Annotated in this window: 175 protein-coding genes, 4 tRNA genes, 1 other RNA gene and 2 pseudogenes (1 of these 182 running past the window's edge); 80 read left to right on the top strand and 102 right to left on the bottom strand. The window is 36.3% G+C overall.

Annotated features, from left to right (window positions below; genetic code table 11):
- Both CA834_RS08745 and CA834_RS08750 read left to right on the top strand, forming a co-directional pair.
- Positions 1–604: the 3' portion of an MBOAT family O-acyltransferase gene (locus CA834_RS08745; protein ID WP_094968316.1), read on the top strand. 845 nt of this gene lie to the left of the window's left edge; only the last 604 of its 1449 coding nucleotides appear in the window; its start codon lies off the left edge, out of view; the stop codon is at positions 602–604.
- A 1-nt stretch (position 605) separates the two neighbouring features.
- On the top strand, positions 606–1550 hold the full coding sequence (locus CA834_RS08750; protein ID WP_094968317.1) for a hypothetical protein: 945 nt from the start codon (positions 606–608) through the stop codon (positions 1548–1550).
- Between the two features lie 22 nt (positions 1551–1572).
- Here the strand turns inward: CA834_RS08750 and CA834_RS08755 are convergent, their stop codons facing one another.
- From CA834_RS08755 to ychF, 4 genes are all read right to left on the bottom strand, one after another.
- On the bottom strand, positions 1573–4224 hold the full coding sequence (locus CA834_RS08755; protein ID WP_094968318.1) for a DNA gyrase/topoisomerase IV subunit A: 2652 nt from the start codon (positions 4222–4224) through the stop codon (positions 1573–1575).
- 5 nt (positions 4225–4229) lie between these two features.
- Positions 4230–4706, bottom strand: coding sequence for a hypothetical protein (locus CA834_RS08760; RefSeq protein ID WP_094968319.1), 477 nt, complete (start codon positions 4704–4706; stop codon positions 4230–4232).
- Positions 4703–6559 carry a DNA topoisomerase IV subunit B gene (locus CA834_RS08765; RefSeq protein ID WP_094968320.1) on the bottom strand — a complete coding sequence of 619 codons (1857 nt, stop codon included), beginning with the start codon at positions 6557–6559 and terminating at the stop codon, positions 4703–4705. The genes CA834_RS08760 and CA834_RS08765 overlap by 4 nt, the downstream gene beginning before the upstream one ends.
- 228 nt (positions 6560–6787) lie before the next feature.
- Complete coding sequence (ychF, locus tag CA834_RS08770; RefSeq protein ID WP_094968321.1) at positions 6788–7882, bottom strand: redox-regulated ATPase YchF; 1095 nt, start codon at positions 7880–7882, stop codon at positions 6788–6790.
- A 167-nt stretch (positions 7883–8049) separates the two neighbouring features.
- Here ychF and CA834_RS08775 point away from each other — a divergent pair, with 167 nt between their 5' ends.
- Positions 8050–9585, top strand: a complete 1536-nt coding sequence (locus CA834_RS08775) for a DUF748 domain-containing protein (RefSeq protein ID WP_094968322.1) — start codon at positions 8050–8052, stop codon at positions 9583–9585.
- A gap of 549 nt (positions 9586–10134) precedes the next feature.
- On the opposite strand, the gene CA834_RS14665 is transcribed toward CA834_RS08775, so the two are convergent.
- Positions 10135–10308 carry a hypothetical protein gene (locus CA834_RS14665; protein ID WP_165764779.1) on the bottom strand — a complete coding sequence of 58 codons (174 nt, stop codon included), beginning with the start codon at positions 10306–10308 and terminating at the stop codon, positions 10135–10137.
- 104 nt (positions 10309–10412) lie between these two features.
- A complete protein-coding gene (locus CA834_RS08780) occupies positions 10413–10766 on the bottom strand; it encodes a 4Fe-4S dicluster domain-containing protein (protein ID WP_094968323.1) in 354 nt (117 codons plus the stop codon).
- Positions 10767–10912: 146 nt separating this feature from the next.
- Here CA834_RS08780 and CA834_RS08785 point away from each other — a divergent pair, with 146 nt between their 5' ends.
- The 9 genes from CA834_RS08785 (at position 10913) to CA834_RS08825 (ending at position 19484) form a co-directional block, all read left to right on the top strand.
- Complete coding sequence (locus CA834_RS08785) at positions 10913–11971, top strand: acyl-CoA reductase (protein WP_094968324.1); 1059 nt, start codon at positions 10913–10915, stop codon at positions 11969–11971.
- Positions 11972–12084: 113 nt separating this feature from the next.
- Entirely contained in the window at positions 12085–13146 is a 1062-nt protein-coding gene (gene serC, locus CA834_RS08790; protein WP_094968493.1) for a 3-phosphoserine/phosphohydroxythreonine transaminase, read from the top strand.
- 93 nt (positions 13147–13239) lie between these two features.
- Entirely contained in the window at positions 13240–14190 is a 951-nt protein-coding gene (locus CA834_RS08795) for a D-2-hydroxyacid dehydrogenase (RefSeq protein ID WP_094968325.1), read from the top strand.
- 96 nt (positions 14191–14286) lie between these two features.
- Positions 14287–14922, top strand: coding sequence for a DUF937 domain-containing protein (locus CA834_RS08800; protein ID WP_094968326.1), 636 nt, complete (start codon positions 14287–14289; stop codon positions 14920–14922).
- 184 nt (positions 14923–15106) lie between these two features.
- Entirely contained in the window at positions 15107–15547 is a 441-nt protein-coding gene (locus CA834_RS08805; protein WP_094968327.1) for a DUF6146 family protein, read from the top strand.
- Positions 15548–15574: 27 nt separating this feature from the next.
- Positions 15575–16069 carry a DUF6787 family protein gene (locus tag CA834_RS08810; RefSeq protein ID WP_094968328.1) on the top strand — a complete coding sequence of 165 codons (495 nt, stop codon included), beginning with the start codon at positions 15575–15577 and terminating at the stop codon, positions 16067–16069.
- On the top strand, positions 16069–16407 hold the full coding sequence (locus tag CA834_RS08815) for a hypothetical protein (RefSeq protein WP_094968329.1): 339 nt from the start codon (positions 16069–16071) through the stop codon (positions 16405–16407). Before CA834_RS08810 ends, CA834_RS08815 begins: the two co-directional genes overlap by 1 nt.
- Before the next feature lie 38 nt (positions 16408–16445).
- Positions 16446–18857, top strand: a complete 2412-nt coding sequence (locus CA834_RS08820) for a TonB-dependent receptor (protein ID WP_094968330.1) — start codon at positions 16446–16448, stop codon at positions 18855–18857.
- Positions 18858–18902: 45 nt separating this feature from the next.
- A complete protein-coding gene (locus CA834_RS08825; protein ID WP_133085476.1) occupies positions 18903–19484 on the top strand; it encodes a hypothetical protein in 582 nt (193 codons plus the stop codon).
- Positions 19485–19515: 31 nt separating this feature from the next.
- Here the strand turns inward: CA834_RS08825 and CA834_RS08830 are convergent, their stop codons facing one another.
- A complete protein-coding gene (locus CA834_RS08830; RefSeq protein WP_094968332.1) occupies positions 19516–19779 on the bottom strand; it encodes a hypothetical protein in 264 nt (87 codons plus the stop codon).
- A gap of 194 nt (positions 19780–19973) precedes the next feature.
- Here CA834_RS08830 and CA834_RS08835 point away from each other — a divergent pair, with 194 nt between their 5' ends.
- From CA834_RS08835 to hutI, 5 genes are all read left to right on the top strand, one after another.
- Positions 19974–22433 (top strand): DUF5916 domain-containing protein, encoded by a 2460-nt coding sequence (locus tag CA834_RS08835; RefSeq protein WP_240507543.1) that lies wholly within the window; start codon positions 19974–19976, stop codon positions 22431–22433.
- 46 nt (positions 22434–22479) lie between these two features.
- Positions 22480–23142 carry an ABC transporter ATP-binding protein gene (locus tag CA834_RS08840; protein ID WP_094968495.1) on the top strand — a complete coding sequence of 221 codons (663 nt, stop codon included), beginning with the start codon at positions 22480–22482 and terminating at the stop codon, positions 23140–23142.
- Between the two features lie 78 nt (positions 23143–23220).
- Positions 23221–24288: a DUF4421 family protein gene (locus CA834_RS08845; RefSeq protein WP_094968333.1), complete on the top strand. Its 1068-nt coding sequence runs from the start codon at positions 23221–23223 to the stop codon at positions 24286–24288.
- 102 nt (positions 24289–24390) lie between these two features.
- Positions 24391–25788 carry a class II fumarate hydratase gene (gene fumC, locus CA834_RS08850; protein WP_094968334.1) on the top strand — a complete coding sequence of 466 codons (1398 nt, stop codon included), beginning with the start codon at positions 24391–24393 and terminating at the stop codon, positions 25786–25788.
- A 118-nt stretch (positions 25789–25906) separates the two neighbouring features.
- Positions 25907–27145: an imidazolonepropionase gene (hutI, locus tag CA834_RS08855; protein WP_094968335.1), complete on the top strand. Its 1239-nt coding sequence runs from the start codon at positions 25907–25909 to the stop codon at positions 27143–27145.
- Between the two features lie 52 nt (positions 27146–27197).
- Here the strand turns inward: hutI and CA834_RS08860 are convergent, their stop codons facing one another.
- On the bottom strand, positions 27198–28082 hold the full coding sequence (locus CA834_RS08860) for a coiled-coil domain-containing protein (RefSeq protein ID WP_094968336.1): 885 nt from the start codon (positions 28080–28082) through the stop codon (positions 27198–27200).
- Positions 28083–28181: 99 nt separating this feature from the next.
- On the opposite strand from CA834_RS08860, the gene CA834_RS08865 reads away from it, so the two are divergent.
- Positions 28182–29201 carry a formimidoylglutamase gene (locus CA834_RS08865; protein WP_094968337.1) on the top strand — a complete coding sequence of 340 codons (1020 nt, stop codon included), beginning with the start codon at positions 28182–28184 and terminating at the stop codon, positions 29199–29201.
- Between the two features lie 161 nt (positions 29202–29362).
- Here the strand turns inward: CA834_RS08865 and CA834_RS08870 are convergent, their stop codons facing one another.
- From CA834_RS08870 to CA834_RS08910, 9 genes are all read right to left on the bottom strand, one after another.
- A complete protein-coding gene (locus CA834_RS08870) occupies positions 29363–31018 on the bottom strand; it encodes a SulP family inorganic anion transporter (RefSeq protein ID WP_094968338.1) in 1656 nt (551 codons plus the stop codon).
- A 35-nt stretch (positions 31019–31053) separates the two neighbouring features.
- Positions 31054–31743: a carbonic anhydrase family protein gene (locus tag CA834_RS08875; RefSeq protein ID WP_094968339.1), complete on the bottom strand. Its 690-nt coding sequence runs from the start codon at positions 31741–31743 to the stop codon at positions 31054–31056.
- Between the two features lie 221 nt (positions 31744–31964).
- Positions 31965–33662, bottom strand: coding sequence for a hypothetical protein (locus CA834_RS08880; protein WP_094968340.1), 1698 nt, complete (start codon positions 33660–33662; stop codon positions 31965–31967).
- Positions 33663–33740: 78 nt separating this feature from the next.
- Entirely contained in the window at positions 33741–34283 is a 543-nt protein-coding gene (locus CA834_RS08885) for a hypothetical protein (RefSeq protein WP_094968341.1), read from the bottom strand.
- A gap of 207 nt (positions 34284–34490) precedes the next feature.
- Positions 34491–35726 (bottom strand): DUF6638 family protein, encoded by a 1236-nt coding sequence (locus CA834_RS08890; RefSeq protein ID WP_094968342.1) that lies wholly within the window; start codon positions 35724–35726, stop codon positions 34491–34493.
- Positions 35727–35758: 32 nt separating this feature from the next.
- The gene (locus CA834_RS08895) at positions 35759–36340 is read right to left on the bottom strand and encodes an NUDIX domain-containing protein (protein WP_094968343.1); all 582 of its coding nucleotides are present in this window, start codon (positions 36338–36340) and stop codon (positions 35759–35761) included.
- A gap of 78 nt (positions 36341–36418) precedes the next feature.
- Positions 36419–38380: an AAA family ATPase gene (locus CA834_RS08900; protein WP_094968344.1), complete on the bottom strand. Its 1962-nt coding sequence runs from the start codon at positions 38378–38380 to the stop codon at positions 36419–36421.
- A gap of 66 nt (positions 38381–38446) precedes the next feature.
- On the bottom strand, positions 38447–39505 hold the full coding sequence (locus CA834_RS08905; protein ID WP_094968345.1) for a hypothetical protein: 1059 nt from the start codon (positions 39503–39505) through the stop codon (positions 38447–38449).
- A gap of 141 nt (positions 39506–39646) precedes the next feature.
- Positions 39647–40984: a coiled-coil domain-containing protein gene (locus CA834_RS08910; RefSeq protein WP_094968346.1), complete on the bottom strand. Its 1338-nt coding sequence runs from the start codon at positions 40982–40984 to the stop codon at positions 39647–39649.
- Positions 40985–41146: 162 nt separating this feature from the next.
- On the opposite strand from CA834_RS08910, the gene CA834_RS08915 reads away from it, so the two are divergent.
- Positions 41147–41917, top strand: a complete 771-nt coding sequence (locus tag CA834_RS08915) for an MBL fold metallo-hydrolase (RefSeq protein WP_094968347.1) — start codon at positions 41147–41149, stop codon at positions 41915–41917.
- Between the two features lie 205 nt (positions 41918–42122).
- Complete coding sequence (locus tag CA834_RS14590; RefSeq protein ID WP_133085477.1) at positions 42123–42335, top strand: hypothetical protein; 213 nt, start codon at positions 42123–42125, stop codon at positions 42333–42335.
- A gap of 69 nt (positions 42336–42404) precedes the next feature.
- On the opposite strand, the gene ettA is transcribed toward CA834_RS14590, so the two are convergent.
- From ettA to CA834_RS08950, 7 genes are all read right to left on the bottom strand, one after another.
- On the bottom strand, positions 42405–44096 hold the full coding sequence (gene ettA, locus CA834_RS08920; RefSeq protein ID WP_094968348.1) for an energy-dependent translational throttle protein EttA: 1692 nt from the start codon (positions 44094–44096) through the stop codon (positions 42405–42407).
- On the bottom strand, positions 44096–44278 hold the full coding sequence (locus tag CA834_RS08925; protein ID WP_094968349.1) for a CAL67264 family membrane protein: 183 nt from the start codon (positions 44276–44278) through the stop codon (positions 44096–44098). The genes ettA and CA834_RS08925 overlap by 1 nt, the downstream gene beginning before the upstream one ends.
- 104 nt (positions 44279–44382) lie before the next feature.
- Positions 44383–45099 carry a pirin family protein gene (locus tag CA834_RS08930; protein ID WP_094968350.1) on the bottom strand — a complete coding sequence of 239 codons (717 nt, stop codon included), beginning with the start codon at positions 45097–45099 and terminating at the stop codon, positions 44383–44385.
- Positions 45100–45117: 18 nt separating this feature from the next.
- Entirely contained in the window at positions 45118–45942 is an 825-nt protein-coding gene (locus CA834_RS08935) for a pirin family protein (protein ID WP_240507545.1), read from the bottom strand.
- 109 nt (positions 45943–46051) lie between these two features.
- Entirely contained in the window at positions 46052–46489 is a 438-nt protein-coding gene (locus CA834_RS08940; RefSeq protein WP_094968352.1) for a MarR family winged helix-turn-helix transcriptional regulator, read from the bottom strand.
- Positions 46490–46504: 15 nt separating this feature from the next.
- A complete protein-coding gene (locus CA834_RS08945; RefSeq protein ID WP_094968353.1) occupies positions 46505–46786 on the bottom strand; it encodes a GNAT family N-acetyltransferase in 282 nt (93 codons plus the stop codon).
- 2 nt (positions 46787–46788) lie between these two features.
- Positions 46789–47319, bottom strand: coding sequence for an NADPH-dependent FMN reductase (locus CA834_RS08950; protein ID WP_094968354.1), 531 nt, complete (start codon positions 47317–47319; stop codon positions 46789–46791).
- Between the two features lie 159 nt (positions 47320–47478).
- Here CA834_RS08950 and CA834_RS08955 point away from each other — a divergent pair, with 159 nt between their 5' ends.
- Together CA834_RS08955 and CA834_RS08960 are read left to right on the top strand one after the other, a co-directional pair.
- The gene (locus CA834_RS08955; RefSeq protein ID WP_094968355.1) at positions 47479–49122 is read left to right on the top strand and encodes an acyl-CoA carboxylase subunit beta; all 1644 of its coding nucleotides are present in this window, start codon (positions 47479–47481) and stop codon (positions 49120–49122) included.
- Position 49123: 1 nt separating this feature from the next.
- Entirely contained in the window at positions 49124–50401 is a 1278-nt protein-coding gene (locus tag CA834_RS08960) for an MFS transporter (RefSeq protein ID WP_094968356.1), read from the top strand.
- On the opposite strand, the pseudogene CA834_RS08965 reads toward CA834_RS08960, so the two are convergent.
- Positions 50398–50583: pseudogene (locus CA834_RS08965) on the bottom strand (M24 family metallopeptidase); the annotation flags it as partial. The gene CA834_RS08960 and the pseudogene CA834_RS08965 sit on opposite strands and share 4 nt — an antisense overlap.
- 60 nt (positions 50584–50643) lie before the next feature.
- On the opposite strand from CA834_RS08965, the gene CA834_RS08970 reads away from it, so the two are divergent.
- On the top strand, positions 50644–51519 hold the full coding sequence (locus CA834_RS08970) for a hypothetical protein (RefSeq protein ID WP_133085478.1): 876 nt from the start codon (positions 50644–50646) through the stop codon (positions 51517–51519).
- On the top strand, positions 51507–52559 hold the full coding sequence (locus tag CA834_RS08975) for a hypothetical protein (RefSeq protein ID WP_094968358.1): 1053 nt from the start codon (positions 51507–51509) through the stop codon (positions 52557–52559). The genes CA834_RS08970 and CA834_RS08975 overlap by 13 nt, the downstream gene beginning before the upstream one ends.
- 13 nt (positions 52560–52572) lie before the next feature.
- Here CA834_RS08975 and CA834_RS08980 read toward each other — a convergent pair whose 3' ends face one another.
- Entirely contained in the window at positions 52573–53910 is a 1338-nt protein-coding gene (locus tag CA834_RS08980) for a M24 family metallopeptidase (RefSeq protein ID WP_094968359.1), read from the bottom strand.
- A 308-nt stretch (positions 53911–54218) separates the two neighbouring features.
- On the opposite strand from CA834_RS08980, the gene CA834_RS08985 reads away from it, so the two are divergent.
- The gene (locus CA834_RS08985) at positions 54219–55067 is read left to right on the top strand and encodes a T9SS type A sorting domain-containing protein (protein WP_094968360.1); all 849 of its coding nucleotides are present in this window, start codon (positions 54219–54221) and stop codon (positions 55065–55067) included.
- A 263-nt stretch (positions 55068–55330) separates the two neighbouring features.
- Positions 55331–55891, top strand: a complete 561-nt coding sequence (locus tag CA834_RS08990; RefSeq protein WP_094968361.1) for a T9SS type A sorting domain-containing protein — start codon at positions 55331–55333, stop codon at positions 55889–55891.
- A gap of 181 nt (positions 55892–56072) precedes the next feature.
- On the opposite strand, the gene CA834_RS14705 is transcribed toward CA834_RS08990, so the two are convergent.
- The 6 genes from CA834_RS14705 to CA834_RS09020 form a co-directional block, all read right to left on the bottom strand.
- Positions 56073–56255 (bottom strand): hypothetical protein, encoded by a 183-nt coding sequence (locus CA834_RS14705; protein WP_094968362.1) that lies wholly within the window; start codon positions 56253–56255, stop codon positions 56073–56075.
- Between the two features lie 90 nt (positions 56256–56345).
- On the bottom strand, positions 56346–56708 hold the full coding sequence (locus tag CA834_RS09000) for a methylglyoxal synthase (protein ID WP_094968363.1): 363 nt from the start codon (positions 56706–56708) through the stop codon (positions 56346–56348).
- Positions 56709–57569 (bottom strand): N-acetylglucosamine kinase, encoded by an 861-nt coding sequence (locus tag CA834_RS09005; protein ID WP_094968364.1) that lies wholly within the window; start codon positions 57567–57569, stop codon positions 56709–56711. It abuts the gene before it with no gap.
- A gap of 67 nt (positions 57570–57636) precedes the next feature.
- Positions 57637–58638, bottom strand: a complete 1002-nt coding sequence (gene gap / locus CA834_RS09010; RefSeq protein WP_094968365.1) for a type I glyceraldehyde-3-phosphate dehydrogenase — start codon at positions 58636–58638, stop codon at positions 57637–57639.
- A 27-nt stretch (positions 58639–58665) separates the two neighbouring features.
- Positions 58666–59652 (bottom strand): 6-phosphofructokinase, encoded by a 987-nt coding sequence (gene pfkA, locus CA834_RS09015; protein ID WP_094968366.1) that lies wholly within the window; start codon positions 59650–59652, stop codon positions 58666–58668.
- 134 nt (positions 59653–59786) lie between these two features.
- Positions 59787–64244 (bottom strand): translocation/assembly module TamB domain-containing protein, encoded by a 4458-nt coding sequence (locus tag CA834_RS09020; RefSeq protein WP_240507550.1) that lies wholly within the window; start codon positions 64242–64244, stop codon positions 59787–59789.
- A 113-nt stretch (positions 64245–64357) separates the two neighbouring features.
- Between CA834_RS09020 and tsaD the strand changes: the two genes are divergently transcribed.
- The 7 genes from tsaD to CA834_RS09055 all read left to right on the top strand — a co-directional run bounded on the left by tsaD (position 64358) and on the right by CA834_RS09055 (position 70356).
- Positions 64358–65380, top strand: a complete 1023-nt coding sequence (tsaD, locus tag CA834_RS09025) for a tRNA (adenosine(37)-N6)-threonylcarbamoyltransferase complex transferase subunit TsaD (RefSeq protein ID WP_094968367.1) — start codon at positions 64358–64360, stop codon at positions 65378–65380.
- Positions 65381–65477: 97 nt separating this feature from the next.
- On the top strand, positions 65478–66104 hold the full coding sequence (locus CA834_RS09030) for a peptidylprolyl isomerase (protein WP_094968368.1): 627 nt from the start codon (positions 65478–65480) through the stop codon (positions 66102–66104).
- On the top strand, positions 66104–66808 hold the full coding sequence (locus CA834_RS09035) for a 16S rRNA (uracil(1498)-N(3))-methyltransferase (protein WP_094968369.1): 705 nt from the start codon (positions 66104–66106) through the stop codon (positions 66806–66808). Before CA834_RS09030 ends, CA834_RS09035 begins: the two co-directional genes overlap by 1 nt.
- Before the next feature lies 1 nt (position 66809).
- The gene (locus tag CA834_RS09040; RefSeq protein ID WP_094968370.1) at positions 66810–67451 is read left to right on the top strand and encodes a DUF4159 domain-containing protein; all 642 of its coding nucleotides are present in this window, start codon (positions 66810–66812) and stop codon (positions 67449–67451) included.
- A gap of 77 nt (positions 67452–67528) precedes the next feature.
- A complete protein-coding gene (locus tag CA834_RS09045) occupies positions 67529–68029 on the top strand; it encodes a TrmH family RNA methyltransferase (protein WP_094968371.1) in 501 nt (166 codons plus the stop codon).
- Between the two features lie 49 nt (positions 68030–68078).
- A complete protein-coding gene (locus CA834_RS09050; RefSeq protein WP_094968372.1) occupies positions 68079–69167 on the top strand; it encodes an AI-2E family transporter in 1089 nt (362 codons plus the stop codon).
- A 7-nt stretch (positions 69168–69174) separates the two neighbouring features.
- A complete protein-coding gene (locus CA834_RS09055) occupies positions 69175–70356 on the top strand; it encodes a THUMP-like domain-containing protein (RefSeq protein ID WP_094968373.1) in 1182 nt (393 codons plus the stop codon).
- Here the strand turns inward: CA834_RS09055 and CA834_RS09060 are convergent.
- The 7 genes from CA834_RS09060 to CA834_RS09090 form a co-directional block, all read right to left on the bottom strand.
- Positions 70346–70759, bottom strand: coding sequence for a hypothetical protein (locus CA834_RS09060; protein WP_094968374.1), 414 nt, complete (start codon positions 70757–70759; stop codon positions 70346–70348). The genes CA834_RS09055 and CA834_RS09060 overlap by 11 nt on opposite strands.
- A gap of 110 nt (positions 70760–70869) precedes the next feature.
- On the bottom strand, positions 70870–71523 hold the full coding sequence (gene pdeM, locus CA834_RS09065; protein ID WP_094968375.1) for a ligase-associated DNA damage response endonuclease PdeM: 654 nt from the start codon (positions 71521–71523) through the stop codon (positions 70870–70872).
- A gap of 69 nt (positions 71524–71592) precedes the next feature.
- Positions 71593–74043: a ligase-associated DNA damage response DEXH box helicase gene (locus tag CA834_RS09070; RefSeq protein WP_240507552.1), complete on the bottom strand. Its 2451-nt coding sequence runs from the start codon at positions 74041–74043 to the stop codon at positions 71593–71595.
- Positions 74044–74080: 37 nt separating this feature from the next.
- Positions 74081–74386, bottom strand: coding sequence for a GIY-YIG nuclease family protein (locus CA834_RS09075; RefSeq protein ID WP_094968376.1), 306 nt, complete (start codon positions 74384–74386; stop codon positions 74081–74083).
- Positions 74387–74416: 30 nt separating this feature from the next.
- Positions 74417–76006: an ATP-dependent DNA ligase gene (locus CA834_RS09080; protein WP_094968377.1), complete on the bottom strand. Its 1590-nt coding sequence runs from the start codon at positions 76004–76006 to the stop codon at positions 74417–74419.
- A 114-nt stretch (positions 76007–76120) separates the two neighbouring features.
- The gene (locus CA834_RS09085) at positions 76121–77161 is read right to left on the bottom strand and encodes a ligase-associated DNA damage response exonuclease (RefSeq protein ID WP_094968378.1); all 1041 of its coding nucleotides are present in this window, start codon (positions 77159–77161) and stop codon (positions 76121–76123) included.
- A gap of 245 nt (positions 77162–77406) precedes the next feature.
- Positions 77407–77775, bottom strand: a complete 369-nt coding sequence (locus tag CA834_RS09090; protein ID WP_094968379.1) for a MotA/TolQ/ExbB proton channel family protein — start codon at positions 77773–77775, stop codon at positions 77407–77409.
- A gap of 80 nt (positions 77776–77855) precedes the next feature.
- Here CA834_RS09090 and CA834_RS09095 point away from each other — a divergent pair, with 80 nt between their 5' ends.
- The 4 genes from CA834_RS09095 to CA834_RS09110 all read left to right on the top strand — a co-directional run bounded on the left by CA834_RS09095 (position 77856) and on the right by CA834_RS09110 (position 81852).
- The gene (locus CA834_RS09095) at positions 77856–78629 is read left to right on the top strand and encodes a LytR/AlgR family response regulator transcription factor (RefSeq protein ID WP_094968380.1); all 774 of its coding nucleotides are present in this window, start codon (positions 77856–77858) and stop codon (positions 78627–78629) included.
- Between the two features lie 156 nt (positions 78630–78785).
- Positions 78786–80240, top strand: a complete 1455-nt coding sequence (locus tag CA834_RS09100) for an alpha/beta hydrolase family protein (RefSeq protein WP_133085479.1) — start codon at positions 78786–78788, stop codon at positions 80238–80240.
- 43 nt (positions 80241–80283) lie between these two features.
- Entirely contained in the window at positions 80284–81033 is a 750-nt protein-coding gene (locus CA834_RS09105) for a hypothetical protein (RefSeq protein WP_133085480.1), read from the top strand.
- Between the two features lie 39 nt (positions 81034–81072).
- Positions 81073–81852 (top strand): hypothetical protein, encoded by a 780-nt coding sequence (locus tag CA834_RS09110; protein WP_094968383.1) that lies wholly within the window; start codon positions 81073–81075, stop codon positions 81850–81852.
- A 224-nt stretch (positions 81853–82076) separates the two neighbouring features.
- On the opposite strand, the gene CA834_RS09115 is transcribed toward CA834_RS09110, so the two are convergent.
- The 5 genes from CA834_RS09115 to CA834_RS09135 form a co-directional block, all read right to left on the bottom strand.
- Positions 82077–82151: transfer RNA gene (locus tag CA834_RS09115), tRNA-Pro, on the bottom strand.
- Positions 82152–82257: 106 nt separating this feature from the next.
- Positions 82258–82331 (bottom strand) — tRNA-Arg (locus tag CA834_RS09120).
- A gap of 145 nt (positions 82332–82476) precedes the next feature.
- Positions 82477–82551, bottom strand: a tRNA-Pro gene (locus tag CA834_RS09125).
- Between the two features lie 79 nt (positions 82552–82630).
- A tRNA-Ser gene (locus CA834_RS09130) sits at positions 82631–82717 on the bottom strand.
- Between the two features lie 117 nt (positions 82718–82834).
- Positions 82835–84886 carry an HD family phosphohydrolase gene (locus CA834_RS09135; protein WP_094968384.1) on the bottom strand — a complete coding sequence of 684 codons (2052 nt, stop codon included), beginning with the start codon at positions 84884–84886 and terminating at the stop codon, positions 82835–82837.
- A 113-nt stretch (positions 84887–84999) separates the two neighbouring features.
- Here CA834_RS09135 and CA834_RS09140 point away from each other — a divergent pair, with 113 nt between their 5' ends.
- The gene (locus tag CA834_RS09140; RefSeq protein ID WP_094968385.1) at positions 85000–86178 is read left to right on the top strand and encodes an acetyl-CoA C-acyltransferase; all 1179 of its coding nucleotides are present in this window, start codon (positions 85000–85002) and stop codon (positions 86176–86178) included.
- Positions 86179–86187: 9 nt separating this feature from the next.
- Positions 86188–86937 carry a C40 family peptidase gene (locus CA834_RS09145; protein ID WP_094968386.1) on the top strand — a complete coding sequence of 250 codons (750 nt, stop codon included), beginning with the start codon at positions 86188–86190 and terminating at the stop codon, positions 86935–86937.
- Between the two features lie 58 nt (positions 86938–86995).
- Here the strand turns inward: CA834_RS09145 and CA834_RS09150 are convergent, their stop codons facing one another.
- Positions 86996–88282, bottom strand: a complete 1287-nt coding sequence (locus CA834_RS09150) for a tetratricopeptide repeat protein (RefSeq protein ID WP_094968387.1) — start codon at positions 88280–88282, stop codon at positions 86996–86998.
- A 28-nt stretch (positions 88283–88310) separates the two neighbouring features.
- Positions 88311–90839: a DNA gyrase subunit A gene (gene gyrA / locus CA834_RS09155; protein WP_094968388.1), complete on the bottom strand. Its 2529-nt coding sequence runs from the start codon at positions 90837–90839 to the stop codon at positions 88311–88313.
- A gap of 260 nt (positions 90840–91099) precedes the next feature.
- Between gyrA and CA834_RS09160 the strand changes: the two genes are divergently transcribed.
- Positions 91100–93655, top strand: coding sequence for an ATP-dependent Clp protease ATP-binding subunit (locus CA834_RS09160; protein ID WP_094968389.1), 2556 nt, complete (start codon positions 91100–91102; stop codon positions 93653–93655).
- Positions 93656–93773: 118 nt separating this feature from the next.
- Positions 93774–94112 carry a hypothetical protein gene (locus tag CA834_RS09165; RefSeq protein WP_240507553.1) on the top strand — a complete coding sequence of 113 codons (339 nt, stop codon included), beginning with the start codon at positions 93774–93776 and terminating at the stop codon, positions 94110–94112.
- 11 nt (positions 94113–94123) lie between these two features.
- Here the strand turns inward: CA834_RS09165 and hutH are convergent, their stop codons facing one another.
- On the bottom strand, positions 94124–95653 hold the full coding sequence (hutH, locus tag CA834_RS09170) for a histidine ammonia-lyase (RefSeq protein WP_094968391.1): 1530 nt from the start codon (positions 95651–95653) through the stop codon (positions 94124–94126).
- A gap of 113 nt (positions 95654–95766) precedes the next feature.
- On the opposite strand from hutH, the gene CA834_RS09175 reads away from it, so the two are divergent.
- On the top strand, positions 95767–97167 hold the full coding sequence (locus tag CA834_RS09175; RefSeq protein WP_094968392.1) for a TlpA family protein disulfide reductase: 1401 nt from the start codon (positions 95767–95769) through the stop codon (positions 97165–97167).
- A gap of 38 nt (positions 97168–97205) precedes the next feature.
- Here the strand turns inward: CA834_RS09175 and CA834_RS09180 are convergent, their stop codons facing one another.
- Entirely contained in the window at positions 97206–98759 is a 1554-nt protein-coding gene (locus CA834_RS09180; protein WP_094968393.1) for an NAD(P)H-hydrate dehydratase, read from the bottom strand.
- Between the two features lie 256 nt (positions 98760–99015).
- Between CA834_RS09180 and thrA the strand changes: the two genes are divergently transcribed.
- The 3 genes from thrA to thrC are packed head-to-tail and all read left to right on the top strand — an operon-like array spanning position 99016 to position 103697.
- Positions 99016–101475 (top strand): bifunctional aspartate kinase/homoserine dehydrogenase I, encoded by a 2460-nt coding sequence (gene thrA, locus CA834_RS09185; protein WP_094968394.1) that lies wholly within the window; start codon positions 99016–99018, stop codon positions 101473–101475.
- A 3-nt stretch (positions 101476–101478) separates the two neighbouring features.
- Positions 101479–102402, top strand: coding sequence for a homoserine kinase (locus CA834_RS09190; RefSeq protein ID WP_094968395.1), 924 nt, complete (start codon positions 101479–101481; stop codon positions 102400–102402).
- Positions 102402–103697: a threonine synthase gene (thrC, locus tag CA834_RS09195; protein WP_094968396.1), complete on the top strand. Its 1296-nt coding sequence runs from the start codon at positions 102402–102404 to the stop codon at positions 103695–103697. The genes CA834_RS09190 and thrC overlap by 1 nt, the downstream gene beginning before the upstream one ends.
- On the opposite strand, the gene bshA is transcribed toward thrC, so the two are convergent.
- The 11 genes from bshA to CA834_RS09255 form a co-directional block, all read right to left on the bottom strand.
- Positions 103694–104830, bottom strand: a complete 1137-nt coding sequence (bshA, locus tag CA834_RS09200) for an N-acetyl-alpha-D-glucosaminyl L-malate synthase BshA (protein WP_094968397.1) — start codon at positions 104828–104830, stop codon at positions 103694–103696. The two genes, thrC and bshA, sit on opposite strands and share 4 nt — an antisense overlap.
- Before the next feature lie 81 nt (positions 104831–104911).
- Entirely contained in the window at positions 104912–107869 is a 2958-nt protein-coding gene (locus tag CA834_RS09205; RefSeq protein WP_094968498.1) for a glycoside hydrolase family 3 N-terminal domain-containing protein, read from the bottom strand.
- Between the two features lie 129 nt (positions 107870–107998).
- Entirely contained in the window at positions 107999–109222 is a 1224-nt protein-coding gene (serB, locus tag CA834_RS09210) for a phosphoserine phosphatase SerB (RefSeq protein ID WP_094968398.1), read from the bottom strand.
- Positions 109223–109296: 74 nt separating this feature from the next.
- Positions 109297–109782, bottom strand: a complete 486-nt coding sequence (locus tag CA834_RS09215; protein ID WP_094968399.1) for an ABC transporter ATPase — start codon at positions 109780–109782, stop codon at positions 109297–109299.
- A 35-nt stretch (positions 109783–109817) separates the two neighbouring features.
- Positions 109818–111311 carry a PH domain-containing protein gene (locus CA834_RS09220; protein WP_094968400.1) on the bottom strand — a complete coding sequence of 498 codons (1494 nt, stop codon included), beginning with the start codon at positions 111309–111311 and terminating at the stop codon, positions 109818–109820.
- Entirely contained in the window at positions 111298–111813 is a 516-nt protein-coding gene (locus tag CA834_RS09225; protein ID WP_094968401.1) for a PH domain-containing protein, read from the bottom strand. Before CA834_RS09225 ends, CA834_RS09220 begins: the two co-directional genes overlap by 14 nt.
- Before the next feature lie 188 nt (positions 111814–112001).
- Positions 112002–112793, bottom strand: coding sequence for a (Fe-S)-binding protein (locus CA834_RS09235; protein WP_094968403.1), 792 nt, complete (start codon positions 112791–112793; stop codon positions 112002–112004).
- 14 nt (positions 112794–112807) lie between these two features.
- A complete protein-coding gene (locus CA834_RS09240) occupies positions 112808–112999 on the bottom strand; it encodes a hypothetical protein (RefSeq protein ID WP_094968404.1) in 192 nt (63 codons plus the stop codon).
- A gap of 6 nt (positions 113000–113005) precedes the next feature.
- Complete coding sequence (locus CA834_RS09245) at positions 113006–114322, bottom strand: (Fe-S)-binding protein (RefSeq protein ID WP_094968405.1); 1317 nt, start codon at positions 114320–114322, stop codon at positions 113006–113008.
- A gap of 9 nt (positions 114323–114331) precedes the next feature.
- Positions 114332–115273: an MlaD family protein gene (locus CA834_RS09250; RefSeq protein ID WP_094968406.1), complete on the bottom strand. Its 942-nt coding sequence runs from the start codon at positions 115271–115273 to the stop codon at positions 114332–114334.
- A gap of 65 nt (positions 115274–115338) precedes the next feature.
- Entirely contained in the window at positions 115339–116451 is a 1113-nt protein-coding gene (locus CA834_RS09255) for an N-acetylmuramoyl-L-alanine amidase family protein (RefSeq protein ID WP_094968407.1), read from the bottom strand.
- Positions 116452–116560: 109 nt separating this feature from the next.
- Here CA834_RS09255 and CA834_RS09260 point away from each other — a divergent pair, with 109 nt between their 5' ends.
- Both CA834_RS09260 and CA834_RS09265 read left to right on the top strand, forming a co-directional pair.
- On the top strand, positions 116561–119326 hold the full coding sequence (locus CA834_RS09260; RefSeq protein ID WP_094968408.1) for a putative LPS assembly protein LptD: 2766 nt from the start codon (positions 116561–116563) through the stop codon (positions 119324–119326).
- A 69-nt stretch (positions 119327–119395) separates the two neighbouring features.
- Positions 119396–119776 (top strand): Rid family detoxifying hydrolase, encoded by a 381-nt coding sequence (locus tag CA834_RS09265; RefSeq protein WP_094968409.1) that lies wholly within the window; start codon positions 119396–119398, stop codon positions 119774–119776.
- Between the two features lie 265 nt (positions 119777–120041).
- On the opposite strand, the gene CA834_RS09270 is transcribed toward CA834_RS09265, so the two are convergent.
- Positions 120042–120743: an SDR family NAD(P)-dependent oxidoreductase gene (locus CA834_RS09270; protein WP_094968410.1), complete on the bottom strand. Its 702-nt coding sequence runs from the start codon at positions 120741–120743 to the stop codon at positions 120042–120044.
- Positions 120744–120789: 46 nt separating this feature from the next.
- Positions 120790–121779, bottom strand: coding sequence for a 2-hydroxyacid dehydrogenase (locus tag CA834_RS09275; RefSeq protein WP_094968411.1), 990 nt, complete (start codon positions 121777–121779; stop codon positions 120790–120792).
- Between the two features lie 119 nt (positions 121780–121898).
- Here CA834_RS09275 and CA834_RS09280 point away from each other — a divergent pair, with 119 nt between their 5' ends.
- Positions 121899–122663 carry a TIGR02757 family protein gene (locus tag CA834_RS09280; protein WP_094968412.1) on the top strand — a complete coding sequence of 255 codons (765 nt, stop codon included), beginning with the start codon at positions 121899–121901 and terminating at the stop codon, positions 122661–122663.
- 54 nt (positions 122664–122717) lie between these two features.
- Positions 122718–124205 carry a S10 family peptidase gene (locus CA834_RS09285; RefSeq protein WP_094968413.1) on the top strand — a complete coding sequence of 496 codons (1488 nt, stop codon included), beginning with the start codon at positions 122718–122720 and terminating at the stop codon, positions 124203–124205.
- Positions 124206–124309: 104 nt separating this feature from the next.
- On the opposite strand, the gene CA834_RS09290 is transcribed toward CA834_RS09285, so the two are convergent.
- A complete protein-coding gene (locus CA834_RS09290; RefSeq protein ID WP_094968414.1) occupies positions 124310–126202 on the bottom strand; it encodes a M61 family metallopeptidase in 1893 nt (630 codons plus the stop codon).
- Between the two features lie 103 nt (positions 126203–126305).
- Between CA834_RS09290 and CA834_RS09295 the strand changes: the two genes are divergently transcribed.
- The 5 genes from CA834_RS09295 to CA834_RS09315 all read left to right on the top strand — a co-directional run bounded on the left by CA834_RS09295 (position 126306) and on the right by CA834_RS09315 (position 131537).
- A complete protein-coding gene (locus CA834_RS09295; protein ID WP_094968415.1) occupies positions 126306–127310 on the top strand; it encodes a glycosyltransferase family 2 protein in 1005 nt (334 codons plus the stop codon).
- A 71-nt stretch (positions 127311–127381) separates the two neighbouring features.
- Positions 127382–129307, top strand: coding sequence for a BatA domain-containing protein (locus CA834_RS09300; protein ID WP_094968416.1), 1926 nt, complete (start codon positions 127382–127384; stop codon positions 129305–129307).
- Positions 129304–130560 (top strand): dihydroorotase, encoded by a 1257-nt coding sequence (locus tag CA834_RS09305; protein ID WP_094968417.1) that lies wholly within the window; start codon positions 129304–129306, stop codon positions 130558–130560. Before CA834_RS09300 ends, CA834_RS09305 begins: the two co-directional genes overlap by 4 nt.
- Complete coding sequence (locus tag CA834_RS09310; RefSeq protein ID WP_094968418.1) at positions 130557–130886, top strand: hypothetical protein; 330 nt, start codon at positions 130557–130559, stop codon at positions 130884–130886. The genes CA834_RS09305 and CA834_RS09310 overlap by 4 nt, the downstream gene beginning before the upstream one ends.
- 3 nt (positions 130887–130889) lie before the next feature.
- Entirely contained in the window at positions 130890–131537 is a 648-nt protein-coding gene (locus CA834_RS09315; protein WP_094968419.1) for an alpha/beta hydrolase, read from the top strand.
- A 1-nt stretch (position 131538) separates the two neighbouring features.
- Here CA834_RS09315 and CA834_RS09320 read toward each other — a convergent pair whose 3' ends face one another.
- Together CA834_RS09320 and CA834_RS09325 are read right to left on the bottom strand one after the other, a co-directional pair.
- On the bottom strand, positions 131539–132042 hold the full coding sequence (locus tag CA834_RS09320; RefSeq protein ID WP_240507554.1) for a hydrolase: 504 nt from the start codon (positions 132040–132042) through the stop codon (positions 131539–131541).
- 2 nt (positions 132043–132044) lie between these two features.
- Complete coding sequence (locus CA834_RS09325; protein ID WP_094968420.1) at positions 132045–132806, bottom strand: MBL fold metallo-hydrolase; 762 nt, start codon at positions 132804–132806, stop codon at positions 132045–132047.
- Between the two features lie 90 nt (positions 132807–132896).
- Between CA834_RS09325 and CA834_RS09330 the strand changes: the two genes are divergently transcribed.
- A complete protein-coding gene (locus CA834_RS09330) occupies positions 132897–134345 on the top strand; it encodes a nicotinate-nucleotide adenylyltransferase (protein ID WP_094968421.1) in 1449 nt (482 codons plus the stop codon).
- A gap of 85 nt (positions 134346–134430) precedes the next feature.
- Here CA834_RS09330 and bcp read toward each other — a convergent pair whose 3' ends face one another.
- Positions 134431–134886, bottom strand: coding sequence for a thioredoxin-dependent thiol peroxidase (gene bcp / locus CA834_RS09335; protein WP_094968500.1), 456 nt, complete (start codon positions 134884–134886; stop codon positions 134431–134433).
- A gap of 36 nt (positions 134887–134922) precedes the next feature.
- Between bcp and CA834_RS09340 the strand changes: the two genes are divergently transcribed.
- Positions 134923–135582 (top strand): endonuclease III domain-containing protein, encoded by a 660-nt coding sequence (locus CA834_RS09340; protein ID WP_094968422.1) that lies wholly within the window; start codon positions 134923–134925, stop codon positions 135580–135582.
- 230 nt (positions 135583–135812) lie between these two features.
- On the opposite strand, the gene CA834_RS09345 is transcribed toward CA834_RS09340, so the two are convergent.
- Positions 135813–136397: an RNA polymerase sigma factor gene (locus CA834_RS09345; RefSeq protein WP_094968423.1), complete on the bottom strand. Its 585-nt coding sequence runs from the start codon at positions 136395–136397 to the stop codon at positions 135813–135815.
- Between the two features lie 232 nt (positions 136398–136629).
- Here CA834_RS09345 and uvrA point away from each other — a divergent pair, with 232 nt between their 5' ends.
- Together uvrA and CA834_RS09355 are read left to right on the top strand one after the other, a co-directional pair.
- Positions 136630–139419, top strand: coding sequence for an excinuclease ABC subunit UvrA (gene uvrA / locus CA834_RS09350; protein ID WP_094968424.1), 2790 nt, complete (start codon positions 136630–136632; stop codon positions 139417–139419).
- A 3-nt stretch (positions 139420–139422) separates the two neighbouring features.
- Complete coding sequence (locus CA834_RS09355) at positions 139423–140091, top strand: cytochrome b family protein (protein ID WP_094968425.1); 669 nt, start codon at positions 139423–139425, stop codon at positions 140089–140091.
- Here CA834_RS09355 and CA834_RS09360 read toward each other — a convergent pair.
- On the bottom strand, positions 140088–141152 hold the full coding sequence (locus tag CA834_RS09360; protein WP_094968426.1) for a DUF3667 domain-containing protein: 1065 nt from the start codon (positions 141150–141152) through the stop codon (positions 140088–140090). The genes CA834_RS09355 and CA834_RS09360 overlap by 4 nt on opposite strands.
- 347 nt (positions 141153–141499) lie before the next feature.
- Between CA834_RS09360 and CA834_RS09365 the strand changes: the two genes are divergently transcribed.
- Positions 141500–142684: a hypothetical protein gene (locus tag CA834_RS09365; protein WP_094968427.1), complete on the top strand. Its 1185-nt coding sequence runs from the start codon at positions 141500–141502 to the stop codon at positions 142682–142684.
- Positions 142685–142767: 83 nt separating this feature from the next.
- Here CA834_RS09365 and CA834_RS09370 read toward each other — a convergent pair whose 3' ends face one another.
- The 4 genes from CA834_RS09370 to CA834_RS09385 all read right to left on the bottom strand — a co-directional run bounded on the left by CA834_RS09370 (position 142768) and on the right by CA834_RS09385 (position 148349).
- On the bottom strand, positions 142768–144225 hold the full coding sequence (locus CA834_RS09370) for a lipopolysaccharide biosynthesis protein (RefSeq protein ID WP_094968428.1): 1458 nt from the start codon (positions 144223–144225) through the stop codon (positions 142768–142770).
- 27 nt (positions 144226–144252) lie between these two features.
- Entirely contained in the window at positions 144253–145557 is a 1305-nt protein-coding gene (locus CA834_RS09375) for a glycosyltransferase (RefSeq protein WP_094968429.1), read from the bottom strand.
- A gap of 16 nt (positions 145558–145573) precedes the next feature.
- The gene (locus CA834_RS09380) at positions 145574–147991 is read right to left on the bottom strand and encodes a YfhO family protein (protein WP_094968430.1); all 2418 of its coding nucleotides are present in this window, start codon (positions 147989–147991) and stop codon (positions 145574–145576) included.
- 70 nt (positions 147992–148061) lie between these two features.
- The gene (locus CA834_RS09385) at positions 148062–148349 is read right to left on the bottom strand and encodes a DUF4834 family protein (protein WP_094968431.1); all 288 of its coding nucleotides are present in this window, start codon (positions 148347–148349) and stop codon (positions 148062–148064) included.
- Positions 148350–148452: 103 nt separating this feature from the next.
- On the opposite strand from CA834_RS09385, the gene CA834_RS09390 reads away from it, so the two are divergent.
- Complete coding sequence (locus CA834_RS09390; protein ID WP_094968432.1) at positions 148453–149424, top strand: transporter; 972 nt, start codon at positions 148453–148455, stop codon at positions 149422–149424.
- Positions 149425–149432: 8 nt separating this feature from the next.
- Positions 149433–150554, top strand: coding sequence for a GTP cyclohydrolase (locus tag CA834_RS09395; RefSeq protein WP_094968433.1), 1122 nt, complete (start codon positions 149433–149435; stop codon positions 150552–150554).
- 54 nt (positions 150555–150608) lie between these two features.
- On the opposite strand, the gene CA834_RS09400 is transcribed toward CA834_RS09395, so the two are convergent.
- The 3 genes from CA834_RS09400 to CA834_RS09410 form a co-directional block, all read right to left on the bottom strand.
- Positions 150609–151868: an aminotransferase class I/II-fold pyridoxal phosphate-dependent enzyme gene (locus CA834_RS09400; RefSeq protein ID WP_094968434.1), complete on the bottom strand. Its 1260-nt coding sequence runs from the start codon at positions 151866–151868 to the stop codon at positions 150609–150611.
- Positions 151869–152074: 206 nt separating this feature from the next.
- Positions 152075–153112, bottom strand: a complete 1038-nt coding sequence (locus tag CA834_RS09405) for a PLP-dependent cysteine synthase family protein (RefSeq protein WP_094968435.1) — start codon at positions 153110–153112, stop codon at positions 152075–152077.
- A 73-nt stretch (positions 153113–153185) separates the two neighbouring features.
- Complete coding sequence (locus tag CA834_RS09410; protein WP_094968436.1) at positions 153186–155246, bottom strand: S9 family peptidase; 2061 nt, start codon at positions 155244–155246, stop codon at positions 153186–153188.
- Between the two features lie 75 nt (positions 155247–155321).
- Here CA834_RS09410 and CA834_RS09415 point away from each other — a divergent pair, with 75 nt between their 5' ends.
- Positions 155322–155645, top strand: a complete 324-nt coding sequence (locus CA834_RS09415; RefSeq protein WP_094968437.1) for a YbaB/EbfC family nucleoid-associated protein — start codon at positions 155322–155324, stop codon at positions 155643–155645.
- Here CA834_RS09415 and CA834_RS09420 read toward each other — a convergent pair.
- Together CA834_RS09420 and CA834_RS09425 are read right to left on the bottom strand one after the other, a co-directional pair.
- On the bottom strand, positions 155638–156657 hold the full coding sequence (locus CA834_RS09420; RefSeq protein WP_094968438.1) for a threonine aldolase family protein: 1020 nt from the start codon (positions 156655–156657) through the stop codon (positions 155638–155640). The two genes, CA834_RS09415 and CA834_RS09420, sit on opposite strands and share 8 nt — an antisense overlap.
- 7 nt (positions 156658–156664) lie before the next feature.
- Complete coding sequence (locus CA834_RS09425; protein ID WP_094968501.1) at positions 156665–159076, bottom strand: zinc-dependent metalloprotease; 2412 nt, start codon at positions 159074–159076, stop codon at positions 156665–156667.
- 421 nt (positions 159077–159497) lie between these two features.
- Here CA834_RS09425 and prfB point away from each other — a divergent pair.
- The 3 genes from prfB to CA834_RS09440 all read left to right on the top strand — a co-directional run bounded on the left by prfB (position 159498) and on the right by CA834_RS09440 (position 161417).
- Positions 159498–160596, top strand: a protein-coding gene (gene prfB / locus CA834_RS09430) for a peptide chain release factor 2 (RefSeq protein ID WP_110476939.1) whose coding sequence is annotated in 2 segments (ribosomal slippage) — positions 159498–159560 and positions 159562–160596 — 1098 coding nt in all. Because the reading frame shifts where the segments join, the coding sequence is not laid out codon by codon here.
- 21 nt (positions 160597–160617) lie between these two features.
- Positions 160618–160959, top strand: coding sequence for an arsenate reductase (glutaredoxin) (arsC, locus tag CA834_RS09435; protein ID WP_094968440.1), 342 nt, complete (start codon positions 160618–160620; stop codon positions 160957–160959).
- 11 nt (positions 160960–160970) lie between these two features.
- A complete protein-coding gene (locus CA834_RS09440) occupies positions 160971–161417 on the top strand; it encodes a hypothetical protein (RefSeq protein ID WP_094968441.1) in 447 nt (148 codons plus the stop codon).
- Between the two features lie 268 nt (positions 161418–161685).
- Here CA834_RS09440 and CA834_RS09445 read toward each other — a convergent pair whose 3' ends face one another.
- A complete protein-coding gene (locus CA834_RS09445) occupies positions 161686–163059 on the bottom strand; it encodes a serine hydrolase (protein WP_094968442.1) in 1374 nt (457 codons plus the stop codon).
- A gap of 146 nt (positions 163060–163205) precedes the next feature.
- On the opposite strand from CA834_RS09445, the gene CA834_RS09450 reads away from it, so the two are divergent.
- The 3 genes from CA834_RS09450 to CA834_RS09460 are packed head-to-tail and all read left to right on the top strand — an operon-like array spanning position 163206 to position 166745.
- Complete coding sequence (locus CA834_RS09450) at positions 163206–165095, top strand: DUF294 nucleotidyltransferase-like domain-containing protein (protein ID WP_094968443.1); 1890 nt, start codon at positions 163206–163208, stop codon at positions 165093–165095.
- Positions 165095–165757 carry a 3'-5' exonuclease gene (locus CA834_RS09455; protein ID WP_094968444.1) on the top strand — a complete coding sequence of 221 codons (663 nt, stop codon included), beginning with the start codon at positions 165095–165097 and terminating at the stop codon, positions 165755–165757. Before CA834_RS09450 ends, CA834_RS09455 begins: the two co-directional genes overlap by 1 nt.
- Before the next feature lie 10 nt (positions 165758–165767).
- Complete coding sequence (locus CA834_RS09460) at positions 165768–166745, top strand: lipid A-modifier LpxR family protein (RefSeq protein WP_094968445.1); 978 nt, start codon at positions 165768–165770, stop codon at positions 166743–166745.
- Between the two features lie 112 nt (positions 166746–166857).
- Here the strand turns inward: CA834_RS09460 and CA834_RS09465 are convergent, their stop codons facing one another.
- Entirely contained in the window at positions 166858–168486 is a 1629-nt protein-coding gene (locus CA834_RS09465; RefSeq protein WP_094968446.1) for an isocitrate lyase, read from the bottom strand.
- Between the two features lie 68 nt (positions 168487–168554).
- Positions 168555–170153 (bottom strand): malate synthase A, encoded by a 1599-nt coding sequence (aceB, locus tag CA834_RS09470; RefSeq protein WP_094968447.1) that lies wholly within the window; start codon positions 170151–170153, stop codon positions 168555–168557.
- A gap of 119 nt (positions 170154–170272) precedes the next feature.
- On the opposite strand from aceB, the gene CA834_RS09475 reads away from it, so the two are divergent.
- Positions 170273–171751: a helix-turn-helix domain-containing protein gene (locus CA834_RS09475; RefSeq protein WP_094968448.1), complete on the top strand. Its 1479-nt coding sequence runs from the start codon at positions 170273–170275 to the stop codon at positions 171749–171751.
- Here CA834_RS09475 and CA834_RS09480 read toward each other — a convergent pair whose 3' ends face one another.
- The 12 genes from CA834_RS09480 to CA834_RS09535 all read right to left on the bottom strand — a co-directional run bounded on the left by CA834_RS09480 (position 171752) and on the right by CA834_RS09535 (position 185349).
- Complete coding sequence (locus CA834_RS09480; RefSeq protein ID WP_094968449.1) at positions 171752–172408, bottom strand: HAD family hydrolase; 657 nt, start codon at positions 172406–172408, stop codon at positions 171752–171754. It abuts the gene before it with no gap.
- 129 nt (positions 172409–172537) lie between these two features.
- Positions 172538–174445 carry an acetate--CoA ligase gene (gene acs / locus CA834_RS09485; protein ID WP_094968450.1) on the bottom strand — a complete coding sequence of 636 codons (1908 nt, stop codon included), beginning with the start codon at positions 174443–174445 and terminating at the stop codon, positions 172538–172540.
- Positions 174438–176351 carry an acetate--CoA ligase gene (locus CA834_RS09490; protein ID WP_094968451.1) on the bottom strand — a complete coding sequence of 638 codons (1914 nt, stop codon included), beginning with the start codon at positions 176349–176351 and terminating at the stop codon, positions 174438–174440. Before CA834_RS09490 ends, acs begins: the two co-directional genes overlap by 8 nt.
- Entirely contained in the window at positions 176348–176575 is a 228-nt protein-coding gene (locus CA834_RS09495; protein ID WP_094968452.1) for a hypothetical protein, read from the bottom strand. Before CA834_RS09495 ends, CA834_RS09490 begins: the two co-directional genes overlap by 4 nt.
- Before the next feature lie 65 nt (positions 176576–176640).
- Positions 176641–177006 (bottom strand): response regulator transcription factor, encoded by a 366-nt coding sequence (locus CA834_RS09500; protein ID WP_094968453.1) that lies wholly within the window; start codon positions 177004–177006, stop codon positions 176641–176643.
- Between the two features lie 20 nt (positions 177007–177026).
- On the bottom strand, positions 177027–179717 hold the full coding sequence (locus CA834_RS09505) for a sensor histidine kinase (protein ID WP_094968454.1): 2691 nt from the start codon (positions 179715–179717) through the stop codon (positions 177027–177029).
- Entirely contained in the window at positions 179710–179904 is a 195-nt protein-coding gene (locus CA834_RS09510) for a hypothetical protein (protein ID WP_094968455.1), read from the bottom strand. The genes CA834_RS09505 and CA834_RS09510 overlap by 8 nt, the downstream gene beginning before the upstream one ends.
- Positions 179905–180013: 109 nt before the next feature.
- Positions 180014–181789 (bottom strand): sodium:solute symporter family protein, encoded by a 1776-nt coding sequence (locus CA834_RS09515; RefSeq protein WP_094968456.1) that lies wholly within the window; start codon positions 181787–181789, stop codon positions 180014–180016.
- Between the two features lie 30 nt (positions 181790–181819).
- Positions 181820–182080 carry a DUF4212 domain-containing protein gene (locus tag CA834_RS09520; protein WP_094968457.1) on the bottom strand — a complete coding sequence of 87 codons (261 nt, stop codon included), beginning with the start codon at positions 182078–182080 and terminating at the stop codon, positions 181820–181822.
- A gap of 11 nt (positions 182081–182091) precedes the next feature.
- Entirely contained in the window at positions 182092–183330 is a 1239-nt protein-coding gene (locus tag CA834_RS09525) for a hypothetical protein (RefSeq protein ID WP_094968458.1), read from the bottom strand.
- Between the two features lie 110 nt (positions 183331–183440).
- A complete protein-coding gene (locus CA834_RS09530; RefSeq protein ID WP_094968459.1) occupies positions 183441–183860 on the bottom strand; it encodes an IS1/IS1595 family N-terminal zinc-binding domain-containing protein in 420 nt (139 codons plus the stop codon).
- Between the two features lie 112 nt (positions 183861–183972).
- Positions 183973–185349, bottom strand: a complete 1377-nt coding sequence (locus CA834_RS09535) for an alanine/glycine:cation symporter family protein (RefSeq protein WP_094968460.1) — start codon at positions 185347–185349, stop codon at positions 183973–183975.
- A gap of 254 nt (positions 185350–185603) precedes the next feature.
- Between CA834_RS09535 and CA834_RS09540 the strand changes: the two genes are divergently transcribed.
- The 3 genes from CA834_RS09540 to CA834_RS09550 all read left to right on the top strand — a co-directional run bounded on the left by CA834_RS09540 (position 185604) and on the right by CA834_RS09550 (position 188409).
- A complete protein-coding gene (locus CA834_RS09540; RefSeq protein ID WP_094968461.1) occupies positions 185604–186689 on the top strand; it encodes a heparan-alpha-glucosaminide N-acetyltransferase domain-containing protein in 1086 nt (361 codons plus the stop codon).
- Positions 186690–186894: 205 nt separating this feature from the next.
- Positions 186895–187857: a sodium-dependent bicarbonate transport family permease gene (locus CA834_RS09545; protein ID WP_094968462.1), complete on the top strand. Its 963-nt coding sequence runs from the start codon at positions 186895–186897 to the stop codon at positions 187855–187857.
- A gap of 75 nt (positions 187858–187932) precedes the next feature.
- Positions 187933–188409: a nuclear transport factor 2 family protein gene (locus CA834_RS09550; RefSeq protein WP_094968463.1), complete on the top strand. Its 477-nt coding sequence runs from the start codon at positions 187933–187935 to the stop codon at positions 188407–188409.
- 202 nt (positions 188410–188611) lie between these two features.
- Here CA834_RS09550 and CA834_RS09555 read toward each other — a convergent pair whose 3' ends face one another.
- The 6 genes from CA834_RS09555 to CA834_RS09580 are packed head-to-tail and all read right to left on the bottom strand — an operon-like array spanning position 188612 to position 193768.
- Entirely contained in the window at positions 188612–189160 is a 549-nt protein-coding gene (locus CA834_RS09555) for a 1-acyl-sn-glycerol-3-phosphate acyltransferase (RefSeq protein WP_094968464.1), read from the bottom strand.
- A 1-nt stretch (position 189161) separates the two neighbouring features.
- Positions 189162–190244 (bottom strand): iron-containing alcohol dehydrogenase family protein, encoded by a 1083-nt coding sequence (locus CA834_RS09560; RefSeq protein WP_240507556.1) that lies wholly within the window; start codon positions 190242–190244, stop codon positions 189162–189164.
- Between the two features lie 38 nt (positions 190245–190282).
- Positions 190283–190993 (bottom strand): HAD family hydrolase, encoded by a 711-nt coding sequence (locus CA834_RS09565; RefSeq protein ID WP_094968465.1) that lies wholly within the window; start codon positions 190991–190993, stop codon positions 190283–190285.
- The gene (gene kdsB, locus CA834_RS09570; protein WP_094968466.1) at positions 190984–191712 is read right to left on the bottom strand and encodes a 3-deoxy-manno-octulosonate cytidylyltransferase; all 729 of its coding nucleotides are present in this window, start codon (positions 191710–191712) and stop codon (positions 190984–190986) included. Before kdsB ends, CA834_RS09565 begins: the two co-directional genes overlap by 10 nt.
- A 36-nt stretch (positions 191713–191748) precedes the next feature.
- Positions 191749–192321 (bottom strand): DUF4126 domain-containing protein, encoded by a 573-nt coding sequence (locus CA834_RS09575; RefSeq protein WP_094968467.1) that lies wholly within the window; start codon positions 192319–192321, stop codon positions 191749–191751.
- Positions 192322–192325: 4 nt separating this feature from the next.
- Positions 192326–193768 (bottom strand): ATP-dependent DNA helicase, encoded by a 1443-nt coding sequence (locus CA834_RS09580; RefSeq protein ID WP_094968468.1) that lies wholly within the window; start codon positions 193766–193768, stop codon positions 192326–192328.
- A 153-nt stretch (positions 193769–193921) separates the two neighbouring features.
- Here CA834_RS09580 and CA834_RS09585 point away from each other — a divergent pair, with 153 nt between their 5' ends.
- From CA834_RS09585 to CA834_RS09595, 3 genes are read left to right on the top strand one after another with little or no spacing between them, the layout of a single operon-like run.
- Positions 193922–194650 (top strand): hypothetical protein, encoded by a 729-nt coding sequence (locus CA834_RS09585; RefSeq protein WP_094968469.1) that lies wholly within the window; start codon positions 193922–193924, stop codon positions 194648–194650.
- A gap of 3 nt (positions 194651–194653) precedes the next feature.
- On the top strand, positions 194654–195460 hold the full coding sequence (locus CA834_RS09590; RefSeq protein ID WP_094968470.1) for a DUF3822 family protein: 807 nt from the start codon (positions 194654–194656) through the stop codon (positions 195458–195460).
- Positions 195460–195996: an RsmD family RNA methyltransferase gene (locus tag CA834_RS09595; RefSeq protein WP_094968471.1), complete on the top strand. Its 537-nt coding sequence runs from the start codon at positions 195460–195462 to the stop codon at positions 195994–195996. Before CA834_RS09590 ends, CA834_RS09595 begins: the two co-directional genes overlap by 1 nt.
- Positions 195997–196035: 39 nt before the next feature.
- Here CA834_RS09595 and rnpB read toward each other — a convergent pair.
- Positions 196036–196342: RNase P RNA component class A (rnpB, locus tag CA834_RS09600), an RNA gene on the bottom strand.
- Positions 196343–196483: 141 nt separating this feature from the next.
- Between rnpB and dnaX the strand changes: the two genes are divergently transcribed.
- Genes dnaX through miaE form a run of 3 tightly spaced genes read left to right on the top strand, consistent with a single transcriptional unit; the run spans position 196484 to position 199370 of the window.
- A complete protein-coding gene (dnaX, locus tag CA834_RS09605) occupies positions 196484–198211 on the top strand; it encodes a DNA polymerase III subunit gamma/tau (protein WP_094968472.1) in 1728 nt (575 codons plus the stop codon).
- Positions 198212–198215: 4 nt separating this feature from the next.
- Positions 198216–198785 (top strand): hypothetical protein, encoded by a 570-nt coding sequence (locus CA834_RS09610; RefSeq protein ID WP_094968473.1) that lies wholly within the window; start codon positions 198216–198218, stop codon positions 198783–198785.
- A gap of 3 nt (positions 198786–198788) precedes the next feature.
- Complete coding sequence (gene miaE / locus CA834_RS09615) at positions 198789–199370, top strand: tRNA-(ms[2]io[6]A)-hydroxylase (RefSeq protein ID WP_094968474.1); 582 nt, start codon at positions 198789–198791, stop codon at positions 199368–199370.
- Positions 199371–199421: 51 nt separating this feature from the next.
- On the opposite strand, the gene CA834_RS09620 is transcribed toward miaE, so the two are convergent.
- From CA834_RS09620 to CA834_RS09635, 4 genes are all read right to left on the bottom strand, one after another.
- Complete coding sequence (locus CA834_RS09620; RefSeq protein ID WP_094968475.1) at positions 199422–199952, bottom strand: porin family protein; 531 nt, start codon at positions 199950–199952, stop codon at positions 199422–199424.
- 94 nt (positions 199953–200046) lie between these two features.
- Positions 200047–200952 (bottom strand): Ppx/GppA phosphatase family protein, encoded by a 906-nt coding sequence (locus CA834_RS09625; protein WP_094968476.1) that lies wholly within the window; start codon positions 200950–200952, stop codon positions 200047–200049.
- A 2-nt stretch (positions 200953–200954) separates the two neighbouring features.
- Entirely contained in the window at positions 200955–203009 is a 2055-nt protein-coding gene (ppk1, locus tag CA834_RS09630) for a polyphosphate kinase 1 (protein ID WP_094968477.1), read from the bottom strand.
- On the bottom strand, positions 203009–203494 hold the full coding sequence (locus tag CA834_RS09635; RefSeq protein ID WP_094968478.1) for a SixA phosphatase family protein: 486 nt from the start codon (positions 203492–203494) through the stop codon (positions 203009–203011). The genes ppk1 and CA834_RS09635 overlap by 1 nt, the downstream gene beginning before the upstream one ends.
- 302 nt (positions 203495–203796) lie before the next feature.
- On the opposite strand from CA834_RS09635, the gene CA834_RS09640 reads away from it, so the two are divergent.
- Positions 203797–204246 carry a hypothetical protein gene (locus CA834_RS09640; RefSeq protein ID WP_133085481.1) on the top strand — a complete coding sequence of 150 codons (450 nt, stop codon included), beginning with the start codon at positions 203797–203799 and terminating at the stop codon, positions 204244–204246.
- Positions 204247–204280: 34 nt separating this feature from the next.
- A pseudogene (locus tag CA834_RS09645) lies at positions 204281–206274 on the top strand (hypothetical protein); the annotation flags it as partial.

Genomic DNA, 206274 nt, shown 5'->3' on the forward strand with positions numbered 1-206274 from the left:
GAGACGTTGGCATATCTCTTTATCCACTTGGTTTAGGGATTACTTATATATACCTTTAGGCGGAAGCAGAGGCGGTACAACTATGAAAGTGCGCAATACATTTATTATTTTTATTATCAGCGGCTTCTGGCATGGCGCCAACTGGACCTTTATTGTGTGGGGCGCGCTAAACGCCTTTTATTTTCTGCCTTTATTACTGACAAATAAAAATAGGTCCAACATTGGAACTGTTGCCGAAGGCAGATTGCTCGCATCATCAAAAGATATCTTAAACATTACTTCAACTTTTTTACTCACAATACTTGCCTGGGTATTTTTCAGAGCTGATTCTGTTAATCACGCATTGGAATATTTAGCTGGGATATTTTCCAATAGCTTGTTTTCTGTTCCTAGTTTCGAAAATAGAGCACATGCCGCTGAAGTTTTAATACTAATAGGATTTTTAATTATCATTGAGTGGCTAGGAAGAGAATCTCAATACGGCTTAGAGAAATTGGGTCTTAATTGGAAACGAAGCCTTAGAATAGCTTTTTATTTAGGTATTGTTTGTCTAATATTCTTATTTGTTGGCAAAGAACAAGAATTTATATATTTCCAGTTTTAGCATGAAAACTTTTTTAAAAAAAATAACCGTCTTTTTATTATTGGTAGTTCTTGTAGTAACATTAATTGTCGTGGGTTCTGATTTTATAATTAAAAGTCAGTCAAAATTTACTGTTAACAAGGATGTCACTAAGTTAATTCTTGGACATTCCCATTCACAATGCTCAATAAACGATAGCATTCTTAAAAAAAGTATTAACCTATCTGCGTCGGGTGAATCCTATTTCTATAATTACCAAAAATTAAAAAAGATTATTGGTGACAACCCACAGATACAAACTGTGTTTATAGAATTTACAAATAATCAAGTTGACAGCGTAATGGATGATTGGACTTGGGGCTATGAAAAAATGTCATTTTACCTCCAATACTACAGTTCATTTATGGATTCCGAAGATTTTAATTTACTGCTAAAACACAACTCGACAGACTTATTTGCAAGCTATTCCATAGCGACTAGGAAGCATGTCTATCGTATTGTTAAAGGTGACTATAACTTAGCTGACGAAATTGGCAATTATATGTACACAAAACAAAGTAAAGTAGAAGAACTGATTTCTAACAATAATTTTAATTCGAGTATTTCTGAAAGCCATTCAATTTCTGAGACTAATATTCAATATCTAAGAAAAATGATTAAATATTGCAGAGGTAATAGTATTGAAGTCTTTCTTATTAGAAGCCCCCAGCACCCGCTCTATGCGGATTTAAGCAATGAAGATGTATACCAAAATATATTGAAAACAAGATTTGATGATGTTGATTTATTAGATTTCAATGGTATGAAATTCCCTAATAGCAATTATTTAGACCTACGACATTTAAATTACAAAGGAGCTAATAAATTCACTACACTTTTTGACAACCTGATTGAAAATAACCTCTTATATTCAGCCAATAAGCAATTTTTGATTGATGAAGCTGTTAGAAATTTTAACAAAAAATAAATTAAAGATAGTTTTTAATTTTCTAAAACAACCTCCCTTGACCCTTACTACCTCCTGCATTGTGGTCATCTGATTTGTTGTTTGAGGCCTTCGATGAATTAATTTCATCGGTTCCGCTCAGTGTTTCTTCATCTACAACTTCAAGCTCATCGGCAGGCACCTGTTTTGGTGGCTCATAGGGCAATGGTTCCAACAAACTAATCTGATTTATTTTATCTTTAGTCAATTGATTTCCAAGAGCATTAATACCCTTTATCGCAATAAACTCTTCAAGGTTAACTTCCATATTGGGTTTACGGTCCTTGCCGCGTTCCTTTGTAAATTCCACATCAGCCATAGGCTTCCAATCGGTGGATACAATCTCTAATTGCGAATCGGAATGATCTGAAATAAAGCTTTCCTCCTTACCTTCATTCTCTATTAAAAATCGTTTTACATAATAGCGCTCTTTCTCACCATCATAGTAGATGGCAGAGATGGGTTTTTTAGGAATCCACTTCTCCAAGACAATCATATCACTGTCAAAATGTGTTGTTAGTTCTGGAATTATAGTTTTTACCAACCCAGATTGTGTTATAATCAACAAACGATCTTCCCCTCTAAATTCGCCTATAAGCTCTCCTCGTCCATCCACATTAAGGCGCTGTACCGTATCATCAAACCAAATTTTACGTGGTTTTAGGGTAGAAACACCTTTTTCCTTAAGCTCTATACGTTTTATAGCATATTTTGTAACCAGATTGCCTTTAGACCCTCTTCCCTTAATAAGGATATCAGCAAAATCTAGGTCCCATTTAAGCTTTTTAATGCTTCCAGCTTGGCGCAAGAGTATTGTGACCACCTCAGCTTCACCATTTGGGTTAGCTGAAAAATACCAAACTACCGAGTTCTTGTTGCCATTCGTTAAATCATACTCCCTGTCGCGCGTTATGCTGGTAACGGCAAAGCGTTTTACATAGGATGGCCCTCCTTTTCCATCGCGATAAATCATATTATAGATGGTTCGCTTGTCTTTTTTCTTAAACACCGCGACATGGATAATATTTTTGCCAACAAACGTTTTAGAATCCACTTTAGTGACCATCATTGTGCCATCTTGGGTAAACACTATGATATCATCTATATCACTGCAATCACAAACATATTCATCACGCTTTAAGGATGTCCCCACAAAACCTTCTTCCCTATTGACATAAAGCTTTGTGTTTCTAATTACAACTTTGGTAGCGTCTACATCATCAAAAACACGGATTTCAGTTTTCCGTTCCTTTCCGTTTCCATAATCTTTTTTAAGACGCTCAAAATACGCGATAGAATAATCTATAAGGTTGGCCAAGTGATGTTTAACCTCAGCTATTTGTGCTTCTAGGGCATCTATTTTTTGCTGGGCCTTCTCAATATCAAATTTTGATATACGCTTTATCCTGATTTCTGTTAACCTCACGATATCATCTTCGGTAACAGCGCGTTTCAAATTTGTTGTAAACGGCTTTAAACCTTTATCTATAGCACTTATAACACCTTCCCAGGTTTCTTCCTCTTCAATATCGCGATAAATCCTATTTTCAATAAAAATACGCTCTAAAGATGCGAAATGCCATTGTTCTTCATACTCCCCAAGCTTAATTTCAAGTTCTTGTTTTAAGAGCTGCACCGTATTGTCTGTTGAGCGTCGGAGCATTTCAGTTACACCTACAAAAAAGGGCTTGTTATCCTCAATTACACAACCCAATGGAGAAATAGACACTTCACAGTTTGTAAAGGCGTACAAGGCATCTATGGTTTTATCTGGAGAAATCCCGGTAGGTAAATACACTAAAATCTCAACTTCAGCGGCCGTATTATCTTCTATACGTTTTATTTTGATTTTACCCTTGTCGTTAGCCTTTAAAATAGAGTCAATAAGCGTTGACGTTGTGGTTCCAAATGGAATTTCAGATATCACTAAGGTGTTTTTGTCCCGTTGTGAAATTCGTGCCCTTACCCTTACTTTTCCTCCTCTTAGTCCGTCATTATAACTTGTCATATCAGCGATACCGGCCGTCGGGAAATCTGGTACTAACGTAAAGCGTTTACCTTTTAAATGCTTAACGGAAGCGTCTATGAGTTCAATAAAATTATGAGGAAGGATTTTTGTAGATAAGCCCACGGCAATACCCTCGCCACCTTGCGCAAGAAGGAGTGGAAACATCACAGGAAGGTTAATGGGCTCCCTCCGTCTGCCGTCATAGGACGCTTGCCATTCTGTGATTTTTGGGTTGTAAACAACATCTAGGGCAAACTTTGATAGCCTTGCCTCAATATATCGTGAAGCTGCAGCTCTATCGCCGGTTAATATATTTCCCCAGTTACCTTGGGTATCTATTAATAAATCTTTCTGTCCTAGCTGTACCATAGCATCAGCAATACTGGCATCACCGTGAGGGTGATATTGCATGGTATGACCTACGATGTTGGCCACTTTATTGTAACGCCCATCATCCAAATCCTTCATGGAATGCATAATGCGACGTTGTACAGGTTTAAAGCCATCTTCAATTGCCGGAACAGCACGTTCTAGTATAACATATGAAGCATAATCCAAAAACCAATCCTTGTACATTCCTGTAACCTTGGTAATGGTTTCCTGACTGCCATTCTCTTCCTGTACCGATTCATCATGTTCTTCTGACATCTTCTCTATCCTTGTTGTTTATGCGTTTTGTTTTCTTTTATGATTTTGCGCAATGATTGTCTGATATACCTTAATTTTTTAGGCTTACAGAGCGTGACATTGAAACGCTCCTTGCTTAATTTTCCATGTTTCGACTTGAGGGTTAACACCAACGCCTTATATACTAAATAATTATTGATTCTAAAATTGACCAACTCTTGTCGAGCAAACTCAACTTGCTTTCCCCTATAGTTGATATACTCGGTTAAAATCAACCCTTTATTAATTATATAAACCTTGTCGCCATCACTATCGTATTCAAAATAGCGAGCTATGGCATAAAACAAAATCATCACAACAAAAAACCCAATAATAATATACCATGTAATGTCTGGGTAAATATCTAGCGACTTAAATACGGCGGCCAATAGAATGGCGAAAATCACCAAAACAAAATAAATAGAAATTACGGTATTTCTAACTTTTCGATTGTCTGTTCTCATAAGGTATCTTCAACCACATCAAGTTCAACCTTTAGATTTTCTATAATGAATTCCTGTCTGGAAGGTGTATTTTTTCCCATATAGAATGAGAGTAGTTCTTCAATAGACATGTCCTTGTCTAGCATAACAGGATCTAACCTGATGTCATCGCCAATAAAGTGCTTAAATTCATCAGGTGAAATCTCACCCAAACCCTTAAAGCGCGTAATCTCAGGTTTTGGCTTTAATTCTTCTATGGCATCGCGGCGCTCCTCTTCTGAGTAACAGTAGATGGTTTTCTTTTTGTTACGAACCCTAAATAAAGGCGTTTGTAAAATATATAAATGCCCTTCCTTAATTACTTCTGGAAAGAATTGTAAAAAGAAAGTGATCAAAAGCAGTCTAATATGCATACCATCCACATCGGCATCTGTTGCGATGACGATATTGTTGTAACGCAAATCCTCGATAGACTCTTCTATATTTAATGCTGCTTGTAATAAATTGAACTCTTCATTCTCATAGACAATCTTTTTGCTTAAGCCGTAAGAGTTTAGCGGCTTTCCTTTTAGACTGAATACTGCCTGGGTATTTACATCCCTTGACTTTGTTATACTCCCGGATGCAGAATCACCCTCTGTGATAAACAAAGTGGTCTCTAAATTGCGCTCATTCTTTGTGTCTCCAAAGTGGACCCGGCAATCACGTAGTTTTTTATTGTGAAGGCTGGCTTTTTTAGCGCGTTCCTTGGCCAGTTTTCGTATGCCGGATAGCTCCTTACGCTCACGCTCGGCTTGCATGATTTTACGCTGAATCTTTTCAGCAGTATTCGGATTTTTATGAAGGTAGTTGTCCAATTGTGTTTTGACGAAATCATTGATATAGGTGCGCACTGTTGGCAAATCACCACCCATATCCGTAGACCCTAATTTGGTTTTGGTCTGGCTCTCAAATACAGGTTCCATCACTTTTATGGCAATCGCCGCCACCACAGATTTTCTGACATCTGACGAATCATAATTTTTTCCGTAGTATTCGCGAATGGTTTTAACGATAGCTTCTCTAAAAGCAGATAAATGTGTGCCTCCCTGGGTGGTGTTCTGACCATTGACAAAGGAATGGTATTCCTCACTATATTGGGTTTTACTATGAGTAATGGCTACTTCAATATCTTCGCCTCGCAAATGGATAATAGGATACAACAAATCCGAATCGGAAATGTTTTCGGATAGCAGGTCCTTAAGACCATTTTCAGAATAATATTTTTCACCGTTAAATACTATGGTCAATCCCGGATTGAGATACACATAGTTTTTCAACATTTTTATGACATACTCGTTTCGATACTTATAGTTCTTAAAAATAGTAGTATCCGGAACAAAGGACACCTTAGTACCCTTCCTACGAGAGGTTTCGTCCAACATTTCCTTGTTGGTCAACTCACCTAATTCAAATTCTGCAGAGGCCGATTTGTTATCTCGTGTCGATTCCACCCTGAAATAGGAGGATAAGGCATTTACCGCTTTGGTACCTACACCGTTTAACCCAACGGATTTCTTAAAAGCTTTGGTATCGTATTTACCACCGGTATTCATTTTAGAGACCACATCCACCACTTTCCCCAACGGGATACCCCGACCGTAATCACGCACAGTAACCCGTTCACCTTGAATGGAAATCTCAATAGTCTTACCGGCACCCATAACAAACTCATCAATGGAGTTGTCCAATACCTCTTTTAAAAGAATATAAATACCATCATCTGGAGAGGAACCATCACCTAATTTTCCGATATACATCCCAGGACGCATACGAATGTGTTCTTTCCAATCGAGTGAGCGTATGTTATCTTCAGTATAATTAGACTGTGCCATAAAATTTGAGTCAATAAAGTTGTTAGGATCAATCGCTAATATAAGGCTATACCTCAAAAAATGAAATATGGTTTCACTAAAGTAATTAACAATAAATCCGCTCTATTGTTGACAAGATTACATATTTTGAAGGAAGATTCAATCAAGCGTAACCCAGAGGTCTAAGTAAACCATTTCTGCAAATCGTAAACGCTAATATTTCAATACTCAGCTCTCAACATTAAAAACCTATACATTAAACAAGAAATGCATCACATCACCATCCTTGACGATGTAATTCTTGCCTTCTACCCGCATTTTACCGGCTTCCTTCACTTTGGCTTCGCTGCCATAGCTCACATAATCATTATAGGCAATCACCTCTGCCCTGATAAAGCCTTTTTCAAAATCGGTATGGATAACACCAGCCGCCTGTGGTGCTGTTGAGCCAACAGTTACTGTCCATGCACGGACTTCCTTAACACCAGCAGTGAAATAGGTCTGCTGGTTTAAGAGTTTATAGGCTGCTCTAATGAGCTTTGCCGAACCGGGCTCATCCAAGCCAATGTCTTCCAAAAAGAGTTGACGCTCCTCGTAATCGTCAAGCTCATTGATGTCTGCTTCCGTACCAACTGCCAAGACCAAAACTTCCGCCTGCTCATTTTTAACTGATTCACGGACCTGCTCTACATAGGCATTACCAGTTGTGGCAGCACCCTCATCAACGTTACAGACATACATAACGGGTTTTTCTGTAATAAGCTGTAAAGGCTTTACATAGTCCTCATAGTCTTCATCGGAGAACGTTAAAGCTCTTACCGAAGTGCCGGCCTCTAGACCTGTTTTAATTTTATTAAGTATAGCTTCCTCGGCTTGGGCTTCTTTATTACCAGTTTTAGCAGCTCTCTTTACTTTATCTAACTTCTTTTCTACCGTTTCCAAGTCTTTGAGTTGCAATTCCATGTCTATGGTTTCTTTATCTCGAATGGGATTAACGGAGCCATCGACGTGGACAATATTATCATTATCAAAACAACGTAGTACGTGTAAAATAGCATCAGTTTCTCGAATATTAGCCAAAAACTGGTTGCCTAGACCTTCCCCCTTACTAGCACCTTTAACAAGACCAGCGATATCTACGATTTCTACCGTTGCCGGAATCACCTTTTCTGGGTTAACCAATTCCTCGAGCTTAGCCAAGCGTGGGTCTGGTACATTCACCACACCAATATTGGGCTCTATGGTACAAAACGGAAAATTGGCACTTTGCGCTTTGGCATTAGACAAACAGTTAAATAAGGTGGACTTGCCAACATTAGGTAATCCTACTATACCAGCTTTCATAGTTGCTTAATTTTTGCGTGTGCAAATGTAGGTAATATTAGAATTAATTACTGACAAAAGTTTGATCAAAGCTATGGTCTAAAAGTTTTTTACATTATCGTCTAGAAGATGTTGTGGTTCAATGGCTAGTATCATATTTTTTTCAAAATATTTGTCTATTTTTAAACATGTTTATAATCCATTCAAAATTGATAAAAAAAGCAGCCATTCTCCTAGGTGTCTTGCTAATTCTAGGACTAATACTCCATTGGTTTATTGTACAAAAAGTAGAATCTACCCTTAAAACGGCCTTACCAGATGAGATCGCCTTAAATTATGAAGATATAGAGGTTAGTACCCTCGGGCGATCATTGTCCTTGGATAATGTCTCCTTTACTCTAAAAGATTCCACCAATGCCCAAGAATTGGCAAATTTTACTATTGAGAGAATAGATTTTAAAAACTTCGGTATTATAGATTATCTCAGCAACAAGACTATTGCTTTAAATTATGTAGGAATTTCTAATGCTAACGGATACATCAAACTACCTAATAGTTTAGCTAAAGACAACAACAATATGGTTAAACCGACTCTTTTTGACAAAGTGTCTATTGGAGAAATTGAGTTAGCACATATCACTATGCAACTAAAAGATCAAGAAACAGACTCTGTTAGGGCATTAATGACTGACTTAAACCTTAAAGTTAATGCGGTTCAAGCCAATGCAAAAGACGATACTATTAACTTGTCTTATAACAGCTACACCATTGCTACCGACTCGATTGTACTTACCCTTGGTCCCTTTAATAATCTAAGTATTAAATCCGTAAATGGCACCCAAGACTCAACAATCATTGCTTCCGCTGAGCTAAAAACCAAATTCGAGCCTGGTGAGTTGAGGAATCATATCAGACACGAAATGGATTACTATGATGTAAAAATAGAAGATATTGCAATAATTGATATCCCAAAAACGCTTAATAGGGAAAAATCACCATTAAACCTTGGTAAGGTCATAGTAAATAATCCCAATGCATTCATATACAGAGATAAACTCTTGGCGGATGATTTAAAAGCAAAACCTATGTTAAGCGAAATGATTAGGCACATACCTTTTAATTTTACAATCCCTAGTTTTGAAATTAATAATGCTACCCTCACTTATAAAGAACGCGTGCATGCCTACAATGATGGTGGAGCTTTATCTTTCGAAAACACCTTTATCAGTATCCCTAACTTGTCTAACACGGCCGACTACCAACCGGTTTCTATAGAGATGAGAGCAAATCTCATTGAAAGTGGAGAAGTTAAAGCCAGCTGGCAATTTGATGTTTTAAACCAAAACGATGATTTTACCTTTAGTGCAGATGTAAGCCATATTAATTTAGAATCTATAAATAGCTTTAGTCAGCCTAATTTTAATACTGAAATGGAGGGCCACATTGATAAATTATATTATAACATTTCTGGGAATAAACGCACCTCTCATATTGATATAAAGGCCAAATATTCTGATATCAAAATTTCCATACTCGATAAAACCCATAAAAGCAGAAATAAGTTTTTCTCCTCAGTGGCTAATATCATAGTTCACAAAAACTCAAAAAACAAAAAATCTGATTTTAAAGAGGCAAAAGCCAATGTAGAGCGGGATATAACCAAATCTAATATTAATTATATCTTTCATAATGTTAAAACTGGACTTACTAAGATTTTTATTTAGCTTTTAAGATACCTGTGCAATTCAATGGTTGCCTCTCGCCAAGTAGTAAACCCCCCTAAAAAATGCTGTAATTTTAAGGGTGTTTATATTTACATTAGGGTACTTCCATAAGTATAACATCCATCTAAAACTAGATAAACGATTAAATCTACAAGCATTGATACAATCAACTGAAGTCAAATTATGTAATTAAGACAATCTTAATAGACAAGCAAAATATTTCTGAATAATGAGAGTCAAATGCTCGAGATCAAATACTTTCCTGTATTAAAATTGACCTTTGTCTGTTTGGAATTTAAATCAAATTTTGAGAAAACATATTGTTAAAGAACAAACTCAACCTTTGGCTTTTAATATCGAAAAGTCATGACAAACAGCCTTGTTCCTGAGAGGCAATTACACCTTAAAATCTAAATAGATGTAGGTTGGAATTAGAAATTATTAAGCAGCCCTGACGGTTCAATGTATTTACCTATAAAACGAATTTTATCTAACAAACTGGGAAAAGGGGAAGTCGTCAAACTTCATCAGATCAGCACTGTTCGAAGTTTATTCGGATTTTTGATCAAGGCCATCGAATACCATTGAAAAGCAAATACCAAAAGCGATACCCATTGGCATCCACAATACTAATTTATCCATTGCGATGCCAATGACAGCACCTATACAAATCCCTAGTGCAATGCCCTTGGCCCAATTAGATTTAGAAGTTTTTTTTTTCATACCATCAAATTTATTAACCAATTGATACGGTGGCCTAACCTCATGTTACTGCAATTTCCAAGATATAGGCTTAGAATTTATGAGTGGATTGTAGTAGTGTACGATTAATCTTCTGGATGCATAAAACGTTGCTTGCCCAACAACTCTTCTTCAGTCTCTACGTGGTTTTCGTCTGGGACACAGCAGTCTACAGGACAAACTGCAGCACATTGCGGCTCTTCATGGAAGCCCATACATTCTGTGCATTTATCTGGGGCTATATAATAGACTTCATCACTAATAGGTTTCTGTGGTTCGTCAGCGTCGACTTCCTTGCCATTTGGTAATACAACCTTTCCTGTGAGGCTTGTACCATCTTTGTAGCGCCAATCGTCAGCACCTTCATAAATTGCTGTATTCGGGCACTCCGGCTCACATGCGCCGCAGTTAATACATTCATCAGTTATTATAATTGCCATGTCTTTTCTTTTTCACAACGATGAAACACTTTGCTTGGAAATCCCAAGGGCTTAAACCAAGCTTAGCTTCACTCGCATTTTTGAATTTATTGCCTATTTTTGCACTTGCAAAGTTAAGGTCTCATATAGTTTTTACCAAATAAGTAATGGAATTACAAGAAAGAATTAACGCATTCTCAAAATTAGGTTCTTTTTTATCACAATTTTCGAATTCACCCTATACAAAGGAGGATACCGTAGAAGCTAATGACCTCTTCTTTGATGGATTCAAACATCAACTACAGTTAGCCCGAGAACATAACGGTTGGTTCACCAAGGCTAATTTAGAATATGCACTAGACTCTTGGTCTAAATCATTAAATTACAGTAATATTAAGTCATGGTTGAGTAAGTACAACTTTAAAAAAGTAGAATCTAAAACCGTCGCTATTATAATGGCTGGAAACATTCCCTTGGTAGGTTTTCATGATTTTTTATCTGTGTTGATTACCGGACATAAGGTCCTAATAAAACAAAGCTCAAATGACAGGCACCTACTGCCCTATTTGGCTAAATATCTTGAAACGGTCGAGCCTAATTTTAAAGGAAAAATCTCATTTACCCAAGAACACTTGGAAAATTTTGATGCCGTCATTGCTACTGGAAGCAATAATACCGCACGTTATTTTGAGTATTATTTTAAGGGTAAGCCATCTATAATTAGAAAAAACCGGAATTCTGTAGCTATACTAACGGGAAGGGAAACCCATGAACAACTCGAAGCACTTTCTGACGATATCTTTAGATATTATGGGCTAGGTTGTAGGAATGTGTCTAAATTGTTTGTGCCTAAGGGCTACGATTTTGATGCCTTTTTTAAAGCCATATACAAATGGCATAACATCATTCATGAGCATAAATACGCTAACAATTACGACTACAATAAAGCAGTATACTTAATGAGTGAGTTTGAAATGCTAGAAAATGGTTTTGCTATGCTAAAACATGATGAGAACTATGCCTCACCCATAGCGGTCCTTTTCTACGAGTATTATGACAGTGCCGATAGCTTAAGACAAAAACTAGAACAAGATCAGGAATATATACAATGCATTGTCTCCGATACTTTCCCCAGCTCTAAAGTACATTTTGGTGAGACCCAAAAACCCCAATTATGGGATTATGCAGACGATGTAGACACTGTTGAATTCCTGTTAAAAACATAGGTAAAATTTATCGATTTGATACTATAAAATCAACTTGAATTTAGCACCTTTGTAGTCTTTAAAACAACTTGCTTATACCCTATCTAACAGGGTGTAATAGAAACAAGAATAAGATGAAGAAACATAATTTTAGTGCCGGCCCTTGTATATTGCCCAAGTCGGTCATGGAGCAGGCATCCGAAGCCATTTTAAATTTTGACGAAGGCTTATCCCTGTTGGAAATATCCCATCGCAGTAAACCTTTTGTAGACGTTATGGAAAAGGCCAGGGCTTTGGCGCTCGAACTCTTAGGCCTTGAAGGCAAAGGTTACAAAGCGCTGTTTTTACAAGGTGGTGCCAGCCTCCAGTTTTTAATGGTTGCTCTTAACCTCTTGGAAAAAAGAGCAGGATATCTTAATACCGGAACTTGGTCAGACAAAGCTATTAAGGAAGCACGCATTTATGACGACATCTACGAAGTAGGCTCATCTAAAAGTGCCAACTTTAATTATATCCCCAAGGGCTACGATATTCCAGAAGATTACGATTACTTTCACTGCACATCCAATAACACCATTTTTGGAACGCAAATGAAGCATTTCCCGGATTCTCCCATTCCAATGGTATGTGATATGAGTAGTGATATCTTTTCACGCCAGTTAGACTTTTCTAAATTCGATTTAATCTATGCTGGTGCCCAAAAGAATATGGGTCCTGCCGGCACTACTCTAGTGGTAGTAAAAGAAGACATACTAGGAAAGGTATCTAGAAAAATACCTTCCATGATGGACTACAAAGTGCATATCAATAAGGGAAGTATGTTTAATACACCTCCTGTTTTTGCCGTATATGTATCTATGCTTACCTTAGAGTGGTTAAAGGATCTCGGTGGTATTGCGGCTATTGAAGAGGAAAATGAAAAAAAGGCACGAGTGATGTATTCAGAAATTGACTTAAATCCTTTATTTAAAGGTTACGCTGTTAAAGAAGATCGTTCTACTATGAATGCCACTTTTACCCTTGAAAACGAAAATTTAAAGGAAACCTTTGATGCCATGTGGAAGGAAGCAGGTATCAATGGACTTAATGGTCACAGAAGTGTAGGAGGCTATAGAGCCTCTATGTACAATGCCCTATCTTTAGATAGTGTTAAGGCTCTTGTTGAAGTTATGAGTGAATTGGAACGCAAGGCCTAAGGGGTTTTGAATGCAGTTCACAAACAAAAAAATATAAAAATTCAAGGTGAATGTCTTTTTTGAAACGTTTAACCTTTAACCTTTATCTCAAAAATGAAAGTATTAGCAAATGATGGTATATCCCAAAGCGGTATTTCTGCCTTAGAAGCTGCTGGACATGACGTTATTACCACTACCGTGGCACAAGAACAGTTACAAAACTACATTAACGACAATGATATTGCCGTTCTACTGGTGCGCAGTGCCACTAAGGTGCGAAAGGATATTATAGACAACTGTCCAGGATTAAAGATTATTGGCCGGGGTGGCGTTGGTATGGACAATATTGACGTTGACTATGCCCGTAGCAAAGGAATTAAAGTAATTAACACGCCTGCAGCCTCATCACATTCTGTTGCAGAGTTGGTATTTGGACATTTCTATGGTTTAGCCCGCTTTCTTCACAACGCTAACCGAGATATGCCATTAGAGGGGGATAAAAATTTTAAATCCCTAAAAAAAGCATACGCTAAAGGGACCGAGCTTAAGGGCAAAACCCTTGGTATTATTGGTTTTGGCCGTATTGGTCAAGCTACTGCCAAAATTGGTATTGGCGTTGGAATGAAGGTCGCTGTGTATGACCCTTTTATTGAAAAGGCAGAGTTACAATTAGAATTTTTTGATGGGCAATCCCTAAATTTTGAAATTACCACAGTCTCCAAAGAAGAGGTCTTAAAACATGCCGATTTCTTAACGCTTCACGTTCCAGCCCAAAAAGACTATGTCATCGATGAGAAGGAATTCAATATGATGAAGGATGGTGTAATCATTGCTAATGCCGCAAGAGGTGGTGTAATAAATGAAGTAGCCTTAGTAAAAGCCTTAGCAAGTGGTAAAGTAGCACGTGCAGCACTTGATGTGTTTGAAAAAGAACCACAGCCCGAAGTGCAGTTGTTGATGAACCCCGCTCTATCCTTAACACCCCACACCGGAGCGGCGACAAATGAAGCTCAGGATAGAATCGGAAGTGAACTCGCCGAGCAAATTATAGCTATTTTAAATTAGACTTTTAATCCAAAATATTAGCTTAAACCCTGGGGATTAATCGATTAGTAAAAATCTTTGTGTCCCTTTAAGTCAAAATTTTAATCATAACATAAAATGGAAGGAATCTTAGATTTATTGAACAGTGATTTGGGAAAGACTATTATAAACGGTGTTTCGGGATCAACAAATACAGATCAGAGCAAAACCAGTAGTGTACTGACTATGGCATTGCCTGTACTAATGAAAGCTATGGAGCGTAATGCTGCAACTCCAGATGGTGCAGAGGGCTTAATGGGTGCCTTAAACAAAAAACATGATGGGAGTATTTTAGATAATCTTGGGGATTTATTTGGCGGTGGTGTTGATGATGCTGTTAAAACCGATGGGTCTAAAATATTAAGTCATGTACTTGGCCATCGCCAACAAGGTGTTCAACAGGTAATTGGCCAAAAAGCTGGACTAGATGCAGGTTCCGTGGCTAATATTTTAGAAGTAGCTGCACCAATCCTAATGGGAGTTTTAGGGAAACAAGCACGACAAAACAATGTACGTTCACAAAATGATCTAGGAAGTCTTTTGGGTGGCATGCTTGGTGGAAACGATGCAAGAAATCAGCAAAGTTTTTTAGAGCAGGTTTTAGATGCTGACGGTGATGGGAGTGTTGTAGACGACGTCGCAGGAATGTTGTTGAACTCAGGCAATAAAAAAGGTGGCCTTGGTGGTTTGCTCGGTGGTTTGTTTGGAAAATAATTTACTTTCCTTGATTATAGAGATAAAGCAGTCCTAAGTAGACTGCTTTTTTATTTGTAAATTTTGATATTGATACAGTCCTTATTACAATACAAGCCCCGATGCTTAGACCATTTGCATTTGAATATCCTTAATAGTGATATTAATAATAGTCAGACTTCTGGATTTTTAATATTTTTATAATATGAAAAACGTTCTGAACATAACCGTTGTGGTTCTAATACTTTTTTTTAGCTGCAAATCCTATAATACAAAGCAAATCATTGATCATGATAACCCGAATGCCATTGTAAAAAGCGATACAGTGAGCATTAGCAGCGACGAGACGGATTATGAAATCATTATTATTGAGCCAGGCTTTAACCAATGGCTGTATGGCACGGCACGTCCCCGGGGCTATTATTCACAACAGTTCTTGGAGGACCGTAATGCTCTACTAGTTCAAAATTGGAATATGAGACATTATCAGCCCGGAACTTATGATCCTAATCTATATTTACAACCTATTGACTATGATAGGCGAACGGATTATGGCTACGAGGTGAATTATTTACTCTATAATTATTTTATTTATTTTCAATTAACCTATAATCAGCAACTGACTTCTTTTATTCCTAGAATTTAAATTAAATTTGCACCTTTTTAAGGTGCTATGGAAAATTTTAAAAAACGCTGGGAGATAGAAAAAAATTGGCAATTACTATTCCCAATAATCGGCATGCTTGGCCTTGCCTATACGGCCTTTCGATTTAGTAAATTCATTCTGGGAGATTATGGTGCAGCGATTGTAGTTACAGCGTCAGCTATAATATTCTTTATAATTCTTAAAATCACCCTATTCTTGTTTAAAAAGCTTGAAGATAGATGGGTTCTGACCTATAGATGGGAAATGATTAGAGTTTTTATAGTGTTCGCCATTACGGGCTCTTCTTCCCTATACGTCGGTAGACCAATTATCAAGTTTATTGGAATTACTAAAGAAAACTTAAACCCTGTACTTTACTGGATTTTATTTATTATCATTGGACTGATTTTCTATCAAATTCTACTAGTAATCTTTGGATGGCTATTTGGGCAGTTTCAATTTTTCTGGGAGTTTGAGAAGAAAATGTTGAAACGTATGGGATTAAAACGATTTTTGGATTGATGTCAAAATCTAATATTAAAATTTATTTTCAAACTATAGCAATTTTTCTTGTACTTGGAGTGCTATCACCCTCTCTGGTGAAGTTAGCCCATGCTTTTAATCATCATCAACACGAGGTTTGCGAAAATCAAGATTTAAACGCCACTCACTTCCATAAAACTGATGTTGATTGTGAGTTTTATAAGTTTAAAATTACCAAAAACGTCTTCTTCAGCTCTCCCGAAAATGAGCCTATTGTAAAGACATATTTACAGAAACTTGAAGATTCGTATTATCAATTTTTCATTCCACATCAGCAATTAATATCCTTCCTGCGTGGTCCCCCGCGCTTAGTGTAAACGCATAATTTAAGCAAACACTAAATTAATTCTGAAACATGTTCCGATATATTGGACTCTTATCTCTTGCTATTACGAGTTTAAGTTTTAGTCAAGATTGTAATTTTACTTTATTAGGCGAGCTTTCAGATTTTCATGATGGAACACCTATTGTTTCTGCAACCATATATATTAAGGAGAACGATAGGTACATTACCTCTGATTTTGACGGTAAATTCAAAATTGAAAATCTGTGCAAAGGCCCATTAACATTAACTATTTCACACATTGCTTGTGAAACTAAAACGGTTTATGTTAACATAACAGGTGATACGTTTAAAGCCATTACCCTAGAGCACCATATAGAAGAATTAGGTGAAGTTTCTGTCACTGGGAACTCGACAAAACAAGAAACCAACACAGCTCAAAAAGCCGTAATCGAAGTAAATGAGATTGAAGCTTTTAGCAGTGGAAGTCTAGCTGACATTACCCGCACTATTTCTGGCGTTTCTACCTTAAATACAGGTAACAATATTGTAAAACCAATTATCCACGGTTTACATAGCAGTAGAGTCATTACCATGCAAAATGGAGTTCGTATGCAAGATCAAGAATGGGGATTAGAACACGCTCCTACAGTAGATGTTAATGCGTTGCAAGAAATCACGCTGGTAAAGGGAGCCTCTGCACTGGCTTATTCGGGCGATGCCATAGGGGGTGCAATTGTTTTAAGACCTATAAAAGCATATAATAGGGATACTCTTGTTGGAAAGACCATCGCCGTTTACGATTCTAACAACAGAGGTTATACAGTAAGTTCTTCTTTATTCAAATCTTATAAAGAAGGCTGGTTTTTTGGCGGACAAGGAACTTATCGTCGATTTGGGGATTCAAAAGCTCCTGATTATGTATTGTCTAATACAGGATTAGACTTTAAAGCTTTTTCTTTACAATCTGGATACAGAAGCTTTGAGGAATCCTTTAATGTATACTATAGTTATGTTGACAATGAAATAGGAATTCTTTCTAGTGCACATATTGGTGGTATCGATCAATTTATCGAATCTATAGAAAGTGGTCAACCATCAACTATCCAGGGTTTTACTTATGACATTAAAGATCCTAGGCAAAGAATTAGGCACCATTTGGTAAAGGCTGAGTATGAGCGCCGTTTCTCCAATTTGGGTAAATTATCCATACAATATGATTATCAAAGTAACCAAAGACAGGAATTCGACAGGAGAAGAGGTGATTTCAGGGGTGTTCCCTCAATTGATTTGTTACTCCAAACCCATGGTTTACAAACTAAATTTTTGTTTGATAGCAATAGCAATGTGAAAGTGCAGGCTGGTATTCAATCCCAGTATCAGGATAATTTTGCAGATCCAGCTACAGGTGTCTTTCGCCTAATACCAGATTTTCAACGCTTTGATATTGGTACTTTCGTTACGTCTGAGTGGAAACTCGATAATGGATATCTTTTAGAAGGTGCTATTCGTTATGACTTTAATCACATTGATGCGCAAAAGATTTATCGTGAATTCCGATGGGAAGAAAGAGGTTATGATCAAGATTTCGCCGACATCGTGGTTGATGAGAATATTGCTCCGGGACAACTTTTAACTAATCCAGTCTATGATTTTCATAATATTTCTGTAGCTATTGGAGCTAAAAAGCGTATCGACAAACATGAGTTTGCTCTGAATTATTCCTTAAGTAATCGAGCCCCTAATCCTTCAGAATTATTTTCCGATGGTTTACACCAATCCGTGGCTCGTATAGAAGTTGGAAACTTAAGGCTAGGCAAAGAAACAGCCAACCAATTATCCGCGACCTATACTTATCAAAACTCTAGATTTAAAGTGTTAGTAGAGCCTTATATCAACCGAATTGACAACTATATTTTTATTGCGCCAACAGAACTTGGTATAAGAATAATAGGTCAAGCGGGTGCGTTCTTAGAGTATGAGTTTTTGGGAACTGATGCCTTAATTTATGGGGTAGATTTAAATTTAGATTATTTACTATCAGAACGTTTATCTATTAAAAATTCAACAGCGTTCATTATTGGTGAAGATTTAAAAAATAATGAAGCCTTAATTGATATGCCACCGTTAAATACTAGAACCACAATTCAATATCAAAATAAAGAGTGGAATAGTCTTGCTGTTGGGCTTACATCTGATTTTTTTGCAATGCAAAACAATTTCCCCAATTATAACTTTCTATACACTGTACCATCTACAGGTGAAGAAGTTTTAGTTGATGTAAGTACGCCTCCACAAGCCTATCATTTGTTGCACTTTAATAGTTCAATAGAAACTAAATTATTTAAAAAAAATACATTAGAAATCGGGTTCAGTATTCAAAATATCTTAAATACAAGCTATAGAAACTATTTAAACCGATTACGATTTTTTGCTGACGAAGTTGGAAGAAATTTTCAAGTACAATTAAAATTCAATTATTAACATAAACCATTAAATATGAAGTCCATTTTTTTAAATTTAACAAACATGAAAACCATTAAATTACTTTTTTTACCCCTTTTCGCGTTAGCCTTATTTTCATCTTGTTCTGATGACGATGATGCGCCAGCACCAGTTAATCCAAGCGAGTTGATTACCAACGTTGAGGTTATTTTTACAAATGAAAATGACCCAAATGATGTAGTTACCTTAAGTGCCGTAAGTGCCGATGGTATCGTAGACCCTACACTTTCTGTCAGTGGTCCATTTACAGCTAATGCAGATTATACAGCTACTATAACTATTCTTGACGATGTTAACAATGAAGATATTCTTGAGGAAGTTGTTGAAGAAAAAGACGAACATTTCTTTGCCTATGCTGTTAATCAAACTATAAATGTATTAGATATGATTAGAGATGATTCAATTGACCCTCAACGAACAGACGGGAATTATCTGGGCGTAGAAACAGCCTGGTCATTCGGTGCAGCAAGTACAGGTACTTTCACACTTCAACTTGTTCACGAAGCATCCTCTGTTGATGACCAGTTTGGTGAACCTTTTGAGTTTGGTCTTTACACAGGAGGAGAGCTAGACATCAACAATACTTGGAATATTGAAATACAATAAATAATAATCTAATAATATAAGGGCCACTAGATTAGTGGCCCTTTTTTTTGTCTTGTTTTAGTATGTAAGTGTAAATCCACATTAAAGTAAATGTTGGAACAACGTCTAGCATTGGTAAGGCTTCCTCGATAAATGATATTATAGCCGCAATCTTTCCTGGCTTACCCTTATAAAGTTTGGTCATTATATAAGCTGAAAGTGGAGCCCAGACAAAATCAAAAGCCGGAAAAATATACGAGACATAGCCTAAAGCGTCACAAACAATACCCCAAAGAAGTATTTGATATTTTTTCATGAGTAAATTTAAGTTTTCCAATTATCTAAAGCGCAATAAATATTCCAAAAAAATCGGGTGAAAAACCAAGAAATATTTCAAAAACAAAACCTGTACTTTTTAACGTTTAGTTAAGAACGATAAAGGATAGGACGATGTAGTTTTGCACAGGTCAATGAAAAATAGCAACCGTAATCTACCTTCTCAAATCCATATTGAATCTACTACATAAAACTAAAATTTGTTGGGTTATACTGCTGTTCTCGATTATTTCTCCTTTCAATAAGGGCAATGCACAAAACAAAAAAGCGCTTCATGTTGGGCGCGCTAAAAAAGCCCCAAAAATAGACGGTAATCTCAACGATGAAGTTTGGCAAAATGCTGAAATAGCTACTGGTTTTATTCAATTTGAACCAGATATTGGGAATATACGCCCTGAACATGAGAGAACCGAAGTTAAAATCACCTATAATGATAGAGCCATTTACGTAGCAGCGTATTTATATGACGACCCAGATAAAATAATGAAACAACTCACAGCTAGGGATGATTTTGGACAATCAGACTTCTTTAGGGTGGTTTTAAATCCTAATAACGATTCACAAAACGATACCGAATTTACTGTATTTAGCTCTGGTCAGCAATCAGATGCGATTGCCAATCCCAGCATAGGTACTGACAGAAGCTGGAATGCCGTTTGGCGGAGTGCGGTGAAAATAGTAAAGGATGGTTGGACGGTTGAAATTGAAATTCCCTATAGAACGTTAAGATTTCCTGAACAAGACAATCCAATCTGGGGACTACAACTTCATCGCAACTTTAGGAGAGAACGCGCTCAGTATAGTTGGAATCCAATTGATCCAACAAAAGGTAACGTAGGCCTTTATCACGGTGAACTTATAGGTTTAAACAACCTGAAACCTCCTATTAGACTTAATCTTTACCCCTTTTCGACAGGTATTGTAAATGATTTCGATGGTAAAACTACAACAGACTTAACCTTTGGAATGGACGTAAAATATGGTATTACCGACAATTTTACATTAGATGCTACGCTGGTTCCAGACTTTAGCCAGGCGGGATTTGATAATATTGTTTTAAATCTTGGTCCCTTTGAACAGACCTTTGCTGAGCAACGACAGTTTTTTACAGAAGGGGTAGATTTATTTTCAAAAGGTGGTTTATTTTTCTCAAGACGTGTTGGAAATGCGCCTTCAGGTGACGTAGAACTTGTAGAAAACGAGGTACTGAATCAGCCTGACGAGGTTAAGGTTCTCAATGCCGTTAAAGTCTCTGGACGAACAAAAAAAGGCTTGGGAATAGGTTTTTTCAATGCCATTACCGAAAAAACATTTGGAACCATAACTGACACCCTAACAGGTAATGAACGCTCCGTCGTAGTAGAACCTTTTGCTAATTATAATATTTTAGTAGTAGACCAACAGTTTAATGGGAACTCCGCGGTAAGCCTTATCAATACCAATGTTACTCGAAATGGTGAATTTAGGGATGCTAATGCCACTGCACTTGTGGCCAACTTAGTCAACAGAAGAAATACTTATCGCATTGATACCGAACTAAGAATGAGCAATGTGAATTATCAGAATGAAGGATGGGAGTCTGGTTTTAGCACTTTTTTTCGTGCCGCTAAAGTTCATGGTAATTTAAGGTATGGTTTCGCACATCGATTTGCAGACACTAAATACAATATAAACGATTTAGGATTAAACCTTCGGAATAACCAAAACGACTTTGAAACAGACGTCTCATATCAAATCTTTAAACCTAGAGGGAAATTAAACAGTTATAGGATTAATGGCTTTTTTAACTATAGACGACTCGTTGACCCCAATGTCTATGCACGAATGAATTTTGGTTCTACATATAGGGCAACTACGAGAAAATTGGATTCTTATGGCTTTCGCTTAAATATAGAACCTGGCAAGCAATATGATTATTTTGAATCTCGTGATGGTCGATTTTTTATTTACGAAAACTTCATTAGTACCGGTGCTAACGTATCGACTAATTACAATCGCACTTTTGCTATTGATTTAAGGGCAAACATAGGTACACTATTTGAAACGGGAAGAGATCTGTTTACCTATGATTTTGAGATAGAGCCTAGAGTAAGGGTTAATGATCACTTATTACTGATATACCAACTTAACTTTGATTACAGAAATGGAGATCGTGGGTATGCCACAAGCGAAAACGACGAGGCTATTTTCGGTGAGCGAAATAGACAGAGGGTAACGAATTCATTAAGAGGGAATTATAATTTTAATCCTTTTCATTCCTTAGGGCTAACTTTTAGACATTATTGGGATACCGTAGCATACGATGATGAATTATTTACACTGTTAGATAATGGCCGTTTAACTACCGATTCTGGATATACCGTGGATAACGTTAGTGATAATCCGAATATCAACTTTAGTACTTGGAATATAGATTTAAATTATTCATGGCAATTTGTACAAGGTAGTTTTTTAACCTTTTTATATCGCAATCAACTTTTCAGTAATGACGAAAATGTTGAGGACAATTTTACCGACAGTTTAGATCTATTGTTCAATCAACCCGTGCAACATACATTTTCATTGAGATTACAGTATTTTATAGACTATCGCGGTATAAAATCAATTTTCAAGAAAAATAAAAAGGCTTCCTAATTGTGGATTTATGGTTTAAATACTATTTTCACATTCTATGAATCCAATCATCAAAGCTAAAGCCATCTATAAATCCTACGGGGATTTACAGGTCCTAAGAGGAGTTGATATTGACATCCAAGAAAGTGAAGTCATTTCTATTGTTGGGGCCTCTGGCGCCGGGAAAACAACATTACTTCAAATCCTTGGTACTTTAGATAAACCCGATTATAATTCTGACACGGAACTCATTATAAACGGACAATCTATAAAATCCTTAAACGACAAAGCCCTTGCTAAATTTAGAAATCAGCATATCGGTTTTATATTTCAATTTCATCAACTCCTACCGGAGTTCACCGCCTTAGAAAATGTATGTATACCTTCCTTTATAGGCAAACATGATAGGTCTAAGACCGAAAATAGGGCCAAGGAGTTATTGGACTATCTAGGCCTAAGTGAGCGTTTCGACCACAAACCCAACAGCCTTTCAGGTGGTGAGCAACAGCGTGTTGCTGTGGCAAGAGCGCTTATTAATAACCCAAATATTATTTTTGCCGATGAGCCTTCAGGTAATTTAGATAGTGAATCGGCAGAACAACTACACAAGCTCTTTTTTGATTTACGGGACAGGTTTAATCAAACTTTTGTAATTGTCACCCACAACCAAGACTTAGCCAATATGGCGGATAGAAAATTGAATATGATTGATGGTTTAATTTCGAAATAAATCAAACATAGACTTATACTGAGTTTTACACTGGTAGGTTTTAATGCATTATTTTTAATTTTTTGGAATCTGATTAATATGACCTTAAAGACGTCATTATCCTATAGACTTTTGTTTTTTGTGCTGTACTTCTGCCCTGCCAACCTTGTATTTTCTCAAAACATTAGACCTTACGATTTGGAGAAGCAAGCAGCCCATGCCGAATTAAAGGGTTATGACGCCTCGTACAGGGTAAATTACTTTGAAAATATTATAATACGTTCCTTCATTACATCAGATATTGCTAATTTTCAATTTAGAAGTTCTGATGGACAAAGGACTTTTGATTTGGTTCCAGCTGCAGAATATCTCCTTGGCCTTTCACTTGATTATAAATGGATAGCATTAGAAGTTTCATTTGCCCCAGCATTTAGGCAAACAGATGCCATTGAAGATCTATCAAATAGCAGTTCATTAAGGCTTGGCCTTAATTTTTTCTATTCCGATCAATTACGACAAGAGTTCAGTTATACAAGACTAGTGGGGTTCATTAATACTAATTCGGAAACTGGATTGAGTGACAGGCTAAGATTATTGAACAATACGGAGTTACAGACCATAAGAGGAAGCACCTATTATATAGCCAACAAAAATTTTTCATTTAGATCTCATTACGCACAAACAGAACGACAGTTGAGAAGCGCAGGAAGTCTAATACCAAAATTGACATACACCTACAGTATCACAGACCCAAACCTCGAAATTCCTGTTGAAACCATAAATACCGCTCAATTAAAAAGCTTTGATTTAATTTTTCAAATGGGTTATTTGTACACCTTTGTGGCCAAAGAAAAATGGTTTGCTACCATTGGGGTTCATCCGGGTGTTGGCTATAATAGTGCTCGATACGAATTTTTGGACCAATCTAATCAATTGTTCAATAATATATCCTTCGCTTTTGACAGTGAGTTAAAATTTGGATATAACTCGTACCGTTGGTTTTTCGGGGTTGGTGGTAATTGGAGAAATTTTAATATACTCAATAACGAAGCCAATCAATTGAATCGGGATAATTCATATCTAGAGGCTTATTTGGGATTTCGATTTAATGACAATAAACCTATGCGCAAATTCTTTGGGTGGTTTGAAGATCATTTAGGGTTTTAATAATATAACACCGCGCTCTATAGGCAATTTTACCTCTTTCAAAATAGAGTTAGGCGATTAGATTTATGTAAATTTGTGTATCATTTCTTAAAATCAAGTACTATGTCGTTTAGAATAGAAAAAGATACCATGGGAGAAGTTAAAGTTCCCGCAGATAAGCTCTGGGGTGCGCAAACGGAACGCTCTCGAAATAATTTTAAAATTGGTGCGCCAGCATCTATGCCCTTAGAAATTGTTTATGGTTTTGCCTATTTAAAAAAAGCTGCTGCTTATACCAACTATGAGCTGGATGTATTACCTAAGGAAAAACGCGATTTAATTGCTGAGGTTTGTGATGAAATTTTAGAAGGCAAACACGATAATCAGTTTCCACTGGTTATTTGGCAAACTGGTTCTGGAACTCAGAGTAATATGAACGTAAATGAGGTTATAGCCAATAGGGCCCATCAACTTGCCGGTAAAGTAATTGGGGAAGGTGAAAAAACCATTCAACCTAATGATGATGTCAATAAATCCCAATCCTCCAACGATACTTTCCCTACTGGAATGCATATTGCAGCCTATAAAAAAGTTGTGGAAACGACTATTCCAGGCGTTATTCAACTAAGAAATACCCTGCATAAGAAATCTTTGGAATTTAAGGATGTGGTTAAAATTGGCCGCACCCACCTCATGGATGCTACGCCCTTAACCTTAGGTCAAGAATTTTCAGGATATGTCTCGCAATTAGATCACGGTTTAAAGGCCTTAGAATCGACATTATCTCACCTGAGTGAGCTAGCATTAGGAGGAACTGCCGTAGGTACTGGCCTAAATACGCCAGAGGGCTACGATATTTTGGTCGCTAAGTATATTGCAGAATTTACAGGCTTACCTTTTGTCACTGCCCAAAATAAATTTGAAGCTCTTGCAGCGCACGATGCCATTGTAGAAACCCATGGTGCATTGAAACAGTTGGCTGTTTCCTTAAATAAAATTGCCAATGATATACGGATGATGGCTTCTGGTCCCCGTTCAGGAATTGGAGAAATCATTATTCCTGCTAATGAACCGGGAAGTTCCATTATGCCAGGAAAGGTAAACCCAACACAGTGTGAAGCCTTAACCATGGTTTGTGCCCAAGTAATGGGTAACGATGTTGCTATTTCCGTTGGTGGTACCCAAGGCCACTACGAATTGAATGTGTTTAAACCTGTAATGGCCGCTAATATTTTACAATCGGCCCAATTGTTAGGTGATGCCTGTGTTAGTTTCGATGAAAATTGCGCTGTCGGTATAGAACCCAACTACAAGGTTATTGAACAATTATTGAACAATTCCTTAATGTTAGTAACGGCCTTAAACACAAAAATAGGTTACTATAAAGCTGCTGAAATTGCTAATACCGCTCATAAAAATGGCACCACCTTAAAAGAAGAGGCTATCAACCTAGGGTACGTATCCGCTGAGGAATATGATGAATGGGTTAAACCAGAAGATATGGTAGGAAGCTTGAGGTAAACTAAATTCCTTTGTTTATAAACCGAGTAAGGTCTGAAAAAGACTAAGACGCGAGTTAGAAATAACTGGCGTTTTTTTATATTCAAAAAAATAACAATCTTTACAAAAAGCTATTGTTATGTCTATACTAATAAAAAACATAAAGCAATTAGTACAAGTGCATAAGCACAACGTAACCATTGTTAAAGGCAAGGATATGAAAACACTTCCAATCCTTGAAAATGCTTATTTATACATAGAAAATGATACCATCATAGAGTTTGGTAAAATGGAAGATTGTGATGGCTTTGAACCTGAAACTATTATCGATGCTACAGGTAAATTAGTATTGCCATCATGGTGCGACTCTCACACTCATCTCGTCTTTGCTAGGAATAGAGCCAATGAATTTATAGACCGTATCAATGGACTCAGTTATGCAGAAATCGCTAGCCGTGGAGGCGGTATTCTAAACTCAGCCAAACATCTCCAAGACGCATCTGAACAAGCTCTGTATGAATCTTCTATGAAACGATTAGATGAGTTGATTAACATGGGAACTGGAGCGGTTGAAATAAAAACTGGGTACGGGCTAACAGTGGAATCCGAACTTAAGATGCTAAAGGTCATCAGACGTCTAAAACGCGATAGCCTAGCCTTGATAAAACCAACTTTATTGGCAGCGCATGCTATTCCTGAAGATTATAAAAACAAAAAAGAGGATTATATAAAACTCATAATCGACCAGCTTATTCCAAAAGCGGCAAAGTTAAATATCGCTAACTATATAGATGTATTTTGTGAAGTAGGCTATTTTCATATTGAGGAGACGGAAGCGATATTAAAAGCAGGTCAGAACTATAATCTTCAGCCTAAAATCCATGTGAATCAATTTAATGTCATAGGCGGTGTGGCATTGGGTGTAAAATACAATGCGCGCTCTGTGGACCACCTCGAGGAATTGGATAAGAGTGATATTAAAGCTCTGAAAGGCAGCGATACTATGCCTGTTGCCTTACCAGGATGCTCCTATTTTTTGGGTATTCCCTACACACCTGCAAGAGATTTGATTGACGCAGGGCTGCCATTGGCCATCGCATCAGATTTTAATCCTGGATCAGCACCTAGCGGCAATATGAATTTTATTGTAAGTGCAGCTTGCGTTAAACTGAAAATGACTCCTGAAGAAGCTATAAATGCAGCAACAATAAATGGTGCCTACGCTATGGGCATAAGTAATATGTACGGCAGTATAACACGGGGAAAAAAGGCAAATGTCTTTATAACAAAACCATTGAACCATTACAGCGAGATTCCTTATGCCTTTGCCCATAATCCCATAGAGCAAGTCATTATAAATGGTCAGATATGGCAATAAAAAATCCGGAAACAACATAGTGCTTCCGGATGATATAGGTATTGTGCTTAAATTATTTCAGTTCAAACTCTGAGCTAGAAATCAATTCCTTTTCATTAAAAACGTTGATTTGATAACGTCCTTTTTCAAATTTCTCATCTAGTACAGAAATATACTCACAGACATTTAAGTTTCTGTTTTCATAATTAAAACGACTGATTAGACTGTAATTAAGAACTTGGTCTTCAAATTGTATTTGATCGTTAGATCCCAACACATTATTTTTTGGGTCAATAACCTGAACATACAACTCTTTATCTCCAGGTTCTGCTAATGCATTCTTAGCAACAGTAAAGCAAACCTTTATTTTATCACTGCGACTTGCGCGCTCTGTTGGTATTTGTTTACCGCTTCTTCTCTCGATAACACCCATACCTTTAAGTCCAACCGTTTGTAGCACTGCTGCATCCTTCACCACACCTGCTAATTCAGTATTTTGCACCAATAACGAATCTGTAAACATGGTACGTTCTGCTAACTGAACTTGAGTACTATCTAATGATGTAGCCAAAAGCTCGTTTTCTACTTTTAATCTGTCATTTTCAGCTAAGAGTTCATCCATTTCTTCCTGCAGAGCTAAGAACTTTTTCTTGTATCTCCATAGGCTATTTACACTATTCTGAGATATCTTCAAGGAATCCATTAAGCCTTGAATGCGCTCTCTGGCCTCAATTAAATCCTCGTTTGCAACTTGATTCTCTGCAATGGCGGCATCGTACTGTTTTGCCATATTGTTCAAATCGTTCATTACCTGTTGTTTCTCATTTACTAAGGTGCGTTCAGTTTCTTGCTTATCTTTGTAAAGCTTGGAAGCGTAAAATGCAGTTCCTAGAAATAAGACTAATAAGATTCCTAATCCTACCTTTAGTCCTAAACTTGTTTTTTGTGAACCTTCCATAAAATTTAATTTTAAATTATTGTTAATCGTTTTTTTAAATTCATTGAGGAATTTAGAGACTGAAATAAATTGTTATTTTTAGCTATTATACATATCCAAATGAAAAACTTCAACCTGTTCACACCTAAAGATTGCGCTAAACTTATAAACGTGCGCAAAGGAGAGTCAAAATTTGGAGAACATATTCAGTTAATCCCTAACCTCACTAACATATACGATTCAATTTCTGTTTTAGATGTTGACTATGTAGTTTTTGGAATTAAAGAAGACATCGGAATTTTTGCAAATTACGGAAAACCAGGGGCTTCAAGAGCTTGGGATGCTACCGTAAAAGTTTTGTTAAACGTCCAAAATAACAGATTTAACCAAGCCGATAAGGTTTTGATATTAGGACATTTGGAATATTCGGGGTTAAAAGAAGCCTTAACCAAACCAGGTTTGTCGCATAAAAAAAGTATTAAAGAAGCTCGAAAAATGGTCGAGGAGATTGATAAGGACGTAACGTATTTGGTGAACTGTATTATTAGGGCCGGCAAAACGCCTGTGATTATTGGAGGAGGCCACAATAATAGCTACGGAAACATAAAAGGTGCCGCGTTAGCCTTGAACAAAAAAATAAATGTTGTCAATTTTGATGCCCATTCAGATTTTAGACCTGAAGAGGGTAGACATAGCGGAAATGGTTTTAGTTATGCTTATGCTGAGGGATTTTTAAAATATTACTTCATCTTTGGACTTCATAAAAATTACACTTCTGAATCTCTGTTTAAAACTTTAAATAAGTTAAAGGATATACAATATGCCTCTTATGAGGACATGGAGCTAAACACTACACTCGGTTTTCAAGAAGCCCTAGAGGCTGGTTTAAAGCATGTTAATAACAGCCTTTTTGGTCTTGAGGTTGATTGTGATGCTATAGAGCGAATGCCCAGTTCTGCAATGACACCTTCTGGATTTAGCAGTTTACAAGCGAGACAATTTGTGAACTTTTTTGCCAAGCAACCAAATGTGACTTACTTACATATTTGTGAGGCTGCACCAACTAAAAAGACGGAAAGCCAAGTTGGTAAAATGATCAGTTATCTCATTACCGATTTTATAAGAGCTAAGGAAAATTAAGGTTAATCAATTTAGCAAGGTTCCCCTAGACCGTCCCATCTTTCGCGAAGTTACATTCTAAAGAAAATCCTATTAAACACCTTTTTTGTTTATAATGTTATTCTAGAATTCTGAGGGTTTTATTCAATGGTTGTTATTGGGTACCGAAGCTAAAGTCAATTTTAAAGTTTAAACTTTGCCCTTAAATAGTCAAAACTTTGGCCAATATCCTCAAAAATATGTTCTTCTGGAATTAAATCAGGGACAATATCAATGGAGGTCAATTTATCTAGAGGCTGCTCTTTAACAGCAGTCAAAATGACCTTAACACCCCTTTTACTTAAATCCAAAACTGCGTTTTCTAAGGCGTATAAGCCTGATTGATCTATATAAGGGACACGATCCATTCTTATGATTAGGGCTTCAACATCCTCTGGTATATTCTTTATCTCATTTTGAAAATGTGAGGTAAATCCAAAAAATAACGGACCGTAAAGATGCTTGATGTACACCTTGTCCTTATGTGCTTCATAGAATTCAATTTCGTCTTGCCAAGGCTTCTCTCCATCAAAACCTGCAAGGGTACCTACTTTAAGACCTTCCTCTCCAAGATCACTCGCGCGCTTCATAAATAATAAAGAGGCTAAAAGCAAGCCAATACCTACAGCTTGAATTAAACTTCCAAAAGTGGTAATTAAAAGCACCAGTATTAAAACAACAGCATCTGCTCTCGGAACGACCAACAAGTGCTTAAGCCCCTTGGTATCTACAATTTTAAATCCTATAGGAATTAATAGTCCTGCCAAAACGGATAAAGGAATATAGCCTGCCAATTTACCCAAGCCAAGTAATACAGCCAGCAAAACCAAACCATGAATGGTTCCCGAGACTCGTGTGCGACCTCCAGAATTAATATTCACCACAGTTCCTTTTGTAGCTCCTGCACCTGGAATACCACCAAATACTGCTGCAACGGCATTTCCTATGCCCTGGCCTATCAACTCTCTATTACTGTTGTGCTTGGTTTTAGTCATATTATCCGCAATAACTGAGGTAAGTAAGGAGTCTATAGATCCTAAAACGGCCAAGACCATGGCATATTCGGCAACAAGCATATAAGCACTGGAATCAATGGATAAAATACCATCTATTTGTAAACTTGGTAAGCCCGAAGGTATTTCACCAATAATGGGTATGTCCCAGTTTAAAAAATAACCTACGATAGAAGCCAAAATCAAAGCAACAAGAGCACTTGGTACAACTTTGGATACCAACGGGAACAAGTAATAAATGGCTACAGTTAGACCACCAAGAACTAGCGCCTGCCAATTAAAATCCGTAAAGAGACGAGGTAAATCCTGCATCACCAACCAAGTAGATTTGGCTGAGTCTAGACCAACAAATGGAAATATCTGTAAAATCACGATGATAAGACCGACACCACTCATAAAGCCGGATACTACAGGATAGGGGAAATATTTGACATAACTGGCAATATTAATGAGCCCAAATACTATCTGAAGTAATCCACCTGCAAGAAAGGTTAGGATAATAATACCCATTGCACTTTCTAAACTACCGGTAATTTCAATTGCGCTTGCAACCAAAGCTGCTGATACTACGGTCATTGGACCTGTAGGACCACTAGCTTGTGTCGCTGTACCTCCAAAAATAGCAGCAAATATACCAATTGCAATCGCACCGTAAAGACCTGCTATGGCACCCAAACCAGATTGCACACCAAAGGCTAAGGCTAAAGGCAAGGCCACAACACCGGCAACTAGACCTCCAGTTAAATCGCCTTTCAAATATTTAAAATCGTAAAACTTAGAAATCATAAGATGGAAAATTACTTAATGACTAAATACTGAATTTAAAGGAAATCAACCTTTCCTGTGTCCATATCATAAACACCACCGATGATTTTAATTTCACCTTTATCCTCCATTTCCTTGAGGATCGGACTATTTTGACGAATATCGTTAATTGTTTTTCTGACGTTTTGCTCGCAAACCATATGGACAAACTCTGGATTTGATGAAGATTTGTCACCCTCATAATGACTTAACTGCTCTACAACAGGCCTGATTTTAGTTAGCATGGCTGTAATATTACCAAGCTTAACGTTGTCAACTGCTGCTTTTACGGCACCACAATGCTCATGCCCAAGGACTAAAATCAATTTAGACCCTGCGACTTTACATCCAAATTCCATACTTCCTAAAATATCTTCATTTACAAAGTTACCAGCGACACGGGCCACAAATAAGTCACCAATACCTTTATCGAAAACGTCCTCCACGGGGATTCTACTATCTAAACAAGATAAAATAACGGCCTTTGGATATTGACCATTGGTAGCTTTTCTTATTTGAACCGTGTGATCTCTTGCAGTCAAATCATTAGAAACGAACCGACGATTTCCATCCTTGAGACTCTCTATAACGCTATCCGGTGTTAATTGAGCCTGCTCCTCTGCGGTGAGAACTTTTTCTACTAATAGCTTAATGTCTTTTTCCTGTCCACCCTCTGGACAATAGGTCAGTTTAGTGTTCTTGTTCATGAATTGGTGTTTTTGTGATTAGAATCGTTAAATGTATTAACAGTAAAAATAACCTTCAAGGTCTTGATATCAAAGTTGGTAAGGTAAAAAGACTTAAATATTAACTTAAATTTAAATTGGACTGAGCCAAATTATTTCCAGAACTAACCCTAATCCTACAAACCATTAAGGCTTATAGACTTTTGTTAGACTTACAGTTCTCTTAAGTTACACAGCCCTCATTATTGACTTCCGATAGATTTCAAAGAATCTATTTGACGTTGTAGTGCTTTAATCTTTTCTGAATTGTCTTGAATTTTTGGAATAGTCTTGAGAGAATCGAGTGCCTGTTCCATAATATCCTCATCCTTGGGTTGTTCTTGATAGAAATAACCAATGCCTTCACTAGCACGCCATGCTTCATTTAACTGATCATATACCGTTTTATCCCATTGACTTGGGTGTTTAACATCGATCCATATGACATCTCTGTATTCACTATCTATTAGCACAAGGTCTGGTGTTGCAGAACCATCAAATTGTCTTGCATCTGTGCGGCTAATCGTTGAAACCGTTCCAAGGAAAAACATACGCTTTCTTCCTGCAATATCTTTTATATAAGGTCTAAATTCAACTGGGGAATTAGCTTCCCAGTCGTATTCCTTCCGTGACTCCTTTACCTTTAATGGCATGGCCGAAACACCTGCATAACCCTGCTTCTTTGAAGCATGGTCATAATAATACAATACTTTTTTACCGTCTGCTGGAACGAATACACTATAGCTCAGACTTGTGCGTTCATTACCCACAGGCTCTAAACCAAACCAATGATAAAGACCGCTATAAGCATTTGTGCTTGAGCCAGAAAAATCAAAGTCAGTCACGTAAGGTTGCTGATTTTGGTCTTTAGGCATAATAGGAATCTTTACTGCAGTCTCCATATTCCAAGGTAAAGGATCACTAAAACCTCCTAAGAATTTGAGGGATTCTGCTTGTAATTGTGATACTTTCTCAGATAAGGTATTCTGTTTATTTAAAAATGGGTAATTCTTGATGTCATCTGGACTTACAAAAGTACCTTTACCAATTAAAATCCGCTCTAAATAATCATTAAAATCATGCTCGCCGTTTTCTATGATCATAACACCACCAAATGTCGGGTAAGGAAAAAAGAACCCTTTCCATTTTATTAGACTCACCACTTCTACCCATTCACCAACATCATTTTTCATATAGAATGTATCGCTGGGCTCATAATTAAACAACATCCATGGATTGAACCGTTGTACCACTGCATTATAGGTATTGCGACTAAATTTTAGAGACTCACCGATTGAAAAAACAACTGGAATTCTATTTTCATTTGAAAATCTTGGAAACGGTGTTGTGCTGCTTACGGAAAAAACTTCTTCTGTATTGTCACTGATTCGTTGCATTATGTATTTTTCGCTAGGCTGAATGGCCATGGTCCATTTATTCTCATTATCTATTCTAACCAAATGCGGTAGGGAAACGTCCTTAGTTTCACCTACACTTTCATTGGCCATGGAAAAGATATTTCTTAAAGGCTGTATGCGTTCGTTCTGTGTTAAGGGTAACTCATTGATTTCAATCTTATTCAAATCATTAAAGACATTATAAGTCTTCATGTAATCGTATAATTGAACATGCCAACCGAGGTAGTACAGTAAACCAAAAAACAAAACCAGAACACCCAATATTCCAAGGCGACCTCCCGTACTTGCTGTTTTTCTGAACTTTCGTAAGCCAAAAAACAATACTAACAAACTAATGATTATGATAAAAACATACTTTCTAAGAAACAGCAATACAGGTTGGTAATCATCCCTAAAAAAGAACAGAAACACAAGCAACAGTAAAACTACTAAAACGGTTATTCGTTTTTGCTTTTTTCCTTTATTCCAATAGTTTTTTATCATAGTTTTCTTTTAATCCAAATTCCATTGAAATATCATCCTTAACCATGTGACGCAACAAATTGAGAATGATATTTTGTCTTACATCAATCCTTTATCCTTTAGTCGTTCTCTTGCACTTTTTTTAGCTGCGTCCGTAGTTTCATTTTTAGTATTTTCAGCCTTAGGTTCTTGTGCAAACTCATTATCTTTATTTTTTAAATCTTCAATTAAGTCCTTACCCCTATCGACGGCTTCCTCTACCAAATCGCCTAAGGATTCACTTTTTTCTTCTACAACTTGACTTGTCTTAATAACAAAACTCGCTAAATACGTACCTAGCAAGGTACCAACGGCAAAAGATGAAAAGGCAGAAATACCATTGTAACTTCCAAAAACGGATACTGGAGTTAAAAACTCCAGGAACAAAGCGGCAATAAGAACCGAGGCAACTACAAAAACCAGTCTAGGAATAAAAGCCTGCTTGTACACAAAACCCTTCGGATTTTGCGGACTCATTTGAAGTTCTTTACTATTCACTATTTTATTCAAAAAACGATAGGCTCCATTTCCATTAGACTCTCTCCAATAGAGGAAAATACCAAATAAGATCGCTGCGATAAAAATGACGAGTTCTATTCCCATGTTTTATTATTTATTAACCTGAACTAGCTTCAGACCCTATTAACTATATCGTGTTTAAAAATAAACCTGCACAACCATAGTATCCCTTTAGGTTGAATGACTTTTAATCAGCCTATTGCCTTTTATAATTCATACTAATATCAGACGTCCGTTTAAATTCCAAATCAATAACAGAATAAGGGTTACTATAAAATTAGTCTAATTTTATTAAATATTGTTACGAATACGCTCTATGACCCAATCCCTAAATGAATCGTCCCATGTCTCATAACTTTTATAAAACTGTTCTTTATCATACCAATACAAGAACAACACGTCTTTAGGCGAAATATTAATCAGTAATTTGTGAATTAAATCACGGTGCTCGGCAGATAATGATGAATGTGGCTGGTGCAAGGCAAAATACAATGACTCATCTACGATATCCTCGAGTTTGTAGGCATTACTGCGTTCTAATTTTTCGAGATATAACTCTACACTCATTACTTGTTTTCGTGCTTCTAAATTTATCTTATTCAAATAACTCTTAAACAGCACCTTGTCATTTAAAATATCCTTAATCGGATGCTCTGTGTCTTCCAGAAATTGGCTGAGTTGAAACTTTTTAATTCTATCGTAATTAGGCGTATTTACCATAGCTTCCAAATCGCACTCAATAATGATGTGATCCTTGAGCTTATCTATTAACTCCGGTTGCGCAATATGATAGATAAGCACATCGTGAACCGTATCTTTTATTGCTTTTTTGTATACCTCTTTATCTTCAAAAATTACTATAGGTTTTATAAAATCTCTTAATAAATAAACACCATTAAACGCTCTTGTATAAAATGATCCCGTTGTAAAACGCAAAGGATGGAGGTTTAGGTCCCTGTTTCTTAAATCGCCATGACTTTTTGCAGAGTCCAATAATTGCTGGTGAAGGTCTTCGTCTATAAAGTTATTTTCACGATTAAATTTATCTACAAGTCTTAATTGCTCCTTTTGTTTTTCCGCTAAATCATCAATTAGTCTAAATGTAATACTGACATCGTCATATTTTAAAATATCCAAAGGCTCATAAAATACATCGATATCTTGGTCAAAATCAATACAAATAGCAGAGTCCCTAGTAATATCATTTATTTTTTGCCCATGTGTTTTAAAGATATGTTGCATCATTTGCCTATCAAAGGAATGAAACGGTAGATAAATTGGCTTCCCTTTTTGTAAAGGTGAAATTATTATGCCATGAGGATTTGCATCGCCATGGTTAAGGTACTGAATATGAGATTTTTCTTCTGCAATTTCTGGGCTCCAACCTACACCATCAATAGAAAATGACTTGAGCTTGGTTTCTGAAAAGCCCAATGTTTTAAGGCATTTATTATAGCGTTCAACAAGCTTTCCACTCACTGGAATGAGCTCGCTTCTGTATAAATTTGCGTCTTTAAGTTTTTGCATTGTGTCTCCTCTTGGGGCGGTACTTTTTAATCCTATTCTAACAACTTGTTGATTTGGGCATATTGCAATAGCATAATTGTTTTTGCATCAATAATCTGTTCATTTTTTATCATGGTTATGGCATCAGAAAACTGAAATTCCAACACTTCGATGTCTTCATTTTCACCTTCTAATCCCCCTCCATCATGAACTTTCATTTCATCAGTATACTCTGCCACAAAAAGATACATTTTCTCAGTTAAAGCACCTGGTGATGTATAAGCTGTAAGTACTTGTTTAGCAGTACTTATTTTATAACCAACTTCTTCCTCGGTTTCTCGGATAATAGTTTCTAGGGCATTATCCTTACTATCAATCGCTCCAGCACAAGCTTCAATAGACATTCCTTCAGACTTATTGTTTTCATATATCGGCATTCTAAATTGCCTTGTTAAAATAACCGTCTTTTTAGGTGGATTGTATAACAATATGGCTGTGCCATTTCCACGATTATAACATTCCCTAGAAACATGTCTCCACTCACCTGTTTTAAATTGATAATCATAATCGATACGATGTAATGTTGCCCATTCTTTTGAGAGCGTTGTATGTTTTATATTTTTAATGTTATTCATTTTATCCCAATCCTAATCCCTTCTTTTATAAATATCGCCAATGTCGTTTACGTTAAAGGCTTTTCACGATACTCTTTGTTATGCTCTTCCATCAAAGAGTTCCCTAGCCTCAGTTTCTATATTTAATTGATCAACCCTAGCTTCAACTTTACGTTTAAAATCAGTATCTGCAATGGTTGCCACATTGTCTAAATAGCGAATAACTTCCTGGCGTCTTATATCTGAAAAATTAAGACCCTTCATATTGGCCTTCATCAACTCCTTGAGCATATTGAATTTGGTATCGTAATCTTTTTTAAAATATAAATCGGGATTACTAAACCACTCTTCTTCCAAGTCAAAATCAGTTAAACGCAATGATATAGCAGACTGAATATTTCGCACATCTCGTGATGAGAAAAACGGAAAAATATTTTGAACCTCCTTGTATAATCCGGCATAAAATATGTGATCCTCATCTTTATAAGTCTTTTCTACCTTCTCAAATATTTGATGAATACGTTCTTCATTTGGTTTTTGCACAGACTGCAAAATGTCGCCTAGGCTTTTTGCCAACCCTTGGTCTGCTAAATATTGATAATCCTCTGGGTCATTCATATTGACAAAATTCGGGAGGGTCTTTTCAAATCTTCGCCACCATAAATGGTCTTGATCTAAAAAGTCTTTTTTAGTCCTCGCACCGTCTATTTTAAAGCGCCCTTGCACCCGTGAAATGACAGCTTTGTCTAACATCTCCGGAAGATTGGTGAATAGACCAATAGAACTGTTGCCGTAATTAATGGCATAGGCACCTTCGGTATATCTTAAAAACACGCCTATCACCTCCTTTACACCAGCGGATACACCTTGTGCGGTGCGTTCTTGCAGATTGTTTTCAGCATCATCAATCGGTGCGAATATTAAACGGGTAGGGTCTTGTAAGGGTTTCATCCACTCTACCATTTTTTCCGCAGACCCCCCCTGAAAAGTAGAAATTAAGGTATCTGGCATGGGATGAAATAAGAATGGGATTTCTAACTGGTCTGTATATTCCTTTAGTCTTGTGGCTATCGCCGCAATTAGCATACTTTTTCCTGTACCTGGAATACCATATCCCATAAAAACAGGCATAAAGCCTCCTAGTTCTTGAAATGGGTTTTTTTGGGCTTGAAAATCATAACTTAACATACGTTCTGTCAAACGACGAGCAAAGTGCTTGGCATCCTTATTGCCTACAATCTCCTCAAACCTTACTTTATTGAACTCAACACTTTTTGCCGTGCCTTGAAAAACATTTTCCCAACCAGATACAGCAAAATCAGAATTTTCTAATTTGTAGGTTCTATCAACTATGGTTTCTGTGTATTCCAAAGCACTTTTACGCAATTGAATTTCATCAATAAGCGACTCAAAATAAACCATCGTAAAGTCTATAACATCTTTGTCCGAATTAATGATTTCAGGATGATTTAAATATTTATCGTAATAATACAATTGGCACGATATTCCTTTTACAGGAGACATAAGGGAAACTTCTGGAATACCTGACATCTTCTGTTTCATAACAGATAGGTCATCAGAAGCGTATGGCTTTAAATCATGAACAATTTTGTAAGCCATGGCGAATAGCATAAATGCAGTGGCCGTTTGCAGTTTACTTTCATATTCACGTCGTTCTGCATTGCCTAAGGCCGACTTGTTTTCTGCCAATGAAGATAATCCTGAAGCATCGTAATAATTATCCTTAATCCAAATACCCATAACTATACCTTCTTGCACTACATATAATGCATGATTGAGATGAATAGGAATAGCGACCGATTCAGGTAATAACCGTTTTTTTAATGCTAATACCGTTTTGGAAACCGAAGTCGTGTCAAGATTACTGCCATTATTTGCCCTAGAAAGAAATAATAGTATAGAGTCATCTTTACCGTCGTTATTTTTATTTTTTGCCCTAAGGCTTTGCTCCCACTGAACAGATTTTAAATAAGACGTCGCTTCATCACGAAGCATGTCGAGTTCATTCTGCTTTATTGGAAATGTTGAATTGTGTTCCATTTTAAAGTTTTATCACAACAGCTTATGGGGTTAACATATTTTGTAATTAATCATTCTCCAAATACTTCAATATTTATAAGCGTCGTTCATTTTTAAATCAGAAACCTGAATTGGGGGCATCGCTAACTCATTCATGATTTCTGGTGTCTTGTTATATAGCAATTGAATAATTCTATGCGGTGCAAATACATACTTTTGATTAAAGACCTTACCCCATTTCTGAAAAATCTGCTTATTGAAAAAACCACCTTCCTTAAATTCGCTTAAAGATGCTAATTCATCTATATTCAACGATATAACATAAGATTCCAGAGGAATGGTTTTTTTGGCAATACCTTCTAATATAGCGTGTGTAATATCATTTTCGTCCTTGGCAAAAACATTATGAATAGGTCCTAAATCAATTCGCTTAATCAATTTTGGAAATACCTTAGGCAGTTGTTTGTCTATGCCATAGGCCATGGTGTCCATATCCATTTTTCTGTCTGCGATATTTTTTAGTATTCTATAAATTTCGTCTTTGTAGTCTTCCACATTCTTACCGTCATAATTGAAATACAAATAACAAATAAACGGCCTATTATGGACCACGTCATAAAAACTCCAGCTTACTACATAAGCCGAATCAACAGCCTCAGGCGCCTCTAAAATTTTTCCCTGAACGAAGCGATTGAAAATATATTCTTTTTTTGCTGAGGAGTAATACACTATTGAAGCAGCTTGAAATAGTTTTCGCTTTGAAATGGGTTCTTTTTTACGCATAAGCGTATCCAAAAATTCTTCCTTCAAGATGTCAATATCAGTCAATTTACCCAAAAACTCTTTCCGTAGCTCTAAATCATTAAAAAGATACCTAAACTCCAGATAATTGGGAAAACTTGAGTCCGTTAAGTCTACCTTCATATTCTCCTCCTCATCATACATGTATTTAACACGCATGGCTTCAATAGAGTACAACAGTAAGTCACAATATTGTTTGAACAGCAGTAGCTCTTGCTGATTACAAATTTGCTTTTCCTGAATCGCAACTATAAGTTCCTTTAGCGTAAAATCTATCATTTTATGATAGAATACATACTGTTCTTTTGAATCTAATACAGCAGAATCTAAAGGCGTTACAATCATTTTTTAGCTTGGATAATTAATTTACGTACAAGGCCTTAAATACAGCCTCATCTAATTTAGCAAATTCAACACATTAGGGAATACTCAAAGCACTGAATCGATATGTGGTCGTTAATGGAAAATACCTCTTCTCAGTCGTGACTACGAAAGCAAATCATCATTCTGCTCATTTGGTTTATTTTCTCCCTTAGGCTCTGTCTCCTCAGTAGCGTTCGGATTTGCCTTGTAATATTCATCAAAGATATCTTTCATGTCAATGCCGTAGCGATTAGCAAAATTTTTCTGAATCTCATCATCTTTCACGCGAATCTCTTTTAAGGCCTCGGCATAACTACCGTAAACCCCCTGCATCACTTTTTCATGTACCGGGATATTATCCATCATTTCTTGTCGTGCTTTGGCACTAGCCGTGTGCATTGCTGCTAAGGTTTCGCCAATATGCTCATCTGTTTTAACACCGAGATGCTCTAAAATAGCTGCAAACTCTTGGTCCGTCCTAGCCTTTAAAGCTACCACATAACCATCATAGTAATTTAAGCGCTCATCCGTATCGCTTTTGAGTTTAGCCCGATGGGTTTGAAGATTACTTCGTAAGGAGGTTAGCACCTTAATGGTAAGGTTGTGCTTGTGCACAAAACTATCTTTTGAAGCGGCCAAAGTCGTGTAAGCATTCTTGAGACCTTCTAATTCTTCGACCTTCTGCTCTAACTGGGTTACCCGCTCCAAAGTTTCTGAATACTCCGTAGATTGTTTATCCGATACTTCGTCTAGAGCCTGTCTTGCCTGCTTTAATAGCGCATACTGCTCCTCCAGTCTAGATTCGACTTCCTTCTTTTTCTCAAGTGCTTTTGTGTGGTTTTTACTAGCCTCTACAATCGCTGTTTTTAAACTTTCCTCGACTTCTTTAATTTCTAGTTCCCTATCCTTAAGTCGCTTAATAGCCGCCTGACTCTTAAATGATAATTCGTTTAATAAAGTCTGTACATCTGCATTTTCAATGCGCTGTTGAAACATGGCCTTTGCTCTGTTGTCTGCAGAACCTCTTTCTTTTTGGGCCGCTGCTAACTCGTCCTCTGCCTTTTTTATTTTACTCTTTCTTCCCCATAAATTATTCCACCAGGTGTCCGGTTTATTTTGAGCATCTTCCAATTCCACCTTGGCACGTTCCAAACGCTTTACGGCATTATCTATAACCTTTTGCTCTTCTGCATTTAATGCAGAAAACCCCTCAAACATAATACCAACCTCATCTTGGTAATCAGTAAGGTCTTTAATGGCGTCTAACAAGGTTGTACGGTCTTTTTCGGCCATTTCAACTACATTATCTAAAGTAGCATTCAATATTTTTTGACGACTCTCTGGATCATCTTCTTGAGCTAATTTAGATTTCATTTGGTCAATAGCCTTTCCCCAATTAACGTCAACCTTTTCAGCTTTTTCGTTTGAGTTTGTTTCTAATAAGTCAAAGTCTTCAGACATACTGTATTATATTAAGTATTAAAATTATGAGTAAGCCAATTTCGGTATTTTTATAAGAGAATAAAAATTTTGCCCCACAAATTATAAGTAGTAAATGTTATAAAATTGTTACAATCATTGCTAAAGTAAAAGAGTTAACTAATTTTATAAAAAAACTAACCTATGAAATCTTATACCACGTTATTGGTAGTGTTTGTAGCACTGCTTTATTTGAATTGTAAAGACGAAAAAAAGACGATTGAAACGGCAGAGAGTGTAACTGAGAATACCGCTGATGACGCTTTGAAAATAATCCCAATTGAACATGCCACTTTAATTTTAGAGTCTGGTGATGATGTCATTTATGTAGATCCAACAGGAGGAGCTGAAGCATTTAAGGGCCAAAAACCACCAACACTAATACTTATCACTGATATTCATGGCGATCATTTAAGCCTCAAGACTTTAGATAAGTTAAACCTAGAAAACAGCAAAATTATTGCTCCTAAGGCTGTTGCTGATAAAATACCAAGTACAACAGCTAATAATGTTAAGGTTTTAAATAACGGAGAAACCACCATCGTAGATGAACTATCTATTGAAGCGATTCCTATGTACAATCTTAGAGAAGAGGCCCTTAAATTCCACGAAAAAGGAAGAGGTAACGGTTATGTGCTTACCTTAAACAATGAGCGGATTTATATTTCTGGAGACACGGAAGACATTCCCGAAATGCGAAATCTTAAAAATATTGATAAGGCATTTGTATGTATGAACCTGCCCTATACAATGCCTGTGGAAAGTGCTGCCAGTGCTGTTTTAGACTTTAAGCCAAAAGAAATCTATCCATATCATTACAGAGGAACCGCTGGTTTCAGTGATATTAATCAATTCAAGTCCATGGTCAATGAAAAGGATAAATCCATTAAGGTTACATTTTTGGAATGGTATTAATTAACAAACTGATTTGTTAATAACTTATAGTTTTCGGTCAATGAACCCTAAAACACTGCATTTAAGCTTAATTAATGGGCATTTCATCGGATAAAATGGCAACGCGTTTTCGTAATTAATTTGTAATTAAAGATTTAGCAAAAGGATTTTTTTCTATATTAGCAATTGAAACCCAATTCTAACCATATAAATCATGCTTAACCTAATGATTCCGAAAGCTTTCCTTGTCTCAACAACGCATCTGACCATGATTTTAATCGCCGTGGCATCCATATTCATGGTTTTTATAATTATTGCCATTGTTAAAATGTATAGATTAAAGGCTGAAAACAAAAAACTGATGGAAACAAATGCATTTAAAGATATTGACGAATCCTACAAGGATTTTACTGGAGGCCACCTTTATGGTGACCATTAAGGCACTAGAATATAGTCGAATGTACTGAAAGAAAAAACCAAGGTACTACGTACCTTAAGCCAATGTTCCTTAGCGCACCAGTTTTTTATACTTTATGCGTTTTGGGATCATATCCCCTCCTAAACGCTTCTTCTTATTTTCTTCATAATCGCTGAAGCTACCTTCAAAGAAATAGACTTGAGAATTACCCTCAAACGCCAATATATGCGTACAGATCCGATCTAAGAACCATCTATCGTGACTTATTATAACTGCGCATCCTGCAAAGTTTTCCAAACCCTCTTCCAATGCACGTAATGTATTAACATCTAAGTCGTTAGTTGGCTCATCTAAAAGTAATACATTACCCTCTTCTCTTAAGGTCATTGCAAGGTGCAAACGGTTACGTTCACCACCAGATAATAACTTGACTTTTTTGTTTTGTTCGCTTCCAGAAAAATTAAATCGGCTTAGATAAGCTCTAGAATTGACTTGACGGTTACCCATCATTATAAGCTCTTGTTCGTCGCTAAAATTTTGCCAAATGGTTTTTTCTGGATCAATATTAGAATGGCTCTGATCCACATATGCAATCTTAGCAGTTTCCCCAACTTTAAATTCACCTTTGTCCGGAGTCTCCTCGCCCATTATCATCTTGAAGATTGTAGTCTTACCAGCTCCGTTTGGGCCAATAACACCTACAATCCCCGCTTGGGGCAGTTTGAAATTTAAATCTTCATAAAGTAATTTATCGCCATAGGCCTTACTTACTCCTATGGCCTCAATAACATTTGTACCTAGTCGAGGTCCATTGGGTATGTAGATCTCAAGCTTTTCATCAAGTTGTTTTTGGTCTTGATTCATCAGCTTGTCGTAATTTTTTAATCGTGCCTTTTGCTTTGTTTGCCGTCCTTTAGCACCTTGCCTGACCCACTCTAATTCTCGCTCTAAGGTTTTTTGCCTTTTTGAGGCCACCTTACTTTCTTGTGCCATGCGCTTAGACTTTTGGTCTAACCAAGATGAATAATTTCCCTTCCAGGGAATACCTTCACCACGGTCCAGTTCAAGAATCCAACCCGCTACATTATCAAGAAAATACCTATCGTGGGTTACCGCAATAACGGTTCCCTTATATTGTGCCAAGTGATGCTCTAGCCAATGTACAGATTCCGCATCTAAATGGTTAGTGGGCTCATCAAGGAGGAGCACATCTGGTTCCTGAAGAAGCAATCGGCACAGGGCTACACGACGACGTTCGCCTCCGGAAAGCACTGAAATTTTCTTGTCCCCTTCAGGTGTCCTTAAGGCATCCATAGCAATCTCTAACTTAGTGTCTAGTTCCCAGGCATTGGAAGCATCAATTTTATCCTGAAGCTCAGCTTGCCTATTCATCAATTTCTCCATCTTATCAGGATTACTATAAACCTCCTCTAAACCAAACTGTTCATTAATATTATTGTATTCATCTAATATAGCCACCGTTTCAGCAGCCCCTTCCTTAACCACTTCCAAAACTGTTTTTTCGTCATCCAAAATGGGTTCCTGCTCTAAGTAACCAACTGTATAACCTGGTTTAAAAATAACATCACCTTGATAGTTTTTGTCAACACCTGCAATAATTTTAAGCAAGGTCGACTTACCTGACCCATTAAGACCTAGGATACCAATCTTGGCGCCATAAAAAAAGCTTAAGTGTATATTTTTTAGAACCGGAGTATTAGCTCCCTGAAAGGTCTTTGTAAGACCCGACATAGCGAAAATTACTTGTTTATCATCACTCATTACACACGACCTTTTAATGCATTAAACACCCAGGCAATTGCAAAAAACCCTACTCCGACGGCAGCGAATCCCCAACCGGCAACTTCATCGTATCTAAAGGCACCTAAGGCAATTAATCCCAGCCCTACAAATATCATTATCCATGTTGCCCAAGAGAGTACCGTATTTTTATTCATAGCCATAATTAAAATTTTAGTTTTGGTTAGTTATTCGCAAATATCGTGATTTTATAAAAAAAAGTATTCCTATGTGGAATGCTTTTTATTATTATTGGATTGTATTCTAATTAGGCCATGGGAACTTCAATCAAAATAACTTCTGCATTATCGTTTGCAGAGATTTTAACTGTATCTGTTTTAGATATTCCCATGGCATCCCTCTTTTTCAAGGTATTACCAGAAATTTCAATTTCACCATCTACAACAAATACATAAACCCCATTATTGTTTGATTTTAAATTTAATTCAACAGTCTTGTTACTCTCCAACTGGGTTCTGTAAATATAGGCCTGCTGGCTAATCGGCAGAGCTTTACCTATTGGTTTATCCTTAGGCGCAACTACTGTTTGTAGTTTATTTATTCTATCTTCTATTGGGAACTGACGCTGATCATAATGTGGTTCTACGTTCATTTCCTCAGGAATAATCCATAACTGAAGAAAATTAACTTCATCCGTTTTGCTATCGTTAAACTCGGAATGTGTTAAACCAGTTCCTGCACTCATGACCTGAACTTCACCGATCTCAATAGCGCGCTTATTCCCCATACTATCCTTATGGGATAGGGCGCCTTTTAAAGGTATGGAGATGATTTCCATATTCTGGTGAGGGTGCGTTCCAAATCCCATTTTGGGTTGAACCAAGTCATCATTTAGAACCCTTAACATTCCAAAATTCATACGCTCAGGATTGTGATAACCAGCAAAGCTGAAGGTGTGATAGGATTTTAACCATCCATGATTGGCATATCCTCTCGAGTCTGCTCTATGTATTATAGTATTCATATCATCTAATTTTTGTTATTAATTTCTTGGTAAGAAGCCCATTTTACCCATTTGATAGTCTCTCATGGCCTCTAAAAGTTCCGTTTGAGTGTTCATTACATAAGGTCCATATGTTGCTACAGGTTCATTAAATGGTTCTCCTGAAAGGAAAAGCAACTGGCTGTCTGATGTTACCTCAATGGAAATACCATCACCATCTTGCTGAAACTGGATGAGCTGATCAGCATCTAATTGCAGGTTATGTTGGCCATTCACTCTTACATCCCCTTTTAATAAATAAAGCAACCCCTGATGTATATCCGGAAATAATATAGACTCTTTACCGCCCTCCTTGGCGTCAATCATAAATGCGTTCACGGCTGTCTGGGTGTTTATAATACCTTTCTTATTTTGAAGATGTCCGGCAACGACCTTAGTTTTAACTTTCCCATCAGTTGATATAACAATTGGAAATTCATCTGATTTACCATGTTGATATTGGGCAGGAATCATTTTTTTATCTGATGGTAAATTCAACCAAAGCTGAATGCCCTCTATCGTACCGCCTTGTTTAACAAATGCCTCTGTTGGTTTCTCTGCATGAATAATTCCTCTTCCAGCCGTGGTCCACTGCACATCACCGGCCCGAACGACACTTTCATTCCCTAATGAATCCCTGTGAAGTTGCTCACCTTGGAATAAAAATGTCACCGGCTCGAAACCGCGATGCGGGTGAGGCCCAAGGTCAAAAGGATTATTACGCTCAGAAATATCATAGGGACCATAATGATGTAATAACACAAATGGATCAATCCCATCGATTTCACTGGTGGGCAGTGGTTGCCGTAATCTAATAGGGCCCATATTAACAAAATCGGCACGCCCTACTGTTTTTATTGTATTTAAATTCATTTTACTCTTTTTGTTAGATGTATATATTTTCCATGGAAAATATTAAGTTAAAAAAATACGTCTATCTCATTTTATCTAAAAGATAGCTCAACTGTTTTGCCTCTTCTTCGTTTAGATTTTTTAACAACTCGCTATTAAATTTTTTGGGGATGGCATCTAGCAAGGCCAAACCACCATCTGTAATTGCTATTTTTACTACACGCCTGTCATATTCGCAAGTCAAACGTTGAATGTAGTTTTTCGCACATAACTTGTCCATTAAACGGGTAGCGTTTGGTGATCGTTCCAACATTCGGTCTTTAATGGTTTGCACTTTTAGTGGTTCGTCAGCCCCTTTTAGGATTCTTAAAATATTATATTGTTGTGGAGAAATACCGTAATCCTTAAAAAATTCATTTTGGCAACTATTTATCCAGTTGGCGGTGTAAATGATATTCAATAGAGCCTTAACTCTATAGTTTTCAAATTTTGAATTAATATCTTTAGCTAAATCACCCATCCCTTCAGTTTAAATCTAATATAACACGTCAGAATACTCATCTTTCTTTTTAAAAACAGCACTTGCAAAAGGACACAGGGGCATAATTTTTAGATCTTTCGACCTGGCATACTCAACAGCCTCATGAACCAACTTATAGCCTACCCCCTGCCCCTGAAATGATTCATCTACTTCGGTGTGATCAATGATAAATTTATCTGACCCAGCATAACTATAAGTCATTTGTGCCTTTTTCTCTCCACTTATCTCTATAAAGAACTCTCCTTTTTTGTCACTGTTATGTTGTTTGATTTCCATAATTATAAGCTCTCTTTAAATTGTCTCACCTCCTTTAATAGTGCTTTGTTTAATTCCTCATTCACAATTTTCCCAGAATCAAAATTTTTATGAAATGAGGGCAAGGAGAATATTCCGGCAATTTTGGCTTCGTGTCTAGGAAAACGATCAGATGCCATAGCCAAAACGGATGCGCCACCACGCTCACCGGGAGATGTCGCCATAAGCAGCATAGGTTTACCTAGGAATGTCTTGGCTTCAACTCTAGACGCCCAGTCAAAAACATTTTTAAATGCGCCAGAATACGCACCATTATATTCAGCTAGAGACAAAACGATTCCATCAGCGTCTTTTATTTCTCTAATAAAAGAAACGGATTGTTCTGGAAAACCATGGTCTCTTTCCCTATCAGAACTATAAATGGGCATCTCAAAATCATTCAAATTCAATTCCTTAACAGTTACGCCCCCAACCAAATGGGCAGCATAATTTGCCAGTTGCCTGTTTATAGAGGTACTACTGTTGCTGCCAGCTAACGCTATTATTGTTTTCATACTTAATTTATTCAATTTTACTGTAACAAATGTAATATATTATTATTTATATTCCAAGGAATATATTTCCATGTAATACATATTTAACGTTTCATTTAGATAATAACCATGATTATTCAACCTAATGTTTTGTAAATTCGTGGCATATTAAAACCTCGTATGGATATTAAATTCAATAAAAACGAAGACCATAATAAGCTATTGGTCTCAGACCTAAAACAACGATTAGCAAAAGTTAAACTTGGCGGTGGGTCTAAAAGTATAGAGAAGCATCACAGCAAAGGAAAAATGACGGCAAGAGAACGCATAAATTACCTCCTTGACGCCAAAGCTAATGCAATCGAAATAGGCGCTTTTGCCGGGGATGGTATGTACGAAGATTATGGGGGCTGCCCTTCTGGTGGAGTTGTTGTTAAAATTGGCTATATCAAAGGTAAACAATGTATAGTCGTAGCCAATGATGCCACCGTAAAGGCAGGCGCTTGGTTTCCTATTACGGGAAAGAAAAATTTAAGAGCACAAGAAATTGCCATAGAGAATCGTCTTCCAATAATATATCTTGTAGATAGTGCCGGTGTGTTCTTACCAATGCAGGACGAAATATTTCCTGACAAAGAACATTTTGGTCGCATCTTTAGAAACAATGCCGTGATGAGCAGCATGGGCATCACTCAGATATCCGCCGTTATGGGAAGTTGTGTGGCAGGTGGTGCTTACTTACCGATCATGAGTGATGAAGCCCTTATTGTTGACAAAACAGGTAGTATATTTCTAGCCGGTAGCTACTTAGTGAAAGCTGCGATTGGTGAATCTATTGACAATGAGACACTCGGAGGCGCTGCAACACACTGCGAAATCTCTGGGGTTACCGATTATAAGGCTAAAGACGATAAGGATGCTTTAGACACCATTAAAAATATCATCGAAAAAATTGGTGATTTTGATAAGGCAGGCTTCAACAGAATAAAAACAGCCAAACCTAAAGAAAACCCTGAGGAAATATTTGGCATTCTGCCTAAAAGTCGTGCTGACCAATACGATATGTATGAAATCATTGAGCGTTTAGTTGATAACTCCGAATTTGAAGAATATAAAAAAGGCTATGGCCAAACCATCATTACTGGATATGCACGCATTGATGGCTGGGCGGTAGGTATCGTAGCAAACCAGCGCCAAATCGTAAAAACCAAAGGCGCCAAGACAAAGCCTAGTGAGATGCAGTTTGGTGGTGTTATTTATAATGATTCAGCGGATAAAGCCACCCGTTTTATCGCAAATTGTAATCAAAAGAAAATTCCACTTGTGTTTTTACAGGATGTTACTGGTTTTATGGTAGGTAGTAAATCTGAACATGGCGGCATTATAAAGGATGGTGCAAAAATGGTTAATGCCGTAAGTAATTCTGTGGTGCCTAAGTTCACCATAGTCATCGGAAACAGTTATGGTGCTGGAAATTATGCAATGTGCGGAAAGGCGTATGACCCAAGACTTATTGTAGCTTGGCCAAGTGCAGAACTTGCGGTGATGAGTGGTAATTCTGCGGCCAAAGTACTGCTCCAAATCGAAACCGCGTCATTAAAAAAGAAAGGTGAAAAGATTACCAAGGAGAAAGAAGAAGAGTTGTTTAATAAGATTAAGGACAGATATGATAACCAAGTATCGCCTTATTATGCAGCAGCTAGACTCTGGACAGATGCTGTTATTGATCCCTTAGATACAAGAACCTGGATAAGTATGGGTATTGAGGCGGCCAACCACGCACCTATTGAAAAGACTTTTAATTTAGGTGTGTTGCAGGTTTAAAATGCAACGAACCAACACCAAGAAACAATCGTCATATGCTATAATATTGTTGATATTAGCAGCTGAAGCTGTTTTTATTTTACCATTTGTTCTGCAAAGAATATTTAGAACCACTTTTCTTGAATCCTTTTCAATATCACAAACAGAATTAGGAAGCTGTTTTTCCATTTATGGTATTGTAGCTTTATTTTCTTATCTATTTGGAGGTCCGCTTGCCGATAGATTTAAACCTAGCTTATTGATGTCTGCAGCATTAATTCTTACAGGTTTAGGTGGTCTATATTTAGCATCTTACCCTAATCTTTTCAATCTGCATATCCTTTATGGATTTTGGGGCTTTACCACTATTTTTCTCTTTTGGGCAGCCATGATAAAAGCCACTCGAATTTGGGGCGGAACAAATAAGCAAGGTATTGCCTTTGGCTTTCTAGATGGTGGTCGCGGTTTGGTTGCTGCTCTTTTTGGTTCCCTTGGCGTTATTATATTTTCATTTTTTATTACAAAAGAAATTGAACTCACCTCCATAGAAGAACGCCGGTTGGCTTTTAAAGAGGTTATAAGCTATTCGTCTGTCGCAGTAATGGTCATAGGTGTTATGGTCCTTTTCTTTTTAAGACTCAATGATAAGGAGAATCTAGAATTTGAACATAATACTAAAATCTTAACCCTAGAAAATTTTAAAATTGTAATGAAATATAAAGCGGTATGGCTACTAATGCTAATTATTCTTTGTGCATATTATGGTTATAAAATGACTGATCTTTTTAGTCAGTATGCAGAGCAGGTTATGAATTATGATAAAATTGAAGCTGCCAATGTTGGGACCTATTTGCTGTACATGCGACCTGTAATAGGCGTTACTATTGGTTTGCTAGCAGATAGAACCAAAGCATCTCTATGGATTGTTGTAGGTTTTCTTTTAATGACAGTAACGAGTTTTATATTTTACTTAGGTATCATTGACCATTCTTCAACGCTTTTATTTGTCTTATCGATTGGAACCATGGCATTAGGTGTATATTCGGCAAGAGTTCTATATTTTGCCACACTAGAAGAGGCAAAAATACCCTTAGCAGTCACAGGCACAGCCGTTGGCTTTATATCTATAGTGGGCTATACACCAGACATTTTTGCAGGCCTATTGATGGGTTATGTTTTGGATGCAAATGAAGGAGTCATTGGATTACAACATGCCTTTGGAATTATGAGCATATTTACTTTTGTTGGCTTAATAGCATCTTATATGTTTTATCAACATTCCAATTCAAGAGCCACTTAATTTCCTTGATGGTCTTTTACACGCGGTACAGTTAGTAACTTAGTCTGTCTACCATTTACATACCTGAATCCATTTAGTCCCCAAAATCCAGCTTCTTCAAGCATGATTCGTATATCCCGTTTCCATTCTGGTATATTTACCGTGGTGTTCAATTCAATGGCATAAACAGTGTTTTTATGTAATTGATTATCCGCCATTTTCAATAGACGTTAGTATTAAGAGTACTAAAAAATTTAGTATTATTGAAGAAATATAAATATAAAATGAGCTATCGCTACACCATTATTTTATTTTTTCTTGTTTCATTAATTTCACATACTCAAAGTATTGACCTTTCCATTGCAAATCGAAAACAATTTGTATCCGTTAAATCACTTCCCGAATTAAATCCGAATGATATCTCTGAAAAAATAATCTTGCCTGAAGACACTCTAGTTTACATAAAACAGAAGTTTACCAGTGCTGATTTAGACTATTATTGTAAGTGTATTGAAAACGAAGAAATAGCTAATTCTTATTATGCTTTTGCATTTACAAAACGACAAAAGGGATTTCAGAATGACAGAGTAACCCAATGGAATGCAGATATTATTTTATTTATTGACAAGAAAATTCCCAAGAACGTCCAAAAAGACTTTAAAAAGTTTATTAAACCCATTTCAAATTTAAAAAACTTAAAAATTAATTATTCTAAGGACCCATTGAACTCTAATTATCATATCATTGCTTCGGACACCTCCTTAAAAATCTACAAAAATGATAAAGATTCTTTAGATATTGAGCACGCTCTTAGTGGAGCAACATATCAACTAATTTCCGATTCCAATGATAAATACTACTCAGCCAAATTGAGTTTAGATATAGACGCAACCCAAGACTCAGAATTATTACTAAAAAAAATGAAGCAGTTGTTTTTTTTAAGTTTAGCACAATTTCAAATCGGTAGTAGAAATCAAAACGATAGTCTGCTAAGCTTAGATTATAATAATTCTGAAAATATATCTAGTTACGATATAGCCATTTTAAAACTACATTACATAAGGATACACGATTATCCCTTTACTAAGAAAGATTTTTCCACATTTTACAAAAAGCTTAAACCATTATGTTCAGAATAGTCCTGATTAACCTAAAAATTGTTCCTGTCCTCGTATTCGTGCTATCTTGTTCCAATTTTTCCATTGCTCAAAACAATCCGAAAAAAGAAAGGTCTGTTTTTATTTCAAAAAAGGTTTACGACACAAAATATCAAAAAAAGGATTCAATTGGAGTAATGGTAAGGGGTAAGGATACCCTGGTACAAATTAAGACAGAAAAGCCTTGGCCGTCTTTACCTGAAAAAAGCGATGCTAAAATCGCTAAAAGCAGACATTCAACGTTTTTTGTACCTCAACAAGTGTTTATAAGTAATTACAAAAAATCAGACTCAATAGGATTTATGATTAGTGAAGCGGATACATTAGTTATGGTTAAAAAGCTTTTTACTCCAGCTGGTGTAAGAGTTAAATATGAGCCTAGAGACTCTACCTTTCTTGAATATTACAAGAAAATAGCATTTCGCTCAAAGCATAAAGATAGTACTAATACAGAAACTATGAAGTATTGGAAGGAACCAATTAAGATATATTTTGGAAATAATGTTCACAAAGACGTCGTGAAAGATGTAATGGTTTTATTTAAGCAAATTGATGAAAAGATCGATTCCTTATCAATTTCAAAAGTCAGAAAACTCGAGCAATCTAATTATGTAATCTTTAATAATGAAGGATATCAATACGAGCCTAGGGTAAATAAAACCAAAGCTGCGGACTATTTCATTGAATGGAATGGTAAAAGTCAAATTTTTAAAGGTTCATTGAGGTATGACACCAAAATACTACCGAGCTTGAAGCTTCAAATACAAAAAATAAAAGAAATTTTTATTGGCTCTTTAGGTTGGTTTATTGCTAATGATAGCCTTACCTGTGATAGCTTTTTTTCGAATTGTTATTCTGACAACAAACACATGACTGCGCTTGATTGGGAACTCCTTAAATATCATTACTCCTATGGCATCTGTAAAGGGACATCTTTAAACACATTTGAAGAACAACATCGAACGGCTCAGCAAGCTATTAGAGACAACAATAGTGTTAATAATTTTTATTTTATTCACTGAGGGGCTATATAATCTAATTTCCTAAATGTCCTTTTACCTTAGGAATGGTTAATAAGCTTGTTTGGCGTCCATTAACATACCTGAAACCGTCTTCACCCCAAAATCCAGCTTCTTCAAGCATGATTCGTATATCCCGTTTCCATTCTGGTATATTTACCGTGGTATTCAATTCAATGGCATAAACAGTGTTCTCATGTAACGGATAATCACCGTTGACAGGCACACCTCCTTGCGCATCCCACATACCTATGGTTGTCCCAGAAGAATGGCCATATGAGCCAAGTGGATGTGTATAAATTGCCGGTCGTAATCCTTCTGATTTTGCTTGACCTAATGACTCTGATAAGATCTTATTTCCTGTTTTTCCCGTTTCAAAATTGTTGGTAAAAATATCTTGAACTCGGTTTCCATCTTTTAAAGCATCTTGTAAAAATTTAGGAGGCTCAGTTTCATTTGGTTTTAAAACATAAGCTAATTCTTGACAATCTGTATTGAGTCTTAAATACGTGATTCCAAAATCGCAGTGTAACAAATCACCTGGTAATATCACCATATTTTCCGGACGATTTGAAAATGCATATAAGTGATTCCCCAATTCTTCTGCAGTACGTTGAACGTCGACGGTAGGATGAAACCAAGTCTTTAATCCCAATGAGGTAACCTTGTCTCGCATCCACCATTCTACGTCAGTTGTTGTGGTAACTCCAGGGGTAACTACTTCTTCTGAAAAGGCCTCTGCAATAATTTTATGGGTTATGTCTACTAACTGGTTGTAAATAACCATTTCGGTATCAGTGCGGGTCTCTATCCAGGCAATAGCCAATTTTTCTGCCGACTTAACCTTTTTTATATAGGATTTTGGTAAATAAGACAGAAATGTCTCGTAATCCGTTTTAACAATACCGTCACAAATATTAAAGTGTTCAGAATAATTAAGCCCAATAGACATTGGCTTTCGTTCTTCAATAATTTCTATAAGACGTTTCCATTGATCAGGCTCTTTTTCTTTATCCCATGCTGAAATGATATTTTCTCCAAAATTGTAGCGGGCAACTGCTAACTTTTCAATGGTATTGTTAGCCTTATCTCTGTAAAAAACTACAATCGTCCTGCGCCTTGCATTTAGCCAAGTCGCTGGGAGCATGGTTTTTAAAACGGGGTCTTCATTGTATTCCCTAGAAATTAAAATCCACATGTCAAAACCTGTTTCATCCATCAAACGGGGTAAGAGCGTATTGAAGCGCTCTTTTAGTACATTATCAATAACTTCAGCGCGCTGACGTTGTGGGAGAATCTGTTGACTTTGAATAGAAACTGATGTTAAGAAAAGGAGAAGAACTAAATATTTCATGATAGATTAAGTCTAGGGTTAAGATAAACCAATAAAATTGAACATGACAAAAATAAAGTATAGCGGCTAAAAAAAACGAATTACTTTTTTAACACCATATTCCTTAGTCAAGCAATCATAAGAAAACAGGATTTAAAGCTTAAACGATAATTAGAGGTTTTAGTCGGAAATAAACATTCAGATTGTTGAATATTAATATATTACTATTGATTTATAGCAACTTTACATCAACTTAAAACGCTTGATGCTCCATTTTAAATGTAAAATATTCTAAATTCTACAATGAATTTTGGTCAAAATTGGTTGTTATGATAACTTATATTTTTTCCTTCTTAAAACTGAAGTTCAATTTGATTTTTAAATTTACCTTCATACTATTTACACTTATGCCTATTTCGGTAAAGGCTCAGGTTGCCTTTACGGCGAAACATTATGATAGTATTTCAGAAAGGTCTTCTAATACTAATTTAGGATTTGTAAAGCTAAAAATTGACAATACTTCCTCAACATTTTTCACTGATATCTACTTTAATTCTAATGCGTCATTAGGATTAGACCCTGGTTATGATGCGGCACTTTTTGGCGGGACAGCACCTGCATACTCAATTTACTCCTTGTTGGTTGAAGGCAATACAGGAGTTCCCTTAGGTATACAAACATTAGGGTCAAACGATCTAAGTGGTGTTACTGTTCCTATAGGCATACACACTCCACAAGGAAATCAAATAACTGTTAGTATCGAAGAAATAACCATACCGGAAGATGTTAATGTCTACTTTGAAGATATGGTGGAGAATAACATTACCCTTTTAAATATATCAGATTATACCTTTACGGCAAACACCCTACTTAATAGTCCAGGTAGGTTCTTCTTGAGATTTGAAGGTCCGCCTTTAAATATGGACAACAGTAACTTCAACGCATTGAAAATCTATGCTATTAAAAAGGCAGAGTCCATAGTTATTGATGGATTATTAGATTCTGAAACACGTTTTACGCTGTATGATTTACAGGGGAGATTAATAAAAATAAAAGATATTAATGATTCATTGAGCACAAGGATAATTGGCTTTTCAAATTTAAGTTTGGGAGTACATATTATCAAATTAGAAAACAAGCAGGGTCAAACTAAAACCCAAAAAATTATCTTACTTTAAAATTTATAGAACTTCTACATTTAAAAAAGCAACAATAGTAATGTGTAGATAGTCGATTGCAATAGTACTTTTATAGTATTCAAGAAAATAATCTTTTTCTTGTATCGTAATAAAATAATCGGTTAAAAAGCATTATATACCTATTATAATGTATTTATATGTAAGTTTTTTCTTTAAAAAACATGTATTTCATCGAAAACCCTTTGAGTTAAACATCTAATATACCCTGATTTACGTATCATTATACGACCAAATCGTCTATAATGATTAAAAAAATTACTGTTTCTTACTTCGCATTCTTTATCGGACTAATAAGTACTTCTGCCCAAACTGAATTAGTTATAAATACTTATAAAGCTATTGTAGATAAAGCAAGTTTTACTTCATACAATGAAATTGGAAGTGTTAAAGTTGTACAGCCCAATTATAAATTCGTCGAAGAAAGAACCGATTTTGGATATGATTTAAACGCTTCAAAAGATGTCAATAACTTTAAAGACGCAGGTACCAATCCGAAAAACGAATCTGACCATAGTCTATTGAGCTTAAAACACAATCCTGAAGAATTGGATACACTAGACTTAAACCTTACCAAAATATCAGTCTACCCAAATCCTACATATCACAGTATTTCCATAACGATAACACCTGCTTCTAGCAAAATCAAGATTATATCGATATATGATGTTACCGGAAAACCTGTGAAAATCATCCGAGGTAATTTGAAACATATAGATATTTCCGAATTAAATTCGGGCGTATACTTAATGAAACTTGAGCTTGAAAATGGAGATCAAGCAACAAAGAAGATTGTAAAATTATAATTATTAGCAATTATGAAACCCATAACATCTCTTAAGGCAACACGTCTCTTTAATACTATTGTTTTAATATTATTTGTAGTATTAAATATCACTACATTATTACTCATGTTGGAATAAAACCGTGCTTAAATAAAAAAGAGCACCCAATGGTGCTCTCATTATATATGTTTTAGCCCGAGGACTACAAATTGTTACTTTCCCTTTGTGCTTTTTTCTCAGCCCTTAATTCTTTAAATCGCTCAATTGAAGCACCGAACACCCAATAAGGAATCACAAAAGTCAACAAAAAAATCATCAACCAAAATCCAATGGTGAGTATAGTTAAAAATGCTAAAAAACCTAAGTACTGATCAAATTCAAACATCGTTGTTTCATTTATTACGTTACAAAGATATAACCTTAATATTAGTTTTACAATAGTGCTAATGACATTTATCAACAGCTTATTAAAAGCCTAAACAGCCTTAATCAACAACTCAGCAGTAGCTGGATTTGTTGCCAATGGAATATTATGAACGTCACATAAACGCATTAACATAAGAATGTCAGGCTCATGGGGATGCCTATCAAGAGGATCTCTAAAAAACAATACCATATCACATTGTCCCTGCGCTACGCGAGCAGCAATTTGGGCATCTCCGCCCATAGGACCTGATAATAAAGCATGAACTTCAAAACCAGCTTTTTTTACTTTCTCACCAGTTGTACCTGTTGAAACGAGATTGATTTTTTTTTGATGTAATATGTCCCGGTGTTCATTTAAAAACTGAACCATTTCAGCCTTTTTTCCATCATGGGCAATTAATGCAATTTCCATTTACAAATTATTAACATGGTAATTCACTAAACCGTCTATAGGTCTTCTTACAAAATTACCAACTCTAAATCCATATTCTTCAGCTACTTCCATAATCTCCTCTTTTGAAAAATAAGCAATAGAACCTGCGAAGTGTACAGGACAATTTTTTAGTTCCTCCTTAAATTGCATAATCATATTCTCGGTAAATAACCTAAAACCCTTTTTTATAAGTGTTTTAATATATTCAGAGTCCTTATTCAAAAACATAAATTCTGCAAAACTTGCTAAATAAGCATTTGGATTACCCTGTTTGTAAAGATTATACTTTATGAAATCAGCTTCAAGATTATATTTATGCTCAAATGCCAACCGAATGGTTTGTGGCATTTTCTTAAAATAATAATCTCTTATAAGTTGTTTACCATAATAATTACCACTCGCATCATCCATTAATGTATAGCCTAAGCTTATAACACGCTGTTCTAAGCTTTTACCATTATAATAGCTGCAATTTGACCCTGTTCCCATTATACATACAACTCCAGCCTCATCTTTATGGTTTATGCAGGCCCTTGCAGCCGCCATGGTATCTTCCTGTACCTCTATATGAGCATTTAAAAATAGAAATTGAAGTACGTGGGTCAACATGGTTCTGGGCTTTTCTGTGCCACAACCAGCACCATAGAAAAAAATATGAGTTACTTCAGATTTGTAGCGCATCAACTCTTCACTACCACTTATTATTTTCTTAAGTTTTTTTTCGGTGAGAATCGCAGGATTTAAACCTTTTGTTCTAATTTTTTCAGCAAGACGCTTTCCAGTATCATCTATTGCAATCCAGTCACATTTTGTGGAGCCACCATCAGTTATTAAAATCATGATTAAGTTTTAAACAAAAATTCCGTAAGACAATAATCCTACGGAATTTCTAAAGTTATCTATAAGATTATAACGTATTGATTTTCTGCGCTAAATCTACTAATTTATTTGAATATGCAAACTCGTTATCGTACCAAGACACAACTTTGAAGAATTTAGAGTTTAACTCAATTCCTGCACTAGCGTCAAAGATGCTTGTTCTTGTATCACTTACAAAGTCTTGGGAAACTACGGCCTCTTCCGTGTAACCTAGAACACCCTTCATTGGCCCCTCAGAAGCGGCTTTAAAAGCTTTCTTGATAGCTTCATATGACGTTTCTTTTTCTAGTTTAACCGTTAGGTCAACTACAGAAACATCAACAGTTGGGACCCTAAAGGCCATACCGGTTAATTTCCCATTCAACTTTGGTATTACCTTACCAACGGCTTTAGCTGCACCTGTTGTTGAGGGTATGATGTTGTTTAAGGCCGAACGTCCTAATCTGTAATTTTTACGTGATGGCCCGTCTACCGTTAATTGTGTTGCCGTTGATGCGTGAATTGTTGTCATTAACGCCTCTTCAATTCCAAAATTATCGTCTAATACTTTAGCAACTGGCGCAAGGCAATTAGTTGTACAAGAGGCATTTGAAACGATTTTATGGTCACTTGTAAGCTCGTGGTCATTGACCCCCATAACAAACATAGGCGCATCCTTACTCGGTGCTGAGATAGCCACTTTTTTAGCTCCGGCATCGATATGGTATTGAGCGGTTTCTAAAGTTGTAAAAATACCTGTACATTCGGCAACCACATCCGTTCCTACTTCATCCCATTTTAGATTTTTTGGGTCACGCTCTGCAGTAACTCTAATGGTTTTACCATCTACTACTAAATGGCCATCCTTAACCTCTACAGTGCCATCAAACCGTCCATGAACTGAATCGTATTTTAATAAATATGCTAAATGTTCTACATCCAATAAATCATTTATCGCAACGACATCAACGTCTGAACGTTTCACTGTTGCTCTAAACACTATTCTTCCAATTCTTCCGAATCCGTTAATTCCTAATTTTAAATTTGACATTGTTATCTAGTTTTAGTCTTATTAATTTTAAACTGTCATTATATCCGAAACCCTAATGAGCTCCATATTTATTTTTGATTTTCCCTTGACCGCTTGGTCGAAAGGTGTTAAATCAATTACATCATTCTTGAGTCCGACCATATAATTGCTTTTACCGGTTAATAGGCTTTCTACAGCTTTTACACCCATTCTACTAGCCAATACCCTATCAAAACAGGATGGCGAGCCACCTCTCTGCATATGGCCTAAAACTGATACTCTGACCTCGTATTCTGTCATATTTTCCTCAACATAATCCGCTAACTCAAATACGTTTTTTCCAATTTTATCACCTTCAGCAACAACGACGACACTTGAAGATTTCCCAGAGGCCTTACTACGTCTTAAAGAGTCTAATAATCTTTCTAGACCTAAATCTTCTTCAGGTATTAAAATTTCCTCGGCACCTGCTCCTACTCCAACATTCAAAGCAATATGGCCAACATCACGTCCCATTACTTCAATAAAGAACAAGCGGTTATGAGAACTTGCGGTATCCCTAATCTTATCAATCGCCTCTACTGCGGTATTAAGCGCAGTATCATATCCTAAAGTATGCGTTGTTCCGAAAATATCATTATCTATCGTTCCAGGTATTCCCATCACTGGAAAATCGAACTCTTGATTAAAAATCATGGCTCCTGTAAAGCTACCGTCACCTCCAATAACCACAAAAGCATCTATACCCGCTTTTGTTAAGGCTTCGTAAGCCTTTTTTCGACCTTCCTTAGTTCTAAATTCCTGTGAACGGGCAGACTTTAGTATAGTACCTCCTTTATTGATTATTCCTTTAACACTTCGTGCATCCATTTGTTCAAAATCGCCTTCTATCAATCCTTGATAGCCTCTATACACGCCATAACATTCAATATTATGAAATGCACAAGTCCTTACCACTGACCTAATGCCCGCGTTCATTCCTGGAGCGTCTCCACCTGATGTGAAAACTGCTATTTTATTAATCTTGTGAAGCATCTATTCATTTATTTTAGTAAAATTACTAAAGAATCTGTTGAAAAACGTGCCTAAATTCATAAAATAGGGAGAGCGAAAACAATTCAAACGTTTTCGTTAATAACTATTTACATAAAACAATTTACAGGCAATAATTATGACTTTATTTTGGCCGTGTTTTTCTTAAAGGTAATGTAATCCGGTAGGTTTTCATCAACCGAAGTTTGAACCTTTTCATCTTTAGCTATAGATTCCTTATCCTTTCTGTTCTTTCCAGAAAAAATGATTTGTATTAACTCTTTAAAAGTATCAAAATCTACACTGTAAGACAATCCTAACCCTTGGGTGTATCCGATTTCTTCACCAAAATTTCGAATTACATTTTCTCTATTAAAGACCTTGGCTCTAAGTGTGCCGTCCTCATTTAACAACCAATCAATCTGAACATCACCCGTTATGGTGGTTTGTTGTGCACTACCAAACGGAACTCCAAACCTACCATTAACTAAAATTTTCTCATTGATTTTAGTTTGTACAGTTAATCCAAATCTACTATCGGTTTGAATTTCTGGGGTATCTTGGCCTAACTCCAAGTCTAGACCAATATTGAGATTTTCGCTTTCGCTTCCCAATAGATTGTTAACAATTCCACTTAAACGCTCCGAGATTGTTCCTGTAAAATTGGGACCACCCGTGTAACCTGAAAATCCGCCTGTACCCAAAAGAGTGAGGGCTTGTAAATCCCTTTCGTCCTTAGAGGCTAATCTATAATCTAGCTCCGACTGTAATGTGGAGTTGACATTTGGAAACCGCAAATCAAAGTTAGGGTCTGGTTGCTCTAATTTGCCAGTAAGCTGAATGATAACTTCAACTGGGATTCTTTGACTTATAGGATTATCCAATAAAATTGAGGGATTTGCAGTTGTAGAATAGACTGCCTTTAAATTAATCTCCGCTCGCATAGGGTCTCCTTCCCAAACAATACTTCCTCCTTGCTCAACCGCAAACATCTTCTGTACAAATCCACCATACTTAAAGTTGTAAATTCCTTCAAATACTGAGAAATCACCCCACATGTTAAAGGTGCCATTGGTATTAATTAAAAATACGAGGTTTCCTTCACCTTTGCCTTTTATTGTACTTCCCGCTTCTTTATCTATAACTATTTCTATGGTGGCATTTTCATCAACGTCAAGATCAAAATTTAATTCTAATCCTTTAACCTCAATTTGTTCTGCAACTTCTCCCCTTAGGCGTGCCTCTTTTTCTTCGGGACTTAAAAATTGAATAAATGAATTATCTCCGAAACTTTCCGAATCGTTGAGGGGTATATTAAAAACAGTCCCTTTTGCAGTTCTTCCAACCACGTCAATAACCAATTGATCGGTTGGTCCTGAAATTGAAGCTTTTCCAGAAACAAAAGCGTCACCATAATAAAGGGATTCTTCAGTCTCCTCGGTATTTAAAACCAAAAGCCTATCTGTATTTAAATCTAATCCTAAGCGCCAATCAGAAAAATTATCATGCTCTATATAACCATTTAAATACCCTTGGGAAAAAAATTTAGAATCGGTCATTGCTACATTATTGAAGATAAATCGCTGACCTTCTAAAGTTACCTTAGAATCAAAATCAAATCCGTAATCAACATTCAGATATGGAATGGACAACCCTGCCCTATCTAGAAATAACTCACCATCAATACTCGGTTTCCTTAAGCTTCCAGAAACCACAGCATCACCTGAGACTAACCCTCTAATATTGCTTATGACGCCCTCGCCTAAAGGGTTGAGCGGGGAAATTAGAAACTCCTCAAATTTTACATTAAGGTCTATTCTGGGGTCGTCTTTATCCACATCAACAATTCCTTGTGCTTTAAAAGAGGTGAGGTTATCATTTAGCAGCTCAATATCAACCTTATAGTCTGTTAGGGAATTGTTGCCTATGATTTTTGCGCTAAGATCACCCATATCGAAATCGTTTACAAAAAACGTACTTATATTTAAATTGGATTTGGGCAAATAGATTCCTTCGTTTTGTTCAACATCAATGTAACCGTCAACAACACCCTGTAAATCAAGACTATCGATGCGAGGTGTGATTTTTTGTAATTCCACCTCTCTAAAATTAACCTTAAAATTCTTGTTGTTTTTATCTGCAATTTTTCCTGAAACTATAATCTCTTCATTACCCTGAGTTATCCTTATAGGATTGATTTCAAATGACTTAAAGGTTCTATCGAAACGAATTTTATTGAGTGTGTCCCTTTCTGAGTTTATAAACCAATCGAAGTCTTTAAATTTAAAATCAGATTTTCTAAAACCAATAACTGACTTATTTTCGCCATCTACCGTATAGAATAAATTGAGGTCAAAATCATCTTTATTATTCTCTCCCCCCTTAAACCTTGACTTTATTAAAAGCGTATCGCGCTTGGTTACATTCACCAATCTAAATTGCGATGCATTGTAGGCTCCAGTGCTTAAACTATCGATTTCGATGTAAGTATTATAAATTGGGTTTCTGCTATCTACTGTTAAATTTAAGTTATGGACGAAATAATCTTGAAACTTAATCTCTGGGGAATTAAAATTCAATTCAAAACCGTCCTGACCTGTTTCTATACTTCCTTCTATAAACGTATTTTTACTTAAGTATAAATCCTTGAAAAATACAGCAGCAATTTTGGAATATATATTGAATCTAAAATTAAGATATTGCTCTTTGCTAAGTTCGTTAGGTACGTAATTGGTATAGATACTGCCTATGGCATTTTCAATTAATTTAGGGATATCCCTTATTCTGAAATCACCAGAAACCTTACCTTCGATGATATCAGGCGAATTAATCGTTATGGTTCTATTTTTCCCCTCAAACGAGGATACAATTTCAAAATCCTCAAAACCGTATAGTTCATCTTGATTTTGATAGGTTGTATTCTTTACACTGATTGTACCCTTTGCGTTTTCGTAACTTGAACCCTCGGCCGTCATATTTACAAAGCCTCTAAACTCAGATATAGTATCTCTTTGGACAAAGTTTAAGGTCTTTAAATTTGCATAGCCGACGTTGGCTTTAAAATCAAATGATTTAATATCTTTAGAAAAATCAGCAAGTCCATTGAAATCCAATTGTAAATTAGGATCATCTGCCATTAAAATACCATTGAAAACCTTGTTCCCTAAAATCCCTGAAACTATTATATTCGAATATTTGTAATCGTTATACTCTAAATTAAAAACCTCTCCCTTAATTTCCGTCTTAAGGTTGTCTATGGTAAATCCCTTACCATCAACATCAAGATTCAAAGAGGTATTCTTCACCAATGGGTCATTAATTAGTTCACCGATTGCAAACTCGTCTAAAATTATATTTCCCACATAGTTGGCATTGTCAATGTTGTCTATATCGGTGAGCATTAAATTAGATTTAACAAAGCCAATATCCGTATCAATAGCTATATCAGCCATTATTTTTTTTGCGGTAATATTTGAGCTACCATTAATTTTGAAGTTTCCCACTTTGGAAAGAACAGTTGGAATAGACTTACCCAATATCCCAGGCAGAAGCGCTATTAAATCATAATAGTTTGATGCTAAGTTTTGAAACTGTCCATCCAATGCAAAACTATCCTCATCCTGATTGAAAAGGCCTTTGAATGTAATTTCACCTATGATTCTAGTATTGCGTGTAGTACTTACATTAAGGTTGGATGCTTTTAAATTATTCAAGGTACCTGACAAATCCACATTTAATGTCGCTAGTTGATTCGTGCCAAATTCGTCAAAGAAAACGTTGAGTTCCGTTAAAGATACTTTCGAGTCGTTAAAGCTTGCTTCAACAAGGACCTTGTCCGTAAAGTCCTTAAGGTCTTCTCTTGCGTATTTAAATGTTAAGTTTCCCTTAAGTTCAGTTTTTTCGGTTTTAATATTAAGATTGCCAAAGGTCATATGGTCCAATGTGTATTCGAAGTTTGCCATTAGGTTCTGAACCTTCACACCTCTACTATCAGTAAAACTGAAATTATTTATTCTCGACGTAACTTCTGGGCCGTTTATTAAAAAGTTGGTTGTATTGGCATTTAAACCGGTAAACTCAAACACCTTAGGATTTTCTAGGTTTTCATCTGACAATTTAAAGGTGCCATCTTCAATTGTGATATCACTTGAAGAAAACAGAAAATTACTAGGGCCAACCCTTGGGTTGTCATCATCAAACTTTGCAATAAAAACATCCAAGTTAGTGTCTTCTTCGCCTTGGTAAGTTTTTAGGTTAAAGAGCAAACCCTGAATATCAATATCACCAAAATTTAATTTACTGTCAATAAGGTTTTTAAAACTAATGATAGATGTGTTCAGCTCAATTACACTAATTAAGGTGTCTTTTTTGTAATCCTTAATTAAAATTTCCTTTAGTTCAACATCACCATTAAGCTGAAGACCAACCTTGCCAATATTAATGTTAGTCTTAAATTCTTCATTTAGCCGTTTCGTAGCATATTGACCAAGTTTAGTCTGCACGGCAGGTATACCCAAGATAAGGAAGGTAATGATAAATAGCAGTAATATTATACCTGCTATTTGAGTTATTATTTTTACTGCCTTTTTGATCAAGAAACCCCCTTTTAAATGAATAAAATCTCACTACCTTTGACTTTTATACGCTACAAAGTGCTCTATAAGACTTTAGTACTCAAATTTAACAATTATTGTGCCTAAATTCGATTATGGGAAGGGAAAATATTTTTATTCTTGGAATTGAGTCATCCTGCGACGACACCTCAGCCGCTGTATTATGTAACGACACCATTTTAAGCAATATAGTGGCCAATCAAAAAATCCATTCAGACTATGGAGGTGTTGTGCCAGAATTGGCCTCTAGAGCTCACCAGCAGAACATCGTACCTGTAGTTGATCAAGCTTTAAAAAAAGCCAGGATAACCAAAGAGCAATTAAGTGCCATAGCTTTTACCCGTGGACCTGGGCTTATGGGCTCGCTTTTGGTCGGAACCTCATTCGCTAAATCCTTGGCTTATGGTCTTAATATTCCCCTAATCGACGTTAACCACATGCAAGCCCATATCTTAGCTCACTTTATCGATGAGGACAATTACAAAAAACCGTCCTTTCCGTTTTTAGCATTGACCATTTCTGGTGGCCACACTCAGATTGTTAAAGTGAAGGATTTTTTTGACATGGAAGTCATAGGAGAGACTATTGATGATGCCGTTGGGGAAGCTTTTGATAAGAGTGGAAAGATTTTAGGCCTGGGCTATCCAGCAGGTCCACAAATTGACAAACTTGCACAGTTAGGTAACCCAAAAGCATACCGCTTCACTAAACCCAAGGTTAAGGATTTAAACTTTAGTTTTTCAGGACTTAAAACGGCTATATTATATTTTGTGCAAGATGAAACCAAAGCCAATCCAAATTTTGTGAAAGAAAATCTTAATGACATCTGCGCTTCTATTCAATATACCATCATTGGAATCTTAATGGACAAACTCAAGATTGCCGTTAAACAAACAGGTATTAATCACATTGCCATTGGAGGTGGTGTTTCTGCTAATTCCGGTATAAGAAAGGCCCTAAAAAATGCAGAACATAAATTTGGCTGGTCGACATTTATCCCAAAATTTGAATATACCACTGATAATGCCGCTATGATAGCTATTGTTGGCTATTTGAAATATTTAAATCAGGACTTTTCTGATTTTGATGTCATGGCCACTGCCCGTTTAAAAATTTAAATTGTTAAAACATCTGTTAATAAGGTTAAGTCAGTATTGTCTATTTCATATTAAATTTTAAGTTGTTTTGTGAAAAGCTAACGTGCAAGTTCATACCATGAAATTATTTTCCTTTGCAATATTTCTAATATCTTTTTTAAGTTTTTCTCAAAACGATATCGATACAGAATTGGATTCTATTAATACAATTCAAGATTACAAAGAATATGTGGATTCAGGGAAAAACATCGACGGAAAACTGGTCACATTTAATAAGGAAAAACATAAAACGACTCTAGCCAATGACTTATTTAAACTGTCCAAAGGTGGAAAAAAAGTAGTTGAATCGAACTACAAAACCGTTTACTATAAGATTATTGATAAAAGTGGCGTAGTACATAATAGAGTAAGTTGCATCTTTTTTGATGGCTCTAAGATGCCGTTAGAAAACATAAATGCTCAAAGAGCCCTAATTATAAAGAAATACAAGGAAGGTTTTAACTTTAAAACCTTGGCGAAATACTATTCAATGGATTTAAATGCGCAAAAGGGTGGTGACCTAGGATGGTTTCCTAATGGAGTGATGCATCCAGAATTTGAGCAGTCTATTAAAGCACATAACGTGGATGATATTTTTACTCTCGATATTCCTGAAAAAGGTTGGTATTATGTAATCCTTAAAACACACAAACCACAGACCATTGAAGAATTAACGGTTTTAAAATTTTCTAAGTCCAAGACATAGTGCAATTATTCTACAGTCCAAACATATCAGATAATGAAACCCAATTTAGTTTCGATAAAGATGAAAGTAGGCATATTTCTAAGGTTTTAAGAAAAAAGATTGGAGACATAATATACCTCACCAACGGAAAAGGCTTTTTATTCAAGGGAGAACTTACATCTGCAAGTTTAAAGCAATGTACAGTATCCATAATATCCCAAGAATATCAAGCGCCTAGAGATTTCAAACTTCATTTGGCTGTGGCACCAACAAAGATGAACGATAGGTTTGAATGGTTCTTGGAAAAGGCAACAGAAATAGGGATTGAAGAAATTACTCCCATCTTATGTGACCACAGTGAGCGAAAAGAAATTAAACACGCCAGGTTTGAAAAGATCATCCAATCGGCGATGAAACAGTCTCTAAATTATCACTTGCCGAAGCTTAATGCCACAATGGCTTTTAACGATTTTATAACCGCTGAATATTCAGGACAAAAGTTTATTGCGCATTGCGAGGATAGTGATAAGAAGTCCTTAAAGTCGCAATTAAAACCACAAGAAAATGTCCTCATTCTCATTGGACCAGAAGGAGACTTTTCTGTTAAAGAAATTGAAAGTGCGTTGCGGCATAATTTTATTCCAGTAACTTTGGGTGAAAACAGATTGAGAACAGAAACAGCAGCCATTGCAGCTTGTCACTCTGTAGCTTTTCTTAACGAATAATATGAAGAGATACCTTATTGTCTTATCTTTGATTTGCTCTTGTGTTACAATAGCCCAAGATGTGGCCGTGCTGAAATATAAAGGTGGCGGCGATTGGTACTCTAACCCTACCGCTCTACCAAATTTGGTAAGATACTGTAATGATAATATCAATACCAATATTAATGAAGCGATAGCTACTGTTGAAGTAGGAAGTATGGATATCTTTCAGTATCCATTTTTGCACATGACGGGACATGGAAATGTGTTTTTCAGTGAAGATGATTCTAAAAACTTGAGAAACTATTTGCTGTCTGGTGGTTTTTTACATATTGATGACAATTATGGTATGCAACCCTATATTACGAAAGAGCTTAAAAAAGTGTTCCCAAACAAGGAATTGATAGAGATCCCAAGAACACACCCAATTTTCAATATAGCTTACGATTTCCCCAATGGTTTGCCAAAAATCCACGAACATGATGGCAAGGCACCACAGGCATTCGGGATTTTCCAAGATGGAAGACTTCTTCTACTTTTTACCTTTGAATCTGATCTAGGAGACGGATGGGAAGACCAAGAAGTTCATAACGATCCTGAAGAAGTGCGTGCAAAGGCTTTAAAAATGGGCGCAAATATTATGAAGTACGTTTTTGTAAATTAATATTTAGTTGATTTTAGATTATGGTCATATTATATTGATATTTATTTTCCCTTAAACCTGAAGATTTTCTTCTAATAATGCAACTCACCCATAGCACCTCAAAATTCAAAAAGCACAAATTTCCAATTGTTCTAATCTGTGATAATATCAATAATGCCCCTAATATTGGAAGTGTTTTTCGTATTGCTGACGCTTTTGGTGTAGAAGAGCTTGTTTTTTGCGGTAAGGATATCCCCATTGGAAGACGAATGACCAAAACTTCAAGATCTACTGAAAAATACGTCAACTACAGAACTGAAGTTGACACTGAAATTGCTTTATCTATCCTCAAGAAAACCCATCGTGTAATTGCCTTGGAAATTACTGAAAAAAGTAAATCGCTTTCTGCCCTAAAACTTGCGGAGAAAGAACCCATAGCCCTTGTTATTGGTAATGAAAATTATGGAATCGCTTTACCTGTATTAAAGCTATGCGACACTATCGTCCATATTGATATGTTTGGTCACAATAGCAGTATGAATGTTGTACAGGCGGCCAGTATTGCCCTCTTTGAAATTACTCGACAACTTAAAGACTAAATTTGTCTTGCTGAATTTATTTCAGCATCTTTGATTTAATTAAACACTTATGAATTCAAAAATTATAGCTAACGGCATTCTTCGTGCAACAGGCATCATCTTGGCTGTGGCTGTTCTTCTCTTTTTCTTGTTTAAAATTAGATCGGTTATAGCCTATTTATCTATTGCTGTTGTCATTTCACTAATCGGTAGACCTCTTGTGCTTTTCTTAAGACAAAAATTAAAATTCAATAATACGGTTGCTGTGGTGGTAACTATGGTATTATTTATCGCCCTTTTTATAGGTCTCATTGGTTTATTTATTCCCCTGATTGCAGAACAAGGGCAGAACTTAGCCTTATTAGACATTAATGAATTACAGAATAATACACAGGACTTATACGATGAAGTAGTTAATTATTTTGAGTTTAAAAATATAGATCTAGAGAAGTCCATACAAGAGTCTGGTCTGTTGTCCAAGTTAGATTTTGCCTATATACCTGAGTTTCTAAACAATATCGTTAGTGGTTTAGGAAGTTTTAGTATAGGCCTTTTTTCAGTTCTCTTTATTTCCTTTTTCTTTTTAAAGGATAGCAATCTGTTTGAAAAGGGAATATTAACTTTTGTGCCTAACAAGAGCGAAAGTAAAATAAAACATTCTTTTTCGGCTATCAAAAACCTCTTATCACGGTACTTCGTTGGGCTAATTTTTCAAATTCTTATTCTTTTCATTATTTATACTGTGGTACTTTTAATTTTTGGAATTAAGAATGCCGTAGTAATAGCCTTCTTGTGTGCCTTATTAAACCTTGTGCCTTACGTTGGGCCAATAATAAGCGGCTTTTTAATGTTGTTACTGAGTATGTCCAGTAACCTAGGACAGAGTTTCAGCGAAGTTATTCTTCCAAAAACGACCTACGTTATGATCGGGTTTATCATCGCTCAATTAGTAGATAATTTCTTTAGCCAGCCGTTTATATTTTCAAAGAGTGTAAAATCGCATCCGCTAGAGATATTCTTGGTCATCATAGTGGCTGGCCTGTTATTCGGAATATTAGGAATGATAATAGCAATACCATCCTACACTGCTATTAAGGTAATTCTAAAAGAGTTTTTATCTGAATATAACGTCGTTCAAAAACTGACAAAAGACTTATAATTTTAATTTGAATAATCGTATTTTAAATAATGATATTCAGGAATTTATAAGTGAAAATTTAAATTCTAAAATTTCAGGTTTATTATTAAAAGGGCTTCCGTTTGAAGCTATAGACCCAAAAGAAATTATAGAACAGATTGAAGCTAAAAAACGATGTAAAGCGAAGCTTTCTACTTGGTATAATACTAAATGTATTTACTACCCCAACAAGCTAAACATTGAACAAACATCTTCAGAAATTACGGCGAGTTATAAAGCTAATTTAGTATCGGGTAACTCATTGGTTGATGTTACTGGTGGTTTTGGTGTGGATGCCTACTATTTCTCAAAAAAAGTAGCCAGCGTTATTCATTGTGAGGTTGATAAACATCTTTCTCAAATTGTAAGCTATAATTACAGAATTTTGGATGTTACCAACATTGAATGTCTTAATGACAATGGCATAGATGTTTTAAAACAAAAAAATAAAGCTTTCGAATGGATATATGTAGATCCATCGCGACGCGATGATAAAAAGAATAAGGTGTTTCTTCTTTCCGATGCTACCCCCAATATAAAAACCTTTCAAGGTCTATTTTTGAAATATGCAGAGCATGTAATGATAAAGACCTCACCTTTATTGGATATTAAGGCAACGCTCAAAGACCTTTCATTTGTTAAAGAATTACATGTAGTGGCTGTAAATAATGAGGTGAAAGAATTACTATGGCTATTGGAGCGTGATTTTCAAGATGATGTACGTGTTAAAACCATCAACTTGAGCAATGAGAAACAACAACTATTCGAATTTAAGTACAAGGACGAATCCGAGGCATCAATTGAATATAACACGCCACTCACCTATCTATACGAGCCAAATTCAGCAATATTGAAGTCTGGTGCATTTAATGCCGTTGGATTTGCCTTTAATGCTTTTAAGCTTCACAAACATTCGCATCTTTATACCTCAGAAGAATTAATTGATTTTCCTGGAAGACGGTTTAAAATTGAAAAATCTATTCCTTTTAATAAAAAAGCATTTTCAAAGGAAGGCATTAAAAAGGCTAACGTGACTACAAGGAATTTCCCAATACCTGTATCAAAAATCAGGAAAGACTTGAAGATAAAAGATGGCGGGTCTATTTATCTGTTTTTTACAACAATATGGCACACTAATCAAAAAGTAATTATCATCTGCTCTAAAGCGTAGTTGGTGTATATGATACTATTTGATTGTTAATATCAACTTCTATCTCAAAAGCCATACATTGGTTCATAAGTAACTGAACCTTATCATCGGAGACACTACTTGCTAATGATTCTAAGGAAAATATATATTCACCTTCTTCGAAAGATGCCCAAGACGTAGTCGTATTCGGCGGAATGTTTGGTATACTTACGACAACGGTGCCGTCAATCCTTATAACATCTAGACTAAACGAAATTGTTCCATTATTGATGACTCTAGTTATAGGGTCGTCATCAACACAAGGTGGATTCGATTGACTAAGCTGGTCTGCTTCGTTGTTAAGCAGTATTGAATTTTCAGCTGTGCAGGCTTTCAGCACTATTGCAAAAACAATAAATGGGATAAACTTAAGTAGGTTCTTCATTGGTTAATAGTTTAACATCAGTTCACACTAATGCGATCAATTTGGGACGGTAAACATAAAAAAGAAATTTTAATTATCGATAAAAAGACTTAAATATTCGATGAAATGCATTATTCGGTAAATTTATAAATACCAGATTCTAAAAATGCATAGGAAATAATACCCGATTTTTTAGTTCGTGTATTAAGTCCGGTAAATAAGCTAAAAGCAGGCAAAATCAATCCATCATTAGTGACCTGGTAGCAGGGTAGTTTTAAACGTTGTTTCCCCTTGCCCTTGAGTAATACCCCTGGATGTGTATGACCAGAAATGATAAAAGCGTCATGGCGCTCCTCTGAATATTCGTGAATAAAAGTAAATGGCTCTATAATAAGTTCTGTTTCAATCTGGATATTAAAATCATCCATTAAGGATTTGGATAATCTATCGTGATTTCCTTTTATTAATATTAGCTTTATACCTTCAAACTGAGCTAGCCATTTCTTAAACGTTTGCACATCAACATTTGATTCGGCATGGAACAAATCACCTACAATAAGTAGCCGATTAACCTTAAAGTACCCAATCAAGCTTTTAAGTCGCGCCAAATCCTTTAGGAGAATAGCATCGGGCACAGGAATACCGTGGCGTCTAAAATGTGCTGTTTTACCAATATGAATGTCAGAAAGAATTAATGCGTCTTCACGCTTCCAATAGATTGCGCGTTGATTGGTTAAGGTTAATTCCTCATTTTTTATGGTAATATGTTTGGTTAGAATATTCAAAATTAACGTCTTGTTTTAAACAGTGCACCCCTAAAATCCCTTTAAGAAGACTTTAGGGATATTTTCGAACTAATCAATCTTAAAAGCTTGTTCCTTAATGCGTTGAATACGTTTATCTAAATTTTCATTACTCATAGTTCCTCGTAAACTATCCACCTTTAGAGGAAAGCTCAGTGGCGTAAAGGACTCTGCTCGCTTTAAAATGATATTGCTTTTTGAAATGCGTTCAAATGCCGACTGCAATCTTACTTCCTCCAATTGTTGGTTAAAAACCTCGGTATACGCTTGACGCAATAATAAATTATCTGGTTCGTAATCTTCCAGCACTCTAAAAATCAAACCTGATGAAGATTGCAAACTCTTGTTGTTTTTGCGTGTTCCAGGCTGGGATTGAACCACTAGGCCAGCAATTACAGCAATATCCCTAAATTTACGAGATGCCATTTCTGATGCATTTATGCTTGCAATAACATCGTCCATGAGCCGCTCTTTACTTAACAATTCAGTTATGTTTTCTTCATTTACTGGAATGGGTTGGTCACTCAATAATTCAAAACCATAATCATTCATGGCTATGGTAAAGGTTAAGGGTTTTAATTTGCTAATACGATATGCTATTAAAGCTGAAAACACCTCGTGAACTAATCGTCCTTCAAACGGATACATAAACAAATGATACCCATCTCTCGTCTTTATCGATTCTACTAAAAATTCATTCGCTTTAGGGATATGTGAATGTTTCTCTTGTCGACTCACCAAGGGGTTTAAAAAACGAAGTTCCTTTTCAAAACGGCCAGGTTCTAATGCGTCTGACAATTTTAAACGTAAAAAATGACTCAAATGTGATGTTAAAGGCAAACGCCCACCCAACCAGCTAGGTGACACGGCTTTTTTGGCTTTGCTTCGTCTGACTAAAACGGTCATATCCTTAATCTGAACCAATTCTAAAACACGACCAGCCAAAATAAAACTATCACCCGGTTTTAACTTAGAGACAAAAAACTCTTCAATCATTCCAATATAGCCACCTGAAAAATACTTTACCTTTAAATTAACATCGCTGACTATAGCCCCAATATTCATTCGATGTAGCATACTAATACGACGGCTTTTTACTTTGTACTTGCCATCTTCATCTAAAACCACTTTGTGAAACTCTTCATAGGAATTCAAGGTTTTTCCTCCTTTAGTGATAAAGTTCAAGCACCATTGCCAATCCTCTTCAGTAATGTAATGAAAAGCGTGTGTTTTCTGAATTCGATAAAGCAGTTCTTGAGAATCAAAACCTTCCCCAACAGCCAAGGTCACCATAAATTGCACCAAGACATCAAAGGTCAACACCATTGGATCTCTACTTTCAATCTGATTTTCCCTAATGGCTTCTTTAAGAGCTGATATCTCCACTAATTCCAATGAATGTGTGGGTACAAAATAAATTTTAGACCGCTCGAATGGTGAATGGCCACTTCGACCTGCGCGTTGCATAAAACGGGCTATACCTTTTACAGAACCTATTTGAATAACACAATCTACAGGTTTAAAATCGACACCTAAATCAAGTGATGATGTACAAACGACAGCCTTTAGATACCCAGAAGCAATATTATCTTCAATCCAATTGCGAAGTTTCTTGTCTATAGACCCATGGTGTATCGCCAAAAGACCAGCCAAATCTGGCTGTGCACTTAATAAGAGCTGGTACCATAATTCTGCCTGACCTCTCGTATTTGTGAAGATGAGCGTAGTAGTATTAGAGGCTATTATTGGTAAAATTTTATCTACCATTTTGGCACCAAGGTGTCCAGCCCAGGGCAACACCTCAATCTCATCTGGCAGGACTGAAATAATATCTAATTTCTTTTTTTGTTTGGCTATGATGTGAATAACCTTTAAATCTTGATATGGCAACAGCACATTTTTTGCTTCTTCTAAATTACCTATGGTAGCAGTAATGCCCCAAATGCGAAGTCTAGGTGCATGATGGCGTAATTGAGAAATAGCCAGTTCCGTCAATACACCTCGTTTATTACCAAGTAACTCGTGCCATTCGTCAATAGCGACGCATTCAACGTTCTTAAACCATCTTGAATTCTTCTTTTGCGAAAACAACAGATGCATAGTTTCTGGAGTGGTGAGCAACACATCTGGCATTAAGCGCTCTTGTTTTCGTCTAACTGAAGTTGGTGTATCGCCATTTCTTACCTGCACGGACCAATCTAAACCAATGTCATCTACAGCTTCTGTAATGGCTTTTGCCAAGTCTTTGGCTAAGGACCGTAATGGACTAATCCAGAGCAACTTTAAGCCCTTTGGATACTTTTCTGGATGATTAAGATAATCAATGACAACTGCTAAAAACACCGAAAAAGTCTTACCAAAACCTGTAGGCGCAATCACCATTCCGGAATAGCCATTGGCATAACGTTGCCAGGTCTGTAATTGAAATGGAAAAGGGGCTTGCCCTTTTTCTGCCATCCAATTGTTGATAATGCGTAAACCTTCGCTTTCTTTAAAATTCATATTTCTGTCATTCCAAACTTGTTTCGGAATCTCATTATTAATTATTACCTAAAGGTTTCCATAAATTTTTCCAATCCGGATTTTCTCTTTCAATTAGATTGATTTTCCATTGCCGATGCCAATTTTTCAATTGTTTTTCTCGTTTTATAGCATCATCCATGAATTGAAATTCTTCATAATAGACTAATAATTTCAATTTATACTTTGAAGCAAACTTACTCCCTTCACCATCCAAATGCCGTTCCATTCTATCATCTAAACCACCAGTAACACCTATGTAAAGTGTTCCATTTGGTTTGTTCGTAAGAATATATACCCAATAATTATGATAAGCTCGTTTCATTCAAATTTTGTTAAAGATGCTGAAATAAATTCAGCATGACAAAATGAGTGCTTTAACGGTTTCAATAGTGTCAATTTCATCGACAGGCTTATCTCTGCGCCATCTGGCAATTCTTGGAAATCTCAAAGCTACACCAGATTTATGACGATTACTTAAAGCAATACCTTCAAAGGCAATTTCGAAAACCAACTCAGGTTTTACAGTCCGAACAGGACCAAATTTTTCAATGGCATTTTTATTTACCCATTGCGATATTTCTGTGATTTCCTTATCTGTTAACCCAGAATAGGCTTTAGCTACAGTGACCAAGGCATTGTCTTTTTTTACAGCAAAGGTGTAATCCGTATATTTTGAACTTCGGCGCCCACTGCCCTTTTGGGCGTATATCATCACAGCATCAATAGTCAGTGGGTCCACCTTCCACTTCCACCAATCGCCTTTTTTTCGACCTGTATGATATGGTGACTTCTTTTGCTTCAACATTAAACCTTCACTATTAATCGCTCGGGAATTATTTCGAATAGCATAAAGATCTTCCCACTCCTCGAAATTTACCAGAAAAGAAAGTTTTACATCTTCCGGAAGCGCTGTAGAACTAAAGATTTGTTCCAAGTGTTTCCTGCGTTCTTTAAAAGGATAGTCTCTCAGGTCATCACCATTTAATTCCAATAAATCGTATGCATAAAACCCAATAGGCACCTCTTCTAATAGCTTTTTGGTGACATTTTTCCGATTCAAGCGTTTTTGTAAATCATTGAATAGCAACACATCATTGTCTTTCATTGCCAAAATCTCGCCATCAATTACAAAATCATCTTGAAAATTAGAGATGGCCCCAACTAGCTCGGGGAATTGTTTGGTTACCAATTCCTCTCCTCTGGACCAGATATAAATTTCGTTATTACGCTTTACAATCTGCCCACGAATACCATCCCATTTCTGTTCAACAAACCAATCTTCAGCTTCCCCTAATTCGTGTAATTGCTTTTCTAAAGCATAGGCCAAACAAAAGGGATACGGTTTAGAGTTGTCGTAATTAATATGAGTTCCGTTAATTAATTCTTCAAACGATATGGAATCAACGTCCCAATGACCTGTAATACTGTGCATTAGCCTATTTGTATCAATACCAGTCAATTTCGCTAAGGCATTTACCAGCGTTTTTTTAGACACACCAATCCTAAAACTACCACCAATAAGCTTGTTAAAAATAAGGCGTTCTTGTTGGTCAAGTCCAGACCATGCTTCTAAAACAAAAGCCTTCTTTTCCTCATCAGTTTTAGTCTTAAGTACTTTTAGCTCTGTCATCCATTCATTCAAGCTCAAATCCAACTTATGTGTTGGATTTGGTAACAATAAAGCTAGGGTCTCACCCAAATCCCCTACCGTACTGTAACTTTCAAGGAATAACCATTCAGGAAGCTCAGTTAGCTCCATGCACCATTCTTTCATCAATGTCGTTTTAACAGGTCGTGATGGTCTTTTTCCTGTAAACAAGGCAATCAGCCATAATTTATCCTTGTCTGGTGCTGTTCTGAAATAGTCAGCTAAGGCTTCAATTTTAGCATTGGTTTTGTTGGTGAGTTCAACGGCGCTTATTAAGTCTGAAAACTGCTTCATTTTATTCCCGTGAAAACGGGAATCTCTTCCCAATTACTTTAATGTTATGAGATGTCTCAACTGCGCTCGACGTGACGGAAGAACTATTATATTTTATTCTATTAATCAAGTGGCTCATACTATTTTTTTGTTTTCAACATCTTCCTTTTCAGCTTTAGCTAAAGCTTCGTCACCATATTCCGTTTTCAGCTCATTGGCTTTAATTCCAATTTCATTTAGATATTTTGAAAACACGGCCTGAGAACCATGAGTCACATAGACCTGTTCTGCTTCTGTGGCTTTTACTGCTGAGATTAAACCATTCCAATCGGCATGGTCGCTCACTACAAATCCGGCATCAACCGCTTGCCAACGTCTATTACCACGGATTTGCATCCAGCCAGAACATATTGCCGTTGCTGAATTGGGTACTCGTTTTAACATGCGCGATCCTAATAATGCCGGTGGAGCAATAATGATTTTATTCTGAAGTGTTTTCTTGTTTAAATCCGCTGACCATAATTTGGCTTGAGGTAACTTCAATCCAGACTCTGATATCGCCAGATTTAAATTATGAATAGCACGATGCACATAGATATCATCACAACTGTCCAATAATGACATTAAGCGTTGCGCCTTTCCTAATGAATAGCCTAAAAATACAGATGTTCTACCATTGGATTGATTGGCTTTTACCCAAGACTGTAACTGACTTTGGAGTTCTTCCTCTTTTTTCCAATGGTAAATCGGTAATCCGAACGTACTTTCAGTAATAAAGGTGTGGCATTTAATAGGCTCGAAAGGTGTTGTTATAAAATCGGGTTGTGTTTTATAATCCCCTGAAAATACCACCACATAGCCTTTGTGTTCCAATTTAATTTGAGCTGAACCAATCACGTGACCGGCAGGGTGAAAGCTTACGTTTACCCCATTAATATTCAAGATTTTATTATAGGGAATGCTTTCTATTTTAATATCAGCACCTAAGCGATGCTTTAAAATGGGTTTGGAATCGTCAGTGCACAAGTACCGTTTCATTCCCCGACGCGCATGATCGGCATGGCCATGAGAAATAATAGCATATTCAACAGGATACCATGGGTCTAAGTAGAATTTCCCTTGCGGGCAATAAATCCCTCTTTTGGTAAATTTAATGAGTTGGTTTTCCTTCGGCATAGCTTTACGAAGCTATTGAAAAAGACAGTTATTGGTTGGTAAGGGTTTGTTAAAATTCTCAGTTTTTAGCACAAAAACCTTTTTAGAATTAAAACTGTACTCTTAAAACCTATAAAGAATACTTTTACATCACTTATCTATCAATTAAAGTCTTCCTTTAATTTCATAACACTTTTAAAAAAATTCTACTCGATTCCACTTTTACAATTTTTCGAAAAGTTTAATTCTAATATTTATATTTAAGGTCACGCGAACTTTCTGAATAAAAACCAGATAATTAGAGAAAAACCAAATATCAATGATCCATAAATTGTTGTTACCATAGATATCTTGAATCCTTCTGCAAAAAGAGAGGTTGATGCTTCAACTTCTCCCATTTTTAAAGCTCGAAACGCAGAATATAAGCCTATTAACTGACCGAAAAGCCCTATAACAAATGCTAATAAACCCCATGATCGTATCCTATTTATCCTGTGGCTTTTTCCTTTATAATCATTTACTTTGTCCTTAAAAATAGAAACTAAAGCTATTATTGAAGTACTAATGACTATAAGCATTATTAATGAGAGTAATCCCATAAATATAGGTCCGCCTTTATAAAATAAATCAACCATTCGATATCAGTTCTGTCACAAAAATAGACCTTATTTATATATATTGTTCAAAGAAAATTGAGTTACGGCAACATAAAAGAATGAAAAGAAATGTTCTACTACATATAAGTTACTGGATATTAATTCTTATAGCTCTCACGCTATTTTTTGGTTTTAGCTGGAGAAGTCATCTGCTAGCGTTCTACTTTTCCCTATTGCTTTTGCCCATCGCAGTAATAACTACCTATTTTTTTAATTTAGTATTAGTTCCAAAATATCTTCTTACTGAGAACTATAGAAAATTTGTACTCTATTTCTTTTACTTAATTATTATTTCTCTCTATCTGGAGATGCTAGTGGCTGTGTTTTCATTTGTAGTCATTGCGGATACAAATAAAGATATTGTTGATTTAGAGGGCATTTCTATTTTTAATTTGGGTATAACGCTCTATCTTATTGTCTTTGCAACCAGTTTTATCAAGCTGTTTGTTGAATTTAAGAAAAGGGAAAAACTAGTAGCGACCCTAAAATTAGACAAAGAAAGAAATGAGCAGAAGTCTCTAACCGTTCGCGTTGACCGTAAAAACCAACTTATCCCTTTGGAAGAACTCATTTATATAGAAAGCCTGAGCGATTATGTTAAAGTAATAACTTCAGATACAGAATATGTTACGAGGGAAAAGATTAGCAAACTCAGTCATAAGCTGCCAGATTCGTTTACAAGAATTCATCGGTCTTTTATTGTCAATGTAGAAAAAGTAATTTCATTTACAACTACAGAAATCAACATTTACAATACCACACTTCCCATTAGCAGAACCTATAAATCGAAAGCCGTTAAAACTTTAGAGGAGTTTCACAAAGAATCCAAATAAAAAGATCTATTTACCTTCTCATTTTTATACTTCTGACGACCATCTTTAGCATAAGCTTGTTTTTCGCGGTAGAATGCAGGTTTTTATACGGATTCTACATTGCCCCAACTTCAATTACTGGTTAACATTGTAAAGCGAAAAACAAAAAAACTAGTCATGCAATTATTTGAAATTTTATTAGTATTGACATCAATGCTTTACTTAATCCTCAGTCAATTAATTAACCTTCAAATCTCAAAAAAAATTAGTTTAGGCGTACTTGTACTGCTCCTATTTTGCCACCTACTATTTGAAGGGTATAGATGGCAGATGGTACCGTGCTATTTGGCTTGTATTTTAGCATTGTATGTAGCAATTAAGAACTCTGATAAGAAATCTACAACGCTTAAAAAAATCATTGCGGGAATAGGGATTACAGTTTTAGCTGTTCTTGGAATCTCCTTACCCTCTATCTTTCCAGTTTTTGAATTACCAGAACCTCAAGGCCCTTATTCAGTGGGGACTAAAGACATTAACTTAAAGCTGAATCGAAAGGAAATTATAACAGAAGATAAGTTAGACAATCGAAAATTAATGATTAAAGTTTGGTATCCTTCCAGCGAAACAAGTGGTGAAATGGACAGCTATATAGACCAAGGTGGACGGCATGGCTTTGCACAAAAATATGGTTTGCCAAATTCAACATTCAATTATTTGGACAAAATCCAAACCCATGTTTTTAGAAATGTGTCTGTAGCAACCGAAAGGTTTCCAGTACTGTTATTTTCACATGGCTATAATTCAAAAGCCAATAATTATTATGCGCTCATTTCAGAAATTGTAAGTCAAGGTTATGTGGTTTTTGCTGTCAATCATACTTTTGAAAGTACGGGAACCACGTTTCCTGATGGCTCAGAAGTTTACTTCGATTATAATTATGCCAAAAAAATCGAAGAAGGCACCTGGAAAGACATGGAGCCATTACTTTCGGCTTTCAAAGAAGACCTCTCTTTTGAAGAACGTCACCCAATTGTTAAAAAACGTCTGAAGACTTACTTTGTAAAAGGCATGGTGGAACGCTGGGCACAAGACCTTTCGGATGTTGTAAGTAAATTAGGGTCGTGGAACGCATCTGGATTTTTAGAAAATAGATTGGATTTAAGTAAAATCGGCGTGTTTGGACATTCAAGAGGTGGTGCTGCTGCTGGTGAAACGCTCCTTAAGGACAATCGCATCTCTGCAGGAGCAAATATCGATGGTGTACAATGGGGAGACATTGTAGATACCTCATTTAAAAACCCTTTTTTATTTATATCTGCTGACTGGCCAGAAGATAAAGAAGATTTAAACGCTCATGCCTATGTAAATAAATATAAATCAACCTTTTATGAAGCGCGCATTCTTGGCACAGATCATAGTAATTTTATGGACATCCCATTTATGATTCCTCTTAAGTCACTAAGTCAAGCTGGAGATATTAAGCCCGAGCTTGGGATAGAAATTACGAGTAAACTAGTGACCTCTTTCTTTGATAAGCATCTTAAAAATAAATCTATAAATTTGGAATCTTTAGGCTCAAATTACGACGAGCTCATCCTTAAAGCCTACAAAGCTGAAACGGCAAAACGTTGAAAAATAGGCATCAACAAAAAGAAGCAATTCCAGAGCATAACGAATGAGAAAAAACTCGATTTTCTTCATATTACTTGTGGTTATATGTGCTAGCTGTAAAAGGTCAAAAGAGAAAGAAGCACGTTTTATCTTAGACAATTTTGCCACTTTAGAGTTTATCATATTTGAACAACCAGGGAAATCACTTCTTCTTCCGGATATTAAACTCGTCAATATTCAAGACACTTTAGGAACGGTAATTGGTAAAAACCCTAGGCGATACGAATACCTCCTGAAGAATAGAATAAATGTAGATTCTTTTTTAAAGGTTTTGACCGATACTACAAAAGCTAAGGCTGTAAATTCATCATTTTTAAATAACAATGAATTCCAAGGCTACTTCTATTCTACATTTTATGATGATGAAGGGAACCAAGGGTCATTTAGAGAAGAGGAATTAATGAAAATCGGTTCAAAATTTTTCTTAGCCGAAAAAATGGGACATCAATTTAGAACAAGAATTTGTGTTGGTATTAATGGTTTAGATGAAGTAGAATATCCTTATAAGGATTACACCTTACTAGAGGCTCTTGTCTATGAAGCCCTGTTTGAACGATTAACACAAGAAAACGCAGAAGAACCTACTCTTCTACAAAATTTGGATGCTTACAGCAGCAAAGCCATATCTTCCTTAGATGAAACAGTAATGGATTCACTAGACTTTGTTAGAGCATCCGCCTTTGATGCTATGGAAAATGACGACGATTTAAAAACCCATCTACTGGGCTATATTGCCCTCAAAGTAGTAGATTAATTAAATAAACATTCAACCTATTTTTACAAACCCTAAACAATGAAACACAATTTATTTTTACTGATTTTTTCAATTTGCACATCGCTTAGTTACAGTCAAAACACTTGTCTTATAGAAAATGAATTTGGTACTATTTTTAAGGCCGAAAAGAAAACCTTTGGAGAACGCGAGTACCTTTATCAAACTGTGAATGAAATCAATACCAATTCTTGTTTTTCTGAACTCGTTAAGAACAATAAAACATACATTAACTATCTAAGACAGCACTTTACCCAAAACATTAATCAAGAAGAACTATTAGCTATTGCCAACCCAGAAGAGCTCCAGCTTACTTATACAAAGGCTCTAAAAAACGATACGAATTTCACGAAATTAATGAAAGAATTGGCTGGCACAGTTAAAGAAGAAAATACTGTAGTGAAGGATACCGTTAGTCTAGACGAAATACTAGATGTTGCAGTGAAATACTTTTCAATAAAAGGAATTACTCCAGAAGGCTATTACGAAGGTAAGGTATGTGCTGGTATTAACGGCATTAAGCAAACCTTAGACATAAGGCGTCCCCATCTTGAGGCGTTTTGTTTTAGCACTATTTTAGACCATCTTAAGGACGAAACATTCAATATGTATAATGAGTTTGTGAAAGGAATTAAAGAATTGTATACCTTAAATTTAGGAATGGATAACAGCGAAAAGCTGTTACGGGCACAAGGAGCAATGTTTATGTTCATGAGGAATAACAAAAAATTATCTGAGTTATTGCAAACAGAATATGAAAACAAAAAGGGCAGCCTACCCTTTATATTGAAAATAAAATAAAAGGTATGATTTGAATATTTCCTTTACATAACAGATCTCAAAAAGAGAAAATTTAAAGAACAAATCAAAGGCATTCTGCTGCTATTATGATTGTGCAGCTATTTGAGGCTCATTTTTTATTCAATACCAATAAATGAAAAAATTTTGCTTCTTCAATTGTAATTAAAACCACAAAGTCCGCTTAAGAAAGTAAACTTTCTACACGGACTTCTTGCTTTAAAGTGTCGGGATGACAGGATTTGAACCTGCGACCACACGGCCCCCAGCCGTGTACGCTAACCGGACTGCGCCACATCCCGAAAACAGATTTATATTAAATCTTGGTTTACATTTGATATACTTTCACAATATCAAAACCTCGAACAAAAAAGCAAGCTACAAATATTAGCCTGCTTCATGTTCTTGTGATCGCGACAGGATTCGAACCTGTGACCGTCTGCTTAGAAGGCAGATGCTCTATCCAGCTGAGCTACGCGACCCTTCAATCACGCCTTTGCGAGATGAAAGTAAGGTAATGGTGTCGGGGTGGCAGGATTATTATCATGATCCTCTATGGAGGATTACAAACCAATGCCTCGTTTCCTTAAGAAAGCCAGCTTTCTAAAGAAACTTACCCTTGTTTTGTCGGGGTGGCAGGATTCGAACCTGCGACCTCCGCGTCCCAAACGCGGCGCGATAACCGGGCTACGCTACACCCCGGACTGAGCTTTTAAAAAATATCCAATAGACATTTTTAACAAAAGGACCAGCCGGTGTGTTGGCCTTTCTATTCTCATTCTGGCGGAGAGACCGGGATTCGAACCCGGGCAACACTTACGCGTTGACAGATTAGCAATCTGCTCCATTACCACTCTGGCACCTCTCCTTACAATCTCAAAGAACTTTCCCTAAAATTGCGGATGCAAATGTAACTGTTCATATTAAAGAACGCAACAATTTTAATCAGTTTTTTAGAGAAATAAACGGAACAGAAAACTTCAAATTATTCAGGATACTCTATTCTAAGATGATAGATATTAGACAACTTTAGTTTGAGTACTTTTTTAATAGATTGAATCTCCTTAAAAGTAATGTTCGCATTAAGAAATTGACCCGTTTCTATTTGCTTATCTACAATGTTTTCTACAAATGTATTAATCTTGGTGCTTGTTGGTTCCTTCAGACTTTTAGATGCCGCTTCAACTGAATCACACATCATCAAAATTGCTGTTTCCTTGCTGAACGGTTTCGGACCGGGATATGAGAAGTCTTCTATATTCACATCCTCGTCTTTAGACTTTTCTTTTCTGTAGAAATAATAAACGGCACTTGTACCGTGATGTGTCCTTATAAAGTCTATAACCCTATCCGGAAGGTTATATTTCTTTGCGATTTCAATACCATTTATAACATGGTCTACGATGACTTTAGTACTTTCCTTACTCGACAATTCTTCGTGAGGATTAATTCCGGTACTTTGATTTTCGGTGAAATAAGTAGGGTTCTTCATTTTGCCAATATCATGATACAATGCCCCAACCCTAACCAGCATGGCATTTGCTCCAATTTCATTTGCTGATGCTTCTGCTAAATTGGCTACATTCAATGAATGGTGAAAGGTTCCAGGCGCCTTATTGGAAAGTTCCTTTAAGAGTTTTGTATTGGTATCTGATAATTCCAATAATGAAACATCAGATACCAGACCGAACAGTTTCTCGTAAATATAAATCAATGGTTGAACGAATAGTGTGGCCAAACCACAGAGAATGAACAGGCCGAAGGTTTCCCATTTTAGACTTGTAATTTGCCCCTCATGAATCACAAAAAAAGCAAAGTAGGCAATGATATAGATTAGTGTAATCTGTCCTACTGAAATAAAGAGATTGGCGCGCTTATACAACTCTGAAACAGTAAGAATGGTTACTATTCCTGCAATAATCTGCAAAAACATGTATTCAAAACTATTAGGAACGATAAAGCCTAGCAACAGAACAGTTAATACATGTGCAAAAAGTCCTAAGCGTGCATCAAAAAACGCTTTTAATACCAAGGGTAAAACACATAATGGTACCACATAGATATAAGCGGAATTATAATTAAGGATTAGAGTGGTCAATACCACCATCAAGACGATATTGAAAAATATAAAGGTAACCTTGGTGTTGTTTTTATAAACCTCTAAACGGTATTTCTGCAAAAACAACAATAACATCAACAATGCCAGGGCCACTAAAAGTGTATAGGCAAATACAACTAAATTATAGTTGGTTGAGTTCCAAACTTGCGATTCATATTCTGACTTTAATGAATTTAGAATATTATACTGCTCATCTTCAACTACCTGACCTTTTGAAATAATTAATGTTCCCTTTTCAATACCCCCACGTGTAAGTACTATGTTATCAATTGCCTCTTGAAGGGATTTATCTGTTAAGTTTTCATTTAGACTTAGGTTGGATTGAATAATATCAAAAAACAACGAAATAATCCTATTTGTTTTTTGCTCATTAGTGTTGATTCCAAAAGCTTCTTCCAGTTTAGGCTTTAATTCCGACTTCCTTATCAACTCACCATAGGTGAGCTGTCTCTCGATGGTATTGGATTCGACTAATATAACGGGGCGGTCATCAGGATAGTTGTAATCTGATTTAAGGACCCCATTTTCATATAGCCTGTCTATGAGTTCTTTACCTATCTTATAATAATTGGAGTTTTCACTACTTAACTGTAGGGTATCCTTAAAAGTAAGGTTAAACCTTTCAATATAATTGGATAGCACTTCATCTCTAGTCCCTTTATCAACTTCAAAATACACTGGGCTGTTATTCTCAACCTCAAGAATTTCTTGATCTATCTCCTTTTGGGATTTCTTAATCGCAAAATCAAATGGTGCATAAAGATTCTCAGACTGCCACGGCTTTCCTTTTTCGAAGGAATATCTGAATTTGCCGGTTTTTGGAAATAGATAGACAATAAATAATGTAGTAACAATAAAAAGAAGAATCTTATAAACCAAAGAATGGTTCTTATACCACTTATTTAGAAGTTTGCTCATAGGTAAATCAAAAGTAATAAATAATAAAAAGTTAGAACACTATAATCTATAATTCATTCCAAAATCTCTCAAAAAATCACTAATTTCGCCAAACCAAATTAAACAATAATACAATGAACAGGGAGGTTGTAATAGTTTCAGCAGTAAGAACTCCTATAGGAAGTTTTTTAGGCAGTTTATCAAGTATTCCTGCACCCAAATTAGGCGCAATAGCCATTAAAGGTGCCTTAGACAAAATAGGTCTTGAACCACATATGGTAGATGAAGTATTGATGGGTAATGTTGTACAGGCTGGCACTGGTCAGGCACCTGCAAGACAAGCTGCCATCTATGCCGGAATTCCTGATACTGTTCCTTGTACCACCGTAAATAAGGTTTGTGCCTCTGGAATGAAAGCGGTAATGCAGGCGGCACAGTCTATTAGACTTGGAGATGCCGATATTATGGTAGCTGGCGGTATGGAAAACATGAGTGCAATCCCACATTACTATCATGCTCGAAGTGCAACAAAATTTGGGCCTGCTACTCTTGTAGACGGCATGCAAAAAGATGGATTGGTTGATGCCTACGATCAAAATGCAATGGGTGTATGTGCTGATGACTGTGCGGTTGAATATAATTTTTCGCGTGAAGACCAGGATAAATTCGCTATCCAATCCTACACTCGCTCCAAAGCTGCTTGGGATTCAGGAAAATTTGATGATGAAGTTGTTCCAGTCGAAGTGCCACAGCGACGCGGTGAACCCTTAGTTGTGAGCAAAGATGAAGAGTATTCCAACGTAAAAATGGAAAAGATTCCAAGTTTACGACCGGCTTTTACCAAAGAAGGTACTGTTACTGCAGCTAATGCTTCAACAATAAATGATGGTGCTGCTGCGCTAGTTCTAATGAGTAAGGAAAAAGCTCAGGAGTTAGGCCTAAAGCCAATTGCTTCAATCAGGAGTTATGCCGATGCAGCACACGAGCCGAAGTGGTTCACAACGGCTCCAGCCAAAGCGCTTCCAAAAGCATTGGACAAAGCAAATATCAAAATTGAAGATGTTGACTATTTTGAGTTCAATGAGGCTTTTTCAGTCGTAGGTCTAGCCAATATGAAAATTCTGGGATTAAAGGATGACAAAGTCAATGTCAATGGGGGTGCTGTTTCTCTTGGCCATCCCTTAGGATGTTCTGGAGCAAGAATTTTAGTGACCTTAATACATATACTCCATCAAAACAATGCCAAAATAGGTGCAGCTGCTATTTGTAATGGAGGTGGTGGGGCGTCTGCTATGGTATTAGAACGCGCTTAAACTTTCTCTATGCGATACGGCATATGTAACCTTGGAATAGTTCCTATTAGATTAGAGCCTAGTGACAGGTCAGAAATGGTCACTCAGGTGCTTTATGGTGACTTCTTCAAGGTCTTAGAGCAACGCAAAAAGTGGAGCAGAATTCGAATAGCATTCGATAAATATGAAGGATGGATTGATAACAAACAGTATCAAGAAATAGAGGAAGATGAATACAAAGAGCAAAATCACTCAGACCTTAATCTCTCTAACGATTTAGTGCAATTTGTATCAGATTTTAACGACAACCTTTACCCTATACCGATTGGGTGTAATCTAAATGGCTTATCCTTATTAAGGCATAAGTTTGAGGGTCATGTAATTAGTGGAACCAAGGAAAAGTCTCAACTCATTGAAACGGCCTTCTTATATCTAAATTCACCTTACTTATGGGGCGGAAAAACGCCGTTCGGAATAGATTGCTCAGGATTTACTCAAATGGTTTATAAATTAAATGGTTATAAGCTTAAAAGAGATGCGTCTGAACAGGCCTCTCAAGGCGAGGCCTTAAGTTTTATTGAAGAAAGTGAACCTGGAGATTTAGCATTCTTTGACAACGATGAAGGTCAGATTATTCACGTTGGTATTATTATGGAAGACAATTATATTATCCATGCCCATGGTAAGGTAAGAATAGACCGCTTAGATCATAGCGGAATTTATAATATTGACAAGAATGTCCATACGCATAAACTCAGGGTAATCAAAAAAATAGTTTAATAAAAAAAAGCGACTTTTTCAGAGTCGCTTTTTTTTGTTAAATGCCAGAATGGAAAAATCAGTTACCGTTTAAAGCAGCCTCAATATCGGAAACTTTCGCTTCCATTTCCTTAAACTTATCTGTTTCACCTAAAGCGCTGTAAATATTCATTAACGTTTTTGCAGCATCTATATTAGTGTTTTTTAGTTCTAATGCTTTTTCCAAATAAGGAATTGCTTCTTGGTATAAGTCTAATCGCTTTTCTTTAAGTTCATCATATTTTTTATTATCTGCAGCACTCATTCCTAAACCATTCATCTCTTCAACTATTGCCGCTTCACCTTCCAATATTAAAACTGCTAAATTATTATATGCGTCAACATAATTAGGGTCAATTTCAATAGCTTTTTCGTAATATTTTCTAGATTGCTCATTATCTCCACCTTGAGCTGATAATACACCTAAATTATAAAACAATTCACCATTGTTAGGGTCCTTTTCAGTGGCCTCTTCCATCAAACTCTTGAATTTATCCATGTTACCCATTTTAAGATAAACATTAGCTTCAGATAACAATAGACCAACGTCGTCAGGGTTTTGTTCCCTAGCATCTTTCATTGCCTCTAATGCCTTGTCAGTTTTATCTTGAGACACATAAATTAAAGCAATATTCTTGACTATTTCAGCTTTTTTTGACTTAGTCTTTTCATCCACAGGGTTCTTATGAAGTCCAGCTTTAATAGAAATTTCCCTTGATTCCTTATTTTGAAATTCCTCCTCCACTCCAGTCTCGCTATTAGCCGCAACGTAGACCATTCTGATACCAGTATATCCTAGGTCTTTTAACTGTAAATAATAATCCAGGGCTGCGTCATAATTTAAATCATTCACTGCTGATGAAGCGGCATAATACAAATACAACGTGTCCTGAGGCGACATTTTATAAACCTTTTCAAAGCGATTAGCGGCAAGGGAATATTGCTTTGAATTAAAGGCATCATTAGCCTTTTTTAAAAATGAACTCATCATGTTTTTTTTCATTTCCTCTGCGTCATCTCTGTATTTATATTTTCCTAGTTTATTTTCAACAGCACTGAGTTGTTCAAGGCTTTCTATGGCATTATCAATATCTTGGTCAGTACCGGCACCATTTGCATATAAAGCTTGTGCTTTTAATAAATAATACTCAGCCTTTGCCTTGTCATCCAAGTTGCCAATTAATTTATCGGCAGCAGCTACGGCCGACTTAGCATCGGCAAAATTTGAATTTTTAAGTGCTTTCTCTAAGGCCTTTATCTCATTTTTTTGTGCGAAAGACATTACCGAAACGGTAAAGAGTAACACTAATGTCATTAATTTTCTCATCTTGATTTAAAAAGTTTTATTGTTAATTTTAGTTTTCAGTTTCATTAGTATCAATAGCTGTGCCATCTTTATCAGTTTCTGTAACATCTAACTCTGCATCAATCACAGAATCGTCGTCGTCATCTTTCATAACCTTAGCCACAGCTGCAATAGAGTCATTGCCTTTGAGGTTGATAAGCTTAACACCCTGTGTTGCCCGGCCCATAACCCTTAAATCTGATACTTCCATCCGAATAGCAATCCCAGATTTATTGATAATCATTAAGTCATCATCATCGGTTACGTTCTTAACAGATACTAAGTTACCAGTTTTTTCAGTAATAGAAATAGTTTTTACACCTTTTCCACCTCTATTGGTTATTCTATAATCATCTAGACTTGAGCGTTTACCATAACCATTTTCAGAAACAACTAGTATATTGCTATCCATATCATCAACAGCAATCATTCCAACTACCTCGTCTTTGTTATTAGCCAAGGTAATTCCTCGAACTCCTGAGGCATTCCTTCCCATAGGGCGTGTTTTAGCCTCTTCAAACCTAATAGCTTTACCAGATTTCAAAGCCAGCATAACCTGACTGTTCCCTGTGGTTAATTTAGCCTCTAACAATTCATCACCATCTTTAATGGTAATAGCATTTATTCCATTGGTTCTAGGTCGTGAATACTGCTCTAAGGATGTCTTTTTAACCTGACCCTTTTTGGTGGCCATAATTACGTAGTGACTATTAATATAATCTTCATCCTTTAAGTCTTGGGTACAAATAAACGCCATGACCTTATCATCCTGTTCAATATTGATGAGATTTTGGATGGCTCTACCTTTGGAAGTTTTAGACCCTTCTGGGATTTCGTAAACTCGCATCCAGAAACACTTTCCCTTCTGGGTAAAGAACAACATATATTGATGATTTGTACCTACAAACAAATGTTCCAGAAAATCCTCATTTCTAGTCGTCGATGCCTTTTGGCCAACACCTCCCCTATGCTGGGTTTTATATTCATTCAGAGAAGTGCGCTTAATGTATCCCGCATGAGAAATCGTGATGACTACCTTCTCATTTGGAATCATATCCTCAATACTTAAATCACCGCCTGCATACTCTATGGTTGACCGACGTTCATCACCATATTTTTCTTTAACTACATTAAGTTCGTCCTTGATAATTTGCATTCTACGCTCTTTTTTATCAAGAATATCCTTAAGGTCTTCAATAGTCGCTATGATTTCGTCGTATTCACTTCTTAACTTATCTTGTTCCAGACCGGTTAATTGACGTAATCGCATTTCTACGATGGCCTTGGCCTGAATTTCAGAGAGTTTAAATCGCTCTACTAATTTGGTTCTTGCTTCGTCGGCATTAGAGGAGGCTCGTATTAAAGCTATTACCTCATCGATATTATCTGACGCAATAATCAAACCTTCTAAAATATGCGCTCTTTCTTCAGCCTTACGTAATTCATAAGTTGTTCTTCTTACAACAACATTGTGCCTATGATCAACAAAATGATGAATAAGGTCCTTGAGATTTAAAAGCTCTGGCCTACCATTGACCAACGCAATATTATTGACGCTAAAAGAGGATTGAAGCGCGGTATACTTATAGAGCTTGTTAAGTACGATATTCGGAATAGCATCTCGTTTAAGAACATAAACAATGCGCATTCCTTTTCTATCTGACTCATCTCGTATTGAAGCAATACCTTCTAATTTCTTATCGTTAACAAGGTCAGCTGTTTTCTTAATCATATCAGCCTTGTTAACTTGATAAGGAATTTCATTAACTATAATGCATTCCCTTCCCTTTACTTCCTCAATATTGGCCTTACCGCGCATCACTATGCGACCTCTACCAGTGTGAAAAGCTTCTTTTACACCATCATAGCCGTAAATGATGCCACCTGTTGGAAAGTCAGGGGCTTTAATATGCTGCATTAATTCGTCTATATCAATATCGGAATTATCAATGTAGGCGATTATACCATCAACCACCTCGGAAAGGTTGTGAGGTGGCATATTTGTCGCCATTCCCACTGCGATACCTGATGCACCATTAATCAACAATCCGGGAATTCTGGTTGGTAGCACCGTTGGCTCCTCTAGTGTATCATCAAAATTTAATCTGTGGTCAACGGTCTCTTTATCAATATCCGCCAACATGTCTTCAGAAATCTTTCGCATACGAGCCTCTGTATATCGCATTGCTGCAGGGCTATCGCCATCAATGGAACCAAAGTTACCTTGACCATCAACAAGCATATATCTTAAACTCCACTCTTGTGCCATCCGCACCATTGTATCATATACGGATGTGTCACCATGTGGGTGGTATTTACCTAAAACCTCTCCAACTATCCTCGCGGATTTTTTATGTGCTGTGTTAGACCTAACACCGAGTTCATGCATTCCGTAAAGCACACGCCTATGCACCGGCTTTAGACCGTCTCTGACATCTGGTAACGCACGTGACACAATGACCGACATTGAATAATCAATGTAGGCCGATTTCATTTCATCTTCAATGTTAATAGGGATGAGTTTTTCTCCTTCTGCCATAAATAATTTAATTAGTTATTTTGTAGATTTTCAAAACGTGCTAATATAACCAATTTAGCAGTGTTTAAAGGCTATTTGAACGGTCTTTTGAAGTTTTTTTATTAACAATTTTTGATATCTTTTTAGTTGATAAGTAAATAGTAATTTCCTTTGATTTAATAGGCTTTTTTATTCTATTCGTCTAAATGAATTAAAAAGGTATGGTTTTTGACCATTACTGAATATGTTTTTATTATTTTTAAAGCAGAAAGGATTGTAATATGGATGATAATTTTTCACCAAGAGTTAAGGATGTAATAGCTTTTAGCAAAGAGGAGGCCTTAAGGTTAGGCCATGATTTTATAGGTACTGAACACCTGATGCTAGGGCTATTACGAGATGGGAATGGCAAAGCAATTGATATACTGAGTGCCTTGGATGTTGATTTAAATCATTTAAGGCGAAAGGTAGAGATTCTTAGTCCGGCAAATCCAAATATTGTTGCTAGCTCTAATGAAAAGAAAAATTTGCATTTAACACGACAAGCTGAACGCGCTTTGAAGACCACCTTTCTAGAAGCAAAATTATTTCAAAGCACATCAATAAATACAGCACATTTACTTTTGTGCATCTTAAGAAATGAAAATGATCCAACGACTAAACTTTTAAATAAGTTAAAAGTTGATTATGATAACGTAAAAGAAGAATTTAAATCTATGATAACAAGCGAAGATGACTATCTAGACACACCAAAGTCAGAATCATACTCTGATGATGACATCAATGAAGAAGAGGATGATGCTAAACAAAATCCTTTTGGAAGTGGTTCGTCTAGTAAGACCAATAAAAAATCCAAAACTCCTGTTCTTGACAATTTTGGTCGGGACTTGACTGTTTTGGCAGAAGAAGGAAAATTAGACCCTGTTGTAGGGCGTGAAAAAGAAATACAGCGCGTATCTCAAATTTTAAGTAGACGTAAAAAGAACAATCCTTTGCTTATTGGAGAACCAGGTGTTGGTAAATCCGCAATAGCGGAAGGTTTGGCCTTAAGAATCGTAAAAAGAAAGGTGTCACGTACCCTATTTAACAAGCGCGTTGTAACTTTAGACTTAGCAAGCTTAGTAGCAGGTACTAAGTACAGAGGGCAATTTGAGGAACGTATGAAAGCGGTTATGAATGAGCTAGAAAAGAATGACGACATTATTCTTTTTATTGACGAGATTCATACTATTGTTGGTGCTGGAGGTGCCACTGGTAGCCTTGATGCTTCAAATATGTTTAAACCAGCATTAGCACGTGGTGAAATTCAATGTATCGGAGCTACGACCTTAGATGAGTATAGACAGTATATTGAAAAAGATGGCGCCTTGGAACGTCGTTTCCAAAAAGTCATTGTCGAACCAACGACCGTTGAGGAGACTGTAGAAATTCTTAATAACATAAAAGGGAAATACGAGGAACATCACAATGTAGATTACACCGATGAAGCCATTGAGGCTTGTGTGAAATTGACAAATCGTTATATGACTGAACGTTTTCTTCCAGACAAAGCTATAGATGCCTTAGATGAGGCTGGCTCAAGAGTTCATATTACAAATATTGACGTTCCCGAACAGATTTTAGAATTGGAGAAAAAACTAGAAGCGGTCAAGGAAACTAAAAACAGTGTTGTTAAGAAACAAAAATACGAAGAGGCCGCGAAACTTCGAGATGACGAAAAACGACTAGAAAAAGAATTACTTTCTGCACAGCAAAAATGGGAGGAAGAAACCAAACAGCATAGAGAGATTGTCACAGAAGACAATGTGGCTGATGTTGTTTCTATGATGACCGGTATACCGGTTAATAAAATTGCCCAAACGGAAATCAATAAGTTGGCGAAATTGTCAGAATTAATTACAGGCAAGGTTATTGGCCAAGACCAAGCGGTCGCTAAGGTCGTTAAAGCTATTCAGAGAAACAGAGCTGGCCTAAAAGATCCGAATAAACCCATTGGCTCATTTATATTTTTAGGTCAAACAGGTGTTGGTAAAACACAGTTAGCCAAAATTTTGGCAAAAGAATTATTTGATAGCGATGATGCACTGGTAAGAATAGATATGAGTGAATACATGGAAAAATTTGCCATATCAAGATTAATCGGTGCGCCTCCAGGCTACATAGGCTATGAAGAGGGCGGGCAATTGACCGAAAAGATAAGACGAAAGCCATATGCTGTTGTACTTTTGGATGAAATAGAGAAAGCTCACCCAGATGTATTCAATATGCTGCTTCAAGTGCTCGATGATGGTTATTTAACGGATAGTCTTGGAAGAAAAATTGATTTCAGAAATACTATTATTATAATGACGTCTAATATAGGCGCACGAAAACTAAAGGATTTTGGAACTGGTGTAGGTTTTGGTACTTCAGCAAAAGCAGCTCAAGAAGCCGATTATGCAAAAGGCGTCATTGAAAATGCCCTTAAGAAAGCATTTGCTCCAGAATTTTTGAATAGAATTGATGATGTGGTCGTATTTAATACCCTCGAGAAGGAGGATATCAATAAGATAATCGATATTGAATTAGTAAAGCTAATTGACAGAATCAAAGATTTAGGCTACACCTTGAAGCTTACCGATAAGGCTAAGGATTACATTGCCGAAAAAGGATTCGATAAACAGTATGGTGCAAGACCACTTAAAAGAGCCATTCAAAAGTATGTGGAAGATACTCTTGCCGAAGAAATTATAAATTCTAAGATTCAGGAAGGGGACACTATCACCATGGATTTTGACTCCAAGAACGACGAGTTAAAAATCAAGGTCAAGAGTTCAAGTAAGACCACAGAGTCATAGAAGTCGCTTAACTTTTTTCAGAAACTCCTCTTAAAAAAGAGGAGTTTTTTTGTACCTTAACATTACCTAAGAATTAACTTTAGCCATGATTGAGCTTCTAACATTCGACTTTTGCGAAATGTCTATATATTCAAATTATGTAGTCGTGGTTATGAAGGAAGGCGTCAATGTTATACCAGAATACAATGAGGTGCTCATTGAAGTAACCGATACATATTACAAGGATAAACCCTTTGTGTATATAACACATCGTGTCAATTCGTATTCGGTAGATCCAAAAATTTATTTTGAAACCGCTAAAATTGAGAATTTAAAAGGTTTTGCCGTAGTATCTAAGAATTACAAGGCCAAGGTGAATGCCAAAATTGAAAAGATGTTCTTTAATAAACCGTTTGAGATTTTTAGGGAACTAGATGAAGCCATATCCTGGGCTGAACTCTTAGTTAAATCCAAATAATAGACCTATCATCAATTTAATCCGTAATTATTCAGAAATAGCTCTTCTATTTCTATTTCCACATCTTTCAAAAATTGAATTGAGGCTTCAATATCGTCATGTAAAACCTCGTCCTCTTTAATGAATGGAACAAATTTCCTGTATTCCACTAAAAAAGACTCTAATAATGGTGAGGTTTTCAATGGCCTTCTAAATTCTAAAGCTTGAGAAGCATTCATTAGTTCAATGGCAATAACTCTTTCTACATTCCTAATTAAATCATAGGCCTGGGTTGCTGCATTAGCCCCCATACTTACATGGTCCTCTTGTCCGTTACTTGAAACAATGCTATCTACACTAGCAGGCGTTGCCATTTGCTTATTGGCACTAACAATACTTGCAGCGGTATACTGAGGTATCATAAAGCCAGAATTCAAACCGGGATTATCTACCAAAAAAGGTGGCAGACCTCTTAGGCCTGATACCAATTGAAATATTCTTCGCTCTGAAATATTTCCAATTTCTGCCATAGCAATTTTTAAGTAATCTAAAGCCAAAGCCAATGGTTGCCCATGAAAGTTCCCGCCAGAAATGATTAAATCCTCTTCGCAGAAAATATTAGGGTTGTCCGTTACGGAGTTTATTTCGGTTAAAATTACACGCTCCACAAAGTCCAAAGTGTCTTTGGTAGCGCCATGAACCTGAGGGATACATCTAAAGGAATAAGGGTCTTGCACATGCGCCTTCTCCCTAGAAATCAATTCACTTCCCTTTAGCAATTCATTAAATCGGCGTGCCACTTTACGCTGTCCAGGATGCGGTCGCACAGCATGAACCAAATCATGAAAAGGATCTAGTCTCCCATCAAAAGCATCAAGTGAAATACTAGCGATAATATCCGCTAGATACGAGGTTTTATGTGACATAAGCAATAGATAAACACCGTAGGCACTCATAAATTGGGTCCCATTTAAGAGGGCTAGGCCTTCTTTAGCTTCAAGTTTAATCGGTTCCCAATTAAACTTTTCTAAAATAGAAGCAGCGTCGCATTCTTCATCATAATGGACAACCTTACCTTTTCCTAGCAACGGCAAGGCCAAATGTGCTAATGGTGCCAAATCTCCTGAAGCGCCTAAAGAACCTTGCTTAAAAACAAACGGGAAAATATCATTGTTGAAAAAATCTATAAGCCGTTGAATGGTTTTAAGCTGAACGCCACTATGTCCATAACTTAACGATTGTATTTTTAAAAGGAGCATCACCTTTACAATGGATTCAGGAACCCTGTCACCTGTTCCACAAGCATGGGACATCACTAGGTTTTCTTGAAGTTTTGTAAGGTCACTCTCAGAAATCTTTACATTATAAAGGGACCCAAAACCTGTATTTATTCCGTACATAGGGGCCTTGTTATCCGAGATTTTGGTATCTAAATACGCTTTGCACTGGCTAATTTTACGAGTTAATTCCTCTGACAGTTTCAGTTTTTTGTTTAGCTTAAAAATATTGTAAATGGTTACTATATCGAGAGTCTCCGAAGAAATTATGTGATAATTATCCATTATGATTGATTTAGTGTCTCAAAATTGCAGATATTTTTCCATTCTACAACGTTTTGTTGATAAATCCTTAAATACTAAAAACCTCTCAAAAACCATTAAATTTTGGTAATTTTATGAAAAACCAAGAAGTAACAATGAATAAACTGATAAGCTTAGTGGCTATACTTTTATTTTTTTCATGTGAAACGGAAAAAACCATAGACTATGCCATAATATCTGGAAAACTCGAAAATAGCAACGTCAAATCCGTAAAACTAATAGGTTTTGAATTAGAGAAAGAAATTTCCATTAATGATGTGGACAACTCATTTTCTGATACACTTTATTTAGACGGACCCGCCTATTTTGATTTACAATTTGGAAGAACTTACGCAACTATATATTTAAAAAATGGAGATGAATTAAACATTACAGCTGATACTGAGGATTTTGATAAAACCATAAGGTATTCAGGTGATGGCTCTAAAAAGAACCAATATCTAACAGCCAAATCCTTTGACGAAAAAAAGCTAAGACCACCTATGCCAGAGTTATACTCCCTTGATGAGCAAGCATTTAAAAATATACTTAAAGACATTGAATTAAGCCATTTAAAATTATTAGAGGACGCATCTATTATGGATACTGATTTTATAGCTCTGGAAAAGGACAATCTCAAATACGAATCTTTTTTATTTATGAACGATTATGAAGCGGCACATCGTTATTTTTCAAATCAGCCCGAATTTAAGGTCTCAAGTTCCTTTTTTCCTGAAGATTTCAAATCAATGACTTTTGATAATGAGGCTATTTATTCTAAAACCAATATTTACAGAAGTCTTGCACGGAATGCATTGTTAAAAAACATTTACCAAAAGTTAGGTGATAATCCAGAACTTGCCACGGTTAATGCGCTAGAGATATTAGAAGATATCAAAATTCCAGCATTAAAAAATGATATTTTAAAGTCGTTACAAGGAACTTTAATTTCTCCAACGACTGCTAACTTAGATAGCTTCTTTGATTATTTCATTGCGAACACGGCCTCAGAAGAAGATAAAGCGACATTAGTTAACCAGTACGAAAACGCCAAACGTCTAATGAAAGGTCAGCCATCTCCTCAATTTGTGAACTACGAAAACCATAAAGGCGGTGAAACGTCGTTATCTGATTTAAGGGGGAAATATGTTTACATAGATGTGTGGGCTACCTGGTGTGGGCCTTGTATAAAGGAGATTCCTTCATTAAAGGAGGTTGAGAAGAAATATCACAACAAGAATATTGAATTTGTAAGTACGTCTATTGATCAGTCTAAAGACCACGATACTTGGGTGCAAATGGTTACTGATAAAAACCTGGGAGGCGTTCAACTTTTAGCTGATAATGCAGGCCAGTCTAAATTTGTGCAAGACTATGATATTCAGGGAATTCCTCATTTTGTGTTAATCGATCCGGAAGGTAATATTATATCAGCAGACGCACCCAGACCTTCAGACCCCAGATTGATTGAGTTATTCGAAAAACTGGACATTTAATAAACTATTCATTTGGGAAACGACGGTAGTGTAGATTTTTATTGTTCCGGTTCTTGTTCTTCTTGTTTTTCTTCCGGCTCAGGCTGCTTAAATAAATCCATATAAGCATCCCCCAGTGTTTCTATGATATGGCTAGCTATGAGACTTTGATAACCATAATCCTCTAAGGCAATATCTGCTGATTTACCATGTAAGTAAACGCCAAAGATTGTAGCAGCTAAAGGCTCGTATCCTTGAGCGATAAGGCCTGTAATTATACCCGTTAGCACATCGCCACTTCCAGCGGTTGCCATTCCTGGATTTCCCGTTGTATTGATGTATTGCTTTTCCTTATAGACTGTTATTGAGTGTGCACCCTTAATAAGAACGATAAGATCATGAGCTTTTGAAAATGCCTTAACCTTTTCCAATTTCTCGAAATCATCACTCCACTTCCCTATTAAACGCTCTAATTCTTTAGGATGTGGTGTAATAACACTTTGTTGAGGTAATCTTTTTAATAAGGTCTTTTTTTTAGCTAATATATTAATGGCATCAGCATCTAATACCAATGGTGATTCATTACCTTTTAAAAATGCCTCAAATGCTGCAATGGTATCAGCAGCTTGACCCATTCCAACACCTATTCCTATGGCGGTCGGTTCAATATTAAAATGAATATCCTTTATCGCTTTGTCCCCATCGTCACAAATAACCATTGCTTCGGGAAATGATGACTGTATACTATTATAGCCACATTGCGGAATATATGACGTAACCAATCCTGCACCAGAACTCAAGGCTGACCTGCTTGCCAGTTGAACAGCTCCAATCTTTCCAAAACTTCCTCCAATGATGAGCACATGGCCAAAATCGCCCTTATGGGCAAACTTTTGTCGTGGTTTGTAAAGGGGTAAGACTTCAAATTTTGATATGAGTTCTACCTCAGTTTCTGTTTGTGTTAAATAGTCTCTGTCGATACCTATATCTAAAACTTCCCATTGAATGGTATACTTTGCGGTTTCCGGCAAAAAGAAAACTAATTTTGGGGACTGAAAACTCAAGGTATAGTTGGCGTAAACAATGGCATTTTCATCTTCAACTGGCTTATCAGTATATAATCCAGAAGGTATATCTATCGATAAGGTAAATGCTTCAGAGGCTTTAAACTTCTGAAACAAATCAGCTACCCAATCGGCTGGAGGTCTGTTAAGACCAATTCCAAATACAGCATCAACAATTATATCATCTGGGTAAATCTCTGGGAAACCCTCGGCAGAATTTAAAACAACAGGCCAGTCTTTAGTTGTGTCTTTTATCCTTTCATAATTTATTAAAAAATCCTTGGATCGTGTTTCACTATAATTGACGATATATGTTTTTACATTATAACCATGGATAACCAATTGTCTTGCTAATACCAAACCATCACCACCATTGTTGCCAATACCACAAAAAATATGTACAGGAACCTGTGCCCCTTGCATTCTCAAATGCATCCAATTAAAAATTTGGGTTGCGGCCCGCTCCATTAATTCGGTAGAAGAGATTTCTTGTCGTTCCGTGGTTAAACGATCACCTTCATAAATCTGTTCTTTTGAGAATACTTTCATCTTTTTCCAAGTATTGAAATCACTGGGTTTAAAGTCGGAACTTTAAATGCAGAATTATTTTTTTATTGTTGTAAAAATAATACATTTGAAAGGTAATGCAGAAAAAAACAAACATAAGATGTAGCGCCTTTACCGCTTCAAAATTCTCTACGGAGTTGATGTATTTTATGTCAACCATGACGCTTTTTTCGGATATCTCCTAATGCATTTCAAGACTTTTCTATTTTATTATTCTGATATTAGTTAAATTGTTCTCATGAAAGTTCTAAAGTTTGGCGGAACCTCAGTTGGTTCGGCAGAAAACATAAATAAAGTCATCTCTATTTTACAACAAGAGTCACAACACTCAAGACTTGTTGTGGTAGTGTCTGCGGTTGGTGGCATCACAGATAAGTTGTTAGAAGCTGCACGACTCGCTTGCAATGGTGATCCTTCCTATATAGACCATTTTAATGCCGTTTCCGCAATCCATATTTCCTTGATATCTGGGCTGTTCAAAAACACGGAAGATGCAGTGGCTTTGCTTACTGAAAATTTGGTTTCAGAAAAACTAGAGGACTTAAAAAAGCTTCTCAATGGTATCTATTTGATTAACGAAATTTCTCCGAAAACTTCAGATAAACTTTTGTGTTTTGGTGAATTACTTTCGTCTATAATTATTTCCAATGCTTTAAAATCTAGAGGTCTTGATGCCGAGCTCAAAAACTCACAAGAGCTCATCATAACGGATAACAATTTCAACAATGCCAATGTTGATTTTGAATTAACTTATTTAAATACACAATTATATTTTAAATCAAATAAAACCAAAATCACAGTACTTCCGGGGTTTATAGCTAAATCTGTCCATAAGGAGCCTACAACACTAGGACGTGGTGGTTCAGATTATACCGCCGCCATTATTGCATCGGCTTTAGATGCTGAACAACTTGAAATATGGACTGATGTCAGCGGTATGTACACCACTAACCCAAAACTTGTAAAACAAGCTAAACCCATTGTTAAATTATCGTATCAAGAAGCTGTAGAACTATCCCATTTTGGTGCTAAGGTATTGTACCCTCCAACCGTTTTACCGGTACTTGAAAAGAAAATTCCTATAGTTATTAAAAACACCTTTAATCCAGAAGCACTTGGTACTACAATAATGACACAGGATAATTCAACTGGCAAATCACCTGTTAAAGGGATAAGTAACATTGATGGAATTTCACTTTTGACATTACAAGGGAATGGAATGGTGGGTGTTCCTGGATTCAGCAAGCGACTATTTGAAACCCTAGCCCAACAAAAAATAAATATCATTTTAATTACGCAGTCTTCCTCAGAACATTCAATATGTTTCGGCATTTCTGAAGGCGATGCCATAAAGGCAAAAACCGCTATTGACGAAACATTTGAATATGAAATAGCTCTTCATAAGATTGAACCCATACATATTGAATCGGATTTATCCATAATTGCCTTAATTGGAGATAAAATGAAAAGCCATCAAGGTATCAGTGGTAGAATGTTCAGCACACTGGGCAAAAACAACGTAAACATCAGAGCTATTGCTCAAGGCGCCTCAGAACGTAACATTTCTGCTGTTATTAATAAAAACGACGTGAAAAAGGCTCTTAATTCATTACACGAAACGTTCTTTGAAGTTAAAACAAAACAAATTAATCTTTTTATAACGGGAGTTGGTAATGTTGGAGAGCGGCTTATTGAGCAAATCCAGCAACAGAAGAACTATGTTAAAGCCAATTTAAAGATTAGTCTAAGGGTAGTTGGCCTATCAAACTCGAAAACCATGCTCATTAATAACGAGGGGGTTGAGCTTAAAACTTGGAAAGAGCAATTATCGCAAGGAAGCAAGGCGAGTCTTGATGGGTTTTTAGAGGCTGTAAAGTCACTTAATCTAAGAAATTCTATTTTTATTGATATAACTGCCAACAACGATGTTGCACACATGTACCCAGATTATCTTAAACAAAGTATTGCTGTTATTGCATGTAATAAAATAGCCTGTTCTAGTGAATTAGACTACTACAAAACGTTAAAACAACTTTCACTTAAATACAATGCGCCCTTTTTATTTGAGACCAATGTTGGCGCAGGATTACCTGTTATTGACACATTGAATCACCTCGTGACATCTGGAGATAAAATCCACGAAATACAGGCTGTTCTTTCAGGAAGTTTAAATTTTGTTTTTAATAATTTCAATTCTGAAAATACTTTCTATGAGATTGTAAAGCAAGCACAAAAAGAGGGATACACAGAACCAGATCCTAGAATTGATTTAAGCGGTATTGATGTAGCTAGAAAGATTCTAATACTAGCCCGAGAAAGTGGATATGATATAGAGCTAAAGGATGTACAATCCGATAATTTTCTTACCCCTAGTGCTATGGAAGCTGACTCAGTAGAAGATTTCTTCAAAACCCTAACTGACGACGAACAGCACTACCAAAAGCTATATCAGTCTGCAAAGAATAATCAATGTCAGCTTAAATTTGTTGCGGAATTTAAGAATGGTAAAGCTAAGGTGGGTCTCAAGGAAATTCCTAAAAATCATCCCTTTTATAATTTAGAAGGCAAGGATAACATTGTTATGTTTTACACAGAGCGTTACCCAGAGCAACCCTTAATAATTAAAGGTGCTGGTGCTGGTGCTGATGTAACGGCATCCGGTTTATTTGCAGATATTATACGAATAGCCAACAATTGATTTATGAGTACAGCCATTAAAATATTCTCACCAGCAACGGTAGCTAATGTAGGTTGTGGCTTTGATGTTCTTGGCTTTTGTTTGGACACCATCGGTGATGAAATGCTTATTAGAAAAACAACAGCAAAAGGGATAAAAATTACTAAAATTGAAGGATTTGATTTACCCTATGACGTAAAGGAAAATGTTGCAGGAATTTCGGCCTTGGCCATGTATGAGGATTTAAAACCCAATTGTGGATTTGAAATTGAAATTTATAAAAAAATTAAACCAGGTAGTGGCATTGGAAGCAGTTCTGCAAGTGCTGCAGGAAGTGTGTTTGGTATTAATGCCATATTAGGGTTTCCCTTAAATAAAACAGAACTTACCTTTTACGCCATGAAGGGCGAAGCTTTTGCCAGTAAGTCCGAACATGCTGATAATTTAGCTCCTGCTATTTTCGGTGGATTTACCTTGGTGAAATCAACACATCCTCTACGAATTCTAGAATTGCCAACACCGAAAAATCTATATGCGACATTAATTCACCCTCAAATAGAAATTAAAACTTCTGAAGCCAGAGCGCTTTTACCAGATAAACTTAAATTAAGTAGCGCTATCAGACAGTGGGCTAATATAGGCAGTTTGGTGCATGGCCTTCATACCTCAGATTACGAACTTATTAAAGAATCAATGACAGATGTTGTCGCCGAGCCCTACAGAAAGGAATTAATTCCATATTTTGATAAGCTAAAAGCAGCTGTTTTAAAGGCAGGAGCACTGGGTTGCGCTATTTCAGGTTCGGGACCCTCTATTTTTGCCCTGAGCAAAGGTAAAAAAACAGCAAAAATTGTTGAACAGGTAATGAATCATGTGTATTCTGAATCGGATATTCCTTTTGAGACTTATGTTTCAAAAATTAACCAAGAGGGTATTAAAATATTATAATGGAGTATTACTCACTAAATAGAAAGGCACCGATTACCACATTTGAAAATGCTGTAATCCAAGGACTTGCCCCTGATAAAGGCTTGTATTTTCCAACACATATTGAACCACTACCAAGGGATTTTTACAAAACAATTGAATCCAGGTCCAATCCAGAAATTGCTTACACAGCCATTAAACAATTTATAAGTCCTGAAATTCCAGATAGCACCCTTAAAGCTATAGTTGAGGATACCTTAAGTTTCGATTTTCCAGTGATTACGCTGAATGACCAAATTTCAGTATTAGAGTTATTTCACGGACCAACCATGGCCTTCAAGGATGTTGGTGCTCGTTTTATGGCGAGATGTTTGGGTTTTTTTACCAAAAATTCCCCTAATAGGATTACTGTTTTAGTCGCTACTTCTGGAGATACAGGAGGAGCTGTGGCCAATGGATTCCTTGGCGTAAAAGGCGTTGATGTCGTTATCCTTTATCCAAGCGGTAAGGTCAGTGATATTCAAGAAAAGCAACTGACTACATTAGGACAGAATATCACGGCCTTAGAAGTAGATGGTGTTTTTGACGACTGCCAAGACATGGTAAAACAAGCCTTTGTTGATGAACAACTTAATAAGAAAATACAGCTTACTTCTGCAAATTCAATAAACGTGGCGCGCTGGTTACCTCAGCTATTTTATTATCTGTTTGCATATAAACACTTGAAATCAAAGTATAATGCTATTGTTTTTTGTGTACCGAGTGGAAACTTTGGCAATGTCTGTGCCGGAATGGTCGCTCAAAAACTTGGCCTTCCAGTCAGCCATTTTATCGCGGCAAATAACAAAAATGATACTGTGGTAAATTATATGAACACACAATCCTACCACCCCAAACCATCTATACCTACGATTAGTAATGCTATGGATGTTGGAAATCCAAGTAATTTTGTACGTGTTCTAGAGCTGTATGATAATGTTTTTATGGATTTAAAATCAAATCTTTCGAGTTACAGTTTTTCTGACGACGAAACAGAGTCCGCTATCTTGGAGCTTTATGATAAGTGCGATTACATTGCTGACCCTCACGGCGCTGTTGGCTATTTAGGGGCGAAAACTTACCTTAAAAATAATCCAAAAAGTCATGTTGTGTTTCTAGAAACGGCTCATCCTGCCAAATTCTTGAACGTAGTAGAGAAAGTTATCGATAAAAAAATTGACATTCCAGATCAGATTCAATCTGTTATGAAAAAAGAAAAGAAAAGTATAAAAATTAACTCTTATGAAGAACTTAAATCGTTCTTGTTGGGTGATTAAATCACTAAAAAACGTTTAAGCGTTTCCTCATAAATAGCTTCATATTGAGGTACGATATTATGAATATCAAAATTCATAGATTGTTTTTTGGCATTGGCTTTAAACACAGTCAAGGTATCTAAATCAGTCAATATTTTTAAGGCATTAACAGTCATATCCTCGATATCGCCCACAGGACTTAAATACCCTGAAATGCCGTGTTTATTTACTTCGGGTAACCCTCCCGTATTAGATGAAATAACGGGTGTACTACTGGCCATGGCTTCTAAAGCCGCCAAGCCAAAACTCTCCGTTTCCGACGGTAACAGAAATAGATCACTAAAGCACAATATCCTATCTATTTCGGTACTATTTCCTAAAAACACAACACGGTCGGAAATACCCAAATCCTCAGCTAAAAGCTCTGCACTTTCCTTTTCAGGCCCTTCCCCTACCATCATCAATTTAGCTGGTAAAACCTTCTGAATCCCATTAAAGACATGAATAACATCTGCAATCCGCTTTACTTTCCTAAAGTTACTGATGTGGGTAATAATACGTTCATTATCCTCTGCCATCAACTCGCGCTGGCAGTCGGTAAAACTCGTATCATGTTTTTCTAAATCTATGAAATTAGGTACTACATGTATGGGTCTTTCTATGTTGAAAAGCCTCATGGTATCGTCTTTTAAACTTTGTGATACTGATGTTACTGCGTCTGACTTATTAATACTGAAGGTAACGGCAGGCTTGTAAAATGGATGACTACCGACGAGGGTAATATCCGTCCCATGAAGCGTTGTCACAATTGGTACCAAAATATCTTCATCTAGTAACATTTGCTGAGCCATATAGGCAGCGTAAGCGTGGGGAATAGCATAGTGCACATGCAAGAGCTCAATGCCATGAAGTTTTACCATATCCACTAGCTTACTAGACAAGGCTAGCTCATAGGGTTGGTAGTGAAAGAGTGGATATTCAGGAACGTGTACTTCATGAAAGTGAACATTATTGCCAAGAAGCTCTAAGCGTACGGGTTGACTATAGGTAATAAAATGAATTTCATGACCTCTTTTAGACAACTCCAAACCCAGCTCAGTTGCTACAACACCGCTACCGCCGAATGTTGGATAGCATACAATACCAATTTTCATATCGGGAAAAACTATTATAAGACCCCCAAGTTATTTAAATACTTTCAATAAGCTGAAGTTTTAACGAAATATTCTAATTCGCTATTCAATAATAGCCTCATAGATTAGTCGTTGGATTTCGGTTCTTATGTTCTCCTTTAACAATAGGTTCTTGCCAGCTTCTGGATAGGTTCTATTGGCTAAAAAAACATAAACGATTTCTTCTTCTGGGTCTGCCCAAGCATAAGTTCCTGTAAAACCTGAGTGACCGAAGCTCGTCATAGAAATACAACCACAAGTGGGTCCTTCATCTCCCAATTGAGGTTTATCAAACCCTATACCACGCCTATTGTCCGCATGGCAATAATAACATTTGTTAAATTTGTCAATAGTCTCAGGTTTTAAGTAGCGTTTCCCTCCGTAGTATCCTTTTTGTAAATACATCTGCATAATCTTAGCCACATCATTAGCGTTGCTAAAAATACCTGCATGTCCACCAACACCCCCTTGCATGGCAGCCCCCATATCATGCACGTAACCATGAACTTCTTTATAACGATAATAATTGTCCACTTCAGAAGGTACAATATCCTTTAGGCTAAATTTTTCTCTTGGATTATAGGTTGTGTAATTTGCGCCAAGCGGTTTATATAAACGGTCTTGGGTTATATCATTTAAGGATTTACCATAAAACTCCTCGATATAAGTTTTCAGTATATAGTACGGTAAATCACTATACCTGTATGTTAGTCTTGATAAAAGGTCGCTTTCCTTTATGATTTTTTGAATAGAATCTTGATAATCATTTCGTAAAAAAAGGGTGTTTGTCACTTCGATATTAAAATCTCGAGTGGCCTGGGTTCGGTAGTACTTAGCATCGGGTTTTTTTGTTACTGTATCTAAAGTACTATAATAAAATGGTACCCATGGCTTTAAACGCGCATAATGCGAAAGCATTTCTTTAATCGTAATATTCTTTTTATTGGAATTTCTAAATTCAGGTATAATTGAACCTAATTTTGAATTTAAAGATACTGAACCTTGTTCCTCCATCTCCATTAAAACAGGAAGTGTAGCTAGTATTTTGGTTAGGGAGGCCACATCGTATATATCATCAGAGTCAACTTTATTTTTTTTTTGGTAGGTATGGTAGCCAAAATTCTTGTTGTAAACCACCTTGCCTTTACGAGCAACCAATAATTGGATACCAGGAGTCATTTCCTTATCTACGGCATAGTTGGCAACAGAATCGATACGCGATAACAACTTAGAGTCCATACCAACACGTTCAGGTAATGTATAACCTAAACTATTTATAGCCGTATAAAACTGTCCAATTCCCACTGGGAAAAATTGACCTGCACTTACGGGTAATTTTCCTTTAGCGCCTATAGCTCCAAAAATAAGTTGTGCCGATTTCTGTTGGGCAATCTCACTGTTTTGATAACTCATAACAATAGACTCAATATTTTCTATTGACAGTAAATCATTTAAAGCATATGGCCTAGCAAATACATCTAAAATTACGGTGTTTGTTCTGGCTATTTCATAAATCCAGCCCATTTCCTTTTGGCTAAACTTATAGCCCTTCCATGGGTTTTCGTTTGATTTATGGAATCCTATAATTACGGTATTGTAATTTTGAAGTTTTGAGATTAAGCCATCTAGCCTATCTGCTTTGATCTGATGAACTTTGGTATATTTCTTCAGCTCATTAAAGAATAATGAACCATCATCTTCGCCAAGAGATACATAAGCAATATTTTTAGTTTCAAGGTTCCTTAAGGGCAAGAGCGACTTCTCATTCTTTACTACGGTCAAGGCGCTTTCTATAAGTTCTTCGTAAAGAATATCATCCTCAAGTCTATTAAGGTCTTTGCTTAAATCGGCTAATCCTATTGGACTATAGTCATGTAAGCCCACTTTATATTTAGCCATTAAAATCTTTTTTACCGAATGCGATAAGCGGTTTTCCGATATTAATCCAGTATTGAAAGCTTCTGTAATCCGCTGAATGCCTTTTTTTGGGTTTTCAGACATCAACATGACATCATTGCCTGCTAAAAAAGCCATTAAATCAATCTCACCGCCTTTTGTTGAACTTTTGGACAATACCCCGTCGACACCTTTTTCTACATAATCAGAAGCTCCTTTCATGGTTAAGGCATCTGTGAATATCAATCCATTAAACCCAAGTTTATCCTTCAAAATACCCGTAACAATATGTTTTGACAACGACGATGGAAAACCCCCTCTGGATTCGAGGCTAGGTATATTTAAATGTGCTACCATCACACTAGAAAGTCCTTGTTCTATTAATTTACGGTATGGGTACAACTCCACTGAGTCAATGCGTTGCTCCGTAAAAGATACAGTAGGTAATGTTTTATGTGAATCGGCCTCGGTATCACCATGTCCTGGGAAATGTTTGGCATTAGCCAATACCCCTGCGCTTTGCATACCGGTCATAAATGCAATTCCTTTTTTAGTAACATTATGCTTATCCTCACCAAAGGAGCGATTTCCAATGATGGGGTTATTAGGGTTGGTATTTATATCAACCACCGGTGCAAAATTAAAATGGACTCCTAACCGCTTACAATGTTCACCTATATGCCTCCCGGTACGTTCTATGAGTTTGTTATCAGAAATAGCACCAAGGGTCATATTCCATGGAAAGGCATAGGTAGAATCCAAACGCATACTTAGTCCCCATTCGGCATCCATCCCAATCAATAATTTTACTTTCGATACCGCTTGTAGCTCATTATTTAATTTAGCTTGTCGGTATGGCCCTCCTTTGGAATAAATGACACCGCCGATATGGTGGTTTTTAATAGTACTTATTATCTGGTTTTTATAATTGCTATCTCTATCTGAGAATACCTGTACCATAAAAAGCTGCCCAACACGCTCTTCCAAAGACATTGAATTATAAATACTATCAACCCATTTTTGCTGCTCTATAGGGTTTTCTGAAAGAAGAGGATTAGATCTGCTGACTTGTGCAAAGGTAAATTGAAAGTAAGCTGTTATAAAAAATAGGGCAACGTAGCGCATGTACAATTATCGTTTTTTATATTAACGAACACAATGCCAAAATAGCATATTTAGAAGTAAGTAAAAAGCCTTTAAGATTCTTTTATTTGAAACTTCTAAATCAGGGCGGATACAAACCGTGGAATCGAATCAGTGAAATAAATCAATATGTCGGTCGTGGTAACCCAACAAATAAAGAATACCATCCAATCCTATACTGGAAATAGAGCTTTGGGCGTTATTCTTGACTTTTGGCTTGGCATGAAAAGCAATGCCTAATCCGGCTAAATCCAGCATCTCCAAATCATTAGCGCCATCCCCAACAGCAATGGTCTGCCCGATGTCAATACCTTCTTTATCAGCCAAAATCTGTAGGTATTCAGCCTTTTTCTTACCGTCTACAATGTCACCGATATAGCCACCTGTTAAAATGCCGTTCTTTATTTCGAGTTGATTGGCATAAACATAATCTATATCAAGTTTTTTCTGAAGGTATTCACCAAAATATGAGAATCCACCAGAGAGTATTGCCGTTTTAAACCCATAATTGTGAAGCGTATCGATAAGCCTACGCGCTCCTTTAGTAATGGGTAAATTTATAGCCACCTCATGCAAGACGTTCTCTGGGAGACCTTTTAAAAGTTTCATGCGGCGCTTAAAACTCTCCTTAAAATCAATTTCACCTTGCATAGCCAATTCCGTAATGGCTTTTACTTCTTTGCCAACGCCTGCTAATTCTGCTAATTCATCGATTACTTCAGTTTGGATTAGGGTTGAATCCATATCAAAGCAAACCAAACGCCTATTACGCCTAAATATGTTGTCCTCTTGAAAAGCTATATCTACGTCTAACTCTCTGGATATTTCCATGAATTTCTCCGTAAAGCTAGTTTTGTTATCGATTTTTCCTCTAACAGAGAGTTGAATTGAGGCTCTTGGATACTCTTCATCCTTAATTAAGGAGAGACGACCCGTCAATCGTTTTATGGCATCAATATTTAAATTCTTTTCAGAAATAATCTTGGTAACCTCAGAAATTTGCTCGGCACGCAACCGCTCACCTAAAATAGTTATTATATAGCGGTCTTTACCCTGAAGGGTCACCCAATGCTCATAATCCTCTAGGCTAATGGGCTTAAACTTCGCCGTTATACCCAACTCATAGGCTTTAAATAGTAAATCCTTTAATACTGCTGCCGATTTCTTACCAGATTTAATTTCAAATAATATGCCCAAGGACAAGGTATCATGAATATTAGCCTGACCTATATCTAGTACTTTAGCACCATATTCTGCCAAAACACTTGTAAGTCCAGAGGTTAAGCCGGGCTTATCTTGACCGGAAATATTCAATAAGAAGATGTCTGTATTCAAGGTGTATGCGTTAGATGTTCCAAAATATAAAAATGACTATTCTTATTAATATATGAAAGTTTTTCAGCTGAAGTCTAGTTTAAAAATCTACTGTGCCAACTTTCGCTCGCAGGTACCTCCCAATTCTCTTTAAACTCAGCGATATTAGTGACCAGGTTATTAAAAACAATCGTATTTTTTGATACCGCCTTGTCCTTCGCCATTTTTCTAAAGTCTTTTAACGGTTTGTAGGCGACATACTCACCCTGTTTAAAAGAAACGTTCATTTTATCCATTAAATCCACATCATAATCTTTCTCCAGTTCTTGAATAAAACGTACAGAAGCATCTATTGAGCACCCTGTAGCCATATTTAAGTTTTGATTTAAACCAATAACTATAAAACGTTTATATACAATATTATAGCCTGATTCTAGACCTTTACCATGTGCGGTCCAGTCTTCAATAAAATCATCTAGTCTTTTTCTAATTTCAATGATTTCGTCATCACTAAATGACCTGTTACATTGATATATCCAAACGCGAGATTCTTCGGGTAACTGGTTAAAATCTACTAACATAATTTTAATTGGTATTACTGTACAAAAGTAAATATTTACATCCAATCTTTATTTCCAGACTCTACCAAATACAATAAATTATTTTTAAGGTCTAATGCTGTAGTTATATCGATTTGTGGAATAGTGATTGATCTTGATGCCGAAAACACTTGTAACGAAGCCAATTGCCTGCGCTTTTGAAAAATAGTCTGCTTCATTGTAATCGCTTGAATTTTGTGAACCTCTAAATAGCTCGTATATGTTTCAATTAAAGCGCCTCCTCCAACTACAATATAATCCTCATCTAGGTGATAATAGGACTTTTTGTATGTGAAATACGTATTAAAGCCAATAAAAACCAACAAAGGAAGGTTTAGCAACAAAAACCAGCCTGGAAGAAAATATAGGCCAATATTTATAAGTAAAACGATAAATGAACTTATCCATAAAATTCTATAGGCTAAATACCTATTGGGTTTTCGAGGTACAATTCTGTTCTTGACATCAGGGTAAAACTGACCTACTAATTCATCTATCTGATTAATATTTAGGCCAACAATATTAAAATTTTGTTGTTGCTTTTTATTTGCCATGGCTTGGGTAAAACTCAACTTGTATAACCCCAATACTTTCTTTAGCCTATTAGTGGACACGGTCGTTGTTTGAATTCGACTTGATGTTAATCCAAGGTTTATTTTATTGAAAAGTCCTTTAGAAATCTCTAGCCCCTGTGCTTTTCGTGTCACCGTTAGGTCAAAATTTTGAATGAACATTTTCACAAGGGAAAACAAAAAAGATACTATGAGAAGGGCAACTATAATGGTAACATTAAAGAGAATAAGTGTCATAAAGGACTCACTGTCTAAACGAAACCACTCTCTAAAACGCGTCGTAAAATCGAATTGATTGACAAACTCCTGTAAATCGTTGTAAATACTGGTTAAAAATGCAAATATTAAAACAAAGCTTTTAAGATGGTTTTCACTAATACCCTCCAATAAAAGTCTTTTAATGGATGCTTTAAAATAGATTTTATCCTCCTCAGATTCTACAGAAGTCTCCTGTTTTACCCTTGCCGCTGCAAGTAATTGTTTTTTTAAGTCATCAGCTTTGGGTTTTTGTAAAGCTAATATTTCAATCTCGGTTTTATCGTCTCCCGCTGTTTCAATAGACAGAGAGACCACATTTATAAATTGTTGTAGTAAATTTTGTTTTATATATACATTTTGGATTTTAGAAAACGATACCGAAACCTCTTCTTTATTCAATATGCCTTTCTCTAAGAAAAAGTGGTCTTCCTTAATATAGAACTTAAAGTTTAAATAACGCAGGACAGCCAATGCTAAAAAGAACAACACCAATCCCATTGCACCTAGCAGATATTTAGGATGAGACAAGTCTGGTCCTTTGTCTGATTGTAAATATTTGAGCAAGAAAGCCACTATGACTATAAAAAGCCCTTTGACCAGTTTAAAGGCACTTACACCAAAAATGACAATGATACCTTTGGCAGACTGCCTTGAAGGCTCTTCAAAATTATAAGCGCTCATTTATAACCTTGGTTAGAAATGCATATTGTGTTTCTGCAACATCTTTAGGCAGCCCTTTTATAGCAATATCACCTCCAGACTCACCTGCAGAATATATTTTTAATGTTGACAGACCGAGCTTTCTGGCCAAAAATGAACGTGCGATTTCTAGATGTTGTATTCTATTATGTGGTAAGGTAATAGTCTTGGTAACAAGATATCCATGGGAATAGGTAATATCTTTTTCGCGCATGGCATATTTGCGTTTTTTAAATCCCAAATAGTATAAGATAGAGGTAAAAAGACTTATAACAGTCAAAGCACACACTGCATATAAGGCGAACTGATTAAAAGACTGGTCATCAGAGAAAGTCCTGATAATAACTAATCCTAAAATAATAGAGCCATAAACCAAAAAAATATTTATGAAAAGGACATATAGGTAGTTGCGATGAATTGGGTGCATCTCCAAATGCTCTACTTTGGGCAGTGAAGACACATCTATCTGATTATTGGCAAACATTTATTTTTTTCTTTTTAGCAGATAATACTTTCTAACAGCACCCGTTAAGGCAAAAAACACAAACCACAACGGTAAGTAATTCAAATTAATTAAGCCGTTCTTAAAATACGTGAGTAGTAGTAATACAGCAGACCAAAATATACCATTTTTTAATGCCCCAACAGCAATTAATCTATTTTGCTCGGACATTACAAGTCCTCGGCATTTGCAATGAGCTCCGCGATATCCATCACGGCTATTTGCCCTTCTTTTTCTTTGTTTTTTACACCATCCGTCATCATCGTATTGCAAAACGGACAACCAGCAGCAATGATCTCAGGTTGCGTATCTAAAGCCTGTTCCGTTCGTTCAATATTCACCTCTTTATTGCCAGGCTCTGCATCCTTGAACATTTGCGCTCCGCCAGCGCCACAGCACAGACCTCTACTTTTACAGCTTTTCATCTCCACGAGTTCGGCATCCAATTTTCTAATTAAATCTCGAGGTGCTTCATATACATTATTTGCTCTACCGAGGTAACAGGGGTCATGGAATGTTATGCGCTTGCCCTTAAACTGACCACCCTCAATAGTCAAGCGGCCGTCATTTAATAGACTTTTTAAGAATTGTGTGTGGTGAACCACATCATAATTACCACCTAAGGATGGATATTCGTTTTTAAGGGTATTAAAGCAATGTGGGCATGCCGTTACAATTTTTTTAACCTCGTAGGCGTTCATGACTTCAATATTGGTTACAGCCTGCATTTGGAACAAAAACTCATTACCTGCACGTTTGGCTGGATCGCCCGTACAACTTTCTTCTGCACCCAAAACAGCAAAATCCACTTTGGCACTATGCAATAGCTTCACAAAAGCCTTCGTTATTTTTTTTGCCCGGTCATCAAAACTGCCTGCACAACCTACCCAAAATAATACTTCGGGTTGTTTTCCCTCTGCCATATATTCTGCCATAGTTGGCACTTTTAGTTGCTCACTCATTATTGAGGTTTTTTTTAATTAAAGTTTGTTTTCTTGTAGGTTGCTAATAAGCCAATATCAGCACCTGTTAGCAATCCTGTCATAAGTCCACCTATAAAACCGGTATCATAACTCCATACGATGTAGAACATGATAAAAGCCAAAACCGAAAATACAATCCCCAGTGCTAACCCGGTCTTAGCTATAATTTGCAGTAGAAAATTCATGACTTATTATGCTTCGTTTGCCCAATTTAAGCGGTCCATTTGGTTATAAGGCCAGGGTGCACCGTTGTTTTCTATATTGGTCATCATATTGTTTAACTCCATTGGAGCAGCACTTTGCTCCATTACCAAATAGCGTCGCATATCCATAATTATAGATAACGGGTCTATACTCACAGGACAAGCTTCAACACAAGCGTTACAGCTTGTACAAGCCCAAAGTTCCTCCGGAGAAATATAGTCGTTTAATAATTGCTTACCATCATCTTTAAATTCACCATTGTTCTTGTCAAGGTTTTTCCCGACTTCTTCCAAGCGGTCCCTGGTATCCATCATTATTTTACGTGGCGATAATTTTTTACCTGTTTGATTTGCTGGGCACTCGCTTGTACAACGTCCACACTCCGTGCATGTATAAGCGTTTAGTAATTGAATGCGATTTAAATCCATAACATCACTCGCACCAAATTTAGCGGGTTCTTCGTCCTCGGCACCTTCCGTAGGGGCAGCAAATGGATCTGCATTTGGGTCCATCATTAACATGACCTCTTTTGTAACCGCTTCAAGGTTGTTGAATTGCCCTTTCGGTTTTAAATTACCAAAATAGGTGTTTGGGAATGCCAATAAAATATGAAGGTGCTTTGAAAAATAGAGGTAGTTCAGAAACACCAAAATACCCAATATATGAAGCCACCATGCCGTGCGTTCAACAACATGTAAGGTATTTACATCCATACCCTCAAACCAAGGTGCGATGAATTGAGAAATAACATTGCCAGAATTCATCTCCTGAAAGGGCACATCGGTGGCATTCATTGTTAAGAATAAACACATTAACACAACTTCAAAATACAAAATGATATTACCATCATTCTTCGGCCAACCTTTCATTTCAGCACTTAAAAAGCGCTTAAGTTTAATGACATTCCTGCGCAACCAAAATGCCACAACCGTTATTAAGACCAAAACAGCTAAAATCTCAAACGTTCCAATTAAAAAGCCATAGACCTGCTCACCTATAACATCTTTAAATAAACGATGCGTACCAAAGAGTCCGTCTAATATAATTTCTAAAACTTCAATATTTATGATAACAAAGCCTACATAAACTACCACATGAAGCAAACCTGCAATTGGTCGTCTCACCATTTTACTTTGACCTAGTGCAATACGGGCCATGTTTTGCCAGCGTTGTGATTTATTATCACTTGCATCAACCTCTCTGCCTAGTTTAATATTTCTAATAAGCTTTTGAACATTTCGCGTAAAATAGCCTACTCCTAAAATCAAGGCTACTGCAAAAAGTATATTTGGTAAATAATCCATAACGTGCGTCTAATTCATTTGGTCTTCAGTAGGTTCTTCGTAAGGTATTTCCTTTTTTGACAGGATTCTTCTATACCTAGCTGGATGTAATTTAATATCTAATAGCAATAATTCTAATTCTTTGGTCGCTGACTCCAAATTATTGTACAAGGCATCATCATTTAAAAGTTTTCCTATGGTACCGTCCGGATTGGCCACTTGACCTATGACATCTTGCAGGGCAATTAAGGTCTTATCTAAATTAGCAACTGTTTTTGATAAACCTGCCTCCTTTAATTCTAAGGTCAGCGAATCTAAGTTGGAGCTCGTGTTTTCAAAATTTTCAAGCAGACCTGCAATCTTGTTTTCGTTTTGCTTAACCATACCTTGGACAGAAATTGACAAACTTCTAAAGGCCCTCAATGTTTCGTTTAATTCGGCGATAGTTGCTTTGATACCATCACTAGATTCATCAATAACCAAAGTGTTTAAATTGCTCATTAAGGTATCAGCAGTCCTTATACTGCTATCTAAATCTGCACTTAAACCAGAGAAATTTTTCCTAAGCGAGGTGATTAGTCCCGGTTGAACTTCTGATTGTATAAAATCACCAGGTTTTGCTGTTTGTCCGTCGTAGGCATTGACAATGGCCAAAGCGTTACCACCCATTATACCTGTTTCATATAAACGAATAATACTGTTTTTTGAAAACTCTAATTGTGGATTAACCGAAAATGAAACAATGGTTTTACCCGTCTTAAAATCATATTTGATATCCTCCACCTTGCCCACCTTATTCCCTTTTACAGTTACGGCAGAGGACATGCTCAAGGCATTATAGTCAAATTGCGTGTAGTATGTGTCTGTATTTGTAAATAAATCTTCGCCTTTAAGGTAAGAAAATAAATATATAAATAAGGCGATACCAGACAACACTAAAACCGCCGTTTTAACTTCTCTTGAAACTTTCAATGGTCGTTGCTTTGGTTAAAAACAAAATTAGGAATAAATTTTAATTCCTATCGGATGGAAATCACTTATTTATTAGGAGAGGTTTTTACGACTTCAGAAACACTGATTTGTTCTCCATTTTTAAATGCCACAATAAAACTAGAGCCATAACCTTTGTTTTGGGATTCCTCCTGCATTTTTCGTATTTTCTCATAATCTGAAGTACTGCCGTAATAATATTTAAAAAGCCTACCTACTTTTTCCTTACTGATTTCAGAAAGCCCTTTAAAGTTGTAAGGTTCAGGGGCTAAGTCCTTAGAGCTGGCTGCAATTTGAACCTTAAAGGTCACATCTTCATATGTTGATGGTGAATCTTCAGGGGAATCATTAGAAACCCCTACAATTTTATTACCTACGTTTTGTTCTAATTCCTTTTTGTATTCTATTATGGCATCTTTAATAGCATTTGCCATAATGGACTGGCCTTTTTTAGAGTTTAAAAACCTACCTTCTTCACTATTTGTTAAAAAGCCTAGTTCAACCAAAACACTGGGCATATAGGTGTTTCTGATGACCAATAAGCTTTCTTGCTTTAACCCGCGGCTTTTCCGTTTGGCTTTGGCCTTAAAGTTGTCCTCAATCCTGCGGGCAAGAATAATACTTTGCTCCACATACACTTCTTGCTCAATGCCAATAGCTATGGTAGACTCTGGTGAACTTGGGTCAAAACCAGAATAATTCTCTTGATAGTTATCTTCAAGAAAAATAACTTCATTCTCACGTTTGGCTACCTCAAAGTTTTTATCCGTATTTCTTTCGCCAAGAACCCAGGTTTCGGTACCATAAGGTTTTGGGTTAGCTACAGAATTACAATGGATAGAAACAAACAAATCTGCGTCTGCTTTATTTGCAATGTCAGCCCTTTTATAAAGCTCCACAAACACATCTTCCTTTCTTGTATAAATAACTTCTATATCTGATTTTGACTCTAAAGCCTTACCGACTTCAAGCGCTACTTTTAGAGCGATATGTTTTTCCCTATACCCATTACCAATATTACCTGCATCTCCCCCGCCATGACCTGCATCTAGAACAACAACAAATTTGTCATTCTGACCTGACAAACTGGTTGTGCTTGTTAAATAACTGATAAATAAAAAAACTAAGGATACTATTATGTGATTTGGCGTCGTTTGCATTTAAAATTAACGGTTTATAAACTCAGAATATTACACTTTAAGATCGGTTTGTCTGTATTTATTAACTTTATTTGAATAATAAATTATTCACAAAAAAATATCTGTACTTTTGGGGTTTCAAAAACCGAGCCATACTTTTACAAAAATACATCGAAAAGGTTTGCGTACAAAAAGCCTACACATACTTTTTGCCCTGAGTTTTACAGTGCTTATCAACACTTTTGGCTTTGCTCAGGAGTTACCTAAAAAATCAACAAATATTCCTGCACAAAAGATTAAGGACTCTACAAAAGTATCAGTTGATTCTATACTAAATCAGCCTCTTAACACCAAAGAAATAGATTCCATCAAGCAAGACTCGATAAAAAAAGATGAATTCTTAGAGGATATTGTAAAATACACAGCGAAAGACTACGTCTCCATTAATCAGCGAAAACAAAAAATCTATCTCTACAACCAAGCTAAAGTCACCTATCAAGATATGGAAATAACGGCAGGTGTTATAGAAATTGATTATAATACGAACACGGTTTACGCAGGCCGACTCAAAGATTCTACGGGTTATAGCCAAAGACCCGTTTTCACCCAAGGTTCTAATGTCATAGAGCCAGACTCTATTATTTTCAATACAGACACAAAGAAGGCCTTAGTCTATAACTCCAGAACGGAGCAACAAGGCTTCTACGTAAAATCTCCTGTTACCAAGAAGGAAAATGACTCTGTTTACTTTATGAAAAACGGAAAATTTACCACATCTGAAAACGAGGAAGACCCAGAGTATCAGTTTATAACCTCTAAAATGAAATTGGTACCAAATAAAAAGGTTATTGTTGGCCCTACTATTATGGAAATATATGGCGTACCCACACCTATTGGATTGCCTTTTGCTTTTTTTCCTATGACCAAAAAACAGACTTCTGGCATTATATTCCCCTCTTTTGGTGAGGATACAGGAAATGACAGAGGCTATTTTCTCCAAAATGGTGGTTATTATTTTGCGATTAGTGATTATGTGGATTTGGCCGTACTTGGAGATTATTATACCAACGGAAGTTATGGTCTACGGATTGAGAGCAATTATGCCAAACGTTATGGCTTTAGAGGAAATGTGAGCTTTAGATATGAAAATCTACTGAATAGTGAACGTGGGTTTCCCGATTTTGCACAAAACACCATTTACAATATCAGATGGTCGCATTCACAAGATCCAAAAGCCAACCCTAATTCACGATTTTCTGCCTCTGTAAATTTGGGTAGTAGCCAGTTTTTCCAGCAGTCTATCAACCAAGTGAATCAGGCCAACTTTCTAAATAATACATTGGCCTCTTCCGTGTCTTATTCAAAGACGTTTCAAGGTGAACCGCAAATAAACCTTAACTTAACAGCCACACACTCACAAAATACCAATACCCAGGCAATCAATCTTACTCTGCCGACCTTACAAGCCTCAATGACGAGAGTTTTTCCTTTCGCTCCTAAAAACGGCGCTAAGAAAGGGGCCATTCAAAACATCAACTTTCAGGTAAACACACGAGGTGAATACCGCATAAGTACCACAGATTCCTTATTTGGAAAAAGTGAAATGTTTGATGACGCCCTTGCTGGTATGCAACACAGCATCCCCGTAACCACAAACTTTAAGGTATTTAATCATTTTAGTGTAAGTGCAAGTGCCAACTTACAGGAAACATGGACGCTTAATACGATTAGACGGTTTTATGATCAAGTAAACGATGAGGTGGTTACCATTGACCAAAGTGGTTTCGATAGGTTTTTTACCTATAATGCGAGCGCAAGTGTAGGTACCACTTTATATGGTCTGTTTAATTTTGAAAAGGAAGGTAAAGACCCAAAAATACAAGCGATACGCCATGTTATTAGACCATCGCTTAGCTATAGTATTACACCTGCTTTTGACCAGTACTATGAAACCTTTGAAATTATTGATGCCGATGGCACTACCTCTGAAGAGTATACGCGCTTTGAAAATTCGATTTTTGGCAGGCCTAGTGATCGTTTTGCTAGTAATATAGGTATTGGAATTGGTAACAACATTGAAGCCAAGGTGCGCCCTAAGGATTCAACCAGTACGGAATCCAAGAAAATTTTTCTCTTAAACAACCTCAATTTGGCCACATCATATAATGTCGCAGCAGATTCTCTTAATTGGAGCCCTTTAAATATTAATGGAGGAACCCAAATTCTTAATAAAAAAATGAATATCAACTTTGGGATGAGCCTCAATCCCTATGCCTTAGACAGCAATAACAACATTGTTAACACCTTCAATATTAATAATGGCGGAAGCTTATTTAGATTAACATCAGCCAATTTAAACATTAGTTACTCCCTATCTAATGATAGTTTTTCTGGAAGAGAAGACCAAGAGGACGATATAGACCAAGAACAAGCTGCATTAGCAAATGGTCGTGTGGATGGTTTATTTGGCAAGACAGAAGATTTTGCCGACCGTAGATTGTCTGATGATGATAAAGACAAGAAGAGAGAAGATGACAATTCAGAGTTTTACAATTATAAAATACCCTGGAATTTGAGATTGGCTTATGCTGTGAATTATACCAATACTAGGAGACAAGACCAAATTTCGTCTCAGTCTTTAATGTTTTCTGGGGATATAGAATTATCACCACGCTGGAGTGTCGGTGTTTCCTCAGGGTACGATTTTTTAAATAATGGCTTTACGTTCACGCAACTTCGTTTTGAACGTGATTTACTCAGCTGGCGTATGAATTTTACTTGGGTTCCTATTGGAGACCGAACGTCTTGGAACTTCTTTATAGGCATAAAGTCCAGTTTACTTAAAGATCTCAAATATGATCAGCGTCGTCAACCAGATTTGCGATTAGGTAATTAATTTAAGCATACCCTGATTATCCTTTTTTTTATTTTAAATTTAATAAGCTAAATATCTAATTGTATACGCATGAAAAAAATTATAACCACAACAAAGGCGCCATTACCCATAGGCGCTTATAATCAGGCCATATTAACAGGAAATACACTTTATACTTCTGGTCAAATTGCTCTGCATCCAACCACTGGCGAGTTGGTTCAGGAAAGTATAGAGGCCGAAACCAAGCAAGTTATGGAAAATTTGAAAGCTGTTCTTTATGAAGCTGGGATGACTTTTGAAAATGTGGTGAAAACTTCAATTTTTATCAGTGACATGAAGAACTTTGCTAAGATTAATGAAGTATACTCAAACTATTTTAATGAAGAAACTGCACCGGCAAGGGAAACGGTTGAAGTGGCCAATCTACCCAAATATGTCAATGTAGAAATCAGTATGATTGCCATCATATGATTCTTTTGACTCAAGGATTTGAGAAATTAATTAGACTTACAATCGTAAGCCTGAGGTGAAGGTTAACACAAATCTACGATCTATTCTATTATTATAGATAACTCGAACATTGAGGCAATACCAACCTTAACAGGTTTATGAGGAAGACTAGGTAATAGATCACCGAAATGTAAATACTGCCTTGCTACCCTAAAATAGTAATCCTCAATTTAAAAGCTGCCATATAGCTTAAGTTATTCCTTTAGGATGTTAATAAGCCTTGTGCCTACAACTTATAAGGATAGTCAATCGCTGAGAATCTTTCGCCATTTGCACCGTCGTTTTCAACTAATGCAGGAGCAAGTGCTCCGGGCAAGACTGCTTCAACAGAATGTTCTGCATATTCACCACCTAAATCCGTCTTTAACCAACCTGGGTCTAATGTATTTATTCTTACACTTGTATCTTTTAGTTTAACGGCGATATCATCAGTTAATTTAAGTACCGCCCATTTAGAGGCTCCATATGGCATTAATTCAGGTTGATCTTTTATTCCTGAAACGAGGTTAACAACACGTCCAAAACCATTTTCAATCATGGCTGGAATAAAAGCAGCACACAACTTATACATGGCAAATACATTGACCTTCATGCTTAGCATCCAATCCTCCCAACTATGATTCCAAATATCAACGTTATAAGGTGTCATTACAGCAGCATTATTATATAAAATATCAACTCTAACGTTTAATTTTTTTACTTGATTTATTAAATCATAAATCTGATCTTCATTTGATAATTCACCATATATACAATAGACCTTAATGTTATAGTGGCTGAGAAGGTCCAGTGTTGTTTTGCAGTTTTCTTGTGTCCGACCATGCACGATAATATTACAACCTAATTTGGCCAAACCCTTTGCCACTTGCTGCCCGATACCACGACTAGAACCCGTTATTAAGGCATTTTTTTCGTTTACGTCAATCATAACTCTTCTTAATTTTAAAAGGTCTTCGCCTATTTATTGTTATTACTTATTTGACCTCATTTTTCAAAAATTCACCAGCGTTGTAAGCCCTTAAATTCTCATATGTTATTCTTGTAATTTCTTCCATAGCTTCTTTTGTAAAGTAAGCTTGATGAGATGTAATCAATACATTAGGAAAACTCATAAGCCTCAGAATATCGTCATCTTGAATAATACTTTCCGAGAGGTCTTTAAAAAACAAATTCTCCTCTTGCTCATAAACATCAATACCTAAAAACCCTACTTTTTTGCTCGATAAACCTTTAATTATATCTGATGTATTTATCAATGCCCCTCGGCTTGTATTAATAATCATAACGTGATTTTTCATTAGCTCAATGGATGAGGAGTTCACAATATGCTTGGTGTCCTCCGTTAAAGGGCAGTGCAGCGATATAATATCTGAGGTCTTAAAAACATCTTCAACAGATCCGTAGGTTACACCTAGTGCAATTAGTTCCTCGGAAGGATAAAGGTCAAACGCTATTATATTGCATCCAAAACCCTTCACGATTTTACAAAATGCCGCACCGATCTGACCAGTTCCAACAACACCTATGGTCTTACCGAATACATCAAAACCCATAAGGTTATTTAACGAAAAATTTCCTTCTCTTATTCTGTTATAGGCCTTATGTGTTTTTCTATTCAAAGTGAGTATTAAAGCCATAGTATGTTCGGCCACGGCATGTGGTGAATAGGCAGGCACGCGTACTACTTTAAGACCATGTGCTTTTGCCGAATTAACATCTACATTATTATAGCCCGCACAGCGAAGGGCAATCAACTTTACACCGTTATTGGCTAATACCTTTATAACGGATTCGTGCACCTTATCATTAACAAAAACACAAACTGCATCAAAACCCTTGGACAAACTTGCGGTATCATCGGTTAAGTTGGTTTCAAAATAATGCAACTGATATTCTGACGCTTGAGGGTGTTTTTCAAAATAGTCCCTGTCATAAGGTTTGGTGCTAAAAACTGCAATTTTCATAGAAATAAGTATTTACTGAAGTGAGTATAAGGAGAAGCATTAGATTACACAAGGATCTATCTGCAATTAAAGAATTTTTAACCATGTTATCCATATTTTTGCACTCATATTTATAGCTTGTGAAAACAAAAGAATTAAAGGATTTTCTAGACAGTAAGGTTGCCCTCTACAACCATCCAAAATTTTTGGAGACGGATCCCATTCAAGTACCACACGATTTTTCAAATAAAGAAGATATTGAAATTTCAGGGTTTCTTACGGCCACAATTGCTTGGGGAAACCGTAAGAGTATTATCAACAATGCCAAGAAAATGATGGAACTTACAGACAATGCGCCTTTTGACTTTATAATAAATCATAAAAAGAAGGACCTAGACGTTCTACAAAGCTTTGTGCATCGCACCTTTAATGGGGATGATTTGGTGCAGTTTGTAAAAAGCCTTAAGCATATTTACGAACATCATGATGGTCTTGAAGCTGTTTTTTCTCGGCACGCGGAGGCCAAGTCATTACAAAATGCCATCCATGAGTTTAAAAAGGTGTTTTTTGAAACTCCACACCTTCAGCGAACCAAAAAACACGTTTCAGATCCGTTAAAAAATTCAGCAGCTAAACGAATTAATATGTATTTACGTTGGATGATAAGGCAGGATAATGCCGGTGTTGACTTCGGAATATGGAAAAGCCTCTCTCCTGCGCAACTAAGTTGTCCACTTGACGTGCATTCTGGCAATGTCGCAAGAAAATTAGGCCTTTTAAATCGCAAGCAGAACGACGCTAAGGCCCTAGCTGAATTGGATAAGAATCTCAGACGTCTTGACCCACATGACCCCGTAAAATATGACTTTGCTCTTTTTGGCTTAGGCGTTTTTGAAGGGTTCTAAATATCGTTAGGCTTTTAGTACCTTTAGACACTAAATTAAAACCCTCTAAAAAAGATGAAATACCGCTTTATACTCCTAGCATTGATTAGTTTTGCCTATGGCTTTTCCCAGGATTTAAAAATCCCTGTAGATACGGCTTACATAACCACCAATAGTGTAAAAATTAAAGGAAAAGTCGTAGAATACCAGGCTGAAACTGGTTTTCAACCTGTTTGGGATGAGGAAGGTAAACTGATAGCCTCTTTATATTACACTTATTACAAACGCACTAACGATACTAAAGGGAATAATAGACCAATCATTTATTCCTTTAATGGTGGACCAGGTTCTGCTTCGGTCTGGATGCATCTAGCTTATACTGGTCCGAAAATTTTAAAAATCGATGAGGAAGGGTATCCTGTGCAACCCTATGGTGTTAAAGATAATCCAAACTCCATTCTAGACGTGGCTGACATTGTATTTATAAATCCAGTTAATACAGCTTACTCTAGAAAAGTGGCAGATAAAGATGGCAAAATGCCTGAAGATAAGCTCTTCTTTGGTGTAAATGCCGATATTACCTACTTAGCAAGTTGGATGAATACCTTCACCACACGCCATAACCGTTGGGAATCGCCTAAATATATTATTGGTGAAAGCTACGGTGGTACACGGGTAATGGGTCTATCTTTAGCACTACAGAATAGCCAATGGATGTACTTAAATGGTGTTATAATGGTTTCTCCTGCAGATTATAAAGTCCTTCGTGTTGGCGGTCCTGTGGCCTCAAGTTTAAATCTACCTTATTATACAGCTACCGCATGGTATCACAAAATGTTACCCGCTGCACTTCAAAACAAAGACCTTTTAGAAATTTTGCCTGAAGTAGAGGATTTTACTATCAATGATTTAATGCCGGCCATCGCCAAAGGTGGTTTTATTTCCGAAACGGAAAAGAAGGCTATCGCCAAACAGATGAGTTATTATTCTGGTTTATCAGAAAAGGTAATTTTACAACAAAATTTAGACGTTCCCAACCGATTTTTTTGGAAAGAATTACTCCGAGACAAAACAGGGGAAACTATTGGCCGCCTAGATTCGCGTTATATCGGTATTGACAAGGTCGAAACGGGATCTGCGCCTGATTATAGCGCTGAACTCACCTCTTGGCTTCATAGTTTTACCCCTGCCATTAATTACTACATTCAAAATGAATTAGGTTTTAAAACCGATATAAAATACAATGTGTTTGGTAATGTTGGGAATTGGGATGATTCTAACGACAATACTAGGGACAACCTACGCCAAGCAATGGCACAAAATCCCTATTTAAAAGTCATGACACAATCTGGTTATTATGATGGCGCAACCACCTATTTTGCAGCGAAATATTCACAATGGCAAATTGACCCAAGTGGAAAACTAAAGAATCGGTTTTCCTTTAAAGGTTACCGCAGTGGCCATATGATGTATTTGCGAAACGAAGACCTTATAAAGGCCAATGATGATTTAAGAGCTTTTATTGAAAGTTCATTGCCTAAAGGAAAGTCAGCGAAGTATTAACATTACGAATTGGAAATAGATTCTGAAATGAATTCTGAATGATAAAAAACCATAAAAAAAGGCTTCCAAAGTGGAAGCCTTTTTCTTTTTATATATCAATCAAACTACCCTTTTAACCAGGCATTTCGCAATGTAATTTGTTCTTGAGTAGCTTCAGGATTTTCAATTAAAGTTTCACTGGTAGCCATGGGTTTGGTCAATGTTGCTTCTATCGCCACAGGCTCTCCATCACGTTCCAATTCCATTGTTATATCTTGCCCCTCTTTCCACATAAACATACCTCCTATAACCTGCTGAGCATTTTGAAGCGTTAATTCCTGGCCATTCACCTTCTTAATAACATCACCAGCCTGAATTCCTTGCGATGCCCAAAACGAATTTTTTAAAGCCATTGGGGAAAAGAAAATTGTACCCTTAGCTTGATCGCCATCAAAAATAATGTTTTGTCCGCCAGCAAATATGAAATTAGTTTCAACCTCAGATTCGCCCATTTTTAGACCAACCATCTCGAAAAATTCGTTGTAATTAATTGGGACATCACCTTCTACATGTGTCTTTAGGAAGTCACCAACACTTGGATAGGTCATTCTAGTTATTTCTGCGATTAGCTTATCATCCTCAAAGGGTTTATTCTTTCCATATTTAGTGGATAGTTCCTTCATCAAGGATAACATACTACGCTGTCCATTACTCTCCTTTCGCATTAAAATATCAATACACATACCAATTAATGCCCCTTTCATATAGACGTTATAATAACTGGAGGCATAAGGCTCTTTTAGAACATTTTCACTCATCACAGTAAAGCTCATGGTGTCATCTAACATTTTGGAGGTGCCAATCTTTTGGGTAATTGTTTTGTAGAATTTATCGTTATCTATTAAGCCCTCATAAACCTGAAAATGTTGTGCGAAATATTCGGTGACCCCTTCGTACATCCATAAATGCTTAGAGAAGGTCGGTTGGTTATAATCAAAGTAATGTATATCCTCAGAATGCACAGATAATGGCGTTACAATATGAAAAAATTCATGGGCCACCACGTCTATAAAAGAACTCTTTAAACCCTCTAAAGGTGTACTTTCTGGAAAAACTGCTACTGTTGATGTGTGATGCTCAAGTGCACCAAAACCTTTTGGAGAATTTTCTTTACCTTCAGAAAGGTACAAGAAGATGTCGTAACGCGCTGTGCTATTGATGTCACCCAAATAGGCTTTTTGTGCTTTCATCATTTCGAAGGCCGTCTCTTTAAGACTTGCAGCTGTATGAACCTTGTTTGGTGAATATAAACTCAATACAATTTTAATATCACCAACCATAAACTCTTCCACATCTAGATTACCGTACATCATTGGGTTATCTGTAATGTCAAAATAACGAGGAGCAAAATAGCTACTGGTTATTGTGGTTCCATCAGGACCTGATTTCATCCCTGTACTTGCCAATGCTGAAGTGCGTTTAAACGTTGCAGGTGCAGTTATATCTAGCGTGTATTGATTGTTTTTCAAGGAATCAAAGTACCCCACAAACCCATGGAGGTTTAGCACATAATTCTCAGGCTCAATATTTGTTCCTGCTGGTGAAAAAGGCTGCTCCCCTCCTATACCACCACCGGTTTCTATGTCAAAAGTATCATTGACATAGTACTGCAACTTGTCTAATTGGGTTGCATTTGTAATCGTCCAACTATTGGTGTCAATTTTAGTCACAGATAACTCGTTACCATCATAATCAAAAGCCTTAAAATCATCAATATATTTTCCAAAATCACTTACAGAATACGTTCCCTGAACGACTCTTGGCAAACGGTAGGTAACTGTTTCCGTAGTAAAACGACCGGGATTTATGGTTACAGGAACCTTGTCGTCTGTTACTGCCGTTAAATCTAAAGCGGTTTCAATCGGGTTGCTTATTGCCAAATCATCTGCTTTTGGTTTAACCGAACCACAGCCAACAAGGACCAAACTTAAACCTATAATCGCTAAATATCTTTTCATGTTTTAGTTTTTAGTTTTTTTACAAGACGTACAAATCTACAATCTGTTACAAGGCAAATTCTAAAGTTTATGTTAAAATGAGTATTGTTATATTAGTGCGGTCATGAGCGCTTTAATAAGCATATTAACCCCTTTTAAAAATACTGAACCCTTTATAGGGGAATGCATCGAATCTATTCTGCAACAAACTCACCAAAATTGGGAAGCTATATTTGTAGATGACAATTCTAGTGATAATTCTAATGGAATCGTTGAAGGCTATGCTAAAAAAGATAAGCGTATAAGTCTGGCGAGGAATAAGGGAACAGGGGTTATTGAGGCCTTAAGAACCGGTTTTAATCTAAGTTCGGGTGATTATATTACGCGAATGGATAGCGATGACATTATGGCCAAAAATCGTTTGGGTTGGATGCTTTCACAACTTTTAAAACACGGACCCAATCATTTGGCCGTAGGTCAAGTAAAATATTTTAGGGCGAATGGCGTAAGTGACGGTTATGCAAGGTATGAGCAATGGATAAATAGCCTAACCCAAAAAGGCAGTAATTATTCTGAAATCTATAAAGAGTGTGTTATACCCTCACCGTGTTGGATGCTGCGCCGTAATGATTTTGTGGCCTGCGAAGGTTTTGAGTCAAACAGATATCCTGAAGATTACGATCTAACCTTTAGGTTTTATAAGGCTGGATATAAGTGTATTCCCTGTGATGAAGTGCTACTCTATTGGCGCGATTATAGTACTAGAACCTCAAGAACACACGAACATTATGCACAAAACTATTTTTTAGATATAAAAGTGCATTATTTTTTACAATTAAATTATGATTCGAATCGACCACTTACCGTTTGGGGCGCAGGTTCTAAGGGTAAAACGGTGGCTAAACTTCTGATAAAAAACAATATTCCATTTCATTGGATTTGCGACAATCCAAATAAAATTGGAAAACACATCTACAGCCAAGAACTTTTAAATTTTAACTATTTAAACCAACTATTGCATCCGCAAAGTATTGTGACTGTCGCCAATGACAAGGCACAATTTGAAATTAGGGCTTATTTCAAACAGAACCACATGACATCTATGATTGACTATTTCTTTTTCTGTTAAATTTCTCAAAAGCGCCTATTCCTTATCTCTAGGCATTTTCTATCTTTGGCCTACAACTCTACACCATAGGAATGCAGTTTAAACACCCAGAATTACTTTATGCGCTTGTTTTATTAATCATTCCTATACTGATACATTTATTTCAACTACGGCGATTTCAAAAAGTTCAATTCACCAATGTAAAGTTTTTAAAGGCGGTTAAACTCCAAACCCGGAGAAGTTCCCAACTTAAAAAATGGCTGACACTTCTTGCCAGGTTATTACTATTAACATCTGTTATCTTAGCATTTGCTCAACCATTTATTCCGAATACAGCAAATTTCAATGAAAAACAGGATATCGTCATTTATCTGGATAACTCTTTCAGTATGCAGGCGCCAGGCCGCAATGGATCGTTACTGAATGAAGCCATACAAGATATCCTCACTTCATTACCTGAAGATGAAACTATTAGCCTATTCACAAATGATAAAATATTTAAAAATACTACGGTTAAAGCACTTAAAAATGAATTGATTCAGTTATCATATTCACCAAATCAATTGAGCTACGACGCCGCTTATCTTAAGGGAAAACAAATGTTTTCTAAAAGCACTAACGGTACAAGGAATCTTATTTTGGTATCGGACTTTCAACGTAACGGAGCTCCAATAGATTTTGAACAAGACAGTTTGTTTAATTTAAAAGTCGTACAACTGAGGTCTAATTTGGTTCGTAATGTTAGCATTGACAGTGTTTACGTAGACAACAATACCGCAGAAACACTAGACTTGGTTGTTGAACTGAGTAACCTAAATGACCCTGCAGAGAATGTATCCTTATCACTGTTTAACAATGATGCTTTAATAGCTAAAAGTGCTGTAGATATTGATGATGCGGCTAAAACTATTTTTACGATTCCGGCCAATACCTCGATTAAGGGTAAACTCAGTATAGATGATACAGGATTGTCCTATGACAATACTCTATATTTCAATATCAATGAGAAACCAAAGATCAAGGTATTGGCAATTAATGCCACAACGGAAGCTAATTTCTTAAACCGTATTTATACCGAAGATGAATTTGAATTCAATGCGTTTACATTAGACGCTTTAAATTTCAATCTTATTCCCGATCAAAATTTAATTGTTTTAAATGAGCTGGAAACCATACCAAATGCCCTTAAGACTGCTCTTTTGACTTTTAAAAATGACGGTGGTAGCTTATTAATAATTCCTTCACTTACCATAACTTTAGATTCTTATAATCAATTATTTAAAGATTTAAACATTTCCCCCTTTAAAGATATAACCCTTAAAGACAAGCGAGTTACAAGCATTAACTATAATCACCCCCTATTACAAAACGCTTTCTATGCCAGGGTCTCAAACTTTCAATATCCAAAAGTCAAAGAATCCTTTCAATTCTCATCTTCTGCCAATCGCGTTTTATCTTATGAAGATGGAAGTGCCTTCTTGATTGGAAAACAAAATACTTACATCTTTTCATCGGCCTTGAATACGACCAATTCAAATTTTAAAAATTCTCAATTAATAGTACCGGTATTCTATAATTTAGGGCTACAAAGTTTAAAATTACCGAAACTGTACTATACCATTGGGCAGCCTAATTCCATTGCCATTCCAGTTGTTTTAGGCCAAGACGATATCTTAAATTTAGTGTCTGGGGAATCCTCGGTGATCCCATTACAGAAAAGCTACAGTAAATCGGTTATAATTCAAACAGATGAATTTCCCAATACCGCAGGCATTTTAAATGTTAAAAACAAAAATCAGTCATTACAAAATCTCAGTTTTAATTATCCGCGTACTGAAAGTCGTTTGAGTTACCACGAGCTTGGCAACCTCAAAGACATTACCGTGGACAACCAACTTTCTATAAGTATCGAAGCCATAAAAAGTAACGCAAATATTAACGCCCTATGGAAATGGTTTGTTATTTTTGCACTGGTGTTTCTAATCTTGGAGATGCTCCTACTAAAATATCTTAAATGAACGCACTCATAAAATCTGCAACTATCGTTGATTCTAAAAGTGATTTCCATAATGAGACCGTAGATATTTTAATTGAAAAAGGTCGAATCTCAAAGATTGCTAAACGCATTTCAAATCCTAATAACTATAAAGAGATAAATCTTGAGAATCTTCATGTGTCCCAAGGTTGGTTTGACAGTAGTGTGTCTTTTGGCGAGCCAGGATACGAAGAGCGAGAAACAATAAGCAATGGGCTAAAAACAGCTGCTCTCTCAGGGTTTACCGCGGTAGCATTAAATGCAAACTCCAATCCTGTTATAGATTGCAATACCGATATAACCTTTGTAAAATCGAAAGCAGAAAATCACGCTACAAGGCTTTATCCAATAGGGGCGCTAACCCAGTCTAGTAATGGTAAGGATTTGGCAGAGTTGTTTGACATGCAAAATGCTGGCGCTATAGCCTTTTACGACTACCAAAAACCTATTTCCAACCCCAACCTATTAAAAATAGCATTGCAATATGCCGTTAGTTTTGGCGGTTTGGTTTGCTCATTTCCACAAGAACAGAAAATAGCAGGTTTAGGAGTCGTTAACGAGGAAGTGAATAGCACAAAATTAGGCCTAAAAGGTAACCCGGCCTTAGCGGAAGAATTACAGGTGGCCAGAGATTTATTTTTATTGGAATATACTGAGGGCAAACTACATATACCTACCATTTCAACATCTAAATCAGTAGAATTAGTCCGTGAGGCTAAGGCTAAAAAGCTTGATGTAACCTGCAGTGTTGCCTTACACAACATTTTCTTTACTGATGATTTTTTATCAGACTTTGATACCAATTTTAAGGTACTACCACCATTAAGGACGAAAAAAGACTGCGAAGCCTTAATTGAAGGGCTCAAGGATGGCACTATTGATATGGTAACATCAGATCACAATCCCCTTGATATTGAGCACAAAAAAGTAGAGTTTGACTATGCAAAATATGGAACAATTGGACTAGAGTCAGCATTTGGAGCACTTCAAACTATCTTTACTACAAAAAAGGCCATTTCATTGCTAACCAATGGGAAGGAAAGATTTCATATTCCCGAAAGACCCATAGTAGAAGGGGAAAAAGCTGATTTAACTTTATTCAATCCAAGCACAAATTATACATTTAAAAAAGAAAATATCCTTTCAAAATCAAAGAATAGTGCTTTTATAGGACAAAACCTAAAAGGTAAGGTTTATGGCATCATCGCCAATTCAAAAATTCTAATCAATTTATGAACCAGTCTACTATTCAAGAAGGCAAAAGCTTGGCCATAGTGGCATATATCACATTGATAGGTGTGTTGATAGCATTTTTTATGAATCAAGAGAAACGCAATTCATTTACGTCATTTCATATAAGACAAGCATTGGGACTATGGTTACTCTATTTCATCATGGGGTACATTGTTAGTGGCTTTGACAGCTGGATGCTAACCTACTCCTTTTGGATATTTTTTTCAGTTCTTTTTGTTTATGGTATTGCGGGTGCTATCACAGGTAAACTTCATAATGTGCCCCTACTAGGTCCATATTTTCAAAAACTGTTTAAATCCTTAGGATAATCTATGTCATCTAAGCTATTTTACGTTAAAAGACCCTCTACTCTTAAAAAAGATGCACCGTTAATGATTATGTGCCATGGTTATGGCAGTGACGAAAATGACTTATTTTCTTTTGCTCAAGAATTACCCGAAGAACTTTTTATTATTTCTCTACGAGCACCTTACGGCATGCAACCTTATGGAAATGCGTGGTATGCTATAAACTTTAATGCTGAAAAAGGAAAATGGAGCGATAATGAGCAGGCTAAACGCTCTGTTGAAATCATTGCTAAGTTTATAGATTACGCCTGTCAAAACCATCCTGTAGACCCTAAAAACGTAACTCTATTAGGATTTAGCCAAGGGACCATATTAAGCTACGCCGTTGCCTTAAATTATCCAAATAAGGTGAAAAACGTAGTGGCCCTAAGCGGTTATATCAATGAAGAGCTCCTGCCCAATAAAATTGAAGACAACGAGGTTTCACATTTAAATTTTTTCTGCTCCCATGGAAGTCAAGACCAAGTGATACCAGTTGAATGGGCCAGAAAAACACCAGATTTCCTTAAAGCACTACACATAAATTATAGTTATAAGGAATATCCTGTTGGACATGGTGTCGCACCCAATAACTTTAAAGACTTTAAAGAATGGCTTATTGAGCACATTTAATTTAAATCTTCGGGTACATAAAATACTCTACGAGCTTATATTTTAAATCATTGTTAGCGTCAATCTCATAAGTCACAAAAATCTCTCCCCAATATTCTCCATCCGTAAAATTGGCCACGATCCATTTATGATTCAAAATCCTAACCTTATTGATAACCAATTTTGTACCCGTAAGAGATACAAAAGGTACAATAGGGTGTTCTTCACCAGTATAATCATTCATTTTATACAAGCCTTCTTTAATGGCGGGAATTAACTCGTCAGTGTCGTAGCCTTGAGCTTCAAAGTAATCTATGGCATCTTGGTTTCTGTCAATATTGAAATAGCTCAATTCGAAATTAAGTTCATCGAGACTATCAATTTTTTTTTGATTGTCCTCAATAGTTGTTTTATAGGTTCTGATATCCTTTTCGTATTTATCTATGATATTTTTTGAATTGACATACTGAAATATGATCAACAGTACAGAAAAAATAAATAAATACATAAATATTCTACTTTTCATATCTAAATGGTAATTTGAAGGTTATCGTATGCCAAAAATACATTATCGGGTAATTGGTCTTGTACCTCATTATGAAAACCCAGCAAATGACTAATATGCGTCAAATAAGCACGCTTAGGTTTTACTTTTTCTATAAAACTTAAGGCTTCAGAAAGATTAAAGTGCGAAATATGCGGCTCTATACGTAAGGCATTTACAACCAATACCTCTAGGTTTTTAAGCTTCTCAATCTCCTTGTCGTCCACGGTCTTCATATCGGTTAGATAAGCAAAATCCTTAAATCTAAATCCAAAAACCGGTAATTTATAATGAAGGCCCTCTACAGGAATTACGTCTATGTTTCCTAATACAAAAGGTTTATTCTCAATATTTTGTGTTATAACACTTGGGACACCTGGATACTTGTCCTTTGAGGTGAAAATATAATCAAATCGTTTTTTTAGTGACTTAAACACGCGTTTATGGGCGTATAGCGGAATATCACCTTGCCGGAAGAAGAATGGCCTAATATCGTCTAAACCCATGGTGTGATCCGCATGCTCATGTGTAAAAACAATACCATCAATCCGTGTTACCCCAGCCCTGAGCATTTGTTGCCTAAAATCAGGCCCACAATCAACAACAAAGGTATAGTCCTCCCATTCTACCAAAACAGAGACCCGTAGTCGTTTGTCTTTTGTGTTTTCGCTTAAACAAACAGGATGTTTACTGCCTATAATTGGTATTCCTTGCGACGTTCCGGTACCCAGAAATGTTACTTTCAAGCCTATTAATTTTATGACAAAAATACGCTTATTTTTTTGTTTGCTTAGGTAATTGAGTACCTTTGCTAAAACGTTGTAAACCCGAAATCTATGGAAGAAATCACGTATGAAGGCGATTCGAACTTTGAGAATATCCCATCTCTCCAAGACAAAGCCTTACGGATTAATCTTAACAAAGACATTTATGGTACGTTTGCCGAGATTGGTGCTGGTCAAGAAACTGTTCGCCAATTTTTTAGAGCAGGCGGTGCTTCTGGAACAATTGCTAAAACCATGTCTGCCTACGATAAGGATTTTAGCGATGCCATTTACGGAATTGAAAATGACAAACGCTATGTAACCGAAGCGCGCTTGCGAAAAATGCTTAACCATGAAATAGACCTAATGGAAAAGCGTATTACGCGAGAAAAGCATCCCACTAAGATATTTTTCACTTATGCCAACACGGTGGCTACCATCGATTTTGCAAAAAAATATAAAGGACATGGCTGGGTAGGAATTAAATTTCAAGTTACACCAGATGGCGAATATAATGATATTGTACTTCATATTCGGTTTAAAGAGAACGATGCCAGATTGCAACAGGAAACTTTAGGTAAATTAGGAACTAACCTGATTTATGGGGCATTTTATAAGTATAATGTTCCGAAGAAATTACTCCGCTACCTTTATGACCACTTGGACAAAGACCAACTAGAAATTGACACCATCAATTTTATAGGTCCGGTTTTTAAAGATGTTGATAACCGATTGATGAGCTTACAGTTAGTAAAGAATGGTATGACTGATGCGGTAATGTTTGCTCCAGATGGCAACAACGTTTTACCTGCACGTGTACTTTACAAAAAAAATATTCTTGCCTTAAGGGGAAGTTTTAGACCCGTAACCAAGGTAAACATGGATATGTTCGAGAAATCTTACGAAATGTTTATTAAGGAAAACAAAGTAAGTAAGGAAAATACGCAAGTCATTTTCGAAATTACACTTTCCAACCTAAGGGCAGAAGGTGAAATCGATGAGCAAGACTTTATGGACAGAGCTCGGTTGTTATGTTCGCTTGGACAGACGGTAATGATTTCTAATTTTCAGGAATACTACAAGCTCGTAGAATATTTCTCTCAGTATACCAAAAACAGAATGGGCTTATCCATGGGAGTCAATAACTTGGTTGATATATTTGACGAAAAATATTATCGCCATTTAAGTGGTGGTATTCTTGAAGCGTTTGGGAAATTATTTTACAAAGATTTAAGGGTTTATCTATACCCAATGGAAAATGAGGATGGAAGTGTCACGAATAGCGAGAACCTTAAGGTGCATCCTAGGATGAAAGAGCTTTACAAGTTCTTTAAATACAACGGAAAGGTTGTTGACATTACAGATTATGATCCATCTATACTATCTGTGTTCTCAAGGACAGTACTCAAAATGATAGCCAAGGGTGAAGAAGGCTGGGAGGCTATGTTACCCGAAGGTGTAGCCAAGCTCATTAAAGAAAAAAGTCTTTTTGGCTATGAGGCCGAGGAAGTTATGCACTAATATCACAACCTTATTAAACAGAAAGCGGCCTCAATATCAGAATAGTTGAATTGAAGCCGCTTTTTTTTCTCCACAATATTTACAATTACTTATCTAGAATTTGTTCTGTATGAGCCTTAGTTTTCACTTTGGTAATGACATTTTCCAAAACACCGTTTTCATCGATAATGAAAGTTGTTCTATGTATACCGTCATATTCTTTACCCATAAATTTCTTTGGCCCCCAAACGCCGAAAGCATTTATAACTGATTTATCCTCATCCGCAATTAATGGATATTTAAAACCGTATTTATCTTTAAAATTAGACTGTCTTTTTGCACTGTCCGCACTAACACCTAAAATTTCGTAGCCTTGCGACTTAAAGCGGTCAAAGTTATCGTTCAAGTTACAAGCTTCTGCGGTGCAACCCGGTGTGCTGGCCTTTGGATAAAAGAAAACAACTAATTTTTTGCCTTTATAATCAGATAATGAAACCGTATTTCCTGATTCGTCTTGCCCCGAAAAATTTGGTGCTTTATCTCCTGCTTTTAAATGTGTCATATTTTTTAAATTTGTGTTCATGTAAAAATACAATGAATGACAAAGCAAGAAAAGGTAGAGTTTGTTATAAATACGTTAAATCAGCTCTATCCTGAAATTCCCATTCCTTTAGAACATAGAGATCCTTATACCTTGCTTATAGCTGTATTGATGTCTGCTCAAAGCACTGATGTTAGGGTAAATCAAATTACCCCAATTTTATTTGAACGTGCAGATAATCCTTATGATATGGTTAAACTAAGTGTCGAAGAGATTAGAAACATTATAAAGCCTGTTGGACTATCCCCGATGAAAAGTAAGGGCATCCATGGTTTATCTAAAATATTAATTGAAGAGCACGACGGAAAAGTTCCACAAACCTACGAAGCATTGGAAGCTCTACCAGCTGTTGGTCATAAAACCGCAGCTGTAGTTTTATCGCAGGCCTTTGGTATTCCTGCATTTCCGGTAGATACGCATATCCACAGATTGATGTATCGTTGGAATTTAACTACTGGTAAAAACGTAGTTCAAACAGAAAAAGATGCCAAGCGTTTATTTCCTAAAAATCTTTGGAACGACCTTCATCTACAGATTATTTGGTACGGCCGTGAGTATTCGCCAGCTAGAGGCTGGGATTTAGAAAAAGATATTATTACCAAAACCATTGGAAGAAAATCTGTGCTAAAAAACTACTATAAAAGCAAAAAGTCCTGATTTTAGCTAATCAGGACTTTTCTCCAACTTAATTTAGAAGTGCTTCAAACTTCAATTTATTATAATTTATAACACTTAAAGCCTTAGAGTAATTCAAGAGGAAACTAATCGTTTCATCTTTTGGTTGTAAGTCAATTGTTTTAGGGGTTTTCTGAGAGTAAATTTTTGCCATATTATTAATTTTTAAACTAATCTTATGACTAAAACGTGCTCAATATTACTTTATTGTATCAATTTGTTAAAACTATATTGTTTTGCTCAATTACCTTGCGCATATTAATCAGCGCATATCGCATTCGGCCTAATGCAGTATTGATACTTACGCCTGTACGCTCAGAAATTTCCTTAAAACTCATGTCTTGATAAATGCGCATCATCAACACGTTCTTTTGGTCTTCTGGTAACTCCTCGATAATTCGTCTTACATCAGACTCAACCTGTTCCTTAATTATACTTTTTTCAGCATTTAAACTAGAATCTTTTAACACTGAAAAAATACTGAACTCGCCAGAGTTATCGAATTTTGGCATTCTATTGTTCTTTCTAAAATGGTCAATAACCAAATTATGGGCAATCCGCATAACCCAAGGAAGAAATTTACCTTCCTCATTATACTTTCCACGTTTTAGGGTTTTAATAACCTTTATAAAGGTATCCTGAAAAATATCTTCTGTAATATCCCTATCATAAACCTTGGAATATATAAAACTGTAAATTTTCTGTTTATGGCGGTGAACAAGCACCGAAAGTGCGGCTTCATCTCCATTTATGTAATTGCTGACCAATTCCGCGTCTTGGATAAGTTTCTTCTTCATAATAGTTACTTTAATGCCTAGACAAAGCCAGGCTTGGGGTTTTAGCTTTTTGTTTAAAGTAATATTATGCTATACGCGGTTATGTTTTAAGTGATTATGTGCCAAATATAACAACAATCATCTCGAAAAAGCAAAATTTCATATCAAATTTTAACATTTTATCTAACATATCTACACTTTAACAGGACGGTTAGATATAGTATCTTTGCAAAATTACTCACTTAGCCAATCTATGAATTCTACTATTTTAGACGTCAATCCAAAGCAAAATATCATTATCAAAGGGGCCAAATTACACAACCTCAAAAATATTGATGTTGTCATCCCCAGAAACCAATTAGTGGTAATTACCGGTCTCTCCGGTTCTGGTAAATCAAGCTTGGCATTTGACACTTTGTATGCTGAAGGCCAAAGACGCTACGTGGAAAGTTTATCAAGTTACGCGCGTCAGTTTTTAGGACGATTGAACAAACCAAAGGTAGATTACATTAAAGGGATTGCTCCGGCCATAGCCATTGAGCAAAAAGTAAATTCAACTAATCCGAGGTCAACCGTTGGAACTACTACAGAAATCTACGACTATTTAAAATTACTCTTTGCAAGAGTCGGTAGGACCTATTCACCGATCTCAGGGAACGAGGTTAAAAAACATACGGTCACGGACGTCATCGATTTTATATCAAAATTTGATGAAGGAACTAAATTGCTATTGCTCTCCCCGATTCAATTAGAAGAGGGACGAACAATGGAGAATAAACTTCAGACCCTTTTACAACAAGGTTATTCGCGTATTAAGCTTAATAAGGACGTAATGCGAATTGATGACACCCTAAAAGAAGCAATTAAATCAAAAGACGACGTTTATCTCGTTGTGGACAGGATTGTTTTTAAGGATGATGAAGATTTTTTAAATCGTTTGGCCGATGCCATAGAAACTGCGTTTTTTGAAGGTTTAGGTTCTTGTATCATTGAGTCGCTTGCAACAAATGACCAAACCATGTTCAATAACAAGTTTGAGCTAGATGGCGTGTCCTTTCTAGAACCTAATGCCCATTTGTTTAGTTTCAACAACCCATATGGTGCTTGTCCAAAATGTGAAGGTTATGGGGATGTTATTGGTATTGATGAGGATTTAGTTGTTCCAAACACCTCACTTTCCGTTTATGAAAATGCCATATTTCCATGGCGTGGTGAAAGTATGAGCTGGTATAGAGATCAATTGGTTAACAATTCGCATAAATTCGATTTTCCAATCCACAAACCCTACTTTGAGTTAAGTGAAAAACAAAAAGCGCTTATTTGGTCTGGTAATACTTATTTTGAAGGGCTAGATACATTCTTTGCAGAATTAGAAGCAAAGGCCTACAAGATTCAAAACCGAGTGATGCTTTCGCGTTACCGTGGTAAAACCAAATGTAATGTGTGCAAAGGTAAACGACTTCGTGAGGAAGCAAGTTATGTGAAAATCAATGGAGCGACTATCACAGATTTGGTTGACTTGCCCATTGATGAATTAACTGATTTCTTTAAAGAAGTTAAGCTCAATGCTTACGACCAAAAAATCGCAAAACGTCTTTTAACTGAAATTAACAGTAGACTGGAATTCCTTTCTAATGTTGGTCTAAACTATTTGACCTTAAACAGAAAGTCCAATACTTTATCCGGTGGGGAAAGCCAACGAATCAATCTAGCCACCTCTCTTGGTAGTAGTTTGGTTGGATCTATGTATATTTTGGATGAACCAAGCATAGGGTTACATCCAAAAGATACAGAGCGCCTAATTAATGTTTTAAAATCATTAAGGGATTTGGGGAATACCGTCATCGTTGTAGAACACGATGAAGATATTATGAAAGCTGCTGATACGATTATTGATATTGGTCCAGAAGCCGGTACTTTTGGTGGAGAGGTTGTAGCTACTGGGAGCTATAAGGATATCTTGGTTGCCGATACGCTAACGGCGCGCTATTTAAATGGGCAAATGGAAATCAAGGTTCCCGAAAAGCGCAAAACGTCTAAGTACAATATTAACGTAATTGGTGCCCGCGAAAATAATTTGAAGAACATAGATGTTACATTCCCGCTGCACATGCTCACCGTAATTACAGGCGTATCTGGTAGTGGAAAAAGTACCCTAGTCAAGAAAATATTGTACCCTGCTATCCAAAAAAAGCTGACTGGATTTAGCGATAAACCAGGACAATTCACTGAAATAACAGGGAATTTCGATACCATTAAACAAATAGAATTTGTAGACCAAAATCCTATAGGCCGGTCATCTCGCTCAAATCCTGTTACCTATATCAAGGCCTACGATGACATTAGATCTTTATTTGCTTCTCAAAAACTGAGTAAAATAAGAAATTATCGCGCTAAGCACTTTAGCTTTAATGTAGATGGTGGAAGGTGTGAAACGTGCAAGGGTGAAGGTGAAGTGACTATTGAAATGCAATTTATGGCAGATGTGCACCTGACTTGTGAAACCTGTAGCGGTAAACGATTTAAAAAAGAAGTCCTAGAGGTTAATTTTCAAGGTAAATCCATTGATGATATTTTGAATTTGACCATTGATGATGCTGTAGATTTCTTTGAAACTCATAAACAAACCAAGATTAAAAATAAATTACAGCCCTTAAAGGATGTTGGTTTGGGCTATGTAACGCTGGGGCAGTCCTCTTCTACTCTATCTGGAGGAGAAGCACAACGTATAAAGTTGGCGACGTTTCTCGGTAAAGGCAGCAATAGTCAAAATGCCCTTTTTATATTTGATGAACCTACAACAGGATTGCACTTTCACGATATTCAAAATCTCTTAAAATCCTTTAAAGCACTTATTTCCAAAGGACATTCCATAATTGTAATTGAGCACAATATCGATTTAATTAAATGTGCTGATTATATTATCGATTTAGGTCCGGAAGGTGGTAAAAATGGAGGAAATTTAGTAGCTTGTGGTACACCAGAAGACATTGTAAAGAACCCTAAATCAGTTACTGGCCATTATCTACGAGATAAAATTTAAAAAATGGATGAGTTGACCGAAACAGGGAATGAAAAATCTATGGTCGATATTAGTGACGTATCTTTTTCAAATAAAGATTTAAAATCTAGGGTCGATGTTAAGCCCCTTAAGGGTGGAGGTACTAATTTTAAAACTCATGTGCTTATTAAATCCTCAGATTCGAAACTAATGTACAAACCCAGTTACGGTATTGCTATTTTTTGTTTTATTTTTCTTGCCATAGGTCTAGGGCTTTTGTTCCTTATGTTTAGAGGTTTGATTATCCAAGACTCATCTGCCGATATTCCAGTTTTACTTCTTTTGATTGTTGGAGGCGTTTTCACAATGGCAGGCTTGTTAATGTTCTATCATTTTTATAAGCCTATTGTGTTTGATAAAACGTCCGGATTTTACTTAAAAGGTTATAATACGAATAACGCCACTACGAAAAAATCAAAAACTTCAGAGCAAATTGCATTGAACACAGTTGTCGCCTTACAAATTATTGGAGAAAATGTCAGGGGCAGTAAAAGTAGCTTCAACAGTTTTGAACTTAATCTTGTTCTCAAAGACGGAAGTCGAAAAAATATCGTAGATCACGGAAGCCTAAAAAGCATTGTTGATGATGCAGATTTATTGAGCACATTCTTAGATATTCCCATTTGGCATGCTAAGTCAAACGAAGAAGACTAAGCATTCATAAATCCAAAAAGCACTAAAGAAACTGTAGTTATTACCACAAAAATGGAAAATATGGTACTTATAACTGTTCCTTTTAACAAGGTGGTGAACCAATTACGCTCATAAAATCTCAGTAGTCCAAAATAGAAGTAGAAAAAAGTAGACAGGACAATCAGTGTAAGTATCCAGCCAGGAATTTCAATGACGAACCTATTAATAGCCATCAAAATAGCAAAAAGCATGAATAAAAAGGAAAATAAGTAAAAGGTGAAAACTAAATGATAGGAATACCGGCCTTTTCTGAAATAAAAAATCTTTAAAATTAGAGCAAATAGCGGTAATAAAATAAACATTGTAATTGGCACAGCGTCAAATGCCCTCCTCAACATATTTCCTGCACCAGTACCTTTGGCAAGATTAAGGACTCCTCTGTACATTCTACGTTCAAAATAACTTGCATCGTCAGACATTCCCATCTCTTTGTAAATAACATTCTCCTCAGCACCAACAGCGATTAAAGAATCTATTTTCTTTTTATTGAAGTCCCATGACATGTTGATGTCATCAGTATCGGTTTGAATAATTGAGTCTGCTTTTTTTAAATCTTCATCCTTTAAACCAAGGATGGCCTTATTATTTTTTAAATTTTTGAGTACTTCCATATTTTTTACGGAATCCAATTCAGCTTTAGCCTCATCTGGCATATCAATTTGAAGCGGGGCTTTGGCGATCTTTTCATTAAATCTCACAGCTTCTTTCTCCCATTCTGCTATAGAAAAAGAAAACAAGAAAAAAAACACTACTGAAATAAATAAGTACATCTGCGCAGGATGCAAATACATAAGCCGCTTACCCTCAATAAATTTTTTAGCCAAGTAGCCAGGCTTAATCATTAATGGAATAAAACTCTTTAAAAAACGTGCATCAAACGAAAAGTAATTACTAATGGTGTTATAAAAGAGTACACTTAGAGTAAGTTCATCGTTGGTTTTTTGACCACAATGCGGACAGAATTGAAAACCTTCTTTATAAGGCTTTTCACAATTTTTACATTTGACTTGTTTAGTTTCCATCGTTTCTAAATACTATTCTCTTACTACTTAATAGAAGAAACAAATCCAATTATGTTTCATCTCGTTTTAAATCGTCTAAATATAAATTACTTATGACTATCTAAAATCTTTCGCGCTAACATCTATAAAAGAACCCTATAAAGACTCTAGATGGCCAAACTAACAGTAGCACTTTTTAAGATTGATATGTTTTAGCTGTATTAAAAATACTGAAAATTACGCACCGATGTACATATCAATATTATGTGAGTTTTGGTTAAATTTTAAATTGCTGTAAAACAAGGTGTTACAAGTTTGGCATGCTGTTTGTTTTAATTGTAGTGAGTTTAATTTAAAACCCTTTAACTATGAAACGGATACTATTTTTATTTGCACTGTTAGTGACGGTTAGCACTACGGCAAAAGCAGAAACCAGCACAGCTATAGAAGCTACTGCTTCAAACAATAACTTTGTGAGAGGTTACGGTAATTCTTTCATTTTTGTTGAAGGTGGTATCGAATTTTCAGTTTTTCCAGATGGTCAATTCGACTTTTATATGCCCAACTATGGTCCAAATGTGAACGTTGGAATTAATCGTCCAGGATTTGCTTTGAGCTTTAATACTGGATTTAATTACAATCCTTACGTACAGTATGACAGTTTTGGAGCTATTGTACAAATTGAAAACACGCCTGTATTTTACGACTTCTATGGACGCGTTAATCAGATAGGTAACATATTTATCAATTACAATGGATTTGGTAGAGTAAATAGAATTGGAGGACTTAATATTTTTTATAGAAATAATGTCTTTTGGAGATATGAGGGGTTCATCAATATCTATAATAGAGCCTATATATGGAGACCATGGCACCGTTTTTACGCACTTCCACCTGCCAATTTCTGTGTCTTGAATACATATCCATATAGACAGTTTTATACACCAGTTAGACATATATGGTATAGACCTTACAGAAATAACGTAAGACATTTTAACATAAATGGAAGACGAGATTATGCTCAAGTCGGTAGACGCAATGCAACAAGACATAGCAATAGATACGCACAGACACCAAGAAACAGATCTGAGCGTGCTACTCAGAGAAGTGTGCAGCGCAGATATGCGGCAATTAACAGAACGCGAAATACAAATATAAATAATGGTAGAACCAGAAGTACGCGAAACACCGAGATAAGCCGTACTCCGAACAGAACAAGAGTCTCTAACAACGCCGTTAGAACCCGTTCTAACGCGAGACCAGCATCGAATAAATCAGAGCGATCTGTTACACGTGCAAGCAGTACCAGACAAAATGTAACCAGATCACATTCTAATGTCTCTAAAAATGTAAAGAAGACAAGAACAGCTTCGGTTAGAAAACCAAAGGTGATAAACTCAAGACAGAACAATAGAACGTCTTCGGCAAACGTTAGAAAACAACGTGTAGCACAGAATAAGAGAACGTCATCGTCTGTAACAGAGAGATCCAATAAAAGCAGAAGCAACAACAGATCCTCTTCAAGGTCAAACTCAAGACGATCTAGATTATAAAATGATTTTTTTGGTTGGTTAGTAGAATTCCCGTTTGCTGTATGCCTCAAAGCACCTTGCGGGATTTCTCATTAAAAAAGTACCTAAAGCCTTAAGTACTTTTTTATTTGTAAAGACATATCATCTGAAATATTTAACTTATAAATAGTAGACAGGTATAAGACCCCTATAAGCGTTGATTTTAATAAAATATTTATCACAGGATGAAAAGGAAACTCCCAAAAATATAAAAGTAAGGACATTACTATTAAAATTGCTAAAATCTTTAATGACGCAATGGAGAAAGGTTGCATTTTAAATTTCTTTTGTACAAAAAGAACCTTTACGGTATTATAAATACCTATTGCGAAAAAAGTTGCTATGGCAGAGCCATTAATACCAAACATTGGGATACAGATTAAGTTCAATACCACAGCGAGAACAGTAAGTACCACACCGAACACCAAAACCATCCTGTAGTATTCACTGTTAAACAAAATAGCGTTATTATTTCCCAACATATTATCGTACAGTTTTGCAATACTAATAATTATGACCACAAGAAGACCTCCTGTAAACTCCTTTGGTAAAACACGATAGAGCTCATTGATATTTAAAATTATCAATAAAAAGATAAAACCGCTTACCACTAAAAGATTTAAGGAACTTCTCTTGTATAAGTCCTCTAAAGCCTTTTTGTTATTCTCATTTAAATATTGAGCGGTTAAAGGCATCATAATTTGGTGCATCGCCCGCTGGGGAACCGCAATTACCGTTGCTATAAAAATAGCTACAGAGTAATACGCCACGTTTTCGATGTGCTCTAGCATCAAACCGATCATAAATTTATCAATATCCAAAATAACCATAGCAATAGAACCAGCTACAATCATTAAACCGGCATACTTTAGAATATCGTAAAAATTATCTGATTTTTGAAATATGAACTTTGGAGGTCTTACTGAAAACGCATAGAGCTTCATAAGTAACATCCGCAAAATGTAAACCCCAACTAAAGCCTGAAGAAATTGATTTGCTGTGAGCCATTCCATATAGACGCAGCAAAGTAAAATCGTAATCAAAATACGATGAAATATTTCTTTCATTACATTGCCAAAGACAGTTTGAAATTGGACCTTGGTCCAGGCATAAAAGATTTCGAAATACGCCATGGCCACAGCAATAATAAAGATATGCCAGATATAATGCTTAACAATTACATTTTCTGTGGCTAACAGATTGGCGATACTATCAAATGAAAAGTACCCAATAATAGCTACGGGAATTATAAACACCAATGGCAATAAAAGCATCATGGTTAGAAAACTGTTGATGCTGTTTTTTGATTTATATGCCGAGTAATACTTTACAATGGCATTATGGACACCAAAAGCCATAAATGGCATCATAATGTTGGCTGCGGACAAAACAAAAGCGACTAGACCATAGTATTGGTCCGACAGAAAATTGGTGTAAAGAAACAGCGTGTTGAGGGCACCTACTCCAAAACCGAGATAAGTGCTAATTGTATTTTTGAATGATTGATTTAATACAATACCCATTGTGCTACAAATTACAATGAAATAACATCAATCTCCAAAAGATAAATCGGATCTAATTAGTGTACTCAATTTTTTGGTCAATTCCCGTCTACTGTATGGTTTTAAACCGATAGCATTAACCTTTAAGGAATCCTCTTGGTAGGCCTTAAACCATTCTAGAATTTGTACATTGAGTAATTCTTTTTGATCATAAGTAAAATATGAACCTGTATTTGTAGATAATATGATTTGCTGTACATCCGAGTCTTTAGGGCCAATAGCCAAAATCGGCGTATCAGCTATGAGGTACTCAAAAAGTTTACCAGGAATAATGGCCTTCGTATCTTTAGAATTAATTTCAACCAATAAAAGTATCTGCGATTTCATTTGGTATCTAATGGCTTCATCATGGTTAATATAACCCAGGATATTCATATGGTTATGCAATCCATAACTCCGTAAACTCTCAATTACATCATCACTAACAACACCTATTAAATTCAACCTAAACGCGTCATTAAAGGCCTTATTGTTCTTTATGAGCTCCGAGAGTACCTGCCACAAAAGCTCCGGATTTCTATTGGACAATAATGAACCAATATGTGACATTGTAAATAACTGGTCTTTTTTGTGAATTTGAATTTTGTGGGTATCGTAACCATTAGTAATGACGGTAATGGGTTGCTTGGTCTTTGTCTTAAATTCTTTTTTGGTATTATTGCTCGTCACGACAATATGGTCTGCCGCTCGTAAAACTTCAGACTCAAGTTTTACATGCTTAGCCTTTGAGGTTCTTGTTAGCTTCAGGTCTTTGTGATAGCCTATAGTTGTCCAGGGATCTCTAAAATCCGCTATCCATTTTAAATCTAAGCGTTCCTTTAGAGCTTTTCCTATTAAATGTAGACTGTGAGGCGGCCCTGTGGTTATGATTGTTTGAATATTTTGGTCTGTGATATAATTGGATAAATACTGTACTGATGGTGTTACCCAATTTTTACGTGCATCGGGAATAAAAAAATTACCTCTTATATAAAGCATTACACGCTGTATTAAGGATTGTTTTCTTCTTTTGGGTATGATACCTGAACTAATAGTTTTAGTGCTTTTCTTAGAAAAAAGTTTAGCCATCCTATAAGGCTCGCGTATAGGATGTTTAATGACTGTTATATTATTTGGAATCTCGTCGATTAGACTTTCATCTGTAATAGGATAACTGGGGTTCTCAGGGCAATAAACGATAGGCTCAATTTCAAATTCCGGTAAATACTTGACAAATTTTAACCAACGTTGAACTCCTGGCCCACCTGCAGGAGGCCAGTAATACGTAATGATGAGAACTTTTTTTGAAGCCATCTTATAGGGTTATATGTCAGGCCTTTTTATGTTTAAAATGGTAGAATATGCCTAACAGGATTAAAATTCCCAGAATAGCCGAGCTTGCTAATGCGACCCTACTGCCAGTTGCAACAACTTCTGGCTCAAATCTAAACTCTATAGTGTGCTTTCCTTTTGGTATAGCCAATCCCCTAAGTACATAATTAACGCGTAGGTGAGGCACTTTTGCCTCATCAATGTAAGCATTCCATCCTTTTGAATAATATATCTCTGAGAACACGGCAAATCCGTCTTGAGTATTATTCGATTGATATCTTAAGTAATTAGGTTTAAACTCTTTTAAGTCTATGGCTGCTGTTGAATCTAATTGAAATTGCTTAGATTTATCAATCATTGTGCTCACTGCCTTTGTTTTGGTATCAAGACTATCCAAAGCTTTAATTTCAGCATTTGCGGAATCCAAACGATTTACTTCAGAAACGAACCACGCATTGCCATTAGCCTCTGTATTCGTATACGGAAAAACCTTACCTTGGTCCTCAACGATGATATACTTGGTATTTAACATATTGAGAACATTCATGTTATTGTCATAAACATGAAACTCTATAAGCTCATTATACCTACCCAATTTCGCAGCATGATAACCCATTAAGGAATTGTGGAAATAAGCTGCCCGCCCTGGTCTAGATTGCCCTTCAGATGACATATCGAATACCCTATAATGACTTTTATCCCTAAGAATCTCCTTATCTGCGGCTGACGGCTGATAGGGTTTATCCACTTTTATTGCAGATATAAAGTCGTCATTATTAACGTATCGTTTGTCTACAGTCACTAAGTCAAACAATAATAAAATGGCAAAAACGACAACCACAATTGTCTCCTTCAACTTTTCTTTCAAGAATAAATAAATAGTTCCTGCTGAAAAGAGTACAAGAATTAAAGTTCTAATCGTATCTGAAGTAAAAAAGGCTTTACGATCTTTAATCAGTGCGTCAACAAAGGGCTGTCCATAAGCCTGAGCATACCTGTCATCTCGTAGGCCACCAAAATCAAAAAGGGAGGATTTAAACAACAAAAATAAAATACAGAGACCAGCGGTAATGGCGACACTGTACTTTAAAGCCTTAATATGTTGTTCTTTATTTTGATGATTATTGAATAGTTTCATTAAACCTATAATACCAAGAACCGGAATACATAACTCTAGAATAACCTGTACTGAGCTAACCGCCCGGAATTTATTATAAAGTGGTACATAATCGATAAAGAAATCCGTTAGAACACCAAAGTTTTTTCCGTAGGATAAGAGCAAGGACAAAACAGTACCACCTACCAACCACCATTTTAAGCGTCCATGGACTAAAAAGAGCGCAAGTACAAACAAAAAGATTATAACAGCACCTACATAAGCTGGTGCTTCTACAATAGGCTGATCGCCCCAATACATAGGTGCATTTCTTGAAGCCTCTAAAGCCTCAATTGGAGAGGCTCCCAGGTTGATGTAGGCTTTATAGGTTTCTGAATCTTTCCCGACGTCTTCATAATTCCCACCTCCCATAAATTTTGGGATGTAAAGGTTAAAAGTTTCCAAGAGACCATAACTGTATTCCGTGATATAATCGCGACTAAGACCTGAGGTGACATCTTTTGGTGAACCATCCGAGTTAATGGTAAGCTCACTTTTGCCACGAGTACTTTCCTTAACATATTCTTGGGTTGCCATTATGTTAGTAGCATTGAGACCAACAGCAATTAAAGCAGCTACAGACAAAAGACCTAACGACTTAAAGAAATGAGGCAATTGCTTCTGTTGATAAGCGTCTATCAAATATGCAATTCCTAAAACTATAACTAGTAGTAACAAGTAATAGGTCATTTGGTAATGGTTAGCAACCAATTCAAGACCAAGTGCAACAGCTGTTAAAAGAACTCCTAGAATATATTTCTTCCTGAATGTGAGAATAATACCTGCTAATACCATAGGCATATAGGCTATAGCATGGGCTTTTGAATTATGACCAACACCCAAAATAATTATTAGATAGGTCGAGAAACCGAAGGCCAATGAACCTAGAGCCGCTAATTTATAATCTACTTTCAATGACAGCAACAAAATATAAAACCCTAAAAAGTACAGGAAAAGGTAATCAGCTGGTCTAGGAAGAAACCGTAGCGATAAATCTAATTTTTTAATGTAGTTATGTGGATACTTTGCCCCTAATTGATACGTTGGCATTCCACCGAAGGCACTATTGGTCCAATAGGTTTGTTCACCTGTTTTCTTGGCAAATTCCTTTTGTTGCTGAGCCATGCCAATATAATGCATGATATCGCTTTGAAAAATCTTTTTACCTTGTAATACCGGACTAAAATACGCTAAGGATAAGATTACAAAACCGATTAAAACTAAAATATGTGGTAATAAACGTTTTAAAGAGAAGGACATTTATTGAAAATAAAATGGTTAAAACGGAAAAGTAATTAATTTTTTAATAATGCCACACAAGAAAACTAAGTCATTCGATTTCTTCGTAATCTATATATTCACCGACACCATCATTTGACTTTTTATTTTGTTCGGGCATTTTGTCTATAACTGTTTCTCCTTCTTTCCTTTTTGGCTCTGCTTTTTGTTGAGACTGATATCCCCCGAATTGCTGACCAAACTTCTCCTCTGCCTTTTTAGATACAAACCGTAATAAGATTGGTGCAAATAATCGTGCTAAGATTTTAAATCCAAAATAGATGAGTAATATGATTAAAATGGTTCTTAATAATCCCATGACTGATGCTTCGTAAAACATTTTGACAACAATTAGTCAAAAATACGACTCTGCTCGTTTATATTCGGATTATTATCCCTAAAAAAAGTATAAAATATCTATATTTGAAACCAAACCTAGCGTTATGCAAAAAAAACAATTTTATTTTTTTGTAACCTTATTACTGCTGTCTTTTCAGCTCCAAGCGCAGTATACAGAGGTCATAAATTCCAACAGACCAGGTGCCTCTGAAAGTGCTTTTGCTGTAGGAACTAACGTTCTTCAATTTGAAGCAGGAGCTTTTACGGTTAAGGAAGAGCACACCCCATTGGAGTACGATATTTCAGGATTTGGTTTAGACTTTGCTGTGAGATATGGTTTACTGTTTGAACAACTTGAGTTACAAGTTAACGGGACTTATCAAAATGACACACAAACCTTTACAAGTGGAGCAATTCCCTTCGAAAGGGACCGGGCTAATTTTACCAATTTTACTGTGGGCGCTAAATATTTGATTTTCGACCCCTACAAAACAGCAGAAGAAGCTAAGCCAAACTTATATAGCTACCATGCGAACAGAAAATTTAAGTGGAAATCATTAATCCCTGCGGTTTCGGTATATGCTGGTGCAAATTTCGACACAGCAGACAATCCTTTTTTAGCACCAGATGTGGAGGGTATTAGTCCGAAAATTATGCTTTTAACACAACACAATTTTAGTGGCGGATGGGTGTTTGTTATGAATTTTAGCCAAAACAGAATAGGGTCTGATTTTTCCGAGTTTCAATATGTACTAACATTAACCCATTCCTTTACGCCACAGTGGGTGGTATTTGGTGAAACGCAAGGCATAAATAGTGATTTTTATGCTGATAATATTTTCAGGGTTGGAGGGGCCTATTTATGGACTAAAGATTTTCAGCTTGATGCCAATATTGCATTTAACACCAAAGACACCCCTTCCATATTCAATATTGCTTTTGGAGCGTCTTATCGCTTGGATTTCCATAAAGACAAGAAAATTGACAATGGCAACACCGCTAAAGATGAAGCTAAACGACAACAACGAAAAAATAAGAATAAAGCCAATAATTTTGATTCTGGTATGCAACCATAAATGAACGCATGATTACAGTTAAAGAAGCCATTTCAAAAAAAGAGCTGAAAACCTTTATCAAGTTTCCATTTCAGCTTTACAAAGATTCGAAATTTTGGGTTCCCCCCTTGATAAGTCAAGAACTAGAAACTTTTAACAAAAAGAAAAATCCTATTTTTCATGATGCTGAAGCGCAATTCTTCTTAGCATACAGAAATGGTCAAGTTGTGGGCCGTGTGGCAGCGATAACCAATAATTTAGAAATCAAGAACCAAAATATCAAGAAAATGCGTTTTGGTTGGTTTGATTTTATTGATGATTTAGAGGTAAGTAAAGCCCTTTTGCAAAAAGTAGAAGCTCTAGGAAAAGACCAAAAATTAGATTTTGTAGAAGGTCCGGTTGGATTTTCCAATTTGGACAAGGTTGGTGTTATGACAGAAGGCTTTGATAACATTGCTACAATGATTACGTGGTATAATTATCCGTACTATGTAGATCATTACAAATTCCACGGTTACAACATTGAAAAGGAATATTCAGAAAGTAAATTTAAATTCTCTAACGTAAATCCGGAGACCTTTAAAAAGGCACAAGACCTGGTCAAAAGAAGGTATAATCTCAAAGCACTTTCCTTCACCAAAACTAGTGAGGTAATGCCTTATGTTGACCGTATGTTCGACCTATTCAACACAACTTATTCATCATTATCCTCATTTGTAGAAATAACGGATATTCAGAAAGACTATTTTAAGCGTAAGTTTATAAGTTTCGTAAATCCTGAGTACATTAAATTTGTTGTAGATGACCAGGACAATTTAATAGCTTTTGCGATCGTGATGCCAAGGTTTGCTAAAGCTCTACAGAAAGCAAAAGGCAGGCTGTTTCCATTTGGTTTTAGACATATATTAAGGGCAAAGAAACATAACAAAGACGCTATTTTCTATCTGATTGGGGTACAACCAGACTATCAAAATAAAGGTGTACATGCCGTTATTTTTAATGAATTTTACGATACATTTACAGCTAAAGGTATTGAAACATGTTACAGAACGCCTGAGCTAGAAGATAATGAGGCTATTCGTAAAATTTGGAAGCATTTTAACCCACAGGTTTATGCTCGCCGCAAAACCTTCAGAAAAGATTTAAATTAAAAAAAGCCGTTTCTTCAAAACGGCTTTTTAAATATATTCAAGTCTGCTAGATTACTACTCGCCCATAGACGCCATTATAGCAGCTGACATTTTTTTGTAGGTTCCATTTTCCAAACGTGTTCTTATAGCATCAAATGCTTCAAGGGTTTCTTCCACATCCTGAAGTGTGTGAGTTGCTGTAGGAATCATTCTTAGTAAAATCAACCCTTTTGGTATCACAGGATAAACCACGATAGAACAGAAGATTCCATGGTTTTCGCGCAAATCCCTTACAAGAGCCATGGCCTCAGGAATACTTCCTTTCAAATACACCGGAGTTACACAACTTTGAGTGGTTCCTATATCGAAACCTTTGGCTTTTAGACCAGACTGAAGTGCGTCTACTATCTTCCACAGATTTTCCTTAAGCTCTGGCATAGTCTTTAACATTTCCAATCGCTTCAAAGCACCAGCTGTAAGCTGCATCTGTAACGATTTGGCAAACATTTGGGATCTTAGATTATACTTTAGGTAATCAATTATTTCTTGGTCTCCCGCGATAAAAGCGCCCGTGCTTGCCATTGATTTCGCAAAGGTTGCAAAGTAAACGTCAATATCATCTTGCACTCCCTGCTCCTCACCAGCTCCAGCACCTGTTTTACCAAGTGTACCAAAACCATGTGCGTCATCTACCAAAAATCGAAAATTATATTTTTTCTTTAGTTCAACAATTTCTTTAAGTCGTCCCTGCTCACCACGCATTCCAAAAACACCCTCCGAAATAACTAAAATTCCACCACCTGTTTGCTCCGCCATTTTGGTAGCGCGCTCTAGGTTTTTTTCTAAACTCTCTACATCATTGTGCTTGTAGGTGAATCGCTTTCCCATATGTAACCTCACCCCATCAATAATACAAGCATGAGCGTCCACGTCATAAACAATAATATCATCTTTAGAAACTAAAGCATCTATGGTAGACATTATTCCCTGGTAACCAAAATTTAAAAGGTAGGCGGCTTCTTTATTGACGAAACTAGCTAGTTCGTGTTGTAATTTCTCGTGTAAATCCGTGTGACCAGACATCATTCTGGCACCCATAGGATAGGCTGAGCCATATTGCGCAGCAGCCTCTGCATCAACTTTTCTCACTTCGGGATGGTTTGCCAACCCTAAATAATCATTGATGCTCCACGTAATGACTTCCTTTCCTTGGAATTTCATACGATTAGAAATCTGACCCTCTAGTTTTGGAAAAACAAAATAGCCTTCAGCTTGTGATGCCCATTTCCCTAGGGGTCCTTTATCTCTATAAATCTTTTCGAATAAATCCTTCATACGTTAATTGCTACTAATCGACATAAACGTAATGTTACCATTAAATTTAAAATCTATTAATCTTATGTTAATTTAATCTTGTTAGTGGTTGCAAAATTAGGTAATAATATTATGACGGCATAATTTATTTAATGAAGTGTCCCGTGACTTTTAAACACAAAAAAGCCTATCACAAAAATATGATAGGCCAATAATATTGCAAACATTTATTTTATATACTCAATAGGTGCATGAACCTCGGTCTTACTATCAAAAAATCCTTGTTCTTGCATCCATTTATCACTGTATACCTTACTCATATATCTTGAACCGTGATCAGGGAAAACAACAACGACTTTATCCGTAGGCTTAAAGGCGCCTTCTTCGTTCAGTTGTTTTAAGGCTTGCATCGCCGCACCACTTGTGTAACCCACAAAGAGACCTTCGGTATTTGATATTTCTCTTGCAGAATGTGCACTTTCCTCGTCTGTTACCTTAACAAACTCATCAATAAGGTCAAAGGCAGTGGCAGTAGGAATCAAATTCTTACCCAAACCTTCTATTCTGTATGGGTAAATTTCTTTTTCATCGAATTCCCTTGTTTCGTGATATTTTTTCAACACAGAACCATAAGCGTCCACACCTATGATTTTAACTTCTGGATTTTGCTCTTTTAGATATTTAGCAATACCAGAAATCGTGCCACCTGTGCCGCTACAAGCTACTAAATGGGTTATTTTGCCATCTGTTTGGTCCCAAATCTCTGGACCTGTTGTATTGTAATGAGCATCAATATTTAATTGATTAAAATATTGATTAATATAAATAGAGCCCTTTATTTCCTCATGCAGTCGTTTTGCTACTTGATAATACGACCGCGGATCATCAGCATTGACATGTGCTGGACAAACATATACCTTGGCACCCATTGACTTTAACATATCAATTTTATCTGCCGAAGATTTAGAACTCACGGCTAAAATACATTCATATCCCTTGATGATACTAACCATAGCTATACTAAAACCAGTATTGCCAGACGTGGTCTCTATGATGGTATCACCAGGTGATAGAATACCTTGGCGTTCAGCTTCTTCTATAATATGCAATGCTATTCTGTCCTTAGAGGAATGACCTGGATTAAATGCCTCTACTTTAGCATAAAAATCCCCATCGAAGTCGGCGGTCATTTTATTTAATTTGATAAGTGGTGTACTACCTATAAGCTGTAATACATTATCAAATACATTTTTTTTGTTGTCCATAAATGTTATTTATAGGTACTCAAGTTAATTATTTGACACCTAAAACCTCGCAAAAGTAACAATTTTTTTTAATTTACGCATTTACACCTTCTAGATCTAATAGAAAAGCGAACTCCTCAGCATCTTCCTTAAGGCTTTCGAATCTTCCTGAGGAACCACCATGACCTGCATCCATATTTGTTCTGAGAAACAGTATATTTGAATCCGTTTTCATTTCTCTCAACTTAGCGACCCATTTAGCTGGCTCCCAGTATTGTACTTGTGAATCGTGCAAACCTGCAGTGACTAGAATATTAGGATAAGCCGCTTTTTCTATATTGTCATATGGAGAATACGACTTCATGTAGTTGTAATACAATTTATCGTTCGGATTTCCCCACTCATCATATTCGCCGGTCGTCAAAGGAATGGAATCATCTAACATAGTGGTTACGACATCCATAAAAGGAACTGCAGCAATGACACCATTATATAGTTCTGGAGCCTCATTAAGTACTACGCCCATTAATAATCCACCAGCGCTTCCTCCCATGGCATAAAGATGCTTTGAAGAGGTATATCTTTCCTTGATAAGGTGGATTGAACAATCAATAAAATCAAAAAATGTGTTCTTTTTATTCAAAAGCTTTCCATCCTCATACCATTTTCTTCCTAAATACTCACCTCCCCTTACATGGCTTATTACGTAGATAAAACCCCTATCCAATAAACTTAGCCTGATGGTTGAAAAATAAGGATCTATTGTATTACCATAGCTTCCGTATGCATACTGAAGAAGGGGATTAGTGCCATCTCTTTTAATACCCTTTCTGTAAACAACAGACATTGGGATTTTGGTACCGTCTCTCCCTGTGGCCCAAATACGCTCTGAAATGTAATTTTCCTTTTTAAATTTACCACCAAGGACTTCTTGTTCCTTTAAGACCTTTTTGGTCTTCGTCTTCATGTTAAACTCAATCACTGAAGCAGGAGTGGTTAAAGCATTGTAACTGTAGCGTAAAGTATCGGTGTCAAATTCAACATTTGTACTCGTATAGCATGTGTACGTCTCATTATCGAAGGGTAGGTAATAATCATCTGACCCATCCCATTGTTTTATCCGTATTTGGTTAAGTCCATTTTGCCTTTCACTTACAACCAGATAATCCTTAAAGATATCAATGTGCTCTATAAGTACATCGTCTTTATGTGCTATAACGTCGACCCATTTTTCAATATCCCTGTCACTTTCGGACGTACGCATCAATTTAAAGTTAGTAGCTTTATCTTTATTGGTAAGAATATAAAAATGGTCTTTATAGTGAGCAATACTATATTCTAATCCCCGTTTTCTAGGCCAAAAGACTTCAAACTTTCCATCTGGTTCATCGGCTTTCAAAATATGATACTCGTTAGTTAACGTACTGTAAGAGGCAATAATGATATATTTCCTGGATTTTGATTTATAAACCGTCACACCAAATGTCTCATCGCCTTCCTGGAATACCAATTCATCATCACTTTGTCCTAATTTATGTTTGTATACTTGAAAAGAGCGTAATGTAAGTTCATCCTTCTTTGTATAAAACAAGGTTTGATTGTCATTTGCCCAACTCGCAGATCCTGTAGTAAATTCTATTTGGTCATTTTCAATTTCATCAGTTTCTAAATTCTTAATTTGGATGGTATAGTTGCGTCTTCCTGTAGTATCAATACCAAAAGAAGCTTTTTTATTGTCAGGGCTTATGCTTATACCTACTAATTTAAAATAAGTATGCCCTTCTGCCATAGTATTACAATCGAACAAAAGCTCTTCGGGATTATCTAGGCTATCTTTTTTTCTGGTGTATATAGGATAACCTTTCCCTTTCTCGAACTTTGTAATATACCAATACCCGTTGTATTTGTAGGGGACTGATGAATCATCCTCCTTTATTCTATCTTTCATTTCTTCGAATAATTCCTCTTGAAACCTTTTTGTATGGGACATCTTAGCCTCGCAATAGTTATTTTCTGCCTTTAAATAAGCCAAGACTTCTGGATGTTCTCTGTCTTTCATCCAGAAATAATTATCAATCCTTACATCACCATGCTTTATAAGTTTATGGGGAATCTTTTTAGCAATTGGTACTTGGTATTGGGATATTTTTGTCATGGGATTTTTCTGAGTAATTTCTAAAATGGTGGGCAATTTACTAATTTTGCACTTTATAATTTAAAACTACGGTATATGTTTGGAGATATGATGGGCATGATGGATAAACTTAAAGAGGCCCAAAAAAAGGTTGAGGAAACCAAAACACGTCTAAATAGCGTTTTAATTGACGAATCTAGTAATGATTCTAAGTTAAAAGTAACTATTACTGCCAACCGAACAATAAAATCTATAGTTATAGACGATGAATTATTAGAAGATAAGGAAATGCTCGAGGATTATTTAATACTTACTCTAAATAAGGCTATAGAACAAGCAACCAGTGTTAATGAAGCCGAAATAGCGGCGGTAGCAAAAGAAGGGATGCCTAATATCCCAGGTATGGATATGTTTAAATAGTTTTCAAAATAGAAATAAATGCATCGTGCATATCATCTGTGTAGTCTAGATGAGTCACTATTCTAAGTTTACTGCTCCCCATTCCTATTATCTTGACACCCTTTTCATTCAGTTTTTCAAGAAACTGCTGCTCATTTACATCCGGGTTAAGTTCAAAAATTATAATATTGGTTTCAATAGGCTCTACCTTCTTTATTGCTGATAATTTTGATAGTACCCTACCAATGTCTTGGGCTTTTTTATGGTCTTCCAACAACCGATCTACATTATTGTCTAGAGCGTACAAGGCCGCTGCGGCTGCAAAACCTACTTGACGCATACCACCACCCAAAATCTTTCTCACCCTAATGGCATTTTGCATAAGGCTTTTTTTACCAATGAGAACAGATCCCATAGGACAACCTAAACCCTTGCTTAAACAAACCGATATGGTATCGAACAATGCACCGTATTGTTCAGCCGACTCTTCTTTGGCTATTAGGGCATTCCATAATCTTGCACCATCTAAATGAAACCCTAAATGATGTTTATCTGCAACAGCCCGTAATTTTTTTAACTCCTGAAAATCCCAACAGGCACCTCCGCCTTTATTGGTTGTATTCTCAACCTCTATTAAACTGGTTAAAGGGCTATGATAAAAATCAGGTGGGTTAATTGCTGCTTCCGCCTGATCTGCCGTAAACATGCCTCGGTGTCCATCAATTAATCTACAGGATATACCACTGTTAAATGAAGCTCCCCCACCTTCATAATTATAAATATGTGCGTATTTATCGCATATTACCTGTTCTCCTGGTTGGGTGTGAAGTTTTAGAGCGGTTTGGTTGGCCATACTTCCTGTAGGAAAGAAAAGGGCATCATCCATACCAAACATATCAGCTAATCTTTTTTCCAAGGCATTAATCGAAGGGTCTTCCTTATACACATCATCGCCTACGTCTGCCTTGTACATGGCATCAAGCATTCCTTTACTTGGTTTGGTTACTGTATCGCTTCTAAGGTCTATAATCATGATGAATTTAATTTGGGTTGTACGTACATAAGCCACCACCTATTGGTGAACCATCGGGAATTTTCGGCGCGGAATCTAATTTGAATTTTTCAGGATGTTCCCTGAATTCATTTATCATGTATCTGTATTGATCCGCATAAAGCACTGGTTTCTTTTTGTCATATAATAAGCTACTAATGGCGTTGATTGCTTCTAAAGCTAGAGACCTTACCTGAAAATAGGCGTCTTCATTCAATGCTGTATTCATTAAGTGATTTAATACATTGACATTTATTTGTTGTTGTATATTATTGAAATAATCATCCTTATAAGATGTTTTAAAACTAGCATTCACGAGCTCATTAAAAACCTCAACTAAACCTAATTGTTCATCATCAAGACTCTTTTGAAGAAGAATTCTATTAACACGCTGTGGGTGTAATAAAAAGCTTAAGGTAAATTCACTTGCTGTACTCGCAGCACTGAGGGGGTCAAAACTTACACCTGTTTTACCCTTAAAGGACTCGCGCGTGCGATTATTGCCATATGCTCTTGGAGGAAAAAGTTCAAGTTTATCTTTTGGAATAGCTAAAACTTTGGCATTTATAGTGTTCAAGACAGCTTCCAAGGCGTTTTTTTGTATCTGCACATTAACAGGTCTTACAGAAAACTGACCATCATCTTTCAACTTATAATTATAATCTAATCCACCAATCACTTTTGTTGTGGCTTCCGTTTGATAGCGGTGATAAAAATACAAGGGCACAAATATATCTTCTAATGAAGAATAGGTCTCAAAGCTTCTTATGTTATCTTCAGAAAAATTAGATATAGCTTGTTGTCTTACGTCTAAAACCTCATTTAATTCATCATACGGCGTTTTACCATTGTCCCAGAGGTGAGCTAGCAAGTGAGCACCACCTGATGCCCGAGCATCCGAGTCGGTTATAAATCTTAAACCATCTTCTTGTGCTTTCTTTAAAATAGTATTCAACTCAGCTTTTTCATCCACACCATACTTAAAATCTGAATAGCTATAAGCCACCGTAATTTTATCCCACTCACCTATTCCAACATCATAGGCTTGTGTCATATCGAGTTGGCTATCCTTAAATGCCAGTTTTGGATGGGGATAGTCCATAACAGAAGACCTGCCATTAGTACTGGCTGCAAAGTTATGCGTAAACCCAAGGGTATGACCGACCTCGTGGGCACTTAATTGTCTTATTCTAGCTAAGGCCATATCGAGCATTGGCTGATAGTCACCATCACTTTCAACGAATGGTTTATTCATCAAAGCCTGAGCTATCATATAATCTTGTCTCACCCTTAAACTCCCAAGGCTTACATGACCTTTAATAATTTCACCTGTTCTGGGGTCTACAACACTCGCACCATAACTCCAACCCCTTGTACTTCTGTGCACCCACTGAATAACATTATATCGACAATCCATCGGGTCTGCATCCTCTGGAAGCATTTTAACCTGAAAAGCATTTGTGTACCCTATGGCTTCAAAGGCTTGATTCCACCAGCTCGCACCATCCAATAGAGCTGACCGCACAGGCTCTGGTGTTCCAGGGTCTAAATAATAGATAATAGGCTCTTCGGGTTCACTTATTAAAGCGTTAGGGTTCTTTTTTTTCAATCGGTGTCTAATTATAAATCGTTTTGTGATAGGCTCTTGAATGGGCGTAGCATAGTCCATATAAGAGGTATAAATCGCGCCGCTTCTTGGGTCGAATTTCCTAGGGGTATAATCGCTATCTGGTAATGCAACAAAAGAATGATGTTGAATAACGGCTACTAACGAACTCGTTGGCACAACGGTCCTTAAGTTACGCCCCGTAGGTTCTCCCTTAAAGGTTAAAAGGGCCTCAAACTCTACATTTTTTGGAAAGGCTTTTGTACGCTCTAAGGAGAGGGCACTTTTTGAGGCATCGAGCTTAAAGCTGCCTTCCTTTTTACTTTTAAGAACTCCCGCGACACCTTGGGTATCCTGCATTAAAAAAGGTGTGAAATCTATAATGTACTTTCCATTAGTATCCGATAAAATCTTAAACCCAAAAAGAACTGATTTGGCAAAGGCCTGTTCTATGCTTTTTCGTTCTAAGTCATTTTTGGTATTTGCCCTATATTTTAGATTTGGTTGAATTAATAAAAGTTTGTTTCCTGCTTTTTTAAAGTAAACCAATCGTTCTTGACCTAACTTCCCTCTATCTAAGCCAATATCATTACTACCAATACCTGATGCTAATGAATTTATATATAGGAACTCAGTATTTAAACTATCGACTTCGAGATAGATTTTATCATTTTCCTTTTCATAATAAAATTTAAAAAACCCATCATAGACCGTTAAGTTCTTCTTGTTCAAAATTTGACCTTGTGCCGAAAAACTAACGACAACACAAAATAATACGATTCGGATGAATGTCATGTTATAATTTAGATTGAAATATTTCTTTAAGACCGCTAAAGATAAGGTTATCTCGGGATGCATACAAGACAAAAAACTATGATGGATAAACCATATAAAATGACTCAGCCATCCATTATCCTAGTTTTGATACTCTATGAAATTACTAGATGACTAAAACTCTCCTCTAGGATTTACTTTGTTTGTTTTAAAGAGATATGGTCATTAATTCCCCAACCAAATGTCAATGTTTTGAATGATAATGAGGATTATCACAAGGTTAGGGACCACATCCTAGTCGTATTTTAGTTTCACGAATTAGAAAGAATCCTAAGCCAAAACATTCATATAAAATTATATGTCCACGAAAAAATTTGCTTACCTGATATTCTTTCTCTTTTTTGAATAATTGCTTTAAATTTGTCTCAAATTAAATTTAGCAATGATAACATCAGATCAGATTAAAGATCTCAATACACGCCTAGGAAAGCTTAGGCAGTATCTTTGACTTAGATGCCAAACTTATAGAAATTTCCAACGAAGAAGAGCAAACCTTCGACCCTACTTTTTGGAATGATTCCCAAAAAGCAGAACAAATTATGCGCTCTTTGCGTGAAAAGAAAAGCTGGGTTACCGATTTTGACACGGCAAAAACTTTATACGAAGATTTAGAAGTCATTTATGAATTTTATAAAGAGGGTGAAGCACCTTTGGAAAATTTAGAGGCACGCTATGAAAAAGCTATTAATGCTATTGAAAAATTGGAATTCAAAAATATGCTTTCTGAAGAAGGTGATAGCCTAAGTGCTGTATTGCAAATAACCGCTGGTGCTGGCGGAACCGAGAGTTGCGACTGGGCTAGCATGTTAATGCGTATGTATTTGATGTATGCAGAAAAAAGCGGTTTTAAAGTAAAGGAACTTAACTTACAGGAAGGTGATGTTGCGGGAATAAAAACGGTGACTTTAGAGATTGAAGGTGATTATGCCTTCGGATGGCTAAAAGGTGAAAATGGCGTGCATCGCTTGGTACGAATTTCACCTTTTGACAGTAATGCTAAACGCCACACAAGTTTTGCTTCTGTTTATGTATATCCTTTGGTGGATGATTCAATTGAAATTGATATAAATCCATCTGATATTGAAATCACAACAGCACGTTCTAGCGGGGCTGGTGGACAAAATGTAAATAAAGTGGAGACTAAAGTTCAGTTATTACATAAACCAAGTGGTATTCAAATTCAATGTTCCGAAACACGTTCACAACACGATAATAGGGCTCGAGCTCTCCAAATGCTTAAATCGCAGTTATATGAGATAGAACTGCAGAAGCAAATGGCTCAGCGGGATGATATTGAAGCTAGTAAGATGAAAATTGAATGGGGAAGCCAGATACGCAATTATGTAATGCACCCTTATAAACTGGTGAAAGACGTCCGTACTGCTCACGAAACAGGTAATGTGGATGCTATAATGGATGGAGACATTGAACCTTTCTTGAAAGCGTATCTTATGATGATGGGGCAAAAAGATTCAGTTTAACCCTTAGATACTAATAAAATAATGATACAAATTTTACATAATCCACGTTGCAGAAAATCGAGAGAAGGCTTAGCCATTGTCGAGGAATCTGGACAGCCTTTTGAAATTGTAAAGTATTTAGACGAACCATTATCTGCAGGTGAACTTCAGGACATAATTAAAAAATTAAAAATTCGACCTATAGATTTAGTTAGAACAAACGAAGCTATTTGGAAACAAGAATTCAAGGGAAAATCTATGAACGATAACGACATTATAGACGCAATGGTTTCCAACCCTAAACTCATAGAACGACCCATTGTTATACATAAGAATAAAGCTGTGGTCGGCAGACCACCTGAAAAAATTAAAGACATTATTTAAATTTGATAATTATGAAAAAGTTAGTTGTATTAATTACCATATTCAGCGTTATTCAGGGTTATTCGCAGGGTCGTAGAGGCCAAAATGGTATTGCTCAGCCCAGCAGAGAAGTAAGGGAAAAGGAAATAGAAAAACGTCAGAGGGATATGGAAGAACGAAAGGAAGAATATATTAAAACCTTTATTTCTACTTTGGAGGCCGACGCCTTTCAAAAAGAAATTATAAAGCAGTCCATATCTTCTTTTTATGACACCAAATTAGAAATTCTAAAAACTGAATATGAACACAGATTGGACAGAAAGGATGCTCTTACCAAACTTGAGCAAACACATTTTAAAGATTTAGAAAATCTCATTTCTGAGGACGACATGGTGAAAATTCAAGAATTGGTTAAAGGGAATTTTGACGAAAAAGAGGTTAAGAAAAAGAAAAAAAAGAAAAAAAAGAAAAAGAATTGACTTCTTGAATGTAGCTCTTGCTAATTCAGCAGAGAATTAAGAGATGAAAGCCGCACTGTATATTTAAACGTGATAGATTTACCTATTTCCAGAAAAAGAGAATCCTTAACAACCACGGATTCAATTAGTTGATAAAATGAGTCTCAAGGTCGTTTAAGACAAATTAATCTATCTGTAATTTATAGATTTAATCAATAATTGAACAAAAGCATTGGGAGCCTAAGAGAGAATGCAAATGGTGACGACGACTTTGAATGTGACGATTAAACTAATCCACTTTAGTTCCCACCATGTTTTGCCCATTCTGTTTCAAAGTTAGACCGTCCACTAGGCCATCTTCATTTTTGTTAAAGGTGATTGAGGCCTCAACTATCTTAAGAAAAAACACATTATTGGCCGATGGATAAATTTCAAATTCTGGTTGCCCTGTCAGCTGCCCAAACAGTTGACTTCCTTTCTTACTCACAGTAACAAAAACAGCTGGAAATAGTTGATATTTACCCACATAACTTTCCAAAACGCTATCCTCAACTTCAACGATTTCAGGAAATTTAGGCTTCTCTGGTATTTTTAAATCGAGATTTTGCCCTAATTGGACCAAGCCCACCCGATCAACGCTATAAATTGAGTTAGTTAGGACAACCACACCTTGCCGACCGCCTTGAATAAAGCCTGCAAAAGCCCTGTAACCTCCTGTTCCTCCATTGTGCCAAATGATGTTGTTATTGTTAGCGAAATGCCACCCCAATCCTATTTGAAAATTATTAGCTTCGTTTTTGAATGCCACCTGATGCGAAAGTGCCATCGCTTTGTACAATCTAGACGCATTAGGAGTTATGTTGGCCTTAACAAACTTAACCATGTCTCTAGTCGTTGACCTCAAAGCCCCTGCACCTCCCAAAACAGGAATATCCCAATTCTTGGTCTCCTTTACTTCGTTATTATGAGGCAGGGCTAAACGTTCCCTCATACTATCAGTTAGTTCTATTTTGGTGTCCTCCATACCTAATGGTTTCGCTATACGGTCCATCACCAAATCCTCATACGATTTTCCTGTATGAAGTTCCAAAACATGCCCTAAAAGCCCCATCCCAAGATTAGAATATTCATACTGTACACCAATATCTCTTGTTAATTCATAGGTACTTAAAAATTCATAAAGCTTACCAACCGTATAGTCTGCAAAAGGATTAGCACTGTCTGAAGGATTTAGGTTGAAAGGCATTCTTGGTAAAGCAGAGGTGTGAGTGGCTAGGTCTTTTAATGTAATCTGCCTTCCATTTCGGGAAGGGATTTTTACAGAATCTGGTAAAAACTTGGCAACTGGGTCATCAAGATTCATTGTTCCCTTAATAACCTCATCGGCTAGAATAATACAGGTAAATACTTTTGAGATAGAACCTATCTCATATACCGTTACGTTATTAACCTCTACTCCTGCCGCTAATTTTGTTTTTCCATAATTATAATACTCCACGCTATCGTTGTCTATATATGCCATAGCTACCGAAGGATTAACTCCGTTGTCTACGCGGGTCTGGATATAGTGCTTGAGTTCGGGTTTTATTAGGTTGGGCTGTGCTATCCCAAATTGAAATGTACTCAAGCAAAGTATAATTATTAGTAAGTTCTTTAATTTCATAAAATATGTTTTAACTTCTTACTCTAGTTAGTTGCATAATGACTTATAAAGTTACATTAATTACTAAAGTACTTTCTAATGGTATGAATAAATAAAAAATGACTTAACTCATATTACTACGCTCTTTTTTTACATAAATTGCCTCTATGAATACCATTGCACAGCGCATTTATGATTTTCTGAAGAATTTCCCTCCTTTCGATATGCTTAGTCACGAACAGTTGATATCGGTTTGTGCGGCTGTAGACGTTATTTATTTAGAAAAAAATAGCGTTCTTTTTGAGATTGATGAAGATATAGAAAGTCATTTTTACGTTGTAAAAGATGGAGCTATTGGCTTGTTTAGGTCCGATGACAGACTTGTTGATGAATGTGACGAGGGTGATATTTTCGGTCTGCGGGCGTTATTGCGTAAAGGCCAATACAAATTAAAAGCTAAAGCTCTTGAGGAAAGTATTCTTTACAGTATTTCGTCAGAACTATTAGATAAATACATTACTAGTAATACAGAAGCAAGTCAGTTTTTAATGGCCAGCTTTATCTCAAACACGAGACCTACGCAACAATCTGATGAAAAGCTATTTGAGACGGTTAAACTGGCTAAGGATTTCGCTGATTTACAATCGGCAGAATACTCCAAAAATCCTGTGATATGCTCTAGAGCAACCACCATTAAAGAGGCTGCTCAAATCATGACAGAAAAACATGTCGGCTCAATAGTAGTTGTTGAGAACCAGCACCCTATAGGTATTATAACAGATAAGGATTTACGAACGAAAATTGCTACCGGTCAGCATACCATTTTAGAACCCATAGCAACAATAATGTCTAGTCCTGTTATTACCTATCCAGAGTCCATTACGGTTGCCGAAGCTCAAATTGCCATGCTCAAAAATCGCATTACCCATTTGTGCATCACGAAGGATGGAACAATAAATTCAGAATTGACTGGAATCCTTTCAGAACACGACATTATCGTCTTACGAGAAAACAACGCTTCCGCTCTGGTTAAAGAGATTAAACGGAGCCAATCTCCTGAAGACTTAAGGCATATCAGGCAACGCACTCAAGAGCTATTAGCACGATATCTAGAGCAAGATATTCCTATTGATTTTGTTTCTCGAATTATTTCAGCAATCAACGAAGCCATTACTCAGCGCATTATTAGTTTGGCGATAACCTGTGCCCATGAAAAACCTCAAGTGAAATTTGCATGGCTAGCTATTGGTAGTCAAGGTCGACAGGAACAGTTATTATTAACCGATCAAGATAACGCCTTGGTATTTGAGAATGTTCATAGAGGCAAATATGATGATGTCAAGGCTTATTTTTTAGAGCTGGCTAACCGCATTAACGAAGGGTTGCGGATTGTTGGTTTTGAACTATGTCCAGCCCTTATGATGGCGAGTAACCCTAAATGGTGTTTGTCCGTTGATGAATGGAAAACCCAGTTCCACCGATGGATAATCACACCAGATCAAGACAATTTGATGCTATGTACAATTTTCTTCGACTATGACATGGTTTATGGTTCTTTAGACCTCGTTAATGAATTGTCTGAAAGTATTTTTGAGAGTATAGATGCTCATGACATTTTTTTAAACTATCTCGGGCGCAATGCCCTTCAAAATCCACCTCCACTAAGTTTTTTTAGGCAGTTTTTGGTTGAAGAAAGTGGCGAACACAAAGACCATTTCGACATCAAGGCAAGGGCTATGATGCCATTAGTTGATGCTGCGAGATTACTGATTTTATCGCATAATGTAAAAACAGTTAATAACACTATAGAGCGTTACGAAAAATTAATTGAGCTAGAACCTCAAAACAAGGATGTTTATTTGTTCTGTATTGAGGCGTATAAGGATTTATTGCGTTTTAGAACCGAACACGGATTAACTAATTCAGATTCTGGACGGTTCATTGACCTAGAGTCTCTAAACAAAGGAAATCGTTTAAAACTTAAGCGTAGTTTTAAGGCCGTTAAGTCTATTCAAGAATTGATTCAAACACGTTTTAAATTATCTCAATTAATGTAATGACCTGGTTTAAACGTAAAACTTATCCGAAATTTTGGGAAGACTATGTATCCTGTATCAAAACACCACAAGAACAAGACTTAAAGATGGTTCGTTTTGTGGTTTTCGATACTGAAACTACAGGTTTAAATATTAAGGAAGATAAAATACTATCTATAGGATGTATTGGTATTCAAGACTTAAAAATTAAAGTATCCGACCAGTTCGAATGTTATTTGAGACAAGAAAGGTTTAGAACCAATACTGTAAAAATACATGGTTTGTTGAAAGAAGGTTCTCTTGAAAAGATAGATGAAAAAGAAGCCATCATTAAATTTTTAGCCTATGTCAAAAACTCTGTTTTAGTGGCGCATCATGCGGCATTTGATGTGGCCATGATAAATGGAGGATTGAAAAGAATGGGGCTACCAAAACTCAAAAACAAAGTATTAGACACAGGACATTTGTTTCAAAAAACCAAGTTAGATAGCTCAAAATCCCATTTTAGCCTAGATGAATTGGCAAAACGCTATAATATCCCATTGCATGATAGACATACCGCCTCAGGGGATGCATTTATTACCGCACTATTATTTCTTAAACTTGTATCTAATTTAAGTTTACATGAGACTCTTGGATTGAAGGATTTATTGAGAAACATAAGGCGCACAGGCCTTCTTTAAACAATTATAATTGAAATTAAAAAAGCTCTATATAGTAATTCTCGTTGTCTTAAGTACTCAAATACGTTCATATGGACAGAGCGTCGATACATATAAGTACCAACTCGAAGTATCAACAGATAATGACGCCTTTATCATCTGGGAAAATTTTGACCGCTATTATACCTATGGTGCAGGATTCAAATTCAACTTTAAGGCAAAAAGACTATTGGGATTAGAAAAAGTATTTCAAAATAAGTCAGCTTATTTCTTTGGTGCTGGTATTAGAAGCGAGGGTTATACTCCAACGAAAGAGGTCTTTACAATTCAAGAATTCTCCGAAGAGGGGTTTAATTTTGAAAGACCCTTTGCGGGCCTTTTGTTTGGAACTTTTAACGTCAATTACTTATTTACAAATGCCTTTATAAAAGCAGAATTGTATCTCGGAATAATGGGCCCTTCGGCCTATAGTCGAGAAATTCAAGACTGGATTCACGAAAACATTACGGATGACGACTTGATTAATGGATGGGAATTTCAAATCCCTGATCAAGCTATTATAAATTTCAACTTTTCAGCTGCTCAAGTAGTCTACTCAAATAATAATTGGTTTGAACTATATGCAGAGGGACAGGCACGGATAGGTAACTTATATATTGATACCACACCTTTGTTAGGTTTTAGGCTCGGTAAATTTGCGTCCTTAAGCCAATCGAATGCATTTGGCAATGGACTAGTAGCACCATGGAAAGTCAAAGAGCTCTTTTTAAGAAGCTCCTTTTCAGCAACTGCCTCCTTATTTGATGGAACTGCCCAGGGAAATATTTTTAATAATGACTATGCTTATCGTATTGAAGATTTAAGTCATTTTCACACTTCAATGAGCCATGGTATATTTTACTCTGGTTATCGTTTTTCTGCCAGTTTTGATCATATTTTCACCTTCGGTAAGGTTAATAAACGCGCTAGGCATATTTACGGACGTTTTGTTTTCAATTATAGATTTTAAAAGAAAACACACCCATTAAAGGTGTGTTTTTTACAAACTAAACTAATATATAATTATAAAATTTATGAATTTTAACTACGATAGTGTTACTTCATATATTTCGGTTCTAGCATTATGCTACTACGCTTAACGGACTTACATCTTTGGGTTTGGATTTCAATTCAAACTGATTAGATGTGTTTTTGACTCCGCTTGCTTTTAAAGCTCTTTCTCCAGCAAAGAAGGCTTTGTGATCGTCTCCTAAGTCAGAACCAGCCATTCTTTGGTGTTTTACACACGAAACACCTTTTCTTATCTCTTGACGCTGTACTCCTTCAACATACGCCAACATGCCGTCTTTTCCAAAATAGCCTTCTGACAAGTCATTCATATGAAGTGCAGTAGTGTGATAGGTTGGCAAGGTAATAAGATGGTGGAAGATACTAGCTTCCTTAGCTCCATCTAACTGGAAGGTTCTGATTTTCTCATCAGCACGTAAACTCAATTCAGTGTTATCATATTTCACGTCCATAAGATTGTCTTTATCATAGGCCGACACATCTTCACCATTTAACACCATCTCTTCATAAGCTTGGTTACGGAAATTTAAGGTCCAATTGAATGAGGGTGAATTGTTGTAAACCAACCTGGCAGTTGGTACTACCTCCTTAACCCTGTTAATCATATGGGCTATTTGTTTGAGATTGGGCGTTGGTGTTTCTATCCATAACAAATCTGCACCATGTTGCAAACTTGTAATACAATCTAGTACCACCCTGTCGATATTTGAGCCTTCTTTAAATTTATAAAGGCCATTTGGTAAACGTTTTGGTCGCATTAATTTACCATTGCGTTTTAACAAAACATCATCTTCCTTAGCTTCATTTATTGAGATTTCCTCGGCATCCACAAATGCCAAATATTGAGAAGCCAAATCACCTGATTCCTGACTAACAGGTAACTTCTGAGTAAGTCCGGCACCCTCGGAGTCCGTTCTTGCCACTATAATACCATCTTCAACACCTAATTCTAAAAAGGCGTAACGAACTGAGTTGAGTTTAGCAATAAAATCTTCGTGAGGTACAGTTACCTTACCATCTTGATGTCCGCATTGCTTAGCATCTGACACCTGATTTTCAATTTGAATAGCACATGCCCCTGCTTGTATCATCTTTTTAGCCAACAAATACGTTGCCTCTTCATTACCGAAACCAGCATCGATATCAGCAATAATAGGTACTATGTGCGTTTGGAAATTATCAATTTGGTCTTTTACGTCTTCCCCATTCTCTAAACGTCTAAACAAATCGTTGAGTTCAATAGCATCAGCTTGTCTTAAGAAATCATATATTTCTTCTATAAGGGCAGGTACAGCCGTTTTTTCATGCATGGATTGGTCTGGTAAGGGTCCAAATTCCGAACGCAATGCTGCAACCATCCAACCAGAAAGGTATAGATAACGCTTGTTAGTGGTTTTGTGATGCTTTTTTACCGCAATCATTTTTTGCTGAGCCACAAATCCATGCCAGCATCCTAGAGATTGGGTGTAATTTGATGCATCTGCATCATACTCTGCCATATCCTTGCGCATGATGGCAGCAGTATATTTAGCAATATCTAGTCCTGTTTTGAATTTGTTCTGAAAAGCCATTCTAGCGGCACTTTCTGGTTGTATGGCATTCCATGTATTACCATACTTTTTCTTGAGGTCCTTTACAGTTTCCAAAGCCGAGCTGTAGTTGTTTAGTTGTAAATTTTTCATAATTTTGATTTGTATTATTGATTTAATATTAGTCCCGCGATATGTTGCCGCATAAGCGGGATTATTTTTTACAATTGCCTGTAAGCCGATATGGTCAAGAATTCTTCAAACTCATCTTGAGTTACTAAACGCTTAAATAATTCAATAGACTGTGGGAATTTGGTAGCTTCAATTTTATCCTCTCCCACTTCGGTAATTATCTTTTCAACCTCATCGGAAAATAAGCTATCAAAAAGTACACGGTTAAATTGACGACCATCTTCTAGGAATACCTCATTTTTTAGCCACTGCCAAACTTGGGTTCTAGAAATCTCAGCGGTAGCAGCATCCTCCATTAAATGGTATAGAGCCACGGCACCGTAGCCTCTTAACCAAGCCTCCATATACAATATACCTACATTAATGTTTTTTCTAATACCTGCTTCTGTGATTGTTCCTACGGGCAATTCCACCAAATCTGGCTCTGTTACCTCAACGTCTTCACGCTTCTTAAAAATTTGATTTGGCGTAGGCATGTACTTGTCAAATTCTTTCATGGCAACTTCAACTAAAGCTGGATGTGCAACCCAAGTCCCATCGTGCCCATTTTTGGCTTCACGCTCTTTATCCAATCGCACCTTCTCAAGAGCCTCTGCATTAGCCTTTGGATTGTTTTTTATCGGAATTTGCGCTGCCATACCACCCATGGCATGTATACCTCGCTTATGGCAAACTTTTATAACCAAATTAGAGTAAGCCGCCATAAATGGTGTGGTCATGGTTACTTGGTCCCTGTTGGGAACAACAAAATCCTTATGATTTCTGAATTTTTTAATGTACGAGAAAATGTAATCCCAACGTCCACAGTTAAGCCCAACGATATGGTCCTTTAGTTCGTAAATAAATTCGTTTAGTTGAAAACTTGCAGTAATCGTCTCTATAAGTAATGTAGCCTTAAACGTTCCTTGCGGTACACCTAAATAAGCCTGGGCAAATTCAAAGACTGTATTCCACCAACGTGCCTCAAGATAGTGTTCTAGCTTCGGAAGGTAGAAATAAGGCGCAGTCCCTCGTTCTACCAAGACTTTTGTATTGTGAAACACATATAGTCCAAAATCGAACAAACTGCCAGACACCTCTTGGCCGTCAATTAAAACATGTCTTTCGTTAAGGTGCAATCCTCTAGGTCTTACCAGAAGCACAGCAGTTTCTTTATTTAATTTATAGTGCTTGCCCCTTTTCTTATCAATGAGCTCTATAGTTTTATTATTAGCATCGAGCAAGTTTTGCTGACCTTCAAGAGTATTGGTCCAACTTGGGGCATTACTATCCTCAAAATCCGCCATAAATGTTTTTGCCCCAGAGTTTAAAGCATTGATTACCATTTTGCGATCAACGGGTCCGGTAATCTCAACGCGTCTATCTAACAAATCTTCTGGGATTGCCTCAACTTGCCACTCGCCTTCTCTTATGGCTTTGGTTTCTTCGAGAAATGATGGAAAATTTCCTTGGTCGAAAAAAGTCTGGTTTGTCTTTCTTTTTTCTAATAATATCAAACGTTGTTCGTCAAATTTCTTGTGAAGCTGTTTAATAAACTCAAGTGCATCCTCAGTTAATATATTCGGGTAAAAATTCTCAACCTCATCTGTAAAGGTCAACTGGTCTGGTGTGGCAATAATGTAATCCATAATTAATTGATTTATCGATACAATGTTACAATCAATTTTTGAAAAAAACAAGCGAACGTTCGCTATTTTTAATTATTCGCTGTTTACTTTTATTCGCAAATAGTGTTATATTTGTTACTATGGAACAGGATTATATTAAATTAATATTTGGACTAAAACTAAAGCAAATCCGCACTGAACGGGGACTTTCACTATATGGCCTTTCAAAATTATCAGGGCTCTCCAAGTCCTATTTGAATGAAATTGAAAAAGGAAAAAAATATCCTAAACCTGATAAGATTGTCTTACTTTCAGAACACTTAGATATTCCATACGATGACTTGGTCTCCTTAAAGTTAGATAAAAACCTAGCTCCTATCGGAGAAATTTTACAGTCTAAATTATTGAAGGAAATTCCACTAGAGTTATTTGGTATTAAAGAAAACACGCTCATCGATCTCATATCTAATGCACCCCAAAAAATTACAGCATTTATAAGTACGATTATTGAAATTGCCAAAAACTATAATTTTAGTAAGGAAAGTTTTTATTTGGCGTCAGTCCGCTCTTTCCAGGAGGCGAACAACAACTTTTTTGAAGATTTAGAGCAGGCCGTGTTGAGCTGCGCAAAGACCTACCAGATTGACCTTGCTAAAAAAATAAATACTGAGGAATTAGAGGATATTTTAGTAGAAGAATTCCATTACACAATCAACAACGACGAGTTGGAAGCTCATAGTGAGTTAGATAATTTGCGTTCAATTTTTATCCCTAAATCCAAAACCCTACTCATTACCAAGAGTATCGATGATGCCCAACGCGCTTTTATTTATGCCAAGGAATTAGGTTATAACTATTTAAACATCAAAGACCGTCCGTATACCTTTTCTTGGATTGCCTTTGACCAATTTGATGAAGTGCTTAATAACTTCTATGCCTCATACTTTGCTGGTGCGCTAATAATACCGAGACAAAGCCTCGTAAGGCAGATAAAGGCACTGTTTGCCAAGAAGAAATTTAAGTCTAAAGATTTTCTGTCGTTACTAGCCTATCACAATGCTTCGCCTGAATCTGTATACCAACGATTGACCAACATCCTCCCAAAAGATTTTAATCTTAAAAATTTGTTCTTTTTGAGGTTCTCTCATAAAAAAGGAACTGCAGACTATATTCTGAACAAGGAATTACACCTGGCCAAACATCAATCACCAAGAGCTAGGGAGAACAACGAACATTATTGCCGCAGATGGGCATCCTTAAAAGTATTGGACGCGATGGGAGAATCTGGATCTGAACATGAGTTCGAAATTCAAATTTCAAATTACCCTCAGGAAAGTAAACAATATTTGATATTGGCCTCAGCCACAGCAGACCCCTTTAAAGCCGATCGATTTAGAAGCATATCCATTGGCATTGAATTAAACTCCCAACTGCGTCGTAAGGTCAATTTCCTAGAGGATGAAAGCCTAAAAACTGTAGATGTTGGTGTAACTTGTGAACGCTGCTCCATTTTAGATTGTGACGTAAGACAAGCACATCCAACAATCTTAAGAGCCGAGCAGAAAGAACTTAAAACCGCTAAGGTAGTTTCCGAAGTACAGGAAAAGTACAGTAAATAACTAGAACAAATCCAAAATGTTCTGAATTTGAATATCTTTAAAATCTGATATCACCAAATCAGCCATAGCGTAATCCTGACCATGGGAGTGAGGACTTTTAAAACCCACACAAAAGATTTCGGCTGCTTTTGCGGCAGTTATACCGTTCGTAGAATCTTCAATGACCATACATTCAGATTTTTTAAAACCTGTGTGTTCTGCCGCCTTAATAAAAATTTCAGGATGTGGTTTAGACCGTTTTAAATCGGCACCGCTAAATTTACCACTGAAAAATGGATTTAATTCAAATCGCTCAAAAATGCGATTGATGTTAGGCATGGATGCCGATGATGCCACAACTAAGGTTAGTCCATTATTGTAATAATCCTTAATCAAATCTAGAACACCGTCCATCAATGCTAAATCGGCATCATTATCAAATAAATATTTAAAGTGTTGACGCTTAATATTTACAAGATACTCTGGTGTATGCCGTAATTCAAAATGGGCAACCAGGCGCCGACAAATATTTAATGTAGATTGGCCTGTAAAAGAATCATAGAGCTCTTCACTAACGTCAATATTTACGTCCTTGAACATATTATTATACGCTTTGAAATGCAATGGTTCCGTATCAACGATAACACCATCCATATCAAATAAAACAGCTTTAAGCATTGTAATAAATTTTGAGCGAAGATACTAAACCCATTGTACCAAGGCAGAAGATTATTGGCATAAAAAATCCGAATTCCAAAATGGATCTAAACATTTTTGAAATTCGGATTAGTAAGATAGGTTATGTTGTTACTTCACATTATCCATTATTTCCTGAACGACTTCCGGATTCAATAATGTGCTGGTATCACCGAGATTTTCTGTTTCACCTGATGCAATTTTTCTCAAAATACGACGCATAATCTTTCCTGATCGTGTTTTTGGAAGCCCTGAAGTAAATTGGATTTTATCCAACTTCGCTATGGGACCGATACGGTCGGTTATCAACTGATTTATTTCCTTTCTCACATTATCGTGCTGACGCGTTTCTCCTACATCTTTTAAAGTGATATAACCATATAAGGCGTTGCCTTTAATATCATGCGGAAAACCTACAATGGCAGACTCTGCCACCGCATTATGCTCATTAATAGCGTCCTCGATAGGTGCTGTGCCTAAATTATGGCCAGAGACAATAATAACATCATCGACCCTACCAGTGATTCTATAATAACCAACCTCATCGCGTAAAGCACCATCACCAGTAAAGTACATATTTTCAAACGCAGAAAAATAAGTGTCTTTGTACCGCTGATGATTACCCCAAATCGTTCTAGCCATAGATGGCCAAGGAAACTTAATACACAAACGGCCATCGACTTGGTTGCCCTTAATTTCCTGACCATTTTCATCCATTAATGCAGGTTGAATACCAATAAATGGCAATGTGGCATAAGTGGGTTTTGTCGGTGTTGAAAAAGGAATTGGGGTAATCATTATTCCTCCTGTTTCTGTTTGCCACCAAGTATCTACAATAGGACTTTTCTTTTTTCCAATATTGTCATTATACCAGTGCCAAGCTTCTTCATTTATTGGTTCGCCTACAGAACCTAGCACTTTTAAAGACGATAAATCATACTTTTCAACGAGTTCTGACCCATGTTTTGCCAAAGCTCTAATAGCAGTTGGTGCGGTATAGAACTGATTCACTTTGTGTTTTTCAACGATTTCCCAAAATCTGCCAAAATCAGGATAACTAGGCACACCTTCAAACATCAACGTTGTAGCACCGTTAGCCAAAGGCCCATAAACTATATAGCTGTGACCGGTTATCCAACCAATATCAGCAGTACACCAATACACGTCATCCTCTCTATATTGAAATACATTTTTGAAGGTATAGGCCGTGTACACCATATAACCTGCCGTGGTATGCAACATGCCTTTTGGCATACCTGTTGATCCAGAGGTATACAATATAAACAACGGGTCTTCAGCATCCATTACAATAGCTGTGTAATCTTGATAGGCATCATCCAAGAGTGGTTGAAGCCAAAAATCGCGGCCCGCTTTCATGTTAATATCTGAATTAACCCGATTTGCTACCAAAACAGACTCTACATTTGGACAATCCTCCAAGGCCTCATCGACTATACCTTTGAGGTCTATAATTTTTTCTCCACGATAAGAGCCGTCTGAGGTAATGACCATTTTAGCGTCACAGTCATTAATCCTTGTGGACAAAGCATTTGATGAAAAGCCTGCAAAAACGACGGAATGAATAGCGCCAATTCTCGCACAAGCCAATACGGCTATGGCCAATTCAGGAATCATAGGTAAATAAATACAAACACGATCACCTTTTTTTATGCCTTTATCATACAGTACATTAGCAAATTTACAAACGCGCTCATGCAATTGTTTATAGGTAATATGCTCCGCTGGTTCGTTGGGGTCATTGGGCTCGAACAAAATAGCTGTTTTATTACCTCTCGTATGAAGATGCCTATCAAGACAGTTTTCTGTAATATTCAATTTAGCTCCATCAAACCATTTGATTTCGGGTTTTTTAAAGTCCCAACTCAGGACGTCATTCCATTTTTTGCGCCAAACAAAATGCTCTTCTGCTATTTCCTCCCAGAAGGATTCTGGATTACTCACCGACTTTCGGTACACTTGAAAGTACTCCTCAAAGTGCTTTATATGATAATTACTCATGTTTTGTTATATTTTTATGTATTCCTATTTGACTTTTTTTATAGACAGTTTCAATTTCCTCAATTATAGCAATGTCGTCAATGGTAGACGGCACATTATACTCCAAATCATCAGAGATATTACGTAGTAATTTACGTAAAATTTTACCAGATCTGGTTTTTGGCAATCGTTTTACGACGAGCACATCCTTTAGAGAGGCTACAGCTCCTATTTCATGCCTCACCTCTTTAATAATATCTCTTGTAATTGCAGTTTCATCAAGGCCATTCTCTGATTTTAGCACCACTAACCCTAATGGTTTTTGACCTTTTAAATCACAATGTACCCCAAATACAGCACATTCAGCAACAGCAGAATGACTGGCTACCACCTCTTCCATTTCGGCTGTTGACAAACGATGCCCCGCTACATTAATAATATCATCCACACGGCCAGTGATAAATACATAGTTGTCTTCATCCTTAAAGCCACCATCACCAGAAAAATAATACCCTGGAAAACGCTGTAAATAGCCAGCTTTAAAACGTTCAGGATTACCCCAAAGATTAAGTAATGTTCCTGGAGGCAAAGGTAATTTAACGGTCACAAAGCCTTCAACGCCAGAAGTCACTTCTTTACCATTTTCATTTAAAACCTGAATATCGTAACCACAAACAGGTAAGCCAGCAGATCCTGGTTTTACGGGCATTTTCTCAACACCAACCATATTTGCCAACATAGGCCAGCCACTCTCAGTTTGCCACCAATGATCAATTACAGGAACTTTTAAATGTTGTTCTGTCCAGCGCAATGTTGATACGTCACATCGCTCTCCTGCCAAAAATTGATACTTTAAGGAAGACAGGTCATATTTGGTGATGAAATCTCCGTCCGGGTCCTCTTTCTTAATAGCCCTAATAGCCGTTGGTGCCGTAAACATAACCTTCACCTTATGTTCACTGATAACACGCCAAAAAGTTGATGCATCTGGGGTTTTAATAGGTTTTCCCTCAAACAGTATGGTTGTATTTCTATTTAATAAAGGTCCGTAAACAATATAGCTATGGCCTACGACCCAGCCTACGTCACTTGCCGCCCAATACACATCTCCCTCTTCAACACCATAAACATGTTTCATTGAAAACTTAAGTGCTGTGGCATATCCACCAGAATCCCGGATAATTCCCTTTGGTTTTCCTGTGGTCCCGGAAGTGTATAAAATATATAAGGGGTGATTGGATTCAACCGGTATTGGCTCAACACTAACGGATTTAGCCACCAAGTCCGAATAATCAATATCGTATGATTTTTGCGGCATTTCCAGACCCAAGTTTCTGTCAAAAACAATGACATGTCGTGGCTTGTGTTCTGCTAAATTAATGGCATCATCTACAAATGGCTTGTAAGGTATTATTCTATCAATTTCAATACCGTTTGATGCAGTAATGACAGCTTTTGGCTTACAATCGTCAATTCTAATGGCCAACTCATGAGGCGCAAAACCACCAAATACCACCGAATGAATGATTCCCAATCTTGCACATGCCAACATAGAATACAATGCCTGAGGTATCATGGGCATATAGATAATTATCGTATCGCCTTTTGTAAGTCCTAAAGCAAGAAGACCACCTGCTAGCTTTGACACCTCGTCGTGTAATTTATAAAAGGAAATATGCTCTTTGGTTTTTGTAACTGGTGAGTCATAAATTATTGCGTCTTGACTTCCAAAACCATCTTCAATATGCTTGTCGATGCATAGGTAACTCATGTTCAACTTTCCGTCTACAAACCATTGTGGGTAGTTAAAATCATCTACCCCCAATATTTTTTTAGGGGCCTTATACCAAGAGAGCTGTTTAGCCTGTTTCTCCCAAAATTGGGAAGGATTAGAAATACTTTCAATATGTAGTTCTTGATAGTTCATGGTTTTTGTGTTTTAGAATTAAACACACCGAACCAATTAGGGTTTAAAAACTTGAGTTTAATTAATACCCAAATAATAATCACAAAACAAAGACCCATGACCAAAGATTCGATAGGCCCTGTGGCTATTTCACTTTCTAATTTAAAACGGAAATATAAGGTAATAACAACGTAAGCGCTGATAAGAACATCAGACGTTATTCCATTTAATTGCAGTCGTTTCATTTTTAATACACTTTAATTAGACATTGTTTGTTTGCACACAAAACCAACGACTACTAAAGTTAAAATTAAGAGCTTATTAACTCGTTAATTTCTGAAACTATTTTTTTTACTGAAAACGGCTTGGTTAAGTATCTATCGGCTCCTAGTTTTAGGCCTTTTTCAATATCAGAATCCTTATTTTTAGCAGTCAAGAACACCACTTTGGTGTTTCTTAACTTATTGTTTTCTTTAATCAACTTAAGTGTTTGATAACCATCTACTTTCGGCATCATAATATCTAACATAACGACATCCGGAATAACTGATTCCAAAATCTCCAAAGCCTCGCTTCCATCACGCGCGATATACACTTCAAAATTGTGTTTTTTAAAGGTATACTCCAACGTCATTACTATATTTGGCTCGTCATCGACGATAACAATTTTCTTCATTAGTCAAACACGTTAACAATTTACTCAAAAGGTAGCTGAAAACCAAAGGTAACACCACTTTTTTGATTGTTTTTTACCCATATGTTTCCATCGTGGTTTTCTATAATGGTTTTTGATATCGCTAGACCGAGTCCGCTACCCTGAGGCTTAATGATATTTTGATTTTTTGATTGATAAAATTTATCGAAAACAAAAGGTAAATCCTGTTCTGGAATGCCTTTTCCATTATCCTTTATAATTACTTCCAATAGACCTTTGTCATATTTGTAATCAACAATAATTTTTCCGGTTTTTGGTTGACAAAATTTGAGTGCATTAGAAATTAGATTAGTTAGCACCTGCATAATGCGGTCTTCGTCATATTTAGCATGAAAATCACTAGTATTGGAGTGAATAATTTCAATATCCTTTCTATCGGCCAAATAAGACATGCTAAAAATAGCCTTTTCTAAGGTTTCCCTTATGTTGTGCTTTTTTAAGTTCAATTGGGCCCTTCCTTTTGAAAGTTTTTCAAAGTCAAGTATATTATGAATTAATCGTGATAAACGGTCACTGTCTTGAAGCATATTCTTAAGGAATTGCTCGCGTATTTCCGTGGGCATGTCATCAGACTCGTCCATTAAAAGTTCTGTAGCTGCCCTAATTCCTGTTATAGGTGTTTTTAATTCATGAGCTACAGAATCTAAAAATTCATCCTTTTGCTTATCCTTCTCAATTAATTCCTCATTTGCCTCTTTGAGCTTAGAGGTAAGTTGAGTGAGTTCTTTAGATTTATCTCTTAACAACTTATTACTTGCAATGGTTTCCTTAGATTCTTCTAATATCTTAAGTACCTCAACCAGACTCACCTCCTCTTCCTTTACAACACTTGCAATTAAAATTTTTGCAGAAGCACTACCAATACTTCCTGTCAATAATTTTTCTGAAAAATTAATCAGTCTTGCATCGGCCATTTGTGTATCTGGTGCAAGATTATACTTTCTAAAAAAAAGACTCAATGCGCGATCCGTACGCCGCTCACCTAAGAACTTGTTTAATACTTTTTTTATTTCTGCAACATAAGCTTCACCTTTCCATACCAAAGCACTATCCTGTAAATCCGAATAATTATTTGAATCTATAAACATTTCCGCATAGTTACGCTCCCTATAATTGCCTTTGTACAATAAGGAAAATACCAGATAGCACATTACATTAACAATAATACTCCAAAAGAAAGCATGGGTTGGAGGGCTTAAAAAGTCAATACCAAACAAGGCATGAGGTCTCAACGCTGAAATACTTGCTAGTCCATAGTCAGTGAAATGACTAGAGCCTGTAAACGCTTGAATTGAAAACGGAAGTATTAATGTATAAGTAACTACTGCAAACCCCATAATTATTCCAATTATAGCCCCTCTTGAAGAGCCACGGTTCCAAAACAAACCAACAAAAAAAGCTGGTGCCAATTGTGCAATGATTACAAAGGCAATAAGCCCAATGGAATATAATGACAACTCATAAGAAAAGTTTACGTAAAACACATAGGCCACTATAATTATCAAAAAAATAGAAACACGTCTCATGTTTTTGATAAACTTATTATTGCGTTCTGGATGGCTCTCTAAAAACCTATCCAAAAATCCGTAAGGTATTATTAAGTTATTGCTTACCATGGTAGATAAGGCCAAGGTAGACACGACAACCATTGAAATCACCGCAGATAAGCCACCAAGAAAAACCAAGACAGATAAGAAGGTATTTCCATTTTGAAGAGGCAACAATAAGGCGTAATATTCAGCTTGGTCTAAATTCCCAATACTCAGGTTACCTCCCCAAGCTACAAAGATGACAAAGACATTAAATAGAAGCAGGTATAAGGGAAACATCCAAATTGCATTTTTTAAATGTCTTTCCCTGATATTTTCAACTACAGAAACCTGAAACTGCCTTGGCAATAAAAAGATAGCGAAGAAAGATAACAAAATGGTATATAGCCAAATAAATCCATTTTCAAATCCATTAACACTAGTTAATTCCTTAAAATTCGATGCTTGAGACATTTTAGAGTAGATATCCTCAGTTCCATTGAATAAGAAGTAGGTTACGTAAATACCAACACATAAGAAAAAGATCAGTTTAAGAATAGATTCAAAGGCTATAGACACAACAATACCTTTATGCTTTTCTGAAGCATCAGTTGTTTGTGTTCCAAAAAAAGCAGCAAAAAGAGCGAGTAGAACAGCTATGTAAAATGTAGAATCATCGTAAACCGAAGTTGACACATAACTCGTGTCATCAGATAAGATTTGAAAAGTTTCCGACACTGCCTTTAACTGCAAAGAAATATAAGGCACTATACCCAATAGACAAACTAAAGTAACCAGAGCACCTAGAAATCGATTATTGCCATAGCGCAAACTCAAAAAATCTGCTATAGAACTGATTTTGTGTTGTTTTGAAATCCGTATGACTTTACGTAGCAAAACAATCCAAAGTGGAGCGGCTATAACTGGGCCTAAATAAATGGGCAGAAAATTAATTCCTGAGTTTGCCGCTATACCAATACTTCCATAATAGGTCCATGCCGTGCAATAAACCGCTAACGATAAAGTATAGACGACTGAATTATTAACCCATTTACTCTTTGCATTTTTTTCAGCAAAAAACGCAATACCAAAAAGGCTTGCCAAATAGGCTATTATAATCAGGAATAAACCGTAATTACTCATAATGCCTTCTTAAAACTATATAAGAGATTATAATCGTTATTAACCAGACAAAGAATATGGAAAAATATAGGATAGGAATTCCAAATATTGCCCCATCTATATCAAAAATGAACAGGAACGGAATATTGAGTACAATAAATGCTGCAATACCGCTGATAATCAATTTTTGTTCGTGTCGTTTCTTCATTTTTCTAAAAATACAAAAAACAGTGCTGCTAAAATGCAGCACTGCTCTTTTCTAACTAAAACAGATCAAGATTCCTTAAAGATGAACATTGATTTTAATTTTGTTGAGTTTAGTGATCATGTGCTTCGCCTGCTCCTGACGGAATTCTTATATGTTCTACAATTTCCTGAACATGTTGGGGCGGTGGTGGGGTTAATCTAGAAACCACAACAGATACAACAACATTAACCAACATAGCCACAGTTCCAAAACCCTCTGGAGATGTGCCAAACCACCATTCACTGGCAGGCCGTGGATCCATGACACCAATTAATCCAGTTTTATATCTTATCATATAAAACAACATTAGGGTTATTCCTACTATCATACCAGCTACTGCACCTTCTTTATTCATTCTTTTATCAAAAATACCAAGTATAATCGCAGGGAAAAACGATGCTGCAGCTAAACCAAAGGCCAATGCCACAACGGCAGCTACAAAACCTGGTGGATTTATACCAAAGTAGCCAGCGATAACAACCGCCACAAAAATAGATGCTCTTGCCGCCCGTAACTCTCCTTTATCAGAGATATTTGGTCTTAATTGTTTTTTTATTAAATCATGAGAAACCGAAGTAGAGATAACCAACAATAAACCTGCCGCAGTAGATAAGGCTGCAGCAATACCACCAGCGGCAACAAGGGCAATTACCCAATTGGGTAAATTTGCTATCTCAGGATTAGCTAAAACCATGATATCTCGATCTACGTATAATTCATTTGTCGTGTTATTGGCATTTGATATAAGCCGTTCACCATTAACACCTCTAGCATCGGTATAAATAGGCTTTTTCCCTTCTATAGCACTTCCAGCAACGTATTGGATTTTACCATCTTTATTTTTATCATCCCAAGCTATAAGCCCTGTATTCTCCCAATTTTTGAACCATTGCGGGACTTCTGTGTAAGAAGTATTGCTTACTGTTTCTATTAAATTAGTTCTAGAAAAAACGGCTATTGCTGGTGCTGTAGTGTAGAGAATAGCTATGAGTAAAAGCGCATAACCCGCAGATTTACGGGCATCTTTAACCTTGGGAACGGTGAAAAAGCGGACTATGACATGTGGGAGTCCTGCCGTTCCTACCATCAAGGCTAAGGTAATAGCAAAAACATCCCATGTTGATTTGGTTCCGCTGGTATATTCATTGAATCCCAGTTGGGTATGAAGGGCATCTAATTTATCTAACAAAAAAGTACCTCCTTCAACCTTACTTCCCATCCCGATTTGGGGTATGATATTACCCGTCATTTGAATTGAAATAAAAATAGCAGGCACCATAAAAGCAAAAATCAAAACACAATATTGTGCTACTTGTGTGTACGTAATGCCTTTCATACCCCCTAAAAAGGCAAAAATCAGAACCACCGTCATACCAATCAAAACACCATAGTTAATATCTACTTGAAGAAATTGAGAAAACACGATACCAACTCCTCTCATTTGGCCTGCAACGTAGGTAAACGAGACTATCAAAGCACAAATTATAGCTACGGTTCTTGCCGTATTCGAATAATATCGATCCCCTATAAAATCCGGAACCGTAAATTTTCCAAATTTTCTTAGATACGGCGCTAGCAATAAGGCTAGCAGCACATAACCACCTGTCCAACCCATCAAAAAAACCGAACCATCATATCCCATGAAAGAGATAAGACCCGCCATTGAAATAAATGAGGCAGCGCTCATCCAATCTGCCGCTGTTGCCATACCATTGGCAAGAGGCGAAACACCACCACCAGCAACATAAAATTCTTTAGTAGAGCCTGCTCTGGCCCAAATTGCTATTCCGAAATAGAGGGCAAACGATAGCCCAACTAATATCCATGTCCATAATTGTACACTCATAATTTAATTTTTTAGTTGATTGTGATTAGACTATTCGTCAAAACCGTATTTTTTATCTAGTTTATTCATTAGGCGAACGTAAACGAAAATTAAAATCACGAATACGTATATTGAACCCTGCTGGGCAAACCAAAAACCTAGTTTGAAACCACCAAGTTTGAATTCATTTAGGGCATCTTTAAAAAGAATTCCACAGCCATAGGATACTATGAACCAAATAGCTAGTAGTATGGAAAGGTATTTTACATTTTCTTTCCAATATGCTGTTGCATGTTTTTGTTTTTCTGACATAATTTTTGGGTTTATAAGTAAATCATTGCTTGAAGGGTTATGCTGCCGATAGCATCAAAACTACCGTATTTGGTGTTTTGGTATTCCAAGGTCAACTTAGAATGATGACCACTGAAATACGCATTAGCGCCTAAACCAAATTGATTGGCATTATCATCAATGGCATCTATACTGCGATTGGTATAATGTAAATAAGGTTGAAATTTGGTCGATTTTGAACCAGGAATAACATAGCCCAAATGGGCATGTAGCATCTTACCGGTCTCATAAGTCTGACCAAGGGTAAAGTTTTCGCCATAGTCGTTAAATTGCGCTAATGCATAGGCCGTTATAGCCGCTCCATTTGAGCCAATTGGCGCATCATAAAAGGCATCTACTGCAAAAATTGAGACATCCTCTCCCTGTAGTTCAGCATTATTATCCAAGGAAACCGAACCTTTTGGGTGCAAGAAAAAACCCGCACCGACATTAAAGACTTTCTTGCTACCCAAATATGAACCGACTTTGTACGGCAAAAAGTTAGATTCTTGATCTAAGAAATTGTAATCAAGGTAACCAGCGTAAGCCCTACCCGCCTCCTTAGAGCCTAATAGTCGTCTACCTGAATAAATAGCAGCCCCGTTGGTTGGTGTAGCATTCACTTGTAAATTATCTGTTAAGGCATCATTTATAGCCAACCGATACTGCAATTTACCAAACTTACCCTTAAGGTATATACCCATATGACGTGCAAATTGATCTGATAGACCTATGGTTGCCCATGCTTGGCGCGTATTATCTAAGGTCATCATATTTAATGTACTTTGATTATTAGCGCGTGAAATTCCATTCCAGTAATGCAAACCCCCACCTATAGCATGATCATTAGTTAACTGATACTCCCCCCAAACATCATGGAAGAACAATTGAGAATTTTCACCAGTACCGATTGCAGACATATTATCCGCATTTAAACTGTTTAATCCGAAATGTGTAAGGATTAAGAACTTCTTATTAAGCTGAGCGTACATCAATACACGTGCACGTCTTATACTAAAGTCTAGGTCGCTCTGCTCATTGCCATTACCATCAAGAGGTCTATCTGGATTGTGTTGCGCCCAAAATTGCGCCCAAGAGATAATTCGAAAGTATTTAGTCCCCTCCTCGTTTAATTTTACCTTCATGCCGCCATTATAATCTGGTGCACCTTGGGCAAAGAACAACTGAAAAGAAAAAAAACACACTATCAATAGCAGACTTGTTTTTTTCATAAATTTAGAGATTTAGTTAGTTAAACATTGGTTTTGTGTGCCCTACTAAACTCTAAAAAAGAAACCCTTAAAAAAAAGTTAATATATATAATTGGTAATTAAATATATATTTAGTCCCTAAAACGCTCCCATTTTATAAGCATAAACTTGTCACCAAGTTCAGTGACAACAACTCCTGCACCTGAAAGATTGCGAGGTGTCGAAAAGAATTTTGAAAGTTCTAGAGCGTTGAGAATTTTATAGGTTGGGTGGTACTTTGAATTATATGGGCGTTTAATATTATACTTTTTCACCCAGTTCATAACACTCACATGGGAAATCCCAAGTATACGTTCAATCTCGCGATAGGTAAGACCCTCAAGATACAGCTGCAACGCTTTATTCACATAGTAATCATCAATTTTTTTGCCTAATTTATTTACCGTAAAATAATAGTTGCATCGCTTGCATTTATAGCGCTGCCTGTCATTGACAACACCACTCTTTACATAGTCATCCGAATTACAATTTGGACACAGATTTACCTTCATAATCTTGATGTATATTTATTTAGCATAAATATATCAATTTAGCACAAAAACTCCAAAATGAAGCATTTTGTTTTATCTCCGTATTGAACAGGTTGAACAAAATAGACCAGGACTAAGCCTTTTTTAATTGATTAAAATAAGTTTTAGTAGCTTTTAAAACCCTTGGCGCCAATACTATTGTTGCGGTCATTGTTGGAATAGCCATCAGGGCAAAAACACCATCAATAAGGTTTATCATCATATCGAGGGTTGTTGTTGCTCCTACGAGAATACTGATTATATAGATATAATTGTAATACTGTTTATTTTCAACACCAAAAAGAAAAGACATACACTTTGAACCGTAGTAGGAATAAGAAAACAAGGAACTCATGCTGAATACCGTAATACAAACCAGCAGACCATATTTTCCATAAAGCGGCATAACCTCTGAAAAAGCGGAAGCGGTTAAACTAACACCATTATAGTCAGTAGTTTTCCAAACACCTGTTACTAAAATAGCTAAGGCAGTCAATGTGCAGACTATCAATGTGTCTATAGCGGGACCTAGCATGGCTACCAATCCTTCCCTTACCGGCTCATCCGTTCGTGCTGCACCGTGCGCCATCGGTGCTGTACCAATTCCAGCTTCATTTGAAAAAGCACCTCGTTTCACACCGTGTAAAATGAGCGCCCCTAAAACACCTCCTAAGAACGTATCACCTTTAGGAAAATAATTAGCCTGAAAGGCATCTATTATAATAAGTCTGAAATAATATCCGAGCTCACCGGCATGATTAATTAAGATGATACCAACCAAAATAAAATAAAGTAATACCATAATCGGAACAAGTTTGGAGGCTACTTTACCGATTCTTGTGATACCACCCAAAATAACGACCGCAGTAATCGAAACCAAAACTAAGCCTATAATTAGATTAGTGAGAAAAGTCACTTCAAGGCCATTAGGTCTTAAAATTATATCATTTAATGCCTGAGTTAACTGGTTTACGTTAAAAACTGGCAGTGCCCCAATTAACCCACAAAAACTAAAAAAAATTGCCAAAGGTTTCCATTTTTCTCCTAATCCCACAACGATAAAATACATAGGGCCCCCTTGAATTTCTCCAGCGCTATCCTTGCCTCTATATAATATGGCCAAAGTGGATGTAAAAAACTTGGTATGCATTCCAATTATGGCACTTATCCACATCCAAAAAACCGCTCCTGGACCACCAATAGCAATTGCAACGGCCACACCTGCAATATTTCCCATACCAATAGTAGAGGATAACGCTGTTGATAACGCTTGAAAATGAGAAATCTGACCTGGGTCATTGGGGTCGTCATATTTTCCTTTGAGAATACTTAAGGCATGCCCTAAGTGCCTAAAGGGCAAGAATCTTGAACGAATCAACAAGTATAAACCGCCACCAATGAGAATTATAAGTAGAGGCAAACCCCAGGCTAATGAAGAAAATTCCCTTAAAAAACTATCAAGTTGTTGCACACCCTAAAAATAATTAAGTCAATCTAGTTTTAAGGGAATTTTCTCTTTTAATTGCTTTGCTTGTTTTGTCCATTCCAATCAACATAATTTAATGATTGTGATTCAATCAAATCACATGCTCAACATAAAAACTAAAACACTTGAGGTAAAGAGGAAAAATAGATTACTCCTGTTGCGCTGCTGATTTTCGATATTATTTCATCAAATAAATTAGGAATAAATTTAAATATTAACTTTGCCCAAAATCAACCCTATTGGTCGCAAAACGACTTTATTTTATAGATGCCGTTAGAGCTTTTGCCATCTTAATGATGCTCCAAGGTCATTTTATAGATACTCTTCTAGAGCCTTCGTATAGGGTCGATAACACGACATTTAAGGTTTGGGAATATTTTAGAGGAATTACTGCTCCTACATTTTTCACTATTTCAGGTCTCATTTTTTCTTATTTATTAGTATTAGCCAAGAAAAAAGGGAACGCAAGCAAACGAATGAGAAAAGGCGTTTTTAGAGGACTAATGTTAATAGGCATCGGTTATGCCTTAAGAATTCCTTTTTTTCTGTGGTTGACGGGTGAATTTGGAACATATTTCATGGTTGTTGATGTGTTACAGTGTATTGGCCTATCCTTAATTTTAATCGTTTTTATTTATAGGTTGACATGTAAAAAAACACTTGTTTTTTCAATACTTATGCTAGTTTTAGGCCTCGTTATTTTTATTACAGAACCCTTGTACAGAACCCTGGAAATAAAAAATATCCCTTTGTTCTTTTCTAACTATTTAAGTAAAGCTAACGGATCTATTTTTACAATTATTCCTTGGTTTGGATATATTTGCTTTGGTGCATTCACATCTACTCTATTTTATCGTTACCTAGAGCGCCGCCGTTTTAAGCTAGCCACTATTACAGGGTTTTTAATAGTTGGTTTTGGACTTGTTTTTATGTCATCCAGGTTATTTATGAAGCTCTACTACATGCTTGATCTACAGCTTTTTTATGACGTTGCCAATTATAATTATCTTTTTATACGCCTTGGAAATGTCCTTATAATTTTCGCCTTATTCTACCTCGTAGAGCAATATATTAAACAACCTTTGATATTAAAAATTGGGCAAAAGACCTTATCCATTTACGTCATACATTTTATTATTATATATGGTAGTTTTACAGGGTTTGGCCTGTACCAAATAATTGGTAAAACACTTTCACCATGGCAAGCCGTATTTGGTGCGATACTATTTTTAACTACGGTATGTTTTATTTCATTTTATTATGCCAAAACAAATGCCTTTTTATATTCAAACATCAGAAAACTCATTGATACTATAAAAAGCTGACCGGAACTGATGGTGCCAATTGTTTAGAAACAACAGTCAAAGAAACAAAGCGTCGTAAACTTTGGTTACACTTTTTAATTCCGTAATTTTCAGAAATATCTGAAATTGGTGAAGTGTATAGTTAATAATCTATATGTGATGGATAATAGTAATGATATAAATAAAGTAATTGATTCAATTTTGCCTTATTAAAAACCGGATGTAGATGGATTTACATTTGTTAGCTGACAATCTTACAAACCCAGCCCTATTATTCTTTTTTCTTGGAATACTTGCGGTCCAATTAAAAAGTGATTTAGAAATACCTTCCAATTCTTCTAAATTTATATCTCTTTACCTACTGCTATCTATTGGTTTTAAAGGTGGGCAAGAGTTATCGCACAGTGATCTTAATTTAGAGATTCTCTATTCGCTATTGTTTGGAATAATCTTGGCGCTTATTGTGCCTCTTTACACCTATTTTATACTTAGACGAAAATTTACAGTGGCTAATTCTGGAGCTATTGCGGCCTCCTACGGTTCTGTAAGTGCTGTGACCTTTGTTACCGCTATTTCATTCCTTGAATTGGAGAATATTTCATTTGGAGGTCATATGGTAGCAGTAATGGCCCTTATGGAAGCCCCTTCAATAATTATAGGCGTACTTCTTATTTCCATATTCGACAAGGATAATCCTGAGAAGATAAAAATTGGAAAGGTCATAAGGCATGCACTCACCAACGGCAGTGTACTGCTCATATTAGGTAGTTTGGTTGTTGGTTTCTTGGCAAGCGATGCCCAGGCAGAAGGTATTAAACCTTTTACAACAGATATTTTTAAAGGATTTTTATCCGTATTTCTGTTAGATATGGGTATAACTAGTGGTAAAAAGCTCTCTTCTTTCTTAAAGAACGGGTGGTTTGCTTTAATTTTTGCTATTGTAATACCAATAGTTAATGGAATTACCGTCGCTTTTATTAGTGCTTCATTTACAGATAGTGTTGGCAATCGGTTGTTATTTGCCATTTTAGCTGCAAGTGCTTCCTATATCGCTGTACCTGCCGCTATGCGCCTCGCAGCTCCTAAGGCCAACCCTAGTCTTTACTTGCCTATGGCTTTAGCTATTACCTTTCCTTTTAATATTACCTTAGGTATGCCTTTATATTTAGGGATTATTCAAGGGTTTTAGTTAAATCTCTTATAGTTTTAGAATAAACAAAACTTTGGTTTGGATAAATTAGAATACCGATAAACAATATATCAAATGGCTTCAATAATTAACAAGTTCTATACTGCCTTTTCTAATCTAGATGCGGGTGCCATGCTTTTGTGCTATCATGACAATGTGACCTTTGAAGACCCCGCCTTCGGGACTTTAAAAGGGAGTCGTGCTAAAGCCATGTGGCAAATGCTTTGTGAATCGCAAAAAGGCAAGGATTTTAGAATTGAGTTTTCTAAAATTATAGAGGATGAAACTACTGGCAAGGCGCATTGGGAAGCCTTTTATACGTTCAGCAAAACTGGGCGAAGGGTGCACAATAAAATTAATGCGGAATTTAGAATTAAAGAAGGTTTGATTATTGCACATAAAGACCAATTCAACTTATACAAGTGGTCTAAGCAGGCGTTAGGCTTAAAGGGTTTTTTATTAGGTCACACGCGCTACTTCAAAACAAAATTACAAGCACAAACCAATAAAATTTTAGATGATTATATCGAAAAAAAAAGTGACCCAAATTAATTTAGGTCACTTTTTATATGCAATGTTTCTTTTTAGGGACTTTAGGGTTTACTTTATGTTTCATTGCACTTATATAAAAGCAAATCTTATGCCAAATTATCCCTCCTGACAAGAATCCATACCATAAAATAAATGATTGAAAAAGCGACATTTAGTGTTTTGAGAATGTTTTTAAACCTATGGTTTAGGTAAAATAGTACAACTAACTATAGGCCTTTCTCTTGCCCTCTACACCTTTGAAAAAGTCTTGCATAAATTCAAAATCTGCTTTGATATCATCTGTGGGATAAAAGGGCTCTGAAACCTTATTCTGTTTATTCTTAAAATCTAAGGTGAACATGATAATTGGAACTTTAGCCGCCTTGGCAATGTAATAAAATCCGGTGCGCCACTCCTCAACTTTTTTTCGGGTACCTTCTGGTGCCAATGTCAATCTAAATTCATCCTCACCTTCAAAAAGCTTGGCAATCTGTTCTACCTTGTTCTGCCCTCCGGTTCTGTCAATAGGTCGACCACCAATAGCTCTGAAATAATACCCAAATGGCCATGTAAATAATTCTTTTTTACCTATGAAATTTGTTTTAACTCTTGTTATTTTCCTTAAGCAGAGACCGATGTAAAAATCATGCCAACTCGTGTGAGGTACGGCTATGATAACGGCTTTTTTTATTTTATCCTTTGAAAAATTAGCGTTGCCTACTATTTTCCAACCTAGAAGTTTAAAATAAATGAATTTTGCTAGCCAGCGCATATTACATCTTCTTGTAAAGATCTAAAAGCTTAGACCGCGTTATAATCGTTTTCCAATTTTTTCCAATGGCATTTTCCCATAACGGATCCAAACTCAGAGCTACATCAATCATAATATTGAATTGTTCATCCGAAAGGTCTTGACATATACCTTGTGGTAATTGAATTTGATGTTCCTGCTTCATCTCTTTGAACAGGGCAACTCCTTCCGGATAATAGTCCTCTAGATGGTTAAAAACAATGCAATTTCCAATCCCGTGTTTTACCCCTAACAGGTAACTCAAACCATAGCTGAGTGCATGGGCCACACCTACTTGAGAATAGGCTATACTCATCCCTCCATGCCAGGATGCCATCATTAATTTATCTTGTGACTCCTCTTTTGATAAATCATTTCCTAAAAAAACCTCTTTACACAGCTGAAAGGCCTTTTCTCCATAACTTTGGCTAAACGCATTTAAATAAGTGCCCGTTAAAGACTCAACACAATGTACGAAGCAATCCATCCCTGTGTAAAACCACTGATTTTTTGGGACATCTTTTGTCAATTCCGGATCTAATATAACCTGGTCAAATGGTGTGTAATCACTATTTATACCTAATTTACGCTCAGGACCTGTTAGAATAGTGGTTCTTGAAACTTCTGCTCCTGTTCCTGAAATCGTCGGTATTCCTACATGGTAAACAGCAGGATATTTTATTAAATCCCATCCTTGATAATCTTTAGACTCGCCTTTGTTAGTCAACATTAAGGAAACCGCCTTTGCAATATCCATAACAATGCCACCACCAATACCAATAATTCCTGAAGGGAGCTCGCTAAATTCTAATATAATGTCTTCAACATACTTATCAATTTGTGAAGTTTTTGGCTCTTCCTTAGTAGGTATGTATAAAATTTTATCCTTATAGGACAAGGTAATTCGAGATGTTAACCAATGGTTTCCCTTAAATACCTCATCAACATAAAAAATGAACGGCGCATTTCGTCCTTTGCGTTTTGCTGCGAGGATTTCATCTAATTGATCGAAGCTGCCTCGCCCAAATACCACTCTGGACACCATTGGATAATTTCTATATTTCATTTACTCAATTTCTTTATCAAAAATAAAATTTACTTTCCTCAATTCTGTTTGAAAAAGTTTAAAATTTCCCTTAAACTCTTAACGGTTTTATAATTAAGACCATTAGTAGCATTTCTTTCTACTTTTTCGTGCTGCCATGTTGTATGAAAGGGAACGTGGATAGCTTTTGCACCAATATTAATTAAGGGTAAAATATCAGATTTTAAGCTATTTCCAATCATTAAGAATTCCGTTGGATTAATGTCCAAATGGTTCAATAATTTCTGATAATTAGCTTCTTGCTTTTCGCTCAAGACCTCAATATGATGAAAGTATTGATTCAGACCAGACTTTTCCAGCTTTCGTTCTTGGTCCAGTAAATCGCCTTTGGTTGCCAAAATAAGCTTGTAGTCTTTAGATAAGGAGATTAGAACCTCTTCAACACCATCCAACAATTGCACCGGTTTGTCTATCATGTCCTTACCTATTCTCAGTATTTCAGAGATTATCTTGTTTGAAACTGTTCCATTTGAAAGTTCAATGGATAATTCCACCATTGAAAGAACAAAGCCTTTTATACCATAGCCATAAGTTGGTAGATTTTTGATTTCCATTCTAAAAAGCTCTTGGTCTATTTTGTTTGGTGTTTCAAAATGAGACAATAACATTCCTACTTTTTCCTCTGCCTCCCTAAAATAAGTCTCGTTCACCCATAAGGTATCATCGGCATCAAAACCTATAACTCTTATATTACTGTAATCTATTTCCAAAGACGTTTCGCTTTTTCTAAATCTTCTGGTGTGTCTATTTCAACCCCTTGAATCGTAGTTTCCACCATTTTAATGCGCTTACCATATTCCAGATATCGTATACATTCTATTTTCTCTGTAGCCTCGAGAAATTGCATGGGAAGGGTTGAAAAGTCTAACAAGGCTTGTTTCCTGAAAGCATATATGCCTTTATGCTTAAAATATCTTGCTCCAGCATCCTTATCTCTTGGGAATGGAATTGGACTTCTTGAAAAATAAAGGGCATAATTATTTTGGTCTACAATAACTTTTACGGTATTAGGGTCCTTGATTTCATTCCAATCCTTAATCTCAACCATTAGCGACGCTAAATCTATATTCTTTTGATAATCATCCTTGAATACCTCTAATACCTTAAACAGACTTTCACGTTCTGTAAATGGCTCATCTCCCTGTACATTAACTACAATATCGCAGTCCACATTTTCTACCGCTTCCGCTATTCTGTCGCTACCCGAGTGATGCTCTTTTTTACTTAAAAGAGCCTTACCCCCATTTTTTACAATTTCATCATAAATAATAGTGCTATCCGTTACCACATAAACTTCGCTAAATAAATCAGTAGCTACTGTAGCTTCGTATGTCCTCAGAATAACTGACTTTCCGCCAAGGTTTTTCATAAGTTTGCCTGGAAAGCGCGACGCACTATAGCGTGCAGGTATCATGGAGATAATCTTCATACTTTGACTTTAGTCATTAACAAAAATACAGTTTTATTAAGGTTTGCTCTTATTTGGTTTGAACTTTTTGTAGAATCTAAATACGATATAAAAAATGACCATAACCAATATAAAGGCAAGAACAGGTAAGAATATAGAAACAATCGACATAACAATCGATGTTCCAGTTTCAAGAGTGGTTACAATAGGATTAGCAAACCCCGCAGTTGATACCGTTGAACTCATACGCGTTACACCAGCAGAACTTTTAATGGCACCAGCAGTCCCTCCACCAGCAATAATGGCCAAAGCCCATGTTATTAAAGGACTCAAATCTGTAACGGTCGAAACCATTATGGCTATCCCAGCTATTGTAGCAAGTGGTATGGCGATGGTATCTAGGGCGTTATCAATTATAGGGATATAATAGGCTAAAATTTCAACAAATGTGGCTATTCCCAAAATAACCAATGCTGATGTACTACCTAGCCATATCCAGTTGTCGTTTAGCTCCCAAATATTAAAATGTGCTGCTAAGCTAAGAGCAAATAATGGAAGGAAAACTCTAAACCCAGCCGAAGCTGCCAAGCCGATACCTAGAAAAACACTTAAAATAGTTTCTGTGGTCATTCTTCTAATTTATATGATTTGCAACAAACATGTCATCCTTGAACCCTATTAAATAAAGCTTCTCTTTTGCTCTCGTTACTGCCGTATACAACCATCTTATGTAATCCTTATCCATACCATTCGGTAGATAAGGTTGCTCTACGAAAATGGTATTCCATTGTCCCCCTTGTGATTTATGACAGGTTATTGCATAAGAAAACTTAACTTGTAAGGCATTGAAATACTTATTGTTTTTTACACCCATAAATTTTTTGTAGTTAGAGGTTTCATTAGCATAATCTTTGGACACTTCCGTATAAAGCGTATTTGACGCTTCATAACTAAGCGATGCACTTTCTACATCTAAGGTGTCGAGGAGTAACACCGTTTCAAAAGGTTTCATTTTAGGGTAATCTACCATTTTAACCTTTACTTCAGCAAACCTAAAGCCATATAATTCTTTAATGCCAAAGATTTCTAGGACTTCAATAATATCACCATTAGCTATGAAACCAGCTTCAGTTGTTGGTTTTATCCAAAAGTAATTATTCTTTACAACCATTAAATAGTCACCAGTCGACAATTCGCTGTCTTGAAATAAGATACGCTCCCTTATTTGCTTATTGTACAAATTTGCCCGTTTGTTGCTTCTCACAATAATTGCGGTCTCCTCATATCCATTACTGCCGTAAGCATCATTAATTGCATCCATAATTTCATAACCGTCTACAAGCCTTACAATATCCTTAAAGTTCTGGATGTTAAATTTAAAGCTATCGTAGAAAGCCGTTTCTAAAACATCACGCAATGCTGTTGCATTTTCAAGAATACCTGAATCTTCCTCCTGACGCACCACTTCATCGAGTTCTATACTAGTGACGTTCTTGTTGTAATTCAAATCTAATTTGTCTCCATCTAAGGCTGGGCTTAAATCGGATTTTACAGGAGGTAATTGTGCCACATCACCTATTAAAAGCAGTTTACATTGATGACCAGAATAAACATACTGTATCAAATCGTCTAAAAGTGAGCCGTTTTCAAAAAGTTTTGAATCTGACGGAACATCTGGTATCATAGAGGCTTCATCAACAATAAAAATGGTGTTCCTATGTTTGTTGGGCTGCATCACGAATTTTACACCTCCTCCTTTTTCTTTCTTAGGGAAATATATTTTTTTATGAATGGTAAAGGCCTCTTTTTTAGCATAATTAGAAATAACCTTGGCGGCCCTGCCTGTTGGTGCCATTAGCACAGCACTTTTTTTTGCCTGCCAAAGATTAGACACGCAAGTACCAATAATACTGGTTTTTCCAGTTCCGGCATAGCCCTTAAGCAGATATAGCGCGTTTGGGGACTTATCGAATATGAATTGGGATATCTGCATTAAAACCTCATCCTGTTTGGTGGTTGGTTGAAAAGGAAATTTAGATTTTAACAACGAATAAAATGCCGAAGCATTAGTAATCATAGAGTTTTATTTACTTGGCAAGATAATATTATTCTTTGGTTTAGAATGGCTCGCCAATTGCCGTTTTGTAATTTAAATGATTTTTAATTAGATAGTTTTTGTGAATAAAAAAAAATTGTAGATTTGCGATAGACCTAATTAATAAACAAAACTATGTTAGACGTAATTATAGCAATTGTAGTTATTATTTTATTAACCATTGGTATTGTATGGTTAATAGACAGATTTGTCCCTAAAAAATTCAAACCGGTTATAAACCTTCTTTTGTGGGGATTAATCATTTATTTAGGTTACATCACCTTTATGTCGGTTTACAAAGAAATTCAGTTCAACCAATTAAAGGTAAAGCGTTATCAAGTGGTAATAGACCGTTTGATTGATATAAGAGATACACAATTAGCTTATAAAGAGGTTAAAGGAGAATATGCTGATACTTTTGATAAATTAATCAATTTTATAGATGAGGATAGCGTACCAATTACACAGAGAAGAGATACATTAGTATTAGATGAAGAAAGGACACGTGCCTTTGGTGGGGTAGAAACCATGAAAACTATTACTCTTATAGACACGTTAGACCATTGGTTTGTTAAAGATTCTATATTTAAAGGCAATAGTCGCTACAAGAGCATGGCAGATGTCGGTGTTGGAGAGCCCGGTGCAAAGTTTGTGCTTAAGGCAGGTAAAATTGAAGAAATTCCTGTTTTTGAGGCAAGTGTCGATAAAGCTGTTGTTTTATATGATCAAGAGCCCTACCTTATAGAAAAAGAAAAACAAGCAATTTCTATTGCCGGAGTAAAAGGACCTTCTGTGAAAATTGGCTCTATGGAAGAGGTTAGCACCAGCGGTAATTGGGGTAAAGATTTGTCTACAAAGGAATAAATTTTGGCTAAACACAATATTAAAGAATTGTCCATTCAAGTGAATTTGAATGGACTTTCTTTTTGTATACTAAATAGAAGTTCTAACAGGATCGAATATCTTAATTTTCTAGAATTCGAAAACAAACTTGGTCCATTCGACCTACTTAATCGGCTTAAAACTGAGCTAAGTTCAAATAGCGTTTTCTCTGATGAATTTGAAGACGTATTAGTCATTCATCAAAATGAATTGGCCACTCTAGTACCACAAGAACTTTATGATGCCAAATACAAGGCGGATTATTTAAAATTTAACTCTAAAATTCTAAAAACTGACTTTATAACGCACGACAAGATTGCTGTTAATGAGAGTGTCGTTGTCTATGTTCCATATGTCAATATAAACAACTACATTTTTGATACGTTTGGAGAGTTTGTGTTTAAACATTCTTTGACAGTTTTTGTAGATACCGTATTACAAAAACACAAGAACAACCAGGGTCCAATAGTATGCATTAACGTCAACCATAATTCTATAGAGTTAATTGTATTAGATGGCAATGATATTCAGCTAATAAACAGTTTTGAGTGTCACAGTCTTGAAGACTTTATTTATTACGTGCTGTTTGTTTTTGAACAATTAGAGTTAGATGTCGAGACAACCCCTGTTAAGGTTAGTGGACAGATTGATAAAGCAGATAAATATTTCGAAGTGCTCTACAGGTATATCAGAGATGTAGATTTTTTGGATTTAGGCCTAAATTTTCAATTCGCAGATTCCATTGACGATAGTCAATTATCACGATATTTTTTAATTTTAAATTCTTTTTAGTGCGAATTATTTCGGGACAGTTCAAAGGGCGACGCATTACCGCTCCCAAAAAATTACCGGTCAGGCCAACAACAGATATGGCTAAAGAATCCCTTTTTAACATTTTAAACAACCAATATTATTTCGATGAAATTTCAATATTAGATCTTTTCTCTGGCACTGGTAATATTAGTTATGAATTCGCATCGAGAGGCACCGAGCAAATTGTAGCAATTGATAATAATTATGGCTGCATAAAATTTATAAACGAAACGGCTGATTCTTTTGAAATGCCAATAAATACAATCAAGATCGATGTATTTAAGTTTTTGGAGAGCTCAAATCAAAGTTTTGATGTTATTTTTGCTGATCCGCCCTATAATTTTGATGTTGAAACCTTTGCCAAAATTCCAGAATTAGCCTTTAAAAATAAATTATTATCTGATGAGGGTTTACTCATTGTTGAACACTCTAAGCATACGGACCTCAGTTATTTAGATTATTTTTCATATTCTAAAAGCTATGGCGGAAATACCTTCAGTTTTTTTAAAAGATAAGATTAAAAACAAAGCTTCATGAAAACATGAAGCTTGTTTATTTAGAGTAAACCTATAAGCCGAATTCTGTACTCACAAAGAGTCCTTATCATTTATCTACGTTTACTGTTACCAGTAAACTTTAGCTGTCTACCCTCTAACATCGGGCGTGCAGCCCTCAAGCGTTAGTTTACATGACATTGCACCACACAGAGTTTACCTGATTTCACTACAGCATTACCTGTACATTCTTTCTGTTGCACTTTTCCTCACCTCACGGTGGATGGCCGTTAGCCACTGCATCGCACTTTGGTGTTCGGACTTTCCTACCCTAAATAAATTTAGAATCGATAAGGCGATTTACTCGTTCCAAAAGTAAGTAAATTGTTAATAACTCATACTAATTTTAAAGCGTAATAAATGTGAATTAGACGCTTATTATTAAATTTGTAAATCGACTGTTTGTTACATTATTTATTACCATTAAAAGCATTAAAAACCATATAAATTGGAACATTTCGTAGTATCTGCGCGCAAGTATAGACCACAATCCTTTAAAGATGTTGTGGGTCAGCAGGCTATAACCAATACGCTAACTAATGCTATAGAAAATAATCATTTAGCTCAAGCGCTACTTTTTACTGGTCCAAGAGGAGTTGGTAAAACCTCATGTGCTCGCATTTTGGCCAAAATGATAAATAGTGATGAAAACACGAGTGAAGAGGAGGACTTTGCCTTTAATATTTTTGAATTGGACGCAGCATCCAATAATTCAGTGGACGATATAAGGAACCTTACCGACCAAGTCCGTATTCCGCCACAAGTTGGAAAATATAAGGTCTACATTATTGATGAGGTCCATATGTTATCACAAGCTGCCTTCAATGCCTTTCTTAAAACACTTGAAGAACCACCAAATCATTGTATTTTCATTCTCGCCACAACAGAAAAGCATAAAATCATCCCTACAATTTTATCGCGTTGTCAAATTTTTGATTTTAAACGTATTACCGTAACTGATGCCAAGGAGTATTTAAAATATATTGCCGAAGAACAAGGTATAAACGCAGAGGATGACGCCTTGCATATTATCGCCCAAAAAGCCGATGGCGCCATGCGTGATGCTCTCTCCATTTTTGATCGTGTTGTAAGTTTTTCGGGTAAGAACCTGACACGGCAAGCGGTTACAGAAAACCTTAATGTCCTAGATTACGAAACGTATTTTACAAGTACTGATTTTATTATAGAAAATAAGATTCCAGAGCTATTGGTGCAGTTCAATACCATTCTCGCAAAAGGTTTTGATGGTCATCACTATATTGCTGGTTTGGCCTCTCATTTTAGGGATTTAATGGTGTGTAAAAACGAAGCGACCTTAGACTTGCTCGAAGTAGGAGAAGACACTACGCAAACTTACATTGAACAATCTCGAAAAACATCCCATAGTTTTCTATTGAAGGGTATTGACCTAGCCAATGATTGTGATTTAAAATATAGGTCTAGTAAAAATCAAAGATTACTGGTTGAGCTAACCTTGATGCAATTAGCCTCTATCACTTTTGATGGAGAAAAAAAAAACAATAAACACTACATAATTCCACCTTCGTATTTTGAGGCTAAAGGTATAAGACCCATAAAAGTCAAGGAGGTTAAAAATACCCCTCAAGCTAATGCCTTGAAGGAAAAGATTGAACCTGCCATTGAAGAACCAAAACTTGAACCGATGCAGGTTGCTGAACCTAAGGAATTACCAAAAATATCAATTGATAAGGGTAAAAAGGCAACCTCAGGATTATCATTAAAGAGCATTCGCGAGAAAAAAGAGCATCAAATAAAGCAGCTCGATGTTATTATTGACGAAGAATCCCTACCTAGAGAACAAGTAACGCAGGAAGATCTAAAAAAAGCTTGGACCGACTACACAAAAAGGTTAGAAAAAAAGGGAGAAAAAATACTAGCCTCCATTTTACAAATGGAAAATCCCAAATTGAAGGGAACATCAATTTGTTTAACATATTCTAACAATACAAGCAAGATTGAAGTAGAACGTGCCCAATATCCACTTTTGGTTTTTTTAAAGAAAACACTGAAAAACTATGACCTTAAATTAGACATAACAGTCAATGAGGAAATAGCAAAAAAATACGCTTTTACACCCCAGGAAAAATACGAAAAACTTAAGGAAAAGAATACCAATATTGAACTTTTGAAACGTACATTCGGTCTAGATATTTAAAATAATGAAGAGGTTTATTTTTACCACAATAATACTTTCTCTTCTGTTCTTTACTTGTGAGGGCAGAAAAAGTCACCATGAGTCATTAAAGCAAAGTGTTGCTGAATTCAAAAAGGAAAATGACCTTGTAAAGATTGTTTATCTACCAGAGTACTATCAAGAAACCAAAATAGATTCTACGCTAAGTAATGGGTATACAGCAAGAATAAAAACTTTTACTAACATGAAGGAAAGTCGGTTATTTATTGACACCAAAGACAATATCTTAACTAAGACCTATTATAGAAAGATTGAGAGTGACGTCACTGTAGAATTTAAAAACAACATTGTTTTCAATCGCCCTATAACTAACCAATTTATTGAAAACGCCATTAACGAATCTAGTATTAAACTAAAAAATTACAAGCTCGATGGTATTTGGTTAGACCAAGAAAAATCCCTGGACAAAAATCTTTTAAGCATAGACATTCGCTATACTAGTTTGAACACCCAAAAAAAATATCTGTATTTCAACTTACAAATAAATTGGATGGGCCATTATTACATAACCGTAAACGAAAACCCTAATTTTTAATATATGCTTGGACTTAAGTTACCTACAGACCCGAGATGGGTAAATATCGTAGAAAAAAACATTGAAGATATTCTTACCGACCATGCCTACTGTGAGCAGAAAGCGGCAAGTACTGCTATTTCTTTAATTGTAGGCTTCCCGGAATATACCGAACTTGTCGAAGAAATGACAGATTTGGTGCAAGAGGAAATGAGCCATTTTAAAATGGTTCATGAAAAAATAATTGAAAATGGCTGGACACTAGGAAGAGACAGAAAAGATGAATACGTTCTTGCGTTATTAAAGTTTTTCCCAAAAGGCGGCAGCAGAACTACGCAATTGGTGCATAGATTACTTTATGCTGCACTTATTGAGGCTAGGAGCTGCGAACGTTTTAAACTATTATCAGAAGAATTAGAAGATAAAAAATTGGCGAAATTCTATAAAAAACTAATGATAAGTGAAGCTAGCCACTACACTATGTTTTTAAAATTTGCACGTAAGTATGGTAACCGCAAGGAGGTTGACAAAAAGTGGGAAGACTTGTTACTATTTGAGGCAGAAATCATGAAGCAACTCGGCAAAAAAGAAACCATTCACGGGTAAAAAAATTCCCTCGAGAAAGTATCCAAGTTATTTTTACATCTCAGCACCGGTTTAAATTTTTATCCCAAAACCAAATTGCACGACATGATTTTTGGCTTCCACATCAATTATATCCTCATCTAGGATATTGGTTAATCCATACGAATATCTCAGGTCAATAAACAATTCGTCTGTCAGCATATATTCAGCACCAAAAATGCCTGAAAAGGCAAATGTGGAAAAACCGTCTTCATTTGACCAGGTTTTTAAATTTAACTGTGGGCCAACTCCAAAAGACAATCGGTCTGAAACGTATAGTCTCAATAATAGTGGTAATTGAATATAATCTGCTCTAAGGCTTTCATCTTTTCCGCCTTCTGCAGACCATTGAAGTTCTGTCCTTATAGACATATCTTCGGTTATTCCAAAATCGACAAAACCCGCAAAGGCAAATCCAATTCTGTGCTCATTGTCAAATGTAGCATCAGGGTCAAAGTCTAAATTAGAAACGTTTAATGCGCCCCTAATACCATACCTTATATCTTGTGCAGTACAAAGAGTTGTAAAGCAGGTTAATACTAATACGAATACATAACTTTTCATAACGTAATCTTTGAGAGCGTGAAGATATAGTTTAATTTAAAAACTAACTGAAATTATAGATTTTAGTGATAAAAAAGCAGACAAACGCACATATTTACACAGTAACGCTAGAGACGCTTTCGTGATATATACTTTTGATAATTCCATCCGAAAGACCGATTTTTGGAACATAAATATCCTTTGCCCCACTCCATTTCATTGCTGATAAATAGATTCTAGTAGCAGGTATAATAACATCAGCCCTATCTTGATTCAGGTTTAATTTTGTTATGCGTTCTTCGTAAGAATAATTCTGAAGCATTTGGTAATAACTGGACAAATAAAAGAAAGTCAATGGCTTTCCTAAATCCTTCCCTGATACTTTAAATATTTTATTGATATTACCACCAGAACCAATGAGTTCAATCTTGTAATACTGTTTTGTGTTTTCCTTAATCCACTTTTCCAGTTCTAACCAGGTTTCATTTTTTACAATATCATTTAACAACCTGACTGTTCCTATTCGAAATGATTTAGACCGCACTTTCTCTCCATTATGGATAATGGAAAATTCTGTACTTCCTCCCCCAACATCAACATATAAGTAGGTTTTATTGGGATCTATAAATGTATGAAGGTCTGTTGCCGCAATAATTGCAGCCTCTTCCTCTCCATCAATTATATCTATCGATATACCACAACTTGATTGTATTTTTTTAGCGAGTGGTCCACTATTTTTAGCTTCTCTCATTGCTGAAGTAGCGCAGGCTTTATATCTAACAACACCATGCGATTTCATCAAAAGACTAAACGCTTGCATGGTGTCCACCATACGCTGTTCATTATAGGCTGATATTTCGCCATTTACAAATACGTCTGCACCAAGCCTTATAGGAACCCTAACTAATGAGTTTTTCTTAAAAATAACGGGCTGGTCTTCCTGCTCTATTATGTTTGAAATTAAAAGTCTCACCGCATTTGAACCAATATCGATAGCAGCATATTTCTTAATATTCAGCATAATTATCCTTCTAGTTTATTTAAATAATACTTATACGTTTCAAATTGAGCACGTATTTTCGGTTGGTCGTTGTGTTTGTAAATATTATCTTGAGACTGGTTGATTATCCTAGCCTTTACATTATCACTCCAGCAAATTTCAAACAAATCTGAAAGCTCATTTTTGATATCCTCATCGTAAATGGGACATGTAACTTCCACTCTATTATAAATATTTCTAGTCATCCAGTCTGCTGAAGAAATATAAAACTTTGGATCCTCATTATTTGAAAAAATAAACAGCCTAGTATGTTCTAGGAATTTATCAATTATACTTATAATTTCAATATTATCGCTAGTTCCTTTAATTCCAGGTACTAAGCAGCATAAACCTCTCACAATCATCTTAATTTTTACACCAGCTCTACTAGCCTCATAAAGCTTATCTACCATTTTGTAACTGCTAATACTATTCATTTTTAGTTTTATGTAGGCCGATTTTCCCTGTTTGGCATTCTCTATTTCGGTATTAATTAGCGCAAACAACTTTGATTCTGTATAGTGTGGTGAAGTAATGATATGCTTATACTTGTAGATTCTATAGTTTACCTCAAAAAAATCAAAAACTTTATTGATATCCTTTAGGATTTTTGAATTGGCTGTGAATAATGTGAAGTCGGTATAAATTTTGGCCGTTGATTCATTAAAATTGCCTGTACTTACAAAGCCATATCTGACTATTTTATGGTTTTCCTCCCGCTCAATAACACACATTTTACAATGAACCTTGAGACCCGTAACCCCAAAAAGAAGGTTGACGCCTACATCCTGCATCTGTTGGGCATAATTTATATTGGCTTCTTCGTCAAACCTAGCCCTCAACTCAATAGAAACAGTGACATTTTTACCATTTTTAGCAGCATTAATCAAAGAACTTGCTACATGGGAAATCTGCGCTAATCTATAAATTGTGATTTTAATTGTCTTTACTTGAGGGTCTAAGGCAGCTTCTCGTAAAAATTTAATGATATAAGAAAATGTATGATATGGTGTATGAACCAAATAATCTTTTTCGGCTATTGATTTTAAGATACTTTCATTAAGACTTAAACCTCTTACACCTAAGGGTTTTATTCTCTCATATAATAAGTCCGTTCTGCCAAGGCTGGGAAAACCCATGTAATCTCTGCGATTGTGATAACGACCTCCCGGAATAATACTATCCTTTTCGTCAATTCCCATACGCTCTAACAAGAAATTCAGGGTATCCTTTTCTATTTTTTTATCATAAACAAATCTAACGGGCTCTCCAATTTGCCTATCCTTAACACTTTTTGAAATTTTATGAATGAAACTCTTACTCAAATCACTATCAAAATCCAATTCCCCGTCCCTAGTAATTTTTATCATATGGGCAGAAATGCTATCATAGGTAAATATGTTAAAAATATCATCTAAACAATATCTTAAAACATCATCGACCATAATAATGTAATTGGAATCTGATTTACTAGGCAAAACTATGAAACGGTCCATAGCTTTAGAGATTTCAATTAGAGCATAATTAGGCTTAGTATTCTTTTTAATCATTTTTACCGCTAAATAAGCAGCACTGTCCATTAATTCCGGTAAGGCAACATCTTCATTAAGCATGATGATAACTAAGGCTGGACTTAATTCATGATAAAAATAGGATTTAATGAAATCGTGTTGATGTTTATCAATTTCTGATTCATTTATTCGAAAGATATTTTCTTTTCTTAATTCTCTATCAATAGCATCTAGTATTTCTAAACTTTCGGCTTGCTGTTGGATGACAATTTCTGTTATTTGTTCTAAAAGATCACTAGCCTTAATTCCACCTAATTCACTTTTACCTCCTTTACCAGCTTGGTCTATACGCTTCACTGTAGCGTAGCGAACTTTAAAAAATTCATCTAGATTATTAGAGAAAATACCTAAAAATCGTAAACGTTCTATTAAGGGTACATTCTCATCTGCAGCTTCCTGAAGAACTCTCGCATTAAACTGCAACCAACTTAATTCCCTATTGATGTAAATATTTTTCTCTTTCACCATTAACGCAGTTCCTTTGGAATTATAATTTGCCTAGTCTTACCTGTCTCTAATTCCATCCAATTTTGTATATCAAACTCAATTTCAACCAAACCACTAGTTGGGAGATTATCTATGTAAGTACTCCCGAAATCATTAACAATGTTTGTAAATGCGGCATTATGACCAAATATCATAATTTCATTTACATTATTAGATAAATTTTTCACAAAACCTATAACGCCAACCCCTCCAAAATCATAAAGTTTTTCCTCAATATTGATGTTTTCAAATGGGTAGTTTAATACGCTAGTGAAAATCTTACAGGTTTCCATAGCTCTTTTGGCAGGACTAGAAAAAATATAATCTGGAACTTTACTTTTACCAACAAACTGTTTAGCTACTAACTCCGCATCTTGCCTCCCCCTAGGTTTTAATGGTCTTTCCCGATCAGAAACACCATAATCCCATGATGATTTTGCATGTCGTACAAGCACTATTCTTTTCATTTATAATCGATTAAAAGTATCTTTTAAAGTCCAAGTGTTAGAAAAATCCGTTTTAACGAGTATTTTATCACTTTGGCTCAAATGTTTGTCTATGAGCTTAGTTATAAGTTCATTTGCGTGATAAAATTAGTGTATAAACCCCAAATCGACAATTTATTAATACATCCATTTTTTACGCATTGGTTTCCAATGCTCTTCCCTCACAACATATTTGATTTCTGAATAAACTATACAAGTGTTTTTCAGACTATTGAGTTTAAAAAAGCAAGTCGCTAAGCGATTATATAGATAAATACAATACTATGAAAAGAGTTACAATGGTAATACTGATTGGTCTCGTGAGCATATGTTCATATGGGCAGCAAATCCTTGAATTAAATGTAAAGACATCATCCGAATTGCCTCTTTCGGCCCACGAACATTTTTATTTGATTGAAATTACGAATAACTCCAATCAAGTTCAAGACTTTAATATTGTTGCAGAAAATGCGTTTTGCGAAGATATCAATCGTTCAAAACAATCCTTATTAAAACAGGAAATTTTAAACGCGCAAAAGACTGGACCTTTGGTGACAACTTCAATTTCTGCAAATAGCACAGTGGAGTTTTATGTGAAAATTTCAAGACAAGGTAATACAAAGCTTAGTACTTTTAACTGCACTAGTATAAGAGCTGTATCAGTTACAAATACTGATATCAGTAATTCCTTAATTATTAATTCATTTATTCCAGACCCCAAAAACTTTAATTAGTTTTTTGGACCACCACACCTTCAAAATGTTCCTAATGAAAAAAGCTATTAATCATAAATTACTAAAAACTACCCTCCTAACACTTATCCTATTGGCTGGAAGTTTTGGTTCAGCACAGGTGTTAAACCCATTCACGCCTCGATTTAATGAGACCGTTAATGGTGATGTCACTATGATTGCTAACAATATGGTGTCTAGAACAGCGACGCAGGCCTATAACGGCTCTGCTGGTAATCACGACTTCAATAATAATGTGTATGTTGACATTGACGGATTATATGATGTCGATAACGACAATATTGATGACACCTTTAACTCAAGTAGTGCCAACTTTAATAATCCCGCTCCTCTAAATGAGTGCTTAACAGTATATAAAGCCTATTTATACTGGGCAGCAGCAGATAAGGAACCTACTTCAGATCTCAATTCTGAAAATCAGCCAAATTGGAATTTTAACGATGTTATGTTAATGCTTCCAGGCGAATCTCAATACACCACCCTTTCAGCGGATGAAATTATATACAGAGGTCGAGATTTCCATATCAATAATGACCCATACATATGTTATAAAGATATTACTGATTTAGTCAGCAATCTTACAAATCCTTATGGGACGTATCAAGTAGCGAATGTTGAAGCTAAAATAGGTAGTTTAATTGGCCACTCTGACGCAATCATTGGAACCTCTGGAGGTTGGCAGATTGTGTTTGTTTATGAAAGTCCACAACTACCATCAAAAAATATTAGCCTTTTTGATGGCTATTCTAATGTAACGAGCTTGCAAAATAACTTCGATATTACTTTTGGTGGATTCCAGACGGTGCCTACAGGAAATGTGAATACAAACATTGTTATTGGATCACTTGAAGGTGATAGGGATTTAGCCGGTGATCAACTACAAATACAAAACACCAATGGTGATTTTGTAAGTATAGCAGCTCCGCAACGGACAAGTAACAATTTTTTTAATAGTAGAATAACTATTGATAATAGCGATTTCTTAGATAGAAATCCAGCTAGTCAAAATACACTAGGTTTCGATGCGGCTGTTTTTAACTTGGACAACCCAGGAAATACAATAATTGATAATAATCAAACTTCTGCAACCATTCGCTTGACCTCAAATCAAGAAACTTATGGTTTGTTTCTCGTTGGTTTAAGTGTAGATGTATGGGCTCCAGATCTAGATCCAATTGAAATCATTATGGATTCAGGAGCAACTCCAGCTGATGCAGGAAGTGCACTAGGGTTTAGTTTTAACGTTTTTAATAAAGGTAACGATGATGCTCTAAATTTATCGATTTCAACGACACTCCCACCTCAAATAGCCGATGTCAATATGGTCAATTTGCCTGCAGGAGTTACTTACAACTTTGACACCACAACAAGGCTCCTCGAGTTTTTTATCGCAGATGGTTTTGTGGATGTGGGAGACCCAGCTTTAAATGTTAATTTTGATGTGGTCATTCAAGACGAATGCTATTTTTTAGTGGATGATTGTGACCTTTCATTTGAGCTTCAGTTCAGTGCCACTTATAACGGCATTCAAAATCCAAATAATCAAAGTACCTTAAGTTCTGCTTCATTGGATGAATGTGGTATTGGTAACAAGCTTCCTTTGGTGATAGATATTAATCAGCCGGTGTTGTCCTGGACAAACAGCGTGGGAGAATTGGATAGAGTTCTAGCGTGTTCGGATGTTGATGGATTAAATGATGCTCAAGCGTTAGAACCCACTTTGGATAAATGTAATTTAATACCTGTAAAAACTTCTGGAACATTCGTTCCTGACCCTAACTGTCCAAACACTGCAACATATACCAATACATGGACCTTCACTGATGCATGTGGTACGACCATACAAGAATACGTTCAGACCATAACCGTCGAGGACAATACCGCGCCCACATTTACCGTTCCCGCGGACATTACCGTGGAATGCGACGTGGACGTCAACGACCTCAGCATAACCGGTGACGTGACCGACGAGGCCGACAACTGCTCTACGGGCCTAGAGGCGACCTTCGC

Source organism: Winogradskyella aurantia, assembly GCF_002266855.1.
Taxonomy (GTDB): domain Bacteria; phylum Bacteroidota; class Bacteroidia; order Flavobacteriales; family Flavobacteriaceae; genus Winogradskyella; species Winogradskyella aurantia.

Coding starts and splice junctions, on each gene's coding strand:
- CA834_RS08750 (WP_094968317.1), top strand. CDS start 606: ATGAAAACTTTTTTAAAAAAAATAACCGTCTTTTTATTATTGGTAGTT.
- CA834_RS08755 (WP_094968318.1), bottom strand. CDS start 4,224: ATGTCAGAAGAACATGATGAATCGGTACAGGAAGAGAATGGCAGTCAG.
- CA834_RS08760 (WP_094968319.1), bottom strand. CDS start 4,706: ATGAGAACAGACAATCGAAAAGTTAGAAATACCGTAATTTCTATTTAT.
- CA834_RS08765 (WP_094968320.1), bottom strand. CDS start 6,559: ATGGCACAGTCTAATTATACTGAAGATAACATACGCTCACTCGATTGG.
- ychF (WP_094968321.1), bottom strand. CDS start 7,882: ATGAAAGCTGGTATAGTAGGATTACCTAATGTTGGCAAGTCCACCTTA.
- CA834_RS08775 (WP_094968322.1), top strand. CDS start 8,050: ATGTTTATAATCCATTCAAAATTGATAAAAAAAGCAGCCATTCTCCTA.
- CA834_RS14665 (WP_165764779.1), bottom strand. CDS start 10,308: ATGAAAAAAAAAACTTCTAAATCTAATTGGGCCAAGGGCATTGCACTA.
- CA834_RS08780 (WP_094968323.1), bottom strand. CDS start 10,766: ATGGCAATTATAATAACTGATGAATGTATTAACTGCGGCGCATGTGAG.
- CA834_RS08785 (WP_094968324.1), top strand. CDS start 10,913: ATGGAATTACAAGAAAGAATTAACGCATTCTCAAAATTAGGTTCTTTT.
- serC (WP_094968493.1), top strand. CDS start 12,085: ATGAAGAAACATAATTTTAGTGCCGGCCCTTGTATATTGCCCAAGTCG.
- CA834_RS08795 (WP_094968325.1), top strand. CDS start 13,240: ATGAAAGTATTAGCAAATGATGGTATATCCCAAAGCGGTATTTCTGCC.
- CA834_RS08800 (WP_094968326.1), top strand. CDS start 14,287: ATGGAAGGAATCTTAGATTTATTGAACAGTGATTTGGGAAAGACTATT.
- CA834_RS08805 (WP_094968327.1), top strand. CDS start 15,107: ATGAAAAACGTTCTGAACATAACCGTTGTGGTTCTAATACTTTTTTTT.
- CA834_RS08810 (WP_094968328.1), top strand. CDS start 15,575: ATGGAAAATTTTAAAAAACGCTGGGAGATAGAAAAAAATTGGCAATTA.
- CA834_RS08815 (WP_094968329.1), top strand. CDS start 16,069: ATGTCAAAATCTAATATTAAAATTTATTTTCAAACTATAGCAATTTTT.
- CA834_RS08820 (WP_094968330.1), top strand. CDS start 16,446: ATGTTCCGATATATTGGACTCTTATCTCTTGCTATTACGAGTTTAAGT.
- CA834_RS08825 (WP_133085476.1), top strand. CDS start 18,903: ATGAAAACCATTAAATTACTTTTTTTACCCCTTTTCGCGTTAGCCTTA.
- CA834_RS08830 (WP_094968332.1), bottom strand. CDS start 19,779: ATGAAAAAATATCAAATACTTCTTTGGGGTATTGTTTGTGACGCTTTA.
- CA834_RS08845 (WP_094968333.1), top strand. CDS start 23,221: ATGACCTTAAAGACGTCATTATCCTATAGACTTTTGTTTTTTGTGCTG.
- fumC (WP_094968334.1), top strand. CDS start 24,391: ATGTCGTTTAGAATAGAAAAAGATACCATGGGAGAAGTTAAAGTTCCC.
- hutI (WP_094968335.1), top strand. CDS start 25,907: ATGTCTATACTAATAAAAAACATAAAGCAATTAGTACAAGTGCATAAG.
- CA834_RS08860 (WP_094968336.1), bottom strand. CDS start 28,082: ATGGAAGGTTCACAAAAAACAAGTTTAGGACTAAAGGTAGGATTAGGA.
- CA834_RS08865 (WP_094968337.1), top strand. CDS start 28,182: ATGAAAAACTTCAACCTGTTCACACCTAAAGATTGCGCTAAACTTATA.
- CA834_RS08870 (WP_094968338.1), bottom strand. CDS start 31,018: ATGATTTCTAAGTTTTACGATTTTAAATATTTGAAAGGCGATTTAACT.
- CA834_RS08875 (WP_094968339.1), bottom strand. CDS start 31,743: ATGAACAAGAACACTAAACTGACCTATTGTCCAGAGGGTGGACAGGAA.
- CA834_RS08880 (WP_094968340.1), bottom strand. CDS start 33,662: ATGATAAAAAACTATTGGAATAAAGGAAAAAAGCAAAAACGAATAACC.
- CA834_RS08885 (WP_094968341.1), bottom strand. CDS start 34,283: ATGGGAATAGAACTCGTCATTTTTATCGCAGCGATCTTATTTGGTATT.
- CA834_RS08890 (WP_094968342.1), bottom strand. CDS start 35,726: ATGCAAAAACTTAAAGACGCAAATTTATACAGAAGCGAGCTCATTCCA.
- CA834_RS08895 (WP_094968343.1), bottom strand. CDS start 36,340: ATGAATAACATTAAAAATATAAAACATACAACGCTCTCAAAAGAATGG.
- CA834_RS08900 (WP_094968344.1), bottom strand. CDS start 38,380: ATGGAACACAATTCAACATTTCCAATAAAGCAGAATGAACTCGACATG.
- CA834_RS08905 (WP_094968345.1), bottom strand. CDS start 39,505: ATGATTGTAACGCCTTTAGATTCTGCTGTATTAGATTCAAAAGAACAG.
- CA834_RS08910 (WP_094968346.1), bottom strand. CDS start 40,984: ATGTCTGAAGACTTTGACTTATTAGAAACAAACTCAAACGAAAAAGCT.
- CA834_RS08915 (WP_094968347.1), top strand. CDS start 41,147: ATGAAATCTTATACCACGTTATTGGTAGTGTTTGTAGCACTGCTTTAT.
- CA834_RS14590 (WP_133085477.1), top strand. CDS start 42,123: ATGATTCCGAAAGCTTTCCTTGTCTCAACAACGCATCTGACCATGATT.
- ettA (WP_094968348.1), bottom strand. CDS start 44,096: ATGAGTGATGATAAACAAGTAATTTTCGCTATGTCGGGTCTTACAAAG.
- CA834_RS08925 (WP_094968349.1), bottom strand. CDS start 44,278: ATGGCTATGAATAAAAATACGGTACTCTCTTGGGCAACATGGATAATG.
- CA834_RS08930 (WP_094968350.1), bottom strand. CDS start 45,099: ATGAATACTATAATACATAGAGCAGACTCGAGAGGATATGCCAATCAT.
- CA834_RS08935 (WP_240507545.1), bottom strand. CDS start 45,942: ATGGGCCCTATTAGATTACGGCAACCACTGCCCACCAGTGAAATCGAT.
- CA834_RS08940 (WP_094968352.1), bottom strand. CDS start 46,489: ATGGGTGATTTAGCTAAAGATATTAATTCAAAATTTGAAAACTATAGA.
- CA834_RS08945 (WP_094968353.1), bottom strand. CDS start 46,786: ATGGAAATCAAACAACATAACAGTGACAAAAAAGGAGAGTTCTTTATA.
- CA834_RS08950 (WP_094968354.1), bottom strand. CDS start 47,319: ATGAAAACAATAATAGCGTTAGCTGGCAGCAACAGTAGTACCTCTATA.
- CA834_RS08955 (WP_094968355.1), top strand. CDS start 47,479: ATGGATATTAAATTCAATAAAAACGAAGACCATAATAAGCTATTGGTC.
- CA834_RS08960 (WP_094968356.1), top strand. CDS start 49,124: ATGCAACGAACCAACACCAAGAAACAATCGTCATATGCTATAATATTG.
- CA834_RS08975 (WP_094968358.1), top strand. CDS start 51,507: ATGTTCAGAATAGTCCTGATTAACCTAAAAATTGTTCCTGTCCTCGTA.
- CA834_RS08980 (WP_094968359.1), bottom strand. CDS start 53,910: ATGAAATATTTAGTTCTTCTCCTTTTCTTAACATCAGTTTCTATTCAA.
- CA834_RS08985 (WP_094968360.1), top strand. CDS start 54,219: ATGATAACTTATATTTTTTCCTTCTTAAAACTGAAGTTCAATTTGATT.
- CA834_RS08990 (WP_094968361.1), top strand. CDS start 55,331: ATGATTAAAAAAATTACTGTTTCTTACTTCGCATTCTTTATCGGACTA.
- CA834_RS14705 (WP_094968362.1), bottom strand. CDS start 56,255: ATGTTTGAATTTGATCAGTACTTAGGTTTTTTAGCATTTTTAACTATA.
- CA834_RS09000 (WP_094968363.1), bottom strand. CDS start 56,708: ATGGAAATTGCATTAATTGCCCATGATGGAAAAAAGGCTGAAATGGTT.
- CA834_RS09005 (WP_094968364.1), bottom strand. CDS start 57,569: ATGATTTTAATAACTGATGGTGGCTCCACAAAATGTGACTGGATTGCA.
- gap (WP_094968365.1), bottom strand. CDS start 58,638: ATGTCAAATTTAAAATTAGGAATTAACGGATTCGGAAGAATTGGAAGA.
- pfkA (WP_094968366.1), bottom strand. CDS start 59,652: ATGCTTCACAAGATTAATAAAATAGCAGTTTTCACATCAGGTGGAGAC.
- tsaD (WP_094968367.1), top strand. CDS start 64,358: ATGGGAAGGGAAAATATTTTTATTCTTGGAATTGAGTCATCCTGCGAC.
- CA834_RS09030 (WP_094968368.1), top strand. CDS start 65,478: ATGAAATTATTTTCCTTTGCAATATTTCTAATATCTTTTTTAAGTTTT.
- CA834_RS09040 (WP_094968370.1), top strand. CDS start 66,810: ATGAAGAGATACCTTATTGTCTTATCTTTGATTTGCTCTTGTGTTACA.
- CA834_RS09045 (WP_094968371.1), top strand. CDS start 67,529: ATGCAACTCACCCATAGCACCTCAAAATTCAAAAAGCACAAATTTCCA.
- CA834_RS09050 (WP_094968372.1), top strand. CDS start 68,079: ATGAATTCAAAAATTATAGCTAACGGCATTCTTCGTGCAACAGGCATC.
- CA834_RS09060 (WP_094968374.1), bottom strand. CDS start 70,759: ATGAAGAACCTACTTAAGTTTATCCCATTTATTGTTTTTGCAATAGTG.
- CA834_RS09070 (WP_240507552.1), bottom strand. CDS start 74,043: ATGAATTTTAAAGAAAGCGAAGGTTTACGCATTATCAACAATTGGATG.
- CA834_RS09075 (WP_094968376.1), bottom strand. CDS start 74,386: ATGAAACGAGCTTATCATAATTATTGGGTATATATTCTTACGAACAAA.
- CA834_RS09080 (WP_094968377.1), bottom strand. CDS start 76,006: ATGAAGCAGTTTTCAGACTTAATAAGCGCCGTTGAACTCACCAACAAA.
- CA834_RS09085 (WP_094968378.1), bottom strand. CDS start 77,161: ATGCCGAAGGAAAACCAACTCATTAAATTTACCAAAAGAGGGATTTAT.
- CA834_RS09090 (WP_094968379.1), bottom strand. CDS start 77,775: ATGGTTGATTTATTTTATAAAGGCGGACCTATATTTATGGGATTACTC.
- CA834_RS09095 (WP_094968380.1), top strand. CDS start 77,856: ATGAAAAGAAATGTTCTACTACATATAAGTTACTGGATATTAATTCTT.
- CA834_RS09100 (WP_133085479.1), top strand. CDS start 78,786: ATGCAATTATTTGAAATTTTATTAGTATTGACATCAATGCTTTACTTA.
- CA834_RS09105 (WP_133085480.1), top strand. CDS start 80,284: ATGAGAAAAAACTCGATTTTCTTCATATTACTTGTGGTTATATGTGCT.
- CA834_RS09110 (WP_094968383.1), top strand. CDS start 81,073: ATGAAACACAATTTATTTTTACTGATTTTTTCAATTTGCACATCGCTT.
- CA834_RS09135 (WP_094968384.1), bottom strand. CDS start 84,886: ATGAGCAAACTTCTAAATAAGTGGTATAAGAACCATTCTTTGGTTTAT.
- CA834_RS09140 (WP_094968385.1), top strand. CDS start 85,000: ATGAACAGGGAGGTTGTAATAGTTTCAGCAGTAAGAACTCCTATAGGA.
- CA834_RS09145 (WP_094968386.1), top strand. CDS start 86,188: ATGCGATACGGCATATGTAACCTTGGAATAGTTCCTATTAGATTAGAG.
- CA834_RS09150 (WP_094968387.1), bottom strand. CDS start 88,282: ATGAGAAAATTAATGACATTAGTGTTACTCTTTACCGTTTCGGTAATG.
- gyrA (WP_094968388.1), bottom strand. CDS start 90,839: ATGGCAGAAGGAGAAAAACTCATCCCTATTAACATTGAAGATGAAATG.
- CA834_RS09160 (WP_094968389.1), top strand. CDS start 91,100: ATGGATGATAATTTTTCACCAAGAGTTAAGGATGTAATAGCTTTTAGC.
- CA834_RS09165 (WP_240507553.1), top strand. CDS start 93,774: ATGTCTATATATTCAAATTATGTAGTCGTGGTTATGAAGGAAGGCGTC.
- hutH (WP_094968391.1), bottom strand. CDS start 95,653: ATGGATAATTATCACATAATTTCTTCGGAGACTCTCGATATAGTAACC.
- CA834_RS09175 (WP_094968392.1), top strand. CDS start 95,767: ATGAAAAACCAAGAAGTAACAATGAATAAACTGATAAGCTTAGTGGCT.
- CA834_RS09180 (WP_094968393.1), bottom strand. CDS start 98,759: ATGAAAGTATTCTCAAAAGAACAGATTTATGAAGGTGATCGTTTAACC.
- thrA (WP_094968394.1), top strand. CDS start 99,016: ATGAAAGTTCTAAAGTTTGGCGGAACCTCAGTTGGTTCGGCAGAAAAC.
- CA834_RS09190 (WP_094968395.1), top strand. CDS start 101,479: ATGAGTACAGCCATTAAAATATTCTCACCAGCAACGGTAGCTAATGTA.
- thrC (WP_094968396.1), top strand. CDS start 102,402: ATGGAGTATTACTCACTAAATAGAAAGGCACCGATTACCACATTTGAA.
- bshA (WP_094968397.1), bottom strand. CDS start 104,830: ATGAAAATTGGTATTGTATGCTATCCAACATTCGGCGGTAGCGGTGTT.
- CA834_RS09205 (WP_094968498.1), bottom strand. CDS start 107,869: ATGCGCTACGTTGCCCTATTTTTTATAACAGCTTACTTTCAATTTACC.
- CA834_RS09215 (WP_094968399.1), bottom strand. CDS start 109,782: ATGTTAGTAGATTTTAACCAGTTACCCGAAGAATCTCGCGTTTGGATA.
- CA834_RS09220 (WP_094968400.1), bottom strand. CDS start 111,311: ATGAGCGCTTATAATTTTGAAGAGCCTTCAAGGCAGTCTGCCAAAGGT.
- CA834_RS09225 (WP_094968401.1), bottom strand. CDS start 111,813: ATGTTTGCCAATAATCAGATAGATGTGTCTTCACTGCCCAAAGTAGAG.
- CA834_RS09235 (WP_094968403.1), bottom strand. CDS start 112,793: ATGAGTGAGCAACTAAAAGTGCCAACTATGGCAGAATATATGGCAGAG.
- CA834_RS09240 (WP_094968404.1), bottom strand. CDS start 112,999: ATGAATTTTCTACTGCAAATTATAGCTAAGACCGGGTTAGCACTGGGG.
- CA834_RS09245 (WP_094968405.1), bottom strand. CDS start 114,322: ATGGATTATTTACCAAATATACTTTTTGCAGTAGCCTTGATTTTAGGA.
- CA834_RS09255 (WP_094968407.1), bottom strand. CDS start 116,451: ATGCAAACGACGCCAAATCACATAATAGTATCCTTAGTTTTTTTATTT.
- CA834_RS09265 (WP_094968409.1), top strand. CDS start 119,396: ATGAAAAAAATTATAACCACAACAAAGGCGCCATTACCCATAGGCGCT.
- CA834_RS09270 (WP_094968410.1), bottom strand. CDS start 120,743: ATGATTGACGTAAACGAAAAAAATGCCTTAATAACGGGTTCTAGTCGT.
- CA834_RS09275 (WP_094968411.1), bottom strand. CDS start 121,779: ATGAAAATTGCAGTTTTTAGCACCAAACCTTATGACAGGGACTATTTT.
- CA834_RS09285 (WP_094968413.1), top strand. CDS start 122,718: ATGAAATACCGCTTTATACTCCTAGCATTGATTAGTTTTGCCTATGGC.
- CA834_RS09290 (WP_094968414.1), bottom strand. CDS start 126,202: ATGAAAAGATATTTAGCGATTATAGGTTTAAGTTTGGTCCTTGTTGGC.
- CA834_RS09295 (WP_094968415.1), top strand. CDS start 126,306: ATGAGCGCTTTAATAAGCATATTAACCCCTTTTAAAAATACTGAACCC.
- CA834_RS09300 (WP_094968416.1), top strand. CDS start 127,382: ATGCAGTTTAAACACCCAGAATTACTTTATGCGCTTGTTTTATTAATC.
- CA834_RS09305 (WP_094968417.1), top strand. CDS start 129,304: ATGAACGCACTCATAAAATCTGCAACTATCGTTGATTCTAAAAGTGAT.
- CA834_RS09310 (WP_094968418.1), top strand. CDS start 130,557: ATGAACCAGTCTACTATTCAAGAAGGCAAAAGCTTGGCCATAGTGGCA.
- CA834_RS09315 (WP_094968419.1), top strand. CDS start 130,890: ATGTCATCTAAGCTATTTTACGTTAAAAGACCCTCTACTCTTAAAAAA.
- CA834_RS09320 (WP_240507554.1), bottom strand. CDS start 132,042: ATGAAAAGTAGAATATTTATGTATTTATTTATTTTTTCTGTACTGTTG.
- CA834_RS09330 (WP_094968421.1), top strand. CDS start 132,897: ATGGAAGAAATCACGTATGAAGGCGATTCGAACTTTGAGAATATCCCA.
- bcp (WP_094968500.1), bottom strand. CDS start 134,886: ATGACACATTTAAAAGCAGGAGATAAAGCACCAAATTTTTCGGGGCAA.
- CA834_RS09340 (WP_094968422.1), top strand. CDS start 134,923: ATGACAAAGCAAGAAAAGGTAGAGTTTGTTATAAATACGTTAAATCAG.
- CA834_RS09345 (WP_094968423.1), bottom strand. CDS start 136,397: ATGAAGAAGAAACTTATCCAAGACGCGGAATTGGTCAGCAATTACATA.
- uvrA (WP_094968424.1), top strand. CDS start 136,630: ATGAATTCTACTATTTTAGACGTCAATCCAAAGCAAAATATCATTATC.
- CA834_RS09355 (WP_094968425.1), top strand. CDS start 139,423: ATGGATGAGTTGACCGAAACAGGGAATGAAAAATCTATGGTCGATATT.
- CA834_RS09360 (WP_094968426.1), bottom strand. CDS start 141,152: ATGGAAACTAAACAAGTCAAATGTAAAAATTGTGAAAAGCCTTATAAA.
- CA834_RS09365 (WP_094968427.1), top strand. CDS start 141,500: ATGAAACGGATACTATTTTTATTTGCACTGTTAGTGACGGTTAGCACT.
- CA834_RS09370 (WP_094968428.1), bottom strand. CDS start 144,225: ATGGGTATTGTATTAAATCAATCATTCAAAAATACAATTAGCACTTAT.
- CA834_RS09375 (WP_094968429.1), bottom strand. CDS start 145,557: ATGGCTTCAAAAAAAGTTCTCATCATTACGTATTACTGGCCTCCTGCA.
- CA834_RS09380 (WP_094968430.1), bottom strand. CDS start 147,991: ATGTCCTTCTCTTTAAAACGTTTATTACCACATATTTTAGTTTTAATC.
- CA834_RS09385 (WP_094968431.1), bottom strand. CDS start 148,349: ATGTTTTACGAAGCATCAGTCATGGGATTATTAAGAACCATTTTAATC.
- CA834_RS09390 (WP_094968432.1), top strand. CDS start 148,453: ATGCAAAAAAAACAATTTTATTTTTTTGTAACCTTATTACTGCTGTCT.
- CA834_RS09395 (WP_094968433.1), top strand. CDS start 149,433: ATGATTACAGTTAAAGAAGCCATTTCAAAAAAAGAGCTGAAAACCTTT.
- CA834_RS09400 (WP_094968434.1), bottom strand. CDS start 151,868: ATGAAGGATTTATTCGAAAAGATTTATAGAGATAAAGGACCCCTAGGG.
- CA834_RS09405 (WP_094968435.1), bottom strand. CDS start 153,112: ATGGACAACAAAAAAAATGTATTTGATAATGTATTACAGCTTATAGGT.
- CA834_RS09410 (WP_094968436.1), bottom strand. CDS start 155,246: ATGACAAAAATATCCCAATACCAAGTACCAATTGCTAAAAAGATTCCC.
- CA834_RS09415 (WP_094968437.1), top strand. CDS start 155,322: ATGTTTGGAGATATGATGGGCATGATGGATAAACTTAAAGAGGCCCAA.
- CA834_RS09420 (WP_094968438.1), bottom strand. CDS start 156,657: ATGATTATAGACCTTAGAAGCGATACAGTAACCAAACCAAGTAAAGGA.
- CA834_RS09425 (WP_094968501.1), bottom strand. CDS start 159,076: ATGACATTCATCCGAATCGTATTATTTTGTGTTGTCGTTAGTTTTTCG.
- arsC (WP_094968440.1), top strand. CDS start 160,618: ATGATACAAATTTTACATAATCCACGTTGCAGAAAATCGAGAGAAGGC.
- CA834_RS09440 (WP_094968441.1), top strand. CDS start 160,971: ATGAAAAAGTTAGTTGTATTAATTACCATATTCAGCGTTATTCAGGGT.
- CA834_RS09445 (WP_094968442.1), bottom strand. CDS start 163,059: ATGAAATTAAAGAACTTACTAATAATTATACTTTGCTTGAGTACATTT.
- CA834_RS09450 (WP_094968443.1), top strand. CDS start 163,206: ATGAATACCATTGCACAGCGCATTTATGATTTTCTGAAGAATTTCCCT.
- CA834_RS09455 (WP_094968444.1), top strand. CDS start 165,095: ATGACCTGGTTTAAACGTAAAACTTATCCGAAATTTTGGGAAGACTAT.
- CA834_RS09465 (WP_094968446.1), bottom strand. CDS start 168,486: ATGAAAAATTTACAACTAAACAACTACAGCTCGGCTTTGGAAACTGTA.
- aceB (WP_094968447.1), bottom strand. CDS start 170,153: ATGGATTACATTATTGCCACACCAGACCAGTTGACCTTTACAGATGAG.
- CA834_RS09475 (WP_094968448.1), top strand. CDS start 170,273: ATGGAACAGGATTATATTAAATTAATATTTGGACTAAAACTAAAGCAA.
- CA834_RS09480 (WP_094968449.1), bottom strand. CDS start 172,408: ATGCTTAAAGCTGTTTTATTTGATATGGATGGTGTTATCGTTGATACG.
- acs (WP_094968450.1), bottom strand. CDS start 174,445: ATGAGTAATTATCATATAAAGCACTTTGAGGAGTACTTTCAAGTGTAC.
- CA834_RS09490 (WP_094968451.1), bottom strand. CDS start 176,351: ATGAACTATCAAGAACTACATATTGAAAGTATTTCTAATCCTTCCCAA.
- CA834_RS09495 (WP_094968452.1), bottom strand. CDS start 176,575: ATGAAACGACTGCAATTAAATGGAATAACGTCTGATGTTCTTATCAGC.
- CA834_RS09500 (WP_094968453.1), bottom strand. CDS start 177,006: ATGAAGAAAATTGTTATCGTCGATGACGAGCCAAATATAGTAATGACG.
- CA834_RS09505 (WP_094968454.1), bottom strand. CDS start 179,717: ATGAGTAATTACGGTTTATTCCTGATTATAATAGCCTATTTGGCAAGC.
- CA834_RS09510 (WP_094968455.1), bottom strand. CDS start 179,904: ATGAAGAAACGACACGAACAAAAATTGATTATCAGCGGTATTGCAGCA.
- CA834_RS09515 (WP_094968456.1), bottom strand. CDS start 181,789: ATGAGTGTACAATTATGGACATGGATATTAGTTGGGCTATCGTTTGCC.
- CA834_RS09520 (WP_094968457.1), bottom strand. CDS start 182,080: ATGTCAGAAAAACAAAAACATGCAACAGCATATTGGAAAGAAAATGTA.
- CA834_RS09525 (WP_094968458.1), bottom strand. CDS start 183,330: ATGAAAAAAACAAGTCTGCTATTGATAGTGTGTTTTTTTTCTTTTCAG.
- CA834_RS09530 (WP_094968459.1), bottom strand. CDS start 183,860: ATGAAGGTAAATCTGTGTCCAAATTGTAATTCGGATGACTATGTAAAG.
- CA834_RS09545 (WP_094968462.1), top strand. CDS start 186,895: ATGGATTTACATTTGTTAGCTGACAATCTTACAAACCCAGCCCTATTA.
- CA834_RS09550 (WP_094968463.1), top strand. CDS start 187,933: ATGGCTTCAATAATTAACAAGTTCTATACTGCCTTTTCTAATCTAGAT.
- CA834_RS09555 (WP_094968464.1), bottom strand. CDS start 189,160: ATGCGCTGGCTAGCAAAATTCATTTATTTTAAACTTCTAGGTTGGAAA.
- CA834_RS09560 (WP_240507556.1), bottom strand. CDS start 190,244: ATGAAATATAGAAATTATCCAATGGTGTCCAGAGTGGTATTTGGGCGA.
- kdsB (WP_094968466.1), bottom strand. CDS start 191,712: ATGAAGATTATCTCCATGATACCTGCACGCTATAGTGCGTCGCGCTTT.
- CA834_RS09575 (WP_094968467.1), bottom strand. CDS start 192,321: ATGACCACAGAAACTATTTTAAGTGTTTTTCTAGGTATCGGCTTGGCA.
- CA834_RS09580 (WP_094968468.1), bottom strand. CDS start 193,768: ATGATTACTAATGCTTCGGCATTTTATTCGTTGTTAAAATCTAAATTT.
- CA834_RS09585 (WP_094968469.1), top strand. CDS start 193,922: ATGTTAGACGTAATTATAGCAATTGTAGTTATTATTTTATTAACCATT.
- CA834_RS09610 (WP_094968473.1), top strand. CDS start 198,216: ATGAAGAGGTTTATTTTTACCACAATAATACTTTCTCTTCTGTTCTTT.
- miaE (WP_094968474.1), top strand. CDS start 198,789: ATGCTTGGACTTAAGTTACCTACAGACCCGAGATGGGTAAATATCGTA.
- CA834_RS09620 (WP_094968475.1), bottom strand. CDS start 199,952: ATGAAAAGTTATGTATTCGTATTAGTATTAACCTGCTTTACAACTCTT.
- CA834_RS09625 (WP_094968476.1), bottom strand. CDS start 200,952: ATGCTGAATATTAAGAAATATGCTGCTATCGATATTGGTTCAAATGCG.
- ppk1 (WP_094968477.1), bottom strand. CDS start 203,009: ATGGTGAAAGAGAAAAATATTTACATCAATAGGGAATTAAGTTGGTTG.
- CA834_RS09635 (WP_094968478.1), bottom strand. CDS start 203,494: ATGAAAAGAATAGTGCTTGTACGACATGCAAAATCATCATGGGATTAT.
- CA834_RS09640 (WP_133085481.1), top strand. CDS start 203,797: ATGAAAAGAGTTACAATGGTAATACTGATTGGTCTCGTGAGCATATGT.